The 186,465-nt window shown below is 74.4% G+C and carries 145 protein-coding genes, 1 tRNA gene, 3 pseudogenes and 1 riboswitch; of the genes and pseudogenes, 96 read left to right on the top strand and 53 right to left on the bottom strand.

What is annotated here, in order from left to right; all coding sequences use genetic code 11:
• A partial coding sequence (locus V2J63_RS12665) for a hypothetical protein (RefSeq protein WP_331231405.1) occupies nucleotides 1-238 on the bottom strand: 238 nt, incomplete at its 3' end.
• Between the two features lie 714 nt (nucleotides 239-952).
• On the opposite strand from V2J63_RS12665, the gene V2J63_RS12660 reads away from it, so the two are divergent.
• The 3 genes from V2J63_RS12660 (at nucleotide 953) to V2J63_RS12650 (ending at nucleotide 5,867) form a co-directional block, all read left to right on the top strand.
• On the top strand, nucleotides 953-3,622 hold the full coding sequence (locus V2J63_RS12660) for an N-acetylmuramoyl-L-alanine amidase (RefSeq protein ID WP_331231404.1): 2,670 nt from the start codon (nucleotides 953-955) through the stop codon (nucleotides 3,620-3,622).
• Nucleotides 3,623-3,817: 195 nt separating this feature from the next.
• A complete protein-coding gene (locus tag V2J63_RS12655; RefSeq protein ID WP_331231403.1) occupies nucleotides 3,818-4,585 on the top strand; it encodes a DUF8692 domain-containing protein in 768 nt (255 codons plus the stop codon).
• Between the two features lie 127 nt (nucleotides 4,586-4,712).
• Complete coding sequence (locus tag V2J63_RS12650) at nucleotides 4,713-5,867, top strand: glycosyltransferase family 4 protein (RefSeq protein WP_331231402.1); 1,155 nt, start codon at nucleotides 4,713-4,715, stop codon at nucleotides 5,865-5,867.
• A gap of 223 nt (nucleotides 5,868-6,090) precedes the next feature.
• Here the strand turns inward: V2J63_RS12650 and wecB are convergent, their stop codons facing one another.
• Nucleotides 6,091-7,161 (bottom strand): non-hydrolyzing UDP-N-acetylglucosamine 2-epimerase, encoded by a 1,071-nt coding sequence (wecB, locus tag V2J63_RS12645; protein ID WP_331231401.1) that lies wholly within the window; start codon nucleotides 7,159-7,161, stop codon nucleotides 6,091-6,093.
• A 96-nt stretch (nucleotides 7,162-7,257) separates the two neighbouring features.
• Here wecB and V2J63_RS12640 point away from each other — a divergent pair, with 96 nt between their 5' ends.
• Nucleotides 7,258-9,036, top strand: coding sequence for an ABC transporter ATP-binding protein (locus V2J63_RS12640; protein WP_331231400.1), 1,779 nt, complete (start codon nucleotides 7,258-7,260; stop codon nucleotides 9,034-9,036).
• Nucleotides 9,033-10,145 carry a glycosyltransferase family 2 protein gene (locus V2J63_RS12635; RefSeq protein WP_331231399.1) on the top strand — a complete coding sequence of 371 codons (1,113 nt, stop codon included), beginning with the start codon at nucleotides 9,033-9,035 and terminating at the stop codon, nucleotides 10,143-10,145. The genes V2J63_RS12640 and V2J63_RS12635 overlap by 4 nt, the downstream gene beginning before the upstream one ends.
• Nucleotides 10,146-10,155: 10 nt before the next feature.
• Here V2J63_RS12635 and V2J63_RS12630 read toward each other — a convergent pair whose 3' ends face one another.
• Complete coding sequence (locus V2J63_RS12630) at nucleotides 10,156-11,154, bottom strand: glycosyltransferase family protein (protein ID WP_331231398.1); 999 nt, start codon at nucleotides 11,152-11,154, stop codon at nucleotides 10,156-10,158.
• 51 nt (nucleotides 11,155-11,205) lie between these two features.
• On the opposite strand from V2J63_RS12630, the gene V2J63_RS12625 reads away from it, so the two are divergent.
• The 4 genes from V2J63_RS12625 to V2J63_RS12610 are packed head-to-tail and all read left to right on the top strand — an operon-like array spanning nucleotide 11,206 to nucleotide 15,506.
• A complete protein-coding gene (locus V2J63_RS12625; protein WP_331231397.1) occupies nucleotides 11,206-12,339 on the top strand; it encodes a glycosyltransferase family protein in 1,134 nt (377 codons plus the stop codon).
• Between the two features lie 40 nt (nucleotides 12,340-12,379).
• The gene (locus V2J63_RS12620) at nucleotides 12,380-13,483 is read left to right on the top strand and encodes a glycosyltransferase (RefSeq protein WP_331231396.1); all 1,104 of its coding nucleotides are present in this window, start codon (nucleotides 12,380-12,382) and stop codon (nucleotides 13,481-13,483) included.
• Entirely contained in the window at nucleotides 13,480-14,550 is a 1,071-nt protein-coding gene (locus V2J63_RS12615; RefSeq protein ID WP_331231395.1) for a glycosyltransferase family 2 protein, read from the top strand. The genes V2J63_RS12620 and V2J63_RS12615 overlap by 4 nt, the downstream gene beginning before the upstream one ends.
• Entirely contained in the window at nucleotides 14,547-15,506 is a 960-nt protein-coding gene (locus V2J63_RS12610; RefSeq protein WP_331231394.1) for a glycosyltransferase family protein, read from the top strand. Before V2J63_RS12615 ends, V2J63_RS12610 begins: the two co-directional genes overlap by 4 nt.
• Nucleotides 15,507-15,779: 273 nt before the next feature.
• On the opposite strand, the gene V2J63_RS12605 is transcribed toward V2J63_RS12610, so the two are convergent.
• Nucleotides 15,780-18,860, bottom strand: coding sequence for a glycoside hydrolase family 43 protein (locus tag V2J63_RS12605; protein ID WP_331231393.1), 3,081 nt, complete (start codon nucleotides 18,858-18,860; stop codon nucleotides 15,780-15,782).
• A gap of 205 nt (nucleotides 18,861-19,065) precedes the next feature.
• Between V2J63_RS12605 and V2J63_RS12600 the strand changes: the two genes are divergently transcribed.
• From V2J63_RS12600 to V2J63_RS12585, 4 genes are all read left to right on the top strand, one after another.
• Complete coding sequence (locus V2J63_RS12600; RefSeq protein ID WP_331231392.1) at nucleotides 19,066-20,367, top strand: nucleotide sugar dehydrogenase; 1,302 nt, start codon at nucleotides 19,066-19,068, stop codon at nucleotides 20,365-20,367.
• Nucleotides 20,364-21,365, top strand: a complete 1,002-nt coding sequence (locus V2J63_RS12595) for a glycosyltransferase (protein ID WP_331231391.1) — start codon at nucleotides 20,364-20,366, stop codon at nucleotides 21,363-21,365. Before V2J63_RS12600 ends, V2J63_RS12595 begins: the two co-directional genes overlap by 4 nt.
• Complete coding sequence (locus V2J63_RS12590; RefSeq protein ID WP_331231390.1) at nucleotides 21,358-22,209, top strand: glycosyltransferase; 852 nt, start codon at nucleotides 21,358-21,360, stop codon at nucleotides 22,207-22,209. Before V2J63_RS12595 ends, V2J63_RS12590 begins: the two co-directional genes overlap by 8 nt.
• A gap of 107 nt (nucleotides 22,210-22,316) precedes the next feature.
• Nucleotides 22,317-24,488 (top strand): DUF6541 family protein, encoded by a 2,172-nt coding sequence (locus V2J63_RS12585; protein ID WP_331231389.1) that lies wholly within the window; start codon nucleotides 22,317-22,319, stop codon nucleotides 24,486-24,488.
• Nucleotides 24,489-24,491: 3 nt separating this feature from the next.
• Here the strand turns inward: V2J63_RS12585 and V2J63_RS12580 are convergent, their stop codons facing one another.
• Nucleotides 24,492-25,676 carry a polysaccharide pyruvyl transferase family protein gene (locus tag V2J63_RS12580; protein WP_331231388.1) on the bottom strand — a complete coding sequence of 395 codons (1,185 nt, stop codon included), beginning with the start codon at nucleotides 25,674-25,676 and terminating at the stop codon, nucleotides 24,492-24,494.
• Between the two features lie 157 nt (nucleotides 25,677-25,833).
• Here V2J63_RS12580 and glf point away from each other — a divergent pair, with 157 nt between their 5' ends.
• From glf to V2J63_RS12545, 7 genes are all read left to right on the top strand, one after another.
• Entirely contained in the window at nucleotides 25,834-27,021 is a 1,188-nt protein-coding gene (gene glf, locus V2J63_RS12575; RefSeq protein WP_331231387.1) for a UDP-galactopyranose mutase, read from the top strand.
• Nucleotides 27,018-27,887 carry an ABC transporter permease gene (locus V2J63_RS12570; protein WP_331231386.1) on the top strand — a complete coding sequence of 290 codons (870 nt, stop codon included), beginning with the start codon at nucleotides 27,018-27,020 and terminating at the stop codon, nucleotides 27,885-27,887. The genes glf and V2J63_RS12570 overlap by 4 nt, the downstream gene beginning before the upstream one ends.
• Nucleotides 27,888-28,625 (top strand): ABC transporter ATP-binding protein, encoded by a 738-nt coding sequence (locus V2J63_RS12565; protein ID WP_331231385.1) that lies wholly within the window; start codon nucleotides 27,888-27,890, stop codon nucleotides 28,623-28,625. It abuts the gene before it with no gap.
• Nucleotides 28,622-30,325 carry a glycosyltransferase gene (locus tag V2J63_RS12560; protein ID WP_331231384.1) on the top strand — a complete coding sequence of 568 codons (1,704 nt, stop codon included), beginning with the start codon at nucleotides 28,622-28,624 and terminating at the stop codon, nucleotides 30,323-30,325. The genes V2J63_RS12565 and V2J63_RS12560 overlap by 4 nt, the downstream gene beginning before the upstream one ends.
• Nucleotides 30,325-31,221 (top strand): glycosyltransferase family 2 protein, encoded by an 897-nt coding sequence (locus V2J63_RS12555; protein WP_331231383.1) that lies wholly within the window; start codon nucleotides 30,325-30,327, stop codon nucleotides 31,219-31,221. Before V2J63_RS12560 ends, V2J63_RS12555 begins: the two co-directional genes overlap by 1 nt.
• 216 nt (nucleotides 31,222-31,437) lie before the next feature.
• Complete coding sequence (manA, locus tag V2J63_RS12550) at nucleotides 31,438-32,643, top strand: mannose-6-phosphate isomerase, class I (protein ID WP_331231382.1); 1,206 nt, start codon at nucleotides 31,438-31,440, stop codon at nucleotides 32,641-32,643.
• Between the two features lie 330 nt (nucleotides 32,644-32,973).
• Entirely contained in the window at nucleotides 32,974-34,482 is a 1,509-nt protein-coding gene (locus V2J63_RS12545; RefSeq protein WP_331231381.1) for a DUF222 domain-containing protein, read from the top strand.
• A gap of 188 nt (nucleotides 34,483-34,670) precedes the next feature.
• Here V2J63_RS12545 and V2J63_RS12540 read toward each other — a convergent pair whose 3' ends face one another.
• The gene (locus V2J63_RS12540; RefSeq protein WP_331231380.1) at nucleotides 34,671-35,534 is read right to left on the bottom strand and encodes a TIGR03089 family protein; all 864 of its coding nucleotides are present in this window, start codon (nucleotides 35,532-35,534) and stop codon (nucleotides 34,671-34,673) included.
• Nucleotides 35,535-35,666: 132 nt separating this feature from the next.
• Here V2J63_RS12540 and V2J63_RS12535 point away from each other — a divergent pair, with 132 nt between their 5' ends.
• The 4 genes from V2J63_RS12535 (at nucleotide 35,667) to V2J63_RS12520 (ending at nucleotide 43,572) form a co-directional block, all read left to right on the top strand.
• On the top strand, nucleotides 35,667-35,978 hold the full coding sequence (locus tag V2J63_RS12535; protein ID WP_491062240.1) for a WhiB family transcriptional regulator: 312 nt from the start codon (nucleotides 35,667-35,669) through the stop codon (nucleotides 35,976-35,978).
• 23 nt (nucleotides 35,979-36,001) lie between these two features.
• Nucleotides 36,002-39,919, top strand: coding sequence for a glycosyltransferase (locus V2J63_RS12530; RefSeq protein WP_331231379.1), 3,918 nt, complete (start codon nucleotides 36,002-36,004; stop codon nucleotides 39,917-39,919).
• Nucleotides 39,919-41,532, top strand: coding sequence for a DUF5719 family protein (locus V2J63_RS12525; RefSeq protein ID WP_331231378.1), 1,614 nt, complete (start codon nucleotides 39,919-39,921; stop codon nucleotides 41,530-41,532). Before V2J63_RS12530 ends, V2J63_RS12525 begins: the two co-directional genes overlap by 1 nt.
• Nucleotides 41,533-41,619: 87 nt before the next feature.
• Nucleotides 41,620-43,572 carry an arylsulfotransferase family protein gene (locus V2J63_RS12520; protein WP_331231377.1) on the top strand — a complete coding sequence of 651 codons (1,953 nt, stop codon included), beginning with the start codon at nucleotides 41,620-41,622 and terminating at the stop codon, nucleotides 43,570-43,572.
• 66 nt (nucleotides 43,573-43,638) lie between these two features.
• On the opposite strand, the gene V2J63_RS12515 is transcribed toward V2J63_RS12520, so the two are convergent.
• Nucleotides 43,639-44,100 (bottom strand): metallopeptidase family protein, encoded by a 462-nt coding sequence (locus V2J63_RS12515; RefSeq protein ID WP_331231376.1) that lies wholly within the window; start codon nucleotides 44,098-44,100, stop codon nucleotides 43,639-43,641.
• Nucleotides 44,101-44,140: 40 nt separating this feature from the next.
• A complete protein-coding gene (locus V2J63_RS12510; protein ID WP_331231375.1) occupies nucleotides 44,141-45,469 on the bottom strand; it encodes an alpha-amylase family glycosyl hydrolase in 1,329 nt (442 codons plus the stop codon).
• A 306-nt stretch (nucleotides 45,470-45,775) separates the two neighbouring features.
• Here V2J63_RS12510 and V2J63_RS12505 point away from each other — a divergent pair, with 306 nt between their 5' ends.
• The 3 genes and pseudogenes from V2J63_RS12505 to V2J63_RS12495 all read left to right on the top strand — a co-directional run.
• Nucleotides 45,776-46,183: a DUF3499 domain-containing protein gene (locus tag V2J63_RS12505; RefSeq protein ID WP_331231374.1), complete on the top strand. Its 408-nt coding sequence runs from the start codon at nucleotides 45,776-45,778 to the stop codon at nucleotides 46,181-46,183.
• Nucleotides 46,184-46,331: 148 nt separating this feature from the next.
• Entirely contained in the window at nucleotides 46,332-46,541 is a 210-nt protein-coding gene (locus tag V2J63_RS12500; RefSeq protein WP_331231373.1) for a Trm112 family protein, read from the top strand.
• 86 nt (nucleotides 46,542-46,627) lie between these two features.
• Nucleotides 46,628-46,786, top strand: a pseudogene (locus V2J63_RS12495) (cation efflux transmembrane domain-containing protein); the annotation flags it as partial.
• A 102-nt stretch (nucleotides 46,787-46,888) separates the two neighbouring features.
• Here V2J63_RS12495 and V2J63_RS12490 read toward each other — a convergent pair.
• The 6 genes from V2J63_RS12490 to V2J63_RS12465 form a co-directional block, all read right to left on the bottom strand.
• A complete protein-coding gene (locus V2J63_RS12490; protein ID WP_331231372.1) occupies nucleotides 46,889-47,809 on the bottom strand; it encodes a glycine betaine ABC transporter substrate-binding protein in 921 nt (306 codons plus the stop codon).
• 66 nt (nucleotides 47,810-47,875) lie between these two features.
• Nucleotides 47,876-48,745, bottom strand: a complete 870-nt coding sequence (locus V2J63_RS12485; protein ID WP_331231371.1) for an ABC transporter permease — start codon at nucleotides 48,743-48,745, stop codon at nucleotides 47,876-47,878.
• Complete coding sequence (locus V2J63_RS12480) at nucleotides 48,742-50,121, bottom strand: quaternary amine ABC transporter ATP-binding protein (protein ID WP_491062239.1); 1,380 nt, start codon at nucleotides 50,119-50,121, stop codon at nucleotides 48,742-48,744. Before V2J63_RS12480 ends, V2J63_RS12485 begins: the two co-directional genes overlap by 4 nt.
• A gap of 464 nt (nucleotides 50,122-50,585) precedes the next feature.
• On the bottom strand, nucleotides 50,586-52,862 hold the full coding sequence (locus tag V2J63_RS12475; RefSeq protein WP_331231369.1) for a glycoside hydrolase family 3 protein: 2,277 nt from the start codon (nucleotides 52,860-52,862) through the stop codon (nucleotides 50,586-50,588).
• A gap of 245 nt (nucleotides 52,863-53,107) precedes the next feature.
• On the bottom strand, nucleotides 53,108-55,501 hold the full coding sequence (locus V2J63_RS12470) for a glycoside hydrolase family 3 N-terminal domain-containing protein (RefSeq protein ID WP_331231368.1): 2,394 nt from the start codon (nucleotides 55,499-55,501) through the stop codon (nucleotides 53,108-53,110).
• Nucleotides 55,502-55,743: 242 nt separating this feature from the next.
• Nucleotides 55,744-57,915, bottom strand: coding sequence for a glycoside hydrolase family 3 protein (locus V2J63_RS12465; protein WP_331231367.1), 2,172 nt, complete (start codon nucleotides 57,913-57,915; stop codon nucleotides 55,744-55,746).
• 442 nt (nucleotides 57,916-58,357) lie between these two features.
• On the opposite strand from V2J63_RS12465, the pseudogene V2J63_RS15890 reads away from it, so the two are divergent.
• Nucleotides 58,358-58,731: pseudogene (locus V2J63_RS15890) on the top strand (cupredoxin domain-containing protein); the annotation flags it as partial.
• Between the two features lie 106 nt (nucleotides 58,732-58,837).
• Here V2J63_RS15890 and V2J63_RS12455 read toward each other — a convergent pair.
• Both V2J63_RS12455 and V2J63_RS12450 read right to left on the bottom strand, forming a co-directional pair.
• Complete coding sequence (locus V2J63_RS12455; protein ID WP_331231366.1) at nucleotides 58,838-59,089, bottom strand: acyl carrier protein; 252 nt, start codon at nucleotides 59,087-59,089, stop codon at nucleotides 58,838-58,840.
• A gap of 152 nt (nucleotides 59,090-59,241) precedes the next feature.
• Nucleotides 59,242-60,105 carry an RDD family protein gene (locus tag V2J63_RS12450; RefSeq protein WP_331231365.1) on the bottom strand — a complete coding sequence of 288 codons (864 nt, stop codon included), beginning with the start codon at nucleotides 60,103-60,105 and terminating at the stop codon, nucleotides 59,242-59,244.
• An 18-nt stretch (nucleotides 60,106-60,123) separates the two neighbouring features.
• Between V2J63_RS12450 and V2J63_RS12445 the strand changes: the two genes are divergently transcribed.
• On the top strand, nucleotides 60,124-61,119 hold the full coding sequence (locus tag V2J63_RS12445) for a stage II sporulation protein M (protein WP_331231364.1): 996 nt from the start codon (nucleotides 60,124-60,126) through the stop codon (nucleotides 61,117-61,119).
• Between the two features lie 66 nt (nucleotides 61,120-61,185).
• Here the strand turns inward: V2J63_RS12445 and V2J63_RS12440 are convergent, their stop codons facing one another.
• Genes V2J63_RS12440 through V2J63_RS12420 form a run of 5 tightly spaced genes read right to left on the bottom strand, consistent with a single transcriptional unit; the run spans nucleotide 61,186 to nucleotide 66,772 of the window.
• Complete coding sequence (locus V2J63_RS12440) at nucleotides 61,186-62,478, bottom strand: DUF58 domain-containing protein (RefSeq protein ID WP_331231363.1); 1,293 nt, start codon at nucleotides 62,476-62,478, stop codon at nucleotides 61,186-61,188.
• A 31-nt stretch (nucleotides 62,479-62,509) separates the two neighbouring features.
• Nucleotides 62,510-63,532: an AAA family ATPase gene (locus V2J63_RS12435; RefSeq protein ID WP_331231362.1), complete on the bottom strand. Its 1,023-nt coding sequence runs from the start codon at nucleotides 63,530-63,532 to the stop codon at nucleotides 62,510-62,512.
• Nucleotides 63,529-64,764, bottom strand: coding sequence for a DUF4350 domain-containing protein (locus V2J63_RS12430; protein WP_331231361.1), 1,236 nt, complete (start codon nucleotides 64,762-64,764; stop codon nucleotides 63,529-63,531). Before V2J63_RS12430 ends, V2J63_RS12435 begins: the two co-directional genes overlap by 4 nt.
• Nucleotides 64,761-65,459 carry a DUF4129 domain-containing protein gene (locus V2J63_RS12425; RefSeq protein WP_331231360.1) on the bottom strand — a complete coding sequence of 233 codons (699 nt, stop codon included), beginning with the start codon at nucleotides 65,457-65,459 and terminating at the stop codon, nucleotides 64,761-64,763. The genes V2J63_RS12430 and V2J63_RS12425 overlap by 4 nt, the downstream gene beginning before the upstream one ends.
• 2 nt (nucleotides 65,460-65,461) lie before the next feature.
• On the bottom strand, nucleotides 65,462-66,772 hold the full coding sequence (locus V2J63_RS12420; RefSeq protein WP_331231359.1) for a DUF7847 domain-containing protein: 1,311 nt from the start codon (nucleotides 66,770-66,772) through the stop codon (nucleotides 65,462-65,464).
• 153 nt (nucleotides 66,773-66,925) lie between these two features.
• On the opposite strand from V2J63_RS12420, the gene mtrA reads away from it, so the two are divergent.
• From mtrA to V2J63_RS12370, 10 genes are all read left to right on the top strand, one after another.
• The gene (gene mtrA / locus V2J63_RS12415) at nucleotides 66,926-67,609 is read left to right on the top strand and encodes an MtrAB system response regulator MtrA (protein ID WP_331231358.1); all 684 of its coding nucleotides are present in this window, start codon (nucleotides 66,926-66,928) and stop codon (nucleotides 67,607-67,609) included.
• Nucleotides 67,610-67,641: 32 nt separating this feature from the next.
• Nucleotides 67,642-69,300: an MtrAB system histidine kinase MtrB gene (gene mtrB, locus V2J63_RS12410; RefSeq protein WP_331231357.1), complete on the top strand. Its 1,659-nt coding sequence runs from the start codon at nucleotides 67,642-67,644 to the stop codon at nucleotides 69,298-69,300.
• Complete coding sequence (locus V2J63_RS12405; RefSeq protein ID WP_331231356.1) at nucleotides 69,297-71,009, top strand: LpqB family beta-propeller domain-containing protein; 1,713 nt, start codon at nucleotides 69,297-69,299, stop codon at nucleotides 71,007-71,009. Before mtrB ends, V2J63_RS12405 begins: the two co-directional genes overlap by 4 nt.
• 275 nt (nucleotides 71,010-71,284) lie before the next feature.
• Complete coding sequence (locus tag V2J63_RS12400) at nucleotides 71,285-72,124, top strand: ComF family protein (RefSeq protein ID WP_331231355.1); 840 nt, start codon at nucleotides 71,285-71,287, stop codon at nucleotides 72,122-72,124.
• Nucleotides 72,125-72,286: 162 nt separating this feature from the next.
• Nucleotides 72,287-72,925 carry a ribosome hibernation-promoting factor, HPF/YfiA family gene (gene hpf / locus V2J63_RS12395; protein ID WP_331231354.1) on the top strand — a complete coding sequence of 213 codons (639 nt, stop codon included), beginning with the start codon at nucleotides 72,287-72,289 and terminating at the stop codon, nucleotides 72,923-72,925.
• Nucleotides 72,926-73,134: 209 nt separating this feature from the next.
• Nucleotides 73,135-74,382 (top strand): winged helix-turn-helix domain-containing protein, encoded by a 1,248-nt coding sequence (locus tag V2J63_RS12390; protein ID WP_331231353.1) that lies wholly within the window; start codon nucleotides 73,135-73,137, stop codon nucleotides 74,380-74,382.
• A 133-nt stretch (nucleotides 74,383-74,515) separates the two neighbouring features.
• The gene (secA, locus tag V2J63_RS12385) at nucleotides 74,516-77,434 is read left to right on the top strand and encodes a preprotein translocase subunit SecA (RefSeq protein WP_331231352.1); all 2,919 of its coding nucleotides are present in this window, start codon (nucleotides 74,516-74,518) and stop codon (nucleotides 77,432-77,434) included.
• Nucleotides 77,435-77,569: 135 nt separating this feature from the next.
• Nucleotides 77,570-77,962, top strand: a complete 393-nt coding sequence (locus V2J63_RS12380; protein ID WP_491062050.1) for a cupin domain-containing protein — start codon at nucleotides 77,570-77,572, stop codon at nucleotides 77,960-77,962.
• Nucleotides 77,963-78,111: 149 nt separating this feature from the next.
• Nucleotides 78,112-79,299, top strand: a complete 1,188-nt coding sequence (locus V2J63_RS12375; protein ID WP_331231350.1) for an LLM class flavin-dependent oxidoreductase — start codon at nucleotides 78,112-78,114, stop codon at nucleotides 79,297-79,299.
• A gap of 26 nt (nucleotides 79,300-79,325) precedes the next feature.
• Complete coding sequence (locus V2J63_RS12370) at nucleotides 79,326-79,940, top strand: FMN reductase (protein ID WP_331231349.1); 615 nt, start codon at nucleotides 79,326-79,328, stop codon at nucleotides 79,938-79,940.
• 9 nt (nucleotides 79,941-79,949) lie between these two features.
• Here the strand turns inward: V2J63_RS12370 and V2J63_RS12365 are convergent, their stop codons facing one another.
• Together V2J63_RS12365 and V2J63_RS12360 are read right to left on the bottom strand one after the other, a co-directional pair.
• Entirely contained in the window at nucleotides 79,950-80,483 is a 534-nt protein-coding gene (locus V2J63_RS12365; RefSeq protein WP_331231348.1) for an Rv3235 family protein, read from the bottom strand.
• Nucleotides 80,480-81,715: a LysM peptidoglycan-binding domain-containing protein gene (locus V2J63_RS12360; protein ID WP_331231347.1), complete on the bottom strand. Its 1,236-nt coding sequence runs from the start codon at nucleotides 81,713-81,715 to the stop codon at nucleotides 80,480-80,482. The genes V2J63_RS12365 and V2J63_RS12360 overlap by 4 nt, the downstream gene beginning before the upstream one ends.
• 132 nt (nucleotides 81,716-81,847) lie before the next feature.
• Here V2J63_RS12360 and V2J63_RS12355 point away from each other — a divergent pair, with 132 nt between their 5' ends.
• Entirely contained in the window at nucleotides 81,848-82,384 is a 537-nt protein-coding gene (locus V2J63_RS12355; protein ID WP_331231346.1) for a hypothetical protein, read from the top strand.
• Between the two features lie 17 nt (nucleotides 82,385-82,401).
• On the opposite strand, the gene V2J63_RS12350 is transcribed toward V2J63_RS12355, so the two are convergent.
• Nucleotides 82,402-82,614, bottom strand: a complete 213-nt coding sequence (locus V2J63_RS12350) for a helix-turn-helix domain-containing protein (protein WP_331231345.1) — start codon at nucleotides 82,612-82,614, stop codon at nucleotides 82,402-82,404.
• 50 nt (nucleotides 82,615-82,664) lie between these two features.
• Here V2J63_RS12350 and V2J63_RS12345 point away from each other — a divergent pair, with 50 nt between their 5' ends.
• The 3 genes from V2J63_RS12345 to V2J63_RS12335 are packed head-to-tail and all read left to right on the top strand — an operon-like array spanning nucleotide 82,665 to nucleotide 85,598.
• Complete coding sequence (locus V2J63_RS12345; protein WP_331231344.1) at nucleotides 82,665-83,384, top strand: hypothetical protein; 720 nt, start codon at nucleotides 82,665-82,667, stop codon at nucleotides 83,382-83,384.
• On the top strand, nucleotides 83,381-85,114 hold the full coding sequence (locus V2J63_RS12340; protein WP_331231343.1) for a CpaE/TadZ family protein: 1,734 nt from the start codon (nucleotides 83,381-83,383) through the stop codon (nucleotides 85,112-85,114). Before V2J63_RS12345 ends, V2J63_RS12340 begins: the two co-directional genes overlap by 4 nt.
• Before the next feature lie 4 nt (nucleotides 85,115-85,118).
• The gene (locus V2J63_RS12335) at nucleotides 85,119-85,598 is read left to right on the top strand and encodes a DUF6912 family protein (protein ID WP_331231342.1); all 480 of its coding nucleotides are present in this window, start codon (nucleotides 85,119-85,121) and stop codon (nucleotides 85,596-85,598) included.
• A gap of 9 nt (nucleotides 85,599-85,607) precedes the next feature.
• Here the strand turns inward: V2J63_RS12335 and V2J63_RS12330 are convergent, their stop codons facing one another.
• The 7 genes from V2J63_RS12330 to V2J63_RS12300 all read right to left on the bottom strand — a co-directional run bounded on the left by V2J63_RS12330 (nucleotide 85,608) and on the right by V2J63_RS12300 (nucleotide 94,736).
• On the bottom strand, nucleotides 85,608-88,646 hold the full coding sequence (locus V2J63_RS12330) for an SMC family ATPase (protein ID WP_331231341.1): 3,039 nt from the start codon (nucleotides 88,644-88,646) through the stop codon (nucleotides 85,608-85,610).
• On the bottom strand, nucleotides 88,646-89,881 hold the full coding sequence (locus tag V2J63_RS12325; RefSeq protein ID WP_331231340.1) for a metallophosphoesterase family protein: 1,236 nt from the start codon (nucleotides 89,879-89,881) through the stop codon (nucleotides 88,646-88,648). The genes V2J63_RS12330 and V2J63_RS12325 overlap by 1 nt, the downstream gene beginning before the upstream one ends.
• Before the next feature lie 117 nt (nucleotides 89,882-89,998).
• On the bottom strand, nucleotides 89,999-90,790 hold the full coding sequence (locus V2J63_RS12320) for a class I SAM-dependent methyltransferase (protein ID WP_331231339.1): 792 nt from the start codon (nucleotides 90,788-90,790) through the stop codon (nucleotides 89,999-90,001).
• A gap of 14 nt (nucleotides 90,791-90,804) precedes the next feature.
• Entirely contained in the window at nucleotides 90,805-91,614 is an 810-nt protein-coding gene (hisN, locus tag V2J63_RS12315; RefSeq protein ID WP_331231338.1) for a histidinol-phosphatase, read from the bottom strand.
• A 66-nt stretch (nucleotides 91,615-91,680) separates the two neighbouring features.
• On the bottom strand, nucleotides 91,681-92,742 hold the full coding sequence (rsgA, locus tag V2J63_RS12310) for a ribosome small subunit-dependent GTPase A (protein WP_331231337.1): 1,062 nt from the start codon (nucleotides 92,740-92,742) through the stop codon (nucleotides 91,681-91,683).
• Nucleotides 92,743-92,746: 4 nt separating this feature from the next.
• On the bottom strand, nucleotides 92,747-94,099 hold the full coding sequence (gene aroA, locus V2J63_RS12305; RefSeq protein WP_331231336.1) for a 3-phosphoshikimate 1-carboxyvinyltransferase: 1,353 nt from the start codon (nucleotides 94,097-94,099) through the stop codon (nucleotides 92,747-92,749).
• Nucleotides 94,100-94,250: 151 nt separating this feature from the next.
• On the bottom strand, nucleotides 94,251-94,736 hold the full coding sequence (locus tag V2J63_RS12300) for a DoxX family protein (RefSeq protein WP_331231335.1): 486 nt from the start codon (nucleotides 94,734-94,736) through the stop codon (nucleotides 94,251-94,253).
• 212 nt (nucleotides 94,737-94,948) lie between these two features.
• On the opposite strand from V2J63_RS12300, the gene V2J63_RS12295 reads away from it, so the two are divergent.
• Together V2J63_RS12295 and rsrA are read left to right on the top strand one after the other, a co-directional pair.
• A complete protein-coding gene (locus V2J63_RS12295; protein WP_491062049.1) occupies nucleotides 94,949-95,599 on the top strand; it encodes a sigma-70 family RNA polymerase sigma factor in 651 nt (216 codons plus the stop codon).
• A 20-nt stretch (nucleotides 95,600-95,619) separates the two neighbouring features.
• Nucleotides 95,620-95,934, top strand: a complete 315-nt coding sequence (rsrA, locus tag V2J63_RS12290; protein WP_331231333.1) for a mycothiol system anti-sigma-R factor — start codon at nucleotides 95,620-95,622, stop codon at nucleotides 95,932-95,934.
• Nucleotides 95,935-96,018: 84 nt separating this feature from the next.
• Here the strand turns inward: rsrA and V2J63_RS15815 are convergent, their stop codons facing one another.
• Entirely contained in the window at nucleotides 96,019-96,093 is a 75-nt protein-coding gene (locus V2J63_RS15815; protein WP_434056330.1) for a 50S ribosomal protein bL37, read from the bottom strand.
• A 100-nt stretch (nucleotides 96,094-96,193) separates the two neighbouring features.
• On the opposite strand from V2J63_RS15815, the gene V2J63_RS12285 reads away from it, so the two are divergent.
• The gene (locus tag V2J63_RS12285; RefSeq protein ID WP_331231332.1) at nucleotides 96,194-97,162 is read left to right on the top strand and encodes a zinc-binding dehydrogenase; all 969 of its coding nucleotides are present in this window, start codon (nucleotides 96,194-96,196) and stop codon (nucleotides 97,160-97,162) included.
• Between the two features lie 28 nt (nucleotides 97,163-97,190).
• Here V2J63_RS12285 and V2J63_RS12280 read toward each other — a convergent pair whose 3' ends face one another.
• The 4 genes from V2J63_RS12280 to V2J63_RS12265 form a co-directional block, all read right to left on the bottom strand.
• Nucleotides 97,191-97,784, bottom strand: a complete 594-nt coding sequence (locus tag V2J63_RS12280) for a GDSL-type esterase/lipase family protein (RefSeq protein WP_331231331.1) — start codon at nucleotides 97,782-97,784, stop codon at nucleotides 97,191-97,193.
• Between the two features lie 118 nt (nucleotides 97,785-97,902).
• Nucleotides 97,903-101,766: a multifunctional oxoglutarate decarboxylase/oxoglutarate dehydrogenase thiamine pyrophosphate-binding subunit/dihydrolipoyllysine-residue succinyltransferase subunit gene (locus V2J63_RS12275; RefSeq protein ID WP_331231330.1), complete on the bottom strand. Its 3,864-nt coding sequence runs from the start codon at nucleotides 101,764-101,766 to the stop codon at nucleotides 97,903-97,905.
• 162 nt (nucleotides 101,767-101,928) lie between these two features.
• Nucleotides 101,929-103,044: a sensor histidine kinase gene (locus V2J63_RS12270; protein WP_331231329.1), complete on the bottom strand. Its 1,116-nt coding sequence runs from the start codon at nucleotides 103,042-103,044 to the stop codon at nucleotides 101,929-101,931.
• Between the two features lie 17 nt (nucleotides 103,045-103,061).
• Complete coding sequence (locus V2J63_RS12265; RefSeq protein WP_331231328.1) at nucleotides 103,062-103,832, bottom strand: response regulator transcription factor; 771 nt, start codon at nucleotides 103,830-103,832, stop codon at nucleotides 103,062-103,064.
• Between the two features lie 160 nt (nucleotides 103,833-103,992).
• On the opposite strand from V2J63_RS12265, the gene V2J63_RS12260 reads away from it, so the two are divergent.
• The 6 genes from V2J63_RS12260 to V2J63_RS12235 all read left to right on the top strand — a co-directional run bounded on the left by V2J63_RS12260 (nucleotide 103,993) and on the right by V2J63_RS12235 (nucleotide 110,804).
• Nucleotides 103,993-105,330, top strand: coding sequence for a hemolysin family protein (locus tag V2J63_RS12260; protein WP_491062048.1), 1,338 nt, complete (start codon nucleotides 103,993-103,995; stop codon nucleotides 105,328-105,330).
• Complete coding sequence (locus V2J63_RS12255) at nucleotides 105,327-106,406, top strand: hemolysin family protein (RefSeq protein ID WP_331231326.1); 1,080 nt, start codon at nucleotides 105,327-105,329, stop codon at nucleotides 106,404-106,406. Before V2J63_RS12260 ends, V2J63_RS12255 begins: the two co-directional genes overlap by 4 nt.
• A gap of 107 nt (nucleotides 106,407-106,513) precedes the next feature.
• Nucleotides 106,514-107,725, top strand: coding sequence for a peptidoglycan DD-metalloendopeptidase family protein (locus V2J63_RS12250; RefSeq protein ID WP_331231325.1), 1,212 nt, complete (start codon nucleotides 106,514-106,516; stop codon nucleotides 107,723-107,725).
• A 141-nt stretch (nucleotides 107,726-107,866) separates the two neighbouring features.
• Nucleotides 107,867-109,294, top strand: coding sequence for a M23 family metallopeptidase (locus V2J63_RS12245; protein WP_331231324.1), 1,428 nt, complete (start codon nucleotides 107,867-107,869; stop codon nucleotides 109,292-109,294).
• A 34-nt stretch (nucleotides 109,295-109,328) separates the two neighbouring features.
• A complete protein-coding gene (locus V2J63_RS12240; RefSeq protein ID WP_331231323.1) occupies nucleotides 109,329-110,150 on the top strand; it encodes a glycerophosphodiester phosphodiesterase family protein in 822 nt (273 codons plus the stop codon).
• A 39-nt stretch (nucleotides 110,151-110,189) separates the two neighbouring features.
• On the top strand, nucleotides 110,190-110,804 hold the full coding sequence (locus V2J63_RS12235; RefSeq protein ID WP_331231322.1) for a TetR/AcrR family transcriptional regulator: 615 nt from the start codon (nucleotides 110,190-110,192) through the stop codon (nucleotides 110,802-110,804).
• 43 nt (nucleotides 110,805-110,847) lie between these two features.
• Here the strand turns inward: V2J63_RS12235 and V2J63_RS12230 are convergent.
• A tRNA-Arg gene (locus V2J63_RS12230) sits at nucleotides 110,848-110,920 on the bottom strand.
• 158 nt (nucleotides 110,921-111,078) lie between these two features.
• Here V2J63_RS12230 and V2J63_RS12225 point away from each other — a divergent pair.
• The 10 genes from V2J63_RS12225 (at nucleotide 111,079) to prmC (ending at nucleotide 123,418) form a co-directional block, all read left to right on the top strand.
• Entirely contained in the window at nucleotides 111,079-112,098 is a 1,020-nt protein-coding gene (locus tag V2J63_RS12225; RefSeq protein ID WP_331231321.1) for a hypothetical protein, read from the top strand.
• Nucleotides 112,099-112,201: 103 nt separating this feature from the next.
• Nucleotides 112,202-113,878 carry an arginine--tRNA ligase gene (gene argS, locus V2J63_RS12220; protein ID WP_331231320.1) on the top strand — a complete coding sequence of 559 codons (1,677 nt, stop codon included), beginning with the start codon at nucleotides 112,202-112,204 and terminating at the stop codon, nucleotides 113,876-113,878.
• Nucleotides 113,875-115,278 carry a diaminopimelate decarboxylase gene (gene lysA / locus V2J63_RS12215; RefSeq protein ID WP_491062044.1) on the top strand — a complete coding sequence of 468 codons (1,404 nt, stop codon included), beginning with the start codon at nucleotides 113,875-113,877 and terminating at the stop codon, nucleotides 115,276-115,278. The genes argS and lysA overlap by 4 nt, the downstream gene beginning before the upstream one ends.
• A 156-nt stretch (nucleotides 115,279-115,434) precedes the next feature.
• Nucleotides 115,435-116,748 (top strand): homoserine dehydrogenase, encoded by a 1,314-nt coding sequence (locus tag V2J63_RS12210; RefSeq protein ID WP_331231319.1) that lies wholly within the window; start codon nucleotides 115,435-115,437, stop codon nucleotides 116,746-116,748.
• A complete protein-coding gene (thrC, locus tag V2J63_RS12205) occupies nucleotides 116,748-117,821 on the top strand; it encodes a threonine synthase (RefSeq protein ID WP_331231318.1) in 1,074 nt (357 codons plus the stop codon). The genes V2J63_RS12210 and thrC overlap by 1 nt, the downstream gene beginning before the upstream one ends.
• Nucleotides 117,822-117,831: 10 nt before the next feature.
• Entirely contained in the window at nucleotides 117,832-118,728 is an 897-nt protein-coding gene (gene thrB, locus V2J63_RS12200) for a homoserine kinase (protein ID WP_331231317.1), read from the top strand.
• Nucleotides 118,729-119,046: 318 nt separating this feature from the next.
• Nucleotides 119,047-120,981 (top strand): transcription termination factor Rho, encoded by a 1,935-nt coding sequence (gene rho / locus V2J63_RS12195; RefSeq protein WP_434056328.1) that lies wholly within the window; start codon nucleotides 119,047-119,049, stop codon nucleotides 120,979-120,981.
• 125 nt (nucleotides 120,982-121,106) lie between these two features.
• Nucleotides 121,107-121,340, top strand: a complete 234-nt coding sequence (rpmE, locus tag V2J63_RS12190) for a 50S ribosomal protein L31 (RefSeq protein ID WP_331231315.1) — start codon at nucleotides 121,107-121,109, stop codon at nucleotides 121,338-121,340.
• Nucleotides 121,341-121,418: 78 nt separating this feature from the next.
• Entirely contained in the window at nucleotides 121,419-122,519 is a 1,101-nt protein-coding gene (prfA, locus tag V2J63_RS12185) for a peptide chain release factor 1 (RefSeq protein ID WP_331231314.1), read from the top strand.
• Entirely contained in the window at nucleotides 122,516-123,418 is a 903-nt protein-coding gene (gene prmC, locus V2J63_RS12180) for a peptide chain release factor N(5)-glutamine methyltransferase (RefSeq protein WP_331231313.1), read from the top strand. The genes prfA and prmC overlap by 4 nt, the downstream gene beginning before the upstream one ends.
• On the opposite strand, the gene V2J63_RS12175 is transcribed toward prmC, so the two are convergent.
• A complete protein-coding gene (locus tag V2J63_RS12175; protein WP_331231312.1) occupies nucleotides 123,363-123,743 on the bottom strand; it encodes a VanZ family protein in 381 nt (126 codons plus the stop codon). The two genes, prmC and V2J63_RS12175, sit on opposite strands and share 56 nt — an antisense overlap.
• 69 nt (nucleotides 123,744-123,812) lie before the next feature.
• On the opposite strand from V2J63_RS12175, the gene V2J63_RS12170 reads away from it, so the two are divergent.
• The 17 genes from V2J63_RS12170 (at nucleotide 123,813) to V2J63_RS12090 (ending at nucleotide 138,370) form a co-directional block, all read left to right on the top strand.
• Nucleotides 123,813-124,529 (top strand): L-threonylcarbamoyladenylate synthase, encoded by a 717-nt coding sequence (locus V2J63_RS12170; RefSeq protein WP_331231409.1) that lies wholly within the window; start codon nucleotides 123,813-123,815, stop codon nucleotides 124,527-124,529.
• A complete protein-coding gene (locus tag V2J63_RS12165) occupies nucleotides 124,526-125,647 on the top strand; it encodes an MraY family glycosyltransferase (RefSeq protein WP_331231311.1) in 1,122 nt (373 codons plus the stop codon). The genes V2J63_RS12170 and V2J63_RS12165 overlap by 4 nt, the downstream gene beginning before the upstream one ends.
• Nucleotides 125,644-126,069 carry a Cg1360 family ATP-synthase-associated protein gene (locus V2J63_RS12160; protein ID WP_331231310.1) on the top strand — a complete coding sequence of 142 codons (426 nt, stop codon included), beginning with the start codon at nucleotides 125,644-125,646 and terminating at the stop codon, nucleotides 126,067-126,069. Before V2J63_RS12165 ends, V2J63_RS12160 begins: the two co-directional genes overlap by 4 nt.
• 126 nt (nucleotides 126,070-126,195) lie before the next feature.
• Nucleotides 126,196-127,029: a F0F1 ATP synthase subunit A gene (gene atpB / locus V2J63_RS12155; RefSeq protein ID WP_331231309.1), complete on the top strand. Its 834-nt coding sequence runs from the start codon at nucleotides 126,196-126,198 to the stop codon at nucleotides 127,027-127,029.
• A gap of 90 nt (nucleotides 127,030-127,119) precedes the next feature.
• Nucleotides 127,120-127,329 (top strand): ATP synthase F0 subunit C, encoded by a 210-nt coding sequence (atpE, locus tag V2J63_RS12150; protein ID WP_211338682.1) that lies wholly within the window; start codon nucleotides 127,120-127,122, stop codon nucleotides 127,327-127,329.
• Nucleotides 127,329-127,913 carry a F0F1 ATP synthase subunit B gene (locus V2J63_RS12145; protein WP_331231308.1) on the top strand — a complete coding sequence of 195 codons (585 nt, stop codon included), beginning with the start codon at nucleotides 127,329-127,331 and terminating at the stop codon, nucleotides 127,911-127,913. The genes atpE and V2J63_RS12145 overlap by 1 nt, the downstream gene beginning before the upstream one ends.
• Complete coding sequence (locus tag V2J63_RS12140) at nucleotides 127,913-128,728, top strand: F0F1 ATP synthase subunit delta (protein ID WP_331231307.1); 816 nt, start codon at nucleotides 127,913-127,915, stop codon at nucleotides 128,726-128,728. The genes V2J63_RS12145 and V2J63_RS12140 overlap by 1 nt, the downstream gene beginning before the upstream one ends.
• Nucleotides 128,729-128,821: 93 nt before the next feature.
• Nucleotides 128,822-130,456 carry a F0F1 ATP synthase subunit alpha gene (atpA, locus tag V2J63_RS12135; protein WP_331231306.1) on the top strand — a complete coding sequence of 545 codons (1,635 nt, stop codon included), beginning with the start codon at nucleotides 128,822-128,824 and terminating at the stop codon, nucleotides 130,454-130,456.
• Nucleotides 130,457-130,458: 2 nt separating this feature from the next.
• On the top strand, nucleotides 130,459-131,352 hold the full coding sequence (locus V2J63_RS12130; RefSeq protein WP_331231305.1) for a F0F1 ATP synthase subunit gamma: 894 nt from the start codon (nucleotides 130,459-130,461) through the stop codon (nucleotides 131,350-131,352).
• Between the two features lie 54 nt (nucleotides 131,353-131,406).
• A complete protein-coding gene (gene atpD / locus V2J63_RS12125) occupies nucleotides 131,407-132,885 on the top strand; it encodes a F0F1 ATP synthase subunit beta (RefSeq protein WP_491062043.1) in 1,479 nt (492 codons plus the stop codon).
• 7 nt (nucleotides 132,886-132,892) lie between these two features.
• Nucleotides 132,893-133,177, top strand: a complete 285-nt coding sequence (locus V2J63_RS12120) for a F0F1 ATP synthase subunit epsilon (protein WP_331231408.1) — start codon at nucleotides 132,893-132,895, stop codon at nucleotides 133,175-133,177.
• A gap of 9 nt (nucleotides 133,178-133,186) precedes the next feature.
• Nucleotides 133,187-133,609, top strand: coding sequence for a DUF2550 domain-containing protein (locus V2J63_RS12115; RefSeq protein ID WP_331231303.1), 423 nt, complete (start codon nucleotides 133,187-133,189; stop codon nucleotides 133,607-133,609).
• Between the two features lie 61 nt (nucleotides 133,610-133,670).
• Nucleotides 133,671-134,366, top strand: coding sequence for an endonuclease NucS (nucS, locus tag V2J63_RS12110; RefSeq protein ID WP_331231302.1), 696 nt, complete (start codon nucleotides 133,671-133,673; stop codon nucleotides 134,364-134,366).
• An 80-nt stretch (nucleotides 134,367-134,446) separates the two neighbouring features.
• Nucleotides 134,447-135,664: an N-acetylglucosamine-6-phosphate deacetylase gene (locus V2J63_RS12105; protein WP_331231301.1), complete on the top strand. Its 1,218-nt coding sequence runs from the start codon at nucleotides 134,447-134,449 to the stop codon at nucleotides 135,662-135,664.
• Nucleotides 135,665-135,678: 14 nt separating this feature from the next.
• A complete protein-coding gene (locus V2J63_RS12100) occupies nucleotides 135,679-137,124 on the top strand; it encodes a GH1 family beta-glucosidase (protein ID WP_331231300.1) in 1,446 nt (481 codons plus the stop codon).
• A gap of 2 nt (nucleotides 137,125-137,126) precedes the next feature.
• Nucleotides 137,127-137,438, top strand: coding sequence for an Rv1322 family protein (locus tag V2J63_RS12095; protein WP_331231299.1), 312 nt, complete (start codon nucleotides 137,127-137,129; stop codon nucleotides 137,436-137,438).
• Between the two features lie 104 nt (nucleotides 137,439-137,542).
• Entirely contained in the window at nucleotides 137,543-138,370 is an 828-nt protein-coding gene (locus V2J63_RS12090; RefSeq protein ID WP_331231298.1) for an alpha/beta fold hydrolase, read from the top strand.
• Nucleotides 138,371-138,450: 80 nt separating this feature from the next.
• Here the strand turns inward: V2J63_RS12090 and V2J63_RS12085 are convergent, their stop codons facing one another.
• Nucleotides 138,451-138,894, bottom strand: a complete 444-nt coding sequence (locus V2J63_RS12085; RefSeq protein WP_331231297.1) for a hypothetical protein — start codon at nucleotides 138,892-138,894, stop codon at nucleotides 138,451-138,453.
• A gap of 56 nt (nucleotides 138,895-138,950) precedes the next feature.
• Here V2J63_RS12085 and V2J63_RS12080 point away from each other — a divergent pair, with 56 nt between their 5' ends.
• Nucleotides 138,951-139,442, top strand: a complete 492-nt coding sequence (locus V2J63_RS12080; protein ID WP_331231296.1) for a GNAT family N-acetyltransferase — start codon at nucleotides 138,951-138,953, stop codon at nucleotides 139,440-139,442.
• 7 nt (nucleotides 139,443-139,449) lie between these two features.
• Here the strand turns inward: V2J63_RS12080 and V2J63_RS12075 are convergent, their stop codons facing one another.
• Nucleotides 139,450-140,718: a coiled-coil domain-containing protein gene (locus V2J63_RS12075; protein ID WP_331231295.1), complete on the bottom strand. Its 1,269-nt coding sequence runs from the start codon at nucleotides 140,716-140,718 to the stop codon at nucleotides 139,450-139,452.
• A 221-nt stretch (nucleotides 140,719-140,939) separates the two neighbouring features.
• On the opposite strand from V2J63_RS12075, the gene V2J63_RS12070 reads away from it, so the two are divergent.
• Genes V2J63_RS12070 through V2J63_RS12060 form a run of 3 tightly spaced genes read left to right on the top strand, consistent with a single transcriptional unit; the run spans nucleotide 140,940 to nucleotide 144,665 of the window.
• Nucleotides 140,940-142,601, top strand: a complete 1,662-nt coding sequence (locus V2J63_RS12070; RefSeq protein ID WP_331231294.1) for a hypothetical protein — start codon at nucleotides 140,940-140,942, stop codon at nucleotides 142,599-142,601.
• Nucleotides 142,598-143,644 carry a DUF8094 domain-containing protein gene (locus V2J63_RS12065; protein ID WP_331231293.1) on the top strand — a complete coding sequence of 349 codons (1,047 nt, stop codon included), beginning with the start codon at nucleotides 142,598-142,600 and terminating at the stop codon, nucleotides 143,642-143,644. Before V2J63_RS12070 ends, V2J63_RS12065 begins: the two co-directional genes overlap by 4 nt.
• Before the next feature lie 46 nt (nucleotides 143,645-143,690).
• Nucleotides 143,691-144,665 (top strand): tetratricopeptide repeat protein, encoded by a 975-nt coding sequence (locus tag V2J63_RS12060; protein ID WP_331231292.1) that lies wholly within the window; start codon nucleotides 143,691-143,693, stop codon nucleotides 144,663-144,665.
• Between the two features lie 94 nt (nucleotides 144,666-144,759).
• Here the strand turns inward: V2J63_RS12060 and V2J63_RS15885 are convergent.
• A pseudogene (locus tag V2J63_RS15885) lies at nucleotides 144,760-146,359 on the bottom strand (HNH endonuclease).
• A gap of 315 nt (nucleotides 146,360-146,674) precedes the next feature.
• Here V2J63_RS15885 and V2J63_RS12050 point away from each other — a divergent pair.
• On the top strand, nucleotides 146,675-147,715 hold the full coding sequence (locus tag V2J63_RS12050) for an acyltransferase family protein (protein ID WP_331231291.1): 1,041 nt from the start codon (nucleotides 146,675-146,677) through the stop codon (nucleotides 147,713-147,715).
• 153 nt (nucleotides 147,716-147,868) lie between these two features.
• Here V2J63_RS12050 and glgB read toward each other — a convergent pair whose 3' ends face one another.
• Genes glgB through V2J63_RS12030 form a run of 4 tightly spaced genes read right to left on the bottom strand, consistent with a single transcriptional unit; the run spans nucleotide 147,869 to nucleotide 155,424 of the window.
• The gene (gene glgB / locus V2J63_RS12045; RefSeq protein WP_331241600.1) at nucleotides 147,869-150,109 is read right to left on the bottom strand and encodes a 1,4-alpha-glucan branching protein GlgB; all 2,241 of its coding nucleotides are present in this window, start codon (nucleotides 150,107-150,109) and stop codon (nucleotides 147,869-147,871) included.
• A gap of 43 nt (nucleotides 150,110-150,152) precedes the next feature.
• Entirely contained in the window at nucleotides 150,153-151,544 is a 1,392-nt protein-coding gene (locus V2J63_RS12040; protein WP_331231289.1) for a maltokinase N-terminal cap-like domain-containing protein, read from the bottom strand.
• Nucleotides 151,544-153,412: a maltose alpha-D-glucosyltransferase gene (treS, locus tag V2J63_RS12035; RefSeq protein ID WP_331231407.1), complete on the bottom strand. Its 1,869-nt coding sequence runs from the start codon at nucleotides 153,410-153,412 to the stop codon at nucleotides 151,544-151,546. The genes V2J63_RS12040 and treS overlap by 1 nt, the downstream gene beginning before the upstream one ends.
• Nucleotides 153,413-153,426: 14 nt before the next feature.
• The gene (locus V2J63_RS12030; RefSeq protein WP_331231288.1) at nucleotides 153,427-155,424 is read right to left on the bottom strand and encodes an alpha-1,4-glucan--maltose-1-phosphate maltosyltransferase; all 1,998 of its coding nucleotides are present in this window, start codon (nucleotides 155,422-155,424) and stop codon (nucleotides 153,427-153,429) included.
• Here V2J63_RS12030 and V2J63_RS12025 point away from each other — a divergent pair.
• Together V2J63_RS12025 and glgP are read left to right on the top strand one after the other, a co-directional pair.
• Entirely contained in the window at nucleotides 155,417-155,581 is a 165-nt protein-coding gene (locus V2J63_RS12025) for a hypothetical protein (RefSeq protein WP_331231287.1), read from the top strand. The genes V2J63_RS12030 and V2J63_RS12025 overlap by 8 nt on opposite strands.
• Nucleotides 155,582-155,701: 120 nt before the next feature.
• Nucleotides 155,702-158,290: an alpha-glucan family phosphorylase gene (gene glgP, locus V2J63_RS12020; RefSeq protein WP_331231286.1), complete on the top strand. Its 2,589-nt coding sequence runs from the start codon at nucleotides 155,702-155,704 to the stop codon at nucleotides 158,288-158,290.
• Nucleotides 158,291-158,356: 66 nt separating this feature from the next.
• On the opposite strand, the gene V2J63_RS12015 is transcribed toward glgP, so the two are convergent.
• The 3 genes from V2J63_RS12015 to glgX form a co-directional block, all read right to left on the bottom strand.
• On the bottom strand, nucleotides 158,357-160,063 hold the full coding sequence (locus V2J63_RS12015) for a DUF885 domain-containing protein (RefSeq protein WP_331231285.1): 1,707 nt from the start codon (nucleotides 160,061-160,063) through the stop codon (nucleotides 158,357-158,359).
• Nucleotides 160,064-161,182 (bottom strand): tryptophan--tRNA ligase, encoded by a 1,119-nt coding sequence (gene trpS, locus V2J63_RS12010; protein ID WP_331231284.1) that lies wholly within the window; start codon nucleotides 161,180-161,182, stop codon nucleotides 160,064-160,066.
• 153 nt (nucleotides 161,183-161,335) lie between these two features.
• Entirely contained in the window at nucleotides 161,336-163,489 is a 2,154-nt protein-coding gene (gene glgX, locus V2J63_RS12005; RefSeq protein ID WP_331231406.1) for a glycogen debranching protein GlgX, read from the bottom strand.
• A 176-nt stretch (nucleotides 163,490-163,665) separates the two neighbouring features.
• Here glgX and V2J63_RS12000 point away from each other — a divergent pair, with 176 nt between their 5' ends.
• Nucleotides 163,666-164,463, top strand: a complete 798-nt coding sequence (locus V2J63_RS12000) for an electron transfer flavoprotein subunit beta/FixA family protein (protein WP_331231283.1) — start codon at nucleotides 163,666-163,668, stop codon at nucleotides 164,461-164,463.
• Between the two features lie 48 nt (nucleotides 164,464-164,511).
• Nucleotides 164,512-165,501, top strand: coding sequence for an electron transfer flavoprotein subunit alpha/FixB family protein (locus V2J63_RS11995; protein ID WP_331231282.1), 990 nt, complete (start codon nucleotides 164,512-164,514; stop codon nucleotides 165,499-165,501).
• A 167-nt stretch (nucleotides 165,502-165,668) separates the two neighbouring features.
• Here V2J63_RS11995 and V2J63_RS11990 read toward each other — a convergent pair whose 3' ends face one another.
• Nucleotides 165,669-166,622 carry an FKBP-type peptidyl-prolyl cis-trans isomerase gene (locus V2J63_RS11990; RefSeq protein WP_331231281.1) on the bottom strand — a complete coding sequence of 318 codons (954 nt, stop codon included), beginning with the start codon at nucleotides 166,620-166,622 and terminating at the stop codon, nucleotides 165,669-165,671.
• A gap of 201 nt (nucleotides 166,623-166,823) precedes the next feature.
• Between V2J63_RS11990 and V2J63_RS11985 the strand changes: the two genes are divergently transcribed.
• Nucleotides 166,824-167,750, top strand: a complete 927-nt coding sequence (locus V2J63_RS11985; RefSeq protein ID WP_331231280.1) for a phosphotransferase enzyme family protein — start codon at nucleotides 166,824-166,826, stop codon at nucleotides 167,748-167,750.
• 27 nt (nucleotides 167,751-167,777) lie between these two features.
• Here the strand turns inward: V2J63_RS11985 and V2J63_RS11980 are convergent, their stop codons facing one another.
• Nucleotides 167,778-168,278 carry a protein-tyrosine phosphatase family protein gene (locus V2J63_RS11980; RefSeq protein WP_331231279.1) on the bottom strand — a complete coding sequence of 167 codons (501 nt, stop codon included), beginning with the start codon at nucleotides 168,276-168,278 and terminating at the stop codon, nucleotides 167,778-167,780.
• A gap of 52 nt (nucleotides 168,279-168,330) precedes the next feature.
• On the opposite strand from V2J63_RS11980, the gene V2J63_RS11975 reads away from it, so the two are divergent.
• From V2J63_RS11975 to mnmA, 4 genes are all read left to right on the top strand, one after another.
• The gene (locus V2J63_RS11975; RefSeq protein WP_331231278.1) at nucleotides 168,331-169,314 is read left to right on the top strand and encodes a hypothetical protein; all 984 of its coding nucleotides are present in this window, start codon (nucleotides 168,331-168,333) and stop codon (nucleotides 169,312-169,314) included.
• The gene (locus tag V2J63_RS11970) at nucleotides 169,311-170,480 is read left to right on the top strand and encodes a cysteine desulfurase family protein (RefSeq protein ID WP_331231277.1); all 1,170 of its coding nucleotides are present in this window, start codon (nucleotides 169,311-169,313) and stop codon (nucleotides 170,478-170,480) included. The genes V2J63_RS11975 and V2J63_RS11970 overlap by 4 nt, the downstream gene beginning before the upstream one ends.
• 94 nt (nucleotides 170,481-170,574) lie before the next feature.
• A riboswitch (glycine riboswitch) is annotated at nucleotides 170,575-170,661 on the top strand.
• A gap of 138 nt (nucleotides 170,662-170,799) precedes the next feature.
• Nucleotides 170,800-171,789, top strand: a complete 990-nt coding sequence (locus tag V2J63_RS11965) for a DMT family transporter (protein WP_331231276.1) — start codon at nucleotides 170,800-170,802, stop codon at nucleotides 171,787-171,789.
• Between the two features lie 229 nt (nucleotides 171,790-172,018).
• Nucleotides 172,019-173,143: a tRNA 2-thiouridine(34) synthase MnmA gene (mnmA, locus tag V2J63_RS11960; RefSeq protein WP_331231275.1), complete on the top strand. Its 1,125-nt coding sequence runs from the start codon at nucleotides 172,019-172,021 to the stop codon at nucleotides 173,141-173,143.
• 103 nt (nucleotides 173,144-173,246) lie between these two features.
• Here mnmA and V2J63_RS11955 read toward each other — a convergent pair whose 3' ends face one another.
• The gene (locus tag V2J63_RS11955) at nucleotides 173,247-173,684 is read right to left on the bottom strand and encodes an AAA family ATPase (RefSeq protein WP_331231274.1); all 438 of its coding nucleotides are present in this window, start codon (nucleotides 173,682-173,684) and stop codon (nucleotides 173,247-173,249) included.
• A 174-nt stretch (nucleotides 173,685-173,858) separates the two neighbouring features.
• Between V2J63_RS11955 and V2J63_RS11950 the strand changes: the two genes are divergently transcribed.
• Nucleotides 173,859-175,130 carry a saccharopine dehydrogenase family protein gene (locus tag V2J63_RS11950; protein WP_331231273.1) on the top strand — a complete coding sequence of 424 codons (1,272 nt, stop codon included), beginning with the start codon at nucleotides 173,859-173,861 and terminating at the stop codon, nucleotides 175,128-175,130.
• Here the strand turns inward: V2J63_RS11950 and V2J63_RS11945 are convergent.
• Nucleotides 175,012-176,478, bottom strand: a complete 1,467-nt coding sequence (locus V2J63_RS11945) for an MFS transporter (protein ID WP_434056323.1) — start codon at nucleotides 176,476-176,478, stop codon at nucleotides 175,012-175,014. The two genes, V2J63_RS11950 and V2J63_RS11945, sit on opposite strands and share 119 nt — an antisense overlap.
• A gap of 398 nt (nucleotides 176,479-176,876) precedes the next feature.
• On the opposite strand from V2J63_RS11945, the gene V2J63_RS11940 reads away from it, so the two are divergent.
• Entirely contained in the window at nucleotides 176,877-183,122 is a 6,246-nt protein-coding gene (locus tag V2J63_RS11940; protein WP_331231272.1) for a GH92 family glycosyl hydrolase, read from the top strand.
• Between the two features lie 136 nt (nucleotides 183,123-183,258).
• Here the strand turns inward: V2J63_RS11940 and V2J63_RS11935 are convergent, their stop codons facing one another.
• Entirely contained in the window at nucleotides 183,259-183,612 is a 354-nt protein-coding gene (locus V2J63_RS11935; RefSeq protein ID WP_331231271.1) for a hypothetical protein, read from the bottom strand.
• Nucleotides 183,613-183,988: 376 nt separating this feature from the next.
• Between V2J63_RS11935 and V2J63_RS11930 the strand changes: the two genes are divergently transcribed.
• Nucleotides 183,989-186,465, top strand: a 2,477-nt coding sequence (locus V2J63_RS11930; protein WP_331231270.1) for a zinc-dependent metalloprotease family protein, incomplete at its 3' end; no start/stop codon positions are given.

The raw sequence follows: 186,465 nt of genomic DNA, 5'->3' as shown, positions 1-186,465 counted from the left end.
CGGCGGCGCCGCGTCCGGTACCGGTGGTGCGGGAGCGCCAGTCGGTGAAGTCCCGGTCCCGCGAGCTGCCCCACGCCCCGTCCTCCTTGTGCGCGAGCAGCACCTGCCCCCGGTACACCGTCACGTCGCGGACGATCGCGTCGAGGGACCCGATGACCTCTTCCCGCTCGGCCCGCGCCCACCCGACCGCCGACGTACCCGGCGCGGCCTCCCGTAGCCCCGCCAGCGCCGCGCGCACCGCGGCCACCAGCTCCGCCGGTGAGGCGGGGGCGCCACGCGGTGAGGGGTCGGCGGCGGTGGGCTCGTGAGCGCTGGCGGGGCCCGCAGCGGGACCGGTAGGCGCTAACGAGGCACCCGTGCCGGTAGCTGAAGCCAGAGGCCCGAACGAGGCACCCGTCCCGCTCGCCGTCATCCCGCTGCCCGCACCCGGACCGGTGAGGACATCAACGGCTCCGCCGTGCCCACCGGCCACCGGGATCGCTGCCATCGTCCTCACCCCCACCCTGCTTCGAACGCGTGTATGAAGACTATGCCCGACCACCGACATCGCCCCGGGCCCTCTGAATGAGTTGGGAGTCTGTGGGAGTCGGAGCGCTAGACCCTGTCGTAGCCAAAGGTCGACGCTCCTGGGGTCGTGCGCCCGAGCGCCGGTGCCACAATCGGTTCGGGCGGGGCTGCGAGCCATGATCGCGTTACGCGACACGTGTAGACGACCGTCCCCAGGCTCCCGACGTCAGGAATCGCCGTGCGAAAGCTCCGCTCCGCAATCCCCGCAATCGTCAGTGCGACTGCGCTCTGGTTGGTGGCGTCCGCCCTCCCTGTCAGCGCAGATCCGGCCCAAGCCACGTCTCTCGGCACTGCTACGCCACCCACGAGAGCCGCCGCCCCGACGGCGTCGGCCTCACCGCAGGTCATTGCGGAGGCCGTTCCGGTCGAGCCCGAGGTCGAGGTCGTGAGCTTCTCCGCGCCGCCCGTCGCGCCCGTGGGGCTCGCGGACGTTGTCAGTTCCGCGCCGTCGTCAGCGCCCGCCGCACGCTCGGTCGCGTCGTCGGCACCCACGGGTTCGGCCGCGTCGTCCGCACCCGCCGACCTCCTCACCGCGACCGCCGGCGTCACGAGCGTGGTCGCCGTCGCTGGCGTCACGTGGGACGAGGCGGACACCACCGCCGTCAGCGGTGTCTACCTCCGTAGCCGCTCCGGGGAGACGTGGAGCGAGTGGGAGGCACTCGAGGTCACCGCCACCGACGGCGACCTGCCGGCGGAGTCGCGCGGGGGCACCGAGCCGATGGCCGTCATCGAGGTGGACGAGGTGGAGGTCGCCGTCGTCGTCGAGGGGTCCGCCGTCGAGCCGGAGCTCGCCGTGTGGGACCCGGGCGAGTCGGAGGCGGACGCGCTCGCAGCGGCCCCTCCCGCTAGCGCCACCGCCGCGACGGCTCGCGGCGCCGACGCCACCACGGCCTTGGACGCCACCACGGCCGCGCCCGCCGTCCCCACCGCCCCTGCAGCCGCGCCCACCACCACCGCCTCGACGGCGGCCGTCACCGCCCCGACCGTCTTCACCCGCGCCGACTGGGGCGCTGACGAGTCGATGCGCTGGGGCGAGGTGGCGACGAGCTCGATCCAGGGCGTCGTCGTCCACCACACGGCCGGCACGAACTCCTACACCGCCGCCCAGGTCCCGGGCATCATCCGCGGCATCTACGCCTACCACGCGGTCACGCGGAACTGGGGCGACGTCGGCTACAACGTCCTCGTCGACAAGTTCGGCCGCGCCTGGGAGGGGCGGTACGGCAGCCTCGAGAAGTCGATCTGGGGCGCCCACGCCTCCCCGTACAACTCGACGATGTTCGGCATCTCCGTCCTCGGCAACCACGACCTCGTCCCCGTCACCGAGGCCGCGATGGACGCCGTCGCGCGGGTCACGGCGTGGAAGTTCGACCAGCACGGCATCCCCGCCGCGGGGACGACGACGATCGACGGCGTCACCCTCGACCGCGTGGTCGGGCACCGCGACGTCGCCTCGACGAGCTGCCCCGGCCGGTACTTCTACCCGCGCCTCGGCGAGCTGACGAACCGGATCGCGGCCTACCAGGTCGACACGGGCGACCGGAGCCTCGACCGTGACCTCACGGGGGACGGGGTGCCCGACGTCGTCGCGCGGGTCGGCAACGAGGTCCGGCTCCTGCCCGGCAGTCGCGGTGACGGCCTCGGCGACGCTAAGCTCGTGGGCTGGGGTTGGGACGCCGAGCGCACCATCGATCCGGGCGACTGGGACGGGGACGGCATCGCCGACCTCATGCTCACCGATGTGTCCGGCCGACTGTGGTTCTACGCCGGACGCGCCGGCGGCGGGTGGGACTCCCGCGTCCAGATCGGCAAGGGCTGGAGCGGCATCGACATGATCGCCTCCGGCCTCGACTGGGACGGCGACTCCCGTCCGGACCTCCTCGGCCGCAACGCGGTGACCGGCGGGCTCCACCTCTACCCGTCGAACGGCGCGGGTGGCTTCCGTGCCGCTCGCCAGGTCGGTGTGGGCTGGGGCTCGATCGACCTCGTCGCCATGGTCGGCTCCCTCTCCGGCGGTCGTCCGACGCTCGCGGCGCGCGTCGCCACGACCGGCCAGCTGCGGATGTACACCGGCGACGGCGCGGGCGGGTTCGCCGGGGGATACACGACGGTGGGCGGAGGGTGGAGCGGGATGCGCTCCCTCATCACCGCCGGCGACCGGACGGGCGACGGCGTCCCGGACGTCCTCGCGCTCGACCGCTCGGGAAACCTCTGGCAGTACGCCGGCCTGGGCACCGGCCACCTCGGAGCCGCGGCCCCGGTCGCGACGGGCTGGGCAGACGCGCGCGCCATCCTCCCGATCACCCGCGTCGGGACGGTGGCGGGGGTCCTCAGCGTCGACAGCGTCGGCCGGCTCGACCGCCGGGACTTCGGCGGCGACGCCGCCCTCCTCGCCGCCCGGGCGACGGCGGTCCGGCTCGCCGCGAGCGACCTCGACGTCACACCCGTCGGTGACTGGGACGGCGACGGCGCCGGGGACCTCGTCGTCCGCAAGGCCAACGGCGACCTCATGCTCCACCCGGGCACCGGGCGCGGAGGGTTCGCCGCCTCCGGCGCGCGGATCGGGTCGGGGTGGCAGGTCTTCGACACGGTCCTCGGCGCCGGGGACTGGTTCGGCGACGGGACACCGGGGATCCTCGCCTACGACGAGGGGTCAGGGAAGGTGTGGCTCTACCCGGGGACCGGTACCGGGGGCTTCGGCCGACGGATCGAGGTCGGCGACGGCCTCGACGGGTACGACGCGGTCGTCAACGCCGGCCACTGGTCCGGCTCCGGCGTCCCGGACCTCCTCATGCGCGGCGACACGTCGCGCAACCTCTTCCTGTGGCCCGGCAACGGCCCGGGTCTGCTGCTCGAGCGACGTCAGGTCGGCACTGCGTGGGGCGCGATGCGCCACATCGTCGGCGTCCACGACCTCGACGGGGACGCGGTGCCCGACGTCCTCGCCGTTGACGCGGCGCGCCGGATGTGGCTCTACCCGGGCCGGGGCAACGGCGGCTTCGGCACGCGCGTCGACCTTGGGCCGCTTCCTGCCGGGGTCACTGCGCTCAGCTGAGCGGACGTCTGCCTGAGGCGTCGCCCCGGGCAGCGCCAGCGGCCCTCGCGTCCGCACCGCCTGGACGGGATGGTCGGCGTTGTGGGCCGCCCGCGAGGGGACGTCGGTTAGCGTCTACTCCACGACGTGACGTCGGTTAGCGTCTACTCCACGACGTGACGACGTGAGTGTGGTGCGACGACGAGCAGGAGATTGGTGACCGACCGTTCCGTGGCCCGACGGCCCGGCCGTGCCCGCGCCGTCCTGGGCGCCATCGCTGTCCATCGGGGATACCCGGGGCTCTGGCTCCTCGCCATGCTGCTCACGGTCCTCGCGCTCGCCGCCGCGCACATCGGGCACATGACCGCCGGTCGACCGGCCGACTGGTACTGGCACCTCGGCAACGACCGCGGCTACGGCGAGCTCCTCGGATACCTCCAGGCCGGGTGGGGTGCCATCTTCCTCATCATCGCCTGGTGGCGGATGCGGGAGGCGGTGCTGCTCGCGTGGGCGGTCGTTCTTGGCTACTACCTTCTCGACGACTCGATGCGGTTCCACGAGCAGTACGGATGGGCTCTCGCGCGAGCCACCGGCTGGTACGACCGCTGGGGCAACAGCGGCGGGGACCTGGGCGAGATCGCGTACATGGCGTTGGTCGGCCTCGTGCTCGCCGCGGTGGTGGCGGTCGCCCACGCCTTCTCCGGGCAGCCTGGCCGGCGCGTGTCCTGGCACCTCGTGATGCTGTTCCTCGTGCTCGTCGTCGTCGGCATCGGGGTCGACGTCGTTCACGCGCTCATCGTGCACAGCGCCGTCCTCGACCTCGTCTTCGCCCTGCTCGAGGAGGGTGGGGAGCTCCTCGTCCTCAGCGTCATCGTCGCCTACCTCCTCAAGGTCGCGCACGAGGCAGCTCCCGCTGCTGAGCGGGTCTCGACGGCCGCCGCGCGGCGGCCAAGCGTCGAAGGAGCGCGTTCTCCTCAGCACTGACGCAGCAGATCGCGGGTGGCAAGCGGACCTCGATGCCTGTGGCCACCGTGCGCCGTGGTCGACGGCCACGCCTGGAGCCGCGTTAGGGTCGACACGCCCTGACGGTACGAACGACGACGGAGGACATGTGACGGAGACCGGACGCCGGCTCTCGGTGGTGGTCGCGACCCGGATCTTCCTCCCGGAGCCCGCCGCGGCGTCGCTGCGGCTCGCGGCGCTGGTCCGCGTGCTGTCGCGAGCCGGCCACCGTGTGCGCGTCCTCACGACGACGGTGCCGTCGGCGCCGGCCTACGTCCCGCCGGTCGGCGCCGACGTGAGCCGCTGGCCGGTCCTGCGGGACGCGGACGGCTACGTGCGGGGGTACGTCCAGTACCTCAGCTTCGACGTCCCGCTCGTCCTGCGGCTGCTCGTCGGCCCGCGTCCGGACGTGGTCGTCGTCGAGCCGCCGCCGACGACGGGGGCGGCTGTCGCCCTCGTGTGCTGGCTCCGCCGGGTGCCCTACGTCTACTACGCCGCCGACGTGTGGTCAGAAGCCGTGCGGGAGACGGGCGTGCCGAAGGTCGTCGAGCGCGTCCTGCGCGGCCTCGAGAGGACCGTCATGCGCCGCGCCAGGGCCGTGCTCGCGACATCGCCGGGCGTGGCTGAGCGCCTGACGGCGCTCGGTGTGAGCGGGCACGTCACCGTGGGCAACGGCGTCGACATCGAGGCCTTCACCCCTGAGGGCCCGGTGGCCGACGACGGCGCCCCGTACCTCGTCTACGCCGGCACCGCCTCGGAGTGGCAGGGTGCCGACGTCTTCACCCGGGCGATGGCCCAGGTGCTCGGGGAGCGCCCGGACGCGCGCCTCGTCTTCCTCGGGCAGGGGAGCGACGTCGAGCGCATGAAGAAGCAGGCGGCCGCCTACCCAGCGGGCGCCGTGACCTTCCACGACCGCGTTCCGCCGGAGCAGGCGGCGTGCTGGGTCCGCGGGGCGCATGCCTCCCTCGCGTCCGTGCGCCCCGGCACCTACGAGTTCGCCCTGCCCACGAAGATCTACGCTGCCGCGGCGTGCGGCACCCCTGTGGTGTTCGCGGGCGCCGGCCCGGCTCGCGAGCTGATCGCGGCCCATGGCCTCGGTGCGGTCGTCGACCACGACGTCGAGGCCGTGGCCGCGGAGATGGTCGCGGCCATCGACCACGTGCCCACCCTGGACGAGCGTCGGCAGCGAGCGGCGTGGGCAGTCGAGAACGTCTCGATCGACGCCGCGGCCGCTCGCGCCGTCGCCGTCATCACGAATCTCTAGACCGCCGCGAACGAGGGTCTCTCGCGGGACATAGCCCGGCCCGACTGGCTCGGGCGAGCCTGTGACCGTCTCGGTCAGCGGCCGGGCCCGCCCACGGCGCCGTCGCGGGTCACCGCCGGCCAGGCCGGCGCGGCCCGACCAGCCTGGCGCGGCCCGACCAGCCCGGTCCCGAGCCGAAGCCGCGACCCCAGTGACGCGCCGTAGGCGGCGAGCTCGCCGGTGGTCAGGCGCCGAGCCCGCCGGCCAGGGCTGCTACGACGCGAGCGGCGGCGTGGCCGTCGCCGTAGGGGGCGGCGCCGGTCGGGGCCGGCGTGGGGCGCAGGGCGTGCGCGGCGACGTCGGTGAGGTCACCGTCGAGGACGTTCCAGCCGAGGTCGACGGTCTCGACCCACTCGGTCTCGTGGCGCAGGGTCGTGCAGGGCACGCGCAGGAGGAAGGCCTCCTTCTGCAGGCCGCCGGAGTCGGTGACGACGCCGGCCGATCCCTGGACGAGAGCGACGAGCGCCGGGTAGGGGGTCGGGTCGAGGACGCGGATCGCGCCGGCCTCGAGCGTGATCCCGGCGCGCTCGGCACTGGCGCGCAGGCGGGGGTGGGCGAGGAGGAGGACGGGCACGCTCAGGCCGGCGAGGGCGTCGACGATGGCGCGCAGGCGGGCGGGGTCGTCGGTGTTCTCGGCGCGGTGGATCGTGGCGACGAGGTACCCGCTCGCCCCGACGTCGGCGGGCACGGGGGCGGCGGTGCCGGCGGCGAGGTTGCGGTCGCGGGTGAGGTAGAGGACGTCGGTCATGACGTCGCCGACGAGGACGGTCCGCGCGCCGAGGCCCTCGTTGCGAAGGTGGGCCACGGCGACGTCGGTGGGGGCGAGGAGGAGGTCGGCGGCGTGGTCGGTCATGACCCGGTTGTGCTCCTCGGGCATGCGCCGGTTGAAGGAGCGGAGCCCGGCCTCGAGGTGGGCGACGCGCTGGTGGATCTTCACCGCGGCGAGGGTGCCGGCGATGGTGGAGTTCGTGTCGCCGTAGACGAGGACCCAGTCGGGCGCGTGCTCGAGCATCGCGCGCTCGAGGCCGGGGAGCATGGCCCCGGTCTGCTCGGCGTGGGACCCGGAGCCGACGTGGAGGTTGACGTCGGGGCGGGGTATCCCCAGGTCGGTGAAGAACACGTCCGACAGGGCGGCGTCGTAGTGCTGACCGGTGTGGACGATAACGTGCTCGTGGCCCGCGGCCGCCAGGGCGTGCGCGATCGGCGAGAGCTTGACGAGCTGGGGACGGGCACCGACGACGCTGAGGATCCTCATCCGGACGACTCTAGCGATCGCCGTGCGCAGGCGAGCCGCCCCGGGTGGAGGTGGCACCATGGCTGACGTGACAGTGCAACGCAAGGAGGACGACGCGTGAAGCGCCTGTGGACCGCCCTCAAGGAGCTCATGCCGCTCCTGCCGCCGAACGCGCGACGCTTCCTGCTGATGTTCGCGTTCGCGACGAGCTCCCTCGCTCTCCTTGACGTCGCCGCCCTCGGGCTCCTCGCACTGACGATGACACCGCTCGTCCAGGGGCGCCCCCTCAGCCTGCCGCTCATCGGCGAGGTCGCCACCGAGCACACCGTGTGGATCATCGTCGTCGTCTGCGCGCTCATCATCCTCAAGAGCGTCCTGTCGATCGGCCTGCAGTGGTTCGCCACCCGGCGCTTCGCCGCCTACGAGCTCCTCATCGGGGACCGGCTCTTCGCCGCCTACATCCGCGCGCCGTGGACCGAGCGGCTCAAGCGGAACTCCGCCGAGCTCGTCCGCCTCGCCGATGTCGGCATTGGCAACACGACCGCGGGCCTCCTCCTGCCCGCTGCCTCGCTGCCGACCGAGGGCGTGACGTTCGTCGCGGTCCTCGCCGTCCTCGTCGTCGCCGAGCCCATGACAGCCGCGATCACCCTCGTCTACCTCGGCCTCGTCGCCGCGGTCCTCTACTTCATCATCTCCAAGCGGGCCGTCGTCGCCGGCCGCGTCAACCGCGACTACTCCTTCCGCATCGCCACGCTCATGACCGAGATGGTCTCGACGCTCAAGGAGATCACGCTGCGGAACAAGTCCGACGAGGTCGCCCAGGTGGTCCACCGGAACCGCATCCACACGACCCGCGCGCGGGCGAACATCCAGTTCCTCAACGCCGTGCCGAAGTTCGTCGTCGAGTCGGCGCTCATCGGCGGTTTCGTCCTCGTCGGCGGTGCCGCCTACCTCCAGGGCGGGCCGGCGAGCGCCCTGAGCGCCGTCGCCCTCTTCGCCGTCGCCGGCTTCCGGATGGTCCCCTCGGTCACCCGCTTCCAGAACATCATCACCCAGACGTCGTCGACGATCCCGCACGCGAACGCCGTCATCCGGGACATCAAGGCGGCGGAGTCCTACACGACCAATGCCGAGAAGGTCGGCACCAAGCGCCTCGAGCACGACCCGAAGCTTCTCGTTCTCTCCGACGTCGAGTTCACCTACCCCGGCTCGGACACCCCCGCGGTGACCGGCGTCGACGTCACGGTGCCGATGGGCAGCTCACTCGCCCTCGTCGGCTCCTCGGGCGCCGGCAAGTCCACGCTCGTCGACATCTTCCTCGGGCTGCTCGTGCCCTCCTCGGGCACGGTCACCGTCGACGACCAGCCCCTCGTCGACGTCCTCGCCCACTGGCGGTCCAAGGTGGGGTACGTGCCCCAGGACGTCTCGCTCTTCGACGCGACGATCGCCCAGAACGTCGCCCTCGCGTGGGAGAGCGAGGTCGACGAGGACCGCGTGCGCCAGGCCCTCGAGCGGGCTCAGCTCCTCACCGTCGTCGAAAACCGCGCCGGCGGGATCCACGCGCGAATCGGCGAGCGGGGGATGGCGCTCTCTGGTGGCCAGCGCCAGCGCCTCGGCATCGCCCGCGCCCTCTACGCCGACCCGCTCATCCTCGTCATGGACGAGGCGACGAGCGCGCTCGACACCGCCACGGAGGAGGCCGTCTCGGTCGCCATCCGCGAGCTCCACGGCGATGTCACGGTCATCAGCGTCGCCCACCGCCTCTCGACGATCCGGCACAGCGACCAGGTGCTCTTCATGCGGGACGCCCGCATCGCGGCGCGCGGCACCTTCGACGAGATCGTCGCCGCCGAGCCGGAGTTCGCCTACCAGGCCGCCCTGGCGGGCCTGCGGTGAGCCCGACGGCGCAGGGCGGTCCGCACGCCGGCCCGCCCGCCCCGGGGGAGCCCGACGTCGACGTCGTCGTCGCCCTCCACGACCTGTCCCGCCCGGTCGCGCGGTGCGTGACGTCCGCGCTCGCAGGCGCCGGTGACCACGTGCGGGTCACGGTGGCGTGCCACGAGCTCGAGCCCGACGACGTCGCCCCCCTCCTCCCGGTCGACCCGCGCGTGCGCCTCCTGAGCGTCCGGGACGGCCTCGGCAGCCCGTCCGGTCCCTACAACGCCGGCATCGACGCCGCGACGGCGCGCTACGTCGCCATCATCGGTTCCGACGACTTCCTCGAGCCGGGCGCCCTGTCCGCCTGGGTCCGTGCCGCCGACGCCCAGCGCTCCGACGTCATGCTCGCCCGGGTGCGCATGCAGGACGGCACGGACGTCCACACCCCCCGCGTGCGCCCGGGCCGCTCGCGCCGTCTCGACCTCGTCCGTGACCGCCTCGCCTACCGGACGGCGCCGCTCGGCCTCATGCGCAAGGCCACGCTCGAGGCCCTCGACCTGCGTCTCGTCGCCGGCATGCGCTCGGGCGGTGACGTCGCGTTCACGGCGCGGCTGTGGTCCTCGCCCGTGCGCATCGACCTCGCCCGGTCCGCGCCCCGGTACGTCGTCGGCCTCGACGCGCGCACCCGGGTGACGACGTCCGTCCGGCCGATCACCGACGAGCTCCGCGCCTTCGCGCACCTCATCGCCCTCCCGTGGCTCCACGAGCTCCCCGCCGCCCAGCGCCGCGCGCTCGCCGTGAAGACGATCCGCGTCCACCTCGTCGGCGCGCTCATGCGTCGGCGGGAGGCAGCCGACTGGCACCCCGGTGAGGTCGAGTGGCTGCGTGACCTGCTCCGGGCGTGGGTGGACCTCGCGCCGCGCGCGTTGCGGCCGTTCAACCGTGCCGACCGGGCCCTGCTCGACGCCGCTCTTGATCCCGGCGCGGACGAAGCCTCGCTCGTCGCGGCGGTGGCCGCCCGGAGCGCGGCCCCGCGGTGGGATGCCGTGCTGACGTCGTCGCTGGCCGACAACCTCGACCGGGAGTCGACGCTGCGCTACTACGCCGCCGACACGTTCTGGCGCTGACGGCGGTCGCTCAGCCGGTCCGGGACGCGACGCTGCGGTAGACGTCCTGGAGCGGGGCGACGTACCGGTCGGCGGTGTAGTGCTCGGTGACCCACCGGCGCGCGTCGAGGCGTCGGCTCACCGCTACCGGGTCTGCGAGCGTTGTGAGGACGTGCTCGATGGTCTCGGCGATCGTGCCGGACAGCACCGGGGGGGCGCCGCCGTCCGGGTGCGGGATCAGCGTGCTGGGAACCGCTACGGGCACGCCGATCGCCATCGCCTCATGCTCGCTCACTGCCAGGATGTTGGACGCCTGACCCACGACGACATCGGCCCGGGCGAGCATCGCAACGTACTGGTCGTGGGATGCCCGCGGAAGGAGCTCGACGCCGGCCTGAGCCGCCTCCGGGGCGGCCTCGCCCCAGTCGATGCCCTGGACGCGGACGTCCGCCGGGAGCGCCCGTCGCAGCTCCGCCGCGAGCGCAAGCATCGTCTCGGCGCCCTTGACCCGGGACCAGCGGGAGGCGAAGACGACGCGGCGCCCGCCCGCACCCGGTGCCCACGCCGGGAGCCCCGCGACGTCGACGAAGGCGGGCATGTACTCGGCGTCGGCGCGCGCCGCCCGGGCCTGCTCGGCGGTGTCGAGGTTCGTGTAGTAGACGCGCTCCGCGCCGTCGATCGCCCGCGCCACCTCGTCGCGGTAGCGCGGGTCGCTCGCCTGCTCGCGGATGTCCGTGCCGTGCAGGTGGAGGAGGTAGGGCCGCGGCGGCATGAGGCGCTCGCGGATGAGCCGGACGCTCGTCGCGTAGTGGACGTGGACGACGTCCGCGCGGCGCAGGGCCCGGGCCCGTCGGGCGACGAACGGCACGTACTGGAGCCGTCCGAGCGCGCCCTCCGGTGTGGAGGCGGGGCGGACCTTCGCAGGCGGGAGGTAGCCCCACGTGAGGTCCGCGCGGCGGGCCGCCCGAACGAGGTTGAGGGCGACGAACGCGCAGTCGTTGACGTGGAGAACCGCGGGCTCGGCGACCATCGGGCCACCGTAGCCGACGGCCGCTGGGCGCGAGGTGGCAGGATCGCACCCGTGCCGTCTCGTCCCGCTCTCCTCATCCTGTCCTTCTCCGCGATCCACGCCGATGCCCGTGTGCTCCGCCAGGTCCGCCTGTTCGCCGACACGTACGAGGTGACGACGTGCGGGTACGGGCCTGCCCCCGAGGGGGTCGCCGGCCATGTGCGTATCCCCGACGAGCTCATCTACTGGCGCAAGGACCGCACCCTGCTGCTGCAGCGGCGCTTCGCCGCCGTCTATCGCCGGAACGCCGTCGTCTCGTACCTCTGGGACAGGCTGCAGCGCGACCACTTCGACGTCGTGCTCGCGGACGACGTCGACACCGTGCCGCTGGCGCTCTCGCTGCGGCCCCGCGGCGGTGTCCACGCCGACCTCCACGAGTACGCGCCCCGCCAGAACGAGGACGTCTTGCGCTGGCGTGTTGCCGTGGCCCCCTACATGCGGTGGCTCGTGCGCACGTACGTGACACGGGCAGACTCCGTGACCACGGTGGGGCCTGGCATCGCCGACGAGTACCGGCGTCAGTTCGGTGTCGACGCGCAGGTGGTGACGAACGCCGCGCCGTACGCGGAGAAGCAGGCGACCCCGGTCACCGATCCGATCCGGTTGGTCCACAGCGGTAACGCCATGTCGGGACGAGGGATCATCGAGCTGGCGCGAGCGGTCGAGGACGTCGACGCGAACGTCACGCTGGACCTCTATCTTGTCCCGAACGATGCCTCCTACCTCGCTGAGATCGCCGAGCTGGCGTCGCGTTCCACCCGGGTCCGCCTCCACGCCCCCGTGCCGTACGCACAGCTTGTCACCACCCTGAATGCGCACGACGTCGGCGTGCACGTCCTGCCGCCCGTGAGCTTCAACAACTACTGGGCCCTGCCCAACAAGGTGTTCGACTACGTGCAGGCGCGGCTCGGCCTCCTCGTCGGGCCTTCACCGGAGATGGCTCGGATGGTGCGCGAGCACGGTCTCGGCGAGGTGACGGAGGACTTCTCGAGCGGTGCGGTCGCTGCTGCCCTGGCACGTCTCACACCGGGGCGCGTCGCGGAGTTCAAGGCAGCGTCCACGCGCGCGGCCCACGAGCTGAGCGCCGAGCGCCAGGTGGAGGTGTGGGCGAGGGCGGTCGACGCCCTCGCGGCGCGTTCTCGCTGAGGACTCTCGACCGACTTGGGGCGCTGGTACGGTCGTGAGCGTGCGAATCGTGGCGGTGACGACGTGGTTCCCGACGGCCGTCGCGCCGGCCAGCGGCACCTTCGTCGTCAAGGACGCGCTCGCGATCGCCTCGCTCGGCCACGACGTCGACGTCGTCCACCTCGTCCCGCCGCACCAGGACGACGGCACCCGGCGCCTCCGCCACGAGGGCCTGCGCGTGGTCCGCGTCCCCATGAGCACGACCGACCCGCGCCAGGTGCTGGCCGCCGCCCGCGCCCTGCGCCCGCTGCTCGCCGGCGCGGACGTCGTCCACTCGATGGCCTTCTCCTCCCTGCTGCCGCTCTCCCTGCAGCGCCCCGCCGCGCCGTGGGTCCACACCGAGCACTGGTCCGGGCTCACGTCCCCCCAGAACCTGCCGGTCTCGTGGCAGCGCGTGCTCCCGGCGCTGCGCCACCTCCTCGCCCGCCCCGACGTCGCGACGGCCGTGTGCGAGTTCCTCGCCCAGCCGGTGCGGGCGGTCCGGGGCGGCCGCCCCACCCACGTCGTCCCGTGCATCGTCGAGACGCCGGTGCCCCTCCCGCCCCGCGCCGCCCGCTCCGACCGTCTGCGCCTCGTCGCCGTCGGTGGCCTCATCGATCGCAAGGACCCCGTCCTCGCGGTCGAGACGGTCGCCGAGCTCGAGCGCCGCGGCGTCCCCGCCCAGCTCGTGCACGTGGGGGAGGGGGAGCTGCGCGATGCGGTCGTCCGGCGCGCGGAGGAGCTCGGCGTCGCGGAGCACGTGCGCCTCACCGGGTCCCTGCCGCGGGCGGGTGTCCTCGCCGAGCTCGCCGCTGCGGACCTGTTCTTCGGGCCGACACGCGGTGACAACTTCTTCGTCTCGGCGGCCGAGGCGATCGTCTCCGGCAGGCCCCTCGTCGTCGGAGCGACCGGCGGTCAGGGCGAGTACATCGACCCGCGCGTGGGTGAGCTCGTCGACGTGCAGGACGCCGGGGCGTACGCCGACGCGATCGTGCGCGTCGACGCCGCCACCCGGGACCTCAGCGCGGCGGAGATCTCCGCGACGGTGGGGGACCGGTTCTCTGTGCCCGAGGTCGCCGCCGGGTACGCGTGCGCCTACGACCGCGCCCGTGAGGCGCGCCGGTGACTGCCCCGGTCGACGTCGTCATCGCCGTCCACACCCCGCGCCGCCCGATCGGCCGCGCCGTGGCCTCCGTCCTCGACGGCAACGCCGCGCAGGCACGTCTCACCGTCGTGTGCCACAACCTCACGGCGGCCGAGATCGTCGCCGTCGTCGCTCCCGAGCACCGGGACCGGGTGCGGTTCCTCGAGCACGTCGACGGGATCCCGAGCCCGTCCGGCCCCTTCAACGCGGGGATGGACGCGGCGGACGGGGAGTTCGTCTCCATCATGGGGTCCGACGACGTCCTCGACCCGGGCGCCGTCGACTCCTGGCTCCGCCTCGCCCGGCGCACCGGCGCCGAGACGGTCGTCTCCCGGCTCGTCCTCGGGACCCGGCGCCGTCCCGTGCCCACACCTCCCGTGCGGCCGTGGCGCCGGGGCCTCGCCCACCCGGTCAAGGACCGCCTCAGCTACCGCAGCGCCCCTCTCGGTCTCGTCTCGACGGCCGCCCGCGAGCGGCTCGGCGCCCGGCTCGTCGAGGAGATCGTCGTCGGCGACGACGTCCCCTACGTCACGCGGCTGTGGTTCGAGACCCGTGTCGCCGTCGACCGGCGCGGCCCCGCGTACGTCATCGGTGAGGACGCCGAGGACCGGGTGACCCTCGCGCCGCGGCCGATCGCCGTCGAGCTGGCCTTCCTGCGCCACCTGTGCGCGGAGCCGTGGTTCCGCGGGTACACGCTCGAGGAGCGCCGGTCGGCCTGCGTCAAGGCCACCCGCATCCACCTCTTCGGCGCCGTGCACAACCGGACCGACCCCGCCTTCTGGACGGCGGAGGAACGGACGGCGCTCGCGCAGGTCGCGACCGACCTCCTCGCAGCCGCCCCCGGGTTCGAGCGCGTCCTCTCCCTCGCCGACCGGGACCTCCTCGACGCCGTCCGGTCCCGCCACGTCAGCGCGGACCGGATGATCGACGCCGCCCGGGCGCGGCGGCGCCACGGCCGTCCTCGGACTCTGCTCACCCGGGACCCCTCCCGGGTCCTCGCCCGCGAGGCCCCCGCGCGCCTCATGGCAGCCTCGGTGCTGGTCCGGTGAGCACGGAACCGCGGGTCACCCACCTCTTCGACTGCGCCGACGTCGGCGGGACGCTCGTGCGCGAGGCACGCAGCCGCCGCCTCCCGTGGCGGTACGTGCCCGGGCTCCAGGACGTCCCGCGCCGCGAGTTCTACGGCGACTTCTACCTGTGGACCGCCCGCCGGATCTCCTCGGTCGCGCGCTCGGACCTCGTCCACCTCCACTACGGCGGCCGCACCGCCTGGGTGCGCAAGTTCCCGCACCGGCCGTACGTCGTCCATCTCCACGGCTCGGACATCCGCACCCAGTACCGCGACCCCCGCTTCCACGACGAGATCCAGGGCGGGCTCGACGCCGCCCGCGCCGTCTTCTTCGCCACGCCCGACCTCGCCGAGGCGGCCCGTGCGGCCCGGCCCGACGCGACCTACCTGCCCAACCCGATCGAGGTCGCGGCGCTGCCGACCTGGGCGCCCGCCCCCCGGCCCACGGTCCTCTTCCCGTCCCGCTGGGACCCGGTCAAGGGCCTCGAGAGCCAGCTCGCCATCGCCCGCGAGCTACGGAGGGCCCTCGGCGCGGACGTCGACCTCGTCGGTCTCGACTGGGGGGAGGGCACCGGTGAGGCCGCGGCGGCCGGCGTGCGCCTCGTCCCCCGGATGGAGCGCACCGAGTTCGTCGCCTGGCTCGCCTCCGCCCATCTCGCCGTGGCGCAGTCGACCGGCCTGCTCGGGATGAGCGAGCTCCAGACGCTCGGGATCGGCGTGCCCACCCTCATGGCGGACCCGCACCCCGGCTACGCCGCCCCGCCCGTCCTCGACGCCGACCCCGCCGTCGTCGGGGACGTCGCCCGGGCCGTCCTCGACGACCCCGCCGCGGTCGCGGCGCAGCTCGACCCCCGTGCGTGGGTCCGCCGGCACCACGGCCCGGCCCAGGCGGTCGACCGGCTGCGCGCGGTGTACCGACAGGTGCTCGCCCGGTGAGCAAGCACCTGCTCTACGTCGCCTGAGGCTTCCCGCCGCGCGCGGCGGCCGAGGTGCGCCACCCGGACCGGCCCGCTGGCGGGAGGCCGCGGCCTGGGCGCCCAAGGTCGCCCGATCCGCGCACCTTGCGCCGCGGGTCGCCGCGCTCGCGGAGGCGGTGGGGAGCCGATGAACGGGCCGAGGTGGGCGCGCCGCTCCCGCGCCCCGCGACGGTGAGCGGACCGCACGGCGCCCGCTCCCCACGGGCCTGACCGCGCGGGCGGCCCGGCCGGCTCAGCGGGGCACCCAGCCGTCCCGGCTGCGAACCTCCGCCGTCCGCCCGTGCGCCGCGCCCCCACAAGTCAGCGCCCGGCCGCCGGCCAGCGCGGCGCCGGCCGCGAGGAGCAGGCAGGCAAGGGCCACCAGCCCCGTCCCTGGGCCCGTCCGCGGGAGCTCACCGCCCGGGCCGCCCGGCGTGGTCGGGGACGGTGTCGGCACCGGTGCCGTGGTGGGCGCGACGTCGACGGTCCCGGACGCCGTGCGCCCGGCAGCGTCGCTGGCCGTCACCGTCAGCGGCCCGGACGCCACCGCGGCCGGGAGCACAAGCGTCGCGCCCCCCGCGCCTGCGGCATCGACCGTGACGGTGTGCGGGCCCACGACCGTGCCGTCCGCGGCGGTGGCGGTGAGCGTCACCTCGCTGTCCGGGACGAAGCCCGCCAGTGCGGCGCTCACCTCCCCGCCGGGGGCGACGCGCGGGGGGCTGAGCGCGAGGGTCGGCGTGAACGCCCGGACCGTGACGGTGTCCTGCGCCGTGCGCATCCCCTCGCTCGCCGTGACCGTGAGGACACCGCCGGGGTGGGCGAAGGGCACGTCGAGGACGTGCGTCGCGGTGCCCTCGGCGTCCGCCGTCACCTCGTCCGTCGCGAGCACCGAGCCGTCTGGGCCGGTGTACGTGACGATGGCGGCCTCGCCCGGGACGCCGCCGCTCACCGTGGTCGTCACGTGCGCGCCGGGGTCGACGACGTCGGGGGTCGCCTCCACGGCGAGCTCGCCGACGGGCGCGGCCACCCCGTAGAGGCGCACGTAGTCGAACCGGGCGTCCACGGGCGGCTCGGCGCCGCCCCCGGCGTAGAGCCCGATCGCGGGGTCGCTCCCGGCGGGCAGCGTCCACGTCGCGCCCCAGCGCCACGCCTCGCCGTCGCGCGACGTCGCCGAGCGGTAGAGGAGGTCCCCGCTGACGGGGTGGGTGCTGTGGTGGACCCGCAGCCACATCGTCGGCGCGACGGGGCCGCCGACGTGCCCGCCCCAGTCGAGGCGGCCCTGCGACGGGGCCTCCTTGCCGAACTCGGACTGCCGGGTGCCCCAGATGGCGACGTGCCCGAGGCGCAGGAAGTCGTCGTCGTCGATATGGACGACGAGCCCGGCCTGCTGGTAGTTCCGGACGGTGTCGACGCCGAGGTCGAGGTCGAGCTTGGTCTCGAGGATCCACTCGCCCGCGGGCGCGTCGCGCAGGAGCAGCGGCCCGGTCCCGCCGGGACCGACGAGGTCCGCCCCCGTGAGCGGCCACACGAGCTCGCCGTCCGTGACCGTCACGGCCTCGTCCGGGCGCACCCACGTCCACCCGGCCTCGAGCGGGGCGTCGAACTCCTCGGCGAGGAGGAGCTCACCGGCCTCGGGCTCGGGGACGCGCTCGGTCACGGGTACGTACGCCTCGACGACGGAGAGGTTGTCGACGTGCGCGGGCCCGTCGCCGGCGACGAGCGAGACAGGGGCGACGCCCTGCGCCCCCGGCGGAAGGTCGAGGCGGACCTCGCTCAGCACGTCGCCGAGGCGGGACTCCGAGAGCCGGACGTGCAGGACGCCGGCGCGGACCTCGACGGACAGCGCGGTCCACGTCGCGGGGTCGTAGAGCCCGGTCAGCGCAGCCGCGGCCTCGGTGGTCTCGGTGGTCCCCAGGGCGTCAGCGCGCAGCTCGCCGGCGCGCTCGTCGAGGACGACCGTGATCGCGGTGCCGTCCGCGGCGCCGAGGCGGACCGCGAAGGCACCGCCCTCCGGCAGCCGGACGTCCGCCTCCACCCGCACGTCGGCGGGTGCGGCGGCGGCGGAGCGCGCGACGGCGGTGGGCTCCGCGCCGGGGTCGAGCACGGCGAAAGTGCCGGCGTCCGCCGTCGTGTCCTGCCCTGGCGTCCACGCCCCGGAGGTCGCCGCGAAGGCGGCCCCGGAGGCCGGGGCGGTGAGCTCGATCTCGAGCCCCGTCCCGACGAAGGGCCCCGGGAGCGGCGTGTCGGAGGGGCCGGCACCGGCGTTCGTCACCGGCCAGCCGTCGATCCAGTCGAGCCGGTCGAGGAGCGTGGGCCGCTCGTTGATGCCGCCGGGCTCGGTCAGCCAGGGGTCCTCCTTGTCGAGCGCGTGGTAGAGGATCCAGTCCTGGCCGGTGAGGTCGGTGACGACCGCGTGGTGGCCCGCGCCGATCCACCGGTTGCCGTTCTGGACGAGCACCTGCGACCCGCCTACCCGCGACTCGGCGAGCCCGACGCCCTCGGCGTCGACGAACGGCCCGGTCGGGCTGGTCGAGCGCCCGGCGTGGACGCTGTAGCCGGTCGAGGGGCCGGCGCAGCAGTTCGCCGAGGAGCCCATGAGGTAGTAGTAGTCCCCGCGCTTGACGACGTACGCCCCCTCGTAGCGGTCGGTCGTCGTCAGCCGCACCGGATCGCCGACGGCGGCGAGGCCCGTCTCGTCGAGCTCGGTCACCCAGATGCCGCCGTGGTAGCTGCCGAAGTAGAGGTACCGGGAGCCGTCGTCGTCGACGAGCAGGGCCGGGTCGAACGTCCAGTAGAAGCCGCCCCCGCCGTCGGGCCGGGGCGCGACGACGGGCGCGTCCGTCGGGGTCCAGGGCCCGTTCGGCGTGGGTGCGGTCGCCGCGCCGATCGCGGGGTCGCCGCCGGGGTTGAGCACGGTGTCGGTCACCGTGTAGTAGAGGACGTACTCGCCGTCGACGTAGCGGACGTCCGGCGCCCAGAACGCGGACTCCGGAGCGGCCCACGCGGGCCGGTTCGTCTCGTCGAGGATCGTGCCGAGGTATCCCCAGGAGACGAGGTCGCGGGAGCGGGCGACGTGCATGAGCCCGAGCTCGCCGCCCTCGACGAGGGGGTCGCTCGTCGCGTAGAGGTACCACCAGCCGTCCTTGCCGCGGATGACGGCGGGGTCGGCGTACGTGTCGGCGAAGGCCTCGGTGAGGGGGTTCGCGTACGTCTCGCCGGGCGGTGGCTGCGCGCCCACGGCGGAGGCGGTGAGGAGGAGCACCAGCAGGGCGAGGAGGGTCGTGACGCGCGCGCGCCCCCGGTCCGTCCGTGATGAGCGACCGGCGAGTGCCATGGAGTCCTCCGTGCATCTTTGCCAACGGACCACCTGCGGTTGCCTCTGTATAGCACCGCGCAGCGCCGGCGTACATGGCCCGGCGACCCCCTCCTCGTGCCCGGCGGAGGGCGGAGGACACCCGCCCTACGCGAGCCCGCGCCCGGGGTCGATATCGTGGGGTGCTGCCGCCGGGTCGTCCGGGGAACTTCCGCGAAGGAGAACGATGCGCATCGCCGTCATTGCCATGGGGAAGATCGGTCTGCCCCTGGCCGTCCAGTTCGCTGACGCCGGGCACGAGGTCATCGGTGTCGACGTCCAGCAGGGCGTGGTCGACAAGGTCAACGCCGGCGTGGAGCCGTTCCCGGGTGAGGCGCAGCTGCAGGAGAAGCTGAGCGAGCTCGTCCCTGCCGGGCGCCTGCGTGCGACGACCGACTACGCCGAGGCGATCCCAGGGGCCGACGCCGTGGTGCTCGTCGTGCCGCTCTTCGTCGACGACGCGACGTGGGAGCCGGACTTCGCGTGGATGGACGCCGCGACGCGCTCCCTGGCCGAGCACCTGACCCCCGGCACGCTCGTCTCCTACGAGACGACCCTTCCGGTGGGGACGACGCGCACCCGGTGGAAGCCGATGCTCGAGGAGATCTCGGGCCTGGCCGAGGGCAGTGACTTCCACCTCGTGTTCTCCCCCGAGCGGGTCCTCACGGGCCGGGTGTTCGCGGACCTGCGCCGTTACCCCAAGCTCGTCGGTGGGCTGAGCGAGGCCGGCGCGCGGCGAGCGGTCGAGTTCTACGAGGCGGTCCTGTCCTTCGACGAGCGCCCCGACCTGGCCCGTCCGAACGGGGTGTGGGACATGGGCTCGGCCGAGGCCTCGGAGATGGCCAAGCTCGCCGAGACCACCTACCGCGACGTCAACATCGGCCTGGCGAACCAGTACGCGCTCTTCGCCGACAAGGTCGGTATCGACGTCTACGCCGTCATCGAGGCATGCAACTCCCAGCCCTACTCCCACATCCACTCCCCGGGCATCGCGGTGGGCGGGCACTGCATCCCCGTCTACCCGCGGCTCTACCTCTCCACCGACCCCGACGCCTCGATCGTGCGCACGGCCCGCCAGCACAACGCGGCCATGCCTGAGTACGCCGTGGCCCGCGCGCAGGAGCTCCTCGGCGACCTCGCCGGCCTGCGGGCGGTCGTCCTGGGTGCCTCCTACCGTGGCCGGGTCAAGGAGACGGCGTTCTCCGGGGTCTTCGCGACCGTCGCGGCCCTGCGCGAGCGCGGCGCCAAGGTGCTCGTCCACGACCCGATGTACTCCGACGACGAGCTCGCCGGCTTCGGGTGGGAGCCCTTCCACCTCGGCGAGCCCGCCGACCTCGCCATCGTCCAGGCCGACCACGACGAGTACCGCGACCTCGCCCCCACCCACCTGCCGGGCGTGCGCCTCCTCGTCGACGGGCGCCGGGTCACCGAGCCCACGACGTGGGCCGGCACCCCCCGCATCGTCATCGGCGGCGGCGACGCGGCATGACGAGCACGAGCGCGAGCAGGGCCGAGGTGGCCGGTCGCGTCGCGCACGGGCCGGAGCGGGTCGTGGCCGTCGTCGTCGCGTACAACCGCCGCGACCTCCTCGCCGAGACGCTCGACGCGCTCGCGGCGCAGACGCGCCTTCCGGACGCCGTCGTCGTCGTCGACAACGCCTCCACCGACGGCTCGGCCGACCTCGCCCGTGCGCACGACGTCGGCGCCGACGTCGTGCGCCTCGAGCGCAACACCGGCGGCGCCGGCGGCTTCGCGACCGGTCTCGCACGGGCACTGACGGAGTTCGCCGGTGACCTCGTCTGGCTCATGGACGACGACACGATCCCCACCCCGACGGCGCTCGCCGAGCTGCTGGGCGCACGCGAGGACTACCCGGGCCGCCCGGCGCTCCTCGCGTCCCGGGCGGTGTGGCACGACGGGCGCGAGCACCCGATGAACACCCCGCGCGAGCGGCCATTCGTCTCCGCCGACCTGCGCGACCGGGCGCGGCTCGCGGGCGCGGTCCAGGTCCGCACCGCGTCGTTCGTCTCGCTCCTCCTCGACGCCGGCGCGGTGCGCCGCGAGGGGTTGCCCATGGCGGCGTACTTCATCTGGAACGACGACTTCGAGTACACCGCGCGGCTCCTGCGCCGGCGCGTGGGCCTGTACGTGCCGGGCAGCGTCGTCGAGCACCGGACGAAGACCTTCGGCGCCACCGACGTGGACCCGGGGGAGCGCTTCTACTTCGAGGTCCGCAACAAGCTGTGGATGTACGCGTACTCCTCGGCGTTCGGCCCCGCCGGGACCGTCCTCTACGGCGGCTCGAGCGTGCGGCGCTGGGTGCGGACGGCGCTGCGCTCGACGGAGCGCGGCGTCCTCGCGCGCGCCGCGTGGCGCGGCCTGCGGGACGCGCTCGCGTCCCCGCCCGCCGCGACGACGGAGGTCCTCGCCGGGCTCCCGGTGAGCGGGGCGGTGGCGCAGGTCGAGGCGGGAGCCGGCCGTGGCTGAGACCGCTCCCGCCGCCGAGCGGTTCAGCGTCCTCCTGCCCGTCTACGCCGGCGACGTCCCGGACCACTTCCGCCGCGCCGTCGTCTCCTCGACCCGGGAGCAGGAGCTCGCGCCCGACGAGCTGGTCGTCGTCCGCGACGGGCCCGTCGGCGCGGCGATCGCCGCCGTCCTCGCCGAGCTCGACGCCGGCGGCCCGGGCTCACCCGCCGGGGACGTGCCGGTGCGCATCGTCCGCCTCGAGCGCAACGTCGGCCTCGCCCAGGCGCTCGAGGCGGGGCTCGCGGCCTGCGCCCACGAGATCGTCGCGCGCGTCGACGCCGACGACGTCAGCCTCCCGGAGCGCTTCGCCCGTCAGGTCCCGCTCGTCGCGGCCGGGCTCGACCTCCTCGGCTCGGCCATCACCGAGTTCGCCGACGACGAGGCCGCGCCCGGCGTCGTCCGTGCCCTGCCGACGGACCCGGACGAGATCGCCCGCACCGCCCGCTTCCGCGACCCGTTCAACCACCCCTCGGTCGTCTACCGGCGGTCCGCGGTCGCCGCCGCCGGCGGGTACGAGGACCTCCCGCTCATGGAGGACTACCTCCTCTTCGCCCGCATGATCGCCGGCGGGGCGAGGGTGGCGAACGTCCCCGACTCGCTCGTCCTCTACCGCGTGGGCGCCGGCGCCTACGCACGCCGGGGCGGCCTGCGGCTGCTCCGCTCCGAGGTCGCCCTCCAGCGTGAGCTCCGCCGCGCCGGGTTCACGACCACGACGCAGGCGCTGCGCAACGTCGCTGTACGCGGGGGGTACCGCCTCGTGCCGGAGGCGCTGCGGCGCCGCGCCTACCGGCGGATGCTCCAGTGAGCGGGCTCGGGGACGACCGACCGGCCCGCGGCTCTCGGTAGACTCACCGCGCACCTGCACTGCCGGACGGATGACCCAGGCGGTACACCCCCGCGGAAGGAACTGACGTGTCGGCCTGGCTCAGCATCGTTCCGGCCGGGTTGCTCGCCCTCGTCGTCCTCTTCCTCCCCGGCCTCGCCCTGGGCAGGGTCCTGCGCCTGCGGGGGTTCCTCTGGTGGGGGAGCGCGCCGCTCCTCAGCGGCGGGGTGATCGGCACGACGGCGATCGTCGCCCCGGCCGTCGGGCTCCCGTGGGGGCTGACGACCGTCGCCGCCGGCACGGGCCTCGGTCTCGTCCTCGCCGCCGTCGTCCGGCTCGTCACCCGCGGCGCTGGACCGGCCATCGAACCCGGCGCCACCGCGGAGCGCCCCGGCGCCGGCGAGCGCGCCGCCGCGCAAGGGGGCACCGCCGAGCGTGCAGCCGCCGACGAGCGCGCGGCCGCCCAGGGCCGCCACGCGCGGCGAGGGGCCGTCCTCGTGCTCGCCGGACTCGCCGTCGCCGCCGTCCTGCAGACCGGGCGGATCGTCGCGGCGCTCGAGGGGCCGCAGGCCATCTCCCAGACGTACGACGCGAACTACCACCTCAACGCGGTCCAGTTCATCCTCGACCGCGCGGACGCCTCCTCGCTCCACATGTCGATGTCGAACCCGATGCTCGACGCCTCGTTCTACCCCGCTCTCTGGCACGGGATCGTCGCGCTCCTCGAGGGGGCGACCGCGATCGGTGTGCCGCAGGCGACGACCGCCCTGACGATCGTCGTGGCGGCGGTCGTGTGGCCGCTCGCTGTCGCGGCGCTCGCTCGGGTGCTGTTCGGGCGACGTCCCTGGCTCGTCGCCGCGAGCGCGCTCCTCGCGACGTCCTTCACCCAGTTCCCCGAGCTCCTCACGTACTACGGGGTGCTCTACCCCAACCTCATCGCGTACGCGATGCTCCCCGCGTTCGTCGCGCTCGTCGTCTCCATGCTGTGGCAGCGCACGGTGCGCGGGTGGGTCGCGCACGCCGCGCTCCTCGCCGTCGGGTCGCTCGCCCTCACCCTCGGGCAGACGAACGCCCTCTTCGCAGCCGCCTTCATCCTCGTCCCCGCGGTCCTCTACGTCCTCGGGCAGCGGTCCGTGGACCTCGTGCGGAGGTCGGCCCGGCCCGGACGGGCAGCCACCCTGCTCGCCCTGGCCTGGGCCGTGGGGATCGCCGCCGTCGCTGTGGCGTACCGGGTGGCCGACCGGGTGCCCCAGGTCGGAGGGCTGCGCTCCTCGCCCGTGTACTGGCCGGTCGACGAGACCGTCCTCGGCGCCGTCGGCAGTGCGCTCACGCTCGCGGCCGGCCACCCCCACGGCACGCCGGACTGGGCGATGGCGGCGCTCGTCCTCGTCGGGCTCGTCGGCGCGGCCCGGGTGTCCCGACTGCGGTGGCTCATCGCGGGCCACCTCGTCGTCGTCGTGCTGTACGTCGTCTCGACGAGCGTCGACGGCGCCCTGCGCTCCGAGCTCACCGGGTACTGGTACGGGGACGACCACCGCCTCGCGGCGCTCCTGCCCGTCACCGGCATCCCGCTCGCGGTGCTCGGCCTGCGTGAGCTCGTCCGACGGGCCCGCGGGCTCCTCGCGCTCGCGGCGACGCGTGGCTCAGCACCACGGCACGCGCGGCGGCGCGCGGGGGCCGAGGCCGCGGGGGAGCCCGCGGGGGAGCGGGGCCCGCGGAGCGCCCGGTGGGTCGCCCCGACGGGTGCCGCCGTGCTCGTCCTCCTCGTCCTCGCCCACACGCAGGTGCCGGCGGCGCGGCAGTCGTTCGCGGAGCTCGAGCGCCTCTACCGCATCGACCCGACGTCCTCGGGCTCGATCGGGCTCCTCGCCGCGAACGAGTACGCACTCCTCGAGCGCCTCGAGGAGATCGTCCCCGAGGGCGTCGTCGTGGCCGGCAGCCCGTGGGACGGCAGCTCCATGTCATGGGCCGTCGGCGGGCGCGAGGCGCTCTTCCCGCACATCTCGATCGTCTGGACCCACGACGCGGGGATCATCGCGACACGCCTCAACGAGGCCCGCACCGATCCAGAGGTGTGCCAGGCGGTCGAGAACCTCAACGTCGGGTACGTCCTCGACATGGCCTACCCGATGTGGGGTGGGGACCCTGCCGGCGGCGAGCACGCGTACCCGGGCCTCGACTGGCTCGTGGCGACCGGCGTCGCCGAGCCCGTCGCCGTCGAGGGGCCCGCCCGCCTGCTCGAGATCACCGCCTGCGACTGACGCTCAGGGCCGGCGCGGCGGGCCGTAGAGGATGGCGGCCGTCTCGCGCTTGCGCGCGCGCAGCGCCGGCCAACGCTCCCGCAGGTTCCCGTACGCCAGGTCGGAGGCGACGGGCGCCCGGAGGTCGGAGAGGAGCTCCCACCGGGAGCCCGCGGCGAGGACGAGACCGTGCTTGGCGTCGTAGTAGTCGCCCCGCACCGAGATCGCGACGCCCCGGGCCCCGGCCCCCGCGGCGAGCAGGTGCGGGTGGAAGCGGGTGGAGATCCAGCGCTGGTGGGCCGCCGCGGGGAACCCGTCGCGCCACACCTCGTGGAACGAGCGGAGCTGGAGGCCGGGCCAGTGCGCGCTCAGGTCGTCGTAGACCGTCGCGTCGAGCCGCGGGATGCACTCGATGACGGCCACGCGTGAGGGGTCGACGTCCCACTCCGTGACCTGCGCGCGGACGAACGCGAGCAGGTCTGGCCAGTCCATCGAGCGCAGGTCGTGCTGGACGACGACGCCGACGTCGAACGCCGCGCCACCCTCCGCGTCGAGGAAGTCGTCCGCGGCCTGGACGAAGAGGTCGTCGCTCGTGAGGCGCAGCGGGAGAGTCGGCCGGGCCCCGCCCAGGAGCGCCCGCGCCGTGCCGGTGTCGCGCACGTCGAGGACGGCGAAGTGCTGTGCCGCGTCGGCCACCCGGGCCGCCGAGGCCTCCCCGAGGGGGAGCAGCCCCAGCCCGGTGGCGCCGACGCGTGCCGGCGTGTGCTGGGCCAGCCACGCGAGCGCGTCGAGGAGCGCGAGGTTGTGCGGCCACAGGTCGTTGGCGTAGCCACCGCCGACCAGGTGGACGACGTCGGCCCCCCGCACGAGGTCGATGCCGCTCGTCCACCACGGCGTGTTGCCCGGGTCGGCGAGCGCGCGGGTCATGTAGGCGCCGATCCCCGCGGCGTCCGCGGCGTCGACGCCGTCCTCGACGGCACGGTCCCGCAGGCGGAAGAGCGTGTCCGTCACGTGCAGCCGCGGGTGGATGCCGGCGAGCAGCGCGGAGGCCGGGCCGGGGTAGGGCGTGTCGAGCCAGACGTCGGCGTCCGGGAGGTGGTCCGCGAGGTACCGCAGCCACACGGCGACGATGAGCTCGTCCCCGAGGTTGGGGTTTCCCGCCACGCCGACGAGGTAGACGGTGCTGGCCTCGGGTCCTGGGTGGGGCACGGCTCTCCTCGGGCGTCTGTGGAACGTCCCCAGCAGCCTACTGTCGACCGGCCCGCACCAGTGCTGTGCCTCACGTCGGGGCGGGGCCAGCACTCCCGACGGGACCCGACGGGCTAACCTTGCAGCGGTCGTTGCCCACCGGCGAGGAGATATCTGCGTGAATGTCGACCTGATCGTGGTCGGATCCGGCTTCTACGGACTGACGGTCGCCGAGCGGTGCGCCCGTGAGCTCGGGCTCAAGGTCCTCGTCATCGACCGTCGGGAGCACATCGGCGGCAACGCCTACTCCGAGGCCGAGGCAAGCACCGGGATCGAGGTCCACCGCTACGGCGCGCACCTCTTCCACACCTCGAACGAGCGCGTGTGGGACTACGTCACCCGCTTCACCGCCTTCACGAGCTACCAGCACCGCGTCTACACCAACGTCGGTGGTGAGGTCTTCCCGATGCCCATCAACCTGGGCACGATCAACCAGTTCTTCCGGTCCGCCCACGGACCCGAGGCCGCCCGCGCGCTCGTCGCCGAGCAGGCCGCCGAGCTGGTCGGGCGCGAGATCACGAACCTCGAGGAGAAGGGCATCTCCCTCATCGGGCGTCCGCTCTACGAGGCGTTCATCAAGGGCTACACCGCCAAGCAGTGGCAGACCGACCCCCGCGAGCTCCCGGCGGGCATCATCTCCCGCCTGCCCGTGCGATACACGTACAACAACCGGTACTTCAACGACACGTACGAGGGCCTGCCGGTCGACGGCTACACCGCGTGGATCGAGCGCATGGCGGACCACCCGAACATCGAGGTGCGCCTCGGCACCGACTTCTTCGACACGTCCCAGCCGATCAACAAGGACGCCGTCGTCGGCCACGTCCCCGTCGTCTACACCGGCGCCGTCGACCGCTACTTCGACTACGCCGAGGGCGAGCTCAGCTGGCGCACCCTCGACTTCGAGGAGGAGGTGCTCGACGTCGGGGACTTCCAGGGCACCCCGGTCATGAACTACGGCGACGAGGACGTCCCGTACACGCGCATCCACGAGTTCCGCCACTTCCACCCCGAGCGGGACTACCCCAAGGACCGCACGGTCATCATGCGCGAGTTCTCCCGCTTCGCCGACCGCGGCGACGAGCCGTACTACCCGATCAACACCGCCGCGGACCGCGAGCGCCTCCTTGCCTACCGCGACCTCGCGCGCGGGCAGGAGGGCGTCATCTTCGGTGGTCGGCTCGGCACGTACAAGTACCTCGACATGCACATGGCGATCGGTGCCGCGCTGACGACGGTGGACAACAAGCTGGTCCCGCACTTCCGCGGGTCGGCCCCGCTGACGAGCGGCGGTGTCGACGAGTGAGCGGTGCGACCGCCACGGCCGGCGCCTTCGTCGAGCCGGGGCGCGGCGGAGGCCTGCTCGACGTCTTCCGCCAGCGTTACCTCCTCAAGCTGCTCGTCCGCAAGGACCTGCGTGTGCGCTACCGGGGCTCCGCCCTCGGCATGCTGTGGTCCTACGTGAAGCCGGCGGTCCAGTTCGTCGTCTTCTACTTCGCCGTCGGCGAGTTCCTGCGGATGAGCGACGTCATCCACAACTTCTCCGTCTACCTCTTCTCCGGCATCGTCGTCGTCAACTTCTTCGGTGAGGCCTTCGGGAACGCGACGCGCGCGATCGTGGGCAACAACGCGCTCGTCAAGAAGATCTACCTGCCGCGCGAGCTGTTCTCCGTCTCGGCGCTGTGGGTCGCGATGGTGCACTTCTTCCCGCAGCTCGCCGTCCTCGTCGTCGGAGCCCTCATCTTCGGCTGGCGCCCCTCCCTCGCCCAGCTCGGGGCGGGGCTGCTCGGGTTCGTCATCCTCACGATCTTCTCCCTCGGGCTCGGGCTCATCTTCGGCGCTGTCAACGTCCTCTTCCGAGATGCCGAGAACCTCGTCGACCTCCTCCTCATGGTGGCGACGTGGGCCTCGCCGGTCCTGTACTCGTGGACGGCCGTCGCGGACGTCATGGGCACGGGCAGGCTGTGGACGATCTACCAGCTCAACCCGCTGACCCCGGTGGTCGAGCTGTTCCACTGGTGCTTCTGGGCGCCGACGGCGGGCGTCGTCTACGAGATGCCGCCCGACATGTGGCAGTGGGTCGGTGTGGCCGCGGCGACCTCCGTCGTCACCCTCGTCGTCGGCGAGCTCGTGTTCCGTCGCCTCGACGGACGATTCGCGCAGGAGCTCTGAGTGAGCACCGAACCGAGGATCGTCGTCCGCGACGTCGCCAAGCACTTCACCCTGCGCCACACGCGCACCGCCAAGGACTGGGTCGTGTGGAACCTGCGCGGGCGCCAGGCGCGGCTGAGCGACGACTTCGTCGCTCTCCACGACATCTCCTTCGACGTGGCCGACGGGGAGGCGCTCGCGCTCCTGGGGCTCAACGGCTCCGGGAAGTCGACGCTCCTCAAGCTCATCTCCGGCGTCATGCGCACGGACACCGGGAGCATCCGCGTACGCGGGAAGATCGCCGGACTCATCGAGGTGGGGGCGGGGTTCCACCCCGACCTCACGGGCCGGGAGAACGTCTTCCTCAACGGGGCGATCCTCGGGATGAGCGAGCGGCAGATCACCGAGAAGTTCGACGAGATCGTCGCGTTCAGCGAGATCGAGGACTTCATCGACACCGAGGTTAAGTTCTACTCCTCGGGGATGTTCCTGCGCCTCGCGTTCGCCGTCGCGGTCCACACCGACCCCGACGTGTTCCTCGTCGACGAGATCCTCGCCGTGGGTGACGAGCCGTTCCAGCGCAAGTGCCTCGCGAAGATCCGCGAGCTGCGCGCCGCGGGGAAGGCGCTCGTCATCGTCAGCCACGACCTCGAGATGGTCGCCAAGCTGTGCGACCGTGGCATCCTGCTCGAGCACGGCCGGGTCGTCGTCGACGGCCCGATCGAGACCGCGGTCGCGACGCTGAGGGGGAACGCATGAGTGTGGGTACAGCGGAGGTCGACGCCGTCGTCACCGAGCTCCAGGCCGGCCTGGACGGCCGGGAGGTGACGCTCACGCTCAGCAGTGCCGGGACCGACGCGGTCCGCGCGCTCGGGGCGGCCTGGCTCCTCGCGACCGTCCGCAGCCTCGAGACGGCGTACCCGGGCCGGGGCGTCGAGCTCGTCCTGCGGACGAGCTCGAGCGAGCCGATGCCCGAAGGGGGCGTCATCCAGCCGGCCTCCGCCGGGGGGATCTTCCTCGGGGGCGACGGCGTCGGGCGCCTCACCGTGCGCGGCGAGGCCGATGCCACCCCGGTGTGGCGGGTGCTCCAGCTCCCGAGCCCCGACCTCCTCGCCCACGACGGCACCTTCACCTTCATCGCCCCGACGGACCGCGTCCGGCGCCGCGTCGGTGCCCTCTACTCGGCGCTCTACGACCGGGCTCCGGTCCTCCTCGACACGTGGCGCCAGAACCGCAACGACATCTCGCCGTCGTCGCGCTCGCCCATGCAGCCGCGCGCGCCCCGCCTCGACCCCGTGGGCGCCGCCGTCGCGCCGCGCGAGCCGCAGCGGGAGGCCGGCGGGCGCCGGCCCGCCGTCTGGGTCGCCATGCACTGGATCGAGACCGGCGGCGCCGAGGCGTGGGGCTTCCGGTCCGCGCAGATCGCGCGGGACGCCGGCTACGAGGTCGTCATCACCGCGGACCGCAGCGCCCCGCAGCGGGCGCTCGACAAGGCGCTCGAGATCACGCCGCACGTCTACCTCGCGGCCAACGCGCTCGCCCACGAGGACTGGGACCCGTTCCTGCGCGGCCTCCTCGAGCGCCACGACATCCGGCTCGTGCACGTGCACCACTCCGCCCGCGCGTACGCGTTCCTGCCCGAGCTCAAGCACATCCGCGCGGACATCGGCGTCATCGACAGCACGCACATCGTCGAGCACCGCACCGGCGGGTTCGTCCGCCAGAGCCTCGAGTACTCGAACCTCATCGACGTCCACCACGTCATCAGCCCCGAGCTGCGCGACCTCTACCTCCTCGACGGGGGCGTGAGGCGGGACAAGGTGGTCTACCGCCCGCTCACGGACCTCCACGTCTCCGAGAGCGCGACGCGCACCGACGGCGTGGAGCTCATCGCGGGCGGGCGCGAACTCGGCGCGCCGCTGCGGATCGGGTTCCTCGGCCGTCTCGTCCCGCAGAAGCGTCCGTTCCTCTTCGTCGAGCTCGTGCGGCGCCTCCACCGCGCACACCCCGACGCGTTCACGTTCCTCATGCAGGGCTCGGGGACGCTCGAGCCGCAGGTCCGGGCCCAGATCGCCCGCAGCGGGCTCAGCGACGTCATCGTGCGCCGCGAGTGGGGGCCGGTCGCGGACTTCTTCGCCAGCGTCGACGTGCTCGTCGTCTCGAGCGACAACGAGGGCATCACGCTGACCTCGCTCGAGGCCGACGAGCACGGCGTGCTCGTCGTCTCCGCCGACGTCGGCAGCCAGCGCACGGTCGTCGCGCCCGCGGCACTCGTGCCGCGCCAGCCGCAGCAGTTCCTGCGTCAGGCGCAGGGAGTCCTCGAGCGCCTCGCCGCGGACGACGACGCCTTCGCCCGTGCGCAGTCCGAGCAGCGGGCCCTCCTCGCGGAGCTCCGTGCTGCGGAGCCCGCCACCACCTTCCTCACCACCTTCTACCACCAGCTCAAGGAGCGAACCTGATGCGCGTTGGAGCTGTCGTCGTCACGTACAACCGGCTGGCCCTGCTCGAGAAGACCCTCGAGGGCCTCGAGAGCCAGACCCGGCCGGTCGACCACGTCATCATCATCGACAACGCCTCGACCGACGGCACGGAGGAGTACCTCGCCGCGCGCGAGCACACGCTCCCGACGACGGTGCGCCGCATGAAGGAGAACACCGGCGGTGCCGGCGGGTTCTCCACCGGCACCGAGCTCGCCTACGGGCTGGGGATGGACGCCATCTGGCTCATGGACGACGACACCGTCCCGCAGGCCGGGGCGCTCGGCCCGCTCGTGCGCGACCTCGAGGACGCCGAGACCCGGCTCGGCGCGATGCCGAGCTTCGCGTGCAGCCTCGTGGAGTGGAAGGACGGGACGCTCTGCGAGATGAACACGCCGGACCCGACTTGGGACTGGGCGCGCCCGCTCACCCTGGGCGCGACGTACACCCTCATGAAGTCGTGCTCGTTCGTCTCCGTCCTCATCACGCGCGAGGCGGTGCACGCCGTCGGCCTGCCCTCGGCGAACTTCTTCATCTGGTACGACGACGCCGAGTACACCCAGCGGCTCTCGAAGTTCCGCCCGGGCATCTTCGTGCCGGACTCCCGCGTCAACCACCTCCTGCCGCAGAACCGGGGCGTCAACTTCGGGGACGTCAACGAGGGCAACGTGTGGAAGTTCGAGTACGGGGTCCGCAACCAGATCGCCACGGCCATCAAGTTCCGCAGCCCGACGATCGCAGCCTCGCTCGGCGAGAACATGATCAAGCAGATGCGCGGCGCCGGCGTGGCCAAGCCGCTCGTCGCGCGGCTGCTCAAGGCGGCAGCGCGCGGCGTGGTCTTCCGGCCCGAGGTCAAGCAGGCCCGCACCATTCGTTGAGGCGTTGAGGCGTTGAGGCGTTGAGGCGTTGAGGCGTTGAGGCGTTGAGGGGCTCGGAGCCGCTGCCGCGCCACCTGGTGCCCTCGCCGTCGGCAGCGCTGCGCTCCGTGCACCGAGACCGCCGCGCCGGATGCCGGCGGCTGCCGACGTGCCCGGCGCGCGGCGATACGGTGGACGGCGGCGCTCACGTGCGCCGAGAACCTGCAAGGAGGTCCGATGCTCCGGATGGCCGGCGTCCCGCGTGACTACGCGTGGGGCTCGACGTACGCCATCCACGACGTCATCGGGTCCACCACGGACGACCGGCCGCTGGCCGAGCTCTGGCTCGGGGCGCACCGCAGCGGACCGGCGCCGCTCGAGCCCGGTGCGCCGGCGCCGGACCTCCGCACGCTCATCGAGGCCGACCCGGACGCGACGCTCGGCAGGGACGTCCACAGCCGGTTCGGCGCCCAGCTGCCGTTCCTCCTCAAGCTCATCGCGCCGGAGCGCCCGCTCTCGCTCCAGGTTCACCCGAACCTCGAGCGGGCGCGCGAGCGGTTCGCTGCCGAGTGCGAGGCGGGCATCCCTCTTGAGGCCCCCGAGCGCAACTACCGCGACGCCAACCACAAGCCCGAGCTCGTCTACGCGCTGACGACGTTCCGGGCCATGTGCGGCTTCCGCGCGCCCCGCCGCGCGGCGGAGCTCCTCGCCGACCTCGACGCCGGCCTCGCCCGCGAGCTCCACGCGATGCTCGTCGCCGACCCGTCCTCGACCGGGGTGTGCTCCGTCTTCACGCGGCTGCTCGCCGCGGGCTCGCGGCCCAGCGCGGGAGAGGTGGCCGACGTCGTGCGAGCCTGCGTCGCGCGCCTCGCCGACGGCTCGCCCTCGCCCCGCGCCGATGACACCGTCCGGCTCCTCGCGGAGGAGTATCCGGGCGACCCCGGCGTCGTCGCGTCCCTCCTCCTGAACCCCGTGACGCTGCGCCCGGGGGAGGCGCTCTTCGTCCCCGCCGGCGGCGTCCATGCCTACCTCTCCGGGCTCGGCGTCGAGCTCATGGCGTCCTCGGACAACGTGCTCCGCGCGGGGCTGACGGCCAAGCACGTCGATGTGGCCGAGGTGCTCGAGTGCGTCGACTACGTCGCCGCCCCGCCTATCCGCCTCGCGCCGGAGACGTTCCACGGCGCCACCCGGGTGTTCTACGCGCCGGTCGACGACTTCGAGCTGTCGGTGACCACCCTCGCGGACGGTGACTGCGCCGACGGTCCTCGCCCGCTGCCCGGCCGGGGGCCGCGAGTCCTCCTGTGCCTCGACGGCACGGTCGAGCTCAGCGCCGCAACCGGGAGCCTCACGCTCGGGCGGGGCCAGAGCGCCTTCGTCCGCGCCGACGACGGACCCCTGCGCGTAGCGGGAGTCGGGACGCTGTTCCAGGCCGACGTCCCGTAGCGGGGTGACCTGAGGTCGAGCGGCGCGGCGCCTTCCGCTCGGGAGGCCCGCCGGCGGACGCCACGCGGGTGGTTACGAGCGCCCGTCGGTTGGTGGCGTTGCGACCAGCCGAACGCCCATGGAGTCCCCGTGCCTGCACGCTGGCTCGCGGCGAGGGGGCGGCCGGTGCCGGGCGGAGTCGTCCAGGCGCGATCTCTTGCATGAAGTCACGCGCAGCCAGGTTCCTCAGAGGGGTCTGTCCACAGCGGTGGCTGGGGTCGGTGTCGTTGTCGGTGGTGGGTGGTTGACTTCAGGTAGTGGTCGAACACAGGTACTGGTGGGGTGGTCCGGGTGGCTGTCGCGATGGGGGCGCTGGGGGATCTGGAGCGCGCCGCGACGACGCTGGCCGGCGCTGATCTCGGGGACCTGTCGGGTGAGGCGCTGGGGGAGGCCCTGGCCCGGTTGTCGGCGGTGGAGGGCCAGGTGTGCGCGGCCCGGGCCCGCCTGGTGGCGGCGATCGATGCGGACGGGACGTGGGCGGCGGGCGGGGCGCGGTCGTTCCCGGCGTGGGTGCGGGAGCGGACGGGCCGGTTCGAGCGGGAGGCGTCGCGGATGACGCGGGAGGCGCGGGCGTTGCGTGATCACCTGCCCGGGACGGTGAGGGTGTTGGCGGCGGGGGAGATCGGTCCGGATCATGTCGCCGCGCTCGTGCGCTACGGCACGAGCTCACCGGGGTGCACCCGGGTGCTGGCGGACCCGGACGTGGGTGAGGAGTTCCTGCTTGGTCAGGCGCGGGTGCTGGACGCGAGCCGGTTCAACACGTTGATGAAGAACTGGGTGCTGCGGGCGGATCCGGGGGCGGGGGACCGGCGCTGGAAGGAGGAGTCGGAGCGGGAGGAGGTGTCGTTGGCGAGGACGCTGGACGGCTACCACGGCAAGGTCTGGCTCTCCGAGGCGAACGGGGCGTTGGTGCTGGCGGCGTTGGAGGCGCGGGCGGGCCGGCGCGGCAAGGGCGATACGCGCACGGTGAACCAGCGTCGTGCGGGCGCGCTGGTGGAGCTGGCGGGGATGGTCCTGGACTCGGGCACGCTCCAGCCCGGCGCGCGTATCCGCCCCCACATCGCGATCACCGCCACGATCGGGACGCTCATGGCGATGGTCCGCGCCCAGCGCCCGGGCGAGCCCTGCCCGACCCAAGGCTCGGCCGGTCCCTTCGGTGTCCTCGAAGCCACGCTCACCGGCGCGGGGCACGGCGCCGCTGACGACATCAGCCTCGAGGCCACTCACGCCGGCGCCGCCTCGGGTCGCGGGGCCGCTGAGGGCGGCGGCGCCGTCGGCGACGACGCCGGTGACGGTGTCGGGTCGGGGGCGAGGGTGTGGGGTCAGCTGCTCGGGAGGATCGAGACGGCTCTGGACCACACCCGGCTCGTCGGGGTCGAGCCGGCCACGCTCGAGGACGACAGCCCGGTCCCGTTCGGGCTCTTCGCCCAGCTCGCGTGCAGCTCAGCCCTGCACCGCGTGGTCTTCGGGGCGGACTCGGAGATCCTCGACGTGGGCCGGGAGGAGCGGTTGTTCACCACCGGTCAGGCCCGCGGGATCATCGCCCGCGACGGGCACTGCATGTTCCCCGCCTGCACCGCCCCACCCGGGCAGGGCGAGATCCACCACTCCCTGTGGTGGTACGCCCACCACGGCACGACCGACACCGCCAACGGCATCCTGCTGTGCCGCTACCACCACGGCTTCGTCCACCAGCGCGAGCTCATCATCGAGAGATACCCCGACTCCTGGCGCTTCGTCAGACCCAACGGCCAGACCTTCGCCACCACCCAGACCCACAACCAACCCATGCTCGTGTGAGCCGTGGCGACTTCGCAGGGTGCCGGCTCCGTCGTCCTTGCGGGAGCGGAGAGCGTCGGCTACCTCACCAGTCCGCGATGCCTGTGCATCGCGTCAGGCGCCACGATCGTCAACGCGTCAACGCGTCAACGCGTCAACGCGTCAACGCGTCAGCCCGCTGCTCGCTGGGGTCCGCGGCAGCCGTCCGCCTAGCAGCGAATGACAGCGCGCTCGGCGGCGGCGATCTCCTCGAGACTCGCGTGCGGGACGTCCTCGGCGACGAGCACGACAGACCCACCGGTCTGCCACGCCGCCAGGGCGTGACCGAGGAGCTGGTCGAGGGACCCGGGCCGGCACAGGATACGTGCGCCGGCCTCGTCGCGGTGGGCGGCAGGCATCTGCCGCACGCTCCAGGCGGCGAGGTCCGCGTAGGTGACGTCGGTCGACGTCCCCAGCCCGACGACGTCCGGCCCGGAGAGCGCGCGGTCCTCCGGGCGCGGCTCGGCGACGGGCCCGAGGTCGTCCCCGTAGGTCATGAGCGCTGCCGAGGCGTCCATCGCCCCCGCTGGGATGGCCTCGTCGACGCGCATCGCGAGGGCGGGCAGCGCGACGGCGAGGATGAGCCCGGCGCTCGGGGCGTCCATCGCGCCCGCGCTCACGACGACGTCGATCTCGTCCTCCGTGATGTCGGCGACGAACGACTCGTCCTCCTCGTCGTCGTCCTCGAGCTCGTCGTCCGCGAGGTCCTCCTCCGGCTCGTACGGGTCGAAGGGGTCGACCTCGTCGTCCGCCTCGTCGTCGATCGTGCCAGCCAGCACCACCTCCCCGCCGGCCGTCCACGTCGCGAGCGCCCAGACGGTGGCCCGCCAGTGGATCGGCATGTCGAGGAGCACGCGGGACCCTGGTGAGATATCTGCCTCCTCGGTGAGGAGGTTCGCCGCCTTGGTCACCCAGTTCGCCAGCACGCGCCCGGACAGCTCGACGCGCTCGTCGTCTGCCCCGTACCAGGTCAGGCGGGGTTGGGTGCCTCCCTCGGTGGAGAGCTGCCTCAGTACGGTCGTCGCGATGCTCATGCCTCGAGCGTACGTGCGGGCGGTGGCGGGGCGCACTGCCGCAGCCCCTAATAACACTTCAGGGCTTGACGTGTGGGGATGACACGCGTGTAATTCACTACGAGGACGTGCTGTCGACGAGGGGGAAGTGCTGTGTGGAACATTCTGGGTGATGGTCCGCTCACCACTGGGGTTGCATCGGGGCAGGAGGGTCTCTACCTCCTGAGCGACGTGAGCGACGAAGGTGTGCTCTCGTGGCAGGACCGCGCGCTGTGCGCCCAGACGGACCCTGAGGCTTTCTTCCCCGAGAAGGGCGGCTCTACCCGCGAGGCCAAGCGCGTGTGCACCTCGTGCGACGTCCGTGCCGAGTGCCTCGAGTACGCCCTCGCCAACGACGAGCGCTTCGGCATCTGGGGCGGCCTTTCCGAGCGTGAGCGGCGCAAGCTCAAGCGCCGCGCCGTCTGACCAGGAGACGTACGACCCGATTCATGGCGGACGCCGGCACGCCCCATCCTCCCGCCGCGACGCTCGCCGTCGTGGTGAGCGCAGGCGTCTCGCCGTACCTGTTCCGGACCCTGCGCGGCCTCGCCGCCCAGACCCTCGCGCCCGGCACGGTCCTCGTCATCGACACGAGCGCGCCGGGACGGTCCGTAGGGACGGGCGTGCCAGTGGCTGATGCGGTGAGCGACGCTGGGCTCGACGACGTCACGACTGTTCGCATCGTGCGCGCCCCGGGAGCGCGGACCTTCGGTGAGGCGGTCCGCAGCGCGCTCACCGAGCACGCGGAGCACACCGCGAAGGTCCTGCACCGCAGGGATCGCGAAGCCACCGTCCCGCCGCCCCCACCATGGCTGTGGCTGCTCCACGACGACTCCGAGCCGGCGCCCGATGCTCTCGCCGAGCTCGTGCGTGCGGCCGAGTCCGGCCCGTCCATCGCCATCGCCGGAGCCAAGCAGCGCGACTGGTCGCGTCCGGACCACCTCCTCGAGGTCGGACTGAGCGCGACGTCGACGGCGCGCCGCGTGCTCGACATCGAGGCCGGGGAGATCGACCAGGGGCAGCACGACGGCCGGGAGGACGTCCTCGCCGTCGGCACTGCAGGCGCCCTCGTCCGCCGCGCCGTGTGGGACGACCTCGAGGGGACCGACCCCGCGCTCGGGCCGTTCGGGGACGGGCTCGACCTCTCCCGCCGCGCGCGCCTCGCTGGGCACCGCGTCGTCGTCGTGCCCAGCGCCGTCGTCCACCACGCCCGCGCCTCCTACCTCGGCCTGCGCGCGGACTCCTCCCCGCGCGCCGAGGCGCCCGAGCGGCCGGACCCGCGGCGCTCGTTCGCCGCCCGCCGGCACGCCCAGCTCCACAACTGGATGGTCTCCGCCCCCGGGCCGCTCCTGCCGCTCATCGCCCTTGCCGTCCTCGTCCTGGCCCCGTTGCGCGCCCTCTGGCGGGTCGCGACGAAGGAGCTCGGCCTCGTCGGCGCGGAGATGCGTGCCGCCGCTGAGGTCCTCGCGCGGCCCGGGGCGATCCTCGCGGCCCGTCGTCGGGCACGCAGCACCCGCACGCTCTCGCGCCGTCATCTCCGTCCGCTGCAGTCGACGTGGCGCGACGTCGCCCGCGGCAAGAAGGACGCCCGGCGTGCGCGGGCCGCCGCGCGGACCACCCGGGAGGCTCCCAGCGAGCTCGAGCTCAACGAGCGCGCCCAGCTGCGGCGGCGCCGGCGCGGCACGCTCGGGGCCGTCGCCCTCGGCCTCCTCGTGCTCGCGCTCGTCGCGTTCGCCCCGCTCCTCACGGCCGGCCCGCTGACAGGCGGAGCGCTCGTGCCGTCGGATGCCGGGCTCCGCGGGCTGTGGTCCGCCGCGATCACGGGGTGGGTCCCCAGCGGCCTCGGCCACGCCGGCCCAGCCGACCCCCTCCTGCTCGTCCTCGCCGTGCCCATGCTCGTGCTCGCCCCCTTCGGCGGGAGCGTCAACGTCCTCGTCACGGCCCTCGTCGTCCTCGCTGTCCCGCTCGCCGGCATCGGCGCGTGGTTCGCGGCCGGCGCCGCCACCCGCTCGGTGCTGCTGCGGGCATGGGCCGCCGTCGTGTGGGCCCTGGCCCCGGCGCTCCTCCTCGGTGTCGGTCAGGGACGCCTCGGAGCGGTGCTCGCACACCTCGCGGTGCCATGGGTGGCGCTGGGCGTCGCCCGCGCCGTCGGCGTCAACCGCGTCGACACGATCCTCTCGGGGATGGTCGGCGCGCAGCGGGTGGCCCCGGCCGACCTCGCGCCCGAGCGCCCGACGGCGGAGCAGGCCGCCGAGGCGGAGAAGCTCGACGATCGTCCGTCCGAGCACGCCCGCGTGCATGCGCCCGAGGCTGCGGCGGTGCGCGGTGCCGGGGCGGCGGTGCACGCGCCCAGGGTCGGGGCGGTGCACGCGCCCGAGGCTGCGGCGGTGCACGCGCCCGGGGACGCGGCCATGCACGCGCCCGAGGCTGCGGCGGTCCACGCGCCCGGGGACGCGGCGGTCCGCGTCTCCGGGCCCACAGCTGACCCCGCTCTCGCCGTGCCGTCACCGGCCGTCCCGACGACGTCGGAGCGAGCGGCTGCCGTCGACGCCACGCCCGCGACCGCGCTCGAGCCCGCGCCCGAGCCCGAGCCCGAGCCCGAGCCCGGGTCCGGGGCGGCGCCAGAGCCGGCCGTCGCTGTCGAGCACGACGCCCCGCACGAGGGCCAGACGATGCCGGTGAAGCCAGCGGGTGCCGCTGCGAGCGCTCCCCGAACAAGGCCTGCCTCCGTCCCCGCCGCCGCCGAGGTGGCGCCGCCGCGGGCCCACCGCTCTGCCGCCGGGTCCCTGGCGGCCGCGGCCGGTGCGGGCCTCGCCCTCGCCGTCGCGACCGCCGGCGCGCCCGTCCTCCTCCCGGCCTCGCTCGTCGTCCTCGTGCTCCTCGCCGTCGTCGCCCCTCGCCGTCGGCACCTCCTCGTCATCGTCGCCCTGCCGCCGCTCGTGCTCCTCGGCCCCCTGCTGACGGCTGCGCTCAGCGACGTCGATGCCGGTTCCTGGCGGATCCTGCTCGCGGACCCGGGTGCGCCCTACGCCAGCGAGGCCGGGCCGGCCTGGTTCCCGCTCCTCGGGTGGCCGGTGCCGACGCCGGGCGTCCCCGGCCTCGACGAGCCGTGGTCGACCTGGCTCCCGCTCGCGGGCGGCGCCGTCCTCGTGGTCCTGGCCGTCGTCGCCCTGCTGCGCGGGACGGGGCGGGCGCGCGCGGTGCGTGCTGGGTGGGTCGTCGTGCTCGTCGGCCTCGTGGCGGCGCTCGCCTCTGCGCGGACCGACGTCGCGGTCGGCGCGGACTCCGCTGGCGTCGCCCAGCTCGTCCGCGGGTGGGCCGGTGGTGGGACCTCGCTCGTCGTGCTCGGGCTGCTCGTGGCGACCGTCGCCGCCGGGGACGGGCTGCGGGCGTCGCTCTCCTCACGCTCCTTCGGGTGGCGCCAGCTCACGGCCGGCATCCTCACGGTAGCCATGGTCCTCGCGCCGCTCGTCGTGGCGGCGGGCTGGGTCATGTCCGTCACCGCGGAACGTGAGCGCCCGACGGCGGTCCTCGCCGTCCACGGCCGCGAGAACCCGCCCGTGCCCGCTCTAGCGGAGGAGCTGCAGAACGGGTCCGAGCGCTCCCGCGTCCTCGCCCTGGGCACCGACGGCGAGCAGATCACCGCCGAGATCTGGCGCGGGCCGGGTCCGCAGCTGACGGGCACGTCGACGGTCGTCGCGGCGCGCGCCCTCACCGGCGTCCCGGGGCGCACGCGGCTCGTGCAGCCGGACGCCGCGACCACCGAGGTGGACCAGCTCGTGGCCGAGCTGGCCGGCGGCACCGCCACCGGCACCGGCCGACGCCTCGGCGAGCTCGGCATCGGCGTCGTCCTCGTCCCGCCCGTGAGTGCCTACGAGACCGACGGCGAGGCGCCGGTGTCCGTGCGCGACGACCTCGTCGCCCGGCTCGACTCCACCGCCGGCCTCGAGCGCGTCACCGAGAACGACTCGGGCGTCATCTGGCGCGTCTCCCGCTCGGCAGACCAGCCCGGCGCGGCGGACGCCGTCTCGCGGGCCCGCGTCGTCGACGCCGACGGTGCGGTGCTCCAGCCGTTGGCCGCGGGCGCGTCCGACGTCACGGCGCGCGTCCCGCAGGGGCCGGAGGGGCGCACCGTCGTCCTGGCCGAGCGGGCCGACGAGGGGTGGCACGCGACGTACAACGGGCGGGCGCTGCGCGCGACGACGGACGGGTGGCGCCAGGCGTTCGAGCTCCCCGCGCACACCGGCGAGCTGAGTGTCAGCTACGAGCCCGCCTGGCGGATGCCGTGGCTCCTCATCCAGGTGGTCGTCCTCGGCCTCGTCGTCCTGCTCGCGCTGCCCGTCCAGCGCCGTCGAGAGGGGTTCTGATGGCCGACGCCGCCACGCCACGCACCGCCGACGCATCCCGCGGGCACCGCCGCGGTGCCCACGTCGCGCGCCGGCTCGCCACGGTCGTGAGCGGCCTCGTCCTGCTCGGTGCCGTGGCCGGCGTCACGGTGGCGGGGGAGGAGTGGCCCCCGGCGGAGGCGGAGCTCGTCCCGGCCCGGACCGTCGACGTCCCCGCCGCCCCCGTCGCCCAGGTGTGCCCCGGCCCTCCGGTGCTCGCGACCGCCGCGGCGGGGGAGGACCTCGACTACGACGAGTTCGACCCGGACGGCGCAGGCACGACGTCCCAGGTGGACGTCCTCACGCTCGGCCGCGACGGCGGCGCCCCCGCCGAGGCGCGCTGGCTCAGCTCGCCGGACGGCGACGCGCCGGTCGAGCTCGAGCGCGTCGGCGACCTCCACCGCCTCACCACCACCGACGTCACGGGACCCGGCGTGCTCGCAGCGGACCCGGCCGACGACCGGGCAGCCCTCGCCGCCGGTGCGAGCGTCTCGCGCACCGACACGGGCGACCTGCGCGGGCTCTTCGCCGGGCCGTGCCTGAGCCCGGGTACGACGTCGTGGCTCGTGGGCGGGAGCACGGAGCCGGGCAGCAGCGCCCAGCTCGTCCTCGTCAACGTCGGCGACACCCCCGCGACGGTCGAGGTGAGCGCGTGGGGCAGCACCGGCGTGCTCGACACCTCGGGCGCCGGCAACGTCCTCGTCCCCCCGCACGGCCAGGAGGTCGTGCTCCTCGAGGCGCAGGCACCCGCCGAGCCCCGGCTCGCCGTCCGTGTGCGGGCCACCGGTGGGGAGGTGAGCGCCTACGTCCAGGACGCGCAGCTGCGCGGCCTCGTGCCCGCCGGTGCCGCAGCCGTCGTCCCCACGGTCGAGCCTGCGACCGACGTCCACATCCCCGGCGTCCAGCTCGTCGAGAGCACGCTCACCGACGTCGACCCCGCCGTCGTCCGCATCCTCAACCCGGGCGACGAGGACGCGACGCTCTCGGTCTCGCTCCTCGGCCCGGACGGCGAGGAGACCGTCCCGGGCGCCGAGGACCTCGTCGTCGACCCGGGCAGTGTCGCCGAGGTGTCCCTCGCCGGGCTCCCCGCCGGCACGTGGACGGTCGCGCTCACCTCGGACCGCCCCGTCACGGCCGGCGCGCTCCTCACGCGCGTCGGCACGGCCGCAGAGGGCGACGACGAGGCTCCCCTCGACCGTGCGTGGGCGCCGGCCGTGGGGCCGCTCGAGACCGGGGTCGTCGTCGTCCCCGGGCTGGGCGCCACGGTCGACACCGCGACGCTCGCCCTCGGCAACGCGTCCGACGAGGCCCGTGACGTCGTGCTGCGACCCATGACCGCCGACGGCGAGGCGGCCGACGACGTCGCCCTCACCGTTCCCGCCCGCTCGGGCCTCGACGTCGACGTCGCCGGGCTCGCGGAGGTCGACGTCCTCGCCGTCCAGGTGCTCGTCGACGGTGCCGACGGCCTCCACGTCGCCGCGGTCCTCGACGCCGCCTCCGACGACGGCGCCCTCATCGCCGTCGTGCCCCTCACGGAGGACCCGGACGCGGCGCAGAGCATCACGCTGAGCGCGAGGTCCCCCGCCCTGCGCTGACCCCGCCGCACAGCCACGGCACCGCCCGAACGACGCCCGCGCCGGCCAGCGCTCGCGACCTGGGGCAACGGCGAGCACAGTAGCGGCGTGTCCCCCGAGAGCAGCGATGCCGCGTCCCCGGCCACCGGCCGACAGCTCGACCCGGATGACGAAGGGCGCAGCCGGCCCGGGCGGCGTCGTGCGCGGAGGCTGCTCGTCATGGCCGGCGGTGTGGCCGTGCTCGTCGCCGGTGCCCTCAGCTATGTCGAGCTGAGCAGGGGTGGACCGGCCGAGCCGCCGGTCCTGGCCGTCGACGCGGCCTCCGGCGGCGTGTCCGCCTTCCCGGTCCCCGGCACCGCCGTCATCCGCCCCGAGGCACAGCTGAGCTTCCGCGGTGCGACGGACCTCGACGGCATCCGGATCGTCGGCTCGGAGTCCGGCGAGCACACCGCCTCGGTGCTGGCCCACTCCGACGGCGGGGGTGCGAGCCTCGTCCCCGACGAGCCCTTCATCGAGGGCGAGACGGTCACCGTCAGCACCGGGCTGGACGTCCGCGGGGCCGACGCCGGTGACTACGTCCTCACGGTGGCCGAGCTGGGCGAGCGGCCGGACCTCGAGGAGCCGCCCGTCGAGGAGCTCCGTGGAGCGTCTCCGGACCCGGATGGTGAGCTTGCCGCGGGGTACGTCAGGCAGTACGCCTCGGCGCCGGGGATCGAGCCGCCCCAGGTGGACGTCACCGGGCCGGAGGCGGGCACGGTCGCCGTCGGTGATGAGCGGTCTCCCGGCGTCACGGCCGTCGGGGTGAAGAACGGATTCGGGCAGAAGGGGCCGCTGCTCGTCGACGACGCGGGGGAGCCGGTGTTCTTCCTGCCCCTGACGGGGGTCGATGCCCGCGACGTCCAGGTGCAGACCTTCCGTGGGGAGCCCGTCCTCACGTGGTGGGAGGGACTCATGGGCACGGGGTACGGGTACGGCGAGGCCGTCGTCATGGACACCACGTACGCGGAGGTAGCCCGCCTCACCATGGTTGGCGGGTACGCCGCCGACTCCCACGAGTTCCGGCTCACCGACGACGGCACGGCGCTGCTCATGGCCTACGAGCCGGTGCGGATGGACCTGCGGGACGTCGGCGGCGACGCCGAGGGCGAGGTCATCGACAACGTCGTCCAGGAGATCGACGTCGCCACCGGGGCGCTGCTGTACGAGTGGCACAGCCTCGGCCAGGTCGGCATCGCCGAGACGTACCTCGAGCCGCCGGAGGAGGGGGACCGGTACGACTACTTCCACGCGAACTCCATCGAGGTGGACGACGACGGCGACCTCCTCGTCTCGGCCCGCCACACGTGCGCCGTCTACTCCCTCGACCGCCAGACCGGGACCGTCGAGTGGCGCCTCGGTGGGCGGGAGAGCGACTTCGCGATGGGCGAGGGCACGACCTTCCTCAAGCAGCACGACGCGCGGCGCGCGGAGGACGGCATGATCACCCTGTTCGACAACGGCGGCACGTGCGGGGACGTCACCCGGGAGCTCTCCCGGGGGATAGCGCTCGACGTGGACGAGACGGCGATGACCGCGGAGCTCACCCGTGAGGTCATCCATCCCGACGAGATCTTCTCCGAGAGCCAGGCGAGCTACACCGAGCTGACCGGCGGGCACGTGTTCTTCGGCTGGGGGAGCGTGCCGCGCTTCAGCCTCATGGACGCCGGCGGGCAGGTGCTCCTCGACGGGGAGATCCCGGAGGACCTCACCGTCACGTCCTACCGCGCGCAGCGGGTGGAGTGGGTAGGACGGCCGACGACGGGTCCTCGTGCTGTCGTGGTCGACGGCGAGGAGGGCGCGGCGGTCCACGTGAGCTGGAACGGCGCGACCGAGGTCGCGTCATGGCACGTCGTCGACGGCACCGGCGCGGAGGTCGCCGCCGCGGACCGCACGGGCTTCGAGACGACCGTCCCGCTGCCCGGGACGGCTGACGCCGCCGACCTGCGCGTCCATGCGGTCGCCGCGGACGGCACCCTCCTCGGCGAGGGGCAGGTCGGCCCGGCCACCGGGGCGGTGGGCTGATCGCCCCGGCTCCCGCGAGGAACGAACGCGCGGCGTACCGTCACCACGCCGCGGGGAGAGGACCAGCTACGGCTCGAGCCCGTACTCCGGATCGACCTCGTCGGGCTCGCGGTCGAGCACCTGCGCCACCTGCTCGACGACGACGTCACGCACCATTGCCCGCAGCTCTGCCCGGTCCTCGCAGCGCGACTGGACGGGGCGGCGGTAGATGACCACGCGGTGGCGCAGCCCGGCGGCGCTGTCGGCGGGGAAGTAGCGGCCGAGGGCGACGGCGTCGTCCTCCCACGGGCTCGGGTCCGACGGCGGGACGTCCTCGACCGCGAACTCGACGGCGTCGAGCGCGGCGGACCAGCGGCGCTCGAGGCGGTCGACGACGCCGAGGACAACGTCGTCGAACGTCTCGGCCCGCGTCCGCCAGCCAGGCAGCGTCGGGGGGATGAGCGGGCCCCGGGGGCCCCGGCCCCGCCGGTCGCGGCGGCGCGCGCTCCGCCGGTCGGGGATGGCGGGCAGCGGCTGGGTGTCGGGCACGCCAGTGAGCGTATCGACTCGCGAGGCCCACCGGTGGCCCCTAGCGACCGAGCACGGCCCACCCGTGCGGCCCGAGCCGGACGTGCGCACCCTCGCCGGGCTCGCGCAGGTCTCCCTGGCCCGCGAGCACGGTGCGAGCGCCGGGGACGGCGAGATCGGCGTCGTCGTCGGCGGTGCTGAGCGCGACGACGAGGGACTCGGCGCCGTCCGTCACCCGGTAGACGAGCACGGTGTTCGTGCACGTGAGCGCCTCGGTCCGGGCGCGGTGCAGCCAGGGGTGGCGCCGGCGCAGGCCGATGAGCTCGGTGTGGAGGCGGTAGGTCGCCCAGCCGTCGGGCGCGAGCTCGGTGGGCTCGGGCGGGAAGGTGGGCCGGACGGCGTCGTCCCCGCCGGCCCGGTCCTCCTTGACGCCCTCCATGCCCTGCTCGTCACCGGCGTAGACGGTCGGGCTGCCGCCGACCGTGAGGAGGACGACGAGTGCGTGGGCGACGTGTCGCCGGTCGGTGAGGCGGCTGGAGATGCGCGTGACGTCGTGGTTGCCGACGAACGTGAGGGGGGCAAAGCTCGCCACGAACGCGTTGTGCCGCTGGAGGGTCCACTCGAGCTCGTGGAAGTTCGCGTCGTTGAGCGAGCTCCAGATGGCCTTCCACAGCTCGTACTGCGTGACGGCGTCGAAGCCGGCCTCGGTGACCGCCGCGATGTAGTCACCGTGGAGCACCTCCCCGAAGACGTACGCCTCGGGGTGGGCGGCTCGAACCCGCGGCAGGACGGCCGCCCAGAAGGCGTGCGGCACCGCGTAGGCGGCGTCGAGCCGCCAGCCGTCGATGCCGAGGTCGAGCCAGTGGTTCATGACGCGGACGACGTGGTCGACGACGGCGGCGTGGTCGTGGTTGAGCGCGACGAGCGCGTGGTGGCCCTCGAAGTCGATGTAGTCCGGCTCGCTCCCGGGCCCCGCGCCCTCGGGCCACGCGAGGCGGAACCACTCCTGCGTGGGAGCACCGGGCCCGTGCTCGAGCACCTCCTGGAAGGGCGCGAAGCCGCGGCCCACGTGGTTGAAGACGCCGTCGAGGGTGACGCGCAGCCCGCGGGCGTGGCAGGCGTCGACGAGCGAGCGCAGGTCGGCCTCGTCGCCGAGGCGCGGGTCGACGGCGAGATGGTCGACCGTGTCGTAGCCGTGGGTCTCGGACGCGAACACCGGCCCGAGCGCGATACCCGACAGGCCGAGGTCGACGACGTAGTCGAGCCACCGCTCGAGGTGCGCGAGCCGGTGGACCGGCGCGGCGCCGTCGGGCAGCGCCTCCTGCTCGGCGCCCACGAACCCCAGGGGGTAGACGTGCCACCACATCGCGTGCTCCACCCACCCGGGCATGCCACCTCCAGCGCGTCGTTCGGCCACGCCACCGTACGGGACCGCGCCGGTCACCGCCCGTGCGGTCGTGCCCGAGTCGACGCCCGACCGCGCCGTGCGGTCGTGCCCGTAGCCGTAGCCGTAGCCGTAGCCGTAGCCGTAGCCGTAGCCGTAGCCGTAGCCGTGCCCGTGCCCGTGCCCGTGGGCACGGCGAGCGGTCAGCGGCGCCAGCCGGTCGAGGCCAGGGGCCGCCCCCGGCGTGCCTCACCCCGGGTACCCCGGCGCGCCACGTCCCGGGGAACGCGGCGCGGGTTGTACCGTCACGGTGTGAGGACGTCCCGCCACTGCACGCGCTCGTCGTGCGCCCAGCCCGCCGTGGCGACGCTCACCTATGTCTACGCGGACTCCACCGCCGTGCTCGGCCCCCTGGCCACGCACGCCGAGCCGCACTCCTACGACCTCTGCGCCCCGCACGCCGAGCGGCTCACCGCGCCGCGCGGGTGGGACGTCGTGCGGCTCGTCTCGGAGTTCGTCCCCGCAGCGCCCAGCTCGGACGACCTCGAGGCGCTCGCGGACGCCGTGCGCGAGGCCTCCCGTGCCCGCCCGTCGCAGTCGCGCCCTGCGGCGCGGCCAGGTTCTGCGGCCCCGGCGCCCGTCACGCACCGGCTTCCCGAGCAGGCACCCGAGATCGGCCGGCGGGGCCACCTCCGCGTCCTGCGCGGCGAGGGCGAGTAGCGCCGCACCGCTTCGGCAGCGTCGTTGCCCGCAGGGGCCGGCCTGGAGGTGGCGCACCGTGACGGGGGACGTACCCGACGCGCGAGTCGTTACGCTGTGGCCAGGCGCACCGCACCGGCGGCGCGGACGGCAGGACGGAGCGCACGAGGTGAGCAGCACCGCAGCGGGAAGCCGCATCGACCCCTGGGTCCGCGAGATCCTCCGGTGCCCCGTGACGGGTGCCCCGCTCGTCGAGGGTGTCGGCCCCGACGGCACGCCGGAGCTCGTCTCGACCGATCCCGCGAACCCTCTCGCGTACCCCGTGCGCGACGGCGTCCCGGTGCTCCTCGCCGACGAGGCGCGCGCCGCCGACCGCTGAGGACGCCCGACCGGCACGCTGCCCGCGCGGCGCTAGCCATCGGGGTGCCCGGCACCAGTCCGGGCGCAGACGGAGGGACAGGCCACATGGCGGCTGGCGGAGGAACGAAGGCGGTCATCACCGCGCTGTTCGCGAACCTGGGGATCGCGGTGACGAAGTTCGTCGCGTACGTCCTCACCGGCTCGAGCTCGATGCTCGCCGAGGGGGTGCACTCGCTCGCGGACACGAGCAACCAGGCGCTCCTCCGGACGGCCTGACCGCATGGACGACCGCGGCCCCGGCACCCTGAGGAGGGTGCCGGGGCCGCCGTCGTCCGTGCTGCGGGGCTCAGCCCCTCAGCGCAGGTGTCAGCCGACGATGCCGGGGACGAAGTCGGGGTTGTCCTCGAGCCACTGCTCGATGGAGCCCTCGTTGTCGTTGCCCTCGTTCTCGTTGAACATGATGTTCTCGAGCGCGTGGAGCTGGTCCGCGTCCATCGTGAAGTCCGCGATCCACCCGGCCACCTCGGGGTACTCGTCGGCGAAGCCGGTGGTGCCGTAGGCGTAGATGTCGTCAGCCTCGCCGAGCGCGCCCTCGGGGTCCTCGAGGTTCTTGATCGGGTACGCGTCGTAGGCCCAGTGCGGCTCCCACAGCGTGACGACGACGTTCTCGCCGGCGTCCGTGGCCGCCTCGAGCTCGGCGAGCATCGCCGGGGTGGAGGAGATGAGGAACTCCATGTCCTCGAGGCCGTAGGCCGGGATGACGGAGTCCTGGACCACGCCGGTGAGGCCGGCGCCGGACTCGATACCGATGAGGCGGTTGTCGAAGAGGTCGGCGTTCTCGGCGAGCTCCGCGAGGGAGTCGATCGGGGCGTCCTCGTTGACCGCGATGGTCAGCGGGGCCTCCTCGAGCCACATCCCGAGCTCGGTGATCCGGTCGCCGAACTCCTCGAGGTAGTCGCCGTGGGTGAGGGGCAGCCACGTGTCGAAGTTGACGTCGTAGTCGCCCTCGGCGAGGCCGGTGAAGACGATGCCGGCGTCGGCGGTCTCGAGCTCCACCTCGTAGCCCTGCTCCTGGAGGATGTGGGCCCAGAGGTAGGAGACGGCGATGCCCTCCTCCCAGCCGGAGTGGATGCCGATCGTGATGGGCTCGGCGTCAGCGGCGCCGCCAGCGGTGGTCGTGCCGTCGGCGTCGCCGGCGGGCTCGTCGGACGAGCCGCAGCCCGCCAGCGTGAGGGCCAGGGCGGTGGTGGTCGCGAGAACTGCTCCGCGACGTCGGGTGTTGCGCATAGTGGTGTTCCTTCCGTGAGCGCCGGGCGCTCTCGTGGGGTCTGTCAGGTGGACGGTGTGGGCCGGCTACTCGCCGGCGGTGCGGGCCTTCGCGGCGCGGGCGACCGGCGAGCGGTCGCCGAGGGCGGCGGTCACGCGGTCGAGGAACATCGCGAGGATGACGACGGCCAGGCCGGCCTCGACGCCGAGCCCGACGTCGACGCGCTGGAGTGCGCCGACGACGTCCTGGCCGAGTCCCGGCGCGCCCACCATGCCGGCGATGACGACCATGGACAGCGACAGCATGATGACCTGGTTGATCCCGGCCATGATGGTCGGCAGGGCGAGCGGGACCTGGATCTGGCGCAGGATGCGCCCGGGCGTCGCGCCGAAGGCGTGGCCGGCCTCGACCACCTCGGCGTCGACCTGCTGGATGCCGAGCTGGGTGAAGCGGACCCCGGGAGCGGCGGCGAAGATGATCGTCGCGACGATGCCCGGGACGACCCCGACGCGGAAGAGGACGACCGCCGGGATGAGGTAGACGAAGGCGGGCATCGTCTGCATGAAGTCGAGGACAGGTCGCACGGCGGCGGCGACCCTCGCGTCGCGTGCCGCCCAGATGCCCGTCGGGATGCCGATGAGCAGGGCGATGAGGCTCGCGACGAGGACGAGCGCGAGGGTGTCCATGGCGTTGTCCCACTGGTCGACGCCGTAGATGACGGCGAAGCCGACGAGGCTGCCGACCGCGAGCTTCCAGCCCTTGACGAGGAGGGCGACCGCCGCGAGGACGAGGGCGACGACCCAGAACGGGGGAGTACCCGCGGCAACGGCCATGACGTCGAACATCCAGCGCAGGATGTCGCCGATGACGTCGAAGACCGGGCGGAGCGTCGCGGTCAGCCAGTCGACGAAGACGTCGACCCACTCACCGAGCGGGATGCGGAGCTGCTCGTTCATCGGACGCCTCCTTCGGTCGTTGCCTGCGCGCCCGGTCCGGCCACGTCCTCACCGGGCAGCCGCGGCGTGCTCGCCGGCAGTGCCGTGCCCGCCGTCGTCGTCGTAGCAGGGCTGGTGCTGGCGGCGGCGCGCATGCCGACGGAGGCCTCGGTCGGGGCCGCGCCGAGCGCGCCCTGCGTGTCCTGGCCGGTGCCGTTGCTCGGCTCGTTAGGGGCCATGGCCTGGAGGATGTCGATGCGGGGGATGACACCGACGAGCCGGCCGCCGTCGTCGAGGACGGCGAGCGGCAGCACGGACTCGGCGGCGGGGGCGAACACCTCGGACAGCGGGGTGCCCTCCGTCACGGCCGTCGTGTCCGGACGGACGATCGAGGTGAGGTCCTCGACACCGCCGCGCTGGGCGGCGACGACGTCGGCGTCGTAGACGACGCCACGCAGCACACGGGTCTTGTCGACGACGTAGGCCGCTGAGGTCTGCGCCTCCCGCATCTCGCGGAGCGCCCGGTTGGGGCCGGCGGTGACCGGCACGACCGCGACCGGGCGGCGCATGAGCGACCCGGCGGTGATGACGCGGGAGCGGTCGACGTCGGCGACGAACTGGGCGACGTAGTCGTCGGCGGGCTCGGAGAGGATCTTCTCGGCGGTGCCGACCTGGACGATCCGGCCGTCACGCATGACGGCGATCCGGTCGCCGAGGAACATCGCCTCGTTGAGGTCGTGCGTGATGAACACGATCGTCTTGCCGAGGGTGGCCTGGAGCTCGACGAGCTGCTCCTGCATCTCGCGGCGGATGAGCGGGTCGAGCGCGGAGAACGCCTCGTCCATGAGAAGGATCTCGGTGTCCGCGGCGAGCGCCCGGGCCAGGCCGACGCGCTGGCGCATGCCGCCGGAGAGCTGCGAGGGCAGCGAGTTCTCCCACCCGCCCAGCCCCGTCATGCGCAGGGACTCCGCAGCGCGCTCGCGGCGCTCGACCCTGCCCACGCCCTGGATCTCGAGCGGGTAGGCGGCGTTGTCGAGGACGGTGCGGTGGGGGAGGAGCGCGAAGTGCTGGAAGACCATGGAGACTCGCTTGCGCCGCAGGGCGCGCAGCTCGGCGGGGGCGACGTCGGACACCGACTCCTCGCCGATGAGCACGTTCCCCGCGGTCGGGGTGAGCAGGCCGTTGAGCATCCGGATGAGGGTCGACTTCCCCGACCCGGACAGACCCATGACGACGAACGTCTCGCCCTTCGCCACCTCGAAGGAGGCGTCGATGACGGCGGCGGTGCCGAGCGGCTTGACGTCCTCCCGGCTCGCGCCCTGCTGCAGGCGGCGCGCGGCCTCGCCGGGCCGCCGGCCGAATACCTTGTAGACGTTCTCGGCGCGTAATGCGCTCACGCTCACCTCGCAGTGTTCTCGGGCGGCCGCCGCGCTCCAGGCGCACGCAGCCGCAGACGACCACCGCGCCGGGACGGCGGGCATCGCAAAGTCGGTAGGGGATTGACCTCCACCATGCCACCGTCGAGTTCTCCTGACCAGCACCGGTATGGCGCGAACGGGGCCTCACGGGCACGTCGTGGTGTCGGAGAACCGGCCCTGACCTGGTATGACGTCTGAGACCAAAATGTGACCCGTTCGTGGTGGATGTATTGCCAAACGAGCCGTGCTATGAGCGTGGCGCGGCCCACAACAATGCGTCGGCGGAACGCGCGTGCGCTGCGCCACAAGCCCCAAGCGTGTGCTGCACCACAAGCAGAAGCGGGGGTGCCCTCCGTGGAGGGCACCCCCGCTCGGGTGGTGCGTGTCCGAGCCTGGCGCCTGCGGCTGGTCTGGGCAGGTGCGGCCCGTGCGCCCGCGCCGGTCTAGGCGCAGCTGCGCGCGGTGTAGACCGCGCTCACGGTCTGGGCCTGGTCACCGACCGTGGCATCCACCGCGACGTCGCCCGCCGGGACGGAGCCGAGGCGGGAGCTGAACGTCACCGAGGTCGACGCCCCCGCGGCCACCGTGGCGGTCCGCGAGCCGTAGTTCCCAGTGACCGTCACCTGCGCCGCGGTGCCGGTCGTGTTGGTCACCCGCGCTACCTGGACGACCCGGCCGACGACGCAGCGGGTCTCCGCCGTGACGGACACGCCCGAGGCGTCGAAGACGTGGGTCCACTCCGTCGTCGCCCCGGAGGCGAGGGTGTAGCCGTCGGTCGCCCGGGCGGTCACGGTGACGGTGCCGGTGGCGGGGTAGGTGCCCGCGGCGAGCACCTCGCCGTCGACGAGGTACTCCACGCCCTCGACGGCCGGGATCATGAACATGTCCTCCGCCGTCCCCAGCGCGTCGGTGAACGCCACCGCGGCCGGCCTGATGTTCGTGGGGTAGCGCAGGCCGTGGCCGACGGGGAAGAGGACTCCGCTGCCGTTGGCGGTGGGCACCGCGACGGGGAGCGTGCCGGAGGGGTTGATGTCCCCAGCGAGCGCCCGGACGGCGCCGTAGAAGTTGATGACCTGGACGCCGTAGGTGTTGAGCACCGCGTCCGCCCCGGGCATCCCGTTGATGTCGTAGGGGTTGCGCGTGGCGATGACGACCACCGGGGTGTCGGTCGCGGCGAGCGCCTCGACCATCTGGCGCTGGGCCGCGTTGGCGTTGTTCGAGGCGAAGACGACGACGTCGTGGTCGGCTGCCGCGGCCACCGCGCGGTCCCGGTACGCGGCCGACGGCGAGGCGCCGTTCTCGTAGTCCTCGGTCACCGTGAAGCCCCGCTCACGGAGCATCGGACCCATGCGCTCGGGCCAGGCGGAGCCGGCACCGACCATGAGGACGGAGTCCGCCTCCGGGTCGAGCGGCAGCAGGTCGTACCGGTTGCGCAGCAGCGTGACCGCGCGGTCGGAGATGGAGTTCGCCACGACCTGGTGGCTCGCCTTGCCGACGACCGTCGGGACGGCGTCGACGTCCACCATCGGGTCGGCATCCCAGACCCCCCGCTCGATCTTCCACTCGAGGATCCGCCGCACCGACTCCTCGAGGCGCTCGCGCGTGATCTCCCCGCGGTCCATGGCGGCCTTGATGCCGGCGATGGAGGCGTCGAGGTCCGGCGAGAACAGGAGGATGTCCGCGCCGGCGACGATCGACATGGCGGCGATGTCGTAGTCGTCGAGCAGCTCGCCGTCCGGTCCTTCGACCTGCTTGAGCGCCGCCATGTTGAGCGCGTCGGTGGTGATGAGCCCGTCGAAGCCCATCTCCTCGCGCAGCAGGTCCGTGAGGACGGCGGGGGAGAGCGTGCCCGGCAGCTCGGGGTCGATGGCCTCGACGATGATGTGCGCCGTCATGATCATGTCGACACCGGCGTCGATCGCCTGCTGGAACGGCACGAGGTGCTGCTCCAGCGTGGCGCGGTCGTACGTGACGGTCGGCAGCCCCGTGTGGGAGTCGACCGAGGTGTCGCCGTGGCCGGGGAAGTGCTTCGCGGCGGCCGCGATGCCCTGCGACTGCATGCCCTCGACCTGGGCGACGACCATCGGGCCGACGCGCGCCGGGTCCGCGCCGAGCGATCGGACGTTGATGACCGGGTTCGCGGGGTTCGTGTTGAGGTCCGCGACCGGTGCGAAGTTGACGTTGACCCCGATGGCGGCCATCTCGGCGCCGAGGACCTCGCCCTGGGCGCGGGCGAGCTGCGGGCTGTTCGACGCGCCGAGCGCCATCGCGCCGGGCAGGACGGTGGCCGGCGCCTGGAGCCGCGCGACGGTGCCGCCCTCCTGATCGATCGTCACGGCCAGGGGGATGCCCGACCCGTTCTCGCCGGTGGAGGCCGCCTGGAGGCCGTTGGACAGGAGCGCCGTCTGCTGCGGGCTCGTGATGTTGTGCGCGAAGTAGAGGACGCCGCCGAGGTCGTACTTCTCGACGACCTGCGCGGGGGTGTCCACGTCGTAGCGGGTCTGGTTGCTGGCGTGGACGGAGTCGGCGGCCGTGCCGAAGACGTCGGCGAAGGACATCTGGCCGATGAGCTCGTCGACGCTCATCGCGTCGATGGCCGCCTCGAGCTCGGTGCTCGATCCGGGGACGGGGGTGGCGGCGGCCGCCGGTACCACGCTTGCCGCGAGGACGGCCGCCGCTGCCGCGACGACCCCCGCCCGCCGAACTGGTCGTGAGTGCATCACGACACCTCCTGGGTGTGACCCGCGCCGGTGCGGGGATGAGGGAAGGAAGGGGGAGAGGGAACGCCGTCGACGTTATTGCGCACGACTGCGATCGTCAACGAGTTTCACGCGCGATGTGGCCGGTGGAACGCAGGGACACCGGGCCGTAGAGCACCGCCGGAGGCAGCGGAGCGGGGGTGCCCTCCGAGGAGGGCACCCCCGCTCGGGTGGTGCTAGGTCAGGCGGACGTCAGCCGTGAGGCGTCAGACCGTCTGGCGGCGGCGCACGGCGAGGACCGCGCCGCCGAGGGCGAGGAGCAGCAGCGCGCCCGCGGCGAGGCCGGTGGCCTCGGCGCCCGTCGACGGCAGGTTGCCGCCGCCGCCCGGGGTCGGTGACCCACCGCCGGTGGAGTCCTCGCAGCCGATGCCGTCGCCGTCGCTGTCGAGGTGCTCGCCGTACCCGGGCTCGCCCGCGTGGACCGGTGCCGCGCCGGCGGCTCGCGCGGCGGCGCAGTTCTCGTAGTAGACCCCGCCCGGCGTGGTCGGCTCCGGGCCGGGCGTCGTGGGCCCCGGCCCCGGCGTCGTCGGCTCCTCCCCGGCCGTGCTGAACTCGTGGACCCACAGTGCCTCGGCGTCCCACGCGAGATAGTAGCCCTCCAGCGGGACCGCGGCGATGGCGATGGCACCCTCACCCGGGTACGTGCCGGCCTCCACGACCTGGGCGTCGTCGCCCTCGCCGACGACGTACTCGACGCCCTCGCTGACGGGGATGGTGTAGGTGTCGTCCGCCGTGCCGGGCTCGTCCGAGAAGGTCGGGGCGGTGGGGGCGACGGCGATGCCGTAGCCGAGGCCGTAACCGATGGGGTGCATGACCCCGGAACCGTCCGCCGTCGGGATGTTGACGGGCAGGCGACCGCTCGGGTTGACCTCGCCGAGGACCGCGTCCGCGAGCGAGCTCAACGACGGCGCCTGGTAGCTGTACGTCGCGATCTGGGCGTCAGCCGCGGCCCAGCTGACGTCGTAGGGGTTGCGCACGGGGACGTGGATGACGGGGATGTCGGTGGCGATGAGCGCGGCGAGGTAGGCGCGCTGCGCCGCGGCGTCGGCCGCGGAGAGCCCCGAGACGTTCGTCATGACGAGGATGGCGTCGTGCCCCTCGGCCGCCGCCAGCGCGGCGGTGACCGCATCGTCGTCGGGTGAGGCGGCCGGGTGGGCGGTCGCGTCGGCCCCGCGGGCCTCGAAGGCCGCGGCGAGGTTCGGCACGCCGGTGGCTCCCCAGCCGGTGACGAAGATGGAGTCGTCCGTGCTCAGCGGCAGGACCTCGTCCTCGTTGCGCAGGAGCGTGATGGACCGGTCGGCGATCGCGTCGGCGACGGCGAGGTGGTCGGCGTTGCCCACGACGCCGGAGACGGCGTCGACGTCGACGTACGGGTCGGGCGTCCACACGCCGCGGTCGACCTTCCACCGGAGGATCCGGGTGACGGACTCCTCGAGACGCTCGCGCGTGAGCTCGCCCGCGTCGACGGCCTCGGTGATCGCCTCGAACGTCGCGGGGACGTCCGGGGACATGAGGAGGATGTCCGAGCCGGCCTCGATGGCCAGGACGGCGATCTCGCCGTCGGTGAGCGGGTTGTCGGGGAGCTCCTTGAGCGCGGCCATGTCGAGGGCGTCGGTGGTGATGAGGCCGTCGAAGCCCATCTCCTCGCGGAGCAGACCGGTGAGGACGTCATACGAGAGGGTGCCCGGCATGTCCGGGTCGATGGCCTCGACGATGACGTGCGCGGTCATGATCATGTCGACGCCGGCCTCGATGGCGGCCTCGAACGGAAGCAGGTGCTCATCGAGCGTCTCGCGGTCGTACGTGACGATGGGCAGCCCGGTGTGCGAGTCCGTCTCGGTGTCACCGTGGCCGGGAAAGTGCTTCGCTGCCGCGCCGACGCCGTTGTCCTGGAGGCCCATGACCTGGCCGACGCCGAGCGCCGCCACGGCCTCGGGGCTCTCGCCCATCGACCGCACGCCGATGACGGGGTTGGCCGGGTTGGTGTTGACGTCGACGACGGGGGCAAAGTCGACGTTGACGCCGACGGACGCGAGCTCCGTGCCGAGGACCGAGCCCTGGGCGTAGGCGAGGGTCGGGTCGAACGTCGCGCCGAGCGCCATGTTGCCCGGGAAGACGGTGACGGGGCTCGCCATGCGGGCGACGATGCCGCCCTCCTGGTCGATGGTGACGGCGAGCGGGATGCCCGAGCCCTCGTCGCCGACGGACGCGGCCTGGAGGTCGTTGGAGAGCTCCGCCGTGCCGGCCGGGTCGTTGACGACGACGGGGTTCGACCACGCGAAGTAGAGGACGCCGCCGAGGTCGTACTCCTCGACGACCTGCGCGGGCGTGCCGACGCCGTATCGGGCCTCGTTGCTCTGCACCGGGTCCCCGTAGGTGTGTCCGACCTCGTCCGCGGTCGAGCCGTAGACCTGCGTCCACGTCATCTGGCCGATGAGCTGCCGCAGGGTCATGCCGTCGACGACGGCGGCGATCTGCTCGTCCGTCGTCGGCGGAGCGATCGCGGCGCTCGCCGGGACCACGGAGGCGGCGAGCATCGCTGCTCCCGCGGCCGTGGCGAGCCCGGCCTTCCGGCCGGTCGATAGGTGTGTGCGGGACACGATTTCCTCCAACTCGTCACCGATGTGGCACAGCGTCACCGGCGCGGGGACCGTGCGTGAAAGTCCATGACAGCTCTGTCGGCGCGCGCCGAAACATGTGACCCGCCCCACCCTACGGGGCGGGGTGAGCGGCGTCACCCCCTCCGGTGCGTCGAAGATGGGGGGACGACGAAGCGGGGGTGCCCTCCGAGGAGGGCACCCCCGCTCGGGTGCTACGTCAGGCGGACGTCAGCCGTGGGGCGTCAGACCGTCTGGCGGCGGCGCACGGCGTGGACCGCGCCGGCGCCGAGGACGAGGAGCAGCAGCGCCCCCGCGACGAGGCCGGTGGCCTCGGCGCCCGTGGACGGCAGGTCGCCGCCCGTGCCGGGCTGGCTGGGCTGCTCCGTCGTGGGGGCGTCCGTGGTCGGCGCCTCGGTGGTCGGCGGCGCGTCGGTCGTGGGCTCCTGGCTGGTCGGCTCCTCGCCCGGCGTCGTCGGCTCCTCGCCGGCGGCGTCGAACGTGTGGGCCCACAGTGCCTCGGCGTCCCACGCGAGGTAGTAACCCTCCAGCGGGACGGCGGCGATGGCGACCGTGCCCTCACCGGGGTAGGTGCCCGCCTCGAGCACCTCGGCGTCGTCCTCCTCGCCGACGACGTACTCGACGCCCTCGGTGACCGGGATCGTGAAGGTGTCGTCCGCCGTGCCGGGCTGGTCCGTGAACGTCGGGACCGCGGGGGTGACCGCGGTGCCGTAGCTCAGGCCGTAGCCGATCGGGTGCAGGACCTCGGTGCCGTCCGCAGTCGGGATGTTGACGGGGAGACGACCGCTGGGGTTGACGTCCCCGGCCACGGCTGCGACGGCGCCGCGGAAGCTCGGCACCTGCCAGCTGTAGAGGTTGAGGACGGCGTCGGCGCCGGGGAAGACGCTGATGTCGTACGGGTTGCGCGTCGACACGACGACGACGGGCTTGCCCGTCTCGGCGAGGGCGGCGACCATCTGCTGCTGCGCGGCGTTCGCCGTCGCGTTGTTCGACGTGAAGATGACGGCGTCGATGTCCTCCGACTGCGCCGTCGCCACCGCACGGTCGCGGTAGGCGGCGGACGGCGAGGCGCCGTTCTCGTAGTCGGCGGTCACGTCGAAGCCACGCTCGACGAGCATCGGACCCATCCGCTCGGGCCAGCCGGAGCCGGCGCCGACCATGAGGACCGAGTCCTCGTCGGCGTCGAGCGGGAGGACGTCGTCCTCGTTGCGGAGCAGGGTGACGGCGCGCGCGCCGATCTCGTCAGCGACCGCACCGTGCTCGGCGTTGCCGACGATCCCGTCGACGGCGGAGACGTCGACCGCGGGGTCGAGCTCCCACACGCCCCGGTCGAGCTTCCACTGGAGGATCCGTATGACCGACTCCTCGAGGCGCTCGCGGGTGATGTCGCCGTTGTCGACGGCCTCCGAGATCGCCTCGACGGTGGCGGGCACGTCGGGGGACATGAGGAGGATGTCCGAGCCCGCCTGGACGGCCAGCACGGCGACGTCGCCGTCGTCGAGCGGCATGCCGGGGAGCTGCTTGAGCGCCGCCATGTCGAGCGCGTCGGTGGTGACGAGACCGTCGAAGCCCATCTCGTCGCGGAGGAGCTCCGTGAGGACCTTGTGCGACAGCGTGCCGGGCATCGTCGGGTCGATCGCCTCGACGATGACGTGCGCCGTCATGATCATGTCGACGTCGGCCTCGATGGCCGCCTCGAACGGGACGAGGTGCTGGTCGAGCGTCTCACGGTCGTAGGTGACCGTCGGCAGCCCGTAGTGGGAGTCGGTGACGGTGTCGCCGTGGCCGGGGAAGTGCTTCGCCGAGGCGCCGACGTTGTTGTCCTGGAGGCCCATGATCTGGCTGACGCCGAGGGCGGCGACGGCCGTGGGGTCCTCGCCCAGGGAGCGCACGCCGATGACGGGGTTCGCCGGGTTCGTGTTGACGTCGACGACCGGGGCGAAGTCGACGTTGATGCCCATGGCGGAGAGCTCGGCACCGAGGACGGAGCCCTGGGCGTAGGCGAGGGTCGGGTCGAACGTCGCGCCGAGCGCCATGCTGCCCGGGAAGACGGTGGCCGGGGCGCCGATGCGCGCGACGGCGCCACCCTCCTGGTCGATGGTGACGGCGAGCGGGATGCCCGAGCCGTCCGCACCGGTCGAGGCGGCCTGGAGGCCGTTCGACAGCTCTGCGGTGGCCGTGGGGTTGCTCGCGACGATCGGGTTCGACCACGTGAAGTACAGGACGCCGCCGAGGTTGAACTTCTCGACGACCTCCGCCGGCGTGCTGACGCCGTAACGCGCCATGTTCGTCTCCGCCTCCGACGTGTCGTCTGCGGAGTTGCCGTAGACCTGGGTCCACGTCATCTGGCCGACAAGCTCCTCGACGGACATGTCGTCGACCATCTGCAGGATCACCTCCGACGTCTCCGGCGGGGGGATCACTGCGCTGGCCGGCACGGCGGATGCGGCGAGCAGACTCGCTGCGGCCGCCGTGACGACACCGGTCCTGCGACCGGCCTTTGACACTCGTAACACTTTTCCTCCACTCATGAACCACTACGGGTACGCGACAGGCCTCGACGGGGACGCCACCAGCAGCAGCGGAGGCGTCGGGCTCGGGCCGTGCGCGCTCCGTCACACTACGGGGGGCTGGTCTAGACGTGCACATCCGCCAGCGTGTCGACGTAAGGAACTTTCACGCGCCGAGGTGCGCACCGGTGCGCAGGGGCCCTTGGTCCCGGGTGGGGCGCGCGGCGTGCGGCGTGCGCCTAGCGTGGGACCGTGACGGACCCGACCGCCGCGCCGGGGCGCCCGAGCCCCCTCGCGAGCCCGACGCGGCGCGGCCGGCGGGCCGGCGGACGCGGCAGCCATCGGCGCGGAGGCGCCGGACCTCGTCGTCTTCAACGGGGTATGCCGACCAGTACGACCACGAGCCGCTGACCGCCCGGGTCGGCGAGCGCGTGCGGATCTGGGTGCTCGCCGCCGGCCCCTCCCGCGGGTCCGCGTTGGAGGCCAGTTCGACACGGTCTACACCGAGGGCGCGTACCGCCTGGGAGGCCGTCAGGGGCCGGTGGCGACCCGACGGGAGGCGCGCAGGTGCTCCCGCTCGTCGCGGCGCAGGGCGGGTTCGTCGCGCTGACGTTCCCGGCGGCCGGCACGTACCCGTTCGTCTCCCACGCCATGGTCGACGCCGAGCGCGGCGCGCACGGGGCGGTCACCGTCCGCGAGTAGGTGGTCCGTCTCGCCGCTGCCGGTGCCGACGGTCGTCTCGCCGGTGCGGGGACGCTGACCCGCCGCCGAGCGCGCCGCCGGGGCGTGCCCCCACCGGTCGGGCTCGTCAGGCGTCGGTGCCCTCCTGGGGGGCGGTGTTGTCGGTGCCGCCGAGCTCGACGAGGAACTCGTGACACTTCTTCGCCCGCGCGGAGTCCTCCGCCATGACGTTCTCGAAGAAGGTCGCGATGTCCTCCCGGCCCGCGTTGCGGGCGTCGCGGACGTACTGGCCGTAGTCGTGCCCGGCCTTGAGCGAGTGGTACTGCACCGAGATGAGGTCGAAGGTGACGTCGTCGAAGCCGGTCTCTCCCGTAGCCATGATGCCCTCCAGTGCTGTCGGTCCGATGTCCCACCGACGTTACGACTCGGTGCTGACCCCGCAACCCGAGCCGCGCCCTCCTCGGTGGCACGCAGACGTGCCGCGGCACTCCGGCATGCTCACGACCGGGGGAGTGATGGGGGGAGGAGGGACTACTCCGGGATGCCGTACGGCAGGCGGCGCAGGCCCGCGCCCTCGGCCTCCATGCGCGCGCGGGCGGCGAGCCCGACCTCGTACTCCCGGTCCCGGCGGGCGACGAGGACGGCGGCGAGGAAGCGCTCAGGGTGGGTGCCCCACGGCGCGGGCGGGGAGACGAGCGGCTCTACGCGCGCGGCGAGCTGGGTAGCGAGCGCGTCGCGCGAGGGCGGGTCCATCGACCCGGTCCGGTCGAGAAAGCGCCGGGCGGTGAGCGCGAGGCCGTCGGGCAGCGCACGGATGTCCGCGCCCGCCGCCCACGCCGCCAGCTCGGGGGGCATGACGAGCGGGGCGGACCGGCGCTCCTCCCCGCGCACCCGGGCGGCGTACGTGCCGGCGAGGAGGTCACCGACGCGCTTGCCGCGGGCGTTGATGAGCGCACTGATGACCGCGACGGACCCGGCGGTGAGCCACAGCTCGCCGAAACCGGTGAGCGAGCGCACGAACGCGTGCCGGAACCGGATCGGCCCGCCGTCGTCGCGCACGATGCGGATGCCGGTCGCGAGCTTGCCGAGGGAGCGTCCGCGCGTGAGGGTCTCGACGGTCGTCGGGGCGATGACGACGACGCACACGAGCGCGACGATGACGAGCGTCTGCACGCGGGCGGCGTTGACCTCGTCGAGGGCGGCCGTGACGCCGACACCGATGGCGATCATCGCGACGACGTAGACGGCGGCGTCGATGAGTCCGCCGAAGAGCCGCAGGAGGAAGGACGCGGGACGGATCTCGAGCGCGACCGCCTCGCCCGTGATGATGAGGTCGGGCGGCAGCCCGGGGATCGCCGGCGCTGCGGCCTGGGGGGTCCGGGCGCCGTTCGACATGTGTGGCAGGGTACCCGCGTGGACGTCGACGCCTTTGCCGCTGTGCACGGCCCGCAGTGGGAGCGCCTGCGCGCGCTCGCTGCCCGGCGGCACCTCACCGGCGCCGAGGCGGACGAGCTCGTCACGCTCTACCAGGCCACCGCCGGCCACCTCTCGGCCCTGCGCACGAGCGCGCCCGACCCCGGCCTCGTCTCGCGGCTCTCCGGCCTGCTCGCGACGGCGCGCGGGCGCATCGCCGGCTCCCACGAGATGCGGCTCTCCGACGTCAGCCGTTTCGCCCTCGTCACGGTGCCCGCCGCGTTCTACCGCGTCCGCTGGTGGACGGTGTGGGTCATGGTCGGTTTCGTCGCCGTCGGTGCGCTCAGCGGCTGGTGGGTGGCGACCAACCCCGCCGCGATGGCCGCGCTCGGCACTCCCGAGGAGCTCGAGCAGTACGCGCAGGAGTCGTTCGCCGCCTACTACTCCAACTACCCGGCCGGGGACTTCGCGGGCCAGGTGTGGACGAACAACGCCTGGATCGCCGCCCAGTGCATCGCGCTGGGGATCACCGGCGTCTTCCCCGTCTACGTGCTCCTGCAGAACGCCGTGGGCGTCGGGTCATCCGGCGGCATCCTCGCCGAGCACGGCAGCCTCGAGGTCTTCTTCGGGCTCATCCTCCCGCACGGCCTCATGGAGCTCACCGCGATCTTCATCGCCGCCGGCGCCGGCCTCAAGCTCTTCTGGGCGTGGGTGTCGCCCGGCCCGCGGACCCGCTCGCGGGCCCTGGCTGAGGAGGGGCGCTCGCTCTTCACCGTGGCGATCGGGCTCGTCGTCGTGCTCGGGGTCTCGGGGCTCGTCGAAGGGTTCGTCACGCCCTCGTCCCTGCCGGGCTGGCTCAAGATCGCCATCGGGGCGCTCGTCCTCGCCGCGTACTGGACGTACACGATCGTCCTCGGCCGCCGCGCCGTGCGTGACGGCCACACGGGCGACCTCGACGACGACGTCGCCGGCTACACCCTCGCCCAGGCGGGCTGAGCGGGCCCGGCCGGGCCGCCCCTCCGGAGGGGCGGCGGGGGGGGGCGTGTGCTCGTGCGTCGGGGGCTACAGCCGGCCTGCGGCCTTGAGTGCGAGGTAGGTGTCCGCCAGCGCGGGCGCGAGCTCGTCGGGGGAGCCCTCGACCACCTCGACCCCGCGCCGGCGCAGCCGCACGGCGACGGCGTCCCGCTCGAGCGCGCCCCGCTCCGCGGCGGCGGCGTCGAACGCCGCCTCGCTCGTCGCGCGGTCGCGCCGGATCTCCTCGGCCTCGGGGTCGGACGCCGAGGCGAGCACGAGCTGGTGGTCCGCCCCGAGCGCGCCCGCCACGGGCAGGAGCCCGGAGACGACGGCGGAGGGCTCGAGCGCGCTGAGGAGGACCACGAGCGAGCGCTGGGACAGCGTGCTACGCACGACGTCGGTCACCGCCGTCCAGCTGATCTCGACCAGCGACGCCTCGAGGGGGGCGAACGCCTCGGCGACGGCGGACATGAGCCGGGGACCGTTCGCGCCGGCCACCCGGGCGCGGACCGCGCTGTCGACGGCGACGACGTCCACGCGGTCCCCGGCGCGCCCGGCGAGCGCGCACAGGAGCAGCGCGGCCTCGATCTGCGCCTCGAGGCGCGGTGCGTCCCCGAGGCGGGCCGCCGCGAGCCGGGAGGTGTCGACGACGATGAGGACCCGCCGGTCACGCTCGGGCCGCCACGTCCGGACGACGACGTCGTTGCGCCGGGCGGTCGCGCGCCAGTCGATCGCCCGGACGTCGTCGCCGATGACGTACTCGCGCAGCGAGTCGAACTCCGTGCCCTGGCCGCGCACCTGCGTGGCGGCGCTCCCGTCGAGCTCGCGCAGGCGCGCGAGGCGGGAGGGGAGGTGGCGCCGGGAGGCGAACTCGGGCAGGACGCGTAGCCGGGCGGGGCTCGGGACGGACGCCTGCCGGGCGGCGAGCCCGAGCGGGCCGAAGGACCGGATCGTCACGAGGTCGGCCGTGCGGTCGCCGCGGCGCGTGGGGACGAGGACCGTGCGCACCCGCCGGGCCTCCCCGGCCGGGACGGTCACGCGGTGGCGGTTCGCCCGGGCGCCGGCGGACGGCGGCCACGCGTCCCGCACGAGCGCGCGGACGGGCCGCCGTCCGGTGCTCGTCAGCGTGAGGGCGGACGTGGCGGCCTCGCGCAGGCGGACGGCGCGCGGCACGTCCCGCTCGGGCCGCAGGTCGCGCGGCGACGCGGCGAGCGCGAGGTCGACGGCGCAGAGCACGACGACGAGCAGCGCCCACCACGCCACCGTCGCCGTGCGCGGCACGAGCAGCACCGGGATCAGCCCGGCGGCCGTGAGCGCGGCGGCCCGCCCCGTCAGCACCACGTGCCCGTCCTCCTCGTCCCCGGTCGCCGGCTCAGCGGGGGACCGGGACGGTGCGCAGGACGCCGTCGAGGACCGTCTCGGCCGTGACGCCCTCGAGCTCGGCCTCGGCGCGCAGCTGCACGCGGTGGCGCAGCGTGGAGTGGGCGAGGGACTTGACGTCGTCAGGCGTGACGTACTCCCGGCCGGACAGCCAGGCCCAGGCGCGGGCCGTGGCGAGGAGCGCCGTCGCCCCGCGGGGGGAGACGCCGAGCGAGAGCGAGGGCGACGTACGGGTCGCGCGGCAGACGTCGACGATGTAGCCGAGGACCTCGGGGGCGACGTGGACCCGGGCCACCTCGGCGCGGGCGGCCGCGAGGTCGGCGGGGCCCGCGGCCGGGCGCACGCCCGCACCGGCGAGGTCGCGGGGGTCGAAGGCGTTCGCGTGCCGGTGCAGGACCTCGATCTCGTCGGTCCGCTCCGGCAGGGGCAGGACGAGCTTGAGGAGGAAACGGTCGAGCTGGGCCTCGGGCAGCGGGTACGTGCCCTCGTACTCGACGGGGTTCTGGGTGGCGATGACCATGAAGGGGTCGGGCAGGGGGAGCGGGTCGCCGTCGACCGTGACCTGGCGCTCCTCCATGGCCTCGAGGAGGGACGCCTGCGTCTTGGGCGGCGTCCGGTTGATCTCGTCGGCGAGCATGAGGTTGGTGAAGACCGGCCCCTCCCGGAAGGAGAACTCCGCCGTGCGGGCGTCGTAGACGAGCGAGCCGGTCACGTCGCCCGGCATGAGGTCCGGGGTGAACTGGACGCGCTTCGTGCCCATGTCCAGGCCCGCGGCGAGCGTGCGGACGAGGAGCGTCTTCGCGACGCCGGGGACGCCCTCGAGGAGGACGTGCCCACGGCACAGGAGCGCGATGACGAGCCCCGTCACGGCGGCCTCCTGCCCGACGACGGCCTTGGCGACCTCGACGCGGAGCTGGCCGAGCCGCTCGCGCGCGGTCGTCCCCGCGTGCGCCGCGGGGGCGGGCGGGGCGGGGTGCTGCTCGGTGTCGGGGGAGCCGGTCGGGGGATGGGTCACGGTCGGTGAACCTCGCTTTCCAGGGTGTCGAGCGCGTGGGTCAGGGCGAGCAAGGAGGCATCATCGGTCGGGGCCGTTCCGTACAGGAGGGCGCCGAGCTCGTCCTCGGTCCGGCCGGTCGCGCGCGCCGTTGCCTCGACGAGCGTGGTCGCCGCCGCGGAGCGGGGCAGGCCGAGCGCCCGGGCGAGGCGGTGCGCGCACCCGGCGCGCAGCGCGGCGGCGGCATGGGCGTGGGCACCGGAGCGACGGTACAGCCGCCCGCGCCCCCGGGTCGTCTCCGCGGCCCGCACGACGACGGGCATCGCCTCCGTGACGACGGGCCCGAGCCGGCGGGCGCGCCACGCGATGACGACGAGCGCGAGGAGGGCGAGCTGCAGGCCGAGCACCGTCGCCTCGGGCGGCAGGACCGCGGCGCCGGACGCGCCGGCCGGACCGTCGGGGCCGACCGTGTCACCCGGTGTCGGGATGTACCAGACGAGGTCGGGGTGCTGGCCGAGGACCCGCAGGACGAGGGCGGCGTTGCCGGAGTCGGCGAGGTCGCCGTTGCTGAGGAGCTCGCCGTCCGCGATGGCGCGCACGCTCCGCCCGTCCTGCTCCCACACGGCGTAGGCACCGGTGCCGTCCCCGGTGGGGAAGCACAGCTCGACGTCGTCGCGGAGCGCGCGCAGGCCGCCCGTGCTGCGGGAGATCTGCTCCGCCGCGAGCGCGTCGGGGTCGGTGCACCGGGCGGCGACCGGGTCCCGGGCACCGGCCGGGTCCGGCTCGACGGCGTCGGTGAGGGCCTCGAGGCCGATCGCGAAGGGAGTCTGGACGAGGACGAGGTCCGCCGCGGTCCCGCGCAGCGCGGTGAGATGGTCGGCGTCGAGGGTGTTCGTACCGGTGACGAGGAGGGTGGTGCCCGCCCCGCCGAGCCGGACGGCGTCGTCGGTCGTGCGGACCAGGTGCACGTCGACGCCCTCGCGCCCGAGGATCTCCGCGACCGCCATCGCGCCCGCGGGCATGGGGTTGTCCGGGGCGAGCGGGAGCGCAGACGTCGTGCTGCGCGCGAGGAGGAGGACGACGGCGGTCGCGAGGAGGACGAGGGCCGCGAGCACCGGGAACCAGTGCCGGCGCCAGCGGGGCGTGCCACCGGCACCGGCCGGCGGCGTGCCGCCGGCCCCGGGGGCGCGCGCGGGCACGACCGGTGCCGCGCCGGTGGCGGGGGCGTCTCCGACGTCGGGGGGCGCGCTCATCCGAGCGGCGCCCACATCGACGGCGCGCCCGCCGTCGCCCGCTCCGGGCGTGCGGCGGCGACGGCGCGGGCGAGCGTGCGCAGCTCCGCGTCCTCCTCCGGGCCGGGGCGCGCGCTGCCGTAGCAGACGTCGTCGAAGAGCCGGCCGGCCGCCGTGAGGCCCCCCGCGACGCCCGGCAGACGTGCGGCGGCGAGGGTGCTCGCCTCGTGCGCCGTCAGCCCCGGCCGGTCCTCGAGCACGGTCCGCTCGTCGAGGGAGCGGACGATCGCCCGGAAGCGCATGAGGACGGCGAGGGCCCAGTCGCCCTCGCCGGCCGCGCGGTCGGCCGCCGCCGTGAGGTCGGTGCTCGAGCGCTCGTCGTCGAACACGGCGAAGGAGGTGGCGGGCGCGCGGCGTCGCCGGCGCACGGGCCCGCCGAGGTAGAGGGCCAGCCCGAGCAGGACGGCGACGCCGATGACGACGACGAGCGGGACGAGGTTGGGCGGGGTGGAGGCCTCGAGCCGCAGGAGGCGGTCGAGCTGGGTGACGAACCACTCCCAGGCCCGTGCGAGCAGGCCGGGGTCGGTGTCGTAGACGCTGCGCGCGAGCTCGTCGGCGGCCCAGCGGCGGGCCTCCTCCGCGTCGGGCGTGACGGGGACGCCCGCGGGCAGGGCGAGGGGCCCTGCGGCGAGGGCGCGCGCGACGCCGGTGCTCACCCTCAGCCCCCCTGGGCCGCCCGCGCGAGCTCGACGTCGAGCGCCTCGCGGCGCATGCGGACGTCGATGTAGAGCAGCGCGAGGACGGCGGAGACGAACGGGATGGCGACGGCGGAGCCGATGGCCTGCCCGAGGAACTGGAGGATGAGCGGCCACGTGGGGGACGTCGTGCCACCGATGATCGTCCCGACGATCGTGAACGGGACGGACAGGATGCCCTGGAGGACGGCGAGGAGGACGAGGGTGAGCAGCATGATGCCGAGCAGGCGCCAGAAGCTGCGCCTGGACAACCGCCACGAGCGCGCGATGCTCGCGAGGACGCCGGTCCGCTCGAGCATGATCGCGGGCGAGGCGAGCATGGTCCGCACGCCGAGCCAGGCGAGGACGAGCCCGAGGCCGATGAAGACGACGAGGCCGAGGAGCACCCCGAGGACGACGAGGTCACCGCTGACCGCGGCGAGCCCGGCGACGATCCCGACGAAGAGGAGGATCGCGGCGAAGCCTGCGACCGTGCCGCCGACCCCGAGCAGGAGCGTGAGGCCGACGAGGCGCCACATCTGCCCGCGGGCGCGCTGCCAGACGCCGCCGATCGAGATCTTGCGGCCGAGGACCGAGTCGCTCACGGAGAGGATGAGCAGGCCGGTGAGGATGACGGTCGCGAAGCTCGTGGCCAGCGCCGCGAGGAGGACACCGGCGAGCGACCCGGCGTTGACGACCCCCTCGAAGTCGGTCGACCCCGACAGGACGAACGTCTCGAGGTCGGAGAGGAACGTCCCGATGAGGGCGAGCTCGATGAGGGTGCTGACCCCGACGACGATCGCGGACAGCCCGAACATGACGGCGGGGTTGGTGCGGATGGCGCGGAAGGCGCCGTCGTAGATCTCGCCGAGGGTGAGCGGGCGCAGCGGGATGATCCCGGGCTGCACGGCGGCCGGCACCTGGGCGAAGCCTGGGCCGTAGTAGCCGCCGCCGGCGGGCGCACCGTACTGGCCGTACTGCGCCGCCGGGGAGCCCGGCGGCGCCGGAGGGGTGCCGTGCTGGCCGTACTCGGGCCGGCCGTGCTGCGGCGCGGGCGGGGCGGGCGGGACGCCGCCTTCCTGCGGGGGGCCGTACTGCCCGTACTGGTTGTACTGGTTGTACTGGCTGTTCTGCCCGGACTGCCCGTACTGCCCCGACTGCCCGTACTGGCTGTTCTGCCCGGACTGGCCGTACTGGGGCGTACCGCCCGCGTTGTCCTGCGGCGCGCCGTACCGGCCGTAGCGGGGGGCGTCGTCCTGACCTCGCGTGCCCTCGTCCTCGGGCCGTTGGCTCATCGTGCGTTCCTCTCGTGCGCTCGCAACCACCCGGTGCCGTCCGCGGTCATCGTGCCATGGTCGGGCGGCGCGGGAGTGGACCGCCGGCGCCACCTGCCGCGCCGCGGCGCCGGGTGTGGACCGCGCGCCGTGCAGGGGTGCGACCATAGGGGCATGAATGCTCGTCTCCTCGTGGTCGACGACGACACCGCCCTGGCCGAGATGATCGGCATCGTGCTCGGAGCGGAGGGTTTCACCGTCGCCTTCTGCGCCGACGGTGCCCAGGCGCTCGACGCCTTCCGCGCCGAGCAGCCGGACCTCGTCCTCCTCGACCTCATGCTGCCGGGGCTCGACGGCATCGAGGTCTGCCGGCTCATCCGCGCGGAGTCCGACGTCCCCATCGTCATGCTCACCGCGAAGTCCGACACGATCGACGTCGTCACCGGCCTCGAGGCAGGTGCGGACGACTACATCCCCAAGCCGTTCAAGCCCAAGGAGCTCGTCGCGCGGGTACGCACGCGCCTGCGCCGCACGACGGGCCCCGACTCCGAGCGGCTGCAGATCGGCGACCTCCTCATCGACGTCGCCGGGCACCAGGTGCTGCGGGGCGAGGAGGTCATCGCGCTCACGCCGCTCGAGTTCGACCTCCTCGTCGCCCTCGCGCGCAAGCCGTGGCAGGTCTTCAGCCGCGAGGTGCTCCTCGAGCACGTGTGGGGCTACCGCCACGCGGCGGACACCCGCCTCGTCAACGTCCACGTCCAGCGGCTGCGCGCGAAGATCGAGAAGGACCCCGAGCGCCCGGAGGTCGTCGTCACGGTGCGCGGGGTCGGGTACCGGGCGGGGGCGCCGCAGCGGTGACCGCGCCCGCGCAGGTCTAGGAGGACACGCCCGTGAGCCTGAGACGCCGCGCTCACCGCATCGCGCGCACCGTCGCGATGCGGTGGCGGTCCTCGCTGCGCCTGCGGGTCGGCACGCTCACCGCGCTCGTCGGCCTCGCCGCCCTCGTCGTCCTCGCGCTCTTCGTCACGATGACCATCCGCGACGGCCTCTTCGAGGAGCGGCGGGACCGGGTCCTCGCCGACGCCGCGGCCCGCGCCGTGACGGTCCAGCAGCGCTTCGACACCGGCCTCGCGACGACGGGGCCGGAGGTCCAGGACCTCGCGAACGACCTCATCGTCTCGCTCCAGGGCGCGGGGTCCGGGGCGGTCGGCACGATGCTCCTGCGCTCGCCGGCCGAGCAGTCGCAGGTGCTCATCAACGAGGCGGTGACGGACGCGCGGCTGCTCGACGACGACGACCCGGTCCTCACGCCCGAGCTGCGCAAGGCCGTCGCCGCCGAGGGGGGCCAGCACTGGCAGTCCGTCGAGCTGCCGCAGTCGATGGGCGGTGCACCGGGCATCGTCGTCGGCACGCCGGTGACCCTCCCGGTCGTCGGGACGTACGAGCTCTACGCCGTCTACACGCTCGCGCCGGAGGAGGAGACGCTCGTCGTCGTCATGCGCGTCCTCGCCGCCGGGGCCGCCGTCCTCGTCCTCCTCCTCGGTGCCATGACGTGGATCCTCACGCGCCGCGTCCTCGGCCCCGTCCAGCAGGCGGCCCGGACGGCCGAGCGGCTCGCGGACGGCCTGCTCGACGAGCGGCTCGAGGTGCGCGGTCACGACGAGCTCGCCACGCTCGGGCGCTCGTTCAACGAGATGGCCGAGAGTCTGCAGGACCAGATCGAGCGCATGGCCGAGCTCTCCCGGCTCCAGCAACGGTTCGTCTCCGACGTCTCGCACGAGCTGCGTACCCCGTTGACGACGATCCGGATGGCGAGCGAGGTGCTCCACGCCGCGCGCGACGACTTCGACCCCGCCGTCCGGCGCTCGGCCGAGCTCCTCAACACCCAGCTCGACCGTTTCGAGTCGATGCTCGCCGACCTGCTGGAGATCAGCCGCTTCGACGCGGGCGCCGCCGTCCTCGACGCCGAGGAGCGGGAGGTCGTCGCCGTGGTCCAGCGGGCTGTCGACATGGCCGCGCCGCTCGCCGAGCGGAGCGGCTCGACCGTCACCGTGACCGGACCGGGCCGGCCGTGCACCGCGGACATCGACTCCCGCCGGGTGGAGCGCATCCTGCGCAACCTCCTCATCAACGCCATCGAGCACGGCGAGGGCCGGCCCATCGAGATCACCGTCGGCGTCGACGCCACCGCCGTCGCCGTGCTCGTGCGCGACCACGGCGTGGGCATGACGGCGCAGGAGGCCGAGCAGGTCTTCAACCGCTTCTGGCGGGCCGACCCGGCTCGGGCCCGGACGACGGGAGGTACGGGCCTGGGGCTCGCGATCTCGCTCGAGGACGCGCGGCTCCACGGCGGCTGGCTCGAGGCGTGGGGCCAGCCCGGGGACGGTGCCGCGTTCCGGCTCACCCTGCCCCGGCGCGCCGGCGTCGTCCTCACGGGGTCCCCGCTCGAGCTCCGTCAGAGCCTGCCCGACCGGACGGAGCCGCACCCGCGTCCGCACGAGCCGGCCGGCCCCGCCGCCGTGCCCGACCTCAGGGTGGGCGGACGATGAGCGCCGCCCGCGACCGTCGCGCGCCGCGCGCCGTGCGCCGCGTCCTCGCGGCCCTCGTCCTCCTCGCCGTCCTCGCGGGGTGCGCGAGCCTGCCGCGCTCCGGGCCCGTCCGGGCGGCCGCCCCCGAGCCGCCGGCCTCCGACGCGGTCGCCCTCGTCGCCTACGGCCCCACGCCCGACGCCGAGCCCGAGGCGATCGTCCAGGGGTTCCTGCGCGCCGTCGCCGGTGGCGCGGGGGACGAGTTCACCGTCGCGCGGGAGTTCCTCGCCGGTCCCGTCTCGCAGACGTGGAACCCGCGCGCGCAGGTGCGGCTCTACGCGGCCCGGGACGAGCTCGAGATCTCCCAGGCGGCAGACGGTGCGGTGCGCGTGAGCGTCCTCGCGGCGGCGAGCGTCGACGGCCAGGGCCGCTACACCGAGGCCGCCCCGGACACGACGATCGAGCTCGACTTCAGCCTCGCCCGCGGCCTGGACGGCCAGTGGCGCATCGCCGACCTCGAGGACGGGATCCTGCTGTCCCCGGCCGTCTTCGACGCGCAGTACGTCCAGCACGCCATCTACTTCCTCAGCCAGGACCGGGAGTCGCTCGTCCCCGAGACCCGCTGGTTCCCCGAGCGCCACGCGGCGACGTCGGTCGTCCGCGGGGTCCTCGACGGGCCCTCTCCGTGGCTCGCCCCCGGGGTCGTCAGCGCGGTCCCCATCGGCACGAGCCTGACGGTCGACTCGGTGAGCATCCTCGACGGCGCGGCGCAGATCGACCTCTCCGCCGAGGTGCTCGCGGCGAGCGTCCCCCAGCGGGCGTACATCCTCGCCCAGCTCCAGGCCTCGCTCCGAGCCGTGCGGGGGGTCCAGTCCGTCCGCGTCACGGTCGCGGGGTCGCCGTTCGAGGTCGACGGCACCGTCCCCACGCTCCTGCGCAACCCCTACGTCACCGCCAACCCCGTCGTCGTCTCGGGCGTCGAGCTCTTCCGGTTCAACGGGTTCGACCTCACGACGCTGGCGGACACGGTCCCCATGGAAGGCATGGAGCCGAACAATCCTGCCGTGCCGTACGAGAGCAGCCCGGGGCCCGTCGTCGTCCTCGACGGCCCGGACCGGCTCGTCACCGTCCCGACGACGCAGTCACCGGCCGTCGTGCTCCTCGAGGGCACGGGCCTCGTGCGACCGTCGATCGACCGGCTCGGCTGGGTGTGGACGACCCCGACGCGCAGCGACGGCGCGCTCCGGGCTGTCCGCGAGAACGGCACGGTGGCCCAGGTGGACGCGACGTGGCTCGCCGGCAACGACGTCCACTCCGTGCGGATCTCCCGCGACGGTGCCCGCGCCGTCGTCATCTGGTCGAGCCAGGGCGCCTCGGCCGTGGAGGTGGCAGCCGTCGTGCGTGACACCGACGGGACCCCCCTCGCCCTCGGGGAGCCGGTGCGGCTGGGTGAGGTGCTCTCGAGCGCGACCGTCGCGGCGTGGGTGGACGAGCAGACCGTCGCGGTCCTCGGCCAGAGCGGGACGGACGAGGTCCCCTCGGTGCACCTCCTCCCGATCGGCGGCCCGACGACGGACCTTCCGGCCGTCTCCGGCGCGACGACGATCGCCGCCGGTACCGGTGACCGCACGCTCGTGCTGGGGACCGCCGAGGGCGAGCTGTACGAGCGCAACGGCCTCGGGTGGAGCCTGGCCGTGACGGCCGTCCACGACCCGGCCTACCCGGGGTAGCAGGCCTCCGACGAGGGCCGGCGCGGGGGCTGGGCGCCGTGGGAGCGGTGGGGCGGGTCGGCGGCCGTGCCGGGTCTTCCATCCGCCGCTCGTCCCTCGCGGCTCCCGCCAGACCCACCACGACCCGGCACAGCCGCCGCCGCGCACGGCCGTGCTCCCGGCCGGGCGCCGCCGGCGGCTGTCGCGCGTCCCGAACAGGAGGGGTCCGGGGCCGGGCGTCCACCGGTGCGGCGCCGCCCGGCCCGGACCGGGAGGCGGGGTGCGATGGTGCGGCGATGAAGGACGGGCGCGCAGCGCCGGCCGGGGGAGGCTGGGCCGAGGAGCTGCGGACCGGGCTGCGCGAGGGGCTCGGGCTCGTCCTGCCGGTGGAGTGCGCGGGTTGCGGTCGGTGGGACGTGGCGGTGTGCGCCCAGTGCGCCCGGCTGCTCGACGGGCCGCCGGCGCGGTGCGACGCCGACGCCCCGCTGCTTGCCGGGACGGGCGCGGGACCGGTGCTGCCCACGTGGTCGCTGGCGGAGTACGCGGGCCCGGTCCGCGACGTCGTCCTCGGGTGGAAGAGCCACGGCCGCGCGGACGTCGCGCCGGCCGTCCTCGCCGCGGGCCGGTGCGCCGGGGCCGCGTGGGCCCGCGACCCGGAGCTCGACCTCACGGGTGCTGCGGACGTCGTCGTCGTGCCCGCGCCGTCGGGGCTCGGGAGGCGCCTGCGCCGCCAGCTCGTCGTCGCCGACCTCGCGGACGCCGTCGCGCGGGGGGTGGCCGACGCGCTGCCGTCGGGCGCGCACAGGCGGCGGGTCCTCGTCGTCGACGTGCTGCGCCGCCGCGGTGGGCGCGCGCACCAGAGCGGGCTGGGCGCGCGTGGGCGCGCCCGGAACCGGCGCGGGACGGTGCGCCTCGTCGCGGTACCCCCGCCCCGCACCGTCGTGCTGCTCGTCGACGACGTCGTGACGACGGGAGCGACGCTCGCGGAGTGCGCCCGCGTGCTCGCCGGTGCCGGTGCCCGGGTGGGTGGCGCGCTCGTCCTCGCCTCGACGCCGCCCACGGCGCGGGGCGTCCGACGGCCCGCGGTACCGGGCCGGGGAGCAGATCGAGATGTTGGACACGCCCACCTCGACTAGCGTGAGGTCATGGAGCCCGACCCGCACCGTCATCGCGATGGGGCGAGACGTGCGCGCGGGTCCGCGGGGGGAGGTGGGAGACGCATCAACCGCTCATCCCGCCAGGGCTGAGCCACCCGTCCGGGGCCACAGAGTCCCGTCTCGAACTCCACGGAGGTCAACATGGATATCGCCGTCGTCGGTCGTAACACCGAGGTGCCGGAACGTTTTCGCGAGCACCTTGAGGACAAGCTGTCGAAGGTCGGGCAGCTCGCCCCCCGAGCGCAGCGCATCGATGTCGAGATCACGCACGAGCGCAACCCGCGCCTCGCGGACCGGGCGGAGCGGGTCGAGCTGACCGTGCTCGACCGGGGGCCGACGATCCGGGCCGAGGCCTCCGCCGCTGACCGCTACGTCGCGCTCGACCTCGCGACGACGAAGCTCCTCGAGCGGCTGCGCCGGGCGCGCGACCGCCGCAAGAACCACCACGGCCGCCAGAACGGCCTCACGCCGGTCGACGTGGCCACCCCGGCGCCCGAGCCGGAGATCGTGGACGAGATGCCCGAGCACCCCGTCGCTCCCACGGAGACCGGCGTCGCCGTCGAGGCGCAGCTCGGCGACTCCCCGGTCATCGTGCGGCAGAAGATGCACGAGGCGAACCCCATGACTGTCGACCAGGCCCTCTACCAGATGGAGCTCGTCGGCCACCCCTTCTACCTCTTCATCGACGAGGAGACCGGGCAGCCCTGCGCGGTCTACCACCGCCACGGCTGGACCTACGGCGTCATCCGCCTCAACACCGTGGTGGCCCCCGCCGAGTAGGCCGCTCCCTCCGGGACGGGGGCCTGTACCCCGTCCCCGCACGCCGCTCAGCCTCGACCCGCGCCGTACGCCTGCCGACAAGGTGCACGGCGCGGGTCGAGGCGCGTGAGGCCCCCGGGTGCCGACATGGTGCGTGGACGGGTCGGCGGGCACGTGCCGCCGCCGGGAGGGCACGTGCGCCCCACCGCGCGACGCGCCAGGATGGCCGGGTGCGCACGCTCACCCTCGCCCAGGCCCGGCGCGTCGCCGTCGCTGCGCAGGGCCTCGACCGCGCCCGACCCGCACCGGTGACGACGGCGCACGTCCGGCGTACGGTCGAGCGCACCGGCCTGCTGCAGATCGACTCCGTCAACGTCCTCGCGCGCGCCCACCTCCTGCCGCTCTTCTCCCGGCTCGGTCCCTACGACGTCGCCCTCCTCGAGCGGGCCACCGCCCGCCCGCCCCGCCGGCTCGTCGAGACGTGGGGGCACGAGGCCTGCTACGTCCCGGCCAAGACCTACCCGCTCCTCCTCCAGACCCGGCGTCGCTGGTCCGGGATGGGCGTCGAGACCCTCGAGTCCCAGCACCCCGGCGCACTCGCGGAGGTGCGCGCCGTCGTTGCCGAGTCCGGGCCGGTGACGACGCGCGAGGTGGAGCGCCTCCTCGACGCCCGCTACGCCGTCCGGCGCGGCGGCTGGGGATGGCGCTGGAGCGTGGCGAAGCTCGCCCTGGAGAACCTCTTCGACACCGGCGAGATCACCGCCGCCCACCGCACCGCCCAGTTCGAGCGTGCCTACGACCTCACCGAGCGCGTCCTGCCGCCGGCGGTGCTCGCGCGGGGGGTGCCCGACCCGGCGGACGCCAGCCGCGAGCTCGTCCGGATCGCCGCCCGCGCCCACGGCGTCGCGTCCCTGCGCTGCCTCGCCGACTACTTCCGCCGGCCCCAGGCGACGGTCCGCGCCGCGGTCGCGGACCTCGTCGACGCCGGCGAGCTCGAGCCGGTACGCGTCCACGGGTGGGGCCGACCCGCCTGGCTGCACGTCGGCGCCCGCGTCCCGCGCCGCACCCGAGCGCGTGCGCTCCTCGCGCCGTTCGACCCGCTCGTCTTCGAGCGCGAGCGGCTCGCGACGCTCTTCGGCATGCACTACCGGATCGGGATCTACACGCCCGCCGCCCAGCGCACGCACGGCTACTACGTCCTGCCCTTCCTCCTCGGCGAGCACCTCGTCGCGCGGGTCGACCTCAAGGCCGACCGGCCGCTCGGGGTGCTGCGTGTGCGCACCGCCTACGCCGAGGAGCCCGGCGCCCCCGGTGACGCCGCGGCGCTCGCCACGTGGCCGGGTCCGGGTGAGGTCGTCACCGAGCTCGCCGCCGAGCTGGCCGTCATGGCGCAGTGGCTCGGGCTGGGCGCCGTCGTCGTCGACCCCGACGCGGCGGGGGACCTCACGGGCCCCCTGCGCGCCGTCGTCGGCGGGTGAGGCCCGCTCGAGAGGTGTGACGCACGCCGCGTCCGGGGGCGCCTACCATGGGAGCAGGTGCGCGCCCGTCAGGGCGCGGGCAGACGGGCGTCGACGACGGCGCCGACGACGACCGAGACCGGGAGTGGCGCGAGTGCCTTCGATCCTCAACAAGATCCTGCGGATGGGCGAGGGGCGCATCCTCAAGCAGCTCACCGCGATTGCCGCGCAGGTCGATCTGCTCGAGGACACGGTCAGCTCGCTGACCGACGCTGAGCTGCGCGAGGAGACCGACCAGTTCAAGGAGCGCATCGCCGCGGGGGAGTCGCTCGACGACCTCCTCCCCGAGGCCTTCGCCACGGTGCGCGAGGCAGCCCGCCGCACGCTCGGGCAGCGCCACTTCGACGTCCAGATCATGGGCGGCGCCGCCCTCCACCTCGGCAACATCGCGGAGATGAAGACCGGTGAGGGCAAGACCCTCGTCGCCACGCTCCCCGCCTACCTCAACGCGCTGTCCGGCAAGGGCGTCCACGTCGTCACGGTCAACGACTACCTCGCGAGCTACCAGAGCGAGCTCATGGGGCGCGTGTTCCGCTTCCTCGGACTGACGACGGGCTGCATCACCTCCGGCCAGCGTCCGGACGAGCGCCGCGAGCAGTACTCCGCGGACATCACGTACGGCACGAACAACGAGTTCGGCTTCGACTACCTGCGCGACAACATGGCGTGGACCACCGCCGAGCTCGTCCAGCGCGGCCACAACTTCGCCATCGTCGACGAGGTGGACTCGATCCTCATCGACGAGGCCCGGACGCCGCTCATCATCTCCGGTCCCGCCTCCGGCGACGTCAACAAGTGGTACGCCGAGTTCGCGCGGCTCGTGCTGCGCATGAAGAACGAGACCGACTACGAGGTCGACGAGAAGAAGCGCACGGTCGGGGTCCTCGAGCCGGGTATCGCCACCGTCGAGGACTACCTCGGCATCGAGAACCTCTACGAGTCCCTCAACACCCCCCTCATCGGGTTCCTCAACAACGCCATCAAGGCCAAGGAGCTCTTCAAGCGGGACAAGGACTACATCGTCAAGAACGGCGAGGTGCTCATCGTCGACGAGCACACCGGGCGCGTGCTGCCCGGGCGCCGGTACAACGAGGGCATGCACCAGGCCATCGAGGCCAAGGAGGGGGTGGCGATCAAGGCGGAGAACCAGACCCTGGCGACCATCACCCTGCAGAACTACTTCCGTCTCTACGACAAGCTCTCCGGCATGACCGGTACGGCCGAGACCGAGGCCGCCGAGTTCTCCAGCACGTACAAGATCGGCGTCGTGCCCATCCCCACGAACAAGGGGATGCAGCGCAAGGACCAGCCGGACCTCATCTACAAGAGCGTCACGGCCAAGTTCGAGGCCGTCGTCGAGGACCTCGTCGAGCGCCACGCCGCCGGCCAGCCGGTGCTCGTGGGAACGACGAGCGTGGAGAAGTCCGAGCTCCTCTCGGGGATGCTCAAGAAGCGTGGCGTCCCGCACGAGGTGCTCAACGCCAAGCAGCACGAGCGCGAGGCGCCGATCGTCGCGATGGCCGGGCGCAAGGGCGCCGTCACGGTGGCGACGAACATGGCCGGGCGCGGGACCGACATCATGCTCGGCGGCAACGCCGAGCACATCGCCATCGCCGCGCTCGCGTCCCGGGGGCTCGACCCGACGGAGACGCCGGAGGAGTACGAGGAGGCGTGGCCCGCGGCGATCGAGGAGGCGAAGGCCTCCGTCGCCGCCGAGCACGAGGAGGTCACCGCCCTCGGCGGCCTGTACGTCCTCGGCACGGAGCGCCACGAGTCCCGCCGCATCGACAACCAGCTCCGCGGCCGGTCGGGACGGCAGGGCGACCCCGGAGAGTCGAGGTTCTACCTCTCCATGGAGGACGACCTCATGCGCCTGTTCAACTCGGGCCTGGCGATGCGGGTCATGGACGGCTCCGCCTACCCGGACGACATGCCGCTCGAGTCCAAGCTCGTCACCCGCGGCATCGCCAGCGCGCAGGCGCAGGTCGAGGCCCGCAACTACGAGATCCGCAAGAACGTCCTCAAGTACGACGACGTCCTCTCGCGCCAGCGCACCGTCATCTACGACGAGCGCCGCCGGGTGCTCGAGGGCGAGGACCTCAAGGACCAGATCCAGGCGTTCCTCGACGACGTCGTCCGCGGCCTCGTCACCGAGCACACCGCGGCCGGCACCCCGGAGACGTGGGACCTCGAGGCGCTGTGGGCCGCGCTCAAGACCGTCTACCCGGTCTCGATCACGGCCGAGGACGTCATCGCCGAGGCCGGCAACGCCACGCGCGTCACCCCGGACATGCTCGTCACGGAGATCTCCTCCGACATCCACCTCGCCTACGCCCGCCGCGAGGAGGAGGTGACCCCCGCGATCATGCGTCAGCTCGAGCGGCGCGTCATCCTCTCCGTGCTCGACCGCAAGTGGCGCGAGCACCTCTACGAGATGGACTACCTCAAGGAGGGCATCGGCCTGCGCGCGATGGGCCAGCGCGACCCGCTCATCGAGTACCAGCGCGAGGGCTATGAGCTCTTCCAGGCCATGATGGAGGGCATCAAGGAGGAGGCGATCGGCTTCCTGTTCAACCTCGAGGTCAAGGTGCAGCAGCCCGCGGCCGTCCCGGCCGACGGTCCCGCCGCGGTGGCGGCGCCCGTCGCGGCGAGTGCCACGGACGAGGCGGACGACGACGACGGCGCGGCGGCGCCCGCGGCGGCCGTCAAGGAGTCCCAGGGCAAGCGAGCCGGCGCGAAGTCGCTGACCGCCAACCGGGAGCCCGTGGCTGCCGCAGCCGGTGGCTCCGGTGCGGTGGGCGGCGGTGCGGGCGAGCCGCAGCTCGTCGGGCTCGACGCCCCCCAGCGGCCGACCACGCTCAGCTACTCCGCCCCCTCGGCCGACGGGGACGCCAAGCCCGTCGTCCGCACCGAGGGGCGCGGAGCCGGTGACGGCGCGGGCGCAGCGGCGGCGGGTGACGGCCAGAACCGCGAGGCGCGACGCCGCGCGGCCAAGGCCGCGAAGAAGCGCTGACCCTCCGGTCCCTCAGGGCCCCGGCACCACGACATGGTGCCGGGGCCCTGTCGTCTCTCGGCGGGCGGAGACGGCCGGCCTCGGCCAGGCTGGGGACGACAACCGATCAACCCTCAGGAGAGCTCCATGACGGACATCGTCCACTTCCCCATCGCGACCGTCGCCGAGCGCAGCGCGGACTTCCGGCGCGTGCTCTGGACGGGCGAGCACACCCAGCTCGTCATCATGACGATCCCGGCCGGCGGCGAGATCGGCGAGGAGACCCACGAGGACATCGACCAGGTGCTGGCCTTCGTCTCCGGCGTCGGCAAGGCCGTCATCGAGGGCTCGACGAAGTCGCTCGTCCCCGGCGACATCGTCGTCGTCCCCGCCGGCACGAAGCACAACTTCACGAACACGGGCGAGAACCCGCTCGTGCTCTACACGGTCTACGGTCCCCCGGAGCACGCCGACGGCGCGGTCCACGCGACGAAGGAAGAGGCGGACGCCGCCGAGGAGGCCGGCGAGGACGAGCCACCCGCGAGCTGACGCCCGCGCACGCTCGCGCAACGGCGCGGCCTCTCCGGAGGCCGCGCCGTCCTTGTCTCTCGGGTGCATCCGTCGGCCCGGAATAGACCGGCATGGTTGTCGGTTCACCCTTGTGTACATGCAAATGCATTGACCTAGCGAGGGCAGACATGCAGTTCGGGATCTTCACCGTCAGCGACATCACCACCGACCCCACCACCGGCCGCACGCCGACGGACACGGAGCGGGTGCGCGCGATGCTCACGATCGCCCAGCACGCCGAGGAGGTGGGGCTCGACGTCTTCGCCACGGGTGAGCACCACAACCCGCCCTTCGTCGCGTCGTCGCCGACGACGATGCTCGGCTACCTCGCCGCGAAGACCGAGCGCATCATCCTCTCGACCGCGACGACCCTCATCACGACGAACGACCCGGTGAAGATCGCCGAGGACTACGCGATGCTCCAGGTCATCGCCGACGGCCGCATGGACCTCATGATGGGCCGCGGCAACACCGGCCCGGTCTACCCGTGGTTCGGCAAGGACATCCGCGAGGGGATCAACCTCGCCATCGAGAACTACGCGCTCCTGCGCAGGCTGTGGGACGAGGAGGTCGTCAGCTGGCAGGGCAAGTTCCGCACCCCGCTCCAGGGCTTCACCTCGACCCCGCGCCCGCTCGACGGCGTCGCGCCATTCGTGTGGCACGGCTCCATCCGTAGCCCCGAGATCGCCGAGCAGGCCGCCTACTACGGCGACGGCTTCTTCCACAACAACATCTTCTGGCCCATGGACCACACGGAGAAGATGGTCGCCTACTACCGCAAGCGCTACGAGCACTACGGCCACGGCCCCGCGGACCAGGCCGTCGTCGGCCTCGGCGGCCAGGTCTTCATGCGCGCCCGCTCCCAGGACGCCGTCAACGAGTTCCGGCCCTACTTCGACAACGCGCCCGTCTACGGGCACGGCCCGTCGCTCGAGGACTTCAGCGCCCAGACCCCGCTCACGGTCGGCAGCCCGCAGGAGGTCATCGACCGTTACGCCGCGATGAGCGACCACGTCGGGCACTACCAGCGCCAGCTCTTCCTCATGGACCACGCAGGCCTGCCGCTCAAGACCGTCCTCGAGCAGCTCGACATCCTCGGCGGGGAGGTCGTGCCCGTCCTGCGCAAGGAGATGGAGGCCAAGCGCCCCGCCCACGTGCCGAGCGACCCGCCCTCGCACGCTCAGCGCGTCGCGGCCGCCCGCGCCGCCGGCGCCGCCGAGGCGAGCGCCCCGGCCGCGCAGGACCACTGGACCGGCAAGACCGCCGAGGACGACGCGGTGGCGGCGCAGGCCGCCGGCGCGGCGTTCGGGCTCTGAGAACGACGACGCACAAGGAGACCACCATGAGTACGCGCACCATCGCCGTCGTCTCGGCCGGGATCGGCCAGCCCTCGTCCACCCGCCTCCTCGCGGACCGTCTCGCGGCGGCGACCGTCGCCGAGCTCGGTTCCCGCGGCGTCTCCGCCGAGGTCACGACCGTCGAGCTGCGCGACGTCGCCCACGACGTCGTCAACGCGATGCTCACCGGGTTCCCGAGCGGGGACCTGCGGGGCGTGCTCGAGACGGTCACCGGCGCCGACGGCGTCATTGCCGTCACCCCGCTCTTCACGACGACGTACTCGGGCCTGTTCAAGTCCTTCGTCGACGTTCTCGACAAGGAGTCCCTCACCGGCATGCCGGTGCTTCTCGGGGCGACGGGCGGCACCCCGCGCCACTCCCTCGCCCTCGAGTACTCGGTGCGCCCGCTGTTCACCTACCTGCGCGCCGACGTCGCGACGACGTCGGTCTTCGCCGCCACGGACGACTGGGCGGGCGAGGGGGACGACCTCGCGCGGCGCATCACCCGTGCGGGGCGCGAGCTCGCCGAGATGGTCGCGGCCCGGCAGAACGCCGGCCCCGCGGACGCCTTCGGCGACGTGCCCTCCTTCGCCCAGATGCTCGGCGGCATCGAGGGCTGAGGCCGGCCCTCAGCCGATCTCCAGGGCGGTGGCCCGCCACCGGCCGCGGTGCACCTCCAGGCGCACCGCGGCCGCCCGCACGCGCTGCCCGTCGTGGACGACGACGGACGCCTCGCACACGTCCGGGCGCACCACGCACACGTGGACGTGCTGGATCCGTGCCTGGCGGGCCGTGCTCGGGCGGCCGAGGATGCGCACCGCGAGCCCCGCGCGGCGGGCCAGCGCCTCGTAGAGGTCGGCGGAGAGCCACCGCGTGAGCTGGCTGACCGGCCGGGTGCCGACGAGGACCTCGACGGCGGCCCGCACGAGCGACCCCGCCCACGGTGCCGGGTCCGGCAGCGGCGGAGCGTCGGGGGTACGCCCCGGCACGGTGCCCACGAGGGCGGACGCCTCTGGCTCCGAGGTCGTCGTGGCACTGAACCGGACGCGGTCCCACGGCGCCGCGGTGCTCGTGCGGGGCAGGACCGGGGTGCCGGGCCGCCCGGCGGCGGGCACCGGTTCACCCCGGGTGGTCGTCGGGCGCCGCAGCGTCGTCGTCGTCATCGGTCGTTCTCCTCGGTCGGGGCCAGGAGGATCTGGCCAGGGTGGATGAGGTCGGGATCGGGGCCGATGGTCGCCGCGTTGGCGGCGTACCACAGGGGCCAGGCGGCGGCGACGGCACGGTCGTCCGCGTCCGGGCCGAGGTGCGCGGCGGCGATCGACCACAGGCAGTCGCCGGGACGCACCGTGCGGCGCTCCGCCGGCACGGAGGTGGCAACAGTCCCGGACTCGCGGCCGACGTGGGTGGCCGGGCCGGCGTGCCCGGGGGTGGCCGGTGCATCGGCCCTGGGCTCGACGCTCGGCGTAGGCCCGCGCTCGGCCGGCCCGGGACCGGGCGCCGTGCCCGCAGTGCTTCCGGGTGCGGGCGCGCCCCGCGGTGCGGCCGGCTCAGCCTGCCCCAGCGGCACAGCAGGCTCATCCGGCCCAGCAGGCACTGCCGGCACCGCCGGCCGTGCGGCCGAGGCCTCCGCGGGCGACGGGTCGCGCGTCGGGGCGTCGCTGCCCGTGCGGTCATCGAGGACGCCGGTGCCGGTAGCAGCGCCGGCGTCCGTCGGGAGCGGCGGTGCGGGCCCGGTCGACGCCGGGCCCGTCGGTGCCGATCCGCCCGGGACGAGGTCGGAGGGGACGTGCGGGGACGGTGCCGCGACGGGGGCGGCCGCGCCCGGGGCGCCGGAGGGGGCAGCGTGCACGGACGTGCCGGGGATGTCGGCCCCGACGCGGCCGCCGGAGGGCCTCGCCGCTCCGGGTGCGTCACCGGGGATGCCGACGTCGAGCGGCACATCGGCAGGGGCGGGAGCCCCGGGCCCGAGGTCCGCGGGGAGGGCAGCCGCCGCGGTCGCCGGCGCGGACGGGCCCTCGGCGCTGGCGACGGCCGGCGCCACGGTGAGCGTGAGGCCGAGGCCCGCGTAGGCGCCGACGACCGCGGCGTGGCGCAGGACCGGGGCGCCCGCCCGCAGGAGCGCGTCCTCGAGGGCGGCGACGCCGACGCCCAGCGCGCGTGCGGCCCTCAGCGCCAGGGCGAGGGCGGCGGTGACGGCGTACCAGGCCGCGACGAGGACCCCGAGACCCACGACGGAGGCGGCGACGACGGCGTCGGCGGTCGGCGCGGTGCGGACCTGTGCGGCCAGGGTGAGCGCAGCAAGCGCGAGCCCGGCCGTGAGGGCCGTCGCGAGGAGCAGCGCGCCGGTGAGGCTCCGTGTGCCCACGCCGTCCCCCGTCCGCCTGTCGTCGCGCATCGACACATTTGATGACGGTTGATGCGATTTGAGGTGTCTAGGTGTACGCCTGTCCGCCGTGGCTGTCTACCGCGGGCGAGGTCTGTGGACGGATCTGCGTCCCTGCGGGCTGTCCGGCTCTAGCGTGGGGACGTGCGCTGGGAAGCCCTCTTCGGAGACCTCGAGGCCCAGTTCGAGGACGCGGCTCGCGACCTCGACGACGACCTCGTCGTCGATCTCGCCGAGGCCGAGATGGCCCGCGCGGCCCTCTCGGACAGGTTGCGCGCCCGCCGTGGGCACCCGCTGACGATCCGCCTCGTCGACGGCAGCGACGTGCGCGGCGTCGTCGTCGACGCGGCGCCCCAGTGGCTCCTCGTCGGCGAGGGGCAGCGCCGGGTGCTCGTGCCCCTCGAGGCCGTCGTCGCGGCATGGCCCCTCGGTGAGGTCGCGCCCGAGCCGGGCGGCGTCGAGCGCCGGCTGCGGATCGGTCACGCGTTGCGCGCGCTCGCCCGCGAGGAGGCCCGCGTCGTCGTCCGCACGATGGCCGGTGAGCACCGCGGGTGGATCCTGCGGGTGCGCCTCGACCACGTCGACGTGCACGTCGAGGGGCCACAGGTGCCAGGGCAGGCCGGGAGCCGCGCCGTCGTCACGGTGGCGCTGCGCCACCTCCTCACCGTGCGGACGAGCTAGGCCGTCCGCGCGGCCGGTCAGTCGGGGGCGTCGGCGTTCTCCCGCCGGGCCCGCGCACGGGCGTACTGGCGCTGGATGTACTCCTCGAGCGCCACGGCCTCGACCCGCCAGATGCCACGCCCGCCGACCTGGATCGCCGGGAGCTCGCCGGAGTGGACGAGGGCACGGGCCTGCGCGACGGACACCGAGAGCTCCTCGGCGACGTCGGCGAGCGAGAGGAAGCGCGGCATGGCGTCAGTGTCTCACCGGTCCACCGCAGTGACCGGGACGACAGACCGCTGTGGATGACTCTGGCCTCTCCGGCCCCCGGACCGGCACGATGTCCCTCATCGGTGCCGGCACCAACGAGGGGGAGCCCATGAGCAGCGAGGAGAGTCCCGCCGCCCGGCGGATCAGGCGCCCGACGTGGCGCGACCCTCGGCTCGGCGTGGGCCTCCTGCTCGTGGCGGCCTCCGTCGCCCTCGGCGCGTGGGTGGTCGGTGATGCCTCGCGCACCGTCGAGGTCTACGCCGCGGACTCGGCGCTGGCGCCCGGCGACCGGCTCACCGAGCGCCGTGTCCGCGTCGTGCAGACGAGTCCGGGGACGGAGGGCGCGTACCTCCGCGTCGCCGACGGGCTGCCCGCGGACGCGGTGGTGACCCGCGTCGTCGGCCCGGGCGAGATGGTCCCCGCCGCGGCCGTGAGCAGCGAGGACGTGCTCGCGCTGCGCCCGGTCGTCGTACCGCTGTCCGGGTCGGTGCCGAGCGGGCTCGGCAAGGGATCGGTCGTCGACCTCTGGCTCACGCACCCGGCGCGCCCCGGGGACCTCGAGGAACGGCCCACCCCGACGCTCCTCGCGGGAGATCTCGTCGTCGCCGACCTCGTCGAGGCCGACACCCTCTTCACCGGTGGGAGCGGGACGTCCGTCGAGGTGCTCGTCCCGCTCGCGGAGCTCCCCGGGGTCCTCGACGCCGTGAGCGGGGACGGGGCCGTCGTGGTCGTGCCGGTGCCCGGCGGATGAGCACCGGGGTCCTGCTCGCCGTCACCGGCGCTCGGGAGGGCGAGCTCGTCCGGCTGCTCGACGCGCCCGGGACGGGGGTACGGGTGGTGCGCCGGTGCGCGGACGTGCCCGAGGTGCTCGCGGCGGCGCTTGCCGGGCTCGGTGCCGTCGCGGTCCTGTCCGGGGACCTGGCCGGGGTGGACCGGACGCTCGTCGGTCGCCTGACGGCGGCGGGGGTGCGCGCCGTCCTCGTCGCGGCCGTCGGTGACGCCGAGCGCTGCCGCGGCCTCGGTGCCCGGGTGGTCCTCGACGCGCGCTCGCCCGTCACCGCATGGGCCGAGGCCGTGCAGGCAGCCGCGGTCGCGGACGCGGCGCCCGACGCGGACGCCTCGGCGGGGGCCAGCGCGGCGACCCCCGGCGCTGCGGGACGAGACCCCGCGGCCCCCGGCCCCGGGCGCCCCTGCGCGGCGGCCCCTGGCGGGGCGGGGACCAGCACGACGGGGCCCGTCCCGGCGGGTCCGGACGCGGACGGGGCCGCGTCGACGGCGCCGGCGGGCCTCGGCCCGGCGGCGGCCAGCTCGACGGGGCCGGGCGGGGCTGGGGCGACGCCCAGGCTCACCGATGCGTCCCCAGGCGCGCCGGGTGCGATGGGTGCCTCCCGCGTGGAGGCGGAGCAGGGGGCCGGCGCCGGGGCACCGGGCGGTCCTCGCCGCGTGCGGGGGAGTCGCCGTTCACACGGTGCGTCCCCGGCGGAGGTGCCGGGTGCGCCCGTGCCCGGGTCCCCTCGGGCAGTCGCGGACAGCACGGGCGGCACGGACGGCGCGGACGGCGCGGGCGGCACGGACGGCGCGGCGAGCGCGGGCGGCGCGGACGACGCGGACGACGGCGCGCGCCCGGGTCGGCTCGTCGTCGTGTGGGGACCACCTGGCGCACCGGGGCGCACGACGGTCGCGGTCAACCTCGCCGCCGAGCTCGCCGCGGCGGGCGGGTCCTGCCTCCTCGTCGACGCCGACACCGAGGCCCCGAGCGTGGCGCAGGTGCTCGGCCTCCTCGACGAGACGGCCGGGATCGCGGCCGCCGCGCGCGCTGCGGCGAACGGTCGCCTCGACCGCGCCGCCCTCGCGCGCGCCTGCCTCACCGTGGACGGGTTCCGGGTGCTGTCCGGCCTCACCCGCGCCGACCGTTGGCGGGAGCTCCCGCCGACGTCCCTCGAGGTCGTGTGGGAGCGGGCGCGCGAGCTCGCCGCCTGGACGGTCGTCGACACCGGGGCCGGGATCGAGGGCGCCGGCGCGGGCTTCGAGGCGTCCTTCGGTCCCCGCCGGCACCAGGCGACGCTCTCGGCGCTCGCCGCCGCCGACGTCGTGGTGGTCGTGGGGGCCGGGGAACCGGTCGGGATCCACCGGCTCGTCACCGCCCTGCACGACCTCGCCGACCGCGCCGTGTGCGCGCCGGGCGCGGAGCGGGTCGTGCTCGTCAACCGTGTGCGGGTCTCGGCGGCCGGGCCGCAGCCCGAGCGCTCCATCCACGAGGCGCTCGTCCGCTTCGCCGGGGTGGAGGACGCCGTCCTCGTACCGGACGACCGGGCGGCCCTCGACCGGTGCGTCCTCGTGGGCGAGACCCTCGTCCAGGGGGCGCAGGGCTCACCGGCCCGGGCCGCGTTCACCGGGCTCGCCGCGCGCCTGGCCGGGACCGCCGTGACGCGCAAGGAGCGTCGACGTGCCGCACGGACACGCCGGCGTGGGCAACACTGAGCGCATGCGCATCTACGTCCCCGCCGCTGCTGCTGACCTCGCCGAGCCCGACGGGCTCCCCGTCCGCTGGGCGCACGCCGTCACGCCCGCGCTGACCTCGGCGCTGCCCGACGAGGACGAGGAGGGGCTCGCCGAGGCCGCCGTGCTCGCCGCCGCCGACGAGAGCGTCACTCGCCTCCGCGAGCGCGGGTCGGCCGTGCCCCGCCGGGTCGTCGTCGCGGCGGACGTCCCCGAGAACCACGTGCACGTCGCCGTCCAGCGCTGGTCTCCCGACGACGACCGCCTCCCCAGCGCCGTCGAGCTGACGGCGCCCGTCACGTGGCGCGACGTCGTCAGCATCCACGTCGACGAGCCCGGGGCGGCCGAGGACGTGGCGGCGGCCGTGGCGGGCGACGACGACGCCCTCGAGCGCGCCGCCGAGCGTGACCTCCTCTGGTACGACGTCGTCGAGCTCGACGCCCTGCGCCGCGAGCTGGGGGAGTAGCCCCGGCCCTCAGCAGCGGACGGTGAGCGTCGAGGCGCCCGAGGGGAGCCGCCGCACCTCGATCCGCTCCGCGATCCGTGACTTGAGCTCGCTCACGTGGGAGACGATGCCGACGGCCCGGCCGCCGGCGTGGAGCCGCCCGAGCTCGCTCATGACGTCGTCGAGGGTCTCCGGGTCGAGCGAGCCGAAGCCCTCGTCGATGAAGAGGGTGTCGAGGGCGATACCGCCGGACTCGCTCGTCACGACGTCCGCGAGCCCGAGCGCCAGGCACAGCGAGACGTAGAAGGTCTCCCCGCCCGACAGCGTGTGCGGGTCCCGCGCCCGCTCGGTGACGTGGTCGCGCACCTGGAGCCCGAGGCCGGCCTTGCGGGAGCGCTGCCCGCCCTCCCGCTCGTCGATCCGCTCGAGGCGGTACCGGCCGTCGGACATCGCGGCGAGGCGCTCGTTTGCGGCGGCGACGACGTCCTCGAAGCGCCGTAGGAGCACGAACGTCGCCAGGGTCGTCGCGCTCGCGTTCCCCTCGGCGGCCGTTGCGAGGTTGGCCATCCGCACGAGCGGCGCCGCGGCCGCCGTCCGCTCCTCGTGGGCGGCGAGCGCCGCCCGCAGGGTCTCGCGTGCTCTCGCGGCCCGTTCCGCGCACTCGCGGGCCTGGGCGGCCTCGCGGGTCGCGCTCGTGAGCCGCTCCTGGGCCTCGCCGTGGGCGAGGGCCGCCGCGGGCACGTCGGAAGTCTCGGTGCCCGTGAGCGCGGCGATCGGCTCCTCCGCGAGCCCCGCCGCCACCCGGGCGGTGTGGGCGCGGTGGTCGTCGACCTCCCGCTCGAGCGCCGCGACCGTGGCGGCGTCGAGGGCCGCGGCGCGCGCCTCCTCCGCGCCGGGGAAGCCGCACTCGGCGAGCGTCCGGGCGAGGGCGGCCTCCGCCTCGGTGACGGCCCGCTCGGCGGCGAGGTGCTCCTCGAGGGCGTCGGCGAGGTGGTGGGCGGCGGAGATGTACCGGGCGAGGCCGTCCGAGCGGGCGGCCACCGAGCGCTCGTCCCCGCGGGCGTGGGCACAGTGCCCGCGGTCGCGCTCGAGGTGCTCGGCCTGGGCTGCGACCTCCGCCTCCCGGGTGGCGAGCGCCGTGCGCGCGTCGGCGAGGGCGCGCTCGAGCTCGGTCGTGCGGGCGTCGAACCCGGCGAGCTCGGCCTCGAGCGACGCGAGCTCCGCCGCCGCCGCCTCCGCCCGGGCGAGCGCCTCGGCGGCGGCGGTCAGCTCGGCGGCGGCGGTGGCGACGTCGCGCTCGCCTGCCGCCTCGCGCAGCGTCTCGACCTCGCGCCGCAGGGCGGCCTCGGTCGCATGGGCCGCGGTGAGCGCGGCGTCGGCCGCGGTGCGGGCGGCGGTGGCCGCCTCGACCTCGGCGTCGCTCGCGTGCTCCGGCGTCGGCGTCGCCGGCTCGGGGTGGTCCGGGGAACCGCACACGGGGCACGGCTCGGCGTCCTCGAGCTCGGCGGCCAGCGCACCCGCGAGCCCGGCGATCCAGCGCAGGCGGACCTCGTGCTCGCCCTGCTGCGCCTTGCGCGCGGCGATGACCGCCGCACCGTGCACCTCCCGGGCGCGCTGGTGCTCCTGCGCGCGCGCCGCCCACCGGCGGGCTGTCGCGAGGAGCGCCTCCGCCTGGCCGTGGGCAGCGCGGGCGCCGGAGACCTCGGTGGCCAGACCGTGGACCTCGGCGGCGCGCGCGACGAGGGACGCCCGCTCCGCCGGACGTGCGGCGCAGACCTCCGCCCGGGTGTCGAGCGCGGCGCGCTCCGCCGTGCACGCGGCCTGCGCGGCCGCGAGGCGCGTGGCGCGGCCCGCGAGCCCCGCCTCGACGTCGAGGACGTCGCTGAGTGCGCCCCGCTCACCCGCGGCGTCCTGGGCGGCGGCGCGCAGCGCCGCGAGGTGGCTCCGGGCGGCGCCGTCGGGCGGGACGAGCTCGGCGAGGGCGGCGTGCTCCCCGACGGACACCTCCGCGAGGCGGACGGCGAAGGCCTCCCGCGCCGCCCGCGACCGGGCGGCCGCCTCCGTGTGCGCGCGCAGCGAGGCTGTGGTCCCCGCGGCTCGCCGGGCCCGGGCGAGGTGCTCGGTTGCCCGGGCGACGGCCGGGCGCAGCTCGGAGAGCGCGTGCTCCTCGCCGAGGAGGGCGCTGCGGCGCGCGAGCCGCGCGGCGAGGTCCGCGGCGGCGTCGAGGCCGGCCTGCGCCGCGCGCTCCTCGGTGCGGGCCGCGCCCTCCTGCTCGGCGCCGCGCTCGGCACGGGCGGCGGCCTCCGTGCAGGCGGCGTCCGCGGCGCCGCCGAGCCCGGGACCGTCGAGCTCCCGTGCAGCGTCCTCGAGCCCGGCTCGCTCCTCCTCGCCGAGGCCCGCCGCCTGGGCGAACCCGGCGGCCGCCGTCCGGATCTCCTCGGCGGCGCGGGCGAGCTCGACGCGGGCGTCGCGCGCCTGGGCGGCGAGCTGGCTCTGGACGCGCTCGTAGACCTCCGTGCCGAAGACCTCCTGGAGAAGCGTGCGCCGCTCCTCGGGCTTGGCGCGCAGGAACGCGGCGAAGCGGCCCTGGGGAAGGACGACCGTCTGGGTGAACTGCGAGCGGTCGAGCCCGACGATCCGCCCGATCTCGGTGCCGACCTCCTGGGTGGTCGCGGCGAGCGGCTCGCCCGCCTCGTCCTCGACCGATCCCAGGCGCCACAGCTTGGCGGTGGCGTTCTGGGTGGTGACGCCGCTGCCCCGCCGCTTGGGGCGCTCGTGCTTGGGGGTGCGGCGCACGCGGTGGATGCCGGAGCCGGTCGAGAACGTGAGGTCGACGAACGGCTCGACGTCCGGGCCGGCGTGGGCGGACGGGAGCCGGTCCTCGCTCGTCTCGCTCGAGGCGATGGAGCCGTAGAGCGCGAAGACGGTGGCGTCGATGAGGGTGGACTTGCCCGCACCCGTGGGGCCCTCGAGGAGGAACAGCCCGCCGGCGGCGAGCCGGTCGACGTCGACCTCGTGGCGGTCCGGGAACGGGCCGATCGCCTGGAGCGTGAGCCGGTGGATGCGCATCAGGCGCTTCTCTCGGCGGCGAGGACGGCCTCGTAGGCGCGCGCGAGCACGGCCTGCTCCGCCTCGGTCGGGGCGGCCCCGGAGACGGCGTGGACGAAGTCGGCGGCGACCCGCAGCGGGTCGAGGGCGGTGATCGCGGGCGCCGCGCCCGCCCCGGCCGGAGCGGTGGCGGGACGGTGCTGGACGACGAGGGCGTGGGGGAACCTGGCGCGGACGCGGGCGTAGAGGTCGGCGGGGCGGACGTCGTCGGTGACGACGACGCGCACCCAGTCCCGCGTCTGGGCGTCGAAGGCGGAGGACGCGAGCGCGTCCAGCGTGCCCACCGCCTCGGACAGGGCGCGGGGGACCGGTGCCTCGAGGAGCTCGACCGCCCGGACCCCGTCGGGGCCGAGCTCGACGAGCGCGGAGGACTTGCGCTGGTTCATCTCGGAGAACGAGAACGCCAGCGGGGAGCCCGCGTACCGGGCGTGGGGGCGCCGGGAGCCGGGGTCGAGGTCGGGCCCGACGCGCTGCGCGCCGTGGAGGTGCCCGAGCGCGAGGTAGTCGATCCCCGCTCCGTCGCCCGGGGCTCCCGTGAGGACGCCGAGGGGCACGCTGTCCACCCCGCCGACCCGGATGTCCCGCTCGGACTCCGAGGCCTGCCCGCCGACGACGAACGCGTGCGCCATGAGGACGGCCGGGACCCGCTCCCCGCGCCCCGCGCGGCGCCGCGCGAGGTCGGCGCGGACCCGGCGCATGGCGGCCGCGGCCACCGCCTCGTGCGAGCGGGCCGGGACGAGCGGCGCACCGTCGTCGTCGGTCTCGGGACCCGCGAGGCGGTGCCGGCACGTGTCCGGGTCGAGGTAGGGCAGCGCGTAGACGAGCGCTCGCTCCGCGCCGTCGCGGGACGGGACGAGGACCGGGTCGCTGACGCCCTCGACCCGGCTGCGCACCGTGAGGTGGTCCTGGAAGAGGCTCGCGCCGAACCCGAGCCGCGTGGCCGAGTCGTGGTTGCCCGGGGTGAGGATGACGCGCGTGTGCTCGGTCAGCCGCACGAGCGCGTCGGCGAGGAGCTCGACGGCGCTCACCGGTGGGATGGCGCGGTCGTAGACGTCCCCGGCGACGAGGACGGCATCGACGCCCTCGGTGCGCGCGACCTCGACGAGGTGGTCGAGGTAGGCGCCCTGGTGCTCGAGCAGGTCGACCCCGTGCAGGGTGCGCCCGAGGTGCCAGTCCGAGGTGTGCAGGATGCGCATGCCTCGACGCTAACCGCGACCACCGACATCGCCGGGTACCGCGCGCCGGGGCGCCGCCGGGTGGCCGGTGCGAGGTGCGTCTCGCCGCCCATGGCGCGTGCCCCGACGGGCACGGGGTCAGGCGTCCTCGCGCCCGCCGTCCTTGACGAGACGCGCGCTGAGGTAACGCGTCTGCCCGGACTCGAAGCGCGCGAACGTCTCCGTGCCGCGCAGCCCGGCGAAGGGCTCGAAGGCGCGGCGGAAGGTCCGCGGGATCCACGAGCGGACGAGGGCGCGGCGGCGCTCGTCGTCGACGTCGAGCGCGGCGACGACGTTGCGCGTGATGTCGTGGGTCTCCACGACGCGCAGCGGGCTGCCGTCGAGCTCGGCGCGCAGCGCGACCAACCCCTCGGCCGAGCGGAAGTCGGCGAGGAGGAGGTGGCCGCCGGGGCGGAGCACGCGGTGGACCTCGGCGAGGAAGGCCGGCACCGAGGGGTAGCAGTGGGAGGACTCGACGTTGACGACGACGTCGAACGAGGCGTCGCCGAACGGCATGGCGAGCGCGTTCCCGGCGACGAAGGACAGGCCGGGGGCGCGCCGGTGGCGCCGGCACAGGGCGACGGCGCTGCGCGAGAGGTCGAGCCCCGTCGTCGTGCGCGGCCGGCGGTAGCGGGCGATGAACGACGCGCCCCCGCCGCGCCCGCAGCCGACCTCGAGGACGTCGGCCCCGCCGAGCGGCTCCGGGCCGAGGACGTGGTCGTAGAGCTGGATGCACCGGCGGTCCGCCTCGTCGGCGGGGTCGAGCGGGAGCGTCGCCGCGCCGGGGTCGACAGGGGCGTAGCCGTAGTTCATGAAGGCCCACTCGGGCCGGCGCACCCGCGCGGCGAGCACCTCGTACACCGCCCGCCACCCGAGCTGACGCACGTCCACGGTGGGCCGGCCCCTCAGTCCTGCTGGGCGGTGAGCGCGGCGAGGACGTCGTCGTGGAGGAGGCCGTTCGTCGCCACGGCGTTCCCGCCGAAGGGGCCGGGCGCGCCGTACAGGCTGGTGAAGCGCCCGCCGGCCTCGGTGACGATGGGCACGAGCGCGGCCATGTCGTACAGCTCGAGCTCGGGCTCGCACGCGATGTCGACGGCGCCCTCGGCGACGAGCATGTAGGACCAGAAGTCGCCGTAGGCGCGGGTGCGCCAGCACTCCTGCGCCAGGCCGAGGAACGCGCGCAGCCGCCCGTCCTGCGCCCAGCCGTCGAGCGAGGAGTAGCTGAGGGAGGCGTCGGCGACGTCGGTGACCTTCGAGACGTGGATCTGCCGGGCCGCGGACAGCGAGCGCCCCGTCCACGCGCCGGACCCGAGCGCCGCCCACCACCGCCGCCCGAGGGCCGGGGCGGAGACGACGCCGAGCACGACCTCGTCGTCCTCGACGAGCCCGATGAGGGTCGCCCACACGGGCACGCCGCGCACGAAGTTCTTCGTGCCGTCGATGGGGTCGATGACCCACTGGCGCGGGGAGCGGCCCGTCGTGCCGAACTCCTCACCGAGGACGGAGTCGCGGGGACGGGTGCGCGCGAGCTGGGAGCGCACGATCTCCTCGGCGCTGCGGTCGGCGTCCGAGACCGGCGTGAGGTCGGGCTTGGTCTCGACGACGAGGTCGAGGGAGCCGAAGCGCGCCATCGTCTGCGCGTCCACCTGGTCGGCGATGACGTGGGCGAGGCGGAGGTCGTCGTCGTAGCGGGGGCGGGCGGTGCCAAGAGCCATGGTCCGCACGCTATCGCCGGTGCGCACGCGCGCCGGCGGGCCGCGCCGGGCACCCGGCGGCGTTGATCACGACTCGTCGGCGAAGCCGGCCGGGTCCGCGCCACCGGTGCGCGCGGCGAGCAGCCGGCGGAACGACTCGAGCCGTGCCTGCCCGGCCGGGCCCGCCGCGCCGGAGGCGACCCACGCGTCGAGCGCGCAGTCCGGTGCGCGCTCGCCGTGGGTGCACCCGCGGGGGCACTCCTGCGCGACGGCGGCGAGGTCGCCGAACGCACGCAGGAGGTCGTCCGGGCCCACGTGGGACAGCCCGAAGGACCGCACCCCGGGGGTGTCGATCGCCCAGCCGCCGTCGGGGAGCGCGAGCGCGACGGCGGAGCTCGACGTGTGCCGGCCCCGCCCGGTCACGGCGTTGACGCCGCCCGTGGCGCGCTGGGCGTCGGGGACGAGCGCGTTGATGAGGGTGGACTTGCCGACACCGGAGTGGCCGACGAGGACGGACGTGCGCCCGGTGAGCCGCTCGCGGACGGCGTCGAGCCCGGTGACCTCGCCGCCGGCGACCGACGTGACGATCGCCGGGACCTCGAGCGCGGCGTACTGGGCGAGGAACGGACCCGGGTCGGCGAGGTCCGCCTTGGTCAGGCACAGGACCGGTTCCATGCCGGCGTCGTAGGCGGCGACGAGGCACCTGTCGACCATCCGGGGGCGCGGCTCGGGCTCGGCGAGCGCCGTGACGATGAGGAGCTGGTCGGCGTTGGCGACGATGACCCGCTCGACGCCCGTGGACTCCCCGTCCTCGCCGCTGCGCCGCAGCGCCGTCGCCCGCTCCTCGACGCGCACGATGCGGGCGAGGGTGTCCTTGCGCCCGCTCGTGTCCCCGACGACGCCGACGCGGTCGCCGACGACGACGGCGGTCCGTGCCCCGCGCCCGAGCTCGCGCGCCTTCATGGCGACGAGGTGCGTGCCGTCGTCGGCGAGCAGGGCGTACCGGCCCCGGTCGACGCCGAGGACCATGGCCGGGACGGCGTCGGCGTGCTCGGGACGCACCTTCGTCCGGGGCGGCGTCCCGCGGCGGGCGGGGCGCAGGCGCACGCGGTCGTCGTCGGTCCCGGTGTCGCGGTGCTGCGGGGTCATCGGGTCATCGCCGCTCGTCCGCCGTCGCGAGCATCGCCTGCCACATGCCCGGGAAGTCCGGGAGGGTCTTGGCCGTCGTGCCGACGTCGACGACCTCGACCCCCGGCACGCGCAGCCCGATGATGGCCGCGAAGGTCGCCATCCGGTGGTCGTGGTACGTCTCCAGGCGCGCGCCGGAGAGCGGGCGCGGGGTGATGTCGAGCCCGTCGGGCGTCTCGACCGCCTCCCCGCCGAGCCGGTTGATCTCGGTGACGAGCGCGGCGAGCCGGTCCGTCTCGTGCCCGCGCAGGTGGGCGACGCCCCGCAGCCGGGAGGGGGTCTGCGCGAGCGCGCACAGCGCGGCGACCGTCGGGGTGAGCTCTCCGACGTCGTGGAGGTCCGCGTCGATGCCCGTGATGGGGCCGCGCCCGGTCACGGTGAGGACGCCGTCGGTGAGGTCGACGTCGGCGCCCATGCGGGCGAGGAGCGCGCGTGTGCCGTCGCCCGCCTGCGTCGTCGTCGTCGGCCAGCCCGGGACCCGGACGCGTCCGCCCGCGACGAGGGCGGCGGCGAGGAAGGGGCTCGCGTTGGACAGGTCGGGCTCGACCGGCACGTCGCCGCCGCGGACGGGGCCGGGGTGGACGCGCCAGCGCACCGGCGTGCCGTCGGGGCCGTCCTCGACGTCGACCCGGACGCCGCGCTCCCGGAGCACCTCGACGGTCATGTCCACGTGCGGCTGGCTCGGCAGCCCGGCGCCCGTGCGGTGGAGGTCGATGCCGCCGGCGAAGCGCGGGGCGGCGAGGAGGAGCGCGGAGACGAACTGGCTCGAGGCGGAGGCGTCGACCTCGACGCGCCCGCCGGGCAGGCTGCCCGTCCCGTGGACGGTGAGCGGCAGGGAGCCGCGGCCGTCGTCGTCCACCTGCGCCCCGAGGTCCCGCAGGGCGTCGATGATCGGGCCCATGGGCCGCTGGCGGGCGCGCGGGTCGCCGTCGAACGTGATCTCGCCCTCGGCGAGGCAGGCGAGGGCGGGCACGAAGCGCATGACCGTGCCCGCGAGCCCGCAGTCCACGTGGGCGGGGCCCCGCAGGGGGGCCGGGGTGAGGAGGAGGTCGGAGCCGGCGGCGTCGGGGCGGCCCTCGTCGTCGATCGCCTCGACCGTCGTGCCCAGGGCGCGCAGGGCGCCGACCATGAGGGCCGAGTCGCGGGAGTGGAGCGGGCGCCGCAACCGGGTGGGCTCGGCGGCGAGCGCGGCGAGCACGAGGTAGCGGTTCGTCAAGGACTTCGAGCCGGGGACCGCCACGAGGGCGTCCAGGGGGCCGGGGGACACGGGTGCGGGCCAGAGCTCGGCCGGCGCAACCTCGGGATCGATCGGTGCCATGCCTGCGAGGGTAGTGGGCCGCGCCCGCGGGCCCCCTCTCTGCCCGCCCGCGGGACGCGACCGCGCGCGGCCTCCTACGTGCAGAGGCGGGCGTCGCGGACGACGCCCGCCTCCGGCGGGTGGAGCGGGTGGACGAGCGAGGCGCCGGGGCTCAGCCCTTGAGCGAGGCCTTGAGCTCGCGCAGGGCGGCCCGGTGCTCGCGGGTGTTGCTCACGCGCCAGCCCAGCGAGGGCTTGCCGTCCCGGTCGACCGCGGCGAGGAACAGGCCCCCGACGAGGCTCGCGCCGCGGGCGAGGCCGCGCTGGAGCTCCTTCTTGCGCGCCCGGTCCTTCGTCGACCACGCCGGGTTGTTGACGATCGTGATCGGCACGGTGAGGACGGCGAGCGTGAGGGCGGCGGTGCGGGGCGTCCGGTTGGTCGCGAGCATGAGCGCGGCCACCGTCGTCACGGCGCCGGTGGCGCGCACGAGCATGCGCGTGTCCTGCGTGAGGGCCGACGGTACGCCGATCTTGGCGAGGGCAGGCTCGAGCTTGCGGAAGCGCTCCACGTGGGAGTCGGGGTGGCGGACGGCATCGATGCCGTCGGCGAGGAACGAGGATGCCAGCAGGGGGCGGGCGAGTCGGCGCGTGAGGCTCATAGGACATTGCTACCGCAAACGTGCGCTCGCGGCGAGCGCTACGCGGGCAGACGAGCCGGACGCCGGTGGCGGTGCGGAATGCACCGGCCGCAGCGCTGGTTGCACCGACCGTGACCATCCTTCTCGCCGCGCCCCCCGTGGCCCCGCCGCGCCCGGCGTCCGGCCCACGCCCCGTCCGGCCCGCCGCGCACCCGGCCTCGCGCGCGCGAGCGCTGCGGCGGCGGCTAGGCTCGAGGGTGATGAGTGACCTCCACGAGGACGACGACCTCGACCGTGCCCCCGCCGCCGAGAGCGACGAGGAGAGGTCGGCGCGCTTCGAGGCCGAGGCGATGCCCTATATCGACCAGCTCTACGGCGCGGCGATGCGCATGACGCGCAACCCGGCCGACGCCGAGGACCTCGTCCAGGAGACGTTCACCAAGGCGTTCGCCGCGTTCCACCAGTACCGCCCGGGGACGAACCTCAAGGCGTGGCTGTACCGGATCCTCACGAACACGTTCATCAACACGTACCGCAAGAAGCAGCGCGAGCCCCTGCAGTCGGACGCGGACTCCGTCGAGGACTGGCAGATCCACCGGGCGGCGTCCCACACCTCCAGCGGGTTGCGGTCCGCGGAGATGGAGGCCATGGACCGCCTCCCGGACTCGGAGATCAAGGACGCGCTCAACGAGCTGCCCGAGGACTTCCGGATCGCGGTCTACCTCGCCGACGTCGAGGGCTTCGCGTACAAGGAGATCGCCGAGATCATGGGGACCCCGATCGGGACCGTCATGTCGCGGCTGCACCGCGGGCGCCGTCAGCTGCGCGTCATGCTCAGCGACCACGCGCGCGCACTGGGCATGGCGACGGAGGGGACGTCGTGACGGGCGAGGGGCGTGAGCCGATGGCAGACCAGATGGACCTCGCGCGTCGCGGCTGGGGACCCGACCTGCCGCTGACCGACGAGGCCGGGCCGTGCCGCTGCGAGGAGCTCCTTGAGCACCTCTACGAGTTCCTCGACTCCGAGATGAGCGACACCCAGCGCGCGCGGCTGCGCGACCACGTCGTCAGCTGCCCGACGTGCCAGGAGGCCACCGACGCCGAGCAGCACCTGCGGGCGATCATCCGCCGCTCGTGCGCGGAGGTCGCGCCGCAGAACCTGCGCCTGCGCGTCGTCGCACAGATCGAGGTGCTCCGCGGCGGCGGCCCCGCCCGCTGACGCCCCGTCCTCGCACCGCCCCGTCCCGTAGTACGACGAAGGGCCGACCATGTGGTCGGCCCTTCGTCGTCTGTCGTGCGTCGCTCAGCTGTTGGGGCGCTTGCCGTGGTTGGCGGCGCCACTCTTGCGAGCCTTGCGCTTGCGTCCGCGCTTACTCATCGGTGTCTCCCGGTCTCGATCGGTCAGGACCCGCCCGCGGGCGGGGGTCATCACCCCTATCGTCCCACACCCCGGGTCCCACCCTGGCAGGCTGGCGTCCATGAGGACCGTCCACGCCGTCTCGCAGGACCCGCAGGAGCCGCTGGCGGGGCTCGCCGTCGCCGACCTGCCCGACGACGGCCCCCCCGAGCCGGGCTGGGTACCGGTGCGTGTGCGGGCAGCGGCGCTCAACCACCACGACCTGTGGTCGTTGCGCGGGGTGGGACTGCCGGCGGAGCGGCTGCCCATGGTGCTCGGCACGGACGCCGCCGGCGAGGACGCCGACGGCGCGCCGGTCCTCGTCCACGCCGTCGTCCCCACGCCGGACTGGGACGGGGACGAGACCCTCGACCCGCGCCGCACGCTCCTGTCCGAGCGCTACCCGGGCACGATGGCCGAGCGTGTGTGGGTCCCGGCGCGCAACGTCGTGCCCAAGCACCGGGACCTCACGTGGGCCGAGGCCGCGTGCCTGCCCACCGCCTACCTCACGGCCTACCGCCTCCTCTTCACCGCCGCGGCCCTGCGCCCCGGCCAGACCGTCCTCGTCCAGGGGGCGGGCGGCGGGGTCTCGACCGCCGCCGTGCTCCTCGGCCGGGCGGCCGGGCTGCGGGTGTGGGTGACCGGCCGGGCGGAGGAGCGGCGGGAGCGCGCCCGCGAGCTCGGGGCGCACGCCGTCTTCCCCTCGGGCGCGCGGCTGCCGGAGCAGGTCGACGCCGTCGTCGAGACGGTGGGGGAGGCGACGTGGTCGCACTCGCTGCGCGCCCTGCGGCCCGGCGGGACGATCGCCGTCGCGGGGGCGACGAGCGGCGCCATGCCACCGGCCGACCTCAACCGGGTCTTCTTCCGGAGCCTGCGGGTCGTCGGCTCGACGATGGGCACCCGCGCCGAGCTCGTCGCCCTCCAGGACTTCCTCGTCGCCACCGGGACGCGCCCGCTCGTCGACGACGTCCTGCCGCTCGCGCAGGCGGCGGAGGCGTTCGGCCGGCTCGAGCGCGGCGAGGCCGTGGGCAAGCTCGTCCTCGAGGTGTGAGGGGCCGGCCCCCGCGGCGTGCTCGGGCTCAGCCCTGCGGGACCCCGAGCCACTCGTGCCAGCCGTTGTGCAGGACGAGCCACGCGAGGAGGCCGTATCCGGCCTGCCCGGGGTGCGTGCCGTCGCCGGACGCGACGTCGGCGTGCCACTGGTCGTGGGTGCGCAGCGGGGCGAACGTCTCGACGTAGGGCACCTGCCGGCGGGAGGAGACGTCGGCGAACGCGTGGGAGAGCGCGGCGAGCGCGTCCGGGTCGACGTCGGGCCGCGGCGGCGGGCCGACGACGAAGCACTCGACGTGCTGCGCCCGGGCCGCGTCGAGGATGTTGGCGAGGTTGAGGCGGCTGCGGGCGAGGGAGAGCCCCTCGAGGAGGTCGCTCGACCCGAGGCCGAGGACGAGCCGGTTCGTCGTGCGGTGACCGAACCGGCGCCCGCACTCGGACTCCCACCGCCCGGCCGTCGCGGTCGACGTCTCGCCGGGCACGGCGAGCTGCGCGACGAACATCGGCGTCTCGGTCTCGGTGCGCGCGACGACGCGCCCGACCCAGCCGAGCCCGCGGAGGTCACCGATCCCCGCGACGAGCTCGTCACCGACGACGCACAGCCGAACCTGGCCCTCGTTCACGCACCTGCTCCTGTCCTCGTGCCGCGGACGGCGCCGGTGGGCGCCGTCCGGAGCGAACCTACCCCGCGTACGCCGCGGGGCCGGCCCACGAGGGACCGGCCCGGCGAGCGCACGGTGCTCAGCGGCGGAACGCGGCCTCGAGGAGCTCCGCCTGCTCGCGCTGGTGGACCTTGCCGGAGCCGGTCGACGGCGAGGCCGCCTCCGCGCGGGAGACGACGGCGAGCTCGCGCCCGCCGAGCGCGTCGCCCAGGTGGTCGGAGACGAACGTCCACGGCCCCTGGTTCCGCGGCTCGTCCTGCACCCAGACGACGTCGGCACCCGGGTAGCGGTCCAGCTCGGCGCGGATGGCGTCGAGCTCGAGCGGGTAGAGCTGCTCGAGGCGGACGATGGCCGTGGACGTGTCCTCGGTCTTCGTCCGGTGCGCGAGCAGGTCGTAGTAGACCCGGCCCGAGCACAGGAGCACCCGCGAGACGTCCCCGAGCTCGGCGCGCTCCGGCAGGACCGGCTGGAACGTGCCGGTCGTGAAGTCCTCGACGGACGAGGCTGCCGCCTTGAGGCGCAGGAGCTGCTTCGGCGTGAAGACGACGAGCGGCACGCGCGGCCGGTCGTACGCCTGCCGGCGCAGGAGGTGGAAGTGGTTCGCCGGGGTGCTCGGCTGGGCGACGATCATGTTCCGCTCGGCGCACATCTGGAGGAACCGCTCGATGCGTGCGGAGGAGTGGTCCGGCCCCTGGCCCTCGTAGCCGTGCGGGAGGAGGAGCACGAGGGAGGAGCGCTGGCCCCACTTCTGCTCCGAGGAGGAGATGAACTCGTCGACGACGATCTGCGCGCCGTTGACGAAGTCGCCGAACTGCGCCTCCCACAGGACGAGCGCGTCCGGGCGCTCGACGGAGTACCCGTACTCGAACGCCATGGCGGCGTACTCGCTGAGCGAGGAGTCGTAGACCCAGAACTTCGCCTGGTTGCCCGAGAGGTACATGAGCGGCGTCCACTCGGCGCCGGTCGTGCGGTCGTGGAGCACGCTGTGGCGCTGGACGAACGTGCCGCGGCGGGAGTCCTGCCCCGCGAGACGCACCGGCGTGCCCTCCATGAGGAGCGACCCGAACGCGAGGATCTCGCCGTAGCCCCAGTCGATCCCGCCCTCGCGAGACATCTGCTCGCGCTTCTCGAGCAGCGTCTTGAGCTTGGGGTGGACGGTGAAGCCCTCGGGCGCCCGGACGTGCGCGGCACCGATCCGGGCGAGGACGTCGGGCGCGACGGCCGTCTCCCAGCCGACCATCGTGCCGGCGTCCTCGAGCTGGGACTCGGGCAGCTCGAGCCCGGCCACCTGGTCGTCGTTGCGCACGGGCGCGCGCCAGCCCACCTCCCGGGTCTCGGTGAAGGCCTTCTCGAGCTCGGCCTGGTAGGAGTGGAGCGCGGCCTCGGCCTGCTCCTGTGTGATGTCCCCGCGCCCGATGAGCGACTCGGTGTACTGCTTGCGGACGCTGCGCTTGTTCTCGATGAGGGAGTACATGACCGGCTGCGTCATCGACGGGTCGTCGCCCTCGTTGTGACCGCGGCGGCGGTAGCACACCATGTCGATGATGACGTCCTTGTGGAACTCCTGGCGGTAGGCGAACGCGAGCTCCGCCACCCGTGCCACGGCCTCCGGGTCGTCACCGTTGACGTGCAGGATCGGCACCTGCATGCCCTTGGCGATGTCCGTGCTGTACAGCGTCGAGCGCGAGCTCGCCGGGCCGGTCGTGAACCCGATCTGGTTGTTGATGATGATGTGGACCGTGCCGCCGGTGCGGTACCCGCGCAGCTGGGAGAGGTTGAGCGTCTCCGTGACCACGCCCTGCCCCGCGAACGCCGCGTCCCCGTGGATGAGGACGGGCAGGACCGAGAAGCCCTGCGAGCCGAGGTCGATGCGGTCCTGCTTCGCGCGGACGATGCCCTCGAGGACGCCGTCCACCGCCTCGAGGTGCGAGGGGTTCGCGGCGAGGTAGACGCGGGTCTGCCCGCCGCTGGGGGCGGTGAACTCGCCGACGGTGCCCAGGTGGTACTTCACGTCGCCGGAGCCCTGGATGGTGCGCGGGTCCTGGTTGCCCTCGAACTCGGAGAAGATCTGCGCGTAGGACTTGCCGGCGATGTTGGCGAGGACGTTGAGCCGGCCGCGGTGCGCCATGCCGATGGCGACCTCGTCCATGCCCTCCTCGGCCGCACCGGTGAGGAGCGTGTCGAGCAGGGGGATGAGCGACTCCCCGCCCTCGAGGCTGAAGCGCTTCTGACCGACGTACTTCGTCTGGAGGAACGTCTCGAAGGCCTCGGCCGCACCGAGCTTGTGGAGGATCTGGAGCTGCTGCTCGACGCTCGGCTTCGTGTACGGCGACTCGAGCCGCGCCTGCATCCACCGGCGCTGGACCGGGTCCTGCAGGTGCATGTACTCCACGCCGATCGTGCGGCAGTAGGAGTCGCGCAGGAGCCCGAGGATGTCGCGCAGCGGCAGGCGTGAGGTGCCGGCGAACCCGCCCGTGGGGAAGGTCCGCTCGAGGTCCCACAGCGTGAGGCTGTGGTTGGTGATGTCGAGGTCGGGGTGGCGGCGCTGGCGGTAGGCGATCGGGTCCGTGTCCGCCATGAGGTGCCCGCGGGAGCGGTAGGCGTGGATGAGCTCGGCGATGCGCGCCGGCTTGCCCATCTCGACGTCCGGGTCGACGTGGATGTCGCGCTGCCAGCGCACGGGCTCGTAGGGCACGCGCAGGGCGGCGAAGACACGGTCGTAGAAGCCGTCCTCGCCGAGGAGCTTCGTGTGCAGGATGCGCAGGAACTCGCCCGACGCCGCGCCCTGGATGATCCGGTGGTCGTACGTGGACGTCAGCGTGAGGACCTTGGAGATGCCGGCGCGGGCGAGCGTCTCGGGGGAGGCGCCGGCGTACTCGGCCGGGTAGTCCATGGCCCCGACGCCGATGATGGCGCCCTGGCCCTTCATGAGGCGCGGGATCGAGTGGACGGTGCCGATCGTCCCCGGGTTCGTCAGCGTGACGGTCGCCGCGAAGTCCCCGACGGCGAGCTTGCCCGTGCGCGCCTTGCGCACGACGTCCTCGTAGGCCGTGCGGAACTGGGCGAAGTCCATCGTCTCCGCAGCCTTGATCGCCGGGACGAGGAGCTGGCGCGTGCCGTCCGGCTTCGGCAGGTCGATGGCCAGGCCGAAGTTGACGTGGGCCGGGCGCACGAGGCCGGGCTTGCCGTCCATCTCCTCGTACATGGCGTTCATCTCGGGCATATCGACGAGCGCCTCGACGACGGCGTAGCCGATGAGGTGCGTGAAGGAGATCTTGCCGCCGCGGCCGCGGGTGAGCTGGTTGTTGATGACGATGCGGTTGTCGACGAGGAGCTTGGCGGGGATCGCCCGCACGCTCGTCGCCGTCGGGACCTCGAGGCTGGCCTCCATGTTCGTCACGACGCGCGCGGCGGGCCCGCGGAGCTTGACCTGCTCCGGCTCGCCGTCGCCGTCCCCGTCGCGCTTCGTGCTGTGCTTGGGGGCGTACCCCGCGCTCATCGGCTGCGCCGTGGCGGGCGGCGCCGGCGCGACGTCACCGGTGACGTTCTCGGTCGCCGGCTCCTCGGAGCGCGGCTCCGCGGCGGGGGTGGGCTTGCGGCTGGGCTCGTTCGTCACAGGTGCGTCCGCCATGGCACGGCCCGCGGGGGCCTTGGTCTTCGGGGTGGGGGCAGGCTGGTTCGCCGCACGCTCGGCGTCGACCGGCGTGCCGTCCTGCGCCGGGGTCTCGGGTGCGGCCGCCGCGCCAGGGGCGGCACCGTCGTCGGTGTCCTCCTCCTTGGCGGAACCGTTGGACGTCGCGGGGTCGTAGTCCGCGAAGAAGTCCCACCACGCCGGGTCGACGAGGTTCCGATCCTGCTTGTACTGCTCGAACAGCTCCTCGATGAGCCACTCGTTCGCGCCGAACGCGGCAGCAATGGGGTCTGGGTGTTCCTGCGTGGACACTCGGGGATCGCCCTCTTCCGAAGCGGGGGTGGTGACGAAGATCGCCCAACAAGTCTAGGTGATCGCCCTCGCGCTGGCGCTCTCGGGGGGCCGGGGCAGGCGTCTATCGCGTCACTCTCCGGCCGTGGGGGACCGAAGTCCCAAACGGCGGTCAAGGCCACCTCAGCGCGGCGCCTTCTCGCCCCCTTGCGCTCCCCGGGTGAGGCGCGGCCCGCGGGCGGGCAGCCGCACCCGCATCGTGGCCCCCTCCCCGGCAGCCGAGTCGACGACAGCGATCGAGCCGCCGTGCAGCGAGACCGCCCAGCGGGCGATGGCGAGGCCGAGCCCCGTCCCGCCGGTGCTCGCCGACCCCGTGCGCGCGGGCGAGTTGCCCCGCGCGAAGCGCTCGAAGACGCGGTCGCGCTCCTCGTGCGGGATGCCGGCGCCCGAGTCGACGACGTCGATGACGACCTCCGCGCGCAGGAGCGAGGCGCTGGCGCGGACGGCCACCGACGTCCCGGGCGGGGTGTGCCGGGAGGCGTTGGCGAGGAGGTTGGTGAGGACCTGGGCGAGGCGGGCGGGGTCGGCGCGAACACGCAGGTCCTCCGGCTCGACGCTCACCGTCCATGCGACCCGGCGCCCGGCGGCCTCGGCGGAGGCGCGGGCCTCGGCGACGACGCCCTCGAGGAGGTCACGCACGCCGAGGTCGGTGAGGTCGAGGCCCACCGCCCCCGCCTCGATACGGGACAGGTCGAGGAGGTAACCGATGAGCTCGGAGAGTCGCTCGGTCTGGGCGAGGGCGCCGGCGAGGGTGTCGGCGTCGGGCTCCGTGACGCCGTCGACCATGTTCTCGAGCTGGGCGCGCAGGGCCGCCACGGGCGTGCGGAGCTCGTGGGAGACGTTGGCGACCATCTCCCGGTGCGCGGTGTCGACCGAGGCGAGGTCCTCGGCCATCTGGTTGAACGCCTTCGCGAGCTCGCCGACCTCGTCGCGGCTCGTCGCGGTGACCCGGCGCGTGTAGTCCCCCCGGGCCATCGCCCGCGCCGCCGCCGTCATCTCCCGCAGGGGGGAGGTCATCCCGTGCGCGAGGACCTGCGTGAGAAGGAGTGAGACGATGATGGCGAGCGGGAACGTCCGCGTCGGGCCGAGGCCGTTGTGGAGGCCCGCCCACGTGACGAAGGCGGCCGCGGTGACGGTCACCGCGACGAGGACGCCGAGCTTGATCTTGATCGTGCGCAGCCGGTCGAGCGGGCGCAGCCCGGCCGCCCGTGCGCCGCGCGGGCGGTGGCGAGCGTCCACCCGCCCCGGGTCGGCCGTCACGGCGCAGGTGCCCCGCCGCCGGGGGCGGAGCCGTCCGCGGCGGCGTCAGCAGGCTCGAGGGCGTACCCCACCCCGTGGACCGTGCGGACGAGGTCGGCCCCGAGCTTGCGGCGCAGGGCCTTGATGTGGGAGTCGACCGTGCGGGTGCCCGACGCGTCCGCCCAGTCCCAGACGTCGGCGAGGAGGCGCTCGCGGGAGTGGACGGTCCGGGGGTGGAGGGCGAGCCGGACGAGGAGGTCGAACTCCGTCGGCGTCAGGTGCGCCTCCCTCCCGCCCCGCCGTACCCGGCGCTGGGCGCGGTCGACGACGAGGTCCCCGACGACGAGCGGGGGCTCGCCGCCGTCGTCGGTGCCCTCGGCCGCGGTCCGGCGCGCCCGCTCCGCGCGCCGCAGGAGCGCCCGCAGCCGGGCGACGAGCTCGCGCATGGAGAAGGGCTTCGTCATGTAGTCGTCCGCCCCGACGCCGAGCCCGACAAGGATGTCCGTCTCGTCGTCGCGCGCCGTGAGCATGAGGACGGGCAGCTCGCGCTCGGCCTGGATCCGCCGGCACACCTCGAGGCCGTCGAGGCCGGGCAGCATGACGTCGAGCACGACGGCGTCGGGCAGAAACGTCCGCGCGGCCTCGACGCCGCCGGGCCCGTCGCCGGCGGTCTCGACCTCCCAGCCCTCGGCCGAGAGCCGGTGCGCGATCTGCGTGGCGATCGCGGGCTCGTCCTCGACGACGAGGACGCGCACGGGGCGGGGCTGGCTGGGTCCGGTCGCGGCCATGCCCGCACCCTTGCACACGTCTCCCCGCGCGGGCCGCGCGACCTGCTGACCAGCCGGGCCGGCGTGCGTAGGATTGCCCCACCATGCACGGCTCCAGACGTGGTCGACATCGCGTCGCCCGCCCGCCCACGCCCCGCCCCGCCCCCGGAGCACGCCGGTGCTGACCGACTGGCTCCTCGTCGCGCTGGGCGTGCTCCTCACCGCCGGCACCGCGGTCTTCGTCGCCGCCGAGTTCTCGCTCGTCGCGATCGACCCCGCCGACGCCGACCGGCGCGCGGCCGACGGCGACCGCCGCGCCGCCGGCGTCCAGCGGGCCCTGCGCCAGCTCTCCACGGAGCTCTCCGGCGCCCAGGTGGGCATCACGCTGACGACCGTCCTCCTCGGCTGGACCACCCAGTCCGCGCTGGCCTCGATCCTCACCGGACCGCTCGGCTCCGCCGGGCTCGCGCACGCCGCCGCCGGCGCCGTGGCGGTGGCGCTCTCCCTCGTCCTCGTCAACACCTTCTCGATGGTCGTCGGCGAGCTCGTCCCGAAGAACCTCGCGCTCGCGGACCCGTTCGGCACGGCGGGCCGCGTCGCGCCCGTCCAGCGCGCCTTCACCCGAGCCCTGCGGCCCGTCATCGTCGCGCTCAACGGAACCGCCAACGCGATCCTGCGCCGCTTCGGCGTCGCGGCCGTCGAGCAGCTCTCGGGCGGCCGCTCCGCGAGCGAGCTCGCCGCGCTCGTCCGCCGCTCCGCGCAGGAGGGCACCCTCGACGTCGGCACGGCTGCCCTCCTCACCCGCTCGATCGGCCTCGGCGCGCTCACGGCCGTCGACGTCATGACGGACCGCGGCCGGATCGCGGCCCTGCGGCGGGAGAGCTCGGCGGCGGACGTCGTCGCGCTCGCCCGCCGCACCGGCCACTCCCGCTTCCCCGTCCTCGGCCGGGACGACGACGACGTCCTCGGCCTCGTCCACCTGCGCCGCGCGATCGCCGTGCCCCACGAGCGCCGGCACGAGGTCCCCGTCACGGCCACGAGCCTCATGGTGCCGGCGCCCCGCGTGCCGGAGACGGTCCGGATCGCCCCGCTGCTCGTCCAGCTCCGCGACGAGGGGCTGCAGATGGCCGTCGTCGTCGACGAGTACGGCGGGACGTCCGGGATCGTCACGCTCGAGGACGTCGTCGAGGAGATCGTCGGGGACGTCGCGGACGAGCACGACCGGCGGCGCTCGGGCGCCCACGCCGGACCCGGCGGCACGTGGGTGGTCCCCGCCGTCATGCGCCCCGACGAGCTCGCGCACACCGCCGGGCTCGCGGTGCCGGGGGACGGGCCGTACGAGACCCTCGGGGGGCTCGTCATGGCGACCCTCGGACGCATCCCGCGGGTCGGGGACGAGGTCGGCGTCGCGGGGGTGGCGCTGCGTGTCGAGCAGATGGACGGCCGCCGCGTCGAGCGCCTGCGGGTCTGGGCGCGTGAGGGCGTCGGCGCCGGCGCCGACGGGACCGAGGCGCCGTGAGCACCCCCGCGGCCCTCGCCGTCGCCCTCGCGCTCCTCGCCGCCAACGCGTTCTTCGTCGGCGCGGAGTTCGCGATCATGTCCGCGCGGCGCAGCCGCATCGAGCCGCTCGCGGACGCGGGCTCGCGCTCGGCGCGCACCGTCCTGTGGGCGATGGAGCACGCCACGGTCATGATGGCGTGCGCCCAGCTCGGTATCACGGTGTGCTCGACCGGGATCGGCGCGGTCGCGGAGCCGGCCGTCGCACGGCTCGTCGAGGCGCCGCTCGTGTCCGCCGGCCTGCCCGCCGCGTCGAGCCACGTCGTCGCGTTCGGCCTCGCCCTCGCCCTCGTCGTCTCCCTCCACGTCGTCGTCGGCGAGATGGTGCCGAAGAACCTCGCGGTCGCGGACCCGGAGCGGGCGGCCCTGTGGTTCGGCCCGCCGCTCGTGTGGATCTCCCGGGCGCTGTCCCCGCTCGTCCGGGCGCTCAACGCCGTCGCCAACCTCCTTCTGCGCGCCGTCGGGGTGGTGCCCAAGGACGAGGTCACCTCGGCGTTCACCGTCGAGGAGGTCGCGGCGATCGTCGAGCGCTCGCAGGCGGAGGGCGTCCTGCGCGACGAGCTCGGCCTCCTCTCCGGCGCGCTCGAGCTCTCCACGAAGACCACCGCCGACGTCATGGTCCCGCTCGGCGCGCTCACTGCTCTCGCCCCCGACGCGAGCCCCGACGACGTCGAGCGCGCGGTGGCACGCACCGGGTACAGCCGCTTCCCCCTCGCCGACGAGGACGGCCCGCTCGTCGGGTACCTCCACGTCAAGGACGTCCTCTACGCCGAGGGCGAGGACCGGACCCGCCCCGTCGCGCGGTGGCGCGTGCGCGCGCTCGCCACGGTGCGGGCCGAGGACGAGGTGGAGGAGGCGCTCGCCGTCATGCAGCGCAGCGGCACCCACCTCGCCCGCGTCGTCGAGGAGCCCTCGGACGGGGGGCGGACCACGCTCGGGGTCGTCTTCCTCGAGGACATCCTCGAGGAGCTCGTGGGCGAGGTCCGCGACTCGATGCAGCGCCGGAGCATGCGTGAGCGAGTTGTGAACCGGTCGTGAAGCGGTAATAGACCGGCGTCGTCCGGCGTTGTTACTCTTTCGTGACACACGGCGAGCGCCTTGACGCGAGCCGTTCTCCACCCCCTTTCCCCTCCGGAGGATCGTCCATGCCCGAGCGCGCCCACGTGCCGTCCACGGCACCGCTGACGCGCCGCCAGATCCGCGAGGCCGAGCGCCTCGCGGCCCAGCGCACAGCAGGACGCGCCGTGCCCCGCCCGGTCGCTCCCGAGCCCCTCGCCTCCACGCCGGCCGGTCCCGCCGCCGAGGCGGTCGGTCCCGCCTCCACGCCGGCCGGTCCCGCCGCCGAGGCGGTCGCCGCGGCCGCGCAGGTCGCCACCGAGGACGCCGTCCCGGCACCCGTCCCCGCCCCGGCATCGTCGGCCGCGGCCCCCGTCGCGGCAGCCCCGGCCCGCGCCACCGGATCCTCCGCCCCGGCCGCGCTGCCCTCGCGTGCGGAGCGTCGCCGGGCCGAGCAGCTCGCCGCGCAGCAGGTCCGCCCCCGTCGCACCTTCGTCGCGCCGCCGCGCTGGCTCCCGCGCGCCGCCGTCCTCGGTGCGCTCGGTGCGGCGACGATCATCGCGCCGCTCACGGCGTTCGCCAGCCCGGACCACGGCCTGCTCGCCACGCAGCGGCCCGTGGCGGTCGCCCCGCAGGAGAGCGCCCTCGACCTCCTCGACTCGGCCGCGGCGCGCACCGCCGTCGAGGCGTCCGGCTCCGCGTCGGCCCTCATGGCCGACCTCGGCGCCCCCGGCCGCGCGCTGGTCGAGATCTCCCGCAGCGTCGAGCGCGACGTGGCCGTGTGCGTCCCGGCCAAGCACGACGGCGCGAACGGTGCGCGGGCCGCGCTCGCCCCCGAGGGCCTCGTCGTCCCCATCCGCGCGGGGGCCTACAACCTCAGCTCGGACTACGGCGACCGCGTGCACCCCATCACCGGCGTCTGGAGCAAGCACGAGGGCCTCGACTACGCCGCCGCGGTGGGCACCCCCATCCACGCCGTCGCCGACGGCACGGTCGTCCACGCCGGCAACGGCATCGACGGCCGCTCGAGCATGCTCGTCATCATCGAGCACGAGGTCGACGGCCAGACGTTCTACAGCTGGTACGTCCACATGTACGCGGACGGTGTCTTCGTCGAGGTCGGCCAGCCGGTCGAGGCCGGCGACGTCATCGGCGAGGTCGGCAACAACGGCAACTCGACGGGGCCTCACCTCCACCTCGAGATCCACCTCGACCTCGAGGGCACGACGACCGACCCCGAGGCGTTCCTCGCGGCCCACGGCGCCGTCCTCCTCGAGCCCGCCGCCTGCACCGCCGGCTGACGACCGTCGGCGCCGTGCGCCCCTCGGCCGAACGGGTCCGCCGGCGCGTAGACCTGCGGGTGTGACCTCGGTTACGATCACCTACAGAGTCCGTGCTCGATCGTGCGTGCGCGGGCGCGCCAGCGAGGGGAAATCACGACGATGCCAGAGCCTGCAGGGGCGCCGGAGCCGATGGTCGGCGCAGGCGACGTCCAGCCGGCCACCGGCGCGCCCCGCGCCGGGGCAGCCCGTCCCGGCTGGTTGCGGCGCGCGACGCTCGTGGGCTCGGCGGCCGCGCTCGTCGGTGTCACCGCGCTCGCTGGCCTCGGCACGGCGGTGCCGAGCGTGAGCAAGGGCACGCAGGACGGCTACGTCACCAGCGAGCTGCTCAGCCAGCTCGAGGCGGTCCCCGGCAGCCGGCCCGAGGCCCTGCCGGCGGCCGGCATGGCGGTCATCTCCAGCGTCGACACGCAGGTCAAGGCCCCGGGCGGCGCGTTCGCCCCGACGCCGACGTCGACGCAAGCGGCCAGCGCGCAGGGTGCGGCGTGCGTCGCCCTGCCCCTGTCCGCGGGCAGCTACCGCCTGACCTCGCCCTACGGCTACCGGATCCACCCCATCCAGGGGATCTACTCGCTCCACACCGGCGTCGACTACGCCGCGCCGCTCGGCACGCCCATCCACGCGGTGACGGACGGCACGGTCGTCTACACCGGGGCCGGCCGCGCCGGCCGGTCGAGCGAGCTCGTCATCATCGAGCACGAGATCGACGGGACGACGTTCTACAGCTGGTACGTCCACATGTACCCCGACGGCGTGTTCGTCACCCCGGGCCAGGAGGTCCGTGCGGGCGAGGTCATCGCCGAGGTGGGCAACAACGGCAACTCGACCGGCCCGCACCTCCACTTCGAGATCCACACCTCCGACCCCGGGCTGGGGAACCGGAAGAACCCGGTCGTCCGCACGACGTCGGCCATGGTCATGAGCGTCGATCCGACGGACGCGCCGGCCGAGTGGGACAACTGGCCGATCAACGGCCTTGGCTACCGGCAGGACCCGGAGGACGCCACCGTCTGGCGGCACCCGGGGACGGGGGAGCTGGTCGACCCTGCGACCGCGCCTTCGCTGCTCCCGCCGGCGACCGAGGAGCCGACGACCCCGCCCCCGACGGGTGAGCCGACGACACCCCCGCCGACGGAGGCACCGACGACCCCGCCGGCGACCGGCGAGCCGACGACGCCCCCGGCGACGGGCGAGCCGACGACCCCGCCGGCGACCGGCGAGCCGACGACCCCGCCGGCGACGGGCGAGCCGACGACCCCGCCGCCGACCGGCGGCCCGACGACACCCCCGCCGACCGGCGGCCCGACGACCCCGCCGCCGACAGGCACCCCGACCGACGGCCCCACGGACCCGGTGACGGGCGAGCCGACGACGCCGCCGGCCCAGCCCGGCGGCCCGACGGCCACGCCGTCGCCCGGCCCGCACACGCCCTTCCCGGTCGCCGCGTACGGCACGACGGTCGACCCGGCGCGGTTCCTCGCCTCCCTCGGCATCCTCATGGTCGACCCGGTGGAGTGCGCGGCGCCGTGACCCGGCCGCCCGTCCGGGCGGTGCGGATGGGCCCGTGAGCCCGTACCTCGACCAGCCCGGCCCGATCGCGCTCGCCCACCGCGGCGGAGGCGCCGAGACCCCGGAGAACTCGCGCGCCGCGGTCGAGCGGACGCTCGCCCTCGGCTACCGCTACCTCGAGACGGACGTCCGGGCGACGGCGGACGGCGTCGTCGTCCTCCACCACGACGCGCGCCTCGAGCGCACGACCGACGGGGAGGGGCCGATCTCCGCGCGCACGTGGGCCGACGTCGCGCGCCTGCGGGACGCCTCGGGCCGGCGCCCGGTGCGCCTGGACGAGGTCCTCGCCGACTTCGGCGGCCTCCGCCTCAACATCGACGCCAAGGACGACGGTGTCGTCGCGCCCCTCCTGCGCGTCATCGACGAGGCGGGCGCGCACGAGCGGGTGTGCCTCGCCTCGTTCTCTGACGCTCGCCTGCGCCGCATCCGCACGGCGACCGGTGGTGCGGTGGCGACGAGCCTGGGTCAGGCGGAGTGCGCCCGGCTCGTCGTCGCCGCCCGGGGCCGCGGACGCCTCGCCGGGACCCTCGCCCGCGCGGGCGCGCTGCGCTGGGGGGTTCCGGTCCCGGACGGCCCGCCCGCCGCGCGCGCGGTGTGCGTCCAGGTCCCCGAGCGGTACCGCGGGGTGCCCGTCGTCACGCCGCGGTTCCTCGCCCTCGCCCACCGCCTCGGCCTCGCCGTCCACGTGTGGACGGTGGACGACGCGGCGGACATGCACCGGCTGCTCGACCTCGGCGTCGACGGCCTCGTCACCGACCGTCCGACGACGCTGCGCGCGGTGCTGCGTGAACGGGGTCAGTGGCACGAGGGGCTGTGAAAGCACGCGCGGGAGCGGCCAGAGGCACACAATGGCCGGATGGCGATGGCTGACATGACCCGCGACCCCCGCGCGCGGCGCACCCTCGAGCGGCTGCGGGCGGGGATGTCCACGCTCATGGAGACCAAGACCCTCGACCAGATCTCGGTCGCCGAGCTGTGCCGGGTGTCGAACGTCCACCGCACCACCTTCTACAAGCACTTCGACAGCGTCGCGTCCTTCGCGACCGACGTGTTCGCCGGGCTCATCGACGAGCTCGCGGAGGTCGACCCGCAGGGCACCCACGAGGAGCTCGTCGACGCCTACCGGGTGGCCGTCGTGGCCGTGCTCACCCACATCGCGCAGAACCGGTTGCTCTACCGCCGCCTGTTCGACGGGCGTGGCGACCTCGTCTTCCAGCGGGCGGTCACGGAGGCGATGACCGCGCGGGCGTGGCTCGCGGTGCGCGCCTTCGCCGACCGCGGGATCAGCACGGGGACCGACGAGCAGACGGCGTCGGGGATGGTGGGCGCGGGCGTCGTCGCCGCCCTCGCCGTGTTCGCGTCCCAGGACGGCGGCGACATCGACGCGCGGGCCGAGGAGATCCTGCGCTCGCTGCCCGCGTGGTGGCCGCGGACGGACAACGCCCCTCCGGCGGGCGACCGCCGCCCGTAGGTGGGGCCGGGGCCGGGCCCGACGGTTCCCCGAGCAGGCAGAGTGCCCCCGACTGGACTCGAACCAGCGACCTTCTGCTCCGGAGGCAGACGCTCTATCCACTGAGCTACAGGGGCGTACGACGCCCGGCGATATTACCAGCAGCCGCGGGCCGTCCGTGACACGGTCCGTCGGCGCGGGTGCGACACGACCGGCTCCACGGCCTAGCCTGGACGCCGCACCGCCCGCGCCCGGGTCATCCGCCCGGGCCCGGGCACGGACACGAGGAGACCACATGAGTGAGAAGCCGCCCCAGAGCCCGGCCGACGCTCCGGACGGGGACGGGCGTCCCGCGCCCGGTGAGGAGCCCACGCAGGCGTCGGGCGCCGGTGGCGCCCCAGGCGACGAGCCGACGCAGGTGCTCGGCGCGGCCGGCGCCCCCGGGGCGCCCGGTGAGGACCCCACGCAGGCGTTCGGCCCGCTGAGCGGCTCCCCGTACGACGCCCCCGGTTCCTCCGAGCCCCCGACGCAGCCCTACGGGGCGGCCGGCGGGCCGGCGTACGGCCCGGCGCCGACGGCGGGCGAGGCGCCCTACGGTGCGCGGACGACCTACAGCCGGGACACGTACGGCTCGCCCGAGCCGGAGCCCGAGAAGAAGCGCTGGCTCGTGCCGGTCGTCGTCGTCGGTGCGCTCCTGCTCGTCGCCGCCATCGTCTACCTCGCGATGACCGTCTTCGGGGGTGACGACGGGACCGGGACCGAGGCGACGCCCACGGCACCGAGCACGACCGCCGCGCCGACCGCGACCGCGACGGAGGAGGCGACGACCGGCGCCACGACGGACCCGACGACGGACGCGCCGACGACGGCGGCGCCGACGGAGGAGCCCACGTCCCAGGCCCCGACGAGCGACGACCTCGAGCGGCAGCTCGACGAGTCCGTCGTCGCCGGGGACGCGACCTTCACGGTGACCGAGGAGGGCTTCGTCCCCGCCCCCGACATCATCGGCGCGGGAGCCGTCGAGGCCTACACGGCCACGTACGCCTCCGGTGAGAGCCAGGTCGCCATGCTTGCGACCTCCTGGCCGAGCGTCGAGGAGGCCGACGCCTACGCGGCCGAGCTCATCGCGGGCCTCGAGGGCGCCGAGCAGCTCGACACCGGCACCGTCTACCAGAACGGCACGGGCACGTACTGGGCGTTCCTCCTCAGCGACGGCAGCGGGATGTACGTCTGGACCACCGACCGCGGCGAGGTGCTGCGGGTCACCGGGCCGACGGACTGGGTCGACGGCTTCTACACCGGTTACTCCATCTGACCGCACCGCCCCGGCCGACCCGGTCCCCGCCGCCGCTTGCGCGGTGCCGGGGCCGGGGGAGGGCGGCGGCGAGGAGCCTGCGGGGCGCACTACCCTGGCCTGCGTGACTCCGATCGAGCTTGCCGCCCTCATCCGCTCCTGCCTGCGCGAGGCAGCCGCCTCGGGCGAGGTCGCCCTCGCCCCCGAGGACGTGCCCGAGCCCAAGGTGGAGCGGCCCCGCCAGCGCGAGCACGGCGACTGGGCGACGAACGTGGCCATGCAGCTCGCGAAGCAGGTCGGCACCAACCCGCGGGCCCTCGCCGAGCTCCTCGCGCAGCGCCTGCGCGCGGCCGACGGCGTCGCGGGCGCCCAGGTGGCCGGTCCCGGCTTCCTCAACATCACCCTCGAGGCCGGCGCCGCGGGCGTGCTCGCCCGCACGATCGTCGAGGAGGGCGCGGCGTACGGCCGCGCCGCCACGGGCGCCGGGCAGCGGATCAACCTCGAGTTCGTCTCGGCCAACCCCACCGGGCCCGTCCACATCGGCGGCGTGCGGTGGGCCGCGGTGGGGGACAGCCTCGCCCGGCTCCTCGAGGCCACCGGGGCCGAGGTCACGCGTGAGTACTACTTCAACGACCACGGCGCGCAGATCGACCGCTTCGCCCGCTCGCTCCTTGCCCGCTCACGCGGCGAGAACCCTCCAGAGGACGGCTACGGCGGCGAGTACATCACCGACATCGCCAACCAGGTCCTCGCCACCCGCGCCGCCGCCGGCGAGGCGGACCCGCGCGAGCTCGCCGAGGACGAGGCCGCCGAGATCTTCCGCGCCGCGGGCGTCGAGCTCATGTTCGGCGAGATCAAGGGCCGGCTCCACGACTTCGGCGTCGACTTCGACGTCTACTTCCACGAGGACCACCTCCACACCTCCGGCGCGGTCGACCGCGCCGTGACGCGGCTGCGCGAGCGGGGCGTCATCGACGACCGCGACGGCGCCGTGTGGCTGAGGACGACCGACTTCGGCGACGACAAGGACCGGGTGGTCATCAAGTCCGACGGCGAGGCGGCGTACTTCGCGGGCGACCTCGCCTACTACCTCGACAAGCGCGAGCGCGGGTTCGACCGGGCGATCATCATGCTCGGGGCGGACCACCACGGCTACATCGGCCGGATGATGGCGATGTGCGCCGCTTTCGGCGACACCCCGGGGGTCAACCTCGAGATCCTCATCGGCCAGATGGTCAACCTCCTGCGCGGCGGCGAACCGGTGCGGATGTCCAAGCGCGCCGGGACCGTCATCACGCTCGACGACCTCGTCGACGCCGTGGGCGTGGACGCGGCGCGGTACTCGCTCGCGCGGTCCTCGACGGACTCCCCGCTCGACATCGACCTCGACCTCCTCGTCCAGCGCAGCAACGACAACCCCGTCTTCTACGTCCAGTACGCCCACGCCCGCACCCGCAACGTGGCCCGCAACGCGGCCGAGCACGGCGTGCGCCGCGAGGACGAGTTCGTCCCGGGCGCGCTCGACCACCCGGCCGACGGCGCGCTCCTCGGCGCGCTCGCCCAGTTCCCGGCCGTCATCGCCCACGCCGCCGAGCTCCGCGAGCCGCACCGCGTCGCGCGCTACCTCGAGCAGCTCGCGGCGAGCTACCACAAGTGGTACGACCAGTGCCGGGTCACCCCCCGTGGCGCCGAGGAGGTCACCGACGCCCACCGGGCCCGCCTGTGGCTCAACGACGCGACGACGCAGGTCCTCGCCAACGGCCTCGCGCTGCTCGGCGTCGGCGCCCCGGAGCGCATGTGAGCGCCCGCCGCGCGGACACTCCCGCGCCGCTGCCCCCGGCGCTCGCGCCGGAGCCCGACCGCGACGACCCGGCCACCCCCTGGTCCGCCTCGGTGCGGCGCACGCCGGCCGGGGCGCTCGAGGTGGGTGGCCTCGACGTCCACGCGATCGCCGAGCGCTTCGGCACGCCCGTCTACGTCCTCGACGAGGCAGACCTGCGCGCTCGCGCCCGCGGCTACGCCGAGGCCTTCGCCGAGGCCTTCGCCGACCTCGGCGGGGGAGCGGACGTCTACTACGCCGGCAAGGCGTTCCTCAGCGTCGCGGTCGCGCGCTGGGTCCACGCCGAGGGGCTGCGCATCGACACCTCGACGGGCGGGGAGCTCGCCGTGGCCCTGCGTGCCGGCGTGCCGGGGGCCGACATCGGGCTGCACGGGAACAACAAGTCGGACGCCGAGGTCGAACGGGCTCTGCGCGCCGGCGTCGGGCGCATCGTCCTCGACTCCCTCACCGAGCTCGAGCAGGTCGCGCGCATCGCCCGCGAGCTCGGCGTCCGTGCCCCCGTCATGGTTCGGGTGACCACCGGCGTCCACGCCGGCGGCCACGACTTCATCGCCACGGCGCACGAGGACCAGAAGTTCGGCCTCTCCCTCGCCGGGGGCGGCGCCCGCGCCGCGGTCGACGCCGCCCTCGCCGCCGACGAGCTCGAGCTCCTCGGCCTCCACTCCCACATCGGCTCCCAGATCCTCGACCTCAGCGGTTTCGAGGTCGCGGCCCGTGCGCTGCTCACGCTGCGTGCCGAGGTCGCCGCGGACACCGGCGTGCTCATGCCCGAGCTCGACCTCGGTGGCGGGTACGGCATCTCCTACACCGGCGAGGCGGCCCCGCCCGCGCCCGCCACGGTGGCGCGCGCGCTCGCCGACGTCGTGCGGCGGGCCTGCGCCGAGCTCGGCACGGCGCCCCCCCGGGTCTCGGTCGAGCCCGGGCGCTCGGTCGTCGGCCCGAGCGGCCTCACGCTCTACCGCGTCGGGACCGTCAAGCCGGTCGGGCTCGACGACGGCGCGCAGCGGCGCTACGTCTCCGTCGACGGCGGGATGAGCGACAACATCCGCACCGCCCTCTACGACGCCGAGTACACCGCCGCGCTCGCGGGGCGCCGCAGCGACGCCGAGCCCGTCCCGGCGCGGGTCGTCGGCAAGCACTGCGAGAGCGGGGACATCGTCGTGCGCGACGTCGCCCTGCCCGACGACGTCGCGCGCGGGGACCTCCTCGCCGTCCCGGCGACCGGCGCGTACGGCCGCTCGATGGCCTCGAACTACAACCTCGTCCCGCGGCCAGGGGTCGTCGCCGTCGCCGGCGGCGAGGCGCGCGTCATCGTCCGGCGCGAGACCGAGGAGGACCTGCTCGCCCTCGACGAGGGCTGAGCGGCGCCCGCCGCGTGGGCGGGGCCGGGCTGCCGTGCCGCGGGTGGACGCGGCCCCGGCCACTCCTCCGGCACCCCTATCCTGGCTCGGGTGCCCCGACGGGGCCGCGCCCCCGAGACGGGCGCAGCGGTGAGGACAGAGCGAGAGGCGGAGCGGGTGAGCGAGGGAACAGGGCGCAGCACGCTGCGCGTGGCGGTGCTGGGGTGCGGGACGGTCGGGACCGAGGTCGTCCGGCTGCTGACGGAGCAGGGTGCGGACCTCGCTGCCCGCACCGGCGCCGAGCTCGAGCTCGCCGGGATCGCCGTGCGCGACACCGACGTCGCCCGCGACCCGGTCGTGCCCACCGACCTGCTCACACGCGACGCCGCGGCGCTCGTGCGCCGGGCGGACCTCGTCGTCGAGCTCATGGGCGGGATCGAGCCCGCCCGCACGCTCATCCTCGACGCCCTGCGCGCCGGCGCGAGCGTCATCACGGCCAACAAGGCGCTCCTCGCGGCGCACGGCCCCGAGCTCTACGGCGCCGCCGAGGCCGCGCACGTCGACCTCTACTTCGAGGCGGCCGTCGCCGGCGCCGTCCCCGTCGTGCGCGGTGTGCGCGAGGCGCTCGCGGGCGACCGGGTCACCCGCGTCCTCGGCATCGTCAACGGCACGACGAACTTCATCCTCGACGAGATGACGACGCGCGGCGTCGGCTTCGACGAGGCGCTCGCCGACGCCCAGGCGCTCGGGTACGCCGAGGCGGACCCGACGGCGGACGTCGACGGGCACGACGCCGCGGCCAAGGCCGCGATCCTCGCCTCCCTCGCCTTCCACTCCCGGATCGGCATCGCCGACGTCCCCGTCGAGGGGATCCGGTCCATCACCGCCGAGGACGTCGAGGCCGCGACGAGCACCGGCCGTGTCATCAAGCTCCTCGCCGTCGCCGAGTCCGTCGCCGACGGGCCGGGACGGGGCGTCTCGGTACGGGTCCACCCCGCCCTCCTGCCCCTCGAGCACCCCCTCGCGGCGGTGCGCGGCGCGTTCAACGCCGTCGTCGTCGAGGCCGAGTCCGCGGGGCGCCTCATGTTCTACGGGCAGGGCGCGGGCGGGCGCCCCACCGCCTCGGCCGTCCTCGGGGACGTCGTCTCCGCGGCGCGCCACCGCGTGCTCGGCGGGCGCGGCCCCGTCGAGTCGACGTACGCCGACCTGCCCGTCCTGCCGCCGGAGCTCGTGCGCACCCGCCACCAGCTGCGGGTCCGCGTCGCCGACGAGCCGGGCGTCCTCGCCCGCCTCGCCGGCGTGTTCGCCGAGCACGGCGTCTCGATCCAGTCCGTGCAGCAGGACCTCGCCCGCGAGCCGGGCGCCGCGGCCGAGATCGTCGTCGCCACGCACCTTGCGAGCGAGGCGGCGCACGCCGCCACCGCCGCGGCGGTCGCGGGGCTCGCGGCGGTCGAGCAGGTCATCTCCGTGACGAGGGTGGAGGGTATGTGATGGCGCACCAGTGGCGCGGCGTGATCGAGGAGTACGCGGACCGGTTGCCGATCGCGGCGGGGGACGCCGTCGTCAGCCTCGGTGAGGGCGGGACGCCGCTCGTCAGCGCGCCCGCCCTGTCCAGCCGGACCGGCGCCCAGGTCTACGTCAAGGTCGAGGGGGCCAACCCCACCGGGTCCTTCAAGGACCGCGGCATGACGATGGCGATGTCGAAGGTGGCCGCCACGGCGACCGAGATGGTCGTGTGCGCCTCGACGGGCAACACGTCCGCCTCCGCCGCCGCGTACGCCGCCAAGGCCGGCCTCGGCTGCGCGGTCGTCCTGCCGGCGGGCAAGATCGCCGCCGGCAAGCTCGCCCAGGCCATCGTCCACGGCGCCACGCTCGTCGCCGTCGACGGGAACTTCGACGACTGCCTGCGGATCGTGCGCACGCTCGCGGAGCGCTACCCGGTCGCGCTCGTCAACTCGGTCAACCCCTACCGCCTCCAGGGCCAGAAGACGGCGGCCTTCGAGATCGTCGACGCGCTCGGCGACGCGCCGGACATCCACGTCCTGCCCGTCGGCAACGCCGGCAACATCTCCGCCTACTGGATGGGCTACCGCGAGTACGCGGCGCCCCACGCGGGCGAGCCGGCCCGGGCGACGCGCACCCCGCGCATGTGGGGGGTCCAGGCCGACGGGGCCGCCCCGTTCGTCAAGGGTGCCCCGGTCGAGCACCCCGAGACGGTCGCGACGGCGATCCGCATCGGCAACCCCGCCTCCTGGGACCTCGCGGTCGAGGCGCGGGACGCCTCCGGCGGGTGGATCGACTCGGTCTCGGACGCGGCGATCCTCGACGCGCAGGCGCTCCTCGCCCGCGAGGTCGGCGTCTTCGTCGAGCCGGCGTCGGCGGCGAGCGTCGCCGGGCTGCTCCAGGCCGCCGAGCGCGGGCAGGTGCCCGCCGGCGCCGTCATCGTGTGCACGGTGACCGGCAACGGCCTCAAGGACACCGCCACGGCCCTCGGCCAGGTGAGCATCGAGCCCGAGGTCGTCGCGGCCACCGCCGAGGACACCGCCCGCGCACTGGCCCTGTGAGCGACGCCCGATGAGCGCACGCCTCGTCCGTGACCGGGTCCGCGTGCGGGTCCCGGCCACGAGCGCCAACCTCGGCCCCGGGTTCGACGCCCTCGGCCTAGCGCTGGGGATCTGGGACGAGATCGAGGTCCGCGCCGTCGCGGGCCCCACGAGCGTCACCGTCCGCGGTCAGGGCGAGGGGACGGTCGGTGAGGGGGAGGAGCACCTCGTCGTCCGCGCCGTCCGCGCCGGTCTCGACGCGATGGGCGCCCCGCAGGCGGGCCTCGAGCTCGTCTGCGAGAACCGCATCCCGCACGGACGCGGGCTCGGGTCCTCCGCGGCCGCCGTCGTCGCGGGGCTCGTCGCCGCCCGCGGGCTCGTCGGTGACCCGGCCGCGCTCGACGACACCGCCGTCCTCACCCTCGCGACCGAGCTCGAGGGGCACCCGGACAACGCCGCCCCGGCCATCATCGGCGGGGCGACCGTCGCGTGGGTCGACGAGGACGGCCCGCGCGCGGCGCGCCTGCCCGTCGGCGAGCACGTGCGCCCCACGGTCCTCGTCCCGCCCGGCACGCTCCTCACCCGCCACGCGCGCTCGGTGCTCCCCGCGCACGTGCCCCACGCGGACGCCGCCCTCAACGCCGGCCGCTCCGCCCTCCTCGTCCTCGCGCTCGCGGAGCGCGCCGACCTCCTCCTGCCCGGGACGGAGGACCGGATCCACCAGCGTCAGCGCGCGGACGTCATGCCCGCGACGCTCGACGTCGTCGGTGCCCTGCGGGCGCGGGGGCTGCCTGCCGTCGTCTCGGGGGCCGGGCCCAGCGTCCTCGTCCTGGCACGCCTCGACGGCGAGGCGGCCGCGGCGCTCACCCGGCACAGGTGGCAGGTCCTTGCCCCCGTTGTCGCCCAGCGCGGGGCCGAGCTGCTCTAGCACGCGCGTCCCGGCTGGTATGCTAGCCGTGCACCGGCTCCACTCGGACCCGTCCGCGCGCTCGTGAGCGCGTCGCCCGTCCTTCTCAAGACGGTGCGCCCCAGCCCCAGAACCAGCGTCGCGACTGTGTCGCGCACGCCGGAGTGCGGCGCCAACGCCCGGTCGTCTCCGCGCCGGGTGGCCAATCATCGGACCTCGCCACTCGGGCTTGGGCCGATCCCCGAGGGAAGGAACCTCGTGACAGAACAGCGTGACGCGATCTCGCCCGCCGCCAGCACAGAGGCTGGCACCGGCGCGAAGGGTGGCTCTCTGGCCGCCATGCGTCTGACCGACCTCCAGGCCGTCGCGGCCGAGGCCGGGCTCAAGGGCACCGCCCGGATGCGCAAGAGCGACCTCGTCGCCGCCATCCAGGCCGCCCGCAACGGCGGGCCGGCACCGACCCGCACCGACCGCCAGCCCGCCGAGCGGTCCGACCGCCCCACCGAGGGCACGACGACGGACGCAGCGCCGCAGGGCACGACGACGCACGCAGCGCCGCAGGGCACGACGCCCGACGCGGCGCCGGAGCGGCCCGCCCGCAGCGGCCGCGCCCCGCGCACCCAGCGGTCCGAGCGCACCGAGCGCCCCGAGGCGGACCTCGAGCTGACGCTCGAGGCGCCGGAGCGCCCGGAGCGGCGCTCGCGCCCCTCCCGCGACCGGTCCGCGCCGAAGTCGCTCGACGCCATCGAGCTTCCCGCACCCCGCGACGAGGAGCCCCGCCAGGGCGCTCGCCGCCCCGACCGCGGCGAGGACGACGACCGCGCCGCGCGGGCGCTCGACGCCGTCGGCTCCGTCACCGGCCGTACGTCGCGCCGGGCCGGCCGCGACGCCGGCGCGCCCGTTCTCGACGTGCCGGCGCGCGGGGAGACCCGCCGCACCGAGGGCCAGGACGGCTCCGAGCGCGGGCTGCCCGACCTCGCGCCGCGCCGCGCCGAGGACGACGCCGACCGGGGCGGGCGCAACAACCGCCGCCGCAACCGGGACCGCAACCGGGACCGCAAGCGCCGCGGCACCGGCGCGGCCGGGGACTTCGGCCCGTACGACGACGTCGAGGTCACCGAGGACGACGTCCTGCTGCCCGTCGCCGGCATCCTCGACATCCTCGAGAGCTACGCCTTCGTGCGCACGAGCGGCTACCTCCCCGGCGCGAACGACGTCTACGTCTCCCTCGGTCAGGTGAAGAAGAACGGCCTGCGCCGGGGCGACGCCGTCACCGGCGCGGTCCGTCAGCCGGCCGAGGGCGAGCAGCCCGGTGGCCAGCGCCAGAAGTTCAACGCGCTCGTGCGCCTCGACTCGGTCAACGGTGCGCCCGTGGACGTCGCGCGCCACCGCCCGGAGTTCGCCAAGCTCACGCCGCTCTACCCTGAGGAGCACCTGCGCCTGGAGACGACGGCGACCGCGCTCACCCCGCGTGTCATCGACCTCGTCGCCCCGATCGGCAAGGGCCAGCGCGGCCTCATCGTCGCCCCGCCCAAGGCCGGCAAGACGATCATCATGCAGCAGATCGCCAACGCCATCACGACGAACAACCCCGAGGTCCACCTCATGGTCGTCCTCGTCGACGAGCGGCCCGAAGAGGTCACGGACATGGAGCGGACGGTCAAGGGCGAGGTCATCGCCTCGACCTTCGACCGGCCGGCCACGGACCACACGATCGTCGCCGAGCTCGCCATCGAGCGCGCCAAGCGCCTCGTCGAGCTGGGCCAGGACGTCGTCGTCCTCCTCGACTCCCTCACCCGGCTCTCCCGGGCCTACAACCTCGCCGCGCCCGCGTCCGGGCGGATCCTCTCCGGTGGTGTCGACGCCTCGGCGCTCTACCCGCCGAAGCGGTTCTTCGGCGCGGCACGCAACATCGAGCACGGCGGCTCGCTGACGATCCTCGCCTCGGCGCTCGTCGAGACGGGCTCGAAGATGGACGAGGTCATCTTCGAGGAGTTCAAGGGCACCGGGAACATGGAGCTGCGGCTCTCCCGCTCCCTCGCGGACAAGCGGATCTTCCCGGCGGTCGACGTCAACGCCTCCGGCACCCGCCGCGAGGAGCTCCTCATGTCCGCCGGCGAGCTGAAGATCGTGTGGAAGCTCCGCCGCGTCATGGGCGCGCTCGACCAGCAGCAGGCGCTCGAGCTGCTCCTGGGCAAGATGCGGGAGACGGGCTCGAACGCCGAGTTCCTCATGACCGTGCAGAAGACGACCCCGGGTGTGACCGGGGACTGAGGGCACGGCCCGCGGCCCGGGAAGATTTTCGGCCCGGGCTGCGTTCTGGCAGGATGAACGACTCCATCGCCGGTTCACGAGGGCGCCGCCCTCGACCCGGTGACGAGAAACCAAGGAGAAACCACATGAAGCAGGGCATTCACCCCACGTATGTCACCACCACGGTGACGTGCACGTGCGGCAACACGTTCGAGACCCGCTCGACGGCGGACAGCGGCGAGATCCGCGCCGACGTGTGCAACGCGTGTCACCCGTTCTACACGGGCAAGCAGAAGATCCTCGACACCGGTGGCCGCGTCGCCCGCTTCGAGCAGCGCTACGGCAAGCGCGCCGAGACCAAGGCCGCCGAGTCCGAGTAAGACGTCTGCCTCAGCGCCGGTGGGACCACTCCCACCGGCGCTGCGGTCTGTCCGGGTGAGCGAGAGAGGGGATCGGGGATGAGCGAGGACTTCGCCTCCGTCGGCCCGTTCCTCGACGAGCACGCCGAGATCGAGGCGGCGCTCGCGGACCCGGCGGTCCACGCCGACGCCGCTCGGGCCCGCACCCTCTCGCGCCGATACAGCGAGCTGTCCCGGATCGTCGCGGCGTACACCGCGTGGCGCACCGCGCTCGACGACGCCGAGGCGGCCGCCGAGCTCGCGACGGCCGACGCCTCCTTCGCCGCCGAGCTCCCGCTCCTCCAGGCCGAGGCCGACAAGGCTTCCGCCGCCCTGCGCGCCGTGCTCGTCCCGCGGGACCCGGACGACACCCGCGACGTCATCCTCGAGATCAAGGCGGGGGAGGGCGGGGAGGAGTCCGCGCTCTTCGCCGGGGACCTCCTGCGCATGTACCTGCGCTTCGCGGAGCGCCGCGGCTGGTCCACCCAGGTCCTCGGGGCGACGGAGTCCGACCTGGGCGGCTACAAGGACGTCTCGGTCGCGGTCAAGGCCCGTGGCGTCCCGGAGAACCCCGCCGACGGCGTGTGGGCGCAGCTCAAGTACGAGGGCGGCGTCCACCGGGTCCAGCGGGTGCCCGTCACCGAGTCCGCCGGGCGGATCCACACCTCGGCGGCCGGCGTCCTCGTCCTGCCCGAGGTCGAGGACCCGGGCGAGGTCGAGATCGACGGCAACGACCTGCGCATCGACGTCTACCGCTCCTCCGGGCCCGGCGGGCAGAGCGTCAACACGACCGACTCGGCCGTGCGCATCACGCACGTGCCCACGGGCATCACGGTCTCGATGCAGAACGAGAAGTCCCAGCTCCAGAACCGCGAGCAGGCCATGCGCGTCCTGCGCGCACGCCTCCTCGCCGCGCGGCAGGAGGAGGCCGACGCCGTCGCGTCGGAGGTCCGACGCTCCCAGGTCCGCACGGTGGACCGCTCGGAGCGGATCCGCACGTACAACTTCCCCGAGAACCGGATCGCCGACCACCGCACGGGCTACAAGGCCTACAACCTCGACGCCGTCCTCGACGGCGACCTCGAGCCGGTCATCGCCTCGGCCGTCCAGCTCGACGAGGCGGCCCGTCTCGCGGCCGCCTCCGGCCCGCGCCCGGCGTGAGCGCCGCCACCACGCCCGGGCCCGAGCGCGAGCTCCCCGGCTGGCGGGCCGCCGTCGACGGCGCCGCGCGCCTCCTCGCCGAGGCGGGGGTGCCCTCCCCGCACGTCGATGCCCTCGCCCTGGCCGAGCACGCGCTCGGCCTCGACCGGCTCGTCCTCGCCATGGCGCCAGCCCCGACGGCCGAGACGCTCGCGTCCTTCGCGGCCCTCGTCGAGCGCCGCCGCCGGCGGGAGCCGCTCCAGCACATCACCGGTCGGATGGCGTTCCGCCACCTCACGCTCCGCAGCGCGCCGGGTGCCTTCATCACCCGCCCGGAGACCGAGGTCGTCGCCGGTCACGCCATCGACGCCGCCCGCGCCGTGACCGCCGGCGGCGCCGTCGTCGTCGACCTGTGCACCGGGTCGGGCGCCATCGCGCTCGCCGTCGCGACCGAGGTGCCGGGCGCGCAGGTGTGGGCCGTCGAGCTGTCCGCCGACGCCCTCGCCGTCGCCCGGCGCAACGTCGCCGAGACCGCCCCGCACGTCCATCTCGTCGGCGGCGACGCGGCCGACGCCCTCCCGGAGCTCGACGGGGGCGTCGACGTCGTCGTCGCGAACCCGCCGTACATCCCGCCCGACGCCGTCCCGCGCGAGGTCGAGGTCCGCGAGCACGACCCGGACCTCGCCCTCTACGGCGGCGGCGCCGACGGCCTCGACACCCCGCGCGCCGTCGTGCGCCGCGCCGCGGACCTCCTGCGGCCCGGCGGTGTCCTCGTCATGGAGCACGCCGAGGTCCAGGCGGCCGACGTGCGCGCGCTGGTCGCGGGAACGGGCGCCTTCGCGGGCGTCCGCACCGCGCCGGACCTCACCGGTCGGGACCGGATGGTCCTCGCGCGGCGCGCGGGTCCCGCCGCGCGCTGAGCGCCCGGCCGAGCGCCCACCCGAGCGCCACCCCGACGACGTCGGCCACGGCGTCCCACACGTCGCCCGACCTGTTCGGCAGGAGCGCGTGCTGGACGAGCTCGCTCACGACCGCGTGGGCGAGCAGGAGGGGCACGAGCACGCGTGCGGGCACCCCGGCGAGCATGCCGGTGAGGGCGACGAGGGCGAAGACGGCCGCGTGGACGAGCTTGTCCGAGCCGGGGACGCCCTCGGCGCCGGTGGACGGCACGCGGGGGGCGTAGAGCGCGAGGAGGTGGGCACCGATCGCGAGCACGAGCAGCGCACGGCGCAGGGATGGACGCATCACCGCCAGGATGCCACGCGGGCCTCGTGAGCCGACCGGCTCGCCCGTGGGAAGATCGTTCCCGTGAGCGTGTACGACTGCACCGACCCCACCACCCGCGGCCCCGGCCTCGACGAGGCCGTCAACGCCATCGGCCGGGGCGCCCTCGTCGTCCTGCCGACGGACACCGTCTACGGGATCGGCGCCGACGCCTTCGACCCGCGCGCCGTCGCCGCCCTCCTCGCCGCCAAGGGCCGCGGCCGCCAGATGCCCCCGCCCGTCCTCGTCCCGCGCGCGGGCACCCTCGCCGGGCTCGCGACGGACGTCGGTGAGGAGGTCCACGCCCTCGTCGCGGCGTTCTGGCCCGGGCCGCTCACGGTCATCTGCCGCGCCCAGCCCTCGCTCGCGTGGGACCTCGGCGACACGAACGGCACGGTCGCCCTGCGCATGCCCGACGACGAGACCGCCCTCGCCCTCCTCGCCCGGACCGGGCCGCTCGCCGTCTCGAGCGCCAACCGCTCCGGCGAGCCCGCCGCGACGACGGCGCAGGAGGCCGCCGACGCGCTGGGCGCCGACGTCGCCGTCTACCTCGACGGCGGCCCCTCCCGCGGCGGCACCGCGTCGACGATCGTCGACGCGACCGGGCCGGTGCTGAGCATCCTGCGCGAGGGGGCCCTGAGCCGGGCGGACCTCGCCGCCGTCGTCCCGGCGCTCGCCGAGGCGCCGGAGGCAGCGGACTCCGCGGAGGCACCGGAGCCGGAGCCGACGCCCGAGCACCCCGAGCGTGACGGCACCGGCCCGCCGTGAGGGTATACCTGCTCGTCATGCTCGTGGCCGCGGCGGTGACGTTCGTCGCGACGCCCCTGGCCCGGCGCCTCGCGCGGCTCACCCACGCGCTCACGCCCGTGCGCTCGCGCGACGTCCACACGGTGCCGACGGCGCGGCTCGGCGGGCTGGCGATGCTCGCCGGCTTCGCCGTCGCGATGGTCGTCGCCTCGCAGGTGCCCTTCCTCGCCGAGGTGTTCGCCGGCCCCCAACCATGGGCGATCCTCGGTGGCGCCGCGGGCGTGTGCCTCCTCGGGGTCGCCGACGACATCTGGGACCTCGACTGGATGACGAAGCTCGTCGGGCAGGTCCTCGCCGCGGGCCTCATCGCGTGGCAGGGCGTCCAGCTCATCACCTTCCCCGTCGCCGGCCTGACCATCGGCTCGGCGCGCCTGTCCCTCGTCGCGACGGTCCTCGTCGTCGTCGTCGCCGTCAACGCCGTCAACTTCGTCGACGGGCTCGACGGGCTCGCCGCCGGGATGGTCGGCATCGGCGGGCTGGCGTTCTTCGTCTACACCTACGTCCTCACCCGCGCCCAGACGCCGGGGGACTACTCCAACCTCGCGACCGTCGTCATCGTCGCCGTCGTCGGGGTGTGCATCGGGTTCCTGCCGCACAACTTCTTCCCCGCCCGGATCTTCATGGGGGACTCGGGCTCGATGTTCCTCGGTCTCACCGTCGCGGCCGCCGCGATCACGGTGACCGGGCAGATCGACCCGGCGAGCTTCTCCGTGGGGCAGGTGTTCCCCGCGTTCGTGCCGATCATCCTTCCCGTCGCCGTCATGCTCCTGCCGCTGCTCGACATGACGCTCGCCGTCCTGCGCCGGCTGCGGGCCGGGCAGTCCCCGTTCCAGGCCGACCGCCAGCACCTCCACCACCGGCTCCTCGCCCTCGGGCACAGCCACCGGCGGGCGGTGCTCATCATGTACCTGTGGACGACCGTCTTCGCGTTCAGCGCGGCGTCGCTCGCCGTGTTCTCCACGACCGCCGTCCTCGTCGGGGCGAGCGTCGCCGTCCTCGTCGCCGGCCTCGTCACCGTCCTCCAGCTCCCGGCGCTGCGCCGGCGAGACAACGCCCCCAGCAAGGAGCTCCCCGCATGAGCGAGACCGACACCGCACGCGCGACCCGCGCGATGTTCCGCACGATCCTGCGCCGGCTCACCGTCCTCGTCGCCGTCCTCGCCGTCGGGGGAGCGGCCGTCGGGGCCGCCGTCGCCGGCACGCCCGGCGTCTGGGGCGCGCTCATGGCCGCCGGCATCGCGGCGCTGTTCGTGCTCGGCACGGCCGCGACGATGCTCCTCACCGCGGACAAGCCGGTCCACGTGGCGAGCGCCGCCGGTGTGGGCGGGTGGCTCGTCAAGACGCTCGTCGTCTTCGGCGTGCTCCTGCTCGTCCGGGACCGCGACTTCTACTCCCCGGGCGTCTTCTTCGCCGTCCTCGTCCTCGCGCTCCTGGGGTCCCTCGCGATCGAGTTCGGAGCCATGCTGCGGGCCCGCGTGCCCTACGTCGAACCCAACGCATGACAGGCTTTCCGGGCGGTCCGCGTGGTCACCACCGCGGCGCGCGTACGGTACGATTCTCGAGTCCCGGGGTTGGTCGCTGATGAGCCAGTTCTCCCGAGCGACACGTCCGACGTACGGCTCGAACCCATGGGGGTAGTCCTGTCCGCCGCCACGCTCGTCCTCGCAGCAGCGCCCGCCCTCGCGGCCGAAGAAGGCTCAGGGTTCCACGCTCCGTCGCTGGCCGACTTCTTCCCCGCGCCCATCCTCTTCGAGGGCACGATCTTCGAGTTCAACCGGATCACGATGGTCCGGCTCATCGCGACGCTCGTGCTCGTCACCCTCTTCTGGCTGGCCGTGCGGCGTCCGCGCCTCGTCCCGGGCCGCGGGCAGAGCATGGCCGAGATGGGCCTGGGCTTCGTCCGGGACAACATCGCGGTCGAGGTGCTCGGCAAGGAGTACGGGCGGCGCTACACGCCGCTCCTCATGGTCATCTTCTTCGGGATCTTCTCCCTCAACATCACGGGCATCATCCCCTTCCTCAACATCGCCGGCACGTCCGTCGTCGGGATGCCGCTCGTCTTCGCGATCCTCGCCTACGTCGCCTTCATCGTCGCCGGCGTGCGGGCGCAGGGCGGGGCCCACTACTTCAAGTCCCAGCTCTTCCCGCCGGGCGTGCCGTGGCCGATCTACATCATCCTCGCACCGATCGAGTTCCTCTCGACGTTCATCCTGCGCCCGCTCACGCTGACGGTCCGGCTCCTGGCCAACATGCTCTCCGGGCACCTGCTGCTCGTGCTGTGCTTCTCGGCCACGCACTACCTCTTCCTCGAGGCCTCGGGCGCGCTCTTCGCGGCCGGCGTGCTCACCTTCGCCGCCGGGTTCGCGTTCACGCTGTTCGAGATCTTCATCGCAGCGCTGCAGGCGTACGTCTTCGCCCTCCTCACCGCCGTGTACATCAACCTGTCGGTGGAAAGCCACTGAGCCACCCCCGGTGAGCCTGTCCGAGGCGCACCACCCCCTGCACGTGCCGGGCCCCGCCCGGGACAACCAACCTGGAAGGAAACACTCCACATGGAGATCACCGGAGACATCGCGACCATCGGCTACGGCCTGGCCACCATCGGCCCCGGTATCGGTATGGGAATCCTCGTCGGCAAGACGCAGGAGGCGGTGGCCCGTCAGCCGGAGCTGGCCGGCCCCCTCCGTATCAACATGTTCATCGGTATGGCCCTCGTCGAGGCGCTCGGCCTCATCGGCCTGGCCGCCGGCTTCGTCTTCTGATGATGCCCGCAGCCCTCGTCGTCGCGGCGGAGGAGGAGTACAGCGTCCTCATCCCCGCCTGGTACGACATCATCTGGTCGGCGGTCTGCCTCGCGATCATCGCTGGCGTCCTCCTCTGGAAGGTCGTCCCGGCGCTGACGAAGATCCTCGACGAGCGCTCCGAGAAGATCGAGGGCGGGCTCGCCGCGGGTGAGACGGCGCGCGCCGAGGCCGAGGCCCTGCGGGCCGAGGTCGGCCGCGAGATGGCCGAGGCGCGTGTCGCCGCGGCCCGCGTGCGTGAGCAGGCGACCGAGGACGGCAACGCGATCATCGCCGAGGCGCGGGCCAAGGCCCAGGCCGAGGCCGAGCGGGTCGTCGCGAACGCGCAGCGCCAGCTCGAGGCGGAGCGTCAGCAGGCCGAGATCTCGCTCAAGGCGGACGTCGGCATGCTCGCCACCACCCTCGCCTCGCGGATCGTCGGGGAGTCCCTCGCCGATGACGCACGGCGCTCGCGCGTCATCGACCGGTTCCTCGACGAGCTCGACGAGCAGGTCTCCGCGCAGCGTCCGGCCGGCGAGAGGGTCGCCGGGGCAGGGCAGGCGTGATGCGCGCCAGCAGCCAGGCCGCCCTCGCGGCGGCCGTCGAGCGGTGGGAGGCGGTGGTCCGCGAGCGCGGGGAGGCGTCCCGCGCCTACGGCGAGCAGCTGTTCGCCGTCGCGGACACGCTCACCTCCTCCGCGTCGCTGCGCCGCGCGCTCACCGAGCCGTCGCGTGACGGCGGGGCGAAGGCAGGCCTCGTCGCCGCCCTGTTCTCCGAGCGGGTCGCCCCGGAGGTCGTCGACCTCCTCTGCGGGCTCGCGCGCTCTCGGTGGTCGGGCGAGCACGACCTCGTCGAGGCGGTCGAGGAGCTCGGGCTGACGTCCGTGCTCGCCGCCGCCCAGGCGCGGGGAGACCTCCTGCGCGTCGAGGAGGAGCTCTTCTCCGTCGACCGCACCTTCTCCGCGGACCGGGAGCTGCGCACGGCCCTCGCGGACCGGGACGTGGCACCGGAGCGACGCACGGCGCTCGTCGCCTCGCTCCTCGCGGGCAAGGTCGCGCCGGAGACGGACATCATCGTGCGCCGCGTGGTCACCACCCTGCCGGGGCGCTCGCTCGCGAGCGCGCTGCACCACGTGAGCGAGGTGGCCGCCGCACGGCGTGAGCGCCTCGTCGCCACGGTCACCGCGGCCGCACCGCTCAGCCACGCGCAGGAGGAGCGGCTCGCCGCGATCCTCGGCCGGGCCTACGGCCAGGCCGTGCAGGTCAACGTCGGGGTGGACCCGGCAGTGGTCGGCGGCATGCGGGTGCAGGTCGGGCCCGAGGTCATCGACGGCACGGTCCGCACCCGTCTGCAGGACGCACAGCGCCGGCTCGCCGGCTGACGCACGAACGCACGGCCGAGCGGGGCACGTGTCCCGCCGTCCACCCGAACGAGAAGAACCGCGGCCACCGGCCGCCGAAGCGAAGGAAAGCACATGGCTGAGCTCACGATCCGGCCCGAGGAGATCAGGGCTGCCCTGGACAGCTTTGTCGACTCCTACGAACCCGCCGAGGCGGTGAGCGAGGAGGTCGGGCGCGTCTCCGTCGCCGGCGACGGCGTCGCCCGGGTCGAGGGGCTGCCCGGCGCCATGGCGAACGAGCTGCTGCGCTTCGAGGACGGCACGATGGGCCTCGCGCTCAACCTCGACGTCCGCGAGATCGGCGTCGTCGTCCTCGGCGAGTTCGCCGGCATCGAGGAGGGCCAGGCGGTGCACCGCACGGGCGAGGTGCTCTCCGTCGCTGTCGGCGACGGCTACCTCGGCCGCGTCGTCGACCCGGTCGGCAACCCCATCGACGGCCTCGGCGAGATCGCCACGGAGGGCCGGCGCGCGCTCGAGCTCCAGGCGCCCGGCGTCATGGCGCGCAAGAGCGTCCACGAGCCGCTGCAGACCGGTATCAAGGCGATCGACTCGATGATCCCCATCGGGCGCGGCCAGCGTCAGCTCATCATCGGCGACCGCGGTACCGGCAAGACGGCCATCGCCATCGACGCGATCCTCAACCAGAAGGCGAACTGGGACAGCGGCGACCCGGACAAGCAGGTCCGCTGCATCTACGTCGCCGTCGGCCAGAAGGGCTCGACGATCGCCTCCGTGCGCGGCGCCCTCGAGGAGGCCGGCGCGCTCGAGTACACGACCATCGTCGCGGCTCCGGCGTCGGACCCCGCCGGCTTCAAGTACATCGCCCCCTACACCGGCTCGGCGATCGGCCAGCACTGGATGTACCAGGGCAAGCACGTCCTCATCGTCTTCGACGACCTCTCGAAGCAGGCGGAGGCCTACCGCGCCGTGTCGCTGCTCCTGCGGCGCCCGCCGGGCCGCGAGGCCTACCCCGGTGACGTCTTCTACCTGCACTCCCGCCTGCTCGAGCGCTGCGCGAAGCTCTCGGACGCGATGGGCGCCGGCTCGATGACGGGGCTGCCCCTCATCGAGACGAAGGCGAACGACGTCTCGGCGTACATCCCGACCAACGTCATCTCGATCACCGACGGCCAGATCTTCCTCCAGTCGGATCTTTTCAACGCCGACCAGCGCCCCGCCGTCGACGTCGGCATCTCCGTCTCCCGCGTCGGTGGCGCCGCCCAGATCAAGGCGATGAAGTCTGTCTCGGGCACGCTCAAGCTCGACCTCGCGCAGTACCGGGCGATGGAGTCGTTCTCGATGTTCGCCTCGGACCTCGACCCGACGTCGCGCCAGCAGCTGACCCGCGGGGCGCGTCTCATGGAGCTGCTCAAGCAGCCGCAGTACTCCCCGTACTCGATCGAGGACCAGGTCGCCTCGATCTGGGCCGGCACGAACGGCTACCTCGACGACGTCGACGTGTCCGAGGTCGGGCGCTTCGAGACCGAGCTGCTCGACCACCTGCGCCGCAGCACGGACGTCCTGTCGACGATCGCCACGACCGGCAAGCTCGACGACGCGACGACGCAGACGCTGCGCGCGGCGGTCGAGGACTTCCGCACCGGCTTCCTCGCCGGTGGCCGCGCGGGCCTGTCGGGCACGCCGGAGGCCGAGGAGGAGGCCGGCGTCGACGTCGAGCAGGAGCAGATCGTCAGGGCCGGGCGAGGCTGAGCGTGGGAGCACAGCAGCGCGTCTTCCGGCAGCGGATCCGGTCCACCCAGACGCTCAAGAAGATGTTCCGCGCGATGGAGCTCATCGCGGCCTCGCGCATCGGCAAGGCGCGTGACCGGGCAGTCAAGGCGAGCCCGTACGCGCTCGCGCTGACGCAGGCGGTCTCGGCCGTCTCGGCGCACGCCGCGACGGACCACCCGCTGCTCACCGAGCGCACGGACACCAACCGCGTCGCGGTGCTCGTCCTCACGGCGGACCGGGGCATGGCCGGCGCCTACACGGCGAGCGTCCTGCGGGCCGCCGAGCGTCTCGCGGAGCAGCTCGCCGCCGAGGGCAAGGAGATCGACCTCTACGTCGTCGGCCGTCGCGGCATCGGGTACTACACGTTCCGGGGCCGCACGGTCGTCAAGACCTGGGCCGGGGAGTCCGACAAGCCGAGCGCCGGGCTCGCACGGGACATCGCCGAGACGCTCCTCGCGGCGTTCCAGGCGCCGGCCGACGCCGGTGGCGTCGCCGAGCTCCACGTCGTCTTCACGAAGTTCGTCTCCATGGTCACCCAGGAGCCGTACGTCCGCCGGATGCTGCCGCTCGAGGTCGTCGAGGGCGTCGCGCCCGCGGGGGCCAAGCCGCTGCCGCTGTACGAGTTCGAGCCGTCCCCGGACGCCGTCCTCGACCAGCTGCTCCCGCTCTACGTGCGCAGCCGGATCCACAACGCCCTGCTCCAGGCGGCCGCGTCCGAGCTGGCCTCGCGCCAGAGTTCCATGCACACCGCCACCGAGAACGCCGAGGACCTCATCCGCACGTACACGCGGCTGGCGAACTCGGCGCGCCAGGCGGAGATCACCCAGGAGCTCACCGAGATCGTCTCGGGAGCCGACGCGCTCGCCGCGGGATGAGCGTGCGCACACCCACCCCCGTCCCCGCCGGCACGCAAGACAAGGATGACTGACATGAGCACGACAGCAATCGACGCCAGCGCCCGGCAGGAGTCCACGCCCGGCGTGGGCCGCATCGCGCGCGTCACCGGCCCCACGGTCGACATCGAGTTCCCGCCGGACGCGATCCCGGCGATGTACAACGCGCTCGTCGCCACGGTCGACATGTCCGCGCAGGGCGAGGGCGAGGGCGTCGTCGAGATGACGTTCGAGGTCGCCCAGCACCTCGGCGACAGCCTCGTGCGCGCCGTCGCGCTCAACCCGACCGACGGCCTCGTCCGGGGCATGGAGATCCGCGACACCGGTGGCCCGATCTCGGTGCCGGTCGGGGACGTCACCCTCGGGCACGTCTTCAACGTGACCGGCGACGTCCTCAACCTCGCCGAGGGCGAGAAGCTCGAGATCACCGAGCGCTGGCCCATCCACCGCAAGCCCCCGGCCTTCGACCAGCTCGAGTCGAAGACGCAGATGTTCGAGACCGGCATCAAGGTCATCGACCTCCTCACCCCCTACGTCCTCGGCGGGAAGATCGGCCTCTTCGGCGGTGCGGGCGTCGGCAAGACGGTCCTCATCACCGAGATGATCCAGCGCGTGGCGCAGAACCACGGTGGTGTCTCCGTGTTCGCCGGCGTCGGCGAGCGCACGCGTGAGGGCAACGACCTCATCGAGGAGATGGGCGAGTCCGGCGTGCTCGAGAAGACGGCCCTCGTCTTCGGCCAGATGGACGAGCCGCCGGGCACGCGTCTGCGCGTCGCCCTGTCCGGCCTGACGATGGCGGAGTACTTCCGCGACGTGCAGAAGCAGGACGTGCTCCTCTTCATCGACAACATCTTCCGCTTCACGCAGGCGGGCTCCGAGGTCTCCACCCTCCTCGGGCGCATGCCCTCCGCCGTGGGCTACCAGCCCAACCTCGCGGACGAGATGGGCACCCTCCAGGAGCGCATCACCTCGACGCGTGGTCACTCGATCACCTCCCTCCAGGCGATCTACGTCCCCGCCGACGACTACACCGACCCGGCGCCGGCGACGACGTTCGCCCACCTCGACGCGACGACCGAGCTGTCCCGCGAGATCGCCTCGCGCGGCCTCTACCCGGCCGTGGACCCGCTCACGTCGACGTCGCGCATCCTCGACGCGCGCTACGTCGGCGAGGAGCACTACGAGACCGCGATCCGTGTGAAGTCGATCCTGCAGAAGAACAAGGAGCTGCAGGACATCATCGCCATCCTCGGCATCGACGAGCTCTCCGAGGAGGACAAGGTCACCGTCAACCGGGCGCGGCGCATCCAGCAGTTCCTCTCGCAGAACACGTACATGGCGGAGAAGTTCACGGGGGTGCCCGGCTCGACCGTGCCGCTGACCGAGACCGTCCAGGCGTTCCGGATGATCGCGGACGGCGAGTTCGACCACGTCGCCGAGCAGGCCTTCTACAACATCGGTGGCCTCGAGGACCTCGAGCGCAACTGGGCCCGCCTGCAGTCCGAGGCGCGCTGACGTGACGATGAAGGTGGATGTCGTCGGCCCCGATGCCTCGCTGTGGCACGGTGAGGCCACCTCCGTCAGCGTGCCCGCGGCCGACGGCGAGATGGGTATCCGCACGGGGCACCAGCCGGTGCTCGCCGTGCTCAAGGCCGGTCCCGTGCGGATCATCCCGGTCTCGGGGGAGCAGGTGAACGTCGACGTCCTCGGGGGCTTCGTCTCCGTCGACGACGACGTCGTCATGGTGGTCGTGGACGCCCACGACGAGCGGCGCGCGGAGGACGCACAGGCCGCTTCCGGGGAGTAGGACCGCGCCGTGGGCTGGGCGTGGGTGGGCGTTGGTGCGGCCGCCCTCGTCCTGCTCGCGGCCCTGGCCGTCGCGCTCCTGCTGTGGCGGGCGCGCACGCTCGGCCGGCGCGTGGGCTCGTTCGAGTGCGCGTGGCGGTCGGCCGGCGGCGGGGAGTGGACGTCCGGCATCGCCGGGTACGGGGTGAACCGGCTCGACTGGCACCGGCTCGTCTCGCTCGCCCCGCAGCCGACGGCCCGCTGGGACCGCCGGCGGCTCGTCGTCCTGTCCTCCGGGCGCCGGGCCGTCCCGGGCGCGGACAGCGACGTCGTCGAGGTGACGTGCCGCTACGGCACCGACGAGTTCCACCTCGCCATGCGCGCCGAGGCGGCCGCGGGCCTGACGAGCTGGCTCGAGGCGGCGCCCCCGGGCGACCCGGCCCTCACGTACTGACCCGCGGCGCCGGCGGCACGCGCCGCGACGTCCCCAGCCCAGCGATACGGAGGTAGCACGGGTGCGCACCGTCATCGCGACGTGCTCGGTCGACTACACCGGGCGCCTCGACGCCCACCTGCCCCTGGCCACGCGCCTCCTCATGGTCAAGGCGGACGGCTCGGTGCTCGTCCACTCCGACGGCGGCTCGTACAAGCCGCTCAACTGGATGAGCCCGCCGTGCCGGCTCGACGTGTCCGAGCCGGACGAGGCGGCGGCGCGCGCCGGCGCCACGCAGGTGTGGACCGTCCAGAGCACCAAGACGGACGACCGGCTCGTCGTCACGCTCCACGACGTCGTCCACGAGGCGGACGTCGACCTGGGCGTGGACCCCGGGCTCGTCAAGGACGGCGTCGAGGCGCACCTCCAGCGGCTCCTCGCCGAGCAGATCGACCTCCTCGGCCCGGGGCACCGCCTCGTCCGGCGCGAGTACCCCACGGCCATCGGCCCGGTCGACATCCTCGCGCGGACCGCGTCCGGTGCGGCGGTGGCCATCGAGATCAAGCGCCGCGGTGACATCGACGGCGTCGAGCAGCTCACCCGCTACCTCGAGCTCCTCAACCGCGACCCCCTCCTCGCGCCCGTCGCCGGGGTGTTCGCCGCGCAGGAGATCAAGCCGCAGGCGCGCGTCCTGGCGACCGACCGCGGGATCCGCTGCCTCGTGCTCGACTACAACGCGATGCGGGGCCTCGACGACTCGGACTCCCGCCTCTTCTAGCACCGGCCCGCGCCCCGGCCGACGGCGCCCGGCGCGCGCGCCGGATGAGACCGTGCGGTGTCGTGGGCAAGAATGGGGGGATGAGCATCCCTGCCGCACAGGCCGTCCGTGGGCGCGTCGTCACACCCACCGCCGTCGTCGAGGACGGCGCCGTCGTCCACGCCGGCGGGCGCATCGTCTTCGTCGGGCCGGCCGGTGAGGCAGCCGGTGCGGGGTGGCGCGAGGCGGTCGAGGCCGCGGGGGAACCGGCCCGAGGGACCCACGTGCTGCCGGGCCTCGTCGACCTCCACTGCCACGGCGGTGGCGGCGCGAGCTTCCCCGACGCCGAGGACGGCGCCACCGCGCAGGTCGCCGTCGACGAGCACCGGCGCCACGGCACGACGTCGCTCGTCGCCTCCCTCGTCACGGCGACGCCCGACGTGCTCCGCGCGCGGGTGCGCACGCTCGCCGCGCTCGCCGACGCCGGCGAGCTCGCCGGGATCCACTTCGAGGGCCCGTTCATCTCGACCGAGCGCTGCGGGGCGCAGAACCCGGCCGCCATCCAGGAGCCGGACGCCGCGCTCACGGCCGAGCTCCTCGCGCTCGGCCGCGGCCACGTCGTGACGATGACGCTCGCACCCGAGGCCCCCGGCGTCACCGGCCCCGACGGCGTCAGCGCCGCGCTCGTCGCCGGGGGCGCCCTGCCCTCGTTCGGGCACACCGTCGCGACGGCCGCGCAGACCCGGGCCGCCGTCGCGGAGTCCGTCACGCTGCTGGACGGCGCGCAGGGGCGCTCGGCGAAGGCGACGGTCACGCACCTCTTCAACGGCATGAACCCCATGCACCACCGCACGCCCGGGCCCGTCCCCGAGCTCCTCGCGGCGGCCTCCCGCGGTGAGGTCGCCCTCGAGATCATCAACGACGGCACCCACCTCGACCCCGGCCTGGGGCGCAACGTCCTCGAGCTCGTCGGGCGCGAGAACGTGCTCCTCGTCACCGACGCCATGGCGGCCGCGGGCATGGCGGACGGCTCGTACCAGCTCGGCTCGCTCGCCGTCACCGTGGCCGACGGCGTCGCCCGCCTCACCGGCGCCGACTCCATCGCGGGGGGCACGGCCCACCTCGTCGACGTCGTGCGCACGAGCGTGGCGGGCGGCATCAGCATCGTCGACGCCGTCTACTGCGCCGCGACCGGCCCCGCGGCCGTCCTCGGGAGCGCGGACGTCGGTGCGCTCGAGGTGGGGCGGCGGGCCGACGTGCTCGTCACCGACACCGACCTACGACCGGTCCGGGTCCTCCGCGCCGGCGCCGACGTCTGAGGAGGGTCCCCACGATGGACACCGCACCGCTCGACCTGCCCGACGACTTCCTCTGGGGCGCCGCCACGGCCGCCTACCAGATCGAGGGTGCTGCGGACTCCGGCGGGCGCGGCCCGTCGATCTGGGACACGTTCTCCCGCGTGCCCGGCGCGACCCTCGGCGGGGACACCGGCGACGTCGCCGCCGACCACTACCACCGGTGGGAGGAGGACGTCGCGCTCATGGTGCGGCTCGGCCTGCGCGCCTACCGGCTCTCGATCTCGTGGTCGCGCGTGCAGCCCGGGGGCACCGGCCCGCTCAACGCCGAGGGCGTCGCGTTCTACCGGCGCCTCCTCGACGCGCTGCGGGATGCCGGGATCGCGCCCGTCGTCACGCTCTACCACTGGGACCTCCCGGCGGAGCTCGAGGAGGCCGGCGGGTGGACGAACCGGGCCACCGCCTACGCCTTCGCCGAGTACGCGCGGCACATGGCGCGTGAGCTCGGCAGCCGCGTCTCGCTGTGGACGACGCTCAACGAGCCGTGGTGCTCGGCGTTCCTCGGCTACGCCGCCGGCGTCCACGCTCCCGGACGCACCGAGCCGGCGGCCGCGCTCGCCGCCGCCCACCACCTCAACCTCGCCCACGGCCTCGGGGCGCAGGCGATCCGGGCGGAGCTCGGCGAGGAGGCGCAGGTGGCCGTCTCGCTCAACCTCCACGTCACCCACCCCGCCGACCCGACGTCCTCGGCGGACCTCGACGCGGTCGCCCAGATCGACGCCGTCGGCAACCACGTCTTCCTCGGCCCGATCATGGACGGCTCCTACCCGCGCCGGCTCCTGCGCGACACGGCCGGCGTGAGCGACTGGTCCTTCGTCCAGCCGGGCGACCTGACGATCACCCGTCAGCGCCTCGACGTCCTCGGCGTCAACTACTACTCCACCCAGCGCGTGCGCCGCTTCTCCGGCGAGGGTCGGCCGGAGCGGGCCGACGGGCACGGCGGCGGCGCCGGCAGCCCGTGGGTAGCCGCCGACGACGTCGAGTTCCTCGCCCAGCCCGGGCCCCACACGGCCATGGGGTGGAACATTGCGCCGGAGGCGCTGAGCGAGCTCCTGCGCGCCCTCGACAACACCTACCCGGACCTGCCGCTCATGGTGACGGAGAACGGCGCGGCGTTCGACGACGAGCCGACCGGCGGCCGGGTGCACGACGCCGCCCGCGTGGCCTACCTGCGCGGGCACATCGCCGCCGTCGCCGACGCGCGCGCCGCGGGGGTGGACGTGCGCGGGTACTTCGTGTGGTCGCTCCTCGACAACTTCGAGTGGGCGTACGGCTACAGCAAGCGCTTCGGGATCGTCTACGTCGACTACGCGACCGGCGAGCGGACGCCGAAGGACTCGGCACGCTGGTACCGGGAGCTCGTGCGCACCGGCGCCCTGCCGCGCGTCGAGGACGCGGGCGCCCTGCCCTGGCCGGAGGACTAGCGGTGCCGCGGTCCCGCCGGTCGAGCCGGCGGCCCTACGGCCAGGAGCACACCCCGCTCGACCCGGAGCGGCTGCGGGGCGTCGCGCGCAGCGAGAGCGGCCCCAGCGGGGAGACGTTCACGGTGCGCGAGGTGCGGGGGTCGGAGAAGTCCTACCGCTGCCCCGGCTGCGACCAGCTCGTCGAGGCCGGGACCCCGCACGTCGTCGCGTGGCCCACGGACCACCTCCTCGGGGCCGAGGCGGCGCTCGCGGACCGGCGGCACTGGCACCGGGCGTGCTGGGGCGCACGCGGTCGCCGGCGCCCCACGCGCTGAGGCCGCACGGCCCAGCCCTCCCGACCGGCGGTCCCCGGTCGCGGAGAGCGCCCCCATCCCTGACGCCCTCCCGCGCCGGCGGCGTGCGTGCCATGCTCGGAGGCATGGACAGCTCGCCCCTCGCCCTCCAGGCCCATGGACCCGTGGACGGGCTCCCGCTCGTCCTCCTCCACGCCTTCCCCCTCGACGCGCGCATGTGGGACGACGTCGTCGCCCTCCTCGCCGGGGACGTGCGCGTCCTCACCCTCGATGCGCCCGGCTTCGGGGCCTCCCCGGGGCCCGGGGCCGTCGCGGACGCGCTCGGGCGCCCGGCCGAGCCGTCCCTCGAGACCTACGCCGACGCCGTCGCCGCGACCCTGCGGGGTGCGGGCATCGAGCGGGCCGTCGTCGCGGGGCTCTCGATGGGCGGGTACACGCTCCTCGCGCTCGCCGAGCGGCACCGGGGGCTGCTCGCGGCGGTGGGCCTCCTCGACACCCGCGCGGACGCCGACGGCGACGAGGCGCGGGGGAACCGGCTCGCCATGGCGGAGGCGGCCCGGACGGAGGGGTCCGTGGCCGTGGCCGGGATGCTCGAGCGGCTCCTCGGCGTCTCGACGCTCGCCGGCCGGGACCAGGTCGTCGCCCGGGTGCGCGGCTGGCTCGCCGAGGCACCCCCGGCCGGCATCGCGTGGGCGCAGCGCGCGATGGCCGCGCGGCCGGACCGGTTCACCGCGCTCGAGGACCTCGAGGTCCCCGGGCTCGTCCTGCGCGGGGCGGAGGACCCGGTCAGCCCCCAGGACGCGAACGAGGCGATGACCCGGCGGCTGGATGCCGGGGCAGAGCTCGTCGTCGTGCCGCGCGCGGGGCACCTGAGCGCCGTCGAGGACCCCGCCGCCGTCGCTGACGCGCTGCGGCGCCTCCACGCCCAGGCGGCGGCGCACCGCGCCGGCTGACGCGCCGCACCCCCGGCTGACGCGCCGGACCACCACGAGCCTCGGCCGACGGGTCGCCGCGAGCCGCCGCGGCGGTCAGGTCAGGCGGGTCGGGCGGGCTCGTCCGCGAGGCCGGCCCACCCGGGCAGGAGCCGCTCGAGCGCGTCCGGGAGGTCGATCGACTCCCCGTCCTTGCCCCCGGCGCCGAGGACGAGCGGCGGGGGAGCGGGGGTGAGCGTGACGCCCCGCAGCCGTTCGCGCAGGCCGAGCGGGGCGGTGAGGACGTAGAACCGGCCCTCGACGTCGAGCCCGGCGGCGCGGTCGGCGCGCAGGTACCATCCCGTGCGGTCGCTGCGGGCGGTGCCGCGGCCGCCGTACCCACGCACGAGGAGCGGCTCGGCCGGCAGACGGTCGCGCGCGACGGCGGCGAAGCGCTCGAGCAGGTCACGGGCGCGGGCGTGCTCGGCCTCCTGCCGGCGCGCGAGCATGTCCGCGTGCAGCTCCGCGGCCTCGCGGCGCCGCTGCGACCAGCTCTCCTCGCTCATGCGTCCAGGCTACGACGTGAGCCCCGCGCTGGGGCGCGGGACCCTACGCTGGGCGCATGACGAGCGACCCGGTCCCCGCCCGCATCCGCCCCGCCCACGTGGCCGACGCCGAGGCCGTCGCGGCCGTGCACGCGCAGGCGTGGCGGGAGACGTACTCGGGCTCGGTGCCCGACGACGTCTTCGCCGAGATGGAGCGCACCGGGCCGGACGGCTGGCGCCGGGCGCTCGCCGACCCCGGCGGCATGGCGACGTGGCTGGCCGAGCGGTCGGGCGAGGTGGTGGGCCTCGCGCAGGCCCACGCCGTCGGCCCGGGGAACGTGCGCCCGCTCCAGCTCTCGGTCCTCTACGTCCTGCGTGCGCACCAGGGCACCGGGACCGGCCAGCGGCTCCTCGACGTCGCCGTGGGCGACGCCCCGTGCTTCCTCTGGGTGGCCGAGGACAACCCGCGCGCGATCGCCTTCTACCGCCGCAACGGCTTCGAGCCCGACGGCGCCCGCGAGATCGAGGAGCGCTGGGGCGGGGTCGCCGGCGTCCGGCTCGTCCGGTAGGGCCGGCTCAGCTCGTCGCGCTGCCGGGCTCCTCGGACCCGGACTCCGCGGCGGCTCCTGCCGGCGCGGCTCCCGCGGTGTCGCCGGTCCGCTCGGCGTCCTCGGTCCCCTCGGCGTCGCCGGTCCCCTCGGTGGAGGGCACGGGCGCACCACCGGCGCCGCCCGGCCGCTCCTGGTCCGCGAGCACACCACGGAGCTGGGCGAGGTAGCGGGAGATGTCCTCCCGCTGCCGGTCGAGGTCGGCCACGTCGTCGGCGGCGGCCTGGCGCTCGGCCTCGGCCGCGGCGCGCGCCTCCTCCCGGAGCCGGTCCGCCGCGGCCTGCGCCTCGGCGAGGAGGCGGTCCGCCTCGGCGCGGGAGGTCTCGAGCCGCTGGCGGGCGTGCGCGTCAGCGTCGGTGAGGACGGACTCAGCACGGGCGACGGCGTCGGCGAGGCGCGCCTCGGCCTGGGCGGCCTGCGTCTCGCCGTCCGCGACGAGCGCCTGGGTGGCGGCGCGCGCCTGCTCGAAGGCCTCGGCGCTCGCCCGCTCCGCCGCCTCGCGGCTGGTGAGGGTCTCGCGCTCCGCCTCCGCACGGATGCGGCGGGCCGCCGCGTGCGCCTCGGCGAGCAGCTGGTCCGCCTGGGCGCGCAGCTCGGACGCCTCGGCACGGATCCGGGCGACCTCCTCCGCGGCGGCCTCGCGGAGCGCGCTCACCTCGTTCTCCGTCGTCGCCCGCAGGAGCGCCAGCTCGCGTTCGAGCCCCGTCCGGCGCAGCGTCTCCTCGGTGGTCATGGCCTGCGCGAGGCGGGCGGCCTCGCGCTCGGCCGAGGCGACGAGCTCCTCCGCCTTGCGCTGCGCGAGGGCGAGCGCCGTGCCGGCCTCCGCGGTGGCCTGCTCCGTCGCCTCCGCAGCGCCGCGCCGGGCGTCCGCGAGCCGGTCGGCGGCCTCGCGCTCGGCGCGGTCGGTGAGGGCGGCGGCCTCGTCCCGGGCACCGGCGAGCGTCGCGGCGGCCTGGGCGTCCGCCCGGGCGATGACGTCGGCCGACTGCTCCTCTGCCGAGCGCAGGAGCTCCTCGATGCGCGAGCCCAGTCCGGAGTACGTCGGCTGGTCGCGCTCGCGCAGGGCGCGACGGGCCTGCGAGAGCTCGCCGGAGATCCGGATGGCGCGCTCGTCGAGCGCGGTGACCTCGCGCCGTGCGCCGGCGAGCGCCTCCTCGAGGGTGTGGAGGCGCTGGTCGACCTGGGCGCGGTCGTACCCGCGCATGACGACGGGAAACTCGGGACGGTCCTCGCTCATCGGTCCTCCTCTGTGCTCGGACATCGAGGTGCTCGGACATCGAGCCCGCGTCAGCGTATCGACGCGCCCAGCGGGCGGCGCGGCACGTCCGCCGGTGGCCCGGACGATCGCCGTCCCATCCTGCCCCGACGGCTGCCGCGGGCGCGCGGCGACGCCTGGCGACGTATCCTGGCGTGTCGTCCGCGACCGCGGGCGTGCCGCTGCCGGGAGGATCTTCCCTCGTGAAACGCCGCACCGTCTCGTTGGTGCTGATCGTCGTGGGCGTGCTGGTGCTCGCCTTGGCGGTGGCCTCGGCGACCGTCCTCCGCTCAGCGGACAGCGCGTCTCCGAGCCTCGCTCAACGGCCCGACGTGCCGCTCGTCATCTCGGCGGCCGGGGTGCTCGAGGCGGTCGACGAGGCCGTGACCGTGCGCGCCACCGCCGGTGAGGACGAGACCGTCATGCTCGCCGTGGGCCGCACCGCCGACGTCGAGGCATGGGTCGGGGAGACGGGCCACCTGCGCATCACCGGCCTCACGTCGTGGGAAGAGCTGGCGGGGGAGGTCATCGACGGCGCCGATGCCGAGCCGACGAGCACCCCCACCGCCGGTGCGACGCCGGACGCGGCGGCGACCGCGACGGCGGGGGCGAGTGCCACCCCGACCCCGACGGCGACGGCGACCGCCGGTGAGGGGACCGCGGCGGTCCCCGGCCCGGCCGGCTCCGACCTGTGGATCGTCGAGGCCAGCTCCACCGGGACGGTCGAGCTCGAGTGGTCCCACATGCCCGGCCGCTGGAGCCTCATCGCCGCCACCGGCAGCGGCTCCGCGCCCCAGGTCGAGCTCGAGTGGGGTCGTGAGGCGAGCACCCCCCTCCTCGTCCCGGGGCTGATCGTCGGCGGGCTCCTGCTCCTCGCCGGTGCCGCGCTCCTCGTGCTCGAGGAGCTCGCCGCGCGCGAGGCGCGCCGCAGTGCGCAGGCGTCCACGTGGACGCCCCAGGGCACCGGCCCGGTCGCCACGGACTCCGCCCCGACGTCCGCGGAGGGCAAGCCCCTCACGCGGCGCGAGATCCGCGAGATGGGGCGGACGCCCGCAACGGCCGAGCGCAGCGCCCTCGTCGGTGCGCCCCTGCCTCCCGTCCCGCTCGCGCCCACCGACGACGAGGCACGCGCTGACGACGAGGCGCGCGCTGATGAGGAGGCGCCCGCCGACGACGACGCGCAGGCGGCGGACGCTGCCGACGGCTCCAGCGCCGGGACGGCCGAGCACGCGACGCGCGCCGGTGGCACCGATGGCCGTGCGCCCGGTGCAGGCACCGAGGACGGCGACGTCGTCGCGCCGGAGGCCGGGGCCTTCACCAGCGGGACCGGCTCGACCGCGCTGGGCGCCCGGGGCACCGGCACCGGCCGCGGGCCCGAGGACCACGATGTCCCCGCCGTCGACCCCGACGGCGGTGCGCCCGGGCCCGGCCCGACGACACCCGCGCTCGACGTCGCCGACGACTCCGCCGTCGCAGCGGGCGGATGGCGCGAGCGGCTCCGCCGGCGCCGCGCCGCCGGAGGCCCCCCTGCGGGGGCCGAGGCCGTCGACGCCGTCGACCCGGGGCCCGTTGTCGCCACCGACGAGCCCGACGCCGCGCCGGGGACCGCACCCGCGCAGGACACTCCCGGCTTCGGCGCGGACCTGCCCGCGGCTGACGCTCCCGAGGCCGACGCGGCCACGGGCGGCAGCGCGGACGCTCCCGAGGCCGACGCGGCCACGGGTGGCAGCGCGGACGACGACCCGGACGCGGCGGCGCCGCCCTCATGGCGCAGCGTGTGGGGCTTCGGGACGGCTCCGGCACCGGATGCCGACGGCGCACGCCCACGCACGAGTGATACGGACCCCGAGGAGGAGCAGCGATGATCGCCACGATCGCCCAGCGGACGCGTCGTCGGGCCGCCCGCCTCGCGGCGGCCGGGACCACCGCCGTCGTCCTCCTCGCGGGCTGTGCCGGCGAGGTGCCCCAGCCGGTACCGGACCCCTCCGCGACGACGCCCGTCCCGGTCCTCGACGAGGTCCGGATCGACCGCGTCCTCGCGGAGGTCGAGGCGACCCTCGCCGCGGCGGACGAGGGGCTCGACCCCGAGGCACTCGCGGAGCGCCTCAGCGGGCCGGCCCTGGAGATGCGGCAGGCGGAGTACCGGCTCGCGCAGGCCTCCGGCGGCGAGAACCCGCCGACGCCGCTGACGACCGAGAGCCAGATCGAGGTCGTCGCCACGACCGACGAGTGGCCGCGCACCCTCCTCGTCGTCTCGCACCCGCCCGAGGGCTCGAACCTCCCGCTCCTCCTCGCCCTCACGCAGGAGGACCCGCGCAGCCAGTACTCGCTGTGGTTCTGGACGAGGCTGCTCCCGGGGACGCAGACACCGCCGACGGCGAGCTCGGACATCGGCAGCACCCCGGTCGCGCTCGACGCCGACGGCCTCGTCGCCTCGCCGCAGGAGACCCTCGCGGCGTACGCGGCCGCCCTCAACGACGCGGCGAGCGAGTCGGCGGCGCTCTTCGCCGCTGACGCCTACCGCGAGACCTACGCCGAGAGCCAGGCGGCCCTCGCCGCGTCCGTCGAGGCCGCGGGCGAGGTGTCCCGCGTCAACGAGGTGGTGCCGGAGGCGACGGCGGCGCTGTCGACGACGGACGGCGGCGCGATCGTCGTCGGGGTCATCCGCTCGACGCTGACGATGCGCAAGACGGTCGAGGGCTCGACGCTCCACGCGGGCGGTGCGATCGCGACGCTCATGGGGGAGGACACGGAGGTCGAGGGCGCGGTCAACGGCCACTACGACGTGACCCTGGCGTTCCACGTCCCGCCGGCCGGGAGCGACGACCCCATCACGGTCCTCGGCGCGGACCAGGTCCTCGTCGAGGTGACGCAGGAGGACCCGCCGCCCGCCGAGCCCGCCGAGTAGGTAACCTGCTCGCGCAGCACCTGCCCCGCCCGAGGAGAGGACCACGATGAGCCAGCCGCCGAGCATCAACCTGCGCGGAGCCGTCGACCTGTCGGCGCTCACCGCGCCGGCGCACCCGACGGGCGCTCGGCCCGGGGCGCAGGTGCCCCCTGGTACGGGTGCGGGCGCGGGCGGTGCCGGGATCGACGGCCCCGTCGTCGTCGACGTCACCGAGGCGACCTTCCAGCAGGTCGTCCAGCTCTCCACCCAGGTTCCGGTCGTCCTCGACCTGCGTACCGAGTGGGCCGAGCCCAGCGCGGAGCTGAGCCCCCTCCTCGAGCGCCTGGCGCGGGAGTACGGCGGACGCTTCCAGCTCGGGCGCGTCGACGTCGAGGCGAGCCCGCAGATCGCCGCTGCGTTCCAGGTGCAGTCGGTACCCACCGTCGTCGCCGTCATCGGCGGGCAACCCGTGCCGCTCTTCCAGGGCGCCCACCCCGAGGCACAGATCCGCCAGGTGCTCGACGAGCTCCTCCGCGTCGCCGCCCAGAGCGGCGTGATCGGCGTCCTCACCGGTGCCGGCGAGGACGACGACGCGGACGTGCCTGAGGTGCCGGCCGAGCCGCCGCTGCCGCCGCTGCACGCCGAGGCGATCGACGCCATCGAGCGCGGTGACTACGAGGCGGCCGCCGACGCCTACCGCCGCGCCCTCAAGGAGAGCCCGGCCGACGCCGAGGCGCGGGCGGCACTGGCCCAGGTCGAGCTCATGCGGCGCGCGTCCGCGGCGGACCCGGCCGCCGTGCTCGCCGCGGCCGACGCTGCGCCGGACAGCGACGTCGAGGCCCAGCTCGCCGCCGCTGACGTCGAGGTCGCCGGTGGACGCGCCCAGGCTGGGCTCGACCGGGTCCTGCGCGTCGTGCGCGCGACCGCGGGACCGGACCGCGAGACCGCACGCGTGCGCCTCCTCGAGCTCTTCGAGGTCGTCGGCCCGACGACCCACGAGGTCAACGCCGCGCGCCGCGCCCTGGCGATCGCGCTGTACTGACCGCTGGCCCGACAGGGCCCGCGCGCGGCGCCCCCGGTTCAGGCGGTGCGTGTGAGTGCGCCGGGCTCGGGCGGTGTGCGCGCAGCGCGCCGGCTCAGGCGGCGCGGAAGAGGTCGACCATGCTGCGTTCGAGAAGACTGCCGGCGGCCTCCTCGACGACGCGATCGAGGACGGCCTCGTCGAGCGCTTCGAACGACCGTCCTCTCGGGCCGGGCGGCGGCAGGCCCGGTGGCGGGGGCGCCGTGGACCGGTAGCGATGGCCGGTAGGGGTTGTCGTCGTGACGGTGTGCCCGCCCCGGCCCGGTGGAGCGCTCGCCCGCGCACTCCACCCGGGGCCCTGCTTGGCGTGGTTGCAGGCCTCGCACAGGCCCTGGAGGTTCTCTGCGGTCGTCGGCCCGCCGCGGTCCCAGTCGGCGACGTGGTCGCGATGGCGGATGGGGGCGTCGCACCAGGGCGTGCGGCACGTCAGGCCGCGGGCGTCGATGAAGCGCGCCAGGCCCGGCGGCGCGCAGCGGGCCCGAGAGTCCATCGCGACGGAGCTGACCCGTGGTCGGTGCCGTGTAGAGGCGCCGGATCCACACGGCGTCGGGATCCTGCAGGGCCGCGCGGACGAGGTCGCGCGCCCACTGGGCAGGGACGGTGCCGTACCCGGGGACCGTGGCTGGATCGTCGTCGCCGCGGAGGAGGGCGCCGTCGGTCATGATCAGCTGGACCTCGAGCCGGGCGCCGGCCGTCACCCCGCCACTCGCGTGGCCGGTGTCGTCGGGGCTCGCCGCCCCGCTGCGGTTCTGCCCCTCCTCGGTGCCCGCCATGCCGGTGCCCGGGGCGGTCGAGGCGCTCGCGGTGCCCGACGCGCACGCCGATCGGGTCAGGCGCTCGACGAGGAGGTCAGCCATGAGCTGGCCGCGGGAGCGCTCGTCCCCGGCGGCGCGCAGCGCGTCGGCGGCTCGGGTGAGGTCGGCGTACGCGGCGACTCCCGCGGAGACCGGGAGCAGCGCCGTGAGGTAGGACATCGTGTCGGGAGCAGGCCGCAGGGTGACAGCGCGCTCGGTCTCAGCCTTGCGCGCGCGGGCGACGACGGAGGCCGCGTCGAGGCGGTAGGCCGTCCGCTTCGCCTCGGCGACCAGCTGGCGGTCCCCGAGCCCCTCGAGGCGCGTGGGGTCGGCGGCCATCTCGGCGTCGAGCATGGTGCGGCCCTCCGCGCTGAGGCACGCGCTCTCGCGCACGAGGAGCGTGGCCCGCCACTCACTGATCCGCCCGGTGCTGAGGGCGGCATGGGTGTAGGGCATCTCGAGCACGAGCGCCTTCGCCAGGCCGAGGTGCCGGCCCCCGGTGAAGGGGGACTCGCGTCGCGCGAGGGCGACCTGTGCGCCCACCCCGCGGCCCCGTCGCGCCGCCGGCACCCCCGCTGCCGCCTGCTCCGCCCGCTGGGACGCGTCGAGGTCGACGGCTGCCCGCGCCTGGGCGGCAGCCGCGGCGGCCTTGAGCTCCTCGAGGACGCGGATCTGGTCGATCCGCACGGCGTCGTCCACGTCCCGGTCCACGCCGCCGAGGGCGGCGACCCACGCGGCGACGTCGAGGACGGTCGGGGGTGTGCTCGGAGACGCGGCGCCTGCACCACCGGACGTGGCCGCACCCGCATCTTCGTCACGGCGCCTGTGTGCCGGACCGGGAGGGATCACCACCTCGAACATGCGTACAGGCTATGACGAGGGTCCGACATCTCCGACCGCACGGGCCGACCTAGCGCATGACGGGGCCCGCGTGGGCCGGTGCTCCGGCTGATGTCACAGGACGGCCACCCCCCGGTGCCCGCTCGCGGACGCCGCGTGACGCCGCGGGATGCCGTGGGACGTCGTAGGACGCCGCGGCGTGTCGCCCCGGCGCGCGTGACCCCGGCGCCGCCGGTCCGCCACTATCGACACATGTCGTTGTCTCCCGTCGCTCCCGCACGCTCTGAGGTTGCCCCGACCGGCCGAGAAGTCGACCCGCGACTTCACTGGGTCGACGTGGCGAAGGCGGGAGCCGTCGTCCTCGTCGTGCTCTACCACGTCGGGCGGACAGGACTTTCACACCTCCTCCCCGGATCGGACAGCCTCGTCGTGGCGGCCTGGGGCGGGATCAACGAGGCCCTGCTGCCGGTGCGGATGCCGCTCTTCTTCCTTGCGTCCGGCATCCTCGCGGCTCCCGCGATGGCGCGCCCGTGGGCACGGCTGTGGCGCCCCCGCGTCGTCAACCTCGTCTGGCCGTTCGTCCTCTGGGGTGTCATCCACGCGCTCACGGCGGGCCTTGCCCATGGCGGCGACGACGTCCCTGGCCACGTCCTCGCAAGCCTCGCGGCGATCCCCGCCGGAGGGACGGCGTACTGGTACCTCGCGGTACTCGTCGTCATCTTCGTCCTCGCCCGGCTGCTCCGTCGCGCTCCTGCGGTGCTCGTCGTCGCCTCGGTGGCCGCGCTCGGCGTGGCGCCCCTCGTGCCGGCCGCGCTGTCCGGTGCCGTCGGGGAGGCGGCCGCCGTCAACGTCGGGCGCGTCTGCTACTTCGCCGTGTGGTTCCTCCTCGGGTGCTTTGCGCGACCGGTCGTCGAGCGGGTAGCGGCGCTGAAGCCGTGGCCGCTCGTCGCGGCGAGCTTCGTGCTGTACGCGGGCCTCGCCTACCTCGTCTACGTCCGGAAGCTCTCTGCGCCCCCGGGCGTCGTGCTCACCGTCGTCGGCCTCGCGGGCGCGATCGCCGCCTCGGTCCTGCTCGCGCGGAGCGCGCGGGTCCGGCGGCTGGCCGCCTACATCTCCCGACGGACGCTGGCGATCTACGTCGTCCACCCGGTCCTGCTGACGCTCGCCGTCGCGGTCGTGCGCACCGACGACGGCACGGTCCTCCCGCTCGGCAGCGTCGCGGTCGACGTCGTGCTCGCGCCGGTCCTCACCGTCGCTCTCGTGTGGCTGGCGGTGCTCGCCTACGACATCTCGTCCCGGGTCTGGATGGGCTGGCTCTTCGCCCCGCCCGCGCGCCGGGCCGCGGGCGGCGTCAGGTCCACGCGGAGGCGAGCCTGACCGGTCGAGCGGTGGGCCGGGAGGCGGCAGGGATCACCGTTGCCCCCGACACCCTGTGACGACGACTGAGGCCGCGGTCCGCAGACCGCGGCCTCAGCCGGTGGGACCTGGAGCGATCAGGCCGAGCGCCCGCTGCTCACTTCCGCTCGGGGGTCAGTCCCGCGCAGGCGCGAGCCAGACCGCGCCGAGCGGCGGCACGCGCAGGCTCACCGACGCCGGGCGTCCGTGCCAGGAGAGCTCTTCGGCGGTGACGCGACCGAGGTTCCCCACGCCGGACCCGCCGTACTCGTGCGCGTCGGTGTTGAGGATCTCGACCCATTCCCCGCCGTGGGGCAGGCCCACGCGGTAGCCCTCGTGCGGGGCGCCGGCGAAGTTGACGACGCACACGACCGTGTCCTCCGGCCCGTCGGCGGTCGGCGCCTTGCGGAGGTACGCGATGACGTTGTGGTCGCCGTCGCCGGCCTCGATCCACTCGAACCCGGCGTTGGAGAAGTCCTCCGCCCACAGTGCGGGACGCTCGCGGTAGACGTCGTTGAGGCGGCGGACGAGGTCCGCCACGCCGGCGTGCGCAGGGTTGTCGAGCAGGCTCCAGTCGAGGCTGCGGGACTCCGCCCACTCCTCCTCCTGGGCGAACTCCAGCCCCATGAAGAGGAGCTGCTTGCCCGGGTGCGACCACTGGTAGGCGAGCAGCGCGCGGACCCCGGCGAGCTGCTGCCACCGGTCGCCGGGCATCTTGCGCACGAGCGAGCCTTTGCCGTGGACCACCTCGTCGTGGCTGAGCGGGAGGACGAACTGCTCGGAGAAGGCGTAGACGAGGGAGAACGTCAGCTCACCGTGGTGGTAGCGACGGTTGATCGGTTCCTCTGCGAGGTAGCGCAGGGTGTCGTTCATCCAGCCCATGTTCCACTTGAGCCCGAAGCCGAGGCCGCCCTCGCTCGTCGGCGCGCTCACGCCCGGCCACGCGGTGGACTCCTCGGCGATCATGACGATGCCGGGCACCTTGCGGTAGGTCGTCGCGTTCGTCTCCTGGAGGAACGAGATCGCCTCGATGTTCTCGCGGCCGCCGTGGACGTTGGGCCGCCACTGGCCGGGCTGGCGGGAGTAGTCGAGGTAGAGCATCGACGCGACGGCGTCGACGCGCAGCCCGTCCACGTGGAACTCCTCGAGCCAGTACAGCGCGTTGGCGACGAGGAAGTTGCGGACCTCACGTCGCCCGAAGTTGAAGATGAGCGTGCCCCAGTCGGCGTGCTCCCCGCGCAGCGGGTCCGGGTCCTCGTACAGCGGCGTGCCGTCGAAGTTGGCCAGCGCCCACGCGTCCTTGGGGAAGTGCGCGGGCACCCAGTCGACGATGACGCCGATGCCCGCCTGGTGGAAGCGGTCGATGAGGTACCGCAGGTCGTCGGGGGAGCCGAGCCGCGACGTCGGGGCGTAGTACGAGGTGACCTGGTACCCCCACGACCCCCCGAAGGGGTGCTCGGCGACCGGCATGAGCTCGACGTGCGTGAAGCCGAGCCCGGCGACGTAGTTGACGAGGTCCTCGGCGAGGTCCCGGTAGCTCAGGCCCTGGCGCCAGGAGGCGAGGTGGAGCTCGTAGACGCTCATGGGCCCGGTGTGCGGGTTGCGCTGCGCGCGCTCGGTCATCCACGCGTCGTCGGACCACTCGTACGTGCTCTCGTTGATGACGGACGCCGTCGCCGGGGGCACCTCGGTCTGCCGCGCCATGGGGTCGGCCTTCTCGTGCCACGACCCGTCGCGGTAGCCGATCTCGAACTTGTACCGGGCGCCCGCGGTGGCGCCGGGGATGAAGATCTCCCACACGCCGGTGGACCCGAGCGAGCGCATGGCGGCGTTGCGGCCGTCCCACGAGTTGAAGTCGCCCTTGACCCGGACGGCGCGGGCGTTGGGGGCCCACACGGAGAACGACGTGCCGTGCACCTCGCCGAGCTCGCTGGGGTAGCGGCGCACGTGCGCACCGAGCGCCGCCCACAGCTCCTCGTGGCGGCCCTCCCCGATGAGGTACTGGTCCATCTCGCCAAGCGTGGGGAGGAAGCGGTACGGGTCGTCGGTGACGACGGTGTCCGCGCCGTAGGCCGCGCGGACGCGGTAGTCGGGGACGTGGTCACCGGGAACCGCGACGACCCACACGCCCTCGACCTCGTGGGTGAACGGCACGCTGCCCGTCCGCGTGACGAGCTCGACCGAGTCCGCCAGTGGACGCAGCGTCCGGATCGTCACCGTGCCGCCCGCCACGTGGCCGCCGAGCACCTCGTGCGGCTGGTGGTGGACGCCGTCGGCGACGGCGCGCAGGACGGCGTGGTCGACGGGCAGCGGGTCGCTGCCGTTCACGGGAGTCGGAGAGGGGCTGGGCGGCGTGCTGTGCTGCGGACGGTCCATGCGTCCACTCTGGCATCACCCGCGCTGACGTGCGCGTGAAGAGTCATCCCGCCAGGAGACGCAGCGCTCCCTCGACGGGGATGTGGAGCCAGTCGGGGCGGTTGCGGACCTCGTAGACCGCCTCGTACAGCGCCTTGTCGAGCTCGAGCGCTGTGAGGAGCGCCGCATCGGCGCGGGGGTCGCGCCCCGAGACCTCCGCGTAGCCCGCGAGGAAGGCGTCGCGCGCGGCGGCCGCCCACGCCCCGGCGTCGACCCCCGGTTCTGTCACCGACCCCGCGGCGTAGTCGAAGGAGCGGAGCATCCCGGCCACGTCGCGCAGCGCGAGGTCCGGCGCGCTGCGCTCGGCGAGCGGCCTGATCGGCTCGCCCTCGAAGTCGAGGAGCACCCACCCACGCTCCGGTGCGTCGATGACCTGGCCGAGGTGGAGGTCGCCGTGGACGCGCTGGAGCCGGGGCCACGGCGCGGCTGCGGCGGCCTCGAGCACGGCGCGGACGGCGTCGGCGTGCGGGGCGAGGGCGGGCACCTCCCGCAGCGCGGTCGCGGACCGCTCCCGCCAGGAGTCGAGCACCTCGCGCCGCGCCGCCTCGTCCGCCTCGCGCACCTCGAGCGTGCGCGCCATGACGTCGTGGACCTCGGCGACGGCGGCGCCGAGGGCGCGGGCCCGGTCGGTGAAGTCGGCCCCGGCGGTGGCGGAGCGCAGGGCGACCCGCCACGCGTCCTCGACGCCGGGGAGGAACTCCTGGGCGAAGGCGAGGTGGCCGCGGGCCGTGCCGGACCCGGTGGGCCACTCCCCACCGAGGTCGCCGACGGGCGCGGGCACGAGGGTGCACCCGGCCCCAGCAAGAGCTTCCTGGACGACGACGTCGGGGTTCTCGCCGTCGGCGAGCACCCGGAACACCTTGCAGATGACGGGCCGGGCGGCGCCGTCCGCCGTCGTCGCCTCGACGATGATCGAGGTGTTCGACTGCTCGCCCGAGAGCACCCGCGAACCGCGCACGTGCAGCTCGCCGGTCACCGCGCCGGCACCGTGGGCGCGGTGCCCTCGCGCCGCGCCCGTCCCCGGTGCGCCGTCGGAGCGGACGGCCTGCTCGGACAGGATGGTCTCGACGAGCGCCCGCGCGCCGACGGGGTCGTGGCAGCCGTCGTAGACCCAGCGGGGGCCGAGCTCGGAGTGCTCCACCTGAGCGACGAGTGCGTGCTCGAGCCCGTCGACGGGGGCGCCGCGGTAGGTGAGCGGCACCTGGTAGACCACCGGCTCCGCGCCGGAGGTGTCGCGCAGGATCCACGTCTCGATCCCCACCTCGCCCGCGGGGTCCTCGTACCGCAGCCCGCCCACGCGGGTCAGCTCGGGCGTGCTGCCCTTGCCGGCGTACCAGCGCTGCGCGCCGATCCACGCGGGCAGGAAGTCGCCGAAGGGCGGGGTCACCGAGGCCATCAGCGGTCCCCGCGCTCCGGCGCGCCGCTCACGTCGGGGGTGGCGGCGCTCGGGTGGGCCGCAGCTCCCGCCACGCCTGCCGCGCCCAGCGCAGCCGGGGCGCCCGGCCCAGCGGCCTCGGCCGTCACGGCGTCGCGGCCCGCCGGCGGGTACGTCGGCGCGCTGTCGTCCTCGACCTTGAGCCAGAAGAAGTCGCGCGAGCCGAGCGTGAACGTCACCGTGCCGTCCGCGGAGACGGGCGGGAAGGTCGCCCCGCCGAAGACGTCCGTCAGCCGTGCGCGGGCGTGCCCGGGCACGTTGATCGTCGTCGCGCGTGCCGTGTTCGCGAGGTTGACGACGCAGAGGATGCTCTCGGTCGCGTTCGACCGGAGGTAGGCGAGCACCGCCTCGTTGTCCGCGTCGAGGAGCGTGAACTCGCCGTTGCCGAACACGGGGTGGCGCCGGCGGACCTCGAGGATGCCGCGCACCCAGTGCAGGAGCGACGTCGGCTGGGCGAACTGGGCCTCGACGTTGACCGAGGCGTAGTGGTTGATGAGGGACTGGACGAGGGGCAGGTAGAGCTTGCCCGGGTCCGCCGAGGAGAAGCCGGCGTTGCGGTCCGGGGTCCACTGCATCGGCGTGCGGACCGCGTCGCGGTCCGGCAGCCAGATGTTGTCACCCATCCCGATCTCGTCGCCGTAGTACAGGCACGGGCTGCCGGGCAGCGAGAGGAGGAGGGCGTGGGCGAGCTCGATCTCGGAGCGGGAGTTGCCGAGCAGCGGGGAGAGCCGGCGCCGGATGCCGACGTTGGCCCGCATGCGCGGGTCCTCGGCGTACCAGCCGTACATCGAGGCGCGCTCCTCGGTGGAGACCATCTCGAGCGTGAGCTCGTCGTGGTTGCGCAGGAACGTGCCCCACTGCGCGGCCGCGGGGATCGCGGGGGTGTCGTTGAGGATGTCGCGGATGGCGTGCGCACGCTGCTCCCGCAGCGCGTAGAAGATCCGCGGCATGACCGGGAAGTGGAAGCACATGTGGCACTCGGGGTCCGAGTCGGTCCCGAAGTAGTCGACGACGTCGGCCGGCCACTGGTTCGCCTCGGCGAGCATGAGGGTCCCGGGGAACTCCGCGTCCACCATTGAGCGCAGGTCACGGAGGAACTCGTGCGTGCGCGGGAGGTTCTCGCAGTTCGTGCCCTCCTCCTCGAAGAGGTAGGGGACGGCGTCGAGCCGGAAGCCGTCGACCCCGAGGCGGCACCAGAAGCGCACGACGTCGTACATCGCGTCGCTGACCTTGGGGTTCTCGAAGTTGAGGTCCGGCTGGTGGGAGAAGAAGCGGTGCCAGAAGTACTGCCGGCGGACCGGGTCGAACGTCCAGTTCGACGTCTCCGTGTCGACGAAGATGATCCGCGCGTCCTGGTAGCCGGTGTTGTCGTCGCTCCACACGTAGAAGTCGCCGTAGGGCCCGTCCGGGTTCGAGCGGGAGGACTGGAACCAGGGGTGCTGGTCCGAGGTGTGGTTCATGACGAGGTCGACGATGATCCGGATGCCGCGGGCGTGGGCCTCGGCGATGAGCTCCTCGACCTCCTCGATGCTGCCGTAGTCCGGCGCGACCGCGGTGTAGTCCGAGACGTCGTACCCGCCGTCGCGCAGCGGCGAGGGGTAGAACGGCGGCAGCCACAGGCAGTCGATGCCGAGCCACTGGATGTAGTCGAGCCGGTCGATGAGGCCGCGCAGGTCCCCGGTGCCGTTGCCGGTGGAGTCACCGAAGGCGCGCAGGAGCACCTCGTAGAAGACCGCCGTGCGGTACCACTCCGGGTCGTCCGAGAGCCCGGGCCGGTGCTCGGACGCGAGGTGCGGCACGGGGTTGGCCGCGGCCGGCAGGGCCCGCATCGGGTTGGGGCCGGTCACAGCGACCTCACCGACAGGACGTGCGCGCACTGCGTGCTCGGGTCGAGGCGGACGTAGGGCGTCTGGCCCCAGAAGAAGGTCTCGCCCGAGAGCTCGTCGCGCGCCGCCATCGCCGGCATGGCCGGGTCCGCTGGTGGCTCGATCCCGAGCGCGGCGAGGTCGAGGTGGACGAGGCTCTCGCGGGTCGCGTGCGGGTCGAGGTTGACGACGACGATGACCGTGTCCTCCGCTCCGGTGGGTGAGTGCTCGGCCGGGACCCGGCGCGAGAAGCACAGTGTGGCGTCGTCAGTCGTGGGGTGCACGGTGACACCGCGCACCCGCTGGAGGGCCACGTGGCGACCGCGGATGTCGTTGAGCGCCGTGATGAGCCGGGCGATGCCGATCTCGCCGGCGCGGCTCCAGTCACGGGCCTTGTACTCGTACTTCTCGTTGTCGATCTGCTCCTCCGCGCCAGGCCGCGCGACGTTCTCGACGAGCTCGTAGCCCGAGTAGATGCCCCACGTCGGCGCGCCCGTCGCGGCGAGCACGGCGCGGATGGCGAACGCCGCCGCCCCGCCGTTCTGCATGTACGGGGTGAGGATGTCGTGCGTCGTCGGCCAGAAGCTCGGGCGCAGGACGGCGGCCGTGTCCTCGGCGAGCTCGGTGAGGTAGTCGCCGATCTCGTCCTTCGTCGTCCGCCACGTGAAGTACGTGTAGGACTGGTGGAAGCCGACGGCGCCGAGGGTGCGCATCATCGCGGGCCGCGTGAAGGCCTCGGAGAGGAAGATCACCTCGGGGTGGGCGGCATGGACGTCCGCGAGGATGCGCTGCCAGAAGTCGAGCGGCTTCGTGTGCGGGTTGTCGACACGGAAGGCCGTGACGCCGTGGTCGATCCACACCTGGAGCATGTCCCGCACCGCGGTGTAGATGCCCTCGGGGTCGTTGTCGAAGTTGAGCGGGTAGATGTCCTGGTACTTCTTCGGCGGGTTCTCGGCGTAGGCGATCGTGCCGTCGGCGCGCGTCGTGAACCACTCCGGGTGCTCGGTCACCCACGGGTGGTCGGGTGAGGCCTGGAGCGCGATGTCGAGCGCCACCTCCATGCCGAGCGAGCGCGCGCGGGCGACGAAGGCGTCGAAGTCGTCGAACGTGCCGAGGTCCGGGTGGATCGCGTCGTGCCCGCCGTCGGCGGAGCCGATGCCGTAGGGGGAGCCCGGGTCCTCCGGGCGAGCGGTGAGCGTGTTGTTCCGGCCCTTGCGGTTCGTCGTGCCGATCGGGTGGATCGGCGTGAGGTAGACGACGTCGAAGCCCATGTCGGCGACGGCCGGGAGGCGCTCGGCGGCCGTGCGCAGCGTCCCGGTCACCCAGCGGCCCTGCTCGACGTCGAAGTGCGCGCCCTCGGAGCGGGGGAACATCTCGTACCAGGAGCCGTAGAGCGCGAGCTCGCGGTGGACGACGAGCGGGTACGTCGCGCTCGTCGAGACCATCTCGCGGACGGGGTGCTCGGCGAGCGTCGCCCGCACCGCGTCGGACAGCCCGGCGGCGAGGCGGGCCTCGGCGGGGCGGGAGGAGTCGCGCAGCCCGGCGGCGGCGTCGCGCAGGACGGCGGCGGCGTCCGCCGGGAGGTCGCGGTCGGCGGCACGCTCGAGGAGGAGCGCGCCCTCGGTGAGCATGAGCTCGACGTCGACGCCGGCGTCGACCTTGAGCGGTGCGTCGTGGGTCCACGTGCCGTAGGGGTCGGACCAGCCCTCCACCCGGAACCCCCACGAGCCGGGGGCGTCGGGCGCGAGCCACGCCTCGTAGCGGTCGAGGCCGGGGGAGATGTCGGTCATCCGAGCCCGGCTGTGGTCCGCGCCGTCAGGGCCGACGAGGACGGCCGTCGCGGCGACGGCGTCGTGCCCCTCCCGGAAGACGGTGGCGCGCACGGGGAGGGCCTCCCCGACGACGGCCTTCGCCGGCCACCGTCCGCCGTCGACGACGGGCGCGACCTCGATGACGGGGATCCGCCCGATGGGCACGGGCGGAGCGGGCTGGGGGACCGGTGGTTCGACGGCGGGCGCGGCCGCGCGGGGCGTGGCGCGCCGCGCCGTCGGGCTCGGCGTGGACGGGGACGTGGCAGAGCGGCGGCCGGAGGACGAGCGGGCTCCGGGGGCGGCGGGCGAGGGACTCACGTGACGAACCTATCGACGCTCCCGGCGATGGTCGACCGCTGGGGCCGGAGACCCACGTTTCTGGCGTGTGAAAATTTCTGCAACTCGGCGCAAGACGGGCCCGTGGGCCGATAGACTCCGGCGCGTGAGAGCCATCCGCCGATTCACCGTCCGCACCGTCCTGCCTGACGCCCTTGCGCCGCTGGACACCCTCGCCCAGAACCTTCGCTGGTGCTGGCACGTCCCCACGCGGGACCTCTTCGCCTCGCTCGACCCCGCACTGTGGGAGTCGCTGCGCGGGGACCCGATCGCGCTCCTCGGCGCGCTGGGCCGCAAGCGCCTCGAGACGCTCGCCGCCGACGCCGGGCTCGTCGCCCGGGTGCGCGAGCTCGACGCCGACCTCAAGGCCTACCTCGAGCAGCCGCGCTGGTACCAGACGTCCTTCGCCGTCGAGGACAAGCCGGACGCGATCGCCTACTTCTCCGCGGAGTTCGGCATCACCGCCGTCCTTCCCCAGTACTCGGGCGGCCTCGGCATCCTCGCCGGCGACCACCTCAAGTCCGCCTCGGACCTCGGCGTGCCGATCGTCGGCGTCGGCCTCCTCTACGGGGCCGGGTACTTCAAGCAGTCGCTCACCCGCGACGGCTGGCAGCACGAGACCTACCCCGTCATCGACCCCGACAACCTTCCGCTCAGCCTTCTGCGCGAGGCCGACGGCACCGCCGCCCGCGTCACGCTGCCCCTGCCGGGCGGCCAGGTCCTCCACGCCCAGGTGTGGAAGGCGGACGTCGGTCGCGTGCCGCTGCTCCTCCTCGACTCCAACGTCACGGAGAACGACGACGTCTCGCGCCGCGTGACCGACCGCCTCTACGGCGGCTCCGCCGACCACCGCCTCAAGCAGGAGCTCCTCCTCGGCATGGGCGGCGTCAAGGCCCTGCGCGCTTACTCGCGCCTCACCGGCGCCCCGGCGCCGGAGGTCTACCACGCCAACGAGGGCCACGCCGGCTTCCAGGGCGTCGAGCGCGTCCGCGAGCTCGTCGAGGCCAAGGGCCTGTCCGTCGCGGCGGCCGTCGAGGCCGTGCGCGGGGGCACCGTCTTCACGACCCACACCCCGGTGCCCGCCGGTATCGACCGCTTCGGCGTCGACCTCGTCCGCGAGCACTTCACCGGCTCCGCCGCGGTGCCCGGCGTCCCGGTCGAGGACATCCTCGCGCTCGGCGCCGAGGACTACGAGGGCGGCGACCGCTCCGTCTTCAACATGGCCGTGCTCGGGCTGCGCACCGCGCGCCGCGCCAACGGCGTCGCCCAGCTCCACGGCCGCGTCTCGCGCGGGATGTTCCACGCGCTCTGGCCGGGCTTCGACGTCTCCGAGGTGCCGATCACCTCGATCACCAACGGCGTCCACGGACCGACGTGGACGGACCCGGCGTTCGCCGCCATGGCGGCCCGCCACCTTTCCGAGGACCAGATCGCCTCGGGCGAGGGCTGGCTCGTCGCCGGCGAGTCCGGCGGCGTCCCCGACGCCGAGCTGTGGGCCGTGCGCCGCGAGCTGCGCTCGAACCTCGTGCGCTCGGCGCGGCAGCGCGTGCGCACGTCCTGGCTCGAGCGTGGGGCGTCCCCCGCGGAGCTCGGCTGGGTCGACGACGTGCTCGACCCCGACGTCCTGACGATCGGCTTCGCGCGCCGGGTGCCGACGTACAAGCGCCTCACCCTCATGCTCTCCGACCCGGACCGCCTGCGCGCCCTGCTCACCGACCCGGAGCGGCCCATCCAGATCGTCGTCGCCGGCAAGTCGCACCCCGCGGACGAGCAGGGCGTCGGCCTCATCCAGCGCCTCGTCCAGTTCGCCGACGCCGAGGGCGTGCGTGAGCGCATCGTCTTCCTGCCGAACTACGACATCGAGATGGCGCAGACCCTCATGCCCGGCTGCGACGTCTGGCTCAACAACCCGCTGCGTCCCCTCGAGGCCTCGGGCACGTCGGGCATGAAGTGCGCCCTCAACGGCGCCCTCAACCTCTCGATCCTCGACGGCTGGTGGGACGAGTGGTACGACGGGCAGAACGGCTGGGCGATCCCCACGGCCGACGGCGTCGAGGACCAGGCCCGCCGCGACGAGCTCGAGGCGGCGGCCCTGTACGAGCTCCTCGAGGACACCGTCGCGCCGCGCTTCTACGACCGCGACGCCGACGGCATCCCGCAGCACTGGATGGAGATGGTGCGCCACACCCTGGCCACCCTCGGCCCGAAGGTCCAGGCCACCCGCATGGTGCGCGACTACGTCGAGCGCCTCTACTCCCCGGTGGCGGGCAGCTACCGCGCCCTCGGTGGGAACGCCCACGCGGGCGCCGTCGAGCTGGCGGAGTGGAAGCAGCGCGTGCGCGCGGGCTGGTCCGCCGTGCGCGTCGACCACGTCGAGTCCGGCGGCATCGACGCCGGCGCGAACGTCGGGGACGTCCTCGAGGTCCGGGCGTACGTCTCCCTCGGGGACCTCACCCCCGACGACGTCGAGGTCCAGGCCGTCTACGGCTCCGTCGGGGCGGACGACGCGCTCGCCGACCTCGCCGTGCGCCGCCTCGAGCTGACCGACACCTACGAGGCCGGCCGGTACGGCTACTGCGGGGAGATCGAGCTCGACACCTCGGGCGCGTTCGGGTACTCCGTGCGCGTCGTCCCCGCGCACGCGCACCTCGCAGCGGCCACCGAGCTCGCGCTCGTGGCCAACGCCGAGCAGTAGGGCGCACCGAGCAGGACGCCTCCGGGCCGGGCCCGTCGCAGCGCGACGGACCCGGCCCGGCCTGCGTCACAGGGCGGTGAGCTCCCGCTCGAGGTCGTCGAGGCCGAGCGAGCCGAGCGCGAGCGCCGCGGTGTGCCACCCCTTGGCGTCCCACGCACGGCCCAGCGCGGCGGCGCGCGCCTGGGAGGCGGCGCGCCCGGCGAGCCACGCGCGCTCGCCGAGCTTGTAGGAGATGGCCTGCCCGGGCCAGCCGAGGTACCGGTCGATCTCGGAGTCGAGGAAGTCGCCGGCCCGGCCGCTGTGCCGGCCGAAGAACTCCCGGGCCAGGGCCGGCGTCCACCGGGAGCCCGCCGCGAGCCCGGCCGCAGCGAGCAGGTCCGCCCCGGCAGGCTCGTCATCGGGGATCTCGAGCTCGAGGTGCATCCCGATGTCGATGACCACCCGGACCGCCCGCATGCGCTGGGCGTCGAGGTAGCCGAGCCGCTCGCCGGGGCCGGCGAGGTGACCGAGCTCGTCCATGACGCGCTCGGCGTAGAGGGCCCAGCCCTCCGTCGTCGCCGGCACGGAGCCGACGCTCACCTGGTAGCGCGAGAGCCGGTCCGCGAGGTAGGCCCACATGCCGAACTGGAGGTGGTGGCCGGGGACACCCTCGTGGAACCACGTGCTCACGAGGTCCCACAGGGGGAAGCGCTCGTGGCCGAGCGTCGGCAGCCACGTGCGCCCGGGCCGGGCGAAGTCGAGCGAGGGGCGCGTGTAGTACGGTGCCGCCGCGGACCCGGCCGGGGCGATCATCGCCTCGACGGTGCGCACCGGTCCCGGGATGTCGACGAGCGTCCCGTCGAGGGTGCGCACCGCGGCGTCCATGAGGCTCTGGAGGTGCGCGCGGACCTCCTCGACCCCCTCGATGGCCGGGCCGTGCGCGGCGAGGTGAGTGAGGACGTCGGGGACGTTCGCGCCGGGCAGGACGAGCTCGGCCTGCCCGGCCATCTCGGCCTCGATGCGCCCGAGCTCGGCCCAGGCCCACGCGTAGGCCTCGTCGGGGTCGATGACGGCGCCCGTCGTCGTCCGGGCGGCGAGGACGTAACGATCGCGCCCGACGGCGTCGGGAACCTCCGCCGCGGCGCCCGCGTACTCAGACGCGAGCCACGCCCGCAGGTCCGCGACGGCGGCCGCGGCGCCGCGGGCGGCCGCAGCGAGCTCGTCGGCGAGGGGTGCCGGGCCGGCGGCGACGAAGTCGCTGTACCAGTCGGTGCCGCCGTCGGGGCCGAGCCACGCGCCGAGCTGGCGGACGGCGGACCCCACCTGGCGTGGCGCGCTCACCCGGCCGGCGGCGATGCCGGCGCAGAGGGTGGCCCGGTAGCCCTCGGCGGCGCGGGGCACGTCCCGGAGCCGGCGGGCGACGACGGACCAGTCCTCCTCCGTCGCCGTCGGCATCATGAGGAAGATCGAGCGCAGCCCCTGGAGCGGGGAGCCGATGGGCCGCAGCGTGCGCAGGTCCTCCCCGGCGTCGTGCGTGGCGAGCTGCGTCGTCAGCCGCTCCCGCAGGAGGGTCGCGCACCGGCGGTCGTCGTCCTCGGGCTGCGTCGCGTCCGCGAGGTCGGCGAGGGTGCGGCGGGCGAGGTCGGCGCGCGCGCCGAGGCCCGCCGGCGAGAGGTCGGGCATCGCGTCGGAGGGCACGCCGAGCGCCGTCGCCACCGCGGGGTCGAGCCGGACGAGCGCGTCGACGTAGGCGTCGGCGACGGCGCGGGCCGTGGGGGCGGCAGGGGCGTCCACTCAGTACTCCATCGCCATGGCGGCCCGCACCTCGCCGAGCGTCGCCTCGGCGATGGCGTTGGCGCGCTCGTTGCCGGCGTGGAGGACGTCGAGGAGGTAGCGGGGATCCGCGGCGAGCTCGGCCCGCAGGGCGCGGATCGGCGCGAGCATCTCGTTGACCGCCTCGGTCGCGGCACGCTTGAGGGCCGCGCCGCCACCGTCGCCGATCTCGGCGGCGACGTCCTCGGGCGCGCGGCCGGAGGCCAGCGCGGTGAGGAGGACGAGGTTGGAGACCTCGGGGCGTCCCGCGGGATCGTACGTGATGTGGCGGTCCGCGTCGGTGACGGCCCGCTTGAGGCGCTGCGCCGTCGTGTCCGCGTCCATCCCGATCTCGATCGTGTTGCCGCGGGACTTGCTCATCTTCTGCCCGTCGGTGCCGAGCACGCTCGCGGCGTCGGACAGGAGCGCCTCCGGCTGGGGGAAGACTGGCGAGGTGGCGCCGCTCGGGCGCCCGTAGCGCTCGTCGAAGCGGCGGGCGATGACGCGGGCCTGCTCGAGGTGGGGGAGCTGGTCCTTGCCCACGGGCACGAGGTTGGCCTTGCAGAAGAGGATGTCGGCCGTCTGGTGGACGGGGTAGGTGAGGAGGAGCCCGGACATCGGGCGGTCCCCGGTGGCGTCGAGCTCCGACTTCACCGTGGGGTTGCGGCGCAGCTCGGCGTCGGTGACGAGGCTGAGGAAGGGCAGCATGAGCTGGTTGAGCGCCGGCACGGAGGAGTGCGTGAAGATCGTCGCGCGCTCGGGGTCGATGCCCACGGCGAGGTAGTCGGCGACGAGGGAGAGCACGCGCTCGCGGACGGGACCGACGCCGTCCCGGTCGGTGATGACCTGGTAGTCGGCGACGAGGACGAACGACTCGACGCCGGCCCGCTGGAGCCGCACGCGGTTGCGCAGGGACCCGAAGTAGTGCCCGAGGTGGAGGTTCCCGGTGGGGCGGTCGCCGGTGAGCATGCGGAAGCGGCCCGGCTTGGTGCGGATCTGCTGCTCGATCTCGGCGCTGCGGCGCTTCGTGCGCGCCAGCGAGGCCTCGTTGGTCGACTCCGCGAGATCGGTGGCGGCGTCGTGGGCGGTGTGCTCGGTCATGGTTTCCTCGTCGGTCGGGCCGTCCCGCGAGGCGCCCGGACGTGACGACGGCCGCCTCTGTCGGACGGCCGGGGGCGTGGGGCGGGGCCGTCCGTCAGGACGGCCACCAGGAACACCCACGGCAGGTCATGGCTCCAACCCTAGTACCTGGGCTCAGTGCCGGGTGAGGTAGAGCCGCATGCTCAGCGGCTCGAGGTTGACCGCCTGCCCCGGGTAGACCGGGGTGCCGCCGTCCACCGGGTTGGGCGGCGCGTCCGCGGCGGAGTCCCACGCGAGGGTGAGCGTCGTCCCCCGCCCGGGGGCCAGCCGGACCGTCCGGGCCCCGAGCGAGCCGTTGATGAGGATGAGGGCGTCCCGGTCGCCCACCGGGTGCCCGGAGCGCTGCATCTGCAGGACCCGCGCGTGCGGGTCGTGCCACGCGGCGGCGTCCATCGGCTCGCCGTCGGCGCTGAACCACGCGAGGTCGGCGAGGGAGTCGCCGGAGGCGGTGCGGCCGGTGGCGAAGCGGGTGGGGCGCAGGACGGGGTGCTCGCGGCGCAGGCGCAGGAGGTGGCGGGTGGTCGCGAGGAGGTCCCGCTGCCATGGCGTGAGGTCCCAGTCGACCCACGAGATCTCGTTGTCCTGGCAGTAGCCGTTGTTGTTCCCGCGCTGCGTGCGGCCGAGCTCGTCGCCGGCCGTGAGCATCGGGGTGCCGGCCGAGAGGAGGAGCGAACCGAGGAGGTTGCGCATCGACCGGCGGCGGGCCGTGTCGATGCGCATGCGCTCGGACCCGGCGAGGATCGGACCCTCGACGCCGTGGTTCCACGACCGGTTGTTGTCGGTCCCGTCGCGGTTGTCCTCGGTGTTGGCCTCGTTGTGCTTGCGGTCGTACGTGACGAGGTCCGCGAGGGTGAAGCCGTCGTGGGCGGTGACGAAGTTGATGCTCGCGAGCGGCCCGCGCCCGCCGGGGACCTCGCTGCGGCTGAAGAGATCGGCCGAGCCGGCGAGGCGGGTGGCGAGGTCACGCAGGTCGCTGCCGGTTCGTCCGTGGGTCGCGGCGGCCGGGTCGGCGAGCCAGAACGTGCGCAGCGCGTCGCGGAACCGGTCGTTCCAGTCGGCCATCGGTGCGGGGAACTCACCCGTGCGCCAGCCGCCGGGCCCCATGTCCCACGGCTCGGCGATGAGCTTGGTGCCGGCGAGGACCGGGTCGGTGACGAGCGCGACGAGGAACGGGTGGTCGGGGGAGAACTCGCCCCCGTTGCGGCCCGACGTCACGGCGAGGTCGAAGCGGAACCCGTCCACGCCGATCTCCCCGGCCCAGAAGCGCAGGGAGTCGAGGACGAGCTGGACCACGCGCGTGCGGCGGAAGTCGAGGGAGTTCCCGCAGCCGGTGACGTCGACGAGCGCGGCCGGGGCCACGCCGTCGTGGAGGTAGTACGACGTGTTGTCCAGCCCGCGCAGGCTCAGGCTCGGGCCGTGCGCGCCGCCCTCGCACGTGTGGTTGTAGACGACGTCGAGGACCACCTCGAGCCCGGCCTCGTGGAGGAGGTGGACCATGCCCTTGACCTCGTCGAGGACGGCCGCCGGGCCGGCCGCCTGCGCCGCGCGCGTGGCGTAGGCGGGCTCGGGCGCGAAGTACGCGAGCGTGTTGTAGTTCCAGTAGTTCGTCAGCCCGCGCTCGGCGAGGAACGGCTCCGGGCTCCCGGCGTGGATGGGCAGCAGCTCGACCGTCGTCACCCCGAGGTCGCGCAGGTGCGCGATCGTCGCCGGGTGGGCGAGGCCGGCGTACGTCCCGCGCAGGTGCTCGGGCACCCCGGGCAGCTGCATCGTCAGGCCGCGGACGTGGGCCTCGTAGAGGACGGTGCGCTCCCACGGCGTGCGCGGGCGGTTGTCCGCGGCGGGGAAGGGGTCGTCGACGACGACGCCGTGCGGCACGTGCCCGGCGGAGTCGGAGTCGTCGGGCGCACCGGTGGCAGCGCCGTCGGCGGTGCGCCGGTAGGGGTAGACGGGGCCCTCGAGGTCGACCGTGCCGGCGATGCCGCGGGCGTAGGGGTCGAGCAGGAGCTTGGCCGGGTTGTGCAGGAGACCGGCGGAGGGGTCCCAGCGGCCGTGCGCGCGCAGTCCGTAGTGCTGTCCGGGACCGACGCCGGGGACGTGGCCGTGCCACAGGCCGGCCGCGCCCCGGCGCAGCCGGAAGCGGCGCTCGCTCGGCGCGCCGCCGGGGCCGACGTCGAGGAGGCACAGGTCGAGCGCCTCGGCGTGCGAGGCGAAGACGACGACGTCGAGGCCCCCGTCGACGAGGTGCGCACCGAGCCGGTGCGGCAGCACCGCCGGGCGAGGGACCGGGACGGCCGGGACGTCGACGAAGCGCGGCGGGGCCTCGCTCGTCAGGTGCCGCTCGGTCGTCGTGGTCACCGAAGGATTCTTGCACCTGTTTCGGTTCGCCGGGGCAGGACGGGGGACCCGTGTCTGCCCCGCTCGTCGAAAAGTGGCAGGCTGGAGGCATGAGGATCGTCGTGTGCGTCAAGCACGTCCCCGACCTGCAGTCCGAGCGCGCCCTCACTCCGGAGGGGCTGGCCGTGCGCGGTGAGGACGACGTCCTCAACGAGCTCGACGAGAACGCGGTCGAGGCGGCCGTCTCGCTCGCCGAGGAGCACGGCGGGGAGGTCGTCGCGCTGACGATGGGTCCCGAGGACGCCGTCGACGCCGTGCGGCGCGCGCTGCAGATGGGCGCCAAGCAGGGCGTCCACGTCCGCGACGACGCGCTCGCCGGCTCCGACGTCGTCGGCACGGCGCACGTCCTCGCGGCCGCTGTGCGTGCGCTCGACGCCGAGGAGCCCGTCGACCTCGTCGTCACGGGCATGGCCGCGATGGACGGCCTCACCGCCATGCTGCCCGCCGCGCTCGCGGGGTGCCTCGACCTGCCGCAGCTCACCCTCGCGAGCGAGGTCGAGGTCGACGGCGCCACGGTGCGCATCCGCCGGGAGATCGGTGACGCCGCCGAACGCCTCGAGGCGCCGCTGCCCGCGCTCGTCTCCGTGACGGACCAGGCGAACGAGCCGCGCTACCCCAACTTCAAGGCGATCATCGGGGCGAAGAAGAAGCCGGTCCGCACGTGGGGCCTCGCGGACCTCGAGCCGCACCTCGGTGCCGCCTCCGCGACCGTCGGCGCGCACGGGGCCGGCACCCGCGTCCTGCGCGCGGCGCAGAGCCCGGCCCGCGAGGGCGGGCGCATCGTCACGGACTCCGGCGACGGCGGTGCCCAGCTCGCGACGTACCTCGTCGAGAACAAGCTCGTCTGAGCCGGCGCCACCCGCGCCGCCCCGAAGGAACCAGAGAGGGAACCCGCCGTGACCCAGGCCCCCGTGCTCGTCGTCGTCGACCACCATGACGGCGCGCCGTCCGTCCCGAGCACCGAGGTGCTCACGCTCGCGCGGCGCCTCGCCGGCGGGGCGGGCGTCGAGGCCGTGTGGCTCGGCGCGGAGGCACCCGGCGAGCCGGCCCGGGCGGAGCTCGCCCGGTTCGGCGCCCGGGTCGTCCACGTGCCCGACCTCGAGGGCCTGTCCGCGCAGGTCGCCGCCGTCGCCGCCGAGGCCGTCCTCGCCGTCGCGCTCCCGGCCGCGCCGGCCGCGATCCTCCTCGTCTCGACGTTCGCCGGCAAGGAGGTCGCGGCGCGCCTCGCCGTCGGGCTCGGCTCCGGCGCCGTCGTCGACGCCGTCGGGGTCGACGTCGCCGCCGACGGCACGCTCGCGGCCCGCAAGTCCGTCTTCGCCGGCACGTGGGAGACGGCATGCGCCGTCACGCGCGGCGTCCCGGTCATCGCGCTCAAGCCGACGTCGGTCGAGGCGGAGCCCACCGCCGACGCCGGGGCCGCCGAGGTCCGCCCCCTCGCGGTGGCGTTCTCGCCGACGGCGCGCGCCGTCCGCGTCCTCGAGCGCACCGCGCACGCGAGCGGGGGACGCGTCCCGCTGAGCGAGGCGAAGACCGTCGTCGTCGGCGGGCGCGGCACGGACGGCGACTTCTCCGGCGTCGAGGAGCTCGCGGACCTGCTGGGGGCGGCCGTCGGCGCGACCCGCGTCGCCACGGACGAGGGCTGGATCGAGCACTCCGCGCAGGTGGGGCAGACCGGCGTGACGATCTCGCCGCGGCTCTACATCGGCATCGGGGTCTCGGGCGCCGTCCACCACACGGCCGGCATGCAGGCCTCGCAGACGATCGTCGCGGTCAACAGCGACCCGGAGGCACCGATCTTCGAGATGGCCGACTTCGGCGTCGTGGGCGACATCGAGGACGTGCTGCCGCAGGCGATCGCCGAGCTCAAGCGCCTCCGCCAGGCCTGACCCGCCGGCCCGGCCGCGCCGGGCGGCCCCGCCCGGCGCTGCCGGGCCGCGACCCGTCGTCAGCGGCCCTCCGGAAACGCCGCTGCTCCTCGACATGCGCTGTGCCCCCGGTAGACCAGGGGCACGGCGCGTGTCGAGGCGCAGGGCGCTGCGGCAGCGCGCTCGGGTCAGGCGGCCGCGAGGATGTCGACGACGAAGACGAGCGTCGAGCCGCCCGGGATCGGGCCGGAGCCCTCCTCGCCGTAGCCGAGCTCCGGCGGGATGACGAGCATGACCTGGCTGCCGACCTTCTGGCCGACGAGGCCGGTGTCCCAGCCCTCGATGACCATGCCGACGTCGATCTGGGTGTTGAACGGCGTCCCGCTCGTCCACGAGGAGTCGAACGGCGTGCCGTCCCAGAGCCAGCCGCTGTAGTGCATCGTCAGGTTCTGCCCGGACTCGACGACCGGTCCGTCGCCCTCGATGAGCGGCTGGACGACGAGCTCGGCGGGGGCCTCGCCCTCGACCGGCTCGATGGTGGGCTCGCCGTTCTCGGCGAGGGTCACCGTGGGCAGCCCCTCGGGCGGCGCGACGGCCTCGCCCTCGGCGCGCTCGGGGACGGTCACCGCGTCGACGACGTCGATCGCCATGATCGCGGCCGAGGCCTCGCTGTCCGGGGTCGCGAAGAGGACGCGTGCGCCGACCTTCTGACCGGCGAGGACGTCGTTGAGCGCCGAGACGACGCCCTGGTCACCGAGCGTGAGCGTCTGCGGGGACGCGCCGTACGTCGTCCCGACGGTCGTGCCGTCGGCGCCGCTCACCGTGACGAAGTTGAGCGAGACGAGCTGGCCCTCGAGGAGCTCGGCGCCGGTGCCCTCGGTCACGAGGCGCGCGACCGGCGCGGAGACGGTGAACGGCTGCTCGAACGTGAGGGTCGGCTCGGCGCCGGGCTCGCCCTCGACCGTGACGCCCTCGAGCGCGGCGACGTCGGCCTCGGTCGGGCCGGCGGCCTCGGTGCCCTCGGTGGCGGGGGCGCTGGAGCTCGCGGTACCACCGGTCGCGGCTGGGGTGGCGTCCTCGTCGGACTCGGTGCTCCCGCACCCGGCGAGGAGGAGGACCGTGGCCAGGGCGGTGGCGGCCACGGAGGTGGCGGATCGACGCAAGATCGTGCCCTTCGTAGTGGGGGTCGCCCCCGGCAGATCCGCCGGCGGACCAGGCAAGGGTAGGGGCTGTTCCTGTGAGGGTGCTGGACGATCCATCCGGTACGGTTCACCCTCCAACCCGGTCGTGCCCCGCACCGACGTCGCGTGGTGGTTTCTTTACGACGACGACCGGGAGGTCCCATGTCACTCACCGCCGCACAGCCGGGCGCGGCGCCCGCGCCGGGTACCACGCAGCCGAGCTCCGCCGCCACGCCGACGACGGTCGACGAGCCGCTGCCCATGCCGCTGCCCACGTGGGGTGCCTCCGAGGCACTCCGGGCACTCGACGAGGCGCGGATCGCCCTCGCCGTGCACCTGCCGGCCGCCCACGTCATCAGCGCGCTGACGACCGTCGTCCTGCGTTCCGGCGAGCACGCCGTCAAGGTCTACCCGCCCGGGACGGACCCGACCCACCTCGGCCGGATCGCGACGGCGCTCGCGGGCTCCTCCAGCGCGCTCCTGCCCGTCGCGCCGCCCGTCGTCACCTCGTGGGGCGTCGTCAGCGTCGCGCCGTGGCTCGCCGCGGCCGCGCCGGTCGACTGGGCCGGCACGGGGGCGCTCCTGCGGGCCTTCCACGCCGAGCACGCCGACGCCGACGTCCCGCTCTGGGACCCGCTGCGGCGCGTCGTCACCCAGTCGCGGGGGCTGCCCGAGGGGGCCGCTGCCGTGCTCCTTCATGCGCGCGAGGCGCTCCTCGCCGAGCTGGCGGGGCTGCGGTCGCCGCTGGGGGTCGGCGTCGTCCACGGTGACCTGTCACCGGCGAACGCCCTCACGGGGGAGGGGCGCCGCCCCGTCCTCATCGACCTCGACTTCGCCGCGCGCGCCCCGCTCGAGTACGACCTCACGAGCGCGGCCCGCCGCGCGGACGCCGGCGAGATCGACGCCGCGACGTACCTGGCGTTCTGCCGCGCCTACGGGCACGACGTGCGCGGGTGGGACGGCCGGGTCGTGCTCGACGCGATCGCCGACCTCGGCGGCGTGGCCTTCCGGCTCTGGGACGACCGGCGGGCCGGGCGCGACCTCGGCTGGCTCGACGGCGCGCTCGCCCGCTGGCGCACGCCGCTCTGAGGCATCCGTTGGCGCGCGGCCTGGAGATCAGGCCGGCGCGGGCAGCGCGCGCAGCCAGGCGGCGAAGTCCTCGTTGTTGACCGTGCCCTCGCGGCGCTGCTGGACGTGGGCCATCGCGTCGGCGCCGCTGAGGCCGAGCGCCTCGCGCACGATGAGCGAGGCCATGAGCCCGGAGCGGTTGCGCCCGAACGTGCAGTGGACGAGGACGCGGTACCCGTCGTCGATGAGGCCCGCGACGAGGGAGGCGAGGCGCAACGTGAGCGCGGGGGCCGGGATGTCCTCGCCGTCGACGAGCGGCGCCTTGAGGTAGACGAGGCCATCGATCTCCTCGGCGGGCGGGTGCGCGTCGGCGTCGGCGAAGTCGATGACGGCCGTGATGCCCGTGTCCCGGACCCAGCCGAAGTCGACGGGGCACCCGCCTTGCCACAGCCGGCCCGGGAGGAGCTCGGTCGGCGGGTCCGCCGGACGCACGCCCGGGAGGTAGACGGGGTCGGTGGTCAGGTTCATCGCGGTGGTCTCGGCGCTCACCTCGCGAGGTTAACCAGTGCGGGTGACCGCCGCGCGACGGGACAATGAACGGGTGACGCATCCCTCGCTCCCCGCCGTGCCGGACGCCGACGACGTCCGTGCCCTCGCGCGTTCGTCGCCCTGGCGCTGGCGCAGCGTGCGGTTCACGGTGCGCTGGACCGGAGATCTCGCCGCCGCACCGGTCCGGGCGTGGGTCGCGCGGCCGGCCTCGCTCCGGGTCGAGGGCCTCGACGGCACGCTCGTCGAGGCCGGCGTCGAGCAGCGGGGGCAGTCGGCGCGGTTCCAGCTCGTCCTCGCCGGCGACGGCGGCCGGATGGCTGAGCGCTACCGGGACGCCCCGGAGGCTGCGCCCGCCGTGGAGGCCGTGCCCGCCCGGGACGTCGGTCCGGACCGCGCACCTGCCCCGGGCCTCTCCTCGGAGCAAAGCTCCGTGTCAGATCCAGCAACGGCCCCGGCGATCGCCTGGGTGTCAGACCTGGACCCGGTCCCGGCCGGCTTCCCGGGAGCTCCGCCCGGCGACGAGCCGGTCTTCCGCGCCGACGGCCTCGTCGCGCGGCGGCCGTGGATGTCGCGGACCGAGGCCGACGCCCCCATGCACCAGGACTACCGGTGGGTCGCCATGCTCGACCCGCTCGAGCTCGCCGAGCCGTTCCACGCCCACCCGGACGAGGCCGAACCGGCCACCGAGCTGACCGAGGTCGCCGTCGTCGACCACCACGGGCGCACGGCATGGGAGGCCGTCGTGCAGACCCTGCCCGGGTACGACCCCCGCTGCTCCTGCTGCCCGCTCCTCGGCAGCGCGGAGGCGGACGCCCGCGAGGCCGAGGGCGGCGCTCCGCCGCGCCGGCCCACGGGCTTCGCGTACCCGGACGCGTTCCGCGTCCGGCTCGACGTCGGCACGGGCATCTGCGTCTACACCGAGGAGCTCGGCGGGACGCGCCCGGGCACCGGCCACGACCTCACGCTCGAGGAGGTCGACATCGACATGCCCGCCGACCTCTTCACCACCCCGCGTACCCGGGGGTGGCGCCGGTGACCTACCTCGACCACGCCGCGACGACGGCGGTGCGCCCGGAGGCGGCGCAGGCGTACGCGCGCGAGCTCGCCGCGCCGGGCAACCCCTCCTCCCTCCACGCCGCCGGCCGGTCGGCCCGGCGGCGGGTCGAGGAGTCCCGCGAGGCGGTCGCCGCCGCGCTCGGGGCAGAGCCGGGGGAGGTCATCTTCACGGCCGGCGGGACCGAGGCGGACAACCTCGCCGTCAAGGGGCTCGTCCTCGGTGGCCGGGCCGCATCCCCCGCCCGCACGCGCGTCGTCGTCAGCGCCGTCGAGCACCCGGCCGTCCTCGAGGCGGCCGCCTGGCTCGAGACCGAGGAAGGGGCGGAGGTCCACCGGCTCGGCGTCGACGCCGCGGGAGTCGTCGACCTCGCCGAGCTCGAGGCCGTCCTCGCCGACGGCGGGGGGCGCACCGCGCTCGTCTCCGTCATGTGGGCGAACAACGAGGTGGGCACGCTCCAGCCGCTCGGGCGCGTCGTCGAGCTCGCCCGGCACCACGGGGCCGCGGTGCACTCCGACGCCGTCCAGGCCGTCGGCCACGTGCCGGTCGACTTCGCCGCCTCGGGGCTCGACGCCATGAGCGTGTCGGGGCACAAGCTCGGCGCCCCCATCGGCGTCGGGGCGCTCCTCGCCCGGCGCGACGTCACGCTCGCGGCCGTCGAGCACGGCGGCGGGCAGGAGCGCGGGGTGCGCTCCGGGACGGTCAACACGGCCGGGATCTGCGCGTTCGCCGTCGCGCTCGAGGCAGCGGTCCGCGAACGGGAGGCCGAGGCGGCCCGGCTCGCGGCGCTGCGGGACGACCTCGTGCGCGGGGTCCTCGCGGCGGTGCCGGGAGCGCGGCTGAGCGGGCCGCCGCTCGACGGCCGGGCGCGACTGCCCCAGACCGCGCACCTCACCTTCGCCGGCTGCGACGCCGACGCGCTCCTCTTCGGGCTCGACATGGCAGGGGTGTGCGCCTCGTCGGGCTCGGCGTGCCAGGCCGGCGTCCAGGAGCCCTCGCACGTCCTGCTCGCCATGGGCCGCGACCTCGCGCAGGCCCGCTCGGCCGTGCGGTTCACCCTCGGCTGGACCTCGACGGCCGACGACGTCGCCGCCGTCCTCGCCGCGCTGCCGACCGTCGTCGAGAGGGCCCGCGCCGCCGCGCGCTGACGGGAGCTCGCCGTGACGACGGGGCTTACCGCCGTCGTCGGGCCGGGCCGATCGTCCCGTGGGGCATACTTGGAACCACAACTGAACACGCCACCGAACCGCCGCGGGAGAGACCCGCACTGCGGGCGCCGAAGGAGCAACCCCCCGGGAATCTCTCAGGCACCCAGACCGCAGCGGTGAGGCTCCTCTGGAAAGCAGCCCCTCGGGGCTCACCGACGGTGCAAGCGGGCCGAGCCCGCGAAAGCTCTCAGGTCCGATGACAGAGCGGGGAACACACCCGCCATCGGCGCGCCCGCGCGCGCCCGCCCTGAGGAGTTCCGTGGCTGTTCTCACCGCTCCCACCGATGTCGCCGTCGTCGCCCGTCCCGGCGGTGCCGCGCCGGACCTCGTCCCCGCGCCGCCCGCGTCCGGTGGCGCCCCGCGCAACCGGCGGCTCGGCATCGCCGCCATCGTCGTCTCGGCGACGACGATGGGCCTCGCCGGCGTCTTCGGCCGCCTCGCGACCCCGCCCGGCGCGCTTCTCGGCGAGACCCTCACGCTCGGGCGGATGCTCGTCGGCGCGCTCGGGGTGCTCGTCATCCTCACGCTCACCCGGCGGCTGCCGCTCCTGCGCCGGACGCGCCTGTCATGGCCCGTCGTGCTCGGCGGGGTCTTCCTCGGGCTCTCGCTCGCGACCTACCTCTCGGCCACCGTCCTCACCGACCTCGCGCGCGCCGTCGCGCTGCACTACCTCGGCCCGGTCATCGCGACCGTCCTCGCCCGGTTCGTCCTCAAGGAGGCGCTCACCCGGATCGAGCTCGTCTCGGTCGGCGTCAGCTTCGTCGGGATGGTCCTCGCCGCCGGTCTCGTCAGGTCCGGCGGCGGCCCGGTGCCGGACCAGCAGGTGCTCGGGGACGTCCTCGGCGCCGTCTCGGGCGTCCTCTACGGCGCCGCGCTCCTGTGCTACCGGTACCGCGCGGACATGCCGGCGGACGTCCGCAGCTTCTGGAACTTCACCTTCGGCGCCGTCGGCACGGCGTGCATGGTCGCGCTCACCCGTCCGGACATGTCCGGGATGACCCCGACGCACTGGGCGTGGGCGCTCGCGTTCTTCCTCGTGTGCGGGCTGCTTGCGCTCGGGCTGCTCGTCGTGGCCGGCAAGCACCTGCGCGCCGTCGAGCTCTCGGGCCTGTCGTACTGGGAGGTCGTCGTCGCCATGCTCCTCGGGGCGGCGGTGTTCGGGGAGGGCGTCTCGCTCCTCGCGGGGGTCGGCGCCGCGCTCATCGTCGCGGCCGCGCTCGTCCCGCTCGTCGAGGGACGACGGGCCTGAGCACTCCCGGGCGCGGGCCGGTGGGCCTCTGGCAGCCCTGTGCGTCGGGCTGCGGTGAGCACCGCCGCTCGCGGGCGGTTCGGGGACGCGTCTGCGGGCTGTCGGCCCCTGGCCCCCGGCGGTGTGGGCGCCACCTACGCCCGACGACGTCCCGTGCCCAGCCGCTTACCCTGGACGTGCACGGAGCACGACGACAACCCTGAACGACCGAGCAGAGGAGGCCAGTGCGATGCGCGTTCTCGCAGCCCTGTCCGGCGGGGTCGACTCCGCCGTCGCGGCCGCCCGGGCGGTCGACGCCGGGCACGACGTCGTCGGCGTCCACATGGCGCTGAGCCGCTCCCGCGCCCAGCACCGCACCGGCTCGCGCGGCTGCTGCTCGATCGAGGACGCGGGCGACGCCCGCCGCGCCGCCGACGTCCTCGGGATCCCGTACTACGTGTGGGACCTCTCGGAGGAGTTCGAGGAGACCGTCATCGACGACTTCCTCTCCGAGTACGCCGCCGGGCGCACCCCCAACCCGTGCGTGCGGTGCAACGAGCACATCAAGTTCTCCGCGCTCCTCGACCGCGGCCTCGCGCTCGGGTTCGACGCCGTCGCCACCGGGCACTACGCGCGCATCGCCGAGCGGCCCGACGGCGTCCGCGAGCTCCACCGCGCCGCGGACCCGCTCAAGGACCAGTCCTACGTCCTCGCCGTCATGGGGCCGGAGAGGCTCGCGCGCTCGATCTTCCCGCTCGGGGACGCACCGTCGAAGGACGAGGTGCGCGCCGAGGCCGCGGCCCGCGGGCTGCGGGTCTCCGCGAAGCCGGACTCCTACGACATCTGCTTCGTCGCCGACGGCGACACCCAGGGCTTCCTGCGCTCGCGGCTCGGCTCGCAGCCGGGTGCCGTCGTCGACGCCGACGGCACGACGCTGGGGGAGCACGACGGTGCGTACGCCTACACCGTCGGCCAGCGCAAGGGGCTCGGGCTCACCCGGCCGGCCCCGGACGGGCGCCCGCGCTACGTCCTCGAGGTGCGCCCCGCGTCGAACACGATCGTCGTCGGGCCGAACGAGCTCCTCTCCGTCGACGAGGTCCGCAGCACGCGGACGGTGTGGCTCGCCGACGACGTCGCCGCGGCTGACTGGACCGCCGCGCACGTCCAGGTCCGCGCCCACGGCGAGCCCGCGGCCGCGCACGTGCGCCGCGCGGACGGTGACGTCCTCGAGGTGCGGCTCGACTCCCCGCTGCGCGGACTCGCGCCGGGGCAGTCGATCGTCGTGTACGCCGGGAGCCGTGTGCTCGGGCAGGCGACGATCGAGCGCGCGGGGCGCGGGGCGCTCGCGGGTGCGGCGGCGGTGCGCGCAGGCTGAGCGCTGGGCAGCCGACGTCGCTCACAACACTGCCGTCAGGCGGGCTGCCCTCGGCGCCCGTGATCGAAGGTCCTGCCTCAGCGGCCGCGTCCGCTGACTCTCCTCACCGGAGCGCTTCCACCACGTCGGCCAGCTCATCAACGGGGCGGCGTCCGTCAAGCTCGACGGTCGCCCCTCGGCGCAGCACGGGCTCGACCTCCACCACGTACTGCCGTATCTCGGCCTGCTGATCCGCCGCGCGCCCATAGGGGTTGTTCGTTCGAGTCGCGACGCGTTCGATCAGCACCTCGACCGGAGCGCTGAGCAGCACGACGTGCTCGAACCGGTCATAGAAGCGCCCCTGATTCTCGACAGTCCCTGAGACCACGACGTCGTCGTGACGAGTTAGTAGCTCGCCCATCCGGACCTCGTCCCACACGGCGCCAGGGAGCTCCCAGCCGTCGTAATCGGTATCAACGGCGAGATGCCCGCGCCGGGCGAGCTCCTCGAGCAGAGTCGACTTCCCAGCGCCCGACATGCCGGTGATGAGGATCCGAGCCACGGCGCGAGCCTACGCAGCGGGCAGCACGTCATGTGCGCTCCGCGAGACCGCTACTCGCCCCATCCGCCTGCAGGCCACGTCCCAACAGACCCGCGCGGTGCGGCACCGCGGCTCGGGCCGCCGGGCTCGCCCGGTCCACCTGCGGGCCGGCGGCGCCGTGCTTAGGCTGGATCGATGGACGCCTCCACGCCCCGCCGCCTCGACGTCGTCGTCTACGGAGCGAGCGGGTTCGTCGGCCGCCTCGTGGCCTCCTACCTCGCTGAGGACGGCGGGGACGTGCGGGTGGGACTGGCCGGGCGCTCGCGCGAGCGCCTCGAGGACGTGCGCGCTGGCCTCGGACCGGTGGCCGCGGGATGGGAGATCCTCGTCGCGGACTCGGGCGACGACGACGCGCTGCGCGAGCTCGCCGAGGCCACGGCGGTCGTCGCGACCACCGTCGGGCCGTACGCCCGGCACGGCATGCCGCTCGTGCGGGCGTGCGCCGAGGCCGGCACCCACTACGTCGACCTCGCCGGAGAGGTCCTCTTCATCCGCGAGAGCGCCGCCACCGTCCACGCCCGGGCGCAGGAGACCGGCGCGCGGATCGTCCACGCGTGCGGGTTCGACTCCGTGCCCTCGGACCTCGGCGTCCTCGTCACCGCCGAACGGGCCCGCGCCGACGGCGCCGGGGACCTGCGCGAGACGACGCTCGTCGTGCGCTCCCTCGCCGGGGGGATCAGCGGCGGGACCATCGACTCGATGCGTCTCCAGGTCGACGCCGCCCGGGACCCGGACAACCGCCAGGTGATCGCCGACCCGTACGCGCTCAGCCCGGACCGCGACGCGGAGCCCGAGGTCGCGTCCACCCCCGACGGTGCGGGTCGTGCGATGCGCAACGCCGCGACGGGCACGTGGACGGCGCCGTTCCCCATGGCGCCGATCAACACGCGCGTGGTCCACCGCAGCAACGCCCTGCAGGGCTGGGCGTACGGGCGCGACTTCCGCTACCGCGAGGTGGTCGACCTCGGCACCGGGCCCGGCGCGCAGGCGAAGGCGCGGGCACTCGCGGCCGGCCTCGGCGCCGCCGTCGCGGGCCTCGCGATCCCGCCGACCCGGTGGGCGCTCGACCGCGTCCTCCCGGCGCCGGGGGAGGGGCCGGACGAGGAGACGCGGCGCTCGGGGCACTTCCGGATCGAGGTGCTCGCCAGGACGTCGACCGGCGCGCGGTACGGCACCGTCATCGCGGCCGACGGCGACCCGGGCTACGCGGCGACCGCCGTCATGCTCGGCGAGAGCGCGCTGGCGCTCGCCCTCGACGGCGCGCACCTGCCGCAGCGGGCCGGTGTCCTCACCCCCGCGACGGCACTGGGGATGGTCCTGTGCGACCGGCTCGTGCGCGCGGGGTTCGAGATCGCGACCGACCGGGCCGAGGACGCGTCCGACCGGGGCGACGTCCCAGCCTCCTAGGACGCCGCCGCCGGGGCCTCGTCCCGGGGGAGGCACCACCCGGCAACCACCATGGCGACCGCCACGCCACGACCGCCACGAACACCCACGCGACCGCGTCGCCGAACAGGGTGGGCTCCTCCAGGGCGTCTGCGCCTCCCAGCCGTGCGTTGACGACGGCGCCCAGCGCCGCGACGCCGACGGCGCTGCCGACGGACCGGGCGAACATGTTGGCGCCGGTGACGACCCCGCGTTCACCCCAGCCCACGCTGGACTGCGCCGCGATGAGGCTCGGCGAGGCGACGAGTCCCATGCCCAGCCCGATCGCGAAGCAGCACAGCGCGACGGACGCGACCGACGGCACCTGCGCGGTCAGGGCGAGCGCGCCGGTCGCGAGCACGACGATCGACGCGCCGATGAGCACCGTGGCCCGGAAACCGATCCGCAGGTAGATGCGCCCGGAGAGGGTGGCGGCGATCGGCCAGCCGATCGTCAGGGTGGCGAGCGTGAGGCCGGAGACCAGCGGTGAGACGTCGAGCAGCGCCTCGAGGAACGTCGGCACGTACGACGTCAGGCCGATGAGGATGACGCCGACGCCGACGCTGATGAGCGCGGTCGTCAGGAGGAGCCGCCGGCTCAGCACCCACAGCGGCAGCACCGGCTCAGCCGCGCGGCGCTCGACGAGCACGAACACCGTGAGGAGCACGGCCGCGACGGCGAGGGAGCCGATGCTGACGGGGGAGTCCCAGGCCCACGCGTGCCCGCCCTCGAGGAGCGCGAGGATGAGGAGGCTGACGCCGACAGTGAGCAGCGTTCCGCCGAGCCAGTCGATGCGGCGCTTCTGGCGCTCGACCGTCTCGTGGAGGTGGCGGACGAGCAGCCACGCCGCGAGGAGGCACAGCGGCACGTTGACGAAGAAGATCCAGTTCCACGTGAGGAACTCCGCGAAGAACCCGCCGAGCGTCGGACCGACGACGGCGGACATGGCCCAGACGCTGGCGAGGTAGCCCTGCGCCTTGGCGCGCTCGGCGACGGTGTAGATGTCACCGGCGATGGTGATCGCCATCGGTTGCACGGCCCCGGCGCCGAGGCCCTGGATCGCGCGGAACGCGATGAGCGCCGGCATCGACGTGGCGAGCCCGCACAGGATGGAGCCGAGGAGGAAGAGCCCGACGCCGAGCAGGATGACCGGCTTGCGCCCGATCGTGTCCGCGAGCTTGGAGTAGATCGGCACCGACACGGCCTGCGTGAGCAGGTAGATGGAGAACAGCCACGGGAAGCTCGTGAACCCGCCGAGGTCGGCGACGATGGTCGGTACGGCGGTGGCGAGGATCGTCGTGTCGATCGCGATGAGGCTCGTCGTCATCATGATCGCGATGAGGATCGGGCCGCGTGTGGAGCGGAACCCGACGCCGTCGGAGGCCGCGGTGGTGTCGGCGGTGCTCAGGGAAGTGCCTCTCGGATGTGCGGGCTCGGAAGAGACCGACGGCGGTGGGGACGTGGTGCCGTCGCTCGTTCCCGCCGTCGAGGGTTGTCATTGTGGGCCATGGCGCCGGGTGACGCTCGATGCGTCCGGTGGCGCACGTCGTGGAGGAGGTCGTTGTCCTCGGTGGCGATCGGTGGTGGGGCGCGGCCGGCTCGCTGTCGTCGGCCCCGCGGTGCAGTCCTAGCCGTTCGGACCATTGACGGCCCCCGCGGCGCGACGTAGCGTCATCGGTGATGACAACGCTGTCACGGGCGGCACGCCCAGGAAGCCGAAGGTCGCTGATGTCTTCTCTCCCCGTCCCTGTCCGTTCCACCGCGGCGCCCCGACCGCCGATCCGTCGTGCGGTCGCGTCAGCCCTGACGCTCGCTCTCGGGCTGGCCGGTGTCGCCGCCGGTGTCACCGCGCCCGCCGCCAACGCGGCCGTACCGCCGGCCCCGGGAGACTTCGTCACCTCCTTCGAGGCCGGCGACCCGCAGCCCGCCTGGACGAGCACGCCGGAGACGACGCCGGAGGGCCCGATGGTCTCGGGCGTCGTCGGCACGACGGTGCTCGAGCGCAGCCCGAGCACACCGACCGGTGACGACATCCTCGGCGGCGCCACCGCCGACCTGAACTGGGAGGGCCCCTTCCAGAACGGCGTCGGCTCGGTGCCGGGCACGATCGAGCCGACGACGACGACCGACGGCGACCCCGCGGTGCGCTGGACGATGGAGTCCGCGGGCGAGACGTGGATCCAGGTCCCGATGCCGGACCTCGAGCGCGGCGTCACGGTCCGGGCACAGGCGACGCTCTCCGGGAGCGGCCGGATCCTCCTCAACGTCTACAGCGGAGGCTCGGACGTCGGCGGGCAGTACCTCACGCTCACCGAGGAGCCGCAGACCGTCACCGTCGACCTCGTCCGGCCCGCCAGCGGCGGCAACACGCCGCAGTTCCAGATCCGCACGCGCGAGGCCGGGACCATCGACGCGGTGGTCTCGGGCACCTCCCTGCGCCGGCTGAGCCCGGGCACCGTCGACTTGCCCGGCGACATCACTAGCACCGTCGTCGACGTCGCGGCCACCGACGAGAACCCGCCCAACGAGGGCGCCGACAACCTCGCGGACGGCGACGTCAACACCAAGTGGTTCGCCGGGTCGCGGACCGCCCGCCTCACGTACGAGCTCGCCGAGCCGACCGTCGTCGCCGCGTACGCGCTCGCATCGGCGAACGACTCCCCGGACCGCGACCCGCGCAGCTGGGAGCTGCAGGGCTCGAGCGACGGGGAGACCTGGACGACGCTCGACAGCCGGAGCAACCAGACCTTCACGGGCCGCTTCGAGACGCGGCAGTTCGACACCGCCAACACCGAGCCGTACAGCTTCTACCGGCTCGACATCACGGAGAACGCCGGCAGCGGCGGGACCCAGCTCGCCGAGCTCCTCCTCTCCACCGAGGAGGTGGCGTCGTCGGACATGACGACGGAGCTGGGCTCCGGTCCGAGCAGCGCGTACACCGCGAAGCCCGAGGCCGGCTGGACCGGCGTGCGCTCGCTGCACTACGCGGGCAGCCACCTCGCCGAGGAGCGCGGGTACTCCTACAACAAGGTGCTCGACGTCGACGTCCCCGTCGGCGCCGAGAGCGAGCTGTCCTACGCGATCTTCCCGCAGGCCTCGGAGACGGACGCCGGCTACGCCAGCACGTACGTGGCGGTCGACCTCGCCTTCACCGACGGCACGTACCTGAGCGAGCTCGCCGCGACCGACCAGCACGGCTTCCGCCTCACCCCGCAGGGGCAGGGCGACTCCAAGGTCCTCTACGTCAACCAGTGGAACTCGGTCGTCTCGCACATCGGCGCCGTCGCCGCAGGCAAGACGATCGACCGCGTCCTCGTCGCCTACGACCGGCCAGAAGGCCCCGCCGACTTCAGCGGCTGGGTCGACGACATCGAGGTCGTCGCCGAGCCGGCCGACGAGGAGCGCACCTCGCCGTCGGACTACGTCGTCACGACGCGCGGCACCAACTCGAGCGGCGACTTCTCCCGCGGGAACACCTTCCCCGCGACGGCCGTGCCGCGCGGGTTCAACTTCTGGACCCCGGTGACCGACGCGGGCACCTACCGCTGGCTGTACGAGTACCAGCGCCGCAACGACGGCCAGAACCGGCCCACCCTCGAGGCGTTCTCGCTCAGCCACGAGCCGAGCCCCTGGATCGGTGACCGGCAGACGTTCCAGGTCATGCCCTCGGCCGAGGCCGGGGTCCCGGACGCCGACCGCGCGGCACGCGCGCTCACCTTCAGCCACGACAACGAGGTCGCCCGCGCGCACTACTACGGCGTCACCTTCGACAACGGGCTGCAGACCGAGATCGCCCCGACCGACCACGCCGCGATGTTCCGCTTCACGTTCACGGGCGACGAGTCGAACCTCATCTTCGACAACGTCAACAACGACGGCGGGCTCACGCTCGACCCCGCCGCCGGCACGCTCACCGGCTACACGGACGTGAGCAGCGGGAGCCAGTCGGCCGGGATGACGCGCATGTTCGTCTACGCGGAGACCGACCGTCCCGCGACCGGCGGCGGCGCGCTCGCGCCGGGCGGCCGCGGCGACGTCGCGGGCCACCTCACGTTCGACACGTCGTCGTCGAAGGTCGTCACCATGCGCATCGCGACGTCGCTCATGAGCGTCGAGCAGGCGCGGCGCAACCTCGAGCTCGAGATCGCCCCCGACGACACCTTCGACGACGTCGCGAGGCGCGCGCAGGCGCTGTGGGACGACAAGCTCGACGTCATCGAGGTCGAGGGGGCCAGCGAGGACCAGCTGACCACGCTCTACTCCAACCTCTACCGCCTCAGCCTCTACCCGAACTCGGGTCACGAGAACACGGGCACGGCCGCCGAGCCGGTGTGGCAGCACGTCGTCCAGTCCTCGACGTCGGACGAGCCCGCGCCGTCGGGGACCACGGCGACGCAGACCGGCGCGCCGGTCGTCGACGGGAAGGTCTACGTCAACAACGGCTTCTGGGACACCTACCGCACGACGTGGCCGGCGTACTCCCTGCTCTACCCGACGCAGGCGAGCGAGATGGTCAACGGGTTCGTCCAGCAGTACGAGGACGGCGGCTGGGTGGCGCGCTGGTCGGCGCCCGGGTACGCGAACAGCATGACCGGGACGAGCTCGGACGTCGCGTTCGCGGACGCGTACGTCAAGGGCGTCGAGGGCCTCGACGTCCAGGGGATGTACGACGCCGCGCTCAAGAACGCCGCCGTCGCCCCGCCGAACGAGAACGTCGGGCGCAAGGGCCTCGAGCGCGCGAACTTCCTCGGCTACACGCCCGCGTCCACGCACGAGAGCGCGTCCTGGTCGCTCGAGGACTACCTCAACGACTACGGCATCGCGACGATGTCGAAGAAGCTCCTCGACTCCACGGACGAGAGCGACCCGCGCCACGAGGAGTACGCGGACAACTACACGTACTACCTCAACCGCGCGCTCAACTACGTCCACCTGTTCGACCCCGTGACCGAGTTCTTCCGCGCCAAGGAGGAGGACGGCACCTGGCGCCAGTCCGCGGCGGACTTCGACCCGCGCGTGTGGGGCAACGAGTTCACCGAGACCGACGGCTGGAACTTCGCGTTCCACGCCGTCCAGGACGGGCAGGGCCTGGCCAACCTCTACGGGGGCCGCGCGGGGCTCGGGGCCAAGCTGGACGAGTTCTTCGCCACGCCCGAGACGGCGACGTTCCCGGGGTCCTACGGCGGCGTCATCCACGAGATGCGGGAGGCCAAGGCCGTCCGGATGGGGCAGTGGGGCCTGAGCAACCAGGTGTCGCACCACATCCCGTACATGTACAACTTCGCCGGCCAGCCGTCGAAGACGCAGGCCGTCGTGCGCGAGGCGCTCGCGCGCGGCTTCACCGGGAGCGACATCGGCCAGGGGTACCCCGGCGACGAGGACAACGGCGAGATGTCCGCGTGGCACGTGTTCAGCGCCCTCGGCTTCTACCCGCTGCAGGTCGGCAGCCCGACGTACGCGATCGGCTCGCCCCTCTTCACCGAGGCCACGGTGCACCTCGAGAACGGCGAGGACCTCGTTCTCAGCGCGCCGGACAACAGCGCCACGAACGTCTACATCCAGGGCATGACCGTCGACGGCACGCCGCAGTCGGCGACGTACCTCACGCACGACCAGCTGCTCGCCGGCGGCACGATCGAGTTCGACATGGGCCCGGAGCCGTCCGACTGGGGCACCGGTGAGGACGACGTCCCGCCGTCGATCACGCAGGGCGACCGTGTGCCGGACCCGCTCGCGGACGCGACCGGGCCGGGTGCCGGGGAGGCGACGACGAGCGAGGACGGCGTCGACGGCGCCGCCCTGTTCGACGACACCTCCGCCACCTCGGTCACCTTCGCCAGCGCGACCCCGACGGTGGGGTACACGCTCACCGGCCGCACGGCACGGGCTCAGATGTACACGCTGACGTCGGCGGACGTGCCGGGCGACCCGACGTCGTGGGAGCTCCAGGGCTCCGCGGACGGGTCGACGTGGACGACGCTCGATGAGCGGTCCGGCGAGAACTTCGCGGAGCGGCGGGAGACCCGCGCGTTCTCGGTGGCCGAGCCCGGCATCTACCGGCACTACCAGCTCGTCGTCACCGCGAGCACCGGCGACGGCGGGACCTCGCTGGCCGAGGTCGAGCTCCTCGCGCACACCCCCCGGGTGAGCGAGCTCTCCGCCGTCGTGGACGACGCCCGCGAGGCCGGCCGCATCTCGGCCGAGACTGCGGCGGAGCTCGGCGGCGTCCTCGCCGCCGCCCAGGAGGCGGAGGACGAGGGCGACGCCGACGGCGTGGGCACGCAGCTGCGCGCCCTGCGCGCGGCGATCGACCGGATGCCGGCGAGCGAGCTCGACGCCGAGACGCGCGCCGAGCTCACCCTCGTCCTGTCCCAGTGGCTCACGCCCGGCAGCGGGCTCGAGGAGATCCGCGCGCGGATCGGCGAGCTCAACCGCAGCGGGGACATCGCGGACACGGTCGCGCAGGACCTGCAGGGCCTCGTCACCGAGGCGGAGGAGGCCCTCGCGGGCAGCCACTCGCGGGAGCTCGAGGACCGGCTGGAGGCGCTGCGCGCCGCGATCGCCGACGCCCCGGCCGACGGGGTGAGCGACGACGCCAAGGCGGCTCTCCTGCCCCTCGTCGACGAGATGCTCGCCAACCCGCCGTCCGTCGTCCGGGCGGCACGTGCCGCGCAGGTGCTCATGGACGACTACGACCCGGAGGAGGCGTGGTGGCAGTCGAGCTGGTGGAACTCCGCCGTCGCCATCGAGACGATCGTCGAGTACATGCAGCGCACGGGCGACGAGAGCTACCTCGAGCAGGTGGACCGCACGTTCGAGCGGAACAAGGCGCCGTTCCCGGCGGGTGAGCTCTCCGGCGACGAGCTGTGGGGCAACTTCACCAGCCGCGCGATCGACGACGCCGAGTGGTGGGCACTCGCCTGGGTGCAGGCCTACGACCTCACCGGTGACGAGAAGTACCTCGACATGGCGGTCACCATCGGCGACTTCGTCCACGGCTACTGGGACCCCAGCACCTGCGGCGGCGGCGTCTGGTGGGACCACGAGCGCACGTACAAGAACGCCGTCACCAACGGCCTGTGGGTGCGCCTGACCGCCGAGCTCCACAACCGCATCCCCGGTGACACGATGTGGTTGGAGCGCTCGCAGGCGGGCTGGGACTGGCTCCTCGCCAGCGGCATGATCAACGACGACGGGCTCGTCAACGACGGCCTCACGGGCGACTGCCAGAACAACGGCGGGACGGTGTGGAGCTACAACCAGGGCCTCGCCATCGGCGCCGGCCTCGAGCTGCACCGGGCCACCGGGAACGCGGACGTCCTCCAGACGGTGCTCCGCCTCGCGGACGCCGGCATCACCGAGCCCGAGCTCGTCACCGACGGGATCCTCACCGAGAGCTGCGACCTCGCCGCCACGTGCGACGACAACGCCAAGCAGTTCAAGGGCATCTTCGTGCGTTACCTCGGTGACCTCAACGACACGGTCGACGTCCCCGCGTACCAGGAGTTCATCGACCGGCAGGCCGCGTCGATCTGGGCCGAGGACCGCACCGCCGACGACCGGCTCGGCCTGCGCTGGGCCGGGGGCGACGGCACGGAGCGGGCCAACGTCTTCGACTGGCGGACGCAGGCCAGCGCGCTGAGCGCGCTGCTCGCGAACATCCCGGCCCCGAGCACGGAGGAGCCGCTGGACGTGTCGGTGGAGACTGCCGCGCGGTGCGTCGTGGGCCGCACGGTCCTCACCGCCCGGGTGACGAACGGCGAGGGGGTGCCGGTGTCCGCGGAGATCGCCACGGCGTACGGGACGCGTTCGACGGCGTCGCTCGAGGCGGGCAAGAGCGTGCTGCACGCCTTCACGACCCGACTGGGGCAGGTCCCGGCGGGTGAGATGTCGGTGACGGTCGCGGCCACGGTCGACGGCGAGACGGTGACCGAGTTGATCGAGGTGCCGTACGCGGCGCACGCGTGCTCCTGAGCGCGTGAGGGACTGAGGGGCGGTGGCCCGGCGTCTAGCCGGACCACCGCCCCTCACGCGCCCGCTCGGTCCCCTGCGCAGTGGCGCTGCTCGGGACGGGATGCGCCGGGCGGGTGACGAGAGCCGGCTCCGCCGGTCAGCCTTCGAGGCGGGCCGCCAGCTGATCGAGCGCCTGCACCAGCGGGTCGTGGGCGCTGATGAGCACCTCACACGAGTCGACCTCGTGCTCCTGCCCGTCGACGGTCCAGCCGTAGGAGACCGACGTGCCGTCGCTGTCCGCGGCGCACCCGGTCGCGGGCTCGGCCTCCGACCCCAGCCCGGTGTCCTCGACCGCTTCGCGCAGGCGGCTCAGCTCGGCGTCGCTCAGGTGCCCCTCGGACGTCCCGTCCTCCACCTGGTAGCTCCACGTGCCGTCACCGGTGACGACGAGCTCGGACCGGCAGGGCCCTCCCGGGCACATGCCGCCGCGCGTCGATCGTCGTGCGACCACGCCGTCGTCGACCCCGGGCGAGGTGGACGAATCGATCTCCGGTGCGGTGGTGGAGACGGCTGGTGCCGGTGCGGGAGACCCTTCGCCCCCAGATCCAGCCGTGCTTCCCCCACAACCACTGACGATGATCACTAGCATCGCCGCAGCCGATGCCGGCAGCGCCCGTCGGGGGGCTCCAGAAGAACGGGACATGACCATGATGGGTTCCCCTCCCGCGACGCGCATACGCCTGATCCCGCTCGTCCTGGCTCTGGCCTTGGTCATGAGCCTGCTGACGAGTGTGTCAGGCCTGTCCGCGTACGCGGCGACCCCCGGAGTTATCGAGTCACCCGGTCCGCTGACATCGATCGCAACGAGTCCTGATCTCAACTGCGATGTGCGGTACGTCGGAGACGAGGCTCCCGAGTTCTACTCCGGGACTGCCTGTGGCACCTTCGTGGCCGCAGGCACGACGCTCTTCGGCCCGCAGGACGTCCCGGCGGGAAGTGGCGCCTCACCGCGCACGGCGTTCACGCCGGTGTCGCAGGAGGGCCCGGTGGGCGCCGGCACGGCAGCGGACCCGTGGTCGGTCACCACGACGGTGGACCTGGGGGAGTCGGGGCTCCGGCTCACCCAGACCGACACCTACATCGCCGGGCAGCAGAGCTACGTGACGCGGGTGCGGTTGGTCAACACCGGCGACGCCGATGTCCCGGTCGTGGTGTACCGAGCCGGTGACTGCTACGTCGAGGACTCCGACCTCGGTTACGGAGATGCGTCGGAGGGCACGGTCGCCTGCGTGGCGGAGAGCGGGCGCGTGGCCAAGTGGATCCCGATCACGGGTGGATCCGCCTACATGCAGGCCAGCTATTCCGGGGTGTGGTCGGCGATCGGCAGCCAGCAGATGTTCCCCAGCACCACGCGCGGCGACGAGTACCTGGACAACGGTGCCGGGCTGAGCTGGCAGCTGGACGTCGAGTCCGGGGACGACGCCGAGATCGCCCACGTCACCGCGTTCTCGGAGGATGCGACGACGACCGGCGACGCGGACGGCGACGGGCTGCTGGACGAGTGGGAACGGGACGGGCTCGACGTCGACGGCGACGGCGTTTCCGAGATCGACCTCCCGGCGATGGGCGCGTCCCCCGACCACAAGGACCTCTTCGTCGAGGTCGACTGGATGTCCGACCCGAGGTCCTGCGTGCTGTGGTGGTGCTGGGGCGGCCGTGACTTCGCGCCGCAGCCGGAGGCGATCCAGGACGCCGTCGAGGCGTTCGCGGACGCGCCCGTGCCCAATCCCGACGGGACGACGGGCATCCGTCTGCACGTCGACGCCGGTGCGGACTACGTCATGAACCCGTCGAACGGCGCGCTCTGGGGCGCCCGGTCGCGGGCGAACGCGGTGGACCACCAGGCGTTCATCGGCGAGGCCGGGGCGAGCGGTTACGACTGGACGGAGTTCAACGCGCTCAAGGCCGACAACGTCGAGACGGCGCGCGCCGACGTGTTCCACTACGCGATCTTCGCGGACAGGTACGGGGACCATGGAAGCTCGGGGATCGCGCAGATCTCGGACTCGGTCTGGGAGGGTGACTCCTTCCTCGTGACGGACGGAGCCTTCGGGGAGACGGGCTTCTCCCGCCGTGAGGAGTCCGGGACCTTCATGCACGAGTTCGGGCACACGCTCGGGCTGCGGCACGGAGGCGGCGACCACGTCAACAACAAGCCCAACTTCCAGAGCATCATGAGCTACTTCTGGCAGATGGGCCGACGGCCGCTGGACTTCTCCCGACAGACCCTGCCCATCGTCGACGAGCTGGCGCTGCTGGAGGTGGATGGCCTCCCGGGGGCGACCGGTGCGTACTCGTGGTTCTGCCCGGGCACGAACCAGAGGGAGACGAGCAGTGACGCCGACGCCACCGACTGGGACTGTGACGGTGAGGTGGAGGAGGACCTCGTGAGCGTCGACGTGAACGGCGACGGGGACGACCAGGTGCACGCAGGGTTCGACGACTGGGCGAACCTCGTCTACGACGGCGGCGCAGTGGGTGCCTTCGGGGTCGACGACCTCAACGACCAGGACCCGCCGTTGCAGTTCTCCCCGCTGCAGGAGGCGTCGTACGACGAGCTCCGGGAGCTGGACCTCCTCGGTGCCCCCGGGGACGGATCCGTGGCGGTGGTCGGGCCCTACGTGCTGCTGCCCGGTGCGCCGGACCAGTTCCTGCGTCTGAACGTGTCCAACGTCGGGTCCGGTGCGGCCGACTACCGGGTGGGTCTGCAGGGGGTGCCGGGGGTGGAGGCCGAGGCAAGCATCACGGGCGTCCCTGCGCATGCCACGGAGGTCCTCGATGTCCCGGTGGACGGCTCGGCGCTCGTGCCCGGCACCTACGACCTCGAGGTCACGCTGAGCGGCCCGGAGGGCGGACCCTCGCTCGCGTCGGCCACGGTCCCCGTGCTGGTCCCGGACCTGGATGACGCCGAGGTCTTCGCTCAGCTCGGTGAGATCCGGGACGCGCTGCGGAGCCCGCGGCCCGGGCTGGACGAGGCGGTCCGTCATCAGGCCGTCGACGCGGTGACGGCACTCGTGCCGGACACGCTGGACGTCTCGGTGGAGACCGGCGCGCGGTGCGTGGCGGGCCGCGCGGTCCTCACCGCCCGGGTGACGAACGACGAGGGGGTGCCGGTGTCCGCGGAGATCTCCACGGCGTACGGGACGCGTTCGACGGCGTCGCTGGAGGCGGGCAGGAGCGTGCTGCACGCCTTCACGACCCGACTGGGGCAGGTCCCGGCGGGTGAGATGTCGGTGACGGTCGCGGCCACGGTCGACGGCGAGACGGTGACCGAGTTGATCGAGGTGCCGTACGCGGCGCACGC

Origin of the sequence: Georgenia wangjunii (genome assembly GCF_036421975.1) — a bacterium.
GTDB lineage: Bacteria > Actinomycetota > Actinomycetes > Actinomycetales > Actinomycetaceae > Georgenia_A > Georgenia_A wangjunii.
This window is presented reverse-complemented; position numbering and strand designations above follow the sequence as displayed.

Bases quoted from the DNA above. Each gene is read 5' to 3' on its own strand.
- wecB (WP_331231401.1), bottom strand. From the start codon at position 7,161: ATGAGGATCCTCAGCGTCGTCGGTGCCCGTCCCCAGCTCGTCAAGCTC.
- V2J63_RS12630 (WP_331231398.1), bottom strand. From the start codon at position 11,154: ATGGTCGCCGAGCCCGCGGTTCTCCACGTCAACGACTGCGCGTTCGTC.
- V2J63_RS12605 (WP_331231393.1), bottom strand. From the start codon at position 18,860: ATGGCACTCGCCGGTCGCTCATCACGGACGGACCGGGGGCGCGCGCGC.
- V2J63_RS12600 (WP_331231392.1), top strand. From the start codon at position 19,066: ATGCGCATCGCCGTCATTGCCATGGGGAAGATCGGTCTGCCCCTGGCC.
- V2J63_RS12595 (WP_331231391.1), top strand. From the start codon at position 20,364: ATGACGAGCACGAGCGCGAGCAGGGCCGAGGTGGCCGGTCGCGTCGCG.
- V2J63_RS12560 (WP_331231384.1), top strand. From the start codon at position 28,622: ATGAGTGTGGGTACAGCGGAGGTCGACGCCGTCGTCACCGAGCTCCAG.
- V2J63_RS12555 (WP_331231383.1), top strand. From the start codon at position 30,325: ATGCGCGTTGGAGCTGTCGTCGTCACGTACAACCGGCTGGCCCTGCTC.
- manA (WP_331231382.1), top strand. From the start codon at position 31,438: ATGCTCCGGATGGCCGGCGTCCCGCGTGACTACGCGTGGGGCTCGACG.
- V2J63_RS12540 (WP_331231380.1), bottom strand. From the start codon at position 35,534: ATGAGCATCGCGACGACCGTACTGAGGCAGCTCTCCACCGAGGGAGGC.
- V2J63_RS12530 (WP_331231379.1), top strand. From the start codon at position 36,002: ATGGCGGACGCCGGCACGCCCCATCCTCCCGCCGCGACGCTCGCCGTC.
- V2J63_RS12525 (WP_331231378.1), top strand. From the start codon at position 39,919: ATGGCCGACGCCGCCACGCCACGCACCGCCGACGCATCCCGCGGGCAC.
- V2J63_RS12510 (WP_331231375.1), bottom strand. From the start codon at position 45,469: ATGCCCGGGTGGGTGGAGCACGCGATGTGGTGGCACGTCTACCCCCTG.
- V2J63_RS12490 (WP_331231372.1), bottom strand. From the start codon at position 47,809: ATGCGCAACACCCGACGTCGCGGAGCAGTTCTCGCGACCACCACCGCC.
- V2J63_RS12485 (WP_331231371.1), bottom strand. From the start codon at position 48,745: ATGAACGAGCAGCTCCGCATCCCGCTCGGTGAGTGGGTCGACGTCTTC.
- V2J63_RS12475 (WP_331231369.1), bottom strand. From the start codon at position 52,862: ATGCACTCACGACCAGTTCGGCGGGCGGGGGTCGTCGCGGCAGCGGCG.
- V2J63_RS12455 (WP_331231366.1), bottom strand. From the start codon at position 59,089: ATGGCTACGGGAGAGACCGGCTTCGACGACGTCACCTTCGACCTCATC.
- V2J63_RS12450 (WP_331231365.1), bottom strand. From the start codon at position 60,105: ATGTCGAACGGCGCCCGGACCCCCCAGGCCGCAGCGCCGGCGATCCCC.
- V2J63_RS12430 (WP_331231361.1), bottom strand. From the start codon at position 64,764: ATGAGCGCGCCCCCCGACGTCGGAGACGCCCCCGCCACCGGCGCGGCA.
- V2J63_RS12420 (WP_331231359.1), bottom strand. From the start codon at position 66,772: ATGAGCCAACGGCCCGAGGACGAGGGCACGCGAGGTCAGGACGACGCC.
- mtrA (WP_331231358.1), top strand. From the start codon at position 66,926: ATGAATGCTCGTCTCCTCGTGGTCGACGACGACACCGCCCTGGCCGAG.
- V2J63_RS12405 (WP_331231356.1), top strand. From the start codon at position 69,297: ATGAGCGCCGCCCGCGACCGTCGCGCGCCGCGCGCCGTGCGCCGCGTC.
- V2J63_RS12400 (WP_331231355.1), top strand. From the start codon at position 71,285: ATGAAGGACGGGCGCGCAGCGCCGGCCGGGGGAGGCTGGGCCGAGGAG.
- hpf (WP_331231354.1), top strand. From the start codon at position 72,287: ATGGATATCGCCGTCGTCGGTCGTAACACCGAGGTGCCGGAACGTTTT.
- V2J63_RS12375 (WP_331231350.1), top strand. From the start codon at position 78,112: ATGCAGTTCGGGATCTTCACCGTCAGCGACATCACCACCGACCCCACC.
- V2J63_RS12370 (WP_331231349.1), top strand. From the start codon at position 79,326: ATGAGTACGCGCACCATCGCCGTCGTCTCGGCCGGGATCGGCCAGCCC.
- V2J63_RS12365 (WP_331231348.1), bottom strand. From the start codon at position 80,483: ATGACGACGACGACGCTGCGGCGCCCGACGACCACCCGGGGTGAACCG.
- V2J63_RS12360 (WP_331231347.1), bottom strand. From the start codon at position 81,715: ATGCGCGACGACAGGCGGACGGGGGACGGCGTGGGCACACGGAGCCTC.
- V2J63_RS12350 (WP_331231345.1), bottom strand. From the start codon at position 82,614: ATGCCGCGCTTCCTCTCGCTCGCCGACGTCGCCGAGGAGCTCTCGGTG.
- V2J63_RS12340 (WP_331231343.1), top strand. From the start codon at position 83,381: ATGAGCACCGGGGTCCTGCTCGCCGTCACCGGCGCTCGGGAGGGCGAG.
- V2J63_RS12335 (WP_331231342.1), top strand. From the start codon at position 85,119: ATGCGCATCTACGTCCCCGCCGCTGCTGCTGACCTCGCCGAGCCCGAC.
- V2J63_RS12330 (WP_331231341.1), bottom strand. From the start codon at position 88,646: ATGCGCATCCACCGGCTCACGCTCCAGGCGATCGGCCCGTTCCCGGAC.
- V2J63_RS12325 (WP_331231340.1), bottom strand. From the start codon at position 89,881: ATGCGCATCCTGCACACCTCGGACTGGCACCTCGGGCGCACCCTGCAC.
- hisN (WP_331231338.1), bottom strand. From the start codon at position 91,614: ATGGCTCTTGGCACCGCCCGCCCCCGCTACGACGACGACCTCCGCCTC.
- rsgA (WP_331231337.1), bottom strand. From the start codon at position 92,742: ATGACCCCGCAGCACCGCGACACCGGGACCGACGACGACCGCGTGCGC.
- aroA (WP_331231336.1), bottom strand. From the start codon at position 94,099: ATGGCACCGATCGATCCCGAGGTTGCGCCGGCCGAGCTCTGGCCCGCA.
- V2J63_RS12300 (WP_331231335.1), bottom strand. From the start codon at position 94,736: ATGAGCCTCACGCGCCGACTCGCCCGCCCCCTGCTGGCATCCTCGTTC.
- rsrA (WP_331231333.1), top strand. From the start codon at position 95,620: ATGGCAGACCAGATGGACCTCGCGCGTCGCGGCTGGGGACCCGACCTG.
- V2J63_RS12285 (WP_331231332.1), top strand. From the start codon at position 96,194: ATGAGGACCGTCCACGCCGTCTCGCAGGACCCGCAGGAGCCGCTGGCG.
- V2J63_RS12265 (WP_331231328.1), bottom strand. From the start codon at position 103,832: ATGGCCGCGACCGGACCCAGCCAGCCCCGCCCCGTGCGCGTCCTCGTC.
- V2J63_RS12250 (WP_331231325.1), top strand. From the start codon at position 106,514: ATGCCCGAGCGCGCCCACGTGCCGTCCACGGCACCGCTGACGCGCCGC.
- V2J63_RS12245 (WP_331231324.1), top strand. From the start codon at position 107,867: ATGCCAGAGCCTGCAGGGGCGCCGGAGCCGATGGTCGGCGCAGGCGAC.
- V2J63_RS12235 (WP_331231322.1), top strand. From the start codon at position 110,190: ATGGCGATGGCTGACATGACCCGCGACCCCCGCGCGCGGCGCACCCTC.
- V2J63_RS12225 (WP_331231321.1), top strand. From the start codon at position 111,079: ATGAGTGAGAAGCCGCCCCAGAGCCCGGCCGACGCTCCGGACGGGGAC.
- thrC (WP_331231318.1), top strand. From the start codon at position 116,748: ATGGCGCACCAGTGGCGCGGCGTGATCGAGGAGTACGCGGACCGGTTG.
- thrB (WP_331231317.1), top strand. From the start codon at position 117,832: ATGAGCGCACGCCTCGTCCGTGACCGGGTCCGCGTGCGGGTCCCGGCC.
- rho (WP_434056328.1), top strand. From the start codon at position 119,047: ATGCGTCTGACCGACCTCCAGGCCGTCGCGGCCGAGGCCGGGCTCAAG.
- rpmE (WP_331231315.1), top strand. From the start codon at position 121,107: ATGAAGCAGGGCATTCACCCCACGTATGTCACCACCACGGTGACGTGC.
- prfA (WP_331231314.1), top strand. From the start codon at position 121,419: ATGAGCGAGGACTTCGCCTCCGTCGGCCCGTTCCTCGACGAGCACGCC.
- V2J63_RS12175 (WP_331231312.1), bottom strand. From the start codon at position 123,743: ATGCGTCCATCCCTGCGCCGTGCGCTGCTCGTGCTCGCGATCGGTGCC.
- V2J63_RS12160 (WP_331231310.1), top strand. From the start codon at position 125,644: ATGAGCGAGACCGACACCGCACGCGCGACCCGCGCGATGTTCCGCACG.
- atpB (WP_331231309.1), top strand. From the start codon at position 126,196: ATGGGGGTAGTCCTGTCCGCCGCCACGCTCGTCCTCGCAGCAGCGCCC.
- atpE (WP_211338682.1), top strand. From the start codon at position 127,120: ATGGAGATCACCGGAGACATCGCGACCATCGGCTACGGCCTGGCCACC.
- V2J63_RS12145 (WP_331231308.1), top strand. From the start codon at position 127,329: ATGATGCCCGCAGCCCTCGTCGTCGCGGCGGAGGAGGAGTACAGCGTC.
- V2J63_RS12140 (WP_331231307.1), top strand. From the start codon at position 127,913: ATGCGCGCCAGCAGCCAGGCCGCCCTCGCGGCGGCCGTCGAGCGGTGG.
- atpA (WP_331231306.1), top strand. From the start codon at position 128,822: ATGGCTGAGCTCACGATCCGGCCCGAGGAGATCAGGGCTGCCCTGGAC.
- atpD (WP_491062043.1), top strand. From the start codon at position 131,407: ATGAGCACGACAGCAATCGACGCCAGCGCCCGGCAGGAGTCCACGCCC.
- V2J63_RS12120 (WP_331231408.1), top strand. From the start codon at position 132,893: ATGAAGGTGGATGTCGTCGGCCCCGATGCCTCGCTGTGGCACGGTGAG.
- V2J63_RS12105 (WP_331231301.1), top strand. From the start codon at position 134,447: ATGAGCATCCCTGCCGCACAGGCCGTCCGTGGGCGCGTCGTCACACCC.
- V2J63_RS12100 (WP_331231300.1), top strand. From the start codon at position 135,679: ATGGACACCGCACCGCTCGACCTGCCCGACGACTTCCTCTGGGGCGCC.
- V2J63_RS12090 (WP_331231298.1), top strand. From the start codon at position 137,543: ATGGACAGCTCGCCCCTCGCCCTCCAGGCCCATGGACCCGTGGACGGG.
- V2J63_RS12085 (WP_331231297.1), bottom strand. From the start codon at position 138,894: ATGAGCGAGGAGAGCTGGTCGCAGCGGCGCCGCGAGGCCGCGGAGCTG.
- V2J63_RS12080 (WP_331231296.1), top strand. From the start codon at position 138,951: ATGACGAGCGACCCGGTCCCCGCCCGCATCCGCCCCGCCCACGTGGCC.
- V2J63_RS12075 (WP_331231295.1), bottom strand. From the start codon at position 140,718: ATGAGCGAGGACCGTCCCGAGTTTCCCGTCGTCATGCGCGGGTACGAC.
- V2J63_RS12065 (WP_331231293.1), top strand. From the start codon at position 142,598: ATGATCGCCACGATCGCCCAGCGGACGCGTCGTCGGGCCGCCCGCCTC.
- V2J63_RS12060 (WP_331231292.1), top strand. From the start codon at position 143,691: ATGAGCCAGCCGCCGAGCATCAACCTGCGCGGAGCCGTCGACCTGTCG.
- glgB (WP_331241600.1), bottom strand. From the start codon at position 150,109: ATGGACCGTCCGCAGCACAGCACGCCGCCCAGCCCCTCTCCGACTCCC.
- V2J63_RS12040 (WP_331231289.1), bottom strand. From the start codon at position 151,544: ATGGCCTCGGTGACCCCGCCCTTCGGCGACTTCCTGCCCGCGTGGATC.
- treS (WP_331231407.1), bottom strand. From the start codon at position 153,412: ATGCGGGCCCTGCCGGCCGCGGCCAACCCCGTGCCGCACCTCGCGTCC.
- V2J63_RS12025 (WP_331231287.1), top strand. From the start codon at position 155,417: ATGGGCACGGGCGGAGCGGGCTGGGGGACCGGTGGTTCGACGGCGGGC.
- trpS (WP_331231284.1), bottom strand. From the start codon at position 161,182: ATGACCGAGCACACCGCCCACGACGCCGCCACCGATCTCGCGGAGTCG.
- V2J63_RS12000 (WP_331231283.1), top strand. From the start codon at position 163,666: ATGAGGATCGTCGTGTGCGTCAAGCACGTCCCCGACCTGCAGTCCGAG.
- V2J63_RS11985 (WP_331231280.1), top strand. From the start codon at position 166,824: ATGTCACTCACCGCCGCACAGCCGGGCGCGGCGCCCGCGCCGGGTACC.
- mnmA (WP_331231275.1), top strand. From the start codon at position 172,019: ATGCGCGTTCTCGCAGCCCTGTCCGGCGGGGTCGACTCCGCCGTCGCG.
- V2J63_RS11950 (WP_331231273.1), top strand. From the start codon at position 173,859: ATGGACGCCTCCACGCCCCGCCGCCTCGACGTCGTCGTCTACGGAGCG.
- V2J63_RS11945 (WP_434056323.1), bottom strand. From the start codon at position 176,478: ATGATGACGACGAGCCTCATCGCGATCGACACGACGATCCTCGCCACC.
- V2J63_RS11940 (WP_331231272.1), top strand. From the start codon at position 176,877: ATGTCTTCTCTCCCCGTCCCTGTCCGTTCCACCGCGGCGCCCCGACCG.